Origin of the sequence: Bacillus aerolatus, assembly GCF_009183655.1 — a bacterium.
In the GTDB taxonomy this organism is placed as follows: Bacteria; Bacillota; Bacilli; order Bacillales; family Domibacillaceae; genus Pseudobacillus; species Pseudobacillus aerolatus.
This window is the reverse complement of the sequence record NZ_WEIO01000006.1, coordinates 57,672-223,038: the sequence shown is the minus strand read 5'-3', so window position 1 is coordinate 223,038 and position 165,367 is coordinate 57,672. Positions and strand designations below refer to the sequence as shown.

Sequence of the window (165,367 nt, the reverse complement as noted above, 5' to 3'; positions counted from 1 at the left end):
TCGGCTGTCGATGATATTTGGGTTTGCATTGAAGGGGAGGGAACGTACTTCCCAGACTTAGAGAATGAAATCCCGATCAGAAAGGGAATGGTATGCCTGGCCAAGCCTAACCAAATTCACGGAATGCGTAATACAGGAAGTGGCAGATTTATGTTTGTGGGTTTTGCTGCTGGTCAATCACCGGCAAATATGGATATAACAAGATACTAGATTATTAAATAATGAAAAATAAAGAAGCGATTGTAATGAAGACAGTCGCTTCATTTTGTATTTGGCAATGAAATACATATAAATTCAAGCAATCATTCATAATTGTTTTTGAAGGCGGTGTTGATTATGATGGCAAAGCAAAGAACTGCTGTCACATTATTGTCCTCTTTTCAGTGGCTTTTTTTTATTTTTGCCAATACGGTTGTTGTGCCAATTTCTGTTGGAGCTGCGTTCCAGCTTCCAGCAGAAACAATTGAAATGACGATAAGATGCTCTTTTATTATTACGGGAATTGCTTGTATTCTGCAGGCGTGGATTGGACATCGTTATCCTTTATTGGATAGCCACTCGGGATTAATGTGGGGCTTAATATTAAATATGGGTATTTCCGCTTCTGCTCTTGGGATGGACTTCGCAACGGTTGGTGGAGGCATTGCAACAGGTATTTTGCTGGCAGGAGCTGTCACCGTTCTAATTGCGGCATTCAATCTTATTTCCATCATTCAGAAAATCATTACGCCGATGGTAATGAGCGTCTATATATTCCTGCTAACTTTTCAGCTCGTTTTTATTTTCTTTAAAGGGATGTTTAAAGTAACTGAAAGCGGGACAATTGATCTCCCTGTCAGTTTATTTTCAATTGGAGTTGTTATTTTCGTGAGCTTATTAAGGATTAAAGGAGGAAACGGACTAGGCAATTTTTCGATTTTGATCGGAATTATCGTGGGCTGGTTATTATATCGAATGATTTTCCCATCTGACCTTCCAGTGGAAAGTTCTGCCGGCATGGCATTTACCTTCTTTCCATTTGGAACTCCAAACTTGGAGCTGGGGATTATTTTCGTCTCTTTTATTGCCGTCCTTCTGAATTTAACGAACACTTTTACTTCCATTCAGGCGGCTGCTGATGTATACAAGGAAAAGGTGGAAGAAAATCAATATAGAAGATCCATTTTTATAACGGGTATTTTTGCATTTATTTCCGCGATTTTTGGCTTGGTTCCTTATACGCCCTTTACATCTACAATAGGGTTTTTAGAAAGTACAAAATTATTAAAAAGAGAACCATTTATTATTAGCGGATTCTTGTTTACTCTTCTCGGCATTATTCCGTCCATAGGGGGATTTTTAGGAACAATGCCACTAACAGTAGGTAACGCTGTTTTATTTGTCGCTTACCTTCAATTGTTTGGAACTGCATTAAACAGCTTAAAGGGAACGTTTTTTAATTCTGAAACGATCTTCCGTTTAGCAGGCCCAGTACTAATTGGTGTCAGCATTATGAATATCCCGCCAATCTTATTTGGCAGCGTTCCGGTTCTTTTGCAGCCTTTAATTACAAATGGCCTCATTATGGGTGTATTCATATCGATTTTTTTGGAGAAATTCATCAATTGGGATAAATTAACGAATAAATTAGAAGTCGGACAGTAAGCAGACCATTTTTTGGTTTGCTTTTCGCTTGAAAAGAAAATTGGGTTTATTTAATAAACTTTTAAAAGGATTTCCTTACTTTTTTAATTGAAAATAGGAGAAGTTTTATTGCAAGATATGAAAAAATAAAATTCCGCATAATACCTAATGTACTTGTCCTATACAAACTTTAATGTAGAAGCATAACTTATTAATGTAAGAGCTCTTACAAAAAAATTGAAGAGGAGGTATGAATATGTCTAACGGTTATGGTTATGGAAATGGATTTGCTTTAATTGTTGTATTGTTTATCTTATTAATTATTGTCGGAGCAGCATGGCTCTAATAAGATAGGAGTTTTTAGAAAATAAAAAGGGGGCTGACTTACCAAGGTATAGGTCAGCCCTTAATAGATAATCAAGCTCCAATAAAGTAGAGGATAAAAAAGAAAAATAAAAGCCGATTAACCCTTTAGCATAAGGAATTAATCGGCTTTTTTCATCCGAAAGTCGGCTTAACGTATTTTTCCGTGGAACCCCACAAGTAAGGGTAATTACTTCTCAGACTGTTGCAAGAGGGCTCACGTGCGAAGAGGTGATGTCGGCTCCCTCTCATACAATCAGGACTGCAGAATGACATGCTTGCACTTGAATGGAGTTGTTTTAGCTGATACTTCCCTGCTTATTCAAGAGCATGGTTTTAACTTCTTGATCAAATACTTTGGCCAAATGGTCGAGGACTGTTAAATAAATCAGTCCGTTTCCTTCAAGCTTTGGAGAGTTCCCCAGTGGAACGGTTCTTTTAATTAATTGAGCATAGAGCTCAGATTCTGAAAGCTTCCGTTCAAAACTGTTGTTCGCCAGATTCTTTATAAGAGCAAGAGCTCCAGAAACATGGGGTGCAGCCATGGAAGTTCCGCTTAAAGTAGCATATTTTCCGTTTAAATACGTAGAAAGAATTCCTTCACCCGGAGCAACTAAATCGATTTCATTATGGGAATTAGTAAAATCGGAAGAGCGCCGCTCAAGATTAACCGCACCCACACTAATGACTTCATTATAGCAGCCCGGAAAGGCGAATTCATCAGTTGAATCGTCGCCGTCACCTTCATTCCCTGCTGCGCAAACTACGAGTATATTGTTAGTGACAGCTTTTTTGACCGCTTCATAAAGTTCAGGAGTATCATTTGGACCTCCTAGTGACATGGAGATAATATCTGCTTTTTGTTCTATGGCATAATTGATTCCATTGATAATCCAATCATATTGTCCAGAGCCTTTTTTATTCAATACTTTTACAATAAGCAAACTTGCTTCAGGAGCGACTCCGATTACGCCGTTATCATTTTCTTTGGCAGCAATCGTACCGGCAACATGAGTTCCATGTCCATTGTAATCCTTGAATATATCGGGGTTGCTTCCATCATCATCCGTAAAATTTCGCCCGCCTATAATCCGTTCCTGTAAATCGGGATGTGAAATATCGCAGCCTGTATCCAGGACAGCCACCGTCATACCTTTTCCCTTTGTTTCGCTCCAAATCTTAGGCGCCTGTATCAATTCCACACCTTTGGGAACTTCTTTTACTTTCTCTGCCTGTTCAATCACCTGGTATGGAATGACTCGAACATAATGCTTCATTTTTTTCCCTCCTCAAGAGATTAAATTGAAGCTAATTCTAGTTGTTACCCACATTTTAACAGTTTTTATTATTTTTTGATAGTTTCATTTGTAGGATCATTTAATAGATTTTCAGTACAAAAGTGATCCGAAAGTTTGATTATAGCTACTTGAATTCTATTTTCCTTGCCTGCTCTTATGGAAGGTATTAGCCAAGTGACGGCCGGTTTCCGCTGAATAGATCCTTAGATTAAAGAAAACAAATAATAGATCGGGATGAAAGCCGAACATTTTTTTGTGGAATATAAACCCAGATTACCTTAGAGCATGATATAATAAAAAGAACAATAGAATAGGGTTTCTCAAGGGTGGTCAGCACATCCTCGGCAGAAAGGAGGGGGAGTGCTCGTGACGGTCTTTGAAGCGTTGATGTTTGCGTGTACTTTTGCAAGCTTGATCATAGTAATGCTGTCATTTGACCATAAAAAATAACCCACCCTTGAGCCTGCAAGCATGAGGGGTGAGTTGAGTTCCTTCTTATAGCTTATAGCGATCGCCCTAGCAGGGAACCGTCTATTGTATGGACCGTTTGGTGTTCCAGCACCGGCGGTCTTTTTCATTATATGCTACTTTATAATTATATAATACCCGAAATCAAGCAACGTGATCAATAAAAATGTCGAATTCCAACAAAGTTGTTTATTTACAATAAATTTGTATAAAAAGTAATAAAGATGTTAAATCTTTAATTTTTCTTATGCTGCTTTAGGTGCCCTTTACGGTCAGCGATTATAAAATGAAACAAGAAAGGGGAAGCATATTGGATAACATGAAAAGAGAAGCTGCAAATAAAAAAGTAGATTTAACCGCCGCATTATTAGAATTAAAGTATAATAAAAAGAGAATTGAAAATGAAAAAGAGTATTATGACGAGGAAAAGGATCAGCGTATAATCTTAAACTATTATTATGAAATTCATTTTAATGAAGCGGACAAAAAAGAATTGTTTAAACAATTGAATCAGTTAGTTACTAATACACATGGTGATCAGCTTCCTTACAACTCCAAAACTCGAAATTATCTTTATTCATCGGTCGATCTTCAGGCTGACGGGAGCTTGAAGAGCATATATTCAGGAAAAGAAAAGGACCCTGAACAAGTCATAAAAGAAGATTACGAAGCAGACTGGAAAAAAGAAAAAGCTTATGACGAGTGGTTAAAAAGTGACCTGAAAAACGATAGTGGTATACAAGGGGCGATGGCATCCATTGAAAGTGAAAATATGTATAATTGCGAACACGTAGTTCCACAATCATGGTTTGATAAGCGTAATCCGATGAGAGGAGATTTGCATCATCTTTTTACGTGTGAAAAAGAATGCAATTCATTAAGGTCCAATCATCCCTATTATGATTTCACCGACTATTCTCCTAAAATGGAGACGGAAGTGATCAAAACGCAATGCGGAAAATACGAAGCAGCTAAGTTTGAACCTGAAAGCGGCAAAGGAGAGGTTGCCAGAGCAACATTGTATTTTTTATTAAGGTATCCGAGAGAAATCAGCCGATACAGCAATAAAGACATTGAACTGTTGTTAAAATGGCATAGTGATTATAAAGTATCTATTTATGAAAAACACCGCAACAAGGCTATTTTCGATATTCAAAAAAACAGGAATCCCCTAATAGATTTTCCGCAACACGCTGACAAAATCGATTTTATGCTAGGTTTATCAGAATGATTGAGTAGAATTGAAAATTTAAGGGCTGTGTGGCCGCATATATAGAATGAAAAACTCGTAAGCAGGTGTGTGAATAAATTAAAAAGACGCTGCGACTACCCACAGCGTCTTTTCGTATTTACAACTGCTTGTTGCTCCAAACTCCATTTTTAATGTGATTTCAAATTTTTCTATTGAACATCTTTTTGCAACGCTCGAGTTAAAAAGGCCGAAAATTGCCCTCTTGTGACACCTTCTTTTGGTTTGAATGTATGATCCGGATATCCTACTGTAATTTCAGCAGCGAGGATTTTTTTTATGGAATCATAAGCGGTCATGTTCTTTGATACATCGCTGAAATAGATATCTGCCGTTCCTTGCAGTTTAAAAGCTCTTGCTAAGAAAATAGCCATGTCACCACGGGTAACGGTTTGATCTGGGCGGAATTCACCACTTGGATAACCGGAAATAATGCCGTTCTTATATGCTGCCGCAATATAGCCGGCTGCTTTTGAAGAAAATGGAACATCACTAAATGCTGTCTTCGTCGAATCAATTGGCAGTTCTAAAGCGCGGCCAATCATAATAGCAGCCTGTGCTCTAGTAACTGTTGCACCTGGACGGAATGTACCGTCCGGGAAACCCGCAATAATGCCTTTTTCACTTAATGAATAGATTTCGTTGTAGAATCGTTCACTTTCTAATATGTCGGAGAAAGTGAGTAAGGGTTCTGTCTGTTCAATTTTTTTTGTAATGTATGCGGAAGAAATATAGCCCTCAGACTTTTGGTCAGCCGTTTTAACAGGATACCATACAAATTGGTTTTCATTTGAGGATTGATCATATGAAAAGTTCCCATTAATGATCAAGATGGTATTGTTGGCTAGCTTATTTCCACTTTTGGAAGTACCGGGCTGCGGACGTAAACTTACACCATCTTCTGTTACAACTACCTTATCTCCCTTTTTAAAAAGATAGGCAGAATCATGCGTCTGGCCAGTTACTGTATATTCCCGCTTTAGAAACTCAATATTTTTGCTGCTGTTTGGATCATACTTAAAGTCAGTTGTGCTAAAAGGGAACTGCGCTAATTTAGTATCGTTTAAGAAACTATGTTGTTCAATATAAGCAAAGACTTTTTCTTGGTAGGCATTTTTATTTTTCTCCCCATTAAGTTGGTAAAGTGGACTGTTTACAGGCTTTATGCCGTTATAAGCCATGACAGGGAAGTACCAATTTTCAATAACTTGTTTTCCCGCACCTTTTATTTTCGGAAGGTCTGTTTTTGTGCGGTCATACATACTATTAAGGATTTCAATGCCTGCCTCGATATTGTAGTATATATCGTTTTTTAATTTCTCTTGATCGTAGTTTGATTGATTGGTAATTTGCATAAGACCAATTCCGCCGTCTTCAGAGATGACAGTCTCGCCCTTATCATTAAATTGTCTCCAATTACCATTTTCTTGCGTAGCTACAGCTTTTACTACTTCAGGAGGAATGTCTGCTTCTAAAGCGGCGTTCGTCAGTAAGCAATTGACATGTTGAAAAGAAGGATTTTCATTTGGCTTAATTTCACCATATGATGAGCATTTGGAGGACCAATCTGTCTCCGCAGAAGCTTCTCCGTAAAACAAACCAGTTGTTATACAAGTTAATAACCCAGCCCTCAGCAATACTGATTTCATTATTTCATTCTCCAATCTATTTAGTTAGTAAACTATATATAACTTACCACAATAAGTTATTTTTTTCATGCGTGTTCAATCGTATTGCTAAGCAAGTTAATGTAACAAACTGATCTCTCAATCAATAACTTAAAAGTTTTTCAAAGAAGCATTGATATTTCACTTAAAATTCATATTTGACAGTCTATTCTGACGAGTATATGATGGAACCAATTGAAAATAAATAGTTTATTTCTTATCGAGGGACTGGGGGAGGAAAATAATAATGACAGTAGCGCAAAATGTCGATAGTCTGTACAAAAAATCAAATATAAATCGGATTTCTGAGCTTGGTCAATTAGCTCCTGAAGCATTTAAAGCTTTTTTTAACTTTAATGGAAAGGCTCTTGCGGAAGGAAAGTTGACCGCCAAATTGAAAGAACTGATTGCGATTGCGGTCGCCCACGTAACAGGGTGCCCCTATTGCATTGATATTCATGTCACAGATGCCAAAAAGCAGGAGGCGACTAAAGAAGAAATGGCGGAAGCTGTACTCGTGGCAACTGCCCTTAAGGCAGGATCTGCTCTAGCTCATGGAGTGAATGCCTTGAACTCTTTTGACGGCCAAGAGAATGATGAACTGTATAAGGCTACATATTTTAAAAGACTTGCAGAATTCTCTAAATTAAATGGAGATGCATTCAAAGCGTTTATTGACTTTGACCAACAGGCTCTAAAAGCCGGAAAATTAAGCGTCAAAGAAAAAGAGCTGATCGCCGTCGCCATAGCTCACACAACGGGATGCCCGTACTGCATTGATCTGCATACGAAGGCTGCAAAAAAAGCGGGTTCTAGCTTAGAAGAAATCGCAGAAGCCATTTTCGTTGCCGTCGCCCTTAAAGCAGGATCTGCTTTAGCTCATGGAGTGAATGCATTAAACGCCTATACTGAATAACCGTTTAAATGAATACAAAAAAGAAGGCTGAGAGTGATTCTGCCTTCTTTTTTTGTTTGTTCGCTATAGATGGAGACTCTCAATCATGTAAAAGCACTTTATAATGCTTTTGCCGGTGGATATAACCTTGTTTGGAAGATATCGGGCACGGGGCGTCTTTAACAAGTTTTTGGTGCTTTTTTATATTTTCTTTAGAGAATCTATTAGTTGGTCCGGAAACCGAAAGAGATGCCGTGACTACTCCATAAATGACCTACTCCTTCTCCACAGCTCCTAAATCAATGCCTAACGCCACAAGTGATTGATTAATCCGCCACACATAATAGAGGTGATGGATAAGGTCACGCTGGGATTGGTATCTACTAGGAGCAAGTCGTTCAATTTGTATTCGCTCTTTGTTAAGGTTATAGACAGTGGCCGTGCGTTCTGTTCCTTTAATGAGTTTGCTTAAGGTTTTGATGTTATAGTTCACCTTTTCTTCTAACTGTATAAAGACCTCTACTAATTCTTCCGGATAATTAAAATTCTTTCGATACGATGAAGCAACCAAATGTCTGGCAAAGTAATTCAGCGCTGTAAATATCGTAATCCAGCGGGCAATGCCCGAGTGGCTGAGGGCTCCGGGCCGCTGAAGAAGTGAACGAGCCTCCTCCTTTATTGACTGAAGTTTGTGGTTCATTTTAAAAGCACTATCTGTGAGCCCGTTGACGTTTACATCCTCTCTAAACCCCCTTAAATAGTTCGTCACATAAGGATTAAGCTCGTCTAAAAAGTCAACACAGGCCTCGATTACTCTTTCTTTTGTTTTTTTCGGAAAAATAACAGCTGAAACAGCCAAAGCAATAGCTGCACCTGCAACCGTATCTATTATCCGAGCCCATAATAATGGAAAGCTGATTCCGTTGAGTATTAGGTCGTACATAAATGCAAGAAGCATCGTAATAAACATACTCATTAATGTATAAGAGACGGAAAAAAAGTAAAACGCTAAAAAAACAACTGAAAACAAAAGAATGACTTCAGTTACAACGTGATCAGAAACCAACTTTGCTAGTGCAAAGCCTATTACCGCTCCAACGACCGTTCCGAGAGAGCGTTGAAATCCTTTAATATAAGTTCGTCCAACGGATTCGGTTCCCAGCAGAACGATGTATGCTGTCAGGAGGACCCAGTAAGGATAGGCGGGCGAGATGATCTGGCCGACGATAATCGATAAGATGCTGACGATCAAAGCTTGCAAAGCCTTTTTTGTTGAGGGTTTCAGACCTTCCGCTTTGTCTTCTTTATTAGAAGAGTCTTTTTCCTCGCGAATGTCTTCTTTCACTTCTAGTTTGTCCTCGGCATGCTTTCGCTCATGAAGAGCTTGCTGAATAGTCGTTGCTCCTTCAACAACATGATTGGCAATGGATTCAATCCGGCGAATTAAGAATAGCCAGCCTTTTGGCTGTTCTTGTTGATTGAGAAGATCCGTTATAACAAAACGAAGAGCGAGTACTGCTTTTTCTGCTTCTTCTAAATTTTGCTCTTCATAGTTTTGTGCTAGTACCTCTACATCACGGAGAGACTTCACTACCCAGGCAAGCAGTCGTCTTAATTCAACTGTTTCGAATGCTTCGGCCTTTTTCAAACGTTGAATGGAGTCAGTCAGCGTTTCCACAAGCATTTCTGTATCAAAAATGTACAACTGTAACTGGGCGGTCTCCAAAGACGGCCAAATTTCTTTTATATCCTGTTCGTTTAAGTCCTCAGAAACGGCTCTCGCATATTCACTAAGCTTTTGGACGTTTTTCTTCAGCTTTTTTATGCGTCTTGTGTTTGTACCTTGAATCACTTTTACTAATAGGTCAAACGTAAGATTGATTTGAATATGAAAGGAGCGCATACTTCTTTTAAGAATTCGGGCAGAATCTTTAAATAGAAAAAAATTATTCACAAACGCATAGGCTGTTCCGATCGTAATGCCTACGTAAAGCCAGGGCAATTGGGTTAAAGAAATTTTTAAAACAGAAGAAATATAAATCGTCATCAAGCCAATCATGCTGAGGGAAAAATACCGGGAACCAAATCGTGAAAAATAAAAGCTGCTAAAAACAATGAGTATCATAAGCACGTCTATATAATAAGCATTTCCAGCCAGTAAGAAGCCAGATGTAACACCAAAAGCAGCGGAAACACCTACCAATAAAGTCGTCACTTTCTTTTTTCTCTTCGTCTGATCTTTGACAACGGTGATGCCCATCAGCCCAACCATACCAGACACGATCACCGGAGTGAAAAGGGCATTTTCCGCTGTGTGCAAAACAAACAGCATCGTAAAGACGGACAATATTAAGCTAATGGTTGCTTTTCCAGCTTGCTGGAATCTTTTTCGCCCCGGATCAGAAGCCAGCAGCTTCCTGATCCAGTGGTGGTTTATATGTAAATGTCCCATTGCATCATCGCTCTTTTCAAAAGCTTTATTCTTACGGAATCCATAACTAGTTCTTTCATTAATTTGTTTGCCAATTCTTTTAAGATCAATTTAATGCCAATGAATTTCACCATCATGATCAATAAAGTGAGTCTAAAAACATTATTCCCCATTTTTCTATAAGTATTTCATTGATCTTCTTTATACTAAAGGATGAATATCCATCACATCGATAGTCGTTTAAACTTTTGATTCAAATTATTAGTTTAACTCCACTCATTAAGATCATTAATGCCATGATGGTTCTTAAAGGTTTGGCAGGGAATTTGGACGACAAGCTGCTTCCTAAAATTACACCTGGTATAGAGCCTAGCAACAGGTTAATCATTAATAAGTAATCTACATTGCCAATCCCGGCATGCATTGCTCCAGCAGCAGTGACCAATAAAAAAGCATGAGCAATATCCGTTCCGACTAACTCTGAGGGACGCAATTTATATAGATAAAGCATAGCTAGGGCAAACAAAGAACCCGATCCAATCGAGGTCAATCCGACAATAAAGCCTAATATTGCTCCAATAACAATCGTTAAGGTTCGCTTTTCCTGCAGAGACTTCAATTGAAGACGATTCCATTCAAATTTATCTTTTAGAAATGTTTTGATCAGCGTAGTTAATGCGACTAATACCAATACATATCCCAATGCATGTTTAATTACTTGCTCTTGATTATGAAAGAAAGAATCAAATAAATGGAGGACGCCCACTGCGCAGATGGCACTTGGAATGCTTCCGATTGCAAGGTATTTAACTAACTGGAGATTTATGGTCTTTTGTTTCCAATGCTGAAAAGAACCGAAAAGTTTCGTGATTGAATTGTAAACAAGATCTGTTCCTACTGCGATAGATGGACTGATCCCTAATAACACTAAAACAGGTGTTAACAAGGCTGCACCTCCAACACCAGTTAATCCAACCATAAAACCGACAAAAAGCCCCATTGCAATCATGCCGATACTCATTAAGCACACGCTCCAATCTGCCTTTAATCTATAAACCCATATCCTCAATTTATGAAATGGTTATACGCCTTGCTACTCAACACTTCTAAAGGATTAGTTGTACTAAAAAGCGAACAAGGCAGAATAATCCATTAGAAAAGCGAGACATAGAATCTAAGGAGACTGAAGGAATATAAAAGAAAATTTTTTTAGCCAGTTTACTCTTCTATCCTCGATAAGTGCGTGTAATGAAGATCAAAAAAGCGAGGGAAAACCGATAACATGAGAGGAGCAACAATTCGTGGCCTAATCCTAATTACAAAAGCCCAGTCATCATTGACTGGGCTTTTACTTTTGCAATAATTTATTTTTAAATGTGTTACGAATTAGATCAAATAACCATTTTAATTTTCTTTTTCCTCATTTATATTTATTTTTTTACAGCCTACATATAAACATGAAAAAATGTCTAAATCAGGTTTTGCTTTTGTTAAACCTTTCATATACGGAGTAACCAAATCCTTAAAATCTGCTCCTACTCCTTCCTCTTCCAATATTCCATAAACATACAACTTTTTTTCATCAAATAAAAATGCTACATTTCCGACAGCTTTATTCGCGTCATCCACTACGTTTAACACTTGAAATTGAGGAGTAATGACCTCAGGTGAAAAATATATTTGCAATTTGACCTGCTCCTTTACGTAAGTTGAATTTTTTCAAACAGCGTATCGCTCTTTTCTTTCGAAGTTTTCTTTTTGCCTACCCGGATGAGTATGAGGCATAGCAGTGCAGCAATCAAAGTTAAACCAGCAGTTGTTAAAAACATTCCTGTGCGCGACCACGCCATTAGAGCAGTGTAAACAGGCGGGCCGATTGCCACTCCGAGAAATCGGACAGATCCATACAGCGAGGTGACGAATCCTCTGCGGTCAGAAGGAACTGAGCCTGTAATAAAGCTGTTAATACACGGAAGAACAAGGCCTGTACCGATACTGCTAATAACCAGAACAGAGAAAAAAGGAACGAGTTTTTCAAAGAAAACTAAGACAGAGAAAGAAATCGTCATTAGCAAAAGTCCTAGTATAATTAGTGTTTTCATCAGCCGCATCTTTTTTCCGATCTTACTTCCGGTTATATACGATGCCGTCGTCATAAATAATAGTGGGATGGCTAGAATACCTCCCTTTAACAGGCCGTCAATTTGATGATCTTTTTCAAGAATGTCCGAGATGTAAAACAAGATTCCGAATAAGGTAAATAAACACACTGCCCCTGTTAAATAAGCAGCAAAGAGCCAGCGCCCTTCTGTTTTAAAGACAGAAGCAAGACCCTTCACATACTTACCGACAGGCGGCGGTTCTTTCTTCGTTTTCTTTTCTTTAATAAAGAAAATGGTCAACAGAATGGAGATCAGACAAAATACAGGGAAGACAAAAAAGGCTGCGTACCAGAAAAGCAGGGCTACGAGAGAACCGATAATAGGACTAATCACCTTTCCGAATCCATTGGAGGCCTCTACTAACCCTAAAACCTTACTTTGTTCTCCCCCTTTAAATAAATCCCCTGTTAACGCCATCGCAATTGGTGCTGTTCCTGCGGCGCCGATTCCCTGCATGATTCTTCCGGCAAGAATCCACGTATAGGCATTATCGAACCAAGCCGCTGCAACACCTGCCAAGAGCCCTCCAGCCCCGTATAAGATAAGAGCAGGAATGATAATTGCTTTACGTGAAAACCGGTCGGATAAATAACCCAATATTGGAATAGCAAGAGCGGCAGCAATTGAAAACACTGAAATAATCAAGCTTATCTTAAATTGTGATACACCCAGTTCTGTTTTCATTTTCGGAAGAATTGGAATCAACATGGAATTTCCTAAAACAAGAATAAGTGGAATTGATCCGATTGCAAAAATTATCATGCCTTTCCGTTTTTGCTTTGGCAATGAATGTACACCCCTGACAGTTAAGAATATAAATCCTTTCCTATTGTTTGAAATCAGGTCACCGTTTATACAAGGATAATTGCCTAATTCCCATGGGGGAAAGCCCATTATCTACACATTCACCCAATTTTTGAATAGTCTATCCTAGGAAAATAGAGGAGGCACATTCCCTATGGAATTTTTAGAATTACCGAAAAGGACATCAGGAAATAGAACTTACGGACTGACTTCGATTATCGATTTAGGAACCCCAACTGAGGACTTAAAAAATATTTTGAATGATTATCATCACATCATCGATACCGCAAAAATTGGATTTGGTTCCGCTTGTGTAACGCCAAACTTAAAGAAAAAAATTGATCTTTATAAGGAATATCATATTAAACCTTATTGTGGGGGAACTTTATTTGAAAAATGCTATTATCAAAAAAAAATTCCTGAATACCTAACGAGCTTACGCGATTTAGGTATTGAATGTATTGAAATTTCAAACGGAACGCTAAATATTCCAATGCAAGAACGTCTCAATATTATTTCTCAAATAAAAAAAGATTTTCATGTCATCGCAGAGGTTGGGTCAAAAGATTCCAATCAGGAAATGCCTATTTCAGAATGGAAAGATGAAATGAAGCTATTATTAGAAGCAGGCTGCGATTATGTGATTACCGAAGGAAGAGATTCAGGTACTGCTGGTATTTATGAAAAAGATGGCAACATTAGATCTAATTTGATTAGTGAGTTAATTAAAGATATCGATAGCAAAAAAATCATTTTTGAAGCACCCACTCCAAAACACCAAATGTATTTTATTAAAGAAATTGGGGCGAATGTTAATTTAGGGAATGTGAAACTAACCGATGTATTAGTTTTAGAGGCTCAGCGGCGTGGGCTGAGAAGTGAAACGTTTTATTTGGAGGATCGTGAATGCAAATTACCTTTATAAGACACCTTCCAACAGAATGGAATGCTAAACAAAAGCTGCAAGGAAGAAGGGATATCGGGCTTTTACCTATTACAGAAAACTTTCAAGAAGGGATTGCTTGTAATCAGAAGCTCCTCATAAAACTGTCACCGTTTGATCTAGTTTTGGCCAGTACATTAAAACGGACCCATCAAACAGCACACCATTACGGTTACAAGGCTGAAACAGAAGGATTATTAGATGAATTAGATTTTGGTCCCTTTGAAGGGCTTCCAAAGAGCAAGCTTTATGAAAAGTATGGAAACGATTGGATTGAAAATCCAAAAGAATTGATCTTAGGGGAAGGCCTCACGAACTTAGAAGAACGAATTGTTTTGTTTTTAGATAAATATAAGGGGCGAAAAAACATTTTGGCGTTTGGCCACGGTTCGTGGATCAGAGCCGTCATGTCATATTACCAATACGGCCATATAAACAATATGAATAAAATGACCGTAGAAAACAATGAATGCATTACATTGCCATTCAAATTTTAGAGGAAGCGGGAAAAGAAATGGAGGGGTAAATATTGGCTGATTTATTAACTTATGAAACGTGGAACGAAAAAAAGATAGCCGCCATTATAGATAATCAATCGGATTATTTAGATGTTTTAAAATGGGCTTTTCGTGAATATAGAGATGACATCGTGTATGCTTGCAGTTTTGGAGCCGAGGGGATTGTGTTAATTGATTTAATTGCCAAGATTAATAATAAAGCGAAAATTATTTTCCTCGATACAGGGCTTCATTTTCCAGAGACATATAAATTAATTGAAAAAGTAAAGGAACGTTATCCCTCTTTGCAAATCACGAAAGTTACCCCTCTAACTTCCTTGAAAGAGCAATCTAAATGGCATGGAGAAGAACTATGGAGCCATAATCCAAACCTTTGCTGCCACATGAGGAAGGTAGTCCCCCTCAAGGAGGCATTAAAAGATGCCAAAGCATGGATTTCAGGACTAAGACGAGAGCAGTCTCCCACAAGAAGTCATACCCAATATATTAATAAAGATGAAAAATTTCATAAGGTGAAAATTTGCCCCATCATTCATTGGACGTGGGAGGACATTATGGCTTATATCCATATAAATAAGCTGCCATATAATCCATTGCATGACAAAGGTTATCCGAGTATCGGCTGTGCTCCATGTACCCAGTCGGTTTCCGAAAGCGGGGACATTCGAGCAGGCCGGTGGGCAGGTCACGCTAAATCAGAATGCGGGCTTCATGAAAATTAGAAATAACTTTTTACTGGCAACAACTAATGAAGAAAGTCAGGGAGGAAAAGAATGTGCATGAAAATGTACCACATGGCGGTAAATTGGTTAACCGAATGAACCTTTTGTTTTCTATTGATTCTTCTCTTAACTATGTTGAACTCGATAATTTAGAATTAAGTGATTTGGAACTAATCGCAAATGGAGGCTACAGTCCTCTTGAAGGATTTATGGGGAAAGCAGACTATGACTCCGTTGTTCAAACTATGAGGTTGTCAAACGGACTCCCTTGGTCGTTGCCTATTACATTAGCAGTTGACAAAAGTAAAGCGATGGAAATTAAAAAGGGTGAACCCATCAACCTTATTCATAACGGTGCGGTCTATGGTGTGATGGATGTAAAGGGAAAATTTCTCCCCGATAAAAAATTAGAAGCTGAAATGGTCTATAAAACGACTGATATTAGCCATCCAGGTGTAAAAAAATTATTCGAACGACCTGAAATGTATATAGCCGGGCCAATTACGCTTATAAAAAGGCCTGAAAAAAGCAAGTTTAAAACCTATTATTTAGACCCCATTCAAACTAGGGAGAAATTTAAAGAATTAGGCTGGAAAACGGTGGTTGGATTCCAAACACGTAATCCTGTTCATCGGGCCCACGAATATATTCAAAAAACAGCATTGGAAATCGTAGATGGTCTTTTTCTAAACCCGCTCGTAGGCGAGACAAAATCCGATGATATCCCGGGCGAAATCCGAATGAAAAGCTATCAGGTGCTGCTCGAAAATTATTATCCCAGAGACCGGGTGTTTTTGTCCGTTTTCCCAGCAGCCATGCGTTATTCCGGACCAAGAGAGGCCGTTTTTCATGCAATTGTTCGGAGAAATTTTGGATGTACTCACTTTATCGTTGGAAGAGACCATGCGGGAGTAGGAAATTATTATGGAACATATGATTCCCAGAAAATATTTAGTCAATTTAAAGAAGAAGAACTAGGGATTAAACCGCTATTTTTTGAACACAGCTTTTATTGCAAGAAGTGTGCAAACATGGCATCTGAAAAAACGTGCCCTCATGATCGGCAAGATCATATTATTTTATCAGGCACAGCCGTTAGAGGAATGTTGAAAAATGGAGAACATCCGCCAAAAGAATTCAGCCGTCCAGAAGTAGTGGAAGTTCTTATAGAAGGAATGAAGGAAGTCTATACAAAAACATAAAGGATGTAGGATATGGGAACAGCTAATAATATCACCTGGCATCATACGACCGTTACAAAAACAAATCGCCACCTCTTGAACGGTCACAAAAGCTGTGTTCTTTGGTTTACAGGATTATCGGGATCAGGAAAATCAACATTGGCTAATGCGGTAGACGAAGCATTGTTTCAACAGCGCATTAGGAGCTATGTTTTAGATGGAGATAATGTACGCCATGGATTAAACAGTGATTTGAGCTTCCGAACCGGCGATCGGAAGGAAAATATTCGCAGAATCGGGGAAGTGGCAAAACTCTTCGTTGACAGCGGTCAAATTGTTTCTTCTGCATTTATTTCCCCTTTCCGCGAAGATCGGCAACTAGTCCGAAATATGTTTGAACCTGAAGAATTTATTGAAATCTTTTTGAATTGCCCCATCCATGTCTGTGAAGGCCGGGATCCAAAAGGATTATATAAAAAAGCGAGAAAAGGAGCAATTCCGGATTTTACAGGAATAACCTCTCCTTATGAAGTTCCTCCTGCCCCTGAAATCATTATTGAAACCGATAAAATTACGCTTGAGCAAGCGGTTAATAAAATATTATCTTATTTAAAAGGAAAGAAGATCCTGTAATTAGGATCTTCTCATCTTTTTCTCCAATTTGGGGATAGGATACTAATTTTTTGAAACTTAAACCCATAAATGTAATCAATGATATTCGTCGAGAGAAATTGGCAAATAATCGCGTAAATAACAATTTTATAATCGATGATAAGGGAGGTTAATAAAAAAATAAAAAGGTTAATGCCCATCATTACTTTTCCAGGGCTCCAATTTTTGTAGGAAGCAATCATCAATGCCGGAATGACCATCCCGCCGCTAGAAGCTCCCACCCGAATCAGTAAACCTACTCCAATGCCAAAAAAAATGCTTCCTCCCAAAATATCCAGAAGTATATGTACATGCGGAAGAGGAGCCTGAACGGACAGAATGATAATAGTGGCGGAGGTCGTTGCGACTGAAGTGATTGTTCGAAAAGTCCAAGTAAACCCAAAATAATTAAAGGCGAAAAGTAAAAAAACAGCATTTGCCAGCCATAAGGAAAAGCCAAGGGGTAACTCGAACCAATGATTCACCAGGAGAGCCAAGCCTGCTGCCCCTCCGGAGGGAATGGAGTGCGGAAATAAAAATAAAGACATGGATATCCCTTGTAAGACAGCTCCAAAGAGTAAATAACAATAAGTTAACAGTAGTTTTCTCATGATTATTTGAATGGATCCTTCAAATTTACAATTATAAGTTCCACAACCATTCCCCCCCTAAAGACTTCCCTTACTTGTCCATTTTATGAGAAAAAAAAAAGAATATGTTCGGATTCAATAGTGTTGTATTAATTAAGTAAGAAAAGTGGAAATTGTCTAAAATCACGAATGCAATATAAAGGTTATATCTGATAAATTTAAAAATTAACGTCTATTTTTGGAAAAAATGAAATAGAATAACTTAAAACCCACTTGACTTATGGGAATAATAAGTCTATTATAAAAAATAATCATTTAGACGCTGCTATGGCAGATTATGCAAGTAAGATGATTTATAATTTATATTCCTTTGTGAGGTGGATATCGTTGCAACTTCAAGTAATGAACAGTCCTTTTAATCAGGAGCAAGCAGAGCTCCTCAATCGTCTTTTGCCGACGCTGGCGGAGCCCCAAAAGATCTGGCTGAGCGGGTATCTTGCCGCTGCTTCAACACCTTCCTCTTCGGGGACACTTGGTGCTGTTCTGCAGAAAGCACCAGAGGCTGAGCTGCTTTTTCAAAACACTAATCAAGTCTTGTCTAAGGAAGTGACAATCCTCTTCGGGTCCCAAACCGGCAACGCGCAAGGACTTGCTAAAGATGTATCAGAAAAGTTGAAGGAGCGGGGTTTTCAAGTAACGCTCTCTGCAATGAACGAGTTCAAGTTAAATACTATTAAAAAAGTTCAAAATCTTCTGATCTTGGTTAGTACCCATGGAGAGGGGGATCCGCCGGATAGCGCCCTTTCCTTCTATGAATTTCTTCGTGGCAGACGGGCTCCTCAATTGGAAGGTTTGCAGTTTTCGGTTCTTTCCTTGGGAGACAGTTCTTATGAATTTTTCTGCCAGACCGGTAAGGACTTTGACCAACGGCTGGAGGAGCTGGGTGGTCAACGGCTTTACCCGCGTTTCGATTGTGATTTGGATTATGAAGAACCTGCTGCCGAGTGGCTGGAGGGTGTCTTAAGCAGCTTGAGTGCAACGCAGGATGTTGGCTCCGCCGAGAGACAAAACTCTCCGCTGGCATCCGGCGGGACGGGGATATTAACCGATGAGCCGAATTATTCAAGAACAAATCCCTTTAAGGCAGAAATTCTTGAGAATGTGAATCTTAACGGGCGTGGGTCGAATAAAGAGACGAGACACCTTGAGTTGTCGCTTGAAGGGTCCAACCTTGAATTTGAACCGGGAGACAGCCTAGGTGTCTACCCTGAAAATGACCCCGCCTTGGTGGATATGATCATCGAAGAGATGAACTGGAACCCTGAAGAAATTGTCACGGTGAATAAACAGGGGGATGCACGTCCATTGAGGGAAGCGCTCATCTCAAACTATGAGATTACCGTGCTGACTAAGCCTTTGCTGGAGAAAGCGGCGCAGCTTTCCTCGAACAATGGGCCGCGGGAGCTGTTGGAACCAGGGCATGAAGAAAAGCTAAAAACCTATCTTGCAGGACGGGATCTGCTTGATTTAGTAAGGGATTTTACCTTGCAAGAAGTACCAGCCAGCACATTTATTTCGATTCTCCGGAAAATGCCGCCCCGTCTATATTCGATTGCGAGCAGTTTAAAAGCTAATCCGGATGAAGTGCATCTTACGATCGGAGCAGTAAGATACAATACTCATGGACGCGGCCGGGCCGGAGTATGCTCCGTGCAGTGCGCGGAACGAACGCAGCCAGGTGACTATTTGCCGGTCTTTATCCAACGTAATCAAAATTTTAAGCTTCCTGCCGATCCTGATACACCAATTATTATGATCGGACCGGGTACTGGTATCGCACCGTTCAGGGCATTTCTCCAAGAACGCGAGGAGTTGGCGGCTCAAGGGAAAACATGGCTGTTCTTTGGTGATCAGCATTTCGTTACGGATTTCCTTTATCAGACCGAATGGCAGCAATGGCTTAAGAAAGATGTGTTGACAAAGATAGATGTTGCTTTTTCACGTGATACAGAGGAAAAGGTATATGTCCAGAACCGCATGCTCGAAAAAAGCGGAGAACTTTACCAGTGGCTAGAGGACGGAGCCGCTGTCTATATTTGTGGCGATGAGAAGCATATGGCGCATGACGTTCATGCAACACTGATAAAGATTATTGAACAGGAAGGCGGCATGAGCGGGGAGAAAGCAGAAGGCTACCTTGCCGAAATGCAGCAGCAGAAACGTTACCAGCGTGATGTATATTAAGTTTTGATCGAAAGGAGCTAAAAAAATGATAAAAGATAAATCAACATTGACGCCGGAAGGCCCGCCCAGCGATGTGGAGCGGATAAAAAGCGAGAGCGACTACTTGCGCGGAACACTTGTAGAAACACTTAATGATCCGATTAGCGCGGGGATACCCGATGATGATAATCGCCTGATGAAATTCCACGGCAGCTACCTGCAGGATGACAGAGATTTGAGGAATGAACGCCAGCGGCAGAAACTTGAACCCGCTTACCAGTTTATGGTGCGAGTACGCGCTCCCGGCGGTGTGGCTACACCAGAACAATGGCTGGTCATGGATGACCTTGCCCGTAAATACGGCAACGGAACGCTGAAACTGACTACTCGACAGGCGTTTCAAATGCATGGAATTCTAAAATGGAATATGAAGAAAAGCATCCAGGAAATTAACGCAGCCTTAATGGATACGCTGGCTGCTTGCGGTGATGTGAACAGAAACGTAATGTGCAATCCTAATCCATACCAGTCGGAGATCCACTCAGAAGTATACGAATGGTCCCGAAAACTCAGCGAATACCTCTCACCACGCACTAGAGCCTATCACGAGATCTGGCTTGACGAAGAAAAAGTAGCGGGCAGTACTGAAGCGGAAGAAGAAATCGAACCTATGTATGGCGCCCTTTATTTGCCTAGAAAGTTCAAAATCGGCATAGCTGTCCCGCCTTCCAACGACGTAGATGTCTTTTCCCAAGACCTAGGCTTTATTGCGATATTAGAAGAAGGAAAGCTGAAAGGGTTTAATGTCGCGATCGGAGGAGGCATGGGGATGACTCATGGTGATAAAGAGACCTATCCTCAGCTGTCTAGAGTCATTGGTTTCTGTACGCCAGACAAGATCCTCAATGTAGCAGAGAAAGTCATTACGATTCAACGGGATTATGGCAACCGCTCTGTCAGAAAGTATGCTCGTTTCAAGTACACCATTGATAATCTGGGTCTCGATTTCATTACAAGAGAAATAAACGAACGGTTAGGATGGAACCTTGAAGAGGCGCGTCCTTATCATTTCGACCATAACGGTGACCGCTATGGCTGGGTGAAGGGAATTAACGGCAACTGGCACCTTACTTTATTTATCCAGAATGGCCGAATCACCGATTTGGAAGATTATCCGCTTATGACCGGCCTGCGGGAAATCGCTAAAATTCATACGGGGGATTTCCGGCTTAGTCCCAACCAAAACCTTGTTATCGCCAATGTAAAGAGTGAAAAAAAGAATGAAATTGTTGAGTTGATTGAGAAACACGGACTGACTGACGGCAAGCACTATTCTGCATTGCGCAGAAATTCAATGGCTTGCGTCGCCCTTCCAACTTGCGGATTGGCTATGGCCGAAGCGGAACGTTACCTTCCTGTCCTGCTGGGGAAAATTGAGCAGATTGTGGGGGAGAGCGGCCTGCATGAAGAGGAGATCACGATTCGCATGTCAGGATGCCCTAATGGATGTTCCCGTCCGGCTTTGGCGGAAATCGCTTTTATTGGCAAAGCCCCTGGGAAATATAACATGTATTTGGGTGCTGGTTTTTCCGGTGATCGTCTAAACAAACTCTACAAGGAAAATATCGGAGAAGAGGAGATCTTAGAAACACTCCGTCCTATTCTTTCCCGGTATGCAAAAGAACGGGAAGAAGGCGAACGTTTCGGTGATTATGTGATTCGTGCCGGCTTTGTCAAAGAAGTTCATTCTGGACTGGATTTTCATAATTAAAATAAGAAAAGCTAAAAGTTTGCTGTCACTCATATTCTATGGAGCTTTATAAAGTTGAATGTTGAAGAACCATCATAGTTGAATGGGAAGAGGCAGGAACCATTAAGGTGTCCTGCTTTTTTGTGTTTTGTTTGAAAAAATCCTTTTCCATTATTTATATGTAGCTTATCCACATTCCACTGAATCATGCGATCTTCTTGACTGATGGATCAATATACCAGAGATAAAAAGTTGGATCAAAGAAATACTAAAATTAATTACTCGAAAGGAAGGGATGCAATATGTCATTAGAATGGTTTAACCGGGTTGGTGAAGAGCTGCACGATCATCTTGAATCGATCTGTGATAAGTACGATGAAGTTGGCCACATGACGATTGATAGAGCGGCCAAGCATCCTAGGATCGAGTTTTTTGTAGAGACGGAAGAAGATGAAAGTGAATTTTTTTGCTCGTTATTTTTTGATCCGTATAACGGGGAATTTTACGTTAAGACGTTAGAAATGGACTCTGAACAAATGTCTAAAACGATTCTACCGGATATCGAGGATATCATTGATGAAGTTCATGAAAGCTTCCACGAATTTATGGAAGGTGGCGATAACTGGGAATACGAGAATTCGTTTGAGACAGAAGCAGATATTGATGCGGATGAAATATTTGAACAAATAGATGTGGAATGGTCCACTCCAGAAGTAACCGCTTATGCCCATGAGGATGAAGTAGAAGTCACTTATCAATTTGGCGTCGTAAAGGAAACAGGAGATGGCGTTCTTCGCCGGATTAATCGCATAAAAACAATTGAGGAAGAGTTATTGAAAGATGAAACAAATTTTATTTTCAGTAAAGAAGAAGCCAATACGATTATTGCGATGATTGCGAGCCATGTGGATTTATTAAGCGAATTTAATTTTGACAAATATTAACCGTGCTTAGACGGGGCTGTCCCAAAAGCGAAGAGCCAGGCACTTATGGGCCAGGCTCTTTTTTTCGATAAATTGTGAAAAAACAAGATAAATAATTAAAGCTATTGACGATCTTAAAATAGATGATCAGTGCTTTTATATGTTGAGTTTGCTTCTTAGTCACCTTCTGCATTGCTATAAACTTCCGTTGAAATTTAGTTGTCATTTCTCTGAATTGGAAAAACTAATCGATTCGCTTTTTAATGATTATATGAATGAGGGGTGATCTAGGCGCCCTCTTTGTATTTTAAAAGCGCCACTTTTATTTTAGTATGACATTTTTAAATTTAATGTTTACAGAATGAAAGTATTTCAGTAAAATAAAAATCAAGTTGTATACAGGTATACTATGAATGAGGTTCAAATTGAAAAATGGTAAGATCACTTGATTTTTGGAATTAAATTTGTCTAATCCATTCTAAAGATAGATGTAAGCGATTTTTTATGGAATCTAATAGGAGAGTTGAGTAGCTATGCAGTATCCTTCCATAGGACTACAAGGAGTTTCACTTGGAGAAAAAATTTCATGCGAGTTACGATTACAAATTATAAAAGGAAGTATTAAACTAGGCACTGTCTTATCTGAAAATCAGATTGCTGCTGAATTCAATGCTAGTAGGTCTCCAGTCAGGGAAGCGTTGAAAACGCTCTCTAATGAAGGGTTAATTCGCTTGGAGCGTATGGGAGCAGTAGTGTTGGGGTTAACTCCAAAGGATATAGAGGAATTATGTGATGTCCGCTGTTTAATTGAAACTTTCGTTATACAACGTCTTTCAGCTATGGATCATGAAGGTTTAATTCATACTTTAAATAAAACTATTGATAAGATGGAAATGGCTGCTAAGCATCGTGATTTTGTCGAACTTTCTTATCAAGATTTATATTTTCATGAAGTGATGATACATGAGGCCGACCACACAAGAATTCTACACTTGTGGAATAATATTCGTTACATTGTGTTTACAGCTTTATTAGTAGCAACAGAGAGACGAATTGTAGAAGAAACACACGAAATAGAACCTTTAATAGAAAAACATCGATTATTAGTAAGCGCTCTAATTTCAAAAGATAGCAATTACATCCAAAAGGTTGTTCAAGAGCATTATGAGGATACAAGAAAAACGGTTAACAATACGGTGCTAAATCCTAAAAACCTATAAAAGAAGCTATTCTTGTTAAGGGTATATAAAAATTTCTATGATAGCTTTAGCAGCAAAGGGGAAAATTTTACGTTAAACATTGAGTGAAAAGGATATTCGGTATTCGTGTAACTGTTCACCGATAGTTATCGTGCAGAAACACTGCCAGCCAATCTTATTCAAGCATAACGTGATTATTTGGGTGCCTCTACATACCAACGCGTGTATAAAGAGAGCGCTTTCCATACAGAGTGGACTTAAGAAGGGATGAAACCCAGTATTTTTAATACAAATAAAATGTTTTTTAAGTAAGTTGTCGACAAGTATACATATATTCAATGTATTGAATTTTAATTAATTTAATGTTCTAGTTTTTTATTAAAACTCAATAATTTGGGGGTAAAAAAATGAGTACTATGAAAGCCGGATTGTATGTCTCTGAAAAAAATGTGGTTGTCGGGGAATTGGAAAAACCAACTTTGAAGCAGGGAGAGGCATTAATAAAGGTATCTTCTGCGGGGATTTGTGGCACCGATATGATGATTTACTTTGGAAAACATCCTAGAGCTAAAGCTCCTTTAGCAATGGGGCATGAATTCAGCGGAGTGATTGAAGAGATAAATGGTGAGTCAACTTTTAATGCAGGAGATAGGATTGTTGTCGAACCAACAATTAGCTGTGGTAAGTGTGATGCTTGTTTATCAGGTAATTCACATGTTTGCAGAACGCTGGGGTTAATTGGGATTGATTATCACGGTGGATTTGCAGAATATGCAGCTGTTCCACTACACCGCTTGCATAAAGTACCGGATACGCTGTCTGATGCTCATGCTGCATTAGCGGAACCAGTGGCAGTAGGAATTCATACTGTACGACGTTCAAATGTTAAGGTGGGAGACACAGTCGTTGTACTAGGAGCAGGGCCAATTGGTTTATTGATTGCTCTAACAGCAAAATTAGCAGGAGCCGATAAAATATTCATTTCTGATATTAGTCCATATCGTTTAGGCAAGGCGGAAGAACTTGGATTTATCACCTTGGACGGCAAAAAAGTAGATGTAGTAGAGGAAGTTAAAGCAGCAACGAATGGAACTGGAGCTGATGTTGTCTTTGAAGTTGCCGGAAATAGTATGACAGCTAATCAGATGATTCATGCTTGCCGAACTCAAGGTCAGATTGTTGTTGTAAGCGTGTACAAGCAGCCGCCAACTATTGATCTTGCTGCTATGCATTTCCGTGAATTATCGTTGACGACGACTAGATGTTATAGCCACTCAGATTTTGCAACAGCAATCAATATGATGGCGAGCGGACAAATTGATATAACGTCTTTAATTTCACATCAATTATCGTTAGACGAGATTGAAAAAGGATTTCAACTTATGACAAAGCCTGACGAGTCTTTAAAAATCCTAATTCAGCCTAATGTATAAGGAGGAGAAGTGATGTTTAGATTAGATGGGAAAGTGGCTGCTATTACGGGGGCTACAAGAGGAATTGGAAGACAAATGGCTATAGCATTAGCGGAAGCGGGAGCTGCAGTAGCCTTGCTTCAGCGTAATATAGAGGATCACTCCGTACAAAAAGAAATTGAGGCATTGGGCCAAAAATGTATCATTGTTGCGTGTGATTTGGAAGATCAATTACAAGTGAAGGCAGCTATACCGACTGTTGTAAATGAGCTTGGGCAGATTGATATTCTCGTCAATAATGCTGGTATTCAACGACGTTCACCATCTGTTTCATTCTCAGAGCAAGATTGGGATGATGTAATCAATGTAAATTTAAAGTGTGTTTGGCTTCTATGCCAGGAAGCTGGAAAGTTCATGGTTCCTCAAAGAAGTGGAAAAATTATTAACATGGCCTCTTTATTATCATTTCAAGGCGGCTTAACAGTGCCAGCCTATGCGGCAGCAAAAGGCGGCGTCGCCCAGCTGACAAAAGCGCTGTCCAATGAATGGGCAAAAGAGAATGTTAATGTAAACGCTATCGTCCCTGGATATATTGCAACAGATATGAACGAGGCATTATTACAGGATGAAACGCGAAATCGACAAATTTTAGAGCGTATTCCAGCAGGCCGCTGGGGGAAAGCAGAAGACTTTATGGGAACAGTTGTCTTCTTGGCATCTGATGCCTCGAATTATATTCATGGCCATTTATTAGCAGTTGATGGCGGGTGGTTAGGCAGATAAGAACAGAAGACGATATCGGAAGGGTCCGCCAACATAGCCCTTCTAGAAATAACAATATTTTTACTAGAATTTTTGAGCAGGAGTGGAAATGATGAAAGCAATTATGATTCCAGAAGCATACAAAATAGAAGTATTGGATATACCTCAACCAGAAATAGAACAAGAAAATGAGGTATTAGTAAAAATTAAAAGAGTAGGTATCTGCGGTTCAGATATGCATATTTATCATGGCACGAACCCTCTCGCTACGTACCCAAGAATTGTTGGACATGAAGTTGCCGGAGAGGTAATAAAAATCGGCTCGAATGTAAATAAAGTAGCTGTTGGTGACCATGTGGTTATTGAACCAATCAGCTATTGCGGCGAATGCTATGCATGTAAAAGTGGAAGACCAAATGTATGCAAAGAAGTATCCGTATTTGGCGTACATGAAGATGGCGGCATGAAAGAATTTGCCGTGCTTTCTGAAAGACAAGTGCATAAAGTAGATCCTGAAATTGATTGGGACGAGGCAGTAATGGCTGAACCATATACAATTGGTGCCCAAGCTACATGGAGAGGCAATGTGAAAGAAGGAAATACTGTATTTATTCAAGGAGCAGGGCCAATTGGTATTTGTGTGTTGAAAATGGCTAAGATCCATGGAGCAACTGTTATTATTTCAGATATTACAAATGAAAGGTTGGAATTTGCGAAAGAAAATGGCGCAGATTACACAATCAATCCAAATGAAGTTGACTTAGAAAGTAAAATATATGAAATTACAAACGATGAAGGAGCCAATATTGTTATAGATGCAGTGGGTACACCACAAACATTCGAGTTAAGTGTAAATGTAGCCTCTGCCGCCGGTAATGTTGTTACGCTAGGGTTTAATGCGAAACCATCATCCATAGCCCAATTACCTGTTACGAAAAAAGAATTAACGATTACAGGTTCTAGGCTTCAAACAAATCAATTTGGCAAAGTAGTCCAACTTTTAAATGAAAAGAAATTAACGCATAATGGTTTAATCACACATAAATTTCCTTTAAGTGAAGTAAAAGAAGCATTCGAATTTGTAGAAAAAAACCCTCAACTAGTTCGAAAAGCTGTTATTGTTTTTGACTAAGAAAGAAGTAAAACTTTAAATTATAAATTAGTAGGGAGAAAAAGTTATGCCTTTAGTAATTGTCGCTTTAGGGATTGTTGTTTTACTAGTGTTAATAATGAAATTTAATATGAATACATTTATTTCATTAGTTGTCGTTTCATTCTTAATTGCTTTAGCTTTAGGTATGCCTATTAGTGAGATTGTGGCTTCCGTTCAAAGTGGGATGGGGAACACTTTAGGCGGTATTGCCTTAGTCTTTGGACTTGGAGCTATCCTTGGTAAATTGATTGCAGATGCTGGGGGAGCCCAGCGTATTGCAATGACATTAATTAATCAGTTTGGCGAGAAAAAAATTCAATGGGCTGTTGTAGCAGCTGGATTTATTCTCGGTATTGCATTGTTCTTTGAAGTAGGCCTCGTATTATTAATTCCGATTGTTTATCAAATTTCTAAACATTTAAAAATATCATTTTTATGGTTAGGTATGCCAATGGCGACTGCATTATCAGTAACCCATGCCTTCTTACCGCCGCATCCAGGTCCGACTGTTATTGCTCAAGAATTTGGAGCGAACGTAGGTTTAGTATTAGTGTACGGTTTCATTATTGCTATTCCAACAGTGATTATAGCTGGTCCTTTGTTTACAAAATTCGCAAGAAAATTTGCACCATCAGCTTTTGAAAAAGAACCTACAGGAAGTATGGCTTCCATCGGTAACGCAAAACAATTTAAATTAGAAGATACACCAGGATTTGGTATCAGTGCATTTACGGCGTTATTCCCAGTTATTTTAATGGCATTTTCAACGATCGTTACTTTATTTCAAGATGAGTTGAATTTACCTGTGTTATTTATTGACATTGTCAAAATGATTGGTGCTCCAACTACGGTTATGTTGCTTTCTGTATTACTTGCAATATATACAATGGGAGTGGCACGAAAAATCCCAATGAAACAACTTATGCAATCTGCAGAAACGTCGATTGCATCCATCGGAATGATGTTGCTCATTCTTGGTGCTGGTGGTTCCCTTAAGCAAGTGTTAATCGATGGCGGTGTTGGTGATTATGTTGCTGTTCTTTTTGAAGGAAGTACAATATCACCGCTAATATTGGCTTGGCTTATCGCTGCTGTCATTAGACTTGCACAAGGATCTGCGACAGTAGCTGCGTTAACAACAGCTGGATTAGTTATTCCAATGATGCAAGGAACGGAAGTTAATGTAGAATTACTAGTATTAGCAACAGGTGCAGGCAGTATCATTGCTTCACACGTAAATGATACCGGCTTCTGGATTGTTAAAGAGTCCTTCGGATTAACGATGAAAGAGACATTCGCAACTTGGACTGTGCTTGAAACGATTATTTCAGTGTGTGGTCTTGGATTTGTTTTACTTCTTAGCCTATTTGTTTAAGGCAGAATTAGACGATATAAAGAGCGTGTTAAATAACGATGAATGTCATACCCAAAAGCTTTGGCTTTTGGGTATTTTTAAATATTTTATCTAAAACTTAAAAAACTGAATTATCCTTATTAGGCTAATTCAGTCTTGGCAATACATCTTATTATTAGCAGATTGAACGATGAAACAATCATAGCAGCTATCCCTTATTCCTGTACAAGTAGCAGAAAATTCTTTTTTGCCATTCACACCTCTAAAACTAACTTCTTGATTAACTTTACCTTCAATACTTGGACAATAGGTAACAACTCTTTTTAAATATTCTCTCATTTAGCTAACCAACCTTTACTTTTTCCCTTTTAAATAACTTGTTACACTTTGACATACCCGATTTCATCAAACTGAAACATAAATGTATATTTAGTAATATAAATAATTCTAAATTAATAGTATTGATACCGTTTTTCTGATGTAGTATTGACTTTGGAGGGATAGTTCCAACAATTTTAGTGAAAAACAGATAGAAGACGCTTTAAAGCTATTAGAATGGGTAAAGTTATTGTACGCATCAATAGATAATACAATCAGGAAAAGAGGAGGTATTCTCATGGCACAGAGCAATGGCGAGAAAGAAAATAGTGAGCGTGACCAATATTTTAAAAAACGAGCGGGTACTGACGATGCAAGGTTTCACGTTGTGCCTCATGACGAGGAAGAGTGGGCTGTCAAAACAGAGGGTGAAGACGCACCCGACTATACTTCGGACTCCAAGCCTAAAGCAGTAAAAGAAGCTAAACGAATGGCAGAGGAAGCGTGTACGATGGCAATCATACACGACGAAGACGGAAAGATTGAGGAACAACACAACTTTCAGTAACACAGTGATGAAATTAGCCCGGAAGGAGTCCAAGCTCCCTTCTTAGGGCTAATTTTATTGAGCTTCACGGAATTGTAACAGTTTATCGAAAAATACCCCCCACTGATGGAAGTTTCAGCTTATAGATTGTCTTTTCAATCGCTTTTTTATTCTGCATTTTTCAGGGAATAAAAATAGGAACTAATTGAGACAATAAGGGGGAGGTGATAAAAATGGGAAAACGTAAAAAAGATCCATCAAAATCGGAATTGGGCTCACCAGAAGTCAAAGGACAAGGAACGACAAATATAGAAACCGGGGGAAGAGCGGCATCTTCAGCCCGGCATCAAAAGAGGAAGTAAAATATATGACTATTGGTGATTAAAAAGACAATTTTCAGTTAAGAAAATTAAGCCGAGAATAGCTGTAAAAAGCAAAAACCGAAATTTCATTACGTTAGAATTTCGGTTTTTGCTTTTACATACTCAATATTCAATTGACTTTTAACCTAAGTATATTACCAACAAGCTGTTTAAATAAATAGATAGAAAAATAAACAGATAATTCTAAAAATTTAGTTGACAGATAATTTCGGATCATTTATGATAGGACTCAAATATCACTTAGTTGTTTAATAAAAAAGATTTATCTACCTATTTATCCTGTGATAGTCTCTTCAAGAATCCTACTCCATTTTTGTGTATTTAGTGATGCCCCTTCATTTTATGGTGTTTTCCATTTACTTAATTATTCGTAGTTAGTTGTTTAGAAGCTTGGGAAAGGAGGTTAGCTCCTTCATGAATCTAAAATAATCAGGACTATAACCAATTCTGCATAAAGAAGTGACAGAATAAAAATTCTCTGGTTAAAAAAGACATAAATTCCGCAACAAGCTGTCTGTTTTTATGAAAGATTAAAACTAATGAGGTTAGTTTGTCTGACAATCATATTAAGTTTTCCGTTACTGTGTTTTCTTCTTAAGTAAAACCTTGCTTATTTTCAATAAAAAATTATGTTTGAAATTGCATAATTTCACTATGTTCCTCGTATAGTTCAAAAAAAGTTTTAATGTTTAAAAAATAATACAATCACTAACTAATTGAAAAGGAGGACATTAGATGAATATCTTTCGCTTCAACTGATAGTGAATATATAACTTAGGTTGAAAGTTAAAAACATATAGTTAGGAAAAAGCGGTTTGTTTGTCTGACAATCTTACTAAGTTTTTTAGATTAGCTTGATTCTATTAAAATATATTAGTTTTCATGTTTAACTGTGTTTTCTTTACGTTTTGTATAGAGATGTTAGCGCTTTCAAAAAACTGCAACTTGAAAAGGAGGTTTCGTTTAGCTTAAAGAGTCACCAAACAGCTAGAGTAAGGACAGCATGGAACCATTCTGTATAAAGGAGAGGTATCTTAAATGGAAAAGCTCCCGTTAGAAAATGCAGAAGTGAAAGCTCCAAAGGCTCCTAGAAAGATAAAAGCTCGTTGGTGGGTAATGTTTTTCATATTCTTGAGCACAGTCCTTGCGTATACAGACCGTTCTAATATTTCAATTGTTGCTGTCACGATGATGGATGAATTCGGTTGGAATGAACAACAATTTGGCCTTTTAGCATCAGCTTTTTTTGTTGGCTATCTGCTATTAGGTATTCCTGCGGGATGGATGTCAGATAAATGGGGAGGAGTCAAATTCCTTGCGATTGGAGTTGCTGTTTGGTCTGTATTTACCATACTTACTCCGCTAGCTTGGAGTTTTGCTTCCATGTTAGTGATTCGATTTTTATTAGGTGTAGGTGAAGCTGTTAACTTTCCATCTCATACCTCTGTTGTTTCAAGGTGGTCGCCGCTGCATACAAGGGGGCGATGGCAAGGACTCAATATGTCAGGTATGGCGGTTGGTGTAATGATTACTGCCCCAATTACAACTTGGTTAACAACAAAATTTAATTGGCATGCTTCATTTTATTTCTTTGGCGTTTTAGGTATTATATGGGCTGTCGTCTGGCTTAAGATTGCTACTGATAATCCCAAAGATCATCCGTTTATCTCCGATGAAGAGTTGGCAGAAATGGAAGATGGCAGTGAAGTGAAAGACAAAAAAGAAGTGGAAATTTCATGGTCAAAAATATTTCGTATCAAAGAAGTTTGGGGAGTCACTTTAATTTACTTTTTTCAAAACTATAACTGGTACCTTTATCTTACATGGCTTCCTGCATATTTTATGAAGGAAAGAGGATTCACCATATTAAAAGTAGGAATATATGGGGCTCTTCCATGGTTAGGTGCCTTTATTGCTATGAACTTAGCAGGTATTCTATCTGATTATTTAACAAAACGGTATACTCTCAGTCAATCGAGAAGAATACCAATTTATATTTCTTTCCTTGGAACAGCAATATTTATGGCGTTAGGGGCATATACGCCTAATGAGTGGGCGGCTCTTGCCTACATTACGTTATCTGTAACTTGTCTAGGGATTAATTTCACCATGTTTTGGACGCTACCTATTGACATTGGACCCAAAACTGCTGGTACATTATCAGGAATTATGAACACTTCAGGTACAGTAGCAGGAATCATTGCTCCTGCCTTAACGGGATTTTTAATCGTATTTTTTGGTTCCTGGCAATACGTTTTATTTTTAGGTGCAGCATTAGCACTGATGGGAGCTATTTTAACACGTTTTATGATTTCAGCGAAACAAGTATTAGACTAAAATTCAAATTCATTGGGGTCAAGAGGGGCCGTTAATTACCGCTTATCCATCTCATAAATTTAAAGTAGCGAGTAAACAGAAACTCTTGACCATTTTTTTGAAAGTAGGAGAGGGAACTATGTTATTAATGACTAAAGAGACGTTGACGATGGCAAAAGAAAACACTGACTACTTGAATGATTTAATTCAGAGTGATGAAGCCAGTAAATTTGTTAAGTATGTTATAAAAGAATATACAAAATCACCAGCCCAATTTATGGCTGTAAATAAAGTGGAGTGGGAAGATCTTCTACAGGCGGCTTACATTGGACTATTTAAAGCAATTAAAAAAATAGATTTGAACTTATCCAGAAACGAGTGGGTCAGGTATTCTTACTTATCTATCCAAGGAGAACTAAGAAATTTTTCACGGTCTAACGATTCTAACATGGTTGTCATTTCTCAACGAATTCGTGAACTATATCCGAAATATAAAAAATTTCATGAAGAATATTGGATTCATAATCAAAATGACCCTTCCATAGCAGAAACTATGGGATTTTTCGAAATAAGCAAGGATGACGCGTTTGATCTAGTTTATGGTATGCAAGAAATAATCTATCAAGAAAGCAGAGAAACACAAAAAAGAGATAGAATAATTCAATCATACCAGCAATTAAAAAGTGAAATCCAAAGCGTCGAGGATCAGGCAATCAATAATATTATGGTGAAAATGTTTCTCGATCATGTCAATGAAAAACAAAGAAAAGTCATTTATCTTCATTATTTTAAAGGGTTTAGTAAAACAGAAGTATCAAAAATAATTGGCTGTTCACAGTCGATGGTTTCAAAACATCTTACAACAGCTTTTAAGCAGATAAAGAAAGAAATCGCTTCGTATTTATAACTTCTACGTTTGTCTGACAATCAAACAAGAAAGGAGAAATTATGTTTAAAGCTATAGGAAAAAAGAAGAAGTTTGAGGAAGTTTTAGATCAAATAAAGAATTTGCTTCTTAATAAAAAATTGAAAGTAGGCCAGAAATTGCCGAATGAGATTGAACTATCAGAGTCAATGGGAATTAGCCGTTCCTCTTTAAGAGAAGCTTTTATTATTTTAAGCATGTTAGGTATTATCGAAGGCAAATCAGGAGAAGGAACAATAATAAAACAAGCTAATCCAGAAAATTTAAAAGGGATTATGTCTTTAGTTGCTGTTTCAAGAGGATTAGACACGGTTGAATTGTTTGAAGTGAGGATTGCACTTGAAATGGCAGCTGCCAGTTTTGCTGCTAAAAGAAGAACGGAAAGGGATTTACAAGAAATAAATAAAATCCTATTAGAAATGGATGAACATTATTTAAACAAAGATGAAGAAGCCGAGGCATACTTTGATTTCCTGTTTCATCAATCGATTGTCAAAGCATCTCAAAATAGGATGTTAATGATTTTAGTAGAAGTTATTTCAGATTTATTAGGAGAACAAATTCGAACGACACGAAGTGAATTAGCTACTTCTCGGGAAGTGTTAGAACGTTTCCAAGAGGAACATTGGGCCATATATGAGGCTATAAAGGAGAAGGATTCAATTGAAGCTAACCGGGTTATGGCTGCGCACTTAAATTGTGCACAAGCAGAATTAGGAATATTACAACATGAGTAAAATTTGTGATTACGAATCTTTATTGGGGGTGATTTTTTGGAGAAGTTAACGGAATATTTCGATACTAAAGATGATGTTTCTTTAGGTAAATTGCTTAAAGAGGTGGAAAACCAAACACCAATAAGTTTTGAAATACTTAAACATAGTTCAATGCGAAAAGGCAAAGCCCATATTGTAGGTATAACAGGACCTCCAGGGTCAGGAAAAAGCACATTAGTCAGCAAGCTTTGTAAACAGCTGGCAGCCAAAAATTTCGATATTGGAGTAGTTTGTATAGACCCTACAAGCCCCTTTACTCAAGGAGCACTATTAGGCGACAGAATAAGAATGCAAGAATTAGCTAAGACTCCTAATGTTTTTATTAAGAGTTTAGCAACGAGAGGGAATTTGGGAGGATTAGCCGCATCAACTGCTGATATCGTTCAAGTACTCGACGCTTATGAAAAAGATATTATTTTAATTGAAACAGTGGGGGTAGGCCAAGTAGAACTTGATGTTTTAGGGGTTGCGGATACCGTCGTATTAGTCAATGTTCCTGGTTTAGGAGATACATTGCAAACATTAAAGGCAGGCATTATGGAAATTGCGAATTTATACGTAATTAACCAGGCGGATAGGCCTGGTGCAAATGAAAGTGTTAAAGATTTAAATATGATGGTGAGAGAATCAGGGAAAACCGATTGGAAACCCCCTATCCTTAAAACAATGGCGACTAAAGAAGAGGGAATTGAAGATTTAATTGATCAAATCTTTCAACATAAAAATCACTTAGAAATTTCAGGAATATGGAAAGAAAAAAGGCAAATTAGAAATATTGATAGATTAAATAGTATGATTCAAAGCTTGCTTTCCAGCAAAGTAGAAGAGTACATCAAAAAGGAAGTTGTATGGCAGAGAAAGGTTCAGGAAGTAAGAGAAGGGAAGGCTGATCCGTTTACAGTTTCACATGAGATCGTAAACAGTTTAGTAAACAAATAAAAATAATCTTAAACCTGGAGGTTGCTATGTCAAACAATACTACAAATGTAAATCAAGAAAAAAAGCTCTTTGATCGGGAAGTAATCCAGGAAATTGAAGCTCAAAAAGAGCATTGGCAACAGAATACGGTAAAAGGAAAAGTAGGTGAAGGGCAATATTATTCTGATTCGGGTATTCCTGTCAATCTACTTTATACTCCGGATGATATTAAGGATATTGATTATCTTAAAGATATTGGTTTTTCTGGGGAAGCTCCTTATGTTCGCGGTGTTTATCCTAATATGTATCGAGGCAGATTGTTTACAGTGCGGCAAATTGCAGGTTTTGGAACGCCAGAAGATACAAATGAACGTTTTAAATTCCTCCTGAAAAATGGTGCTACAGGTACGAGTGTTGTATTAGATCTTCCTACCATCCGGGGATACGATTCAGATGATCCAGAGGGAGAAGGCCATGTAGGTGCTGCAGGAGTAGCTATTGATTCAATCGAAGACGTGGAAGCTCTATATGATGGTATTCCGATTGATGAAATTTCAAGTAATATCGTTACTCACCTGCCAAGTACAACAGTGGTTGTTATGGCTATGTTTGCAGCTATGGCAGAAAAAAAGGGCATTCCTTTAGAGAAACTATCGGGTACGAATCAAAACGACTTTTTAATGGAGACGGCTATTGGAAGTTCGCTGGAGGTATTGCCGCCGAAGGCTTCATTTAGATTACAATGTGACGCAATTGAATACGCAAGTAAAAATCTACCTAGATGGAACCCTGTCAGCTACAACGGATACAATTTGCGTGAAGCAGGAACAACAGCTGTTCAAGAAGTTGCTTGTGCTATCGCTAATGCTATTGCCACTTCAGAAGAGTTAATTAGAAGAGGCAATAAAATTGATGATTTTGCTAAAAGATTATCGTTCTTCTGGAACTTATTTAATGATTTCTTTGAAGAAATTGCTAAATGTAGAGCATCAAGACTAGTGTGGCATGAAGTAATGAAAGAGCGATTTAACGCTCAAGAAACAAAATCTCATTTAATGAGATTTCATGTCCAAACAGCCGGAATTACTTTGACAAAAGTTGAGCCGCTTAACAACATTGCCCGTTCAGCTATTCAAGGGCTTGCGGCAGTGTTAGGCGGAGCACAGTCGCTGCATGTTGACTCTTATGATGAAGCATATTCTGCTCCAACCGAGGAATCAGCTTTAATCTCAATTAGAACACAACAAATCATACAAGCAGAAACTAATGTAGTAAATACAGTAGATCCGCTTGCTGGATCATACTTTGTTGAGAAATTAACACAAGAAATGGCTCAAAGAATACGTGATTATATTGCTGAAATTGAATCTAAAGGCGGATTAGTATCGGTAGTCGAAAGTGGTTGGCTGCATCGAGAAATTTCAGATTTTGCTTATGAAATGCAGAAAGATATTGAAAGTGGTAAGCACAAAATAGTTGGTCTGAATTATTTTCCTACTGAACAAAGAAATACAAAAGTAGAAGTGTTCAGATATCCTGAATCTGCTGAAAAACGTCAAAAAGAAAAATTAGAAAAACTCCGGCAGAAAAGAGATCAAGCAAAAGTAGAAGCAGCTATAAATGTGTTAAGAGAAAAATGCCACGAAGATGTGAATCTTATGCCGTATATAAAAGATGCTGTATTGGCCTATGCTACATTAGGTGAAATCGAAGAAGTTTTTCGTGAAGAATTTGGACTTTGGCAATTCCCATTAGCGTGATTGTTTGAAAATTCTAAATAGAAGGAAAAGGGAGGGCTTCTTCATGCAAGTAAAAGTAGTAATGGCTAAATTAGGATTGGATATTCATTGGCGTGGTGCGTTAGTAGTTTCCAGGATGTTAAGAGATGAAGGGATGGAAGTTGTTTATTTAGGCAATCAATTTCCGGAACAAATTGTTGACGCCGCCATTCAAGAAGGTGCCGATGTAATAGGGTTGAGTACACTTGGTGGCAACCACTTAACGTTAGGACCAAAAGTGGTGAAAATTGCCCAGGAAAAAGGCGTAGATGCTTTAATCATAATGGGGGGAGTCATTCCGGAAGATGATATACCTCTACTCCAAGAAGCGGGCATTGCTGAAGTATTTGGTCCTGAAACAAGAATTGAAAGTATAGCTGAATTTATCCGTTCGAAAGTAAAAAACAGCATCGCCTAAAATGGCACAAGGGGTGATGAGTGTTGACTATCATCGCCTCTGCTAAATGACTCTTTTGAAGTCGTGTATAGAATGGATATATAAGAAATTTGCAAATAGCTAATATGCTGCAATATTACTTATGGAAGCTTTTCTAATAAACCAATCAAACGGAGGAAGGAAATATGATGAAAACCTCGCTTTTGCAACACTGGCCGCCAAAATATGATAGTGAGTATTTGCCGGATGAACATGAAAAATACTGGTATAGAGATATTGAAACTGCTTCTAAAGAAGATCTGGATGAATTGGTTTTTTTTAAATTAAAGAACGTGATGCAGTATGCATATGAAAAATCAGTATTTTATCAGAGAAAGTGGAATAAAGTTGGTTTTCACCCAAACGATATTAAAAATTTAAAAGAGTTCGAAGAGGTACCTATTACGACGAAGGCAGAAGTAAGGGAAGACTTGGAAGAATACGCGCCTTTTGGTTCAAATGTTTGTGTTGCGCCTTCAGAAGTCCATCGTATTCAAGGAACTTCTGGAACCACCGGCAAACCAACCGTATTTTCATTTGGTAAAGAAGATTGGGAAAGAATTGCTCATCAGCATGCACGCATAATGTGGAGTTTTGGTATGCGCCCTAGTGACCTAGTATTTATTGCTTCACCACTTAGTTTGTATATCGGCAGCTGGGGAGCGCTTATTGGGGCTGAAAGATTGGGAGCGAAAACATTTCCATTTGGAGCGGGACAATCAGGGCAAACAGAAAAAGCAGTATCTTGGTTAAAGGAAATAAAACCGACTGTATTTTATGGTACCCCGTCCTATGCTTTGTATCTTGCTGAAAAAGCAAAGGAATTAGGTGTTGATCCTAAACAGTTTGGCTTTAGAATTTTATTCTTTTCTGGTGAACCGGGAGCCGGTGTTCCTTCAACAAAGCAAAAAATTGAAGATACTTTTGGTGGTATTTGTATTGACTCAGGTACGATGGCTGAAGTTACACCTTGGATGAGCAATACTGAATGTAAACATCGTCAAGGAGTGCATTTATGGCAGGATATAGTTTATACAGAGGTAGTGGATCAACATAGCAAAAAACTCGTACCATATGGTGAAGAGGGAGTACCTGTGTATACACCTTTAGAAAGAACGTCTCAGCCAATGATTCGTTACTGGTCAGGAGATTTGACAACATGGACAGATGAACCATGTGCCTGCGGTCGTGTCTATCCACGTTTGCCAAAAGGAATTTACGGGCGAATTGATGACATGGTTACTGTTCGAGGAGTAAATGTTTACGCGAGTCTGATAGAAAATGTAATCCGAAGAATTGATGGACTTGGAGAAGAGTTTGTGATGATTGTTACGCGTGAAAACATAATGGATGAAGTCACTGTACAATGCGAAACATTAGGAACTAGAGATCAAAAAGAATTAAAAAATCAGATTTCCAGGGAACTGAAGAGAGAAACAGGGGTTACTTTTAAAATTGACTTGCTGCCCCTTGGCGTGTTGGAAAGAACTCAGTTTAAAGCAAAGCGAGTCATCGATAAACGTAATTTTAAAAGTTAACAGAGGATGTACAGTAAGAATAAGAACACAAAGAGAGGGAGTGTAGATGACAAAGATTACGCGACCTCTCTCTTATTTACAAAGGTAAGTAAATAAGGGGTGAAATGTTATGAAACTAGAAGGGAAAGTGGCATTAATTACCGGTGGAGCAAGCGGTATTGGAAAAGTAACAGCAAAGAAGTTTCTGCAGGAAGGGGCAAAAGTAGTAATTAGTGATTTTAATGAAGAAGCAGGTAATAACACTCTAAATGAGTTTAATAATGATGAACACATAGTATTTATCCATGCTGACGTTTCGGATACAAAACAAATAGAATATATGTTTCAAAAAACAATCAGTACTTTCGGGAAAATAGATATATTAATAAATAACGCGGGAATTACGATTGATGGTTTATTGACAAAAATGGATGAGGATGCGTGGGAGAAAGTTATTTCATAGCTAGCTGAGTTTTAAGCGGGGTCATCTTGATATAAATATTGACAGCTGAGATTCCCCCTATGGTTAGTGGGTTTAAACTTTTTTAATATAGCCAACTCGATGGATAGCTATTATGCAGCTATCCATTTATTAATGTGTGATAAGATTTAATTGTATATAGAAGTATTTAAAGATGAAGGAGGAGAAATATGTTTACTAAAGAAGAAACGGAAGCAGTCTATAAAGCTATATATAGCAGAAGAGATATTCGGAGTTTTTTACCAAGTCCAGTCCCAATGAAAGTCATACATAAAATATTGGATGCTGCTCATCACGCCCCCTCGGTAGGATTTATGCAACCTTGGAACTTTATTGTCATTTCTTCTCAAGAAGTTAAAGAACGACTGGCTTGGGCAGCAGATAAAGAGCGAAGAGCACTAGCTATTCATTATGAAGGAGAAAAAGAAAATAAGTTTTTAAGCCTCAAAGTGGAAGGGCTGAAAGAAGCTCCTTTAACTATTTGTGTAACATGTGACCCAACTAGGGGAGGGTCACATGTATTAGGACGTAATTCTATTCCAGAAACGGACATTCTTTCAACAGCCTGCGCTATTCAAAATATGTGGTTAGCAGCTTGTTCTGAAGGGTTAGCCATGGGGTGGGTGAGTTTTTACAAAAAAAATGACATTCGTGATATTTTAGACATTCCACCTCATATTGATCCCATTGCGCTTATGTCTATTGGTTACACAGATCAATATCCAGAAAAACCTCTTCTAGAGTTAGCTAATTGGGAAAAAAGACGATCATTAAATGACCTTATTTTTCAAAATAAATGGGAGTCACAATAGACAACCATACTGCGGAATCATCTAAAGTCGCGAATGATATTTAATTTACAAAATAAAGATAAATAAGTAGATAAAAATATTAAGCCGATTGATCCTCTAAGGTGATTTCGGCTTTTTTGTGTGCGATGCAATATTTAGCATGACTCACAAGGCTTCCACGAAAGCTCCTTCAGCCACCGGGTGATCAGAAGAATCGAGTATTTTGAGATCTGAGCCAGCACGGTTAAGCAATAAACGATCATCGCCAAATACACTTGATTTAACACAGCTTCTTTACTCGTTCCATACAATGGTTTTTTTCTTCCTATTTTATCAGCTAACAGTCCAAAAATAACGGCATCAAGCGCTGTGACTATAACGGTATAACTACCAATGGTCCCTATTGTAACAGGTAGCATCGACCATTTCTCTATCAAGGAAAGAAAAAACAAAGGTATTGACTGCACGCCTTCCAGAAAGCCTATATAGTGACTTTAAGACGTATTGCGATAAATTAGGTTTTATCGTTGATCTTCTATTGGAGTTTTTTCTTGAACATGTCCTGCATTTAGCTGCGGATGTATTCATCATTGCGAAACCCTGAAGCTATCTTTATAACTACGTGTATTTTGAATATTAAAAAACAATGCAGCAGTAGTGATTTTACATATAACTTTGGAAAGAGGAGAAAATGTTAAGAACTGTTGCTCTTGATGACCATTTGTCATAGGTTCCTGGTGATTTTTTCAAATATGATATTTTATTCGCTCACAAGAAAGGTGGAACAAACAATGTCGCAGATAATTAGAGCATTGGAAAACTTTTCTCCTGATGAATTATTACATGAACTAAGGTTACGGGAGTCTAATGAGATTGGTAATGAAGTACTTAGCGATTTTCAAACCAGTGATATTATTGAGGCTCTAAAAAAAATAGACCGGATGATATGTTGGAGGTTATATACGGAACCGATGATCGTGTGGATATTTTTCAAGTAACTGACCTAGAAGTTGTAAGTAATGCAAACAGTGTGGTTGCTCTCTTCAAAGCTGGAAATATTATCAACAATGGGAATGGAACATCTACTCTTAAGACACGAAATTTTGGCGAATCTAATGTTTTGTGCTCTACGGAACCGTTTCGTAATCAGCCAGCCGGAGCGTTCTGTTCTGGGTTTCTTGTTGCACCAAACATCATTGCAACGGCAGGACATTGTGTGAATCAAAATAATGCGAAAAACATTCGATTTGTTTTTGGTTTTCAAATGCTTGATGATTCGACTGCACGAACTGTGATTAACAATACGGAAATATATCGAGGCGTGAGAGTTATAGCACGTCAGCAGAACAACATTGAGGCTGATTGGTCCCTAGTTGAAATTGATCGACCTGTGACCAATCATCCCGTCCTTAGAATCCGAAGAACTGGAAGAATTCCGGATGGACAAGGTGTTTATGTGATAGGTCATCCAAAGGGGATTCCTGCCAAGTTTGCTAGTGGGGCAAATGTACGATACAACCAGCCAGCTGCTTTTTTCATGGCCAATCTTGATACATTTCAGGAAATTCTGGGTCACCTGTTTTCAACAGTAACACCCATGAAGTTGAAGGTATATTAGTTCGCGGAGAAAGCGATTTTTTGACGGACGGCAACTGTAATGTATTACACATATGTCCTGATACTGGTTGTACGGGAGAAGGTTGCACAAGAACAACAGAGTTCGCCAATCATGTTCCCTGAGCTTGTCAGGCATTTTGCTTTGGAATTGAACGAGCAGCCAGTTGGCGTGCTGTATATGATGCAGGCGGTTATCGCTTTATATGAAGGCGGGCGTGAAATCGCTTTTGCAGGAAGCAGTGATGAAAAAAACAATTGCTTATGGAGCTAAAAGCAGATTTTCACCCTTTCGATGTGTGGACGGAAAAAGCATCGCTTTGGGATTTCCCTGAACTGGATACACTGGGAGAAATGCTCGTCTACGTGTGTGAAAACTATGCGTGTCAACAGCCGTTGATTACGCTCGAGGAAGCGAGAGAGGTTTTAAAAAAAGAATAAAGTAAGAGGAGGGCTATACAGTCAGAGTTCATTTGACTGTATAGCCCACTTTTTTTGTACATAGGTTAAACGAAATTCTCCACGTTTAAGCCCGGTTTGTGCATAAGGTCAGTCGTAATAGCCAAGCCACTGAGGACAGCTCTTTTTGTAATTAAATAAAGTTGAAAGAAGCGGAAATCTTTTATAAAATTTAGAAAAGAGGAAAAAGATTTTATTTTAGTAAAATGATAGGTTGTAATAATTGAAAGAAGCATATATAATGTCTACTATGAAAGAACAAATGTACACTAGAAAAACACACAGAGGTGAGGAAAAGTGAAAGACAACGTTAAAGTAGGTTTATTAGGATTAGGCACAGTTGGTACAGGAGTCGTGAAGATGATTCAAAATCATCAAGAGCAGCTCGTTCACCAAGTAGGATGTCCGGTATCTATTAAAAAAGTATTAGTGAAGAACCCGGATAAAGTTCGTGATGTCGAACTTGACAGCAGCCTCCTCACTACAGACCCGTATGAAGTGATCAATGATCCGGACATTGATGTAATCGTTGAAGTAATTGGCGGAATTGAAGAAACGCGAAAATACATAATTGATGCCTTGAATTTAAAGAAACAAGTCGTTACAGCCAACAAAGATTTGATTGCTCTTCATGGCTCAGAACTGCAGAAAGTAGCTGCTGAAAATGGCTGTGATTTACTTTATGAAGCAAGTGTGGCTGGTGGTGTACCGATTATTAAAGGATTGGCAGACGGTCTTGCTTCTGATAAAATTCAAAAAATCATGGGAATCGTTAATGGAACGACGAACTATATTTTAACGAAAATGACGAAAGATGGGCTTTCTTACGAGACGGCTTTGAAAGATGCGCAAGATTTAGGTTTTGCGGAAGCGGATCCGACGTCAGACGTGGAAGGCTTGGATGCGGCACGCAAGATGGCGATTTTAGCCCGTCTTGCTTTCTCGATGGAGATTGAACTCGATGATGTCTCAGTGAGCGGAATTTCAAGCGTGTCAAAGGATGATTTAAAGTATGGCAGCATGCTTGGTTATACGATGAAATTAATCGGGTACGCTAATCAGGAAGATGAACGGGCGGAAGTCAGCGTTCAGCCGACGTTTTTGGAGAACGACCATCCACTTGCATCTGTCCATGATGAATATAATGCCGTATATGTATACGGAGAAGCGGTTGGAGAAACGATGTTTTACGGACCGGGCGCAGGCAGCTTGCCAACAGCTACTTCGATCGTCAGTGACGTCCTCGCTGTCGTGAAAAACATGCGCCTTGGCGTCAATGGCCACAGCGTGCTGGCGCCGCAATTTGAAAGACAGTTAAAACAAGCGGATGAGCGATTCGCTAAATACTTTATCCGTCTACATGTAAGAGATGAAGTCGGTGCTTTTTCTGAACTGACGAAATTATTTTCCACTCATTCGATCAGCTTTGAAAAAATTCTGCAGCTTCCGCTTGAAGAAGAAGGGTTAGCGGAAATTGTCATCGTGACTCATAAAGCATCAATGGAAAATTATCAAAATGTATTATCACAAGTAAATGACCTAAATGTTGTAAAAGCAGTGGAAAGCTTCTACCGGGTTGAAGGAGATGGAACGAAATGAAGTGGGAAGGTTTAATTAAACAATACAAAGAATTTTTACCAATCACTGAGAATACACCAGCATTATCTTTAATGGAAGGAAACACACCGTTGATTCCGCTCCACAACCTGTCTAAAAAGCTTGATATCGATCTTCATGTGAAAACGGAAGGAACGAATCCAACTGGGTCTTTTAAAGACCGTGGTATGGTGATGGCAGTAGCAAAAGCGAAAGAAGAAGGAAGCAACACCGTCATTTGTGCATCTACAGGAAACACATCAGCAGCTGCAGCTGCGTATGCAGCCCGCGCAGGCATGCGTGCGATCATCGTTATTCCTGAAGGGAAGATTGCGATGGGAAAACTGGCGCAGGCGATGATGTACGGTGCAGAAATTGTTTCGATTGAAGGAAACTTTGATGATGCGTTAACAATGGTTCGTAATATTAGCCAGCATTCACCAATTACGCTCGTGAACTCAGTGAACCCGTACCGGATCGAAGGGCAAAAAACAGCAGCGTTTGAAATTTGCGACCAGCTCGGCAAAGCGCCAGATATTCTGGCGATTCCAGTCGGCAATGCCGGCAACATTACGGCTTACTGGAAAGGATTCAAAGAATATAACGAAAAATTCGGCACAGGTCTTCCGAAAATGCATGGTTTCGAAGCGGAAGGAGCAGCGGCCATTGTGAAAGACATGGTTATTGAGCAGCCAGAAACGGTAGCAACAGCGATCCGTATCGGCAACCCGGCAAGCTGGGATAAAGCGGTTGCAGCAAGGGATGAATCCGGCGGTAAAATCGATCTCGTGACGGATGAAGAAATTTTAGAAGCGTTTGAATTGATCACGAAAGAAGAAGGTATTTTTGCTGAGCCGGCTTCTTGTGCTTCGATTGCCGGCATTATTAAACACCGCAAGTCCGGTGAAATTCCGGCCGGCGTAACGATTGCAGCGGTTCTGACAGGCAATGGCTTGAAAGATCCTCAGACGGCGATTGAACAAATTAAGAAAAAGCCGGTCGTTCTGCCAAATGAAGAAAAAGCCGTGTTTGATTTTATTGAAGGAGTGGTTCGTGCATGAGTGCGCCGGTAATAATGAAAGTGCCGGCCAGCACGGCCAATCTCGGGCCGGGGTTTGATTCCCTCGGCCTTGCTTTTAATCTTTATTTAACACTTGAAATTACACCGGCTTCTGCCTGGCACTTTGAGAATCGCTCACCGATGCTCGCTGGTTTGCCGAACGATGAAACGCATCTCGTGTACCAGGTAGCAAAGAAAACAGCGGATACATATGGCGGGGTGCTGCCGCCTTTACATATCGTCATGGACAGCGAGATTCCGCTCGCACGCGGACTCGGCAGCAGTGCAGCCGCTATTGCAGCTGGCATTGAATTGGCGGATCGCTATGCAGGTTTACAGCTTTCAGATGAGCAGAAACTAACGATCGGCAACGATTTTGAAGGGCATCCTGACAACATTGGAGCTTCCTTGTTTGGCGGAATGGTGGCAGGTGTGTCATTCGGAGAAGAGGCCGAGATTGTCCAGCTGCCGGATCCTGAAGTGGATCTTGTTGTGATCATTCCTTCGTATGAAGTAAAGACAGAAGATGCGCGGAATGTACTTCCGGAAAAATTCTCTAGGCAGCAGGCTGTAGAAGCAAGTGCTGTGGCTAATGTGCTGCTTGCCGCTTTATCTGTTGGCAATTATGAGCTTGCCGGAAAAATGATGGAAAAAGATCAATTCCATGAACCGTATAGGCTCGAGCTTATTAAAGAACTGCCTGAGGCGAGAAAGCTTGCGAAAGCGGCTGGCGCATATGCGACTGTGATCAGCGGAGCAGGGCCGACGATTTTAACGTTTGCTCCAAAAGGAAAAGGTGCTGATGTGGCATCGGTATTCCGTGATCAATTTACACATTGTGATGTAAAACAGCTGGCCATTCATACAGGAAAAATTGAATACAAATAAAAAAGAAAGGCTCCCATGTGGGCTTTTCTTTTTTATTTTGTAATGAATGAAAGGATATAGTTGACAATGATTATCAATCGGTTATAATTGAAATTGACATTCATTCTCATTACCCCCTCTTAAATGAGACTGAAGCATAGCAAGCTTATAATGAAAAGACGGTGTGTGTCATGCGCCGTCTTTTCTCTTTTTTTAAAAAAACAGGATTGCATCCATTGGTTTCCTATCGTAATGTTAAAAGTGGTTGTTGAGCTTCCGTCAAAGAAAGGAAGGGGAAAATGGACAGGAAGGTGCAGGAAGATCCGCGTTTTAAAATAGCGAAAAGAGAAGCCTGGATTGGCATCATATTAGTCATTTTTAATTTTATTTGGTGGTACGGATTTGCTTATGGACTCGGCAGTGGTCCTGTTGAGGAGTACAGCTTCGTATTCGGGCTCCCAGCCTGGTTTTTTTACAGCTGTGTAGTAGGCCTCGTTGTCATGATTGGACTCGTTTTTTTTACGGTGAAGTTCTTTTTTAAAGAAGTGCCATTTGATGAGGAAGGTGATCAAAGGTGAATATGGCAGTTATTTGGCCATTGATCATATTCTTGGTCGTCATTTTCGTTGTCGGTGTGTATGCATCGCGACATGTGCAAAGCTCTTCTTCATTTATCCAAGAGTATTTTTTAGGAAGCCGGGAACTCGGCGGGTTTATTCTGGCGATGACGATGGCAGCTACGTACGGCAGCGCCTCCAGCTTTTTAAGCGGTCCGGGTGCCGCCTATAATTACGGGCTTGCCTGGGTGCTGCTTGCCATGAGCCAAGTAGCAACAGGATACTTTGTTTTAATGATTCTCGGGAAGAAGTTTGCGATTATGTCGAGAAAGTATAATGCTATCACTCTCGTAGATTTCTTATTTGCCCGCTATAAAAACCAGTTTGTCGTTGTACTGGCGGCGCTGAGTATTATTATTTTCTTATTCTCAGCTATGGCTGCACAGTGGATCGGAGGAGCGAGATTAGTTGAGTCGCTCACAGGTCTTTCTTATACGACAGCTTTAATTATTTTTGCGGCATCTGTAATGGTTTATGTAATTATCGGCGGTTTTCGTGCCGTTGCGATTACGGACATGGTACAGGGGCTGATTATGGTTGCCGGCACGATCATTTTGTTTGTGGCGGCTTTAAAAGCGGGCGGGGGCATGGAAAAAATTATGACGACGCTTGGAACAGAAAATCCTAACTTATTAAGCCCTTATGGAAATGACCGCAGTTTGACTCCGCTTTATATTTCATCTTTCTGGATTTTAGTCGGCGTCGGTGTTGTCGGCTTGCCGCAAGTGGCTGTTAGAGCGATGAGCTATAAAAATGCCAAAGCGATGCACCGGGCTTTAATTATCGGCACAATCGTCGTAGGTGTGATTATGCTTGGCATGCATTTAATTGGGGTGATGGCCAGGGCCATCGTTCCGGGCATAACGATCGGAGATAAAGTCATGCCTGAGCTGGCGATGACCATTATGCCGGATTGGCTTGCAGGCATCGTTCTTGCCGCTCCGATGGCTGCCATTATGTCAACGGTAGACTCACTGCTGTTGCTCGTATCTAGTGCCGTTGTGAAAGATTTATATTTGCATTTCATCAACAAAAAAGCAGAAGAAAAGAAAGTGAAAAGATTAAGTTTTATTGTCACAGCCGTTATTGGCATTGTTGTTTTTATTGTTGCCTTACAGCCGCCTGACTTAATTATTTGGTTGAATTTATTTTCCTTTGGCGGGCTTGAAGCCGTGTTTATCTGGCCGGTTATTTTGGGCTTATACTGGAAACGTGCGAATGGGGCGGGAGCGGTGGCTTCGATGGTGATAGGGATGTTCTCTTATATTATTTTTCATTCGTTTTATCCGAATGTACTTGGCATGCATACAGTCGTTTTTCCTATTTTGTTATCGTTGCTTTCTTTTATAGCAGTCACGTTAATAAGCAGCCGTCATGGTATGAAACGAGCTTAGATTCGATCTAAGCTCGTTGTTTCTTTTAACACTATATCCCCCCATTTAAGGGCTTCCTGGTAACTCTCAGATAAAATGCGATCCTCTATTTGCAATTGCTTGCTGATCCGGCTGGCTGTTGTCCAATGGCCGCTTTCCATCTCTTTTATTAGCTTCAGCATATTTGAAAGCCTCCCTTCTTCCAGTAAAAGCGCTTGCTTCACTTTCCCATCGATCGGCAAATCACGAAGGATGATAGCCATCGGTTCGTTTAGTAACACATCAATCATCGAAAACATTCCTAACAAAAAAAACTGGGAGGATGGCTCATCTGGAAAATAGGAAAAGCTTAATTGTTCGAGAGTTTTAGCTCTTATTAAAGATGTGCGGATAATCTCTTCGGAACATTTGGCATTCGATGAATCCGCCATAATGAAAAACAGCCATTTCTTTAATTCCTCAAGTCCAATCAGCATGATCGCCTGATGAATCGTTTTGACTTTACCCCTGCGGATAAACGCTGTTTTGTTTAATAGCTTTAACAGCTTATAAGAAAGAGTCAAATCTGCTTCGATGAGCCGCGCTGTTTTTTTGACGTCAGGGGAGTCCTGCATGACTTCTTTTAAAATAGTAAAGTAGTTTTGAGAAAATCGAGGAATGGATTTGGCACTCATGAGAGCAGGTTTTGAAAAAAAGAAACCTTGAAACAAGTCAAATCCTTCTTCAAGTGCTTCTAAAAAATGCTCTCTCTTCTCTACTTTTTCCGCCAGCCAAGTAATATGGTTATTCATCATCTCGTTCTTCATTTTTCTTCTTTCCGCTTTTGTCGTGTTTAAAAAGTCTACTTTTATAATGTCTGCATACTTGACTAGCCCTTTATTGCTGGCGTTCAAAAGAAAATCGTCAAGCGCAATAATATACCCTTTTTCTTTTAATATCTGGCAGGCAGCCAGTACTTCTGGGTTTGCATCGACATCTTCTAGTATTTCAATCACGATACTTTCAGCAGTTAAAAAATCAGGAAAGTCTTGAAGAAGCAAGTTTTTAGTGAAATTGATAAACAATTGCTTCCCGCCGGAAATTTGTTCTAATCCTATGCTTAATAAGCTTGCTGCCAATACGTCAATTGTTGCCTGATCAGCATTCACTAATTTACCCGGATGATGTCCATTCTCATTGCGATAAAGCAGCTCATAAGCAACTGTTTGTTCTTGCCGGTTAAATATTGGTTGTCTTGCTACATGCACAGTCAATATGTCCACCTCACTTTTTCTATTTTATTGTACTATTGTTATAGGTAATAAGATATGGTTCGTTTGAAAGTTTACTTATTCTTAATATGGATGTTTTTTTCGATCAGAGAGAATGAATCTTTCAAACTTAAAAGATGAACTATTGAATTTTTCTCCATTTTCCACTAATCTTAAATCAGACTGAAGAGGGGGGATCGCCTTATGAAAATGCGGGTATCAGCTGTGCAATATCATTTGCACACCATTACATCATTTGAAGAATTTGCTGCCGAGTGTGAGCATTACATAAAAGCCGCGAAAGAATTCGATACAGAATTTATTTTATTTCCAGAGTTTTTCACGACACAATTGATGTCCATCGGCGATGAAAACGGGCATCCGCTTGAAATTACCGATTTGCCAAAGTTTACTCAACAATACAGAGAAGCGTTTAAAACATTTGCTAAAAACTACGATGTCCACATCATTGCCGGAACACACGTAATAGAAAAAGGAGAGCATATTCAAAATGTGGCTCATTTATTTTATCCGGATGGCCGCATGGAGCAGCAGGCAAAGCTGCATATTACCCCGGCGGAAGTGGAAGGCTGGAATATGGCGCAAGGAGATCAGTTTCAAATTTTTGAAACGGACAAAGGAAAAATCGCGATTTTAACGTGCTACGATATCGAATTTCCTGAAATTGTGAGAATGGCTAAAGCGAAAGGGGCTGACGTTATTTTCTGTCCGTCTTGTACAGATGACCGCCATGGGTTTCACCGAGTCCGCTATACGAGTCATGCCCGAGCCGTTGAAAATCAAGTGTATGTCGTCTTAACAGGTACAGTTGGCGCGCTTCCGACAGTGGATTTAATGCGGGCAAACTTCGGGCAGGCGGCTATCATTACGCCGAATGATGTTCCATTTCCTCCAGCAGGTATTTTAGCAGAAGGTGTGATCAATGACGATATGATCATTACAGCAGACCTTGATTTAAAATTACTTGAAGAAGTCCGGGAAAAAGGCTCGGTAACGACGTGGCGTGATCGCCGCACAGACCTTTATCCTGACTGGTAATCTACTGAAAAGAGGTGGAGTCGTGTATAAAAGCGAGTTCCAGCTGTATCATGAAGGACGGCCTTTTACGGTGGTCGTTCGTAATTATACAGAAGCAGATTTTGATGGCTTAATTCAAATCCAGCGGGAATGTTTTCCCCCGCCTTTTCCTGAAGACTTATGGTGGTCAAAAGAACAGTTGAACAGTCATGTCCATTTTTTTCCGGAAGGAGCTATTTGTGTCGAAGTAGACGGAGAGATCGCCGGTTCGATGACTTGCCTGCTCGTTGATTTTCGTCCGGACGATCCGCCCCATACGTGGGAAGAAATCACGGACAATGGATTTATCCGCAGCCATAAGCCGGATGGCAACACACTGTATGTAGTCGACATTAGTGTCAAGCCGGCGAGCCGCAAGCTTGGGCTTGGCAAACTGATGATGCAGGCGATGTACCAGACAGTTGTCCACCTGAATCTCGACCGTCTGCTCGGCGGCGGCCGCATGCCTGGATTTTCTCGTTATGCCAGCCAAATGAACGCAGAAGAATATGTTCAAAAAGTTGTTTCGGGAGAACTGAAAGACCCTGTAGTAACCTTTTTACTGAACTGCGGCCGTTTGCCGGTCCGCCTCGAAGAAAATTACCTCGAAGATGAAGAGTCACTTAACTGGGCCGCATTGATGGAATGGCGCAATCCTTTTAAAAATAAAAATATTCAAATAAATAGTTGACTTTCAGAAGCAGAATGGATTAATATAAAAAATAACAAACAGAACGACTTATAATAAGTGTTGACGAAGATGAGTAGCTTATATAAATGCTTCAGAGAGCTGATGGCAGGTGAGAATCAGTGCAGGCATATAAGTGAATGGCCTTCCGAGCTTCTGCACCGAACCCTTTTTGGCAGTAGGCTGCGGCGAATGTCTTATCGTTACAAAAGACAGGCATTTAAGCTTTAGCTTTGATGCTCTAAGAGTGGATTGCAGCAGCTGCAATCAATAAAGGTGGTACCACGGCTCCCCGTCCTTTGCGACAGGGGGTTTTTTGTGTTTTTTGTTATACATATCAGAAAATCAGTGACTGAGAAGAGTACGCTTGTGCCGTGCGCTACAGAGAGCCGGGATGGTGAGAACCGGTGCCGCACCGCAAGCTGAATGGACTCAGGAGTGGCAGCAGGAAATGGCTGCCCGGCTTCTGCCGTTAACAGGACCCGGATGGGGCGCTTGCCGCCGTTCGGATAAAGAGGAAGCTTTTTGCTTCAATGCGAGGTGGCACCGCGGTTCAACCGTCCTCCGCAGCTGTGATGTATTCATCACAGCTGCGGAGGATTTTTTGTTTTTTTAATCAATAGCTTAAGAGGTGAAAATAATGAAAACGAAAGAAAAAATGGCCTATAAATTAAAAGAAATGGAGGGGGATATGCTGACACCAATCATGCTTTACCACCAAATGCAGGGGGAAAAGAGGTTTTTACTGGAAAGCTCTTATAAGCATGAACAGAGTGGGCGCTATTCTTTTCTCGGCATGGATCCGGTTGAGGAGTATAAGGCAACTGGTAAAAAAGCGGAACGAATCAATCACCGCACAGATGCCGAAGAGCATTACGAAGGGCACAGTCTTCATCAGCTGAAAAGCCTGCTCGGCGAAAGAAAAACCGATAAGCAGCCATTTCCTTTTTTTGGAGGCGGAGTCGGCTACATTGGCTACGACGTGATGTTTCTCGATGAGTTGATCGGAGAAGCATTGGAAGATGAACTGCAGATGCCGGATGTCCACTTTATGTTTTATGACACGTTTATCGTTTACGATCATTTACTGCAAAAAGTAACACTTGCGGCGGTTGATTTATTCGGGGACAGAACCGATGCGGATTTGGAGAAAGCGCTGTTGGCGTTGGAGCACAATGTGATGGGGACTGCTCATCCGCAGCCGGTAGAATCTCTTGAAACACTTCTCTTTACCGGAAATGTCGATCAGGCACAATTCAGCCGCATGGTGGAAACGGCCAAAAATCATATTGTTCGTGGCGATATTTTTCAGGTAGTGCTCTCCCAGCGTCTGAAAGCAGCATTTAACGGTAATCCTTTTTCACTTTACCGGCGGCTAAGAACATCGAACCCCTCACCGTATATGTTTTACATCGATTTTAAAGAATATACTGTGTTAGGAGCATCCCCGGAAAGTCTGATTAGTGTTGCAGACAGGGATGTGACAACGAATCCGATTGCCGGTACGCGGCCGCGCGGTGCTGATGAACAAGAAGACGCAGCGCTTGAAAGGGAGCTGTTGAATGATGAAAAAGAAGTGGCTGAACACCGCATGCTCGTTGATTTAAGCCGCAACGACCTTGGTCGTGTGTGTGAAATTGGGACTGTTCACTTGACTAAATATCAGAAGATTGAAAAATATAAACACGTGATGCATATCGTATCAGAAGTGAGCGGGACGCTTAAAGAAGACGTTCATCCTATTGACGCGTTGTCCGCTTGTCTCCCTGCCGGCACGGTCTCGGGCGCTCCAAAAATCCGCGCCATGCAAATCATCAATGAGCTAGAGTCAGTCAAGCGTGGTTTGTACGCAGGAGCAGTCGGCTATATTTCATCCGATGGCAACTTGGATTTTGCCTTGGCGATCCGGACGATGATTGTGAAAGACGGGCAGGCACATGTACAGGCAGGCGCCGGCATTGTGTACGATTCTATACCCGGAAAAGAATATGAAGAAACAATGCATAAAGCAAAAGCATTGCTGGAGGTGAAATAATGATTTTACTTATTGATAACTATGATTCTTTTACTTATAACTTGTATCAGCAAATCGGATCGCTCGGAAAAAATGTCCGCGTCATCCGCAATGACGAACTGACATTGGAAGAAATTGAATCGCTTGAACCCGAAGCAATTGTGTTATCGCCCGGTCCCGGTACACCGGAAGAAGCAGGCATATGCATAGAAGTTGTTCGCAGCTTTTTCCACCGTATTCCCATACTCGGCATTTGCCTCGGGCATCAGGCAATTGCAGCCGCTTTTGGGGCGAAAATCAGATCGGCGAAAACAATCAAACACGGGAAAATCTCACTTCTGCGGCATGAAGGCAAAGGGATGTTCCAGGCGCTTGCCGGACCGGTGCCTGTTATGCGGTATCATTCACTTTCCGTGGACGGAGACACGCTTCCGCAAAAATTGGAGGTGCTCGCTTATTCAGCGGATGATGAAGAGATTATGGCGATTCGCCACCGGGAGTATCCAGTGTACGGACTGCAGTTTCATCCGGAATCGATTGGAACAAAATCAGGGACGGATATTATTCAACAATTTTTCCGCCAGTACCGGAAGGAGAAAAATATGAAAAAGTATTTAATGAAGCTTTCAGACAAGCAAACACTAGAAGAAGTTGAAATGAAAGAAGCGATTGAAGAGATTTTGCAGGAGGATGCGACAGATAGTGAAATTGCTGCTTTTCTTGTCGCTTTAAAAGCGAAAGGAGAAACGGTAGATGAAATTGCTTCGCTCGTGAACGTGCTGCGCCAAAACGCCCTTGGCACTGGCAAGCAGCTACCTGGGGTGATGGACAATTGCGGAACAGGCGGAGACGGATCTCAAAGTTTTAATATCAGTACAACGTCTGCCTTTGTGCTGGCAGGAGCAGGAGTGAAAGTTGCGAAGCACGGTAACCGCAGCGTTTCTAGTAAAACGGGCAGTGCGGATGTGTTAGAACATTTGGGTATTTCCCTTGAGTACCTTGAAGGGGAAACAGACGAATTGCTTGAAGAGAACGGCATTGCTTTTCTGTTTGCCCCCCACGTTCATCCAAAAATGAAACGAATTATGAAGGTACGCCGCGATTTGAAAATTCCGACAATCTTTAATTTAATCGGACCGCTTACAAATCCGATTCAGCTTGATACACAACTGCTTGGCATTTACCGCCGCGATATGCTAGAAATGATGGCAAGTGTTCTTGATCGTCTTGGCAGAAAACGGGCAGTAGTCGTAAATGGAGCTGGCTACATGGACGAAGCTTCTCTTGCAGGCGAAAATCATTTAATATTATTGGAAGCAGGCCAAACGAAAAAAATGATCATTACCCCAGAAGAAGCGGGATTGCCAACGTACAGCCTGGATGATATTCGCGGCGGCGAAGCAAAAGAAAATGCAGAAATTTTAAAAAGAATACTTGAAGGTGAAAAAGGCGCTCCGCGTGATACGGTTCTGCTGAATGCAGGAATCGGGCTATTCGCTAACGGAAAAGCAAAAACCATTCAAGAAGGCATTCAATTAGCAAGAGAAAGCATTGATTCAGGCGCGGCTTTATCGAAACTTCACTATTTAATCGATTATTCGAAAAAGCAGCAGAAAGTGGGGATTCCAGTATGAGTACAACGATTTTAGATAAAATTTTGGCAAAAAAGCAGGAAGAAGTTGAACGGCTAAAAAGAACATTTCAAGCGGACGGGGTGAAAGAAAAACAGTCAAGAAGATCTTTATATGACCGCTTTTATCAATCTGACAAAATGAATATTATTTCAGAGATTAAAAGAGCCTCTCCTTCAAAAGGAGAGATTAATATTGGTGTCGATCCTGTAGAACAGGCAAAGCAATATGAAGAAAGCGGAGCAGATGCCATTTCAGTTTTGACAGATGAACCATTTTTTAAAGGTACGATGGCGGATTTGCAAGTCGTCCGCCAGACGGTGAGCGTGCCGGTGTTATGCAAAGACTTTATTATTGACAAAATTCAAATTGACCGGGCGATGGCAGCCGGCGCAGATGTGATCTTGCTAATCGCTGCTGCTCTCAACCAAGAACAGCTGCAGCTGCTTTATGGCTATGCGAAAGAACGGGAACTTGATGTGTTACTTGAAGTCCATAACGAAGAAGAAATGGAAAGAGCTCTTCAAGTGAATGCGGACGTGATCGGCATTAATAACCGTGATTTAAAAAGCTTTACCGTTGACCTCGGGATTACCGAGCGGCTGTTAAAGGCTTATTTACATCCGGAAAAAGTCTTCATAGCAGAAAGCGGCATTCAAGCGACGGCTGACGTGGAACGTGTGAAGCAAGCAGGAGCAAAAGGCATTTTAGTTGGCGAGACATTTATGAAAAGCGCTAATATCTCCCAGACGTTCCGTGAATTAAAAATCAGTCTGTGAGGTGAGTAAAGTGAAAGTAAAGATATGCGGCATTCAAGATCTTGATACGGCTCTTTATGCAAAGCAAATTGGTACGGATGCCATCGGGTTTGTTTTTGCTAAAAGCAAGCGGCAATTGACGGCTGAACAAGCTGAAAAAATTGCTGATGGTTTAAAAGAAGGGCCGTTAAAAGTCGGTGTGTTTGTCAATGAGACTCTTGAAGAAATAAAAGCCATTGCCGATCAGGCGGCTTTAGATGTTGTTCAACTGCACGGCGATGAACCGCCTGAGCTGGCCAAACAAATTCACTTACCGGTCATTAAAGCGTTCAGCTTTCAAAAAGGCGCGTCACTTTCTGATATGCTTGCCTATCCGGCGGATTTTATTTTACTGGACAGCCCGATCGGTCCGTATCGGGGCGGCAACGGCACTTCTTTTGACTGGAGTTTGCTGCAAAACGAATCGTTTGACCGCTCACGCTTCATTTTAGCAGGCGGACTAAATACGGAAAACGTGGAAGAAGCGATCCAAATCGTCCAGCCGTTTGCTGTAGACGTCTCGAGCGGAGTAGAAACGAACGGTATGAAAGATAAAATGAAAATGAAACGATTTATTCAAACAGCGAAGGGAGCAAAACAGGATGACTACATATACACAACCAGATGAGCGGGGACATTTCGGCACATTCGGAGGCAGATACGTCCCAGAAACACTGATGCAAGCCGTTTTGGAATTAGAAGAAGCATATGGAGAAGCGATGAAAGATCCGGACTTCTTAAGGGAATTGAACGAATATTTAACGGACTATGTCGGTCGGGAAAACCCGCTTTATTTTGCCCGCAATTTAACTGAAAAGCTGGGCGGGGCGAAAATTTATTTAAAACGAGAAGATTTGAACCATACCGGAGCTCATAAAATTAATAACACGATCGGACAGGCGCTTTTAGCCGTCAGAATGGGGAAAAAGAAAGTGGTGGCAGAAACCGGCGCTGGTCAGCATGGGGTCGCAACAGCAACCGTTTGTGCACTGCTTAATCTGGAATGCGTCATTTTTATGGGGGCAGAAGATATTCGCCGCCAAAAATTAAACGTATTCCGCATGGAACTGCTCGGGGCAAAAGTAGTAAGTGTGAGCCAAGGAAGCAGCACACTAAAAGATGCTGTGAATGAAGCGCTGCGCTACTGGGTGGCAAATGTAGAGGATACCCACTATATTATGGGATCTGTACTTGGACCGCATCCATTCCCGCAAATGGTCCGTGATTTCCAAAGCGTGATCGGAACTGAAACGAAAGAGCAGATGCTGAAAAAAGAAGGCAGACTTCCAGAAGCAGTCGTTGCCTGCATCGGCGGCGGCAGTAACGCGATGGGCATGTTTTACCCATTCATCAATGACACAGAAGTAAAATTATACGGCGTGGAAGCGGCGGGCAGCGGCATTGACACAGATGAGCATGCTGCTTCTCTCACAAAAGGAAAAGTCGGCGTGCTTCATGGCAGTAAAATGTACCTTCTCCAAGATGAAGCTGGTCAAATTCAGGAAGCTCATTCCATTTCAGCCGGTTTGGATTATCCGGGCGTAGGGCCGGAACACAGTTTACTGAAAGACATCGGCCGTGTGAAATATACAGCTGTGACCGATGAGGAAGCGCTCGAAGGCTTTAAATTACTGACGCAGTCGGAAGGAATTATTCCTGCACTGGAAAGTTCTCATGCAATTGCCTACGCGGCAAAATTGGCAAAAACAATGGGCAAAGATGAATGCATCGCTGTTTGTTTATCAGGCAGGGGCGACAAAGATGTAGAAGCGATTCAAGAAAGGCTAGGAGGGGAAAAAGGTGAGTAAATACAAATTGGCAGAAGCTTTTCAAGCCGTGCAGGACAAAAATGAAAAAGCCTTTGTATCTTATATTATGGCTGGAGACGGCGGTCTTGCTGCTTTGAAAGATCAGCTTCTTTATTTGCAGGAAATCGGAGTCACTGTGGCAGAAATCGGCATTCCTTTTTCCGATCCGGTCGCAGACGGTCCAGTCATTCAAGAAGCCGGCAAACGGGCGCTTGCACAAGGCGTCACATTAAAAGGAGTGCTGGAATATTTGGCGGTCCATAAAGATGAACTCCAGATTCCGATCGTGCTTATGACGTATTTAAATCCGGTGTTTCAATACGGAGCGGAAGCATTCGCGAAAGACAGCAGCAAGGCAGGAGTATCAGGAGTGATTATTCCTGACATGCCGCTTGAAGAAGAAGTGGAAGTGAGCGCAGCGCTGAAAAAGAGCGACCTTGCCTTGATCCGTTTAGTCACCTTGACAAGCCCGGAAGAACGAGTGGCGAAAATTACGGATGGAGCGGAAGGGTTTATTTACGCCGTAACGGTAAAAGGCATAACCGGTGTCCGTACGAGCTACCAAGATGATGTAGCTGCTTATTTAGAGCGGATCAAATCGAAAAGTGCGGTTCCAGTGTTAGCCGGTTTTGGTGTCTCTTCAAAAGAGCAGGCAGCCGAGCTCGGACAGCATTGCGACGGTGTGATTGTCGGCAGTAAAATTGTCGAACTGTTTCACGAAGGAAAAAAAGAAGACATTAAACAGCTGCTGCCACATGCAACGGTTAAATCAAGATAACAAACAAGGCTGCCCGGAGAAGGCAGCCTTGTTTGTCAATATTATTCGCCGACACTTCTTCGCGAAGCCAGCAAATGCTTTCTAAATGAATCATTGTATTCGTCATTATGATTACCTGTTTTTTTAATAGTGTACCATACGAACTGTATTGAAAGATGTTGAATATACTACAAGGGGTATTTGGAAAAAAGTGATTTTCACATTAAGATAGAAAAAGTGAAGTATTTTTTTAAATAAAAATATACCCCTGTATGTGTAATGAAGAAGGAGGACTTTTTATGAATAAAACAGCTAAAGAAGTAAAAAACAGTAGGCGTTCAGGAAATAGATCAACTTGTAAAAGGTGGAGCATTACTAATCGATGTCAGGGATGAATCAGAAAGATTGATGGGATATATAGAAGGAAGCAAAAATATTCCGCTTGGAGAATTAATAAACCGTCTTAGCGAAATTCCTAAAGACAAGCCGGTGTATGTGTCCTGCCAAGTAGGCAAGCGCGGGGAAGCAGCCGCTAAATTATTAAGCGAAAATGGCTTTGAGGCTTTTAATGTGATAGGCGGTTATCGAGCATATGCGGACTACCAGCAAGCTTCGTCATCTCATAATAATATTCCGGCTGCCCAGCCAACACGGGCAAAGGATGTTAAACCAGACGTGAAATTAAACTGCTCAGGATTACAATGTCCGGGACCGATCAGCCAGGTGTTCCAAACAATGAACCGCATGAAGGATGGCGAAGTGCTGGAAGTAAAAGTGGCCGATCCGGGGTTCATCCCCGATGTGAAGGCGTGGTGCTCCAACACCGGAAATACGTATATTAGCAGTGAAACAGCCGGCAGCACGACGACTGTGTACGTCAAAAAAGGGGCAGCTGCCCAGACGGCTGACGCAAACACAACTAAAGGAGCCACGCTTGTTGTTTTCAATTAGGATTTGGACAAAGCCATTGCTTCCTTTATTATTGCGACAGGAGCGGCAGCGATGGGGAAAAAAGTGACCATGTTTTTTACGTTCTGGGGGTTGAATATTCTTCGCCGGGAGGAGGAAGTGCCTCAGGAAGGAAAAGACTTTATGGAGAAGATGTTCACTAAAATGATGCCGGCTGGTCCTAAAAACTTGCCTATTTCCAATATGAATATGGGCGGCATGGGAGCAAGAATGATCCGGCAGGTCATGGAAAAGAAAAACGTGGACAGTTTAGAGCAGCTTATGCAAAACGCTATGGACATGGGCGTCAATATTGTTGCTTGTGCCATGAGTATGGACGTCATGGGGATTAGAAAAGAAGAATTAATCGATGGTGTAGAGATTGGCGGGGTAGCCGCTTATCTTGGTCAGGCAGAAGAAGCTAATTTGAATTTATTTAATCACTTTAGCCCGTGCGCAGACGGAAAAAGTCAGCTCACGGGCTTTTTTTTATTTCATTGTTGTCACAAAGACTATCTTCTCTTCCTCTAAAAAAACGCATGCACGCAGTCGTTAAAACAGCAATTTTTACTCATAAAGCAGAGAAAAAATGTATAAATGAAGAGTTACATAATAATTGTGAATTTTTTTTGAAAAAACATTGGATTTTTCTAGGAAGAGTAGTAAGATGGTACATGGAAAAATGATGCTGCTCCTTTTAGGCATAAATATAAAGCAATGAATCAAGCGGGGAGATGGCATTTAACTTGCTAATTAACAGAATGAATTTCACTTGTCAAATTCTAATGGCGAAAAATGTAGAATATATTTAGCAAAATAAGCTCAAACGCTTCCCCTTAGTACTTTGCAATGGTAAGATGTCCTTGTAGGCAGTATAAATTTTCAATCTGGGTGTATCATTGTGAATAAAGTGGTATTTTAAGACATTGTACACTCATAAAAATATTTTTCAGTAAAAATTAATGGGCGAAATAGTTGGAGGTTTTTCAGAATGAAAATGCAGACAGCCCAAGGGAATCCGTGGAGTCATTTCTCCGGACCAAACCTTGGATATGTAATGGAGTTGTACGAGCACTATTTAGAAAATCCTGATTCAGTGGATCCTGAAATGAAACAAATGTTTGAAGAATGGGGAGCGCCTGTGGCAGATGTGCTGCATGAAGAAGGCGGCCAGGCAGCTGTGCCTGCATCAAGCAATGACTTGAATGTTCTGTTTAACGCAGTAAAACTCGCTGACAGCATCCGTACGTATGGACATCTTGCGGCAGATATCAATCCGTTGAATGACCGCAACAAAGATACGTACCGTATCGAATTAAGCACATTCAACTTAACGGAAGAAGAGCTGAGAAAAGTCCCTGTTCAATATTTATGCCCTGATGCACCAGCGCATATTAAAGACGGATTTGATGCAATCCAACATTTGAAAAAAGTCTACACAGATAAACTGGCTTTTGAACTAGCCCAAGTCCATGATTTAGAAGAAAGAAAATGGTTCAGAAAGCAAATTGAATCAACTAATTATTATCCAACATTTTCAAATGAGCAAAAAGTTCAGCTGTTAAAACGATTAACGGAAGTGGAAGGTTTTGAAAAGTTTATCCACAAGACGTTCGTCGGGCAAAAACGCTTTTCTATCGAAGGTCTGGATGCGATGGTTCCCCTCCTTGATGAACTCGTCAGCCATTCAGCCGAGAGAGGTGCAAAAACGATTAATATCGGGATGGCCCACAGAGGTCGTTTAAATGTTCTTGCCCATACTCTAGGTAAGCCATATGAAATGATTTTTGCGGAGTTCCAACACGCGCCAAGCAAAAATTTGCTTCCTGAAGGCTCTATGAAAATGACTACATATGGCTGGACAGGTGATGTAAAGTACCATCTTGGTGCAGATCACAGTTTCAAAGATGACGCTGATGTGACTCGTGTAACGCTTGCTAACAACCCGAGCCACCTTGAAGTGGTGAGCCCGATTGTGACCGGTTACACAAGAGCAGCTCAAGAAAAGCGTACAAAACCTGGCCACCCTGAACAAAATACAGAGTCTGCTCTGGCGATTTTGATTCACGGCGATGCTGCTTTCCCTGGACAAGGCATTGTAAGTGAGACATTTAACATGAGCAGAATTCCTGGTTACCAAACAGGCGGATCCATTCATATCATTGCAAATAATATGATTGGATTTACGACGGAAAGCTATGATTCCCGTTCAACTCGTTACGCTTCTGACTTGGCAAAAGGATTTGAAGTACCGATCGTTCACGTGAACGCTGACGATCCGGAAGCTTGTATTGCTGCAGCGGTCATGGCGGTTGATTACCGCAATCGATTTGGAAAAGACTTCGTGATTGACTTAATCGGCTATCGCCGTTTCGGACATAATGAAATGGATGAGCCGATGACGACGAACCCGATGATGTATCAAATGGTTCACCAACATCCGACAGCCCGGGAAATTTATGCGGAAAAGCTCGTTAACCGCGGAGTGGTTTCGAAGGATGAAGCTAATAAACTTTATGAAGACAATGAAAAGAAATTGAAAGATCTGTATGAAACGGTCCCTAAGAAAGATGAAAACCCGGATATTATTATGAATCCGCCAAAATTCGTTGAAAAAGAACTTCCAACTAGCGAGACAGGAGTGGAAGTTGATGTTTTAAGCCGAATTAACAGCGAACTACTAAATTGGCCGGAAGATTTGAACGTCTTTAAAAAGCTGGAACGTATTTTAAAACGCCGCGAAGGTGTAATTGAAAAAGATGGACAAGTTGATTGGGGCCATGCGGAAACACTTGCTTTTGCTTCTATTTTAAAAAATGGAACTCCAATTCGTTTGACTGGCCAGGATTCTCAGCGTGGTACATTTGCTCACCGCAATCTTGTGCTCCATGATGAAAAATCAGGCACGGAATATGTACCACTTAATAATTTAGAAGGGTCGAATGCATCCTTTACTGTCATTAACAGCCCATTGACGGAAACAGCTGTTGTTGGTTTTGAATACGGCTATAACGTATTCTCTCCAGAAACACTTGTTCTTTGGGAAGCTCAATTCGGTGATTTTGCCAATATGGCACAAGTCATGTTTGATCAGTTTGTTTCTTCCGGCCGGGCGAAGTGGGGACAAAAATCCGGGCTCGTTATGCTCTTGCCTCATGGTTACGAGGGACAAGGACCGGAGCACTCAAGCGGCCGTTTAGAACGCTTCCTGCAGAACGCCGCAGAAAATAACTGGACGGTGGCCAACTTGTCTTCAACGGCTCAATATTTCCATATTCTGCGCCGCCAGGCATCTATTTTGCAGAAAGAAGAAGTGCGCCCGCTCGTTATTATGACGCCGAAGAGCTTGCTGCGCCACCCATTGGCTGCTTCTAAAGCTTCAGAACTCACTTCTGGTACTTTTAAAGCGGTAGTAGAGGAACCAAGACTCGGCAGCAATCCGGAAAAAGTGGAAAGAATCGTTCTTTGCAGCGGTAAAGTAGCGATTGATCTAGCTGAACAAATCAGTAAAACAGAAGCCCTTGACTGGCTGCATGTTTTAAGAGTGGAAGAATTGTATCCATTCCCGAAAGAAGAAATAAAAGAGTTTTTAGCCCGATACCCACACGTAAAAGAAGTTGTATGGCTGCAAGAAGAACCACAAAACTTCGGTGCGTGGACTTATATCGATGCGCGGCTTCGCGACGTGGCGCCTGAAGAAGCAAGCGTCCGTTACATTGGCCGCCGCCGCCGCTCCAGCCCTTCTGAAGGGGATGCGATTGTTCATAAAAAAGAACAGGCGCGTATTTTAAAAGCGGCTATTACGAAAGAATAATAAACTGGATGAAAAGCGGACAGGCCGTTTTATTCCTGGCCTGTTCAGCTTTCAAATAAATTACTTTCATTTTAACAATGACTGATTAGATGAATGCACATTAGAGGAGGACACGAAAGTGGCTGAAATTAAAGTTCCGGAGTTGGCAGAATCAATCTCTGAAGGTACAATAGCGCAATGGCTGAAGCAGCCTGGAGATGTTGTAGAAAAAGGAGAATACATCGTTGAACTTGAAACAGATAAGGTAAACGTGGAAGTTATTTCCGAAGAAGGCGGCGTTATTCAAGAACTGAAAGCAGCTGAAGGAGATACAGTGGAAGTTGGCCAAGTAATTGCCATTGTAGGAGAAGCAGGCAGCGCGGCTGCATCTGCACCAGCGGAAGAAGCGCCAAAAGAAGCTCTTCAACAAGAAGAAGTGAAACAAGAAGCAGTACAAGAAGGACCGGCAGTAGAAGAAACGAAGCAGCGCCCAATTGCCTCACCTGCGGCTCGCAAGCTGGCTCGTGAAAAAGGCATTGATTTAAATGAGGTTCCTACAGTTGATCCAATGGGCCGAGTGCGCAAGCAAGATGTAGGTTCATATTCTGCAAATGAACCAAAACAAACGGCGCCTCAACAACAAGCAATTAAGCCATCTCAAGCTTCTGCGCCAAAACAAGACGATGGCAAGCCGGTCGTGCGTGAAAAAATGAGCCGCCGCCGCCAAACAATTGCTAAACGACTTGTAGAAGTACAGCAAACAGCAGCAATGCTCACTACGTTCAATGAAATCGATATGACAGCGGTCATGGAACTGCGCAAACGTAAAAAAGACAAATTCTTTGAAGATCACGATGTCCGCCTAGGATTTATGTCTTTCTTTACGAAAGCAGTTGTCGCTGCGTTGAAAAAATATCCGTATGTAAACGCAGAAATTGATGGAAATGAATTTGTATTGAAGCAATTTTATGATATCGGTGTAGCCGTTTCTACTGATGAAGGTCTCGTAGTACCTGTTGTCCGTGACTGTGATCGTAAAAACTTTGCTGAAATCGAAGGAGATATTTTAGGGCTCGCTTTGAAAGCGCGTGACAACAAATTGGCTTTAAGCGACCTTCAAGGAGGCACATTCACTATCACAAATGGCGGTGTGTTCGGCTCGTTGCTTTCTACACCGATCCTGAATGGCACACAAGTAGGTATTCTTGGCATGCACACGATTCAAACGCGCCCTGTAGCTATCGATAAAGATCGTATGGAAAACCGTCCAATGATGTATGTGGCTCTTTCTTATGATCATAGAATCATTGATGGAAAAGAAGCGGTAGGATTCTTGAAAATGGTGAAAGATTTAATTGAAAATCCGGAAGATCTTTTGCTTGAAGGATAAAGATAAGAAAACCAGCCTCCTGCAGGCTGGTTTTCTGTTGCTTAATGGGGACGGGTCTACGGCAAGCGTAAGCGCCTAGCCCCTCGAGGTCAAATAACCCTTCCTCAATGAAGTCAAAAAAGACCGACTTCTTTATAGAAAAGAGGAGGCGACTGCTCTAGGGCGACAAGCATATGGCAGGCTGTCGAGCCACTTTCGCTTTTTTGTTCTTTTTGCTTTTACAAAAAAGGTATGCCATATACTGGCATACCTTCATCATTTTAAGTTAATTTTTTGTGGTGATAAGACCTCGTTTTTGCACTTCAGTTCGGAGCATTCTAATCCAATCTGCGTCTTGGCCTTTGTTCTTTGCGTCCCGATAGGCTGCTACAAGCATTTCATTACTCATGATTTTCATGAAATTACCTCCTTCAAATAGGTCGGTACTGCCGTGGCTTTGAAAGTAAACAATAAAGATTAATCTTTATTTTCTGTTATTATACATAATTATACGGAGTTTTTAAAGAATATCTTTTAATTTCCTTCGAAAGTAAGAGGGAGAAATAAAAAGACTAGCCTTTTAGACCTGATGGGCTGCCTGCTTCATAGAAAATGAATTTGTATTAAATAATAACATTATGTAAACTGAAGTTATCTTAAGTAAGGACAAACGTTCTTATTCAATGAAACAACTTTTCAGCCTGAATTCAATTATGCTATGATAAAAAGAGAAACCATTACGTCTATTATCAATAGGCTAGTAATTGAAAGGAGAAATTATGAATCATCTTCAATGGACAAAAAAAGAGACAGTGAAGCAAGTGAAATGCCTTCATACGAATGCTAAAAAGTATATGGTAGAAAACAGATTAACTCCAGGACAGCTTTATGATGTCAAAAATGAAACGGAAGAATTTTATTTTCTCGTCGATGATAAAGGGAAAATATCAGGCTTTTACAAAGAATATTTTGAATAACTTAATTAGATGTTTGAAATAATGATCGCAATTTAGGAAAAAGAGTGGAAATGCCCGCTTTGAATAATATGAAAAAATTGCTAGTATTTACAGGGTTTTTTTGTTAAGATAATGGGCAGGGAAGAGGCTGGCAATTTTGACAGTCCAACTTTTTCCATACATAAATATCAGATTGTTTGTGTCCATCATAGGGGGAGTACAGGTGTTTGATGAAAGAATTGCATTAAAAGTCAGATTGGAACAGCTGGCTAATTCAGAATTTAGAATTATACAGGAATTTCAAAAAGAGAGAGAGGCTATTTTCCGCCGATTAAAAGAATTGGACGCTATTGATGCAGGAAAAGCTGAAAGTTCAAAAGAAATTGTATCAATGACTAAAATTGGCGGTTTGCCGCAAGAAAGAAAGAGAAGAGGGCGGCGCAGCGAAAATCTTGAAGAACTGCGTAAAATGGCAGTCTCCATATTAAAAGTTCAGAACACACCTATTCGTGGAGTTGAACTTCAACGGCAAATTGAAGGGGAAACAGGAAAAAAGATAGCCAATATGACAACATTTATGGTTGGACTCGAACGTGAAAACCATCGGGTTCGTAAATTAGGAAGAGGACTATACATATATGAGTATGAAGACTGATTGCTGTGGCGGTCAGTTTTTTTATCGTCTAGCTCCCTTGAGGTCAAATAACCTTTCATTAATGAAGTCAAAAGGCGGATTGCCTTGATGAAAGAACATTTTTGCCTAAGGCTGGTCAAGACGCTTACGCTTTTGTTCTTTCTCAATTAATTTACGCCTGCCCAATGAAAATGTATGATAGAAAAGATGAGTTACTTTAAAGAGGAAAGGAACGATTTTCGTGTTTAATAAAGAATTGCCATCTGCAGTTGAGCGGAAAATAAAAGAAAGAAATCAAATGTTTATACATACGGAAGAAAGCTGGCTCATTGGAAATAAAGGATATCAGCCTGAGGATCAATCGATCTTACTTGACGCTGTCCTAGCCCTTTCTTTAGGAAAAAATGTGTTATTAAAAGGCCCGACAGGATCAGGAAAAACGAAGCTGGCCGAAACGCTGTCAGCCATTTTCTCTCAGCCGATGCACAGCATCAACTGTTCAGTCGATCTTGATGCTGAAGCCATGATTGGCTACAAAACCATTGCAGAACAAAATGGAAAGCATGTTATCGAATTTGTTCCGGGTCCGGTTGTTAAAGCGATGAAAAAAGGCCATTTGCTTTATATAGATGAAATTAATATGGCTAAGCCGGAAACACTGCCTCTGCTCAACGGAGTATTAGATTACCGGCGGATGATTACTAACCCATTTACGGGAGAAGTGATTACCGCAGAGCCGTCTTTCGGTGTCATTGCGGCTATTAATGAAGGGTACGTAGGGACCGTTCCTTTAAATGAGGCGTTAAAAAACCGTTTCATTGTGATTGACGTTCCTTATATAGGCGGGGAAACACTTATTCACGTTTTAAAAGCCGAGAGCCAGCTGCAAGATAGTAAATTGATTGAGCGATTTGCAGCTTTATCACAAGATTTAATCACTCAAGTAAAAAACGGACAAATATCAGAGGAAGCAGCATCTATCCGGGCATTGATTGATACGTGCGATTTAGCTTTGTATATGCCTCCTTTGCGGGCCATCCAGCGTGGAATTATCGATAAGCTTGAAGATGAACGAGAACAGGCAGCAGTGAAAAATATTGCTGAAACACTTTTCGAATGAGGAGATTTCATGAAACGCTTTATTCAATTTAATGATGAGACGATCGATTCTTTTTTGTTTATGCAATTGTCTGACTTGGCGAAAACATTAACTAAAGAACCGGAAGTTGAAGTAGAGTATAGTCCTTACGCTTATGTAAATAAGCAGGAAAACAAAATTTATGTCAGTCATTTTTGGAATCACCGGCCGGCAGGGGATACGTGGGACGGCTTTAAATCGGACATCTTTTTGCGGGCGCTTGGCAGCTGGAAGCATACGGATGAACAAGCGATAAGGGCATTTTTGCAGCAAATCGAACGTTCTCCCATCTTAACATTTGCCAAGCAGCTTGTTGTCATGGCAGAAGATATAAGGCTGGAGGAGATATGTAAAAAAGATCGCCCTGGCACAAAGAAAGCATTTGCTGCAAGGAGAAGAATGTATCGGCAGTATTTCACTACACAGTTGAATGTGAACCTTGTCAAAAGCTTGTCTGCCGATGCTCTGTTTAATTTACAATTTATTTTATTACATGCGGACTCCCCGGTAGATCCGCCGTTTATCAATCAAGAAATAGAGGCGGCCATGCCTTTTTTGCAAAGGTCAATCATGGAATTTTACGATGCGCGCTCAACCGCTGACGTGATTAAAATCAGTGAAACGATGGTGGAAATAATGGAAGAAATATTAAACCATGATTTGTTGAACCAATATTTCCACCTCCCCGAACTTTCTGCGTATGAGAATATGGAAGGTGACAACTTTCATGATTTAAAAAGAAAAGACCCGCTCGCAAATGATGACCGCCTGGAGGAAGAAAAATCTGGCGAAGAAGAAATTTTAGATGAAGAGTTTCGTACGTGGCACCGGGAAACGAGCGAGCTCGGCAGCAGCTTTCTACAATTTGATTTGGATCAAGGGTCAAAAACGGAGCTGATGGGCGAGGGGGTAAGAGAAGGAGAAGCAGGAGATCAGGCGCTCGCAATGGTGCAAGGTTCAGCCCAGGAAACAAGCCGCAAAGACTTTGCTAATCTGCCGGCCGAAAACTTAAAAAAAGAAGTGCAAGGCGGCGGCCAAGCAGTGTTTGGAAAAGAAAACCGCTTTGCTGTTCCTTGCTTTAAGAAAGCTGAACCAGCTGATCCGGAAGCGATTAATAAATATAAAAAGCAAAAAGCGCAAATTGCTTCTCTGCAAAAAAAGTTGAAAAACATGATTGAGAAAACACTTGAACATAAAAAAATTCAGCCGCGCGGTGATCTGCACAGAGGGCGATTAAATAAAAAACTCATCCGCTTCTTCATAGAGGATCAGCCACGGCTGTTTTATAAGAAGCAGGAGCCATCGACTGAAATTGATGCCACTTTTACACTTCTTGTTGATTGCTCGGCTTCCATGCAAGACAAAATGGAACAAACGAAACTCGGGATCGTATTGTTTCATGAAGCGTTAAAATCCGTTAGAGTCCCACATGAAGTAATTGGATTTTGGGAAGATACGAGCGGGGCATCTGACACGATGCAGCCTAATTACTTTCATACAGTCATCGACTACGAGGCGTCACTTCAGTCAGCAAGCGGTCCTGAAGTTATGCAGCTTGAACCGGAAGAAGATAATCGAGACGGTTTTGCTATTCGGGTTGTAACAGAAAGGATAAAAAGAAGAAGCGAAAAGCAAAAATTTCTGCTTGTTTTTTCTGATGGAGAACCAGCAGCATACGATTATGACCGCAATGGAATCATTGATACACATGAAGCTGTGCTCGAAGCACGTAAACTTGGAATAGAAGTTATTAACGTGTTTCTTGCAGATGGGGAAATTGCTGAAGCTCAGCAGAAAACGATACAAAATATATATGGAAAATATAGTATATTTGTTACAGATATAAATGAATTGCCTCATGTTATCTTTCCGTTATTGAAAAAATTATTATATAAAAGTTTTTAACGAGGAGAGAAATAGTAATTTTCTCTCCTTAGTATAGTACATTGTTATCTTTTAATATTAAAGATTCTAATAGTTCTGTTGACACATCTTGTCGAAATGAGTAGAATAAGACTCGGTATTAAGGAGGAGAGAGAAGATCCGTTCTTTAATGGACGGGATTTTTTCGCGTGAGCGTGTATAAAACGCCTTCGCCATCTTCTCGAGAGGAGTTAATCATTGAACAGAAAAGATATATTTTTTACCGGACTTATGCTTTTTGCTTTATTTTTCGGGGCAGGAAACTTAATTTTCCCTCCATTTTTAGGAATGGAAGCCGGAACATCTTTTTGGCCGGCTATCATAGGGTTTGTCATTACTGGTGTCAGTTTGCCTATTCTTTCCGTCGTCGCCATTTCATTGGCAGAAGGAGGAATTACTTCTATTGGAAACCGAGTCAACCCAGTCTTTGGGCTGGTTTTTTCGGTAGTTGTTTATTTAGCGATCGGCCCTTTTTTTGGCATTCCACGCGCGGCTAGTGTGTCGTTTGAAATGGGTGTCGCTCCATTTTTAGCTGACAGTTCAAATAATGTATTTATATTTATTTTTATGGTCATATTTTTTATTATCGTCTACTTGCTCAGTTTAAATCCTTCGAAACTTGTAGACCGGATTGGACAATGGCTTACACCCGCTTTGCTTATTTCCATCGCAGCGCTTTGTATTGCAGCTTTTATTAAATTTGACTCTCCATTATCCACACCAACAGAAAAGTATGCCTCAGCGCCGTTTACGGCTGGTTTTATCGAAGGGTACTTAACGATGGATACGATTGCGGCCCTGGCATTCGGGATTGTTGTTATGACTGCTTTCGCAAACAATGGCATACAAGATAGGGCTGTTCGAGTAAAAGCGACTGTCGCAGCAGGGATCATTGCAGGGATCGGACTCGCCGCTGTTTATATTTCTATTGCCTGGATCGGCGCGAAAATGGAGATCACCGAGGATTTTGCTAACGGCGGAGTATTACTGACAGCAGCTTCTCAAATGTTGTTCGGTGAAGGTGGGCGTGTGCTGCTCGGGACAATTGTCGCGTTGGCTTGTTTAACAACTTGCATCGGGTTAACGTCGGCATGTGCGCAGTTTTTTGCAGACAGATGGCCAGCTATTTCTTATGAAGGGTTTGTCAGAATATTAACATTAATTAGTTTTATCATTGCGAATATGGGATTGACTCAAATCATCTCGATTTCCGTTCCAATTCTTATTACGATTTATCCATTTGCCATCGTGCTTGTTTTACTCGCTTTTATTCATCCTTTCGTCAACGATTCAAAGTGGATTCATATCGGTGCGGTGTTAATGACAGCACTGTTCAGTTTGAATGATGGTTTATCTGCATTCGGATTAACTGATACAGCTCTGCATCATGCTATTTCATGGGTTCCATTTTTCTCTTCAGGACTCGGATGGGTTTTGCCGGCGATCGCTGGTGGATTGCTGGGCTTTCTTTTCGGCTCATTGAGGAAAAAACATCTTTTTAAATAAAAGTAAGAAACACAGGTGAATGTATATAAATAGACGTAAAAAAATCCGCATAGTGAAGATGCGGATTTTTTTTGAACAAGCAAGGTTGTTTTTTATTCAAGATTTAATAGTTTTTGTTTTAACTCGTTTTCCATAGAAGACAATTCTTGTTCAGCTTGCTTGCGTTTCGCGCGTCCTTCCTGCTGAATGCGCAGCGTTTCTTCAAGTGTAGAAATTAAATTCGATTGCGTTTTCTTTAACGTATCGATGTCTACAAGGCCTCGTTCATTTTCTTTGGCGGTTTCAATCGTATTCGATTTTAGCATTTCTGCATTTTTTAACAGTAAATCATTAGTTGTTTGAGATACTTGCTTTTGCGATTCCATCGCTTTTCTTTGTCTTACAAGAGTAAGAGCGATGGCCACCTGATTTTTCCATAAAGGAATGGCTGTTAAAATGGATGATTGTATTTTTTCAGCCAGTGCCTGATTCATATTCTGGATCAGGCGGATTTGAGGAGCGCTTTGAATCGTGATCTGGCGGCTCAACTTTAAATCATGCAGTCTTTTCTCTAAACGATCGGCGAATTGGATCATATCATTCACGTCTTGAAAATCCATCTGGTCACCTGATTGTTGCGCTTTGCGGCGGAGTGCAGGAATGGTTTCATGTTCGAGCTCTTCCAGCTTTAATTCGCCGGCAGCGATAAAAATATTTAATGCTTGAAAATACTCTTTATTTTTTTCATACAATTGTTCCAGCATTTGAATGTCTTCAATGAGAATTTTTTTAGAATGATCAAGCTTAATGCTGATTCGGTCAATTTGAGTGCCAACTTTTTGGTATTTTGACATGATTTCTTGAATTGAACCTGATACTTTATTGAAAAGGCGGCTGAACATATTTTTCTTTTCCGGACTCAATTCATCAGGATTGACTTGCTGCAGCTTTGCCATCAAGTCGCTTAATATGTCTCCAATCGATCCAATGTCTTTTTGTTGTACGTGGTCGAGCATGGAGTGAGAGAAGCTGGAGAGCTTCGATTGAGCGGTTGTTCCATAGCTGATGATCGACTGGTGATTCGCCGGATCAATTTGTTTCGCCAGTTCTTCGGCCTTTATGCGATGTTCATCCGGCAATACATCAATGAGTCTCTTTGGCTGCTGCTTCTTTTCAAGCGGCTGATCTGGACTCGGCTCCAGTAAATTTTCTCCGAACGGGGAAGAAAGCAAATCATCAAGTTCATGTAAATTGTCTTTCAGTAAAGTTGGTCGTTTATCGTTGTCTGCTGTCATTACGATTTTCGGCTCCCTTCTTCGCGGTCTTCTGGCAGCTCACGCTTGTTTAATGAGTGCTTGGCCACGTCGAGTTCAAATGTTAAATGTTCAATATCTTTTGCTAACACTTTGTGTAAATCTTTTTCCAACGTTTTTGTTAAGTCATCGAGCGTTTCTTTCGTTTCTAGTAAAGACTGTTTCACGGAGGCATTTTTCAACCGCTGTGTATTTAACAATGCATATTTTTCAGCCAGCTCGACAACAGAATCCAAGTGTGAATAGAAAAATGATTCCGCTTCATAAAAACGTTTCGGTTCTTTTTTCACGACAGAGAAAATTCTGCGCACGAGGCGGTTTAATTCAATCATTTGTTTTAATGAGCTGATGCTGCGGACACGGACGAACACACTTTGCAGGCGGCTTAGCTTTTTTTTCGCTTCTTTCATATTTTCGAAAATGAAGTTATATTCTTTTCTCGTTAATCCATATTTTTTATATAAACGCGCATCCGCATACTTACCGAGACCGAAGTAAACGACTGCCCCTGCGGCAACAGCTCCGGCAGACGCCAGCAAGGGAGAGAGGGCGAACTGATTCACTAAGAGCAGCCCGGACAATACAGCAACAGGGACGGTGATCAATGCGTGAAGAATAAAAAGTAAAGGGTTCTTCATCGTACTCACTCCAATTAATGTTTTCCTTGTTATACGCACGATCCGCCAAAAAGTTTCAAAAATATTAGAAGTGATCATCAATCATTTAAAAATGTTGCTTTCATTCCTACTATTAAAGAAAGCAGAGGAAAAAGTCAAATGAAAAGCAAAAACGGAGCAGCCTTTATTGAAGCTGCTCCGTTTTCTTAATTGCTTTCTGTTACTTGTTTGGAAGGATAAATCTTTTTGCTCAGCCACGTTTGTCCAATGAGGAAAAGTCCGCTCACTCCCCAGTACAGCGGCAATGCTGCTGGAGTCGTAAAAGAAAACACGAGAATCATAACGGGTGAAAGTAAACCGATGATTTTCATTTGTTGTTTTTGCTGTTCAGGCATATTCATCATCGATACGCGGAATTGAATAAAATACATCACACCGGCAATGAGTGCCATAGCTATATCCGGCTGGCCAAGTTTAAACCAGAGAAATTCAGCATGCTGAATTTCTTCAGAAATACGAATAGCGTAATACAGCCCCATCCAGATGGGCATTTGTAAAAAAATTGGCAAGCAGCCCATCGAAAAAGGATTAATATTGTGCTGCTGGTAAAGGGCCATCATTTCCTGCTGGATTTTTCGCTGCTCTTCTTGGTTTTTTGCTGCTTTTAACCGTTTTTGAATCTTATCCATTTCCGGTTTGACGATCTCCATTTTTTCTTTCATAGCTTGCTGTTTCTTCATTGTGTTCAGCATAAATGGCATTAAAATCAGCCGGACAGCAAGAGTAATGACAATAATAGCAAAACCGTAGCTGCCGAGCAGTTCACCGAGCGTGTGAATGAGTTCCACAAAAGGCCGGACGAGGTAATCGTGGAAAAAGCGGCCTTCTTGTTCAGCGGCCTGACATCCGGTCAGAAACAGAGTTGAACCAAGTAAAAAAGATAGTAATAAGGATGATTTCTTCAAAGTATAGTTCCCCCTATAAGCCGATCTGCGGCAATCAAACTGCTTCTCTTAAAAACTAAAATGAGTATACCTTAAATTTCCTCTCAATTCAAATGATCGAAAAAGTGAGAAAGACTGTTTTTACCTTGTGTATAACTAGTTTTTATGTAAACTTTATTTAAAAATAGGTTGACTTAAAAAGTGTTTATCTTTTATCCTTAAAGAGGAAGCAGAGGAAATTAGCTAAAGGGGAGAGACAAATGACAAGTTGGGACAAATTAGCGGAAAAAGTGTTAAATGGGGAAGAACTAAGTGATGAACAGGCACTGGCCGTATTAAACAGCCCGGATGACGAGCTGCTGGGACTGCTGCAGGCAGCTTATAAAGTGCGAAGCCAATATTACGGAAACAAAGTAAAACTTAATATGATTATTAACACAAAATCGGGACTTTGCCCTGAGAACTGCGGCTACTGTTCCCAGTCTATCCGTTCAACCGCACCTATTGAAAAATACCGGATGGTCGATAAGGAATCTATTTTGCAAGGAGCGAAGCGGGCCTATGAATTGCAGGCAGGTACATATTGCATCGTAGCAAGCGGACGGGGTCCAAGCAACAAAGAAATAGAGCATGTGACTGAAGCGGTCAAAGAAATTAAGGATAAATACAAGTTGAAAGTATGTGCGTGTCTTGGTCTGTTAAAACCTGAACAAGCAGCCAGACTGAAAGCTGCTGGTGTCGACCGTTACAATCACAATCTCAATACATCAGCAAGCCACCATGAACAAATTACGACAACTCATACATACAATGATAGAGTCGAAACGGTCAATATCGCTAAAGCTTCAGGAATTTCTCCTTGTTCCGGCGTCATTATTGGAATGAAAGAACAAAAAGAGGACGTCGTTTCCATGGCCCGCAGTTTAAAAGCGCTTGATGCTGATTCAATCCCGGTGAACTTCTTGCATGCCATAGACGGAACTCCGCTGGAAGGAACAGATGAGCTCGACCCGCGCTATTGTTTAAAAGTGCTTTGCTTGTTCCGCTTTATTAATCCGACGAAAGAAATCCGGATATCAGGAGGCCGGGAAGTAAATTTAGGTTCACTTCAGCCGTTAGGCCTTTATCCGGCTAACTCCATATTCGTAGGGGATTATTTAACAACAGCTGGACAAGAGACGACAGCTGATCACAAAATGATTGAAGAGATGGGTTTTGAAGTAGAGTTTGCTTCAGAAAAAGAACAACAGCCTGTTATATGATTAAAACACCCGTTCATCGAGCGGGTGTTTTGTTTATAAAATATCATTAACTTGAACGGTGAAATTCAATTGAATCACTATTCAAACTAATGATACTATTATATATATAAGTTATTTTTATACAGCTATCCATATGGAAAGGGGGGCGCTTATGAAAGAAGGATGTCTATTTTTGGCTCAACTTCTTTTTTTGTGGCTCATCTATCAGCTCGGCTTGATCATTGCAGACTTTCTTCATTTGCCTATACCCGGAAATGTTCTCGGCATGCTGATTTTATTCATTTTGCTTTCGACGAAAATCATTAAAATACAATGGATCGAAACAGGGGCCTCGTTTTTAAATAAGCATTTAGCCTTTTTCTTTGTGCCGATTGCAGTTGGCTTGATGACATATTCTCATTTATTGAAAGAAAGCGGCCTGGCTCTTGCCGTTGTGTTATTTGGCAGTTCGATGATTGGTATGGCGGTCACTGGTGGACTTGCACAATTCGTTTCCGCTAAAAGCCTGAAAAAAGAAGAGGAGGGATCTGTCGGTGAACAGCGTCACTCTCTTTAGTATTGTACTGACAATGATTGTTTATTTCATTGCCCGTCTTCTCGCTGTCCGTTTTCCTTCTCCTTTAACGACGCCTGTGTTCTTAAGTACAGCTGCTATTATTCTTATTCTAGTACTAGGCGGCATTTCTTATGAAGAATACACACCTGCAAAAGAAGTAATGACTTATTTGCTTGGCCCTGCTACTGTGGCACTGGCCGTTCCACTTTATCATAATCGCCATGTATTGTTAAAAAAGGTGGTTCCTGCGTTTGCGGGGCTGACAGCGGGCACGTTCGCTACAGTTGTATCTGCCGTCTGGCTCGTCAAAGCTTTTCATTTGTCTGAAACAATGGCTGCATCCGCCGCCGTTAAATCGGTCACCACTCCCGTAGCCATTGAAGTGGCTCTTATCATTGGCGGCGATCCGGCCTTGTCGGCCATTTTCGTCATGGTGGCCGGAATGTTCGGCGCTATGTTCGGGCCGTGGCTGTTAACGGTGATGAAAGTCACCGATCCTTTTTCGCGCGGCTTATCTATAGGTACGACAGCGCATGGAATTGGTACAGCGCAGGCAGTAGCAGAAGGCCGGCTTCAAGGGGCTGTGTCGGGAGCAGCGATGGGATTTGCCGCTATTCTTACTTCTTTTATCATGCCGTGGCTGTTTCCGCTTTTATACTAAAAAGGCACCGCTTTTTGAGCGATGCCTTTTTACATTATTTGGGGGGCGAAATAATCGTATGGTGGATAACGTTGCTAATGGAGCGGGTCTACGTCCAGCTCCAGCACCTAGCCCCTCGAGGTCAAATAACTTTTCCTCAATGAAGTCGAAAAGCGGAGCCGACTGCTCTGGGGCGACAAGCATATGACAGGCTGACGAAATGGTGTTTTTCAGCCATGCAGTCAGACTGACATATGACCTCGAGCCCCAAGGAGGCGCAGCTAGACATTGAGGAACTAACATTTCTGCCTAAGGCTGATCGAGGCGCTTTCGCATTTGTTCTTATCCAATTAAAATTCGTTCTTTCGGGAACTTGTAGCTGTCTTTGATTTCTTTGCCGCGAATAATAAAGAGCAAAGAGAATAAGCCGATCCTTCCGATAAACATCAATGTAATAAGGAGCACTTTAGCCGGCGTGCTTAAATCGGCTGTTATCCCAAGTGAAGAACCGGTTGTTCCAAATGCGGAAGACACTTCAAATATGATTTTTACGATTGGCAATTCCGGTTCTAAAAAAGAAAGGAAAATAATCGACCCGCCCCAGATGAAAAACCCTGTAGTGATGACCACGAACGAACGCCGCACATCGATGGGGTGAATTTCCCGATTAAAAATTTTGATTGTATTTTTCCCCCTCGCATAGAAATACACACTTAAGATTGCGATTGCAAAAGTCGTTGTCCGGAGCCCGCCGCCCACACTGCTTGGAGAAGCTCCGATAAACATCAAGGTAGAAATGACAAGCAGTGTAGCGACAGAAAATTCGTTCAAATCCAACGTGGTTAAGCCGGCACTGCGGGCTGCGATCGATTGGAAAGCAGAATAAAAAAAAGATTCATGCCACGTTTTATCCGCGAAAAAATGATTCTTGTCGAGCAAATAAATCAATGCGGTTCCAAGCACCGCTAAAATCGCATACACCGTCGTTGTCAGCTTCGTAAATAAGGAAAAATGGAATTTAATCGGTCCTCTGTACGTTAAATAATCTTTAATTTCCACTAATACTGGAAAGCCGATTGCTCCGAGTACAATCAGTATCATGTTAATAAATTGCACAAAATAATCATCGGCATAAATGATCAGGGATTGGCCGGTTATGTCAAAGCCGCCATTAGTCGTCGCACTCACAGACGCAAACAACCCGTGCAAAAAGGCTTCGGAAGTTGTTGGGTAAAATTGCAGAAAATACGTACTTAAAATGATGGCGCCGACTGCTTCGATTCCGAGAATAAGCAAAAATATTTCTCTCATCAGTCTAACGAGCCCAGCTAAATCAGTCCGATTTTGATCTGCCATAATCAGCTGCCGTTCCCGCATGCCGATTTTTTTTCCAACGAGCAGCCAAATGATTGAACTTAGAGTCATAATTCCGACCCCGCCAACTTGCAAAATACATAAAATAAAGACATAGCCAACCGTATTGAACGTGTCAACGAGACCGACTGGTGATAACCCAGTGACACTTAGGGCGCTGACTGCAACAAACATGGCATCAATTACAGATATATCGACTCCCGGCTTATGTGCGATCGGCAAGAGCAGCAAGCCGGTAGAAAACAGTGCCCCTATTAAATATAGCATCACGATTAATTGAAAAGTCGACAGCTTCAACGATTTCTCTTTTCTAGACTCTTTCATAACATCTACCTCTCAACTTTTCCAGCAGAATGGCTGCCCGGTATTATCATCGCCAAAAACATACCTCTTATTATATATAAAAGGTGTGCGATTTAAAATCTTTTCGCGAAAAAGAGAAAAGTCTTTAAAGCAGACAGCGATTTAATGAAAAAGTTATTTTCGTACTTTTTTCGACAATAGGTGAAACTAAATGAAATGAACTTCGTATATGTATGTATCCGTTCACTAAAGGGGGACAAGACATGCGGAAGATGTGGAAACGGATAAAATTCGTTTTTACCTTTAGAAGATCCATTCCTTTTTTAAAAGATTTCTTTTTAAGCAAGGAAGTGGCTTTAGTAAATAAAATGCTTTCTATCGGGTTAATAATCGGCTATTTCTTTCTGCCACTTGACTTGATTCCAGATTTTTTTGCCATCATTGGCTTGCTTGATGATATCGCTGTTTTTACGTTTGTTCTTCAGCAAATTGTAAAGATGGCGCCGCACTCCATGAAAGAAAAGCATAAGATGATATAAGAACTGCCCTGCAGCCAAGTACATTTGGCACAGGGCGGTTTTATTATAGAACGGCAGAAAAGACAGTTTGTAATCTCTTTGCTGCTTCAACGAGCATGTCTTCTGACTGAACGAGAGCGATGCGTACGTAGCCTTCTCCGGTCGCACCGAATGCCGAACCAGGAACCATGACAACTCCTGCTTCTTCGATACAATGAAAGGCAAACTCTTTAGACGTCCAGCCCGCTGGAATTTCGGCCCATATAAACATGCCGCCTGACGGACGATCTACTTTCCAGCCGATCTTATCAAGTTCGTTTATGAAGATGTCCCGCCGGCGCTGAAAGGTGGCTCGAACATGTCGGCCAATCTCTTCCGCATGATTAAAAGCTGTAATGGCAGCGGATTGAATAGGAGCAAAAACACCGTAATCAAGATTGGACTTTAATCGGGTAATCATCGCTATTATTTCACTGTTGCCGGCAATGTAGGCGATCCTAGCACCCGCCAAGCTGAAACTTTTTGAAAGAGAGTTAATTTCTATGCCAACTTCTTTCGCTCCGGGAACTGCTAAAAAGCTTAGAGGCTCGGAATCATCATAATAAAATTCTGAATAAGCTGCATCATGAAGGACAGCAATCTGATATTTTTTAGCGAATGCGATGACTTTTTTGAAAAATGATTCGTCCGCTTGCCCGGCGACGGGGTTGCCGGGATAGTTTAATATCATTAATCTTGCCTTTTTAGCGATGTCAGCTGGAATGGCTGTTAAATCAGGCAAAAAATGATTTTCCTTTAGGAGGGGCATATAATAGGCTTCCGCTCCAGCTACCGCAAGGCCTGTTTCGTAAGCTGTATAGCCTGGATCTGTGACAAGTACAATATCTCCGGGATCGGCAAATACGAGCGGCAAATGGACGAGCCCTTCCTGAGAACCCATGGCATGAATAATTTCTGTATTTGGATTTAAAGAAACTCCGTATACGCGGTCATAATACTTTGAAACTGCTTCATAAAATGCTTTTGTACCTGACAGAGTATAGCCATATTGAGCAGGGTCTGCAGCGAGGGCAGCCAGCTCATTGCGCACAACATCAGCCGGCGGGAGATCAGGACTGCCGAGACTTAGGTCGATTATTCTTTTTCCTTCTGCTTCTTTTTGCTGTTTAAAAGACTTTAACTCGCTGAATATAGATGGACCGAACTTGTTCATTCGCTTTGAATAGTGAAACGCCAAGATGAATTCCTCCTGTTAAACTGTATTGTATAAAAATAATTGTAGCATACAGAATAGGAAGGGAATTTAAAATGTTTCAAAAACTAAATATGGAGAAACTTACTTGTCACCGTTCTCTAGTATGTTTCCAAAATGTTCATAAAAAGCTGTGGAAAAAATTGAAATAAGAATAAAATGTTGGCTGTTTCTCTTCAAGTAAAAGCGGGAATAAGTTCTTTACGAGAAAAGGGAGGCAAGCCATGGGAAAAAATATTATGAAAAAGCGGCTATTTGCGATTATTATATTAAGTGTGTATGTTGTGACAATGCTTTTTCACGTTTACAAGCCGCTTCCAAAAAACATTTCATATGAAAGTCCCGTTTACCGGGTATCGGAAGATCAAGTGAGTTTTTATTACAATTTAACTGGAAACAAAGAAAGGAAAAAAGAATTTACCGAACAAACCTTTCAGAGAACGTTGGAAATTATCGATGAAGCTGAACAATTTATTGTATTGGACTTTTTTCTCTTCAATTCCTACCATGAAAAAAAGAAAGAGTTTCCCGAGATCTCCAAAAAACTGACAGAAGCACTCATCGACAAAAAAAGGACAAACCCCGATATTGAAATTATTTTCATTTCCGATGAAGTCAACACTTCTTACAACTCTCATTCAACACCGGAATTCGAAAAACTAAAGAAAAATGGCGTGGAAGTCATATTAACGAATGTAGAGCCTCTGCGAGATTCTATGCCGATTTATAATGCGATTTGGCGCATGTTTTTTCAATGGTTTGGTGACGAAGGAAAAGGCTGGCTGCCGAATGGACTCGTGGAAACGGCACCCGATATGACTGTCCGTTCTTATTTAAAACTGTTTAATGTGAAAGCAAATCACCGGAAAACGATTACGACAGAAAAAACAACGCTTATTAGTTCCGGTAATCCTCATGATGCAAGCGCCTATTTTGCCAATACAGCTTATGAAGTGAAAGAGGCTTTAGTCAATGATTTGCTGATTTCCGAAAAAGCAGCGGCTGATACCCGCCGTGACATCGCCTTTCCTGATCCAATAAAACAGAAAACAGGAAAGGGTGACGTGCAAGTTCAGTTGTTGACAGAAGGAAAAATACAAAAAGCGTTGAGGCAGGAAATCACAGAAGCGAAAAAAGGCGAAGAAATCTGGATTACTATGTTTTATTTAGCTGACCGTGATATAATCGATTCGTTGACTAAAGCAGCTAATAGTGGTGTTCAAATTAATATCATTTTAGATACGAATAAAAACTCGTTTGGTAAGAAAAAGACCGGTTTGCCAAATATTCCGATGAGTGAAGAACTAATCGAGGATTCCAAAGGGAAAATAAACATACGCTGGTTTGCTCCGATGCCTGAACAATTCCATACGAAAATGATGTATGTGAAGAAAAAGAACAGCGGAGTGATTATTAGCGGATCAGCCAATTACACATCAAGAAATTTAAACAATTTTAATTTAGAAACGAATGTGAAAATAAAAGGTCCTCATTCTACCAGGGCGATTAAAGAAACGGAACAGTATTTTCATAAAATGTGGAAGAACCATGGGGCAGAATATACAACTAGTTATAAAGAGCATGACGAAAAAACAGCGGGAATCAAACGAGGCGTATACACATTGCAAAAGTTGCTTCACTTAACAACTTATTAAAGCCTCAAGAAAAAGCATGCCCATTGGCATGCTTTTTCTTTTGAAAAAAATTGCTGAAATAATTTTCTCAAAAAACCATGCTATAAACAATTTCAATAATAAGGAGGAACAAACGGTTACAGTAATGAGTGATTTTAAACAAACAATGTCAGGATGAAAAAGTGCGGAGACCAACTTGGAAGGCTTCTCCTTTGCCAGTGATAACCAACAAGCGAAACAACGATTTCAAACAACTGCACAGCAAACTCAATTAGTTATTGATACGCTGCAACCGCGTGTAACTGAGGTGGAAAACGAAGAACCTCAATATAAAAACAGTTAGTTTTAAAATAACATTATGTGCAAAATTCAAAATTAAACTTTATCAAATAAAGCTGTTAGCTGACTATAAAAAATACGGCAAAAAACAGTGGGATAAAAAAAGTATTTATACACTGCAAAAACTACTTCACTTAACAACTTGTTAAAGGCTCAAGAAAAGGCATGCTTATCGGCATGTTTTTTTCTTGAAAAAATTGCTAAAATAATTTTTTTCAAAAAAACCATGCTATAAAAGACTTCAATAAAAGGAGGAACAAATGATGACAGTAATTAGTGATCTTAAACAAACAATGACCGGCTTAAAAAGCGCGCAGGCAAGTCTGGAAGGTTTTAGTCTCGCTACAGACAACGAAAAAGCAAAGCAGCTATTCCAAACAGCTGCACAGCAAACTCAATTAGTTATTGATACGCTGCAACCGCGTGTAACTGAAGTGGAAAACGAAGAACCTCAATATAAAAACAGTTAAGTTTAAAATAACACTATGTGCAAAATTCAAAAGGAAATAAATATTAAATAAAGCTGCTGGAGGTGAAAGCATGGAGAAACAGCGGACATGGATTTTTGAAAATAAGCCGGTCATTATTTCCACCGGAGTAGTTGGAGGTCCATTTGAAGGCAACGGTCGCATAGCGGATGATTTTGACGTTTTGCACGGTGATCTTTGGCTAGAGCAAGAATCGTATGAAAAGGCCCATAGAAAACTTGTAGAAGAAGCAACGATGAGAGCAGTGGAAAAAGCGAGGCTGAAAAAGCAGGATATTGAATTTTTCCTTGGCGGTGATTTGATCAATCAAATTACGCCAACGAGCTTTGCTGCCAGGTCACTTGCCATACCTTACCTCGGATTATTTGGAGCCTGCTCTACATCAATGGAAGGGCTCGCACTTAGTTCGCTGCTTATTAATAGCAAAATGGCTAACTTCGTGTTAACTGCTGCGTCAAGCCACAATGCGGCAGTTGAAAAGCAGTTCAGATATCCCACAGAATATGGTGGTCAGAAACCGCCAACAGCTCAGTGGACGGTGACAGGCGCCGGCGCAGCGGTCGTTGCTCAAGCAGGAGATGGCCCTTATGTTTTGTCAGCCACTATTGGAAAAGTGATTGACATGGGATTGACAGATCCGTTTAACATGGGAGGGGCCATGGCTCCGGCAGCAGCCGATACGATAATAGCTCATTTAACTTCATTGAAGCTAGAGCCGTCTCATTACGATTTAATCGTCACGGGAGATTTAGGATCAATCGGCCGCAGCATCGCCCTTGAGTTAATTCAAAAGAGGGGCATTCCGTTAGCTGACAGCCAGTTTCAAGATTGCGGACTAATGATTTACAAAGACAGCCAGCCTGTTTTTGCAGGAGCGAGCGGTGCCGGCTGTTCAGCGGTAGTTGGCTATGGGCATTTGCTAAACCGCATGAAAAAAGGGGAGCTAAAAAGAATACTGTTAGTGGCGACCGGCGCTTTGCTGTCTCCGCTTTCCTTCCAGCAAAATGAATCCATTCCCTGCATTGCCCATGCAGTTGCTATTGAATATAAACATTAAAAGGAGAAAACGATGACAGTTGCATCTGATGTAAAAACGTGCACAGCTGGGTTAAAGCATGCGGAAGCTGTATTTTCAAAAATGGCGCTGTTATCCAGCGATCCAGATGCTCAGCAACTTTTCCATGAAAGCATGCTTACCATTCATGAAGTAATTGAACAAATGAACAAACGAATTTTCGAGCTGGAAAATGAAGAACCACAATATGAAGGGTTTTAACTAGGGGGGCGAACACATGGCTCAATGGCTGGAAGTAATGCTCCGTTCCGTTTCTTTTCTGCTTATATTATTCATCATTACGAAAATAATTGGCAAAAGGCAAATTTCACAGCTGTCCTTTTTCGAATATATTGCAGGTATCACCATCGGCAGCATTGCCGCCGAAGTGTCCATGGCTAGAGACCGCCCCATTTTAGATGCGTTTGTCGCTATTATAGTATGGGGTCTCGTGCCGCTCTTGGCTGGTTATATCGCGCTGAAAAGTAAATCATTTCGCGGGATAGTGGAAGGCAATGGAGCGGTATTCATCAAAGACGGGAAAATTTTTGAAGAAAATTTGAAAAAAGAAAAGTATACGATTGATGAAATGTTATCCTTGCTTCGTAAAAAAGGTATTTTTTCTGTTCAAGATGTGGAATATGCCATACTTGAACAAGATGGCAGTTTAAATACTTTGTTGAAAAAAGATAAACGACCGCTGACGAGAAGTGACCTGCAACTTATGCCGATCAATGAAAAAGAACCGCATACGATCATTATGGATGGGCGCCTGTTGGTAGACGCGCTTTCTAAAAGTGGGAAAACGAAAGAATGGCTCAATGAAGAATTAGAAGTGGCAGGCGTAACGATCGAAAATGTATTTTTGGGTCAAGTGAACTCATATGGAGAATTGTACGTAGATTTATATGATGACCAACTACAGCCAGCTGCTCCGCAGGAAAGACCGCTGCTGTTGGCCAACTTAAAAAAGTTTGCAGCCGATATGGAGGCTTTCGCTTTATCGACGGACTGCCAAGAAACGAAAAAGATGTACGAAAAAAACGCGGCAGATATCAACAAAGTAATCCAACAAGCAAAACCATATTTATTAAACTGAGGGACATCGCAATCGATGTCTTTTATTTTAAGTTACATACTGTGCAAAATTCAAAATCAACATATAACTAGTGATTTACTTATGTTTTTGTTAAAATAAATATAAAGACTATAACCAAGCAGCTAAACAAAGAAGAGGTGAGAGTTTTGGCAAGAGGTGAGGGGAAATTTTTGATTAAACAACGAGCATTTTTAAAACTTTTTATGATTCGTTTCGTCGAAGAAAATAAGCTGTATGGCATGCAGGCTATGGATGAATTAAAAATGACGTTTAAACAATTCGGCTATGAACCAAACCATTCAGAAATTTATCGGTCTCTTCATGAACTGATTGATGACGGTATTTTAAAGAGACATAAAAAGCTGCAGGAAGGCGCAAAATATAAAGAAGTCGTTATCTATCAATTTGATGACTATGAAAAAGCCAAGCTCTATAAAAAACAAGTGAAGACGGATCTTGACCGAAGTATGGGTCTGCTAAGAAAAGCTCTGGAGGATGTGTATTAAACAACTTCACGGGTTGAAGGTAGAAAAAAGAGAAAAGGGTGATGTAATGGGGTTGTTTGACGGTTTGATTGGCAATGCGACAGAAGCAAATATTGAGAAAGTCGAAAAAACACTTGAACAAATTCTTTCTGAAGGAGAGAAAATTGAAAAAGCTTTTCAGATTTTAAGAGACTTAATCGTGTTCAGCAATAGACGGCTCATTTTTATTGATAAGCAAGGCGTCACCGGGAAACGAATTGAGTACCACTCTGTTCCATACCGCAGCATCACTCATTTCAGTGTACAAACTGCCGGCACATTCGATTTGGAAGCTGAGTTGTTAATTTGGATTTCAGGAAGGGAAAATCCGATTGCCAAGCAGTTTCGAAAAGACGACAGCATATTTGATGTACAGCGGGCGCTTGCCGCCTATATTTTGTGACGTGATTTCTCAAGATTTGCAGAAGCTTTGACTATATGCAGACATCATCTATATTATTTTTGTTTATTATTGGAATATAGAGAAAACTCCATATCAAAGTGGAGATAAAATTCAGCCGAAATATGATGAACGAATATCCATCTTGTAAACTTTAGCTGCAGGATGGATATTTTGGGTTTTCAAAATCCCCCAAAAATTTTATTAATATATTGCATAAAGCTATTCAAAAACACATTCTAGAAATTCAGTTTTAAAATCAGACATCAATAAAAGCCGGTTTCTTCATTCATAGAGGGAACCGGCTTTTATGTTCATTCAGACTTTCTTGAATAAAATTCATCAATGGCACGGAGCCAGTTTTCCCGCATAATGGCGGAAACGCTCCTAGCGTCGCATTCTTTCATTAATCTAATAATTGCAGTATGCTCATCTATCGATTTTTCTGTTAAGACAATCGAATTATGGAAAAATAATCTTCTAACGTGTGCTTGCAGTGCTGCAACCATCGTAAGAATATACGGATTTTTCGCGGTGTCGACGATGATTTGATGAAATTCTTCATCAATTTTCAGTGCAGAAAAATAATTTTCTAAGCGGACTGCTTCAGCAAATCGCTCATTCGTACTTTCGAGCAATGAAATAACCTCTTTCGTTAAATAGGGAATGGCCAGTTCGGCGGAAAGCGCCTGCAACGCGGCAAGTGGAGGAAGGAGATCATTAATAGATTCCTTTTCTACTTCGGTCACTTGAGTAGCTTTTCCTGGATACATCTTTACGAAGCCCTGTGCTTCAAGCAATTGCAACGACTCACGAACTGGTGTCCTGCTAACGCCTAACGCTTTGGCAAGTTCCGTATCGTTCAGTTTTTCACCCGGATGTAATGTCCCGTCTATAATCCATTGCTGAAGTTGGTTGAATGCACTTTCTTTTGCAGATGTACGTATCGGTTTCGAATGATTAGTAGGTACCGGCATTACAATTCACCACCCTGTACTCATTTTGTGTAACTCTTTTATAGTACATTATAAAGGATAAGGAATTCCAATAGTAAATACAATATATTGTACACTGAAATTATGAAGGAACACACTATCCTTTGACAAATAATTGCGTCACACATTGATAATATAAAAACAATCTTGAATTTCCCCTTAGCATAGAAAAATCAAGGTTTCACCTTCGAAAATATATCTTAGTTTATACTATTTGCATTTGTCGGCCAGTCTCCTGCAGCCGTAAAAAGAATACCAGATGACCGGCATTCTTTTTTTGCAAAATTCCAAAAAAATCTTGTTTTTCCTCTTTCATTATGGATATAATTAACAACATAAGTGCAAAGTATTTCTCAACCGCGCGTTCATGAACTGGTCAGCTTTCACATTAACTTCCAAGAGGCAGAAGCATATGATGCTTTCTGAAGGGAGGTGAGACCAGATGACGATCAACTTAATATTTGTCATTATCACCATTAAAAAGCGTAAAAAAAGTGTGGAAGATTATTTTCATAACGAGCGTGTTAAAAAAATGTATGAAGAAATGCACATGAAACAGCAAGAACACTTGAGAAACTTTTTCTAAAAAAAATGAATTCGAAAGGGGAATGTTTTATGATTTTCTTATTGCCAACCGAAGTGAAATTACTGAATGCACTCTTTGTTTTGAAGGACTCTGCCTAGTGAAGCCGACTAGGAATAGGAATAAATGAATGTAACAGTCATTGGACCTGCCCCCGCAAACTTTTAATGAGCGGGGGCTTTTGCTTACATATTGCTCTTATTACTTGCTATTTTAAAAGACCTTGCCCGTCATGCATAAAACAAAATAGCTTACATATTACTTTTGAATGGGAATGAAAATTACATGTCAAACACAGCAAAAAAGGCAGAATTGCGGCAGGCTACCACCTACAGCATCTTATTTGCCATTAGTGCCGGTCACTTTATTAATGATTCTATCCAATCTGTTGTCCCAGCGATGTTTCCAATCATTGAACGTTCTCTCGATTTATCTTATGCGCAGCTTGGCTGGATCGCTTTCGTTTTAAATATGACATCATCAGTTATGCAACCCGTATTTGGGGCAGCAGCGGATCGGAAACCGCAGCCTTACTTACTGCCCGTTGGAATGGGCCTATCTATGATCGGTGTGATCGCTTTTGGATTGTCACCCAGTTTTTCCTTTCTGCTGCTTGCGGTTTTATTTATTGGTTTAGGATCCGCCGTCTTTCATCCGGAAGGGTCAAGGGTTGCCTTTATGGCAGCCGGGCAAAAGCGAGGCCTTGCCCAGTCTATTTATCAAATGGGCGGGAACGGAGGACAATCTCTTGCGCCAATCTTTACGGCATTTATTTTCGTACCTCTTGGTCAAAAAGGATCCTTGCTGTTTGCCGCGGTTACTGCGGGCGGCGCCATATTACTTACAAAAGTATCTGCCTGGTATAAACAAAGACTGTCTATTCAATCAGCAAGAAAAAAACAACTTACAGCTTCCGGCAAAAACAAATTGCATGCACGAGTCAAATGGGCGATGATACTATTAATCTTTTTTGTTTTTGCACGCTCCTGGTATGCAGCAGCAATAACAAATTTTTATCAGTTTTATTTAATTGAAGATTACGGACTATCGATCAAACAAGCGCAATTATATTTATTTGTATACTTAGCTGCCGGTGTCGCAGGTACGTTTCTCGGAGGACCGCTTGCTGACCGCTTTGGACGGAAAAACCTGCTCGTCTTTTCAATGCTGGGAGCAGCACCACTTGCGGCCATTCTGCCATACGTTCCTCTCGCTGCCGTCCTTCCGCTCTTTTTGTTGATCGGTTTTATCTTGCTGTCGAGCTTTAGTGTAGCAGTGGTGTACGCTCAAGAACTGCTTCCTAATAAGGTCGGAATGGCATCCGGCTTAATTGTCGGCCTGGCATTTGGAATGGGGGCCATTGGCTCCGTTGTTCTTGGTGTACTCGCAGACAGCATCGGCTTGAAATTTATTATGATTCTTGCAAGCTTGCTGCCACTTCTCGGTATCAGCGCGCTTTGGCTCCCGGGCGATCAAAAAGTTCGTGAATTGCAAACAAAAAACGAATAGAGCTTGAAATCGACTTTTTTTATGGGGTGAAACTTTTTTAGCGTTGTAAATCCGCATTTTCCTGACCCTGCCCCAGATAGATCGAATATGCTACGACAGTTTGAAATGACCTAGTACGCGTTCAAAATAACGATCTGTTTAATTGTGTGTCAGCTTATGTTATAATGAGAAACTTAGGATAATTACGACTTTTTCTCATAATTGAACGGATGCCAAGAAAAGCCTCCGCCTAGTGATAAAATATGGAGGTGTAAGAGAATGAATAAAAGATGGACAATCGGTAAAATTAAAGAGTTTGTTGAGAACAATTCGGAAAGTAAGTTACTAACGACGGAATATCACGGTTTTTCTCAAAAGTTACTATTTAAATGTGCATGTGGTAGCAATTTTGAAAAAACATTTACGAAATTTAAAAATAATAACCAACGTAAATGTGACGTGTGCCAACCGCCAAAAGCGTCACGCTAAACGAAGTGCCGATTTCTATTAAATAGAAGTTGGCACTATTTTTATTTTATAGGAGCAATTATACAATCCATAAGGGGTATGTATAGGGGATAAATTGGTGAATACGGGAGAAGAACAAGAGAAAAAACAAAACCAAGTTAATAAAGAAAATCCAACAGTTAATTTAGTGGGATCTATAAACCGTTCAATGGTTGGTAACTTGGGGGCATTACGATGTACTCGCGACTTCTTGGCTGAGCCAAACCCAAAGGGCGATGAATTCGTCTGCTTGATACTTACTCGATCGTTGAACAAAACCAACTTGTTTAGCGATTTTTTGTAAGACAATTGGAGATAGAAAGCGTTGTAATTCTTATGAGAATAGATGTAATTCTTCAGAAAGCGAGAGGTTCATAAAAAAACGTCATCCTTTTCGAGTATTTTTCTGAAAGAATAACGTTTTTTTCATTTTTGGGGGAAATGTGTTTCGTTAGCTTGATGGGCATGCGGCAGGACCCCTTTATCCAATAAAAAAATAAAAGCCGACAATTCCTTAGTATAGGAATCGTCGGCTTTTCTCATTTGAAAATTGTCTTAGCGTATGTTTTCTGCGTTTTTTGGCAGGTACCCACTTATAAGAATTCGTTGTCAATCTTTAATAAAATGAAAGAGAATGAAAATCGCCAACCAATTTATTAAGAAAAAAAACAAAAAAAGATGAATATACAGGAGACATCTGACACATTTTAAGAAGGTTGAGTTTTTAAACTCCTCAACAACACTAAAACCTGTACAGGAGGTCATTCAATTGGCACAACAAAATCAACAACAACAAATACAACAAGCTATGTCTGCAGTACAACAAGCACAGCAGGCTGTACAACAAGCACAAGCTAGTGCAAACCCACAGCAGTTGCAACAAGCTCAACAACAAATGCAACAAGCTCAACAACAAATGCAACAAGTCCAAAGTCAAGCTACGGCTGAGCAAAATCAGCAGTTACAGCAAGCCCAACAGCAATTACAACAGGCACAACAGTCTGTTCAGCAAAGCCAACAACAAGCTGCTCAGCAAAATCAGCAACAATAATAACGATATAAAATGAGCCTCCCTTTTTTAAGAAGGGAGCTTTATTGGGCTATAGCCAAGCGGTAAGGCAACGGACTTTGACTCCGTGATGCGTTGGTTCAAATCCAGCTAGCCCAGCCATTATTTCTAATGGGGCAGAACCCTTCATATAATTTCTACTGATTGCTTTTACATAAAGTTTCGCAAAACCGCCATCACAATAATGCCGAAAATAACCGTTATCAATAGACTTTTTGTCCAGATTGCGATGACCAAGGTTGGAATTAAAGCAAATAACACTTGCCAGTTAATCCCTGGAAAACTATCGTCTCCGCTTTCAATCACACTTCCAACGATTAAGGCTGTCAAAATACAAACAGGAATAAATGACAGCCATTTCATCACAGCTTCAGGCAGCTTTATATTGCGGACGATGAGAAAAGGGGCCAGTCGGGGTATAAGTGTAACAACCGCACAACCGATGATAATGAGAAGAATTGTGATATTTACACTCATTTATCTGTCACCACACCAACCGTTGCCACTATAACCGTTGCAAATATAACAGCCAAATCCACCGAAACAAAAAAAGAAAGAATATACATAGCTGCAACCATCAATAAAATTAACATTACATAATGTTTTAGCTTCGATGCTTTCACGCTTTCCATCTGTAAAATTAACAGAGCAGCAAACATCGCCGTTAAGGCAAAATCCAGCCCGAATTTTTCGGGTTCTGATACCCATTTGCCGAGTACTGCTCCTACGACACAGGAAGCAATCCATGTAATATAGGCCGTTAAGTTTAATCCATTCATCCAGCGGTCATTGATTGGTTTGTTGTTGAATATTCTCCCGGCAGCCACGCCAAATGACTCATCTGTGACAAGTGCTCCAATTCCTGCGTTTTTCCACACTGAATACTTGGTAAAGTGAGGGGCTAAAGTAGCACTTAATAAAAAATGGCGTAAATTTACGATAAAAGTAGTAAAAATAATAGCTGATGCGGGACTCGCTGTTGCCAGCATTCCGCAAATAATAAATTGCGCGGCCCCGGCGTAAACGAAAATTGACATGAAAGCAATTTCCAAAACAGTCAAACCTGAAGCAACCCCGATCATTCCGGCCGCAAAACCAATGCTTATGTATCCTAACAAAGTCGGTACACAATCCTTAATACCTTGGAGAAAAGATAATTCCTCCTTTGCCGCTGTTTCCACCTATTTCCCCTCCTTACTATATATAGTATAAGTATACATTTACTTTAAAAAATGAAAAGTCAAATTAAAAAGCTTTATCACTACACTATTATTAGCCTTTATCGTCAGCTTACTTTACGCATCAATTGAAATTTTTTTCAGAGAAGTTGAACATTCCCTAATTATAAGATAAAATGATTGATGGTCTTTTGTTTAATTATGAAGGAATAATGATACAGTTATGAAAATAAGCGTCTACTAATTTGTCTAGCTTCAGCGCCTTCCACTCGAGGGAATAAAAAATCTTTTTTATTCGTCGATTACGAGCCAATTCACAGAAAGGTAAAGAACACCTTTCTGTGAATTGGCTCGTCTTGTGCTTCTTGTGGGGGATCCACTAAGGAAAGCTCTTTAGAATGAACTCCGCAGGAACAATCTGTTTTTTGATTGTTCCGAAGGCGCTTCCGCTTTTCTTTTTAGGCGTTTTAATTTTTTCTTTGGACGGGGGGATAATATGCAAAGCCGAATGCCATTTTCATTATCCAAAAGCGAATCTTTTTTCGAAAAGTTGAGCGAGTGGATCGGAGATGTTTTTTACGATATATTACCTGAGGCAGGTTTTGAAATGCGCGATGAACAAATCTTTATGGCTTTTCAGGTTGAAAAGGCATTTAAAGAAAAGAAGGTTATTTTCGCGGAGGCAGGGGTTGGGACAGGGAAAACCATTGTCTATTTACTCTATGCGATTGCTTATGCACGTTACATAAACAAGCCAGCGATCATCGCGTGTGCAGATGAGACTCTCATTGAGCAGCTTGTGAAAAAGGAGGGTGACATTGCCAAACTTGAGAATGCTTTAGGACTGAATATCGATGTAAGGCTCGCGAAGTCAAGAGATCAATATTTATGTTTGAATAAGCTTGATAAGCTTGTTGCAAGTGAGGACATGGATGCTTATAACCCGATTTATGACCAACTGCCTGAATTTGTTCATACCGGATCTTCGATGCAAATGTTCGAACGCTATGGCGATCGGAAGGACTACCCGGAATTAACGGATGAAAAATGGGGGAATGTTGCATGGGATGCTTTTCAGGACTGTTTTACATGTGAAAAGCGGCACCGCTGCGGCCAAACACTAAACAGAGATTACTACCGAAACGCAAAGGATATCATCATCTGTTCTCATGATTTCTACATGGAGCATATATGGACAAAGGAATCAAGAAAGCGCGAAGGCCAGTTGCCCTTATTGCCTGAAAGTTCATGTGTTGTGTTTGATGAAGGTCATTTATTAGAATACGCTTCTCAAAAAGCTTTGACGTACAGATTTACTGAGAAAATCCTTGAATCTATTTTAACAAGGCTGATGACAAATGATGTAAGGGAAAAAACATTAAATATTATTGACGATGCCATCGTTCAAAACGAGCGATTTTTTCACGCATTAACGGAAGCTTCTTCAGCAACTGAAGGGTCAGAGAAAAGAACGATCAATAAAACAGCGACTGTTATCAAAGAAGGGAAATTTTTGCTTGGATTAATTAATTCTCTTGAAGAAGAGCTCGTGATAGAAAGTGAAATGTACGTCATCAATGACTATGATTTAAATATAGTTGAAGAATATTTAGAACAAATTTCCTATTCTTTGTCGTTATTCCTAAAAGAATTAAAAGGAATTACTTGGTTTGAAGAAAACTATGAGGAAAGAACTCTCGTTATTATGCCGCGAATGGTTGAAGATATTATGAGAGAAGAGGTCTTTTCACAAAAGAAACCATTCATATTCTCATCTGCCACTCTATCAGAGAATAAATCATTTGATTATATGGCCAAAAGTCTTGGGATTGACAACTATCTTTCCTTTTCCGTTTCCTCTCCATTTGATTATGAGGAAAATATGGCTATTACCATGCCGAAGTTTCAAAAAGAAGACGCGGATGCCAAAATGCAATATGTCCATGAACAGATTGAAAAATCAGAGGGTAAAGCGTTAGTATTATTTACAAATAAAGATGAACTTGCCAGCTTCAAAAAGTATATCAATGGGAAAACGAACCTCTCCGTCTATTTTGAAGGAGATGCTGAAATTAGCACGTTAGTATCCAGCTTTCAAAATGAGGAACATTCAGTTCTCTGTTCGGTCCATCTATGGGAAGGTCTGGACATTCCGGGAAAGGCGCTGGAAAATGTGATTCTCTTTTCCCTGCCATATCCTCCTCACGATCCTGTCTTTACCGCTAAGCGTGAAGGGGTGAAAGATCCTTTCAATGAAGTTGATTTGCCATATATGATTTTGCGTTTAAGGCAAGGCATCGGCAGATTAATTCGAACACATGAGGATAAAGGGATCGTCCACATATTGATGAAGGAAAATGAAAAGCCAGAAGTAATCGAATTAGTCAAGAGTATATTGCCGGTCAAGGTCGCGGTTGGAAAATAAAAAGTCACATATAACTTATATTTTTGAAGTGTTCGGGATTAGGATGCCCCTTCATAGAATAGAGGTTTAAAACAAACTCAAAATTTGTATCTAGAAGGGGGTAAGTACGTTATTATTCCTTCTCGATGCAACACAGAGCCTCTCTCAGCATGTGAAAAGAGGATTGAAATAACTTATTAACGGAAAACTAAAACAATTTCACTCTATCCAGATAAACATGTATTTTATCCTGATTCAACCGCTTCAAATTTCTCATTGTATAGAGCGTAAAATAAGGGACTCATATCTTCCAGATCTACCTTTGTTTTAACTGCGTAAGGTTTATCTCTTCATTTTGACGAGTTTCTTCTATTAATAAAAGCCGATGATTCCTTAACATAGGAATCATCGGTTTTTTTCATGTCCAAATTTGCTTAGCGTATGTTTCCCGTGTTTTGTTGGCAGGATCCCTCATTGAAAGGAGAGTCTTTAGAAGGGGATAAAAAGGAGGGTTTGCTAGTATTTCTCTTATTTTATTCACTTTATGGGTGTTATTTCCTGATTATCCAGCTTTCATTGACAATGATTCTCATTATCTTTTATTATGTAATTGAAAATGATTTTCATTATTGATTAAAGAGGAGGATTTTTAATGATTGAGCTTTTGAATCAACGTTTTGTTAAACGTGAAGGAATTGCCAATTCTATTGTGTCGTGTATAGGCAATACACCATTGGTCCAGCTAAACCGACTTTTTACGAAAAACAATATAGAAGTTTTGGCCAAACTCGAAATGATGAATCCGGGCGGCAGCATGAAAGACCGCTCAGCAAGATTTATCATTGAGCAAGGACTCCGTGACGGTTTAATACATAGAAATTCTCACATCATTGAAAGTACTTCCGGGAATTTTGGAGTTGCCTTGGCCATGGTATGTAAAGCTTATGATTTACCTTTTACACCTGTGGTTGATCCCAAAATCACCAAAGCTAATTTAAATATTTTAAAGCTCTTAGGTGCTCGAGTTGAGATGGTAGATACACCAGATGATCAGGGAGGATATTTAAAAACGCGGATTAAACGTGTACAAGAACTGTTAAACACTATTCCAGAAGCCTATTGGATTAATCAATACGCAAATGAACGAAATTGGCAGGCTTATTATTATGACACGGCAGAAGAAATTATTAAGCAAACCAATAAACCAATTGATTATTTGATTGCGGCCGTTAGCACGACTGGAAGTATTCTTGGCTGCGCACGCCGGATTCGTCAAGACCATCCTAATGTTAAAGTGATTGCAGTTGATGCGGCAGGCTCGGTTATTTTTGGAGCGCCTCCAGCAGCAAGAGAACTCCCTGGCATCGGATCCAGCCGCGTTCCAGAGCTGTTGAATCAGGAGGAAATTGATCAGGTCATCTATGTTAACGATATGGAATCGGTTCAGGGATGCCGGGATTTACTTGGGAAAGAAGGAATTTTTGCTGGAGGATCCTCAGGCTCCATTATTGCGGCTCTAAAAAAAATTATTCCTGCATTACCAGCTTCCTCTCGTGTCGTAACTATTTTGCCTGATCGAGGAGAGCGATACTTGGATAGCGTTTATAACGAGGATTGGGTACAAAAGGTATCACAGAATTATATTACAAATTAAGAAGAGGAGAATAAATAATGAACCAACAAACGATTACACCTTCTATTCGTTACTTAAGCAAGAATGATATTGAAAAAGCAGGAGGAGCAACTTCTGAGCTTTATGTGACCGCACTTAGCCGGGCCCTTCGGCTTCATGCCAAAGGAGAGTTCGTCCAGCCGTTGAAACCTTACTTAAGAGCGAATGAAAAAGAGGGACATATTGCAGATCGTATTATTGCCATGCCTGCACATGTTGGCGGAAATGATCCAGTTTCAGGGATGAAGTGGATTGGAAGCAAACATGATAATCAAGCTGTAAGAGGAATGGAACGGGCAAGCGGCCTTATTATTTTAAATGATCCAGCTACAAATTTTCCAATTGCCGTCATGGAAGCAAGCTTAATTAGCAGCATGCGAACAGCAGCAGTAACGGTTGTTGCGGCAAAGTATCTAGCTAAAAAAGGATTTGAATCAGTCACCATCATTGGCTGCGGCTTAATTGCTAGTAAACAGGTGCAGTCATTATTAGAACAATTTCCACAAATTAAAGAAGTTCATTTGTTTGATTTAAATCATGAATCGGCAACGCGTTTTGCAGCAAGGTGGAAAGAACAGAAATCATCCGTTCAGTTCATTATTCATGAAACGGCTGAAAATGCAGTAAAACAGGGTGAATTAATTGTACCGTGCACTGTTGCAGATAAACCATATATGGAGTATAGCTGGCTTCAAAAAGGAACATTTGTCAGCAACATTTCAATTATGGATGTCAAAAAAGATGTGTTTTTACAAGCAGATAAAGTTGTAGTCGATGACTGGGATCAAGCCAATCGCGAAAAGAAAATAATTAATCAATTAGTACTCGAAGGCAAATTTTCAAAAGAACATCTTTATGCTGAATTAGGTGAAATTGTGCTCGGCGAAAAAGCAGGGCGTGAAAATAATGACGAAATCATTGTTTTAAATCCAATGGGAATGGCGATTGAAGATGTTGCGAGCGCTTATGAAGTTTATAGACGAGCGGTTGAGCAGCGTATCGGTACAACGTTAAATCTATATTAAAAGGAGGGATCTAATTGGTGTTGTCCGTGGAAGATCCATCTATCCGCTCAAAGAATACTTATGAAAAGGCGGAACATCATCTTATAAAAGATTTAATTGATGCTTTTCTTCTTGAAGATCTTTTTTCGATAAATAAAAACGGAAGAATCGCAAATGGTCTAAGAGAACTGCTGCACTTAGAAAAAGGAGAGTCACTTTTTGAGGTTCCACTTTCGGAGGAACAATCCATTGTGTTTCCGGTTCGTTTATCAGCTTTGCAGTCGTATCGTTTAAGCAGAGAATGTGTTTACCTTTTATTAAACGAGACTCAAACGTTAAAAGTACTTGGACTGATTGAAGCTGCTAAATTGTTGATTGATGCATATGGTCATACGAGCGGCTATTCAGAAGACAACCTTAAACAATTTTTAGATGAGTTAACGCTTGCACTGAAACAAACTACCGTGGCATATGAAAAATTTGAATCATTACAAGAGAATCAAACATTATCATTTATTAAAACAGAGCAACTTGCCTCCTTTCGTGATCGTCCGTTTCATCCAACTTCAAAAGCAAAGGAAGGTTGGACAGAAGAAGACTATCGTTCATATAGTCCGGAATTTCAACAGGTGGTGAAGCTCAGCTGGATGGCAGTTCATCGTGATTATATCCATGCAGGAAAAACAGCAAATGAAGCACTTCTGAATAACCTCTTAAATGAACAGGAAAAACAGCAATTAGAAGAAGCTTTTCAAAAGGAAGGCATTTTAAAGGAAGACTATTTCGCCATGCCTCTTCACCCATGGCAGAAAACAAATATTATTGCAAAGCTTTATCAAGAAGAAATTGACAAAAAATTATGCGTGCTTCTTGATGTTCAAGTGGGCTCGTATACAGCCACATCATCGCTTCGTTCATTAGCACCCGTAAACGATGGAGCTTATCATATAAAGCTTCCAATTGGCATCTCTTCATTAGGAGCATTAAGACTTATGCCAACGCGTTACTTAATCAATGGAGAAAAAGGGCAAGAACTTCTTGAACGAACCAAAGAAAAAGATTGTTATTTAAAGGATCATCTTTTTATATGTGATGAGCGGAACTGGTGGGCTTTCCAAGAAGAGGATCAGAATTTGTTTGCAGATAAGCCTGGTCATTTAACGTGTCAAATTCGAAGCTATCCGAGTGAATTGCTAAATAGTTGTGATTATACACTTGTTTCTATGGCGGCATTGGGCGCTGGAAAAGAGGATCATCTCTTTTCCAAATGGCTTCACATGCAGAAAAAAGAAGTGACGCAAGAAAGTATTATAGCGCTTTTTGAAGTTCTATGCCGTGAATTTATTACGTTCGCATGCCGGTTCTTACAATACGGCATTATGCCGGAATTGCACGGACAAAACGTTATCACCGTGTTAAAGTCTGGTGAATTAAAAGGATTTTTACTGCGCGACCATGATACAATTCGAATTTATCCTGAGTGGATGGAAAAGGCAGACCTTGAAGATCCTGATTATATCATTCGAAAAGATACACCAAATACGCTAATTAATCAAAATCCTGAAGAGTTTTTATCCTATTTTCAAACACTTGCTGTTGAAGTGAACCTTTATGCTGTGATTGACAGCTTGTGTTCGGTTTACGATCTTGACGAAACCGCTCTTTGGCAAATTGTAAAAGAAAGCATTGTAAAGACACTGCAAGATAGTGATTTTGAAGCGAAGCATCAGGAAGTAATCTATCACATTCTCTTTTTAAGCGAAACATGGCCAGTAAAGCGTCTGCTTGATCCTTTATTAAGGCGGAAAGGATCAGGAGGAGGAAGCATGCCTTCTAGTATTGGAAAAATTAACAATCCATTTCAAATGATGGATCAAATGAAGTAATGAATCAAGCTATTGATTGGAAGCGTAACTTTTTCATTCTTTGGGGCGGACAATTTATGGCGATTGCTGGTCTCACTGTATTAGTCCCTCTCCTCCCCTTTTATATGGAGGAACTTGGTGTGAAAACAATGCAGTCAAATCAGTTATGGAGTGGGATTTCCCTTGCTGCACCTGCTGTCTCGTCTGCAATTGCTTCCCCGTTTTGGGGAAAGTTGGGTGACCGTTTTGGCCGTAAGTTAATGGTCGTTCGAGCACTTTTTGGATTAAGCGCGTGCCTTTTCTTAATGGCAATTGTCACAAGCCCACTTCAATTTTTGTTCGTACGGCTTTTCCAAGGGGCATTTGGCGGTGTTGTCGACGCTTCAAGTGCATTTGCTGGTTCTGAAGCACCGAAGGAACAACGTGGAAAAGCGCTCGGAAGTCTTCAGGGAGCTGTTGCAGCTGGTTCACTTTCTGGTCCGCTTCTAGGCGGCATATTCATTGATTTATACGGTTTTCGTCCGCTCCTAATGGTAATGGGAGTATTAACAGGAATTGGTGCAATTGCTGCTTGGTTTCTTTTAACAGAACGAAACAGTTCTAAAAATAAAGTTCATTTCGAGAAAGCAAAAGACAGTATTTTTCAAACATTTGCAGACTTGCTTTCTCACCCGAGAACAAGGGGATTTATTATTGTCGGTTTTGCTGCAAATTTGGCGGTGTTCGGCCTTGTGACACCACTTGCACCGTTAGTTGAAAAAATCGCAAAAAGCCCGGATTACGCAGCAACGTGGATTGGTTTTTTGCAAGCAGCGTTATGGACAGCGACACTTTTGAGCTCCCCATGGTGGGGGAAACAAAATGATCGTTCCAAAGTAGAGAGAAATTATATGATTGCCACTGCCATTTGTGGGATAAGTGTGATATTACAGGCATGTTCAGCCAATGTCCCAGCGCTATTTGCCTTTCGGGTTTTGCAAGGTTTAACATTTAGTGCACTCATTCAATCTGTGATGCTTGTTGTTGTTCAGGCATCTACTGATTATAATCGTGGCGCTCGAATTGGTGCAACGAATAGTTTACTAGTATGCGGGCAAATTGTTGGCTCTTTAACAGGAGCATTGATCACGGGAATATTCAAACCCGAAATCGCCTTTCTCTTTATGGGAATCATCTTTATTGGAAGTGCTTTGCTTCTATTACGAGGTTTTACAATCTCCCGTGTGTTTTTATTTCGCGTGAACAAAAGATAGAAAGGAAGTGGGGTTTTGTTGGAACAATTGATTTTAAAAGAAACTGCAAACAGCAGAAAGCTTGCTGAACAGGCAGCGGTTGAACGATTACTAAATGCTTACTTGAGAGAGAACAACATCTTTGATCCAAGAATATCAAATGAGCAATTTATAGTTATGCTAAAAAACAACGGTAAGAAAATTTCCGGTTCGTTTATTTACTGGTCACCAATTGGTCATCATACATTTGGAGAAAGATTCTATATAAATGAAGAATCAGGTTTTATTAAAGTTACAGCACGTGAAGTGATTGAGTTAATAATAGAAGAGCTTTCGTATTTTGAGAAAGATAGACAGCTTCGATCGAAAAAAATAGAGACGATTCTTGAACATATTGAAAACAGCATAGCAAAAACAACGATGTATCTTGAACATGCATTAATGAAGAAGCAAAGGGAACAACCTGTCTATTTAAACTCTGAACAGTCTTTACTATTAGGACACCCGTTTCACCCAACACCAAAAAGTTCAGAAGGCTTCTCAGAAAGCGATTTAGCAGAGTTTGCACCGGAACTTGGCGCTTCCTTTCTCCTTCATTATATTGCTATTTCAAATGAATACTTACTTGAAGAGCGGATCACGGAAAGTGCTCTTCATTTTGACAGTGCACTTTCTAATCAAGAACTGTTAGAAGTGAAGCAAAGATTAGGAGACCGGCACGAAGAGTACAAGCTGCTTCCACTCCATCCATGGCAGGCACGTTATTTATTAGGGCTTGAAGAAGTACAAGGATTAATTCAAAGAGGGGAAATTGTTAATTTAGGAAGACTCGGTCCATTTGTATATCCAACTTCTTCGATCCGTACAATATGGGATAAAAGACAGAATGCATTTTATAAATTGCCATTACACGTACAAATTACTAACTTTATCCGGACGAATTCTTTAGAACAAGTAAAGCGGACGATGGACGCTGCTAAAGTCATCGCACATATTCGTAAAAGCTATGAAACGGACTCCTTTCGTATTTTATTAGAACTAGGTTATCGCGCTTTATCGATTCCAGAGAGTTCAAAAGAAGTAAATGGAAGGTTGATTCAAAATACAGCTGTCCTTTTTCGTGAAGGGGTTGAAGGACTTGAAAAAAAGGGAGACGATGACCTTTATGTAACAGCATCACTTCTTGAAGAACAGCCGGGATGGAAAGAGAGCGAGTTAGCAAAACTGTTAAAAACGTACAAGTACAATGAAAAAGAGTGGCTTAGGCAATATCTATCTATTTCATTAGTGCCGATGTTAAAACTATTTGCTGAAACAGGAGTAAGCCTTGAAGCGCATGTTCAAAATTCATTAGTGAAATTTGTTAAAGGCTGGCCTGAAACATGTTATGTACGCGATCTTGAAGGAATCAGCATTTCACGAAACAAGGCAGAGGCAAATGGTTGGCTTCAAAAACTTTTAGCGGAAGATAGTCCTGTTCTATACAGTGAAGAAGAATCGTGGCTTCGTTTTAACTATTATGTTGTCGTAAATCATCTCGGTCACCTCATTTCAAGTTTAGGAAAGGTTCACAATAGTGATGAACGTGAGTTGTGGCAAGTTGTCCGTTCCATTTTGCTAGAAATCGAGAAAACAACTTTTTCTAAAGCATTGAAAACTTATGCAGGAAAGTTATTAGAAAGCAAAACGCTGCCTGCCAAAGCAAATTTGGTCAGTCGTTTCCAAGAACGTGGTGAAACGCCATTATTTGTTGAAATACCAAATCCAATCTATGAAAGCGAGGGGGCATTATGGTGAAAAAACTAGAAGAAATCATTGAATCAACAGAATATCTCGAGGTAAGAAGACGAATTTTTCGGCAGTTAATTGAATCATTGATTTTTGAAAATATCGTAAAGCCAACGAGAACAACATGTCAAAGCGGAATCGAGCAGTTTACAATTCACGGTAAAGATACACTCGGCGACCCTGTTACCTATGTGTGCAGAGGGAAGCAAAAAGTAAGCTTTGATAGGATTCGTCTAACAAAAGAGCCCATTGTACGTCGAAAGAACGACAAGGAGGCCGAAGCAGATTCGTTTGCTCTTTTTTTCGAAGAAATTGCTCCGTTCATTGGTGCAGATAAAAAGCAGCTGGCAATGTTTATAAAAGAGCTAAATGAAACACATTTAAAAGATGCGGTTGCTCAATATGAATGGAAGCAATCTGATCATAAGCAGGCCGAGACTTATGATGAATTGGAAAGTGAGGCAATGGAAGGTCATCCTTATCACCCGTCTTATAAATCAAGAATTGGCTTTACGATAGAGGACCACTTAAACTTTGGGCCAGATTTTAAGCCAAGTCTATCATTAATATGGCTTGCTGTGCCTAAAAAAGAGGCCGCATTATCAATCTCACAATCTATTCATTATGAAGAGTTTATAAAACAAGAGCTAAACCCGAATGATTATGAACGGTTCGTAAAAAAACTGAGCGAAAAAAATCAACATGCATCCGATGTTCTGTTTATCCCTGTTCATCCGTGGCAGTGGGAGAATATTGTTATGCCGCAGTTTTTTAAAGATCTTAAAAAAGGGTCTATTATTTTATTAGGAGAGGGATCTGATCAGTACATTCCGCAGCAGTCTATTCGCACGCTTTCTAATCAAACAGATCAAACAAAATGCTACGTCAAGCTTCCGCTGAGTATTACCAATACGTCCACAAACCGTGTTTTAGCTCCGCATACAGTTGAAAATGCGGCAAAAATATCAGATTGGCTCGGTACAATTAAAGAAAACGATCGTTATTTAAAAGAAGAACTTCAGCTTGTTTTTTTGCGCGAGGTGATGGGAATATCCTATGATACGCGAGACCGCTCATCGTTTGAAAAAGAAACTACATACGGTGTTTTAGGCAGCATCTGGCGTGAAAGCATTCATTCGTACCTAAAAGAAGGAGAAGAGGCGGTACCGTTTAATGCACTTTATCATTGTAAAAAAGATGGAACAGCGCTTATCGATGAGTGGGTGAATCGATATGGTATTGAAAACTGGGTAAAACAGCTTCTCCATGTCTCTATTACACCGCTTATTCACCTTTTATATACACACGGTATTGCGATGGAATCCCATGCCCAAAACATGGTGTTAATTCATGAGAATGGCTGGCCGACTCGCATTGCATTAAAGGACTTTCATGATGGGATTCGTTTTAAAAAGGAGGCACTTAGCGAACCGGCGCTATGTCCTAATTTAACGGCAACTCCAGACATGCATAAAAAAATAAACCGCAATTCATTTATTGAAACAGATCAGATCGAGCTTGTCCGTGATTTTGTTCATGATGCGTTTTTCTTCATCAACCTATCAGAAATTGCTTTCTTTTTTGATGAGTACTACGAATTACAAGAAGCAGAGTTTTGGAGAAGTGCACGTGATGTGATTGAATCCTATCAATCTCGTTTTTCGCACCTAAAAGAGCGTTTTGCGATGTTTGATCTGTTTGCAGAAACCATTCAAGTTGAACAACTAACAAAACGAAGAATGTTTCCTGAAACCGAGCTAAGAATCCAGCACGTGAAAAATCCACTTTTTACAGCTCAGGAGGTGACAACATGCTGAAAAATAAAGTTAAAATGATGATTCAAAACAATGAAACAGTGTTTGGACTTTTTTGTTCGATTCCAAACCCGCTCATCATTGAAATGATCGGTCATGCCGGTTATGACTTTGTCATTATTGACACGGAACATGCAGCCATTAATCCGGAAACCGTTGAAAACATGATACGTGCAGCTGAAGTTGTTGGGTTAACGCCGTTTGTTCGTGTAAGTGAGAACAGTAACGGCGCGATATTAAGAGCGCTTGATGCAGGAGCAAAAGGTGTCATCGTTCCTCACGTTCGTGCAAAGCTAGATGCAGAACAAGCCGTTTACGCAAGTCGATATTATCCGCTTGGAATGCGGAGCTTAAATGGCGGAAGACCAGCATCATTTGGTAAAGACGACTTAACAAAATATATCGAGCGGGCAAACGAAGAAATCATGGTCATTCTTATGATTGAAGATCAAGAGGGGATTGAAAACCTCGATGAGATTTTATCTGTAAAAGGTGTAGATATGGTGCTTGAAGGGGCAGCCGATTTGTCACAATCATTGGGAATACCTTGGCAAACACGTGCTGAACGGGTAAAAGAAGGGGTTGAAACGATCTATCAAAAAACAAGGCAATATTCTATACCATTTTGTGCAATTCCAAGAAGTTCGGAAGATGTGCAAACTTGGTTTAATAAACGCGCGGCCGCTCTAGTAATGGGAGATGACCGTGGTATTTTCTTCCGGGCAGCAAGAGATGTTCTTGCTTCAAAAACAGAGAAAGAGGTAAGCCGTACATGAAAAAGGTGATTGAAGTAATTGAGCGTTTAAAAGAAAAAAATGATGAGCCAGTATGCAGTTATATTTATGATCTTGATCATTTAAAGAAACATGTGGAATCTGTCACCCGTACACTACCACAAAACTGCCGCATGTATTATGCGATGAAAGCAAATTCCGAAGAGCGGATTTTGAGAACCGTTCATCCTTATATAGAAGGATTTGAAGTTGCTTCAATAGGTGAAGTCAAAAAAGCACGTGCAGTCAATCAAAATGTACCCGTTATTTTCGGTGGTCCAGGTAAAACAGATAAAGAATTAACGGGGGCGATTTTAGAAGATGTTAAGCTTTTCCATGTTGAAAGTATCCATGAGCTCAAGCGTCTGGCAATGATTGCTGAATACCTTAATAAGAAAGTTTCCATATTACTTCGTGTGAACTTACGAGGGCCCTTTCCATCGGCCACTCTTCACATGGCAGGCAGACCCACACAGTTTGGAATTGATGAAGCCCAAGTAGAGGAAGCCATTCAGTTATCACTGTCCTATCAATCACTTCAGCTTGAAGGCTTTCATTTTCATTCGATTTCAAACAACCTGGATCACGAGCGCCATATTGAGCTGATTCATATTTACTTTCAAAAAGCAAAGCAGTGGTCACAAAAATATGAATTTCCGCTTATGTACATTAATGTTGGCGGTGGAATCGGGGTGAACTTTTCAGATCTCCATCAGCAATTTAATTGGAACCATTTCACAGGTGAACTACAACAATTAATAGATCGGGAAAAGATGCAGACTGTTACCATTATTTTCGAATGCGGCCGCTTTTTAACGTCATCTTGCGGCTATTATGCTGTGGAAGTGATTGATATAAAAGAAAACCATGGCAAAACATTTGTTGTTATATGCGGCGGTACCCAGCATTTCCGCCTTCCAGTATCATGGCAGCACAATCACCCATTTGAATTGATTCCTTTTGCAAATTGGCCGTATCCGTTTGAGCGAAAAACAGCCGCTAATCAGGAAGTAACAATCGTTGGGCAGCTCTGCACGCCAAAAGATGTTTTTGCAAAAGATGTGTCCATTAATCAGCTCCGAATAGGAGATGTGATCGTTTTTCACTATGCAGGTGCATACGGCTGGTCCATTTCACATCATGATTTTTTAAGCCACCCTCATCCACAGCATCTTTTTTTGGAGCGAGAAACAGCCCTTAAAGCATAACAGATAGATAAAGGAGGATTTTTTATGAACAGTGTTGTCTCTTCACTGAAACTATTACCTATAGATTTGATCGATCTTCATGAAGATTACGAACCGTCACGGCTTATAAAAACGATCGCGAATATTGAAAATGACCAATTTTTGCGTCATCCGATTCTTGTCACACGTTTAGCAAATGATCGATATTTAGTGCTTGATGGTGTACATCGTTTTATGAGCTTAAAAAAACTTGGATATACAAAAGTTCCTGTTCAAGAAGTAACGAAAAATGAGTTTACCTTTACAGTCTGGCATCACCTTGTCAAAAGCGGAAACTGGTACAAAGAACTCCTTCATAACCCTAACCTTCCTTGGGTGAAAGATAAAAAGGAAGGGAGTCTATTTATAGAAATGATAACCAACAAAAATGACCGACACTTTTTATATAAAGATGATATCGCTCCCCATTTTTTGGAGAGTTGGCACACGGTTGTTTCAAGCTATACAAAGCATCATGATGTGACTAGAATTCCGCAAGAATCAGATTTTTCACCACAAGCGGAGGAAGTGCTCATCATATATGGAGCATTAGATTATGATTTAATTGCACAATATGTAATGGATGGGAACAAACTGCCTGCTGGAGTAACGCGCTTTCAAGTGAATGGCCGGCTCTTGAACTTGCAGGCCCCGCTTGCACTATTACAAGAAAGCAGCCAGTTTGAAGCAGAATGGGCTGAACTGCTTCGTAAGTCCGAACAATCGTTAAGGTGCTATGTCGAAAAAGTGTATTTATGCGAGAGGTAAGGGTGTGAAGAAGAGAAAGCGGTCTTGGTGTTCGGACACATGCCCATCAAGCTAACAACGTAAATTACTGGATACGGAATGATCTTTGTTTCAAAACTAGCGAATGACGGAAAAGAAGATGAGAATGCCAATGAGTTGTCCATATAAATAGCACTCTAGGCGTTCTCTTTTCATATTTTTACATTTATCAATTTCAAAGAATGACTTCTACGTTTTAAATAAAATCTCAATTGTTTGGCGATGTCTTGCAGGACTACTAGAGATAAAAAGTATTGTAACTCTTGTGCGAAAAGATTCAGTTCATTTGAAATAATAGGATTCATCAAAAACGCTATCCTTTCCCGTAAACTTCTTACGATGAGCATAGCGTTTTTTCATTTTTGAGAGTATGATTTTAACTTCGGTTGATGGGTATGGGGTTCGGACAGCAACCCTTGTTTTTGAGCATTCCGTGAAAGAAAGCAAACAAGACAAATAAGAACATAAAAAGAATAGAATCGCATTAAATGCGATTCTATTCTTTTTATGCTGCCGGGAGTAAATAAACTAAGCGATAGAAGAAAAAGCAGAAAAATTAAGAAGATTGGAAAATAAATCTACACTTTTTCTTAAATAATGGTATTATATAAATGAAAATGATTATCATTTTCACAAAAGGTTAAAAGGGGTGTACGTATGTTTCGCAACAATAAGTTAGTTTCGATTATGTTATGTGTTATGGCCCTGCTGCTTGTAACAGGATGTGGCAGCAAGGAAACGAAAGGCGAGGAGAAGAAGGCAGCTTCACCTCAAGAGGAGCGTGTGGTTAAGCACGCTGGAGGAGAAACAACGATTAAAGGTACGCCTAAAAGAATCGTCACGTTATATCAAGGTGCTAATGATACAGCTGTGGCACTTGGTGTGAAGCCTGTTGGTATCGTTGAGTCTTGGGATCAGCAGCCGATTTATGAATATTTAAGATCTGATTTAGAAGGGGTAACAATTGTTGGACAAGAGTTGCAGCCTAACTTAGAAGAGATTTCTAAATTGAAGCCAGATTTAATTATTGCTTCTAAATATCGTCATGAAAAAATTTATCCGCAATTATCTAAAATCGCTCCAACTATTATGGATGATACCGTTTATGAATGGAAAGATACGTTGCATTTAATGGCTGATGCATTAAATAAACAAGATAAAGAGGCTGAATTACTAGCTGAGTGGGATGGCCGCGTCAAAGACTTTAAATCACAACTGGGTGAAAAGTTACCGATTAAAGCAGCTATTACAAACTTCCGCTCGGATCATATGCGTGTTTACTACAATAGTTATGCCGGATCCATTTTGAAAGAATTAGGATTTGAAGGACTTGAACGCCCTGCAGGCACTGAAGGTGAAGATTGGGGAGAAAAGATTACTTCTAAGGAACGTATTCCTGATTTGAACGCTGATACGATCTTCAATTTCAATGCCTCTAAAGATTCTGAACTAGTGGAGAAAAACTATGAAGCGTGGACAAATCATCCTCTTTGGCAAGAACTTGATGCTGTGAAAAACGGTAAGGTGTTCCAAGTGGATGAAGTGTACTGGAGCGCAGGGGCTGGTTACAAATCAGCGAATTTAATGCTTGATAGTTTATATGAAATTTATGAATTGAAAAAATAAGTGATGAGCTTATAACAATAGTGAACCTGCTGAGAAATGAACAATCTATGTTCATCATTGAAGCAGGTTTTCTTTACTATTATTGGACAAAGTCAAAATTGTGAATGGTGATTAGATGGTACAAATCGTAAAGAAAAGTAAGGGAAAGATGGTTGGCTTATTTTTGTTAATCGTTTTATTATTCGTTTGTATGTTATCGAGCTTGATGTTTGGTATTACGCACTATACGTTAGCCGATATTTACAGCATGGTAACGTCGTTTAACGCACAAGACTTAACACACGTAATTATTTGGAAAGAACGATTTCCGCGGATGGTGATTGCAGTCGTTACTGGGGCTTCGCTGGCGGTTGCCGGTCTCATTAGTCAATTGTTGACGCGCAATCCGTTAGGTTCTCCTAGCGTGCTAGGGATGAATTCCGGTTCGATTTTCTTTATTGTTGTCTTTGTTGTTTTATTTAAAGTATCGGATTTAAACGTTATTGTTTATTTCGCTTTTTTAGGAGCGCTAATAGCGACTGTTTTAGTTTATTTGCTCGGTTCTTTAAGTAATTCAGGGACTACTTCTGTGCAACTTATTTTAGCTGGGATTGCCGTTAATGCGATGTTTGTCTCATTTACGCAAATCATTTTGTTAATGAATCAAAAAGGGATGAATGACGTGTTGTTTTGGATGGCAGGGACGATCAGCGGCCGGACTTTAGACATGATTTTAGCTGTTTTTCCGTTCTTATTTATTTCTCTCATTGCGGCGTGTTTTTTAGGTCGGTCTATGAACATTTATGTGTCCGGGGAAAGCGTTGCGAAAGGGTTAGGGCAAAACGTAATGTTAACGAAATTGACATTGCTTATTTTAATGGTTGTTCTGGCGGGTGGTTCATTAGCGGTCATTGGCAACGTTGCGTTTGTCGGTTTGATCATTCCGCATTTAGCTAAATCACTTATCGGGAATGGTTATGTTTGGTTGACGCCTTATTGTATTTTATTAGGAAGTATCTTTTTACTAGTCGCCGATATTAGTACGCGGTTGATTCATCCACCTGCGGAAATTCCTTTAGGTGTGATTACCGCATTTATTGGAGCACCGTTCTTTATTTATGTCGCTTTTAAAGGAGGGCGTGCACGTGGCTAATCGATGGATCATTCGGTCAAGAAATGAAAAAATATCATTTTTTATGGTAAAAAAAGATGTTTATAAAACGATAGCCGTATTGGTTAGTTTATTGTTAGTCGTTTTGTTAGGATTGATGATTGGCATCGACATTATACCGCTACATGAGGTGATTAATTATACATTCAATTTAGCGCCAATAGAGAATGAATTTGCACTAGGGGAATTAAGGATGCCGCGTGTGTTGTCAGGAATAATTGTCGGTGCATCACTTGCTGTAGCTGGTTTAATTGTACAAGGGATCATTCGAAATCCGCTTGCTTCACCGGACGTCATTGGTGTCACAGGCGGTGCTTCTGTAAGTGCCGTTTTATTTTTAACTTACTTTAGTGATTCAATGGGCGTGGAGTGGACACCGATCTTTGCTATGATTGGTGCAATTATCACGTTCTTCATTATTTATCTTTTTTCATTGCATCCGTCGATTACTGCCAATCGAATAGTGTTAATTGGCATCGGTTTAGCGACGCTTGCCAATGCGCTCGTTATGTATATTCTCGTGACGTCGGCTTCTTTTTCGGCTGAACGCGCCTATTTATGGCTGACAGGAAGCTTGTATGGTGTCAATTGGCTGCAAACAAAAACGGTTCTCGTCTCGTTCATTGTCTTATTTTTAATGATTATGTGGTCGAAGCGGGAGTTTGAATTGTACAGTTACGGTGATTCAGTTGCCCAACAGTTAGGGTTACGTTTGAAGCGGTTTAGAATCTTATTTTTACTCTTTAGTGCATTGCTTTGCGGATTGTCCGTTTCAGTTGCTGGAGGAATAGGCTTTATTGGCTTACTGACGCCGCATATTTCAAGAAGAATTGTACGACATCATACATTGCTCCTATTCATTACAACAGCTGGCATCGGCGCTATATTAGTCGTACTTGCGGACTGGATAGCGCGCATGGCCTTCCAACCATTAGATATTCCAGCAGGTGTCTTTACATCAGGTATCGGTGCACCATTTTTTATTTATTTACTGATTAAAAACCGAAATTCATTTTAAGGATGATAAAAATGAGCCGTATTGTTATGAACGAACTGAAAAATTTTGATATACATGTACAACATGAAAGACCTAAGGAGATCGCGATAACAGATTTATTAAATGAAGAAAAATGTTTATCGTTTCTGAAAAAGCAAATGATTGAGATAAAGGCGCCGAATTTATCAGTTGCAGCTTCCATGTTTTCGAAAAGGTATGCTTATCTCGTTGTATCGTCCACTTTATATAGCATGGCCGCATTCAACTGTGCCCTTCATTTGCCAGTAAAAGCATGCGCATTAAGTAAAGAACGTAAATTATGTATTCAAGCAGATATGTGCAAATGGCAGGAAGTAAAAAGTATGGAAAGAGAACAATGGCGGGAAAACGTGCTGCGCAGCCTTTTTTCCTCTCATATTACGCCGGTTTTAAATATATTGAACAAAACATCCCGCATTCCAGCATCAATATTGTGGGAAAACGTCGCCATTCGAATTAACTCCATTTACCGGAAAACACTAGCGAAAGAATTGGATCCACTTAAGATTGAACGGTTAAACAGCGACTTCCATTTCTTGAAAAATGCAAGTGGAGACTTGTTTCACTTAAAAGAAAATCCGATTCAACATTATTTAAAAATAGGAGAAGAACTTACATTAAATCCTTATCGGAAAACGTGCTGCTTGTACTATAAATTAGAAGAAGATGTTGAAGGAATCGGGCATTGCGGCAATTGCCCAATGAAAAGGAGTGAAAAAAACTAATCAAGGAAAATAATAAAGTGGAGAACCTCTTTTCGGTTCTCCACTTTTTGGAGGTGAATGGTTTGAATAAAACACAAATCGGAATTAAAGAAAATTTATTAAATTTCGTACTTTTAGTTGTTACAAATTTCTTTGTTGGTTCTATGGTTGGTCTAGAGAGAAGCATTTTACCAATTATAGGTGAAGAAGACTTTGGTTTGGCATCTGCAAGTGCGGCATTATCATTTATGATTAGTTTTGGATTTTCAAAAGCCATTGTTAATTATTTTGCCGGGGGAATTGCGGACCGGTTAGGAAGAAAGAAAGTCCTTCTGGTTGGTTGGAGTTTCGGTTTATTCGTTCCATTACTGGTTATATTCGCCAATTCTTGGTGGATGATTGTAGTAGCAAATATTTTCTTAGGTATAAACCAAGGGTTAGCTTGGTCAATGACCGTAAATATGAAAATCGATATTTCTAAGCCTGCTCAAAGGGGATTTGCTGTAGGACTAAATGAATTCGCAGGATATACAGGAGTAGCTGTTATGGCTGCTGTCTCCGGTTTTGTTGCTTCGAATTTATCTAATCGTCCAGAGCCTTTCTATATTGGTATTGTGATTGTAATAATAGGGTTTATCTTATCATTACTTGTAAAAGATACAGAAGAACACATTAAACTTCAATCAAACTCATCTATTAAAGGTACAACCTTATCAGCAAAAGAAGTATTCAAAAACACAACGTTTAAAAATAAAAGTTTATCAAGCATCACTTTCGCAGGATTAAGCACCAACCTTAAAGATGGAATGGCTTGGGGGCTATTTCCGTTATCTTTACTAACGCCGGTTTAACTGTAACGGAAATTGGGTTCTTAGTTGCTATTTATCCAGCGTCATGGGGTTTTTTCCAACTATTCATTGGAGCATTGAGCGATAAGTTTGGGCGAAAGTGGTTTATTGCAGGGGGAATGTGGCTTCAAGCCCTTTCACTATGGATGATTTTATCTGTAGGTCAATATGGCATGTGGTTAGTGGCAGCTATTCTTCTAGGTTTAGGAACTGCTATGGTTTATCCCACTTTACAAGCAGCTATCAGTGATGTGGCTCAACCAGAATGGAGGGCTTCCTCAATGGGTGTTTATCGCTTCTGGCGAGATAGTGGATATGCCTTTGGAGCATTATTTGCGGGTCTTTTAACTGATATACTAAACGTTAATTGGGCAATTGGTTTAGTAGCTCTCTTACCTTTAAGTGCAGGGCTAATAGCAGCAGTGCGATTAAATGAGACTTTACCTTCACTCAATAAGCTCAATAAATCTTAACCATATAATAAGCGAAAGGGATTTGGTAAAACTAAATTTGTTAAAGCTTGATTAAGACTAATAACGTATTTTCTATTAAATTTGGAAATCAGAAAGAGCAGCAAAAACTACATCGAAAGGGCGATTAAAAGATGAACCATTGGAATACTCGTTTTCAAGCACAGAACTATGTTTATGGTACGGAACCAAATGTTTTTTTGTCAGAATTTCAGAAGAAAATAAAAATTTCCGGTGAGGCCTTGGCCATAGCCGAAGGGGAAGGCCGTAATGCGGTTTACTTAGCAGAGCAGGGAATGAAAGTCACAGCATGGGATTATGCGGAATCGGGGCTTGCAAAAACAAATAAGCTCGCAGAAGAACGAGATGTAATGGTCAACACTGAACTTGTCGACCTAAACCAAGCAAAGTGGAGTAAAGATAAGTGGGATGAAATTGTATGTATCTTCGGCCATTTCCCGACAGAACTTCGACAGAAAACACTTCAAGGTGTAAAGGAAGCTGTTAAGCCAGGAGGTTATTATCTGACAGAGGTGTATTCGCACTATCAGATTCCATATAAAAGTGGCGGGCCGCAAGAACTGGATTTTTTATACAAGCCGGAAGAGTTTTTGCGAACCTTTGCTGATTGGCGCATTGTTCACTTTTTCATGGGAGAGGTTGTCCGTCACGAAGGAGAACTACATAATGGATTGTCACATGTTATCCAGTTTGTTGGGCAAAAACCAGAATGAAGCCTTTCTCTAGCTCAATAAAAATCGAGACTTCAGGATTAATTAGATTAGATAAAAGTTAAGAACAAGTTAGAGCGTACAGTGAGAAGCATAAAAAAGAGCCGAAGCCTTTTATTTTTAGAGGTTTTGGCTCTTTTTTTAGTAACTGATGGTTAGAAAACCCTTAAAGCTTCCAGTAAGAATTATTAGTGTATAAAAACAGACACACCCTGAAATATATGGAATGCTCAGCCGGGTATTAAAAGTGGAAACAAAAAGATAATAATAATGAGTAAAGAACTTTTGGTTTCCAAGAATTCGTTTCCGTGCTGTTGAATGAAGCGGTAAATTCAAAACTGAACTGTACCCCGAATATTGGACACTTTAAAAAAAGTCCTATATTCGGGGTATAGTTCATTTACAAGAAAAGAAATCTTTATTTACACAAAATTATCGACGATCCTTACAATAATTGCAAAATTTCAAAAAAGTTCTAATTTTAATACTTGGTATAATAATTGCATCAAAATGATAGGCGGTAATTATTATCTAAAATGAAGGAGGTATATGGAGCTACAATCGATAGCAGTTTTCGAATAAGACAAAGGCGTTTATGAAAGAAAAAATTTAAAATAAAGGTGTGAACAAAAGGATGAAAAAGAGTACACGTGACAGTCTTATTTTTGGTTTTGCGCTGTTCGCTATATTTTTTGGTGCCGGCAACTTAATTTTCCCGCCTTCCATTGGATTAGCTTCCGGGGAGAGCTGGGGTACCGCAATGGCAGGTTTTGTTCTTACAGGAATTATCCTTCCGATTTTAGGAATTATCGCTGTTTTAAATGCAGAAGGAAAATTTGAAGTGCTGACAAATCCTATTAGCCCGTGGTTTTATAAGTTTTTTAATATTGTCGTTATGGTAGGGATTGGGATGACCATTACCATACCAAGAACGGCTGCAACGACCCATGAATTGGGGATCCATACTTTATTTCCTCAAATTCCAGCTGTTGCTACGATACTCGTTTTTTTCGCTCTCAATTTTTACTTCGCGATGGATAAATCGAATTTCATTGATAAAGTAGGAAAAATCCTGACGCCGGCCTTAGTTGTCATTTTAGTTTTCATCGTAGCTAAAGGGACTTTTGATCCGATTGAAGCACCTGTAGCAACAGGGCTTGAAAACCCGTTTTCCTACTCTTTTATTAACGGTTATCAGACGGGGGACCTTTTAACGGGACTTCTTTGTGCTTCGATTTTTTTCGCTTCTATTGCAGGGAAAGGGTATACTAAACCTGCTGATTTGCGAAAAATCACGCTTAATGGAACGATCATAGCAAGCGTGGGATTATTAGTGATATATGGAGGTCTGCTATACATTGGGGCTACAGGCAGCGGTCTATTTCCAAAAGATATTGATAGTACGTCACTCGTTATCGCATTAGTTGATAAACTTCTTGGCACATACGGTACAATAGCCCTGGCTATATGCGTAGCATTAGCTTGTCTTACAACCTCTATTGGTTTGACAGCAGCTGCAGCAGACTTTCTTAGCAATTTAACAAATAATAAAATAAACTATCGCAATTTCGTTGTTATCATTTGTTTGGCAGGCACTGGTGTTGCTTTGCTTGGTGTCGAAAAAATCATCGACTACGCCATGCCGCTGTTCATTGGGATCTATCCGGTTTCAATCGTACTCGTCTTTTTGGGGGTATTCCGCCAATTAATCCCTAATGCAGGAGCATATAAAGGAGCAATAATTGCCACGTTTGTTATCAGCATATTCGAAACTTTAGGAATGATGGGTGTAAAGATTGATCCTGTTAACGAATTAATCGCATTGATTCCACTTAGTTCGAGCGGGTTCTCATGGTTAGTTCCATCGATTATTGGTTTTATCGTTGGAGCGCTTCTTCATAAATACAACCCATCGGGAAAAGAAAATGCTAAAAACCGCGCCAGCTGATTTTGTATAAAACTTTCTATAAAAGCGAAAACAATTTCTTTAATAGCTTTTGATCCATAGTTGATTCAACATAAATAAATAGTTGATTTTAAACGATCCATTTTTAGATCTAAGATCATAAAGTGGATCGTTTTTAGCGAAAAGAGAGGAGGATTTCTATTTTTCAAACATACATAGAGAGGTTTTCAGCCATTTTATTATTCATGTCTGTATTTTTTGCTACAATAATTGTAGCCTTGTACGTCCGCATTGATTGAGTCAACTATCCACCACTTACCTAACGATTGAAGTGGGAAACTTCTGTTCGGAAAATCTGTTGAAATGATCGGCAAGCTTGTACATAGAATCATTTCTTAATGATTTATATGCTATTTAATCAATTTCACCCGATGCTGGAGGACTATTATGTCAAAAACAATATATACAAATGGAGCCATTTACACGCTTGATGCCAATCAGCCGATAGTTGAATCGGTAGTCGTTGAAAATGGAAGAATTACAGATGTTGGATCACATGCAGATATGGTTTTGCAATGGGGAAAAAATAATGCAAAAGTTATTGATTTACAAGGAAAGATGGTAACTCCTGGCTTGACCGACAGTCACCTTCATCTGTCGGGTATTGCTTTTCAATATTTGGATTTGAACCTAACAGGTGTGACATCCAAAAGAGACATGCTGGAAAAAATAAGAGAAAGAGCGAATAAGATCCCATCAAGTAAATGGCTGTTAGGAATCGGGTGGGACGAGAATCTCTTTATTGACGGAACCATACCAACTATACAAGAGTTAGATCATGTTGCACCTCATTGTCCGATTTTTCTAAAGCGGGTCTGTCACCATGCCTTTCTCGTTAACAGCAAAGCACTTGAATTGTGTCATTATCATCCCGCGATCACTGTTCCAACAGGTGGAAATGTCCTTCTTGATCCCGGTACCAAAAAACCTACAGGCTTGCTGCTTGAATCAGCCTCCAACCTTATTACAGAGTACATACCAGAGAGAACATACGATGAGTTAAAACACGCGCTGGAACAAGCGATGAAATACGCAATAAAGCAGGGATTAACAAGTGTTCATACGAATGATCCTCTTTATTTAGGCGGTTTTGATCAAACATATAAAATGTATGATGAACTGCTGAACAAAGAGCAAAAAGGACTGCGATGCAACCTCCTGATTGATTATCCTTTTCTTAGCCGCTTAAAAGAAAGAGGTCTGTATGCCGGATATGGGAATGACAAACTGCAAATAGGAGCTATAAAAATCTTTGCAGATGGCGCGCTCGGAAGAAGAACCGCGCTGCTTTCAGAGTCTTATCATGATGCACCAAACCAATTTGGAGAAGCGCAGTACGATCAGAAAACGCTTTATAAAATGGTTAAAGAAGCGAGAGGTCATTCGATGCCAATTGCCGTCCATACAATCGGCGATCAAGCGGTGGAAAATGTGTTGCAAGTACTCGATCAATTTCCAAAAGCGAAGCATCGTGATCGTATCATCCATGTATCCGTGCTGCGGGAAGACTTAATACAACGTCTGGCGGACCCAAGTCTTGTGGCAGATATTCAGCCAAGATTTTTAGTTGGGGACTTTCCGTGGGTGCAAGAGAGACTCGGAGAGAGAAGAATCCAGCATTTGTATGCCTGGAAATCGCTGCTTTCTGCAGGTGTATTATGTGCAGGCGGATCGGATGCACCAGTAGAACCTCTTGATCCATTGTTAGGCATTCATGCGGCCGTCACACGGAGAGATCCTTCGCAGTCTCATGGCGGCTGGAATGAGAAAGAAAAAATATCTATATACGATGCTCTTAAGGTGTTTACGATAGGCGGCGCCTATGCGACAAATGAAGAACACAAAAAAGGAAAGATAACAAGAGGGAAATTAGCCGATATGACTGTCTATTCGAACAACCTTTTATTGATGGAAGATCCGAATGAACTTTTAAATACCGAAATTGAAATGACAATTGTAGGTGGAGAGATCGTTTATCAGAAGTAAGTGTTAGAAAATAAACAAGGCGGTGTTCTGTACAAGGGATCACCGCCTTGTTTATTTGTTATGATAATCGCGTTAACGTCATGATCATTTATCAATCGTGGCTATTGATCCCATGTTTTTGGATTTTTCTCATTAAAGTAGATTGAGGGATACCTAATAATTTCGCTGCTTCTCGCGTTGTTTTTGATTCTTGTAACTTATGTTGGATGAATTCTTTTTCAATATCATTCAGATACCCTCTCAATGGTTTATTTAAATCATTTTTATGTTGAATAAAGGAAGAGTTTTCTCTGCTATGTTTAAAGCTTTCTGGGAGTTCATCAATTTCAATTTGATCATGGTCGGACATGACCATCACTCTTTCGATTGTGTTCGAAAGTTCTCGGATGTTGCCCGGCCATGAATAGGATTGCAGGGCAGTGATTGCTTCTCTTGATAACGTTTTATTCGCTTTATATTTTTTATTGTAAACACCGACATAATGCTGCAAAAGTAAGAAAATATCTTCAGGGCGTTCACGCAAAGAAGGGACCTTCATTGATAAAACGTTTAACCGGTAAAATAAATCCGCACGAAACTTATTTTCTTCTGCTAATTTTAGTAAATCTTTATTTGTCGCTGCAATGATGCGTACATTAGCACTGTGAAGGTACACTTCACCAATCGGCAAGTAGGTTTTATCCTGAATTAATTGCAAAATCTTCACTTGCAAATGTAAGGGAAGTTCCCCGATTTCGTCTAAAAAAAGCGTACCGCCTTCTGCTACTTCCACAAGGCCAATCTTTCCTTTCCCGGATGCACCAGTAAATGCCCCTTTCTTATAACCAAATAATTCCGATTCAAACAAACTTTCCGGAATCGCTCCACAGTTTACCTGGATAAAAGGTTTATCATGCCGATCGCTTAATTTATGAATATAATTGGCAAACACATTCTTTCCGCTTCCTGTTTCTCCAGTAATTAACACGGAAGCGTCCGAAACAGCGATTTTTTCTGCTTGTCCGATCATTTTTTTGAAATGAGGCGTCTCCCCAATTAACGGATTCGCACCATCGATTTTTTCGTTTTTTGTTTGTAAATGCCGCAATTCCTGTACATAGCGATTAAGAACCGCTTCCACTTCCGCATGCTGCGTAGTGGAAAGCAAATCTTGATTGATGCTTCTTCCATGTGTTACAACCCATTTTATTTTTCCGTGCTTATTTCTAACAATATGTCCGCTGACGAGCCATTTTTGATGATGTCCTTTGATCGTTTGAATGATTGAGATCGACTCGTTCTTTTGTAAAACAAGCCGGTTCACAGAAGGAGAAAATAAACCTTCCTTTTCAAGGTCCCAAACATTTTTTCCTATTAGCTCATCCCGCGTCTTTTTTAACATTTCACAGCTCACTCTGCTCACCCAAACAGTGTTTCCTTCTACATCTGTAATATAAAAGCCGTCATTTAAAGAATCTAAAATATCAAAAAGATTTTCATTTTTCACTATTATCACCGCCTAATTGCTTTTAAAAGTGATTTTTTGATCCATAAACAGATCGTATCAGAAAAAGAAAACGTATTCAATTGATCCGTTAACGAAATCGTGAACCAAAAATGGATCGAAAGAATGTTGTATAACTGAAAAGTCCAGTTTTTCAGAACGAGTATAAGCTAATTCAAAGATTTTTTTGTTGAAAAAACTTTTTCTCGTTGGCACAGATATTGCATTTATAGAATCGAGCATCAATTTTTAGGAAGGTGATCACATGTACGCAGATGTAATACTTCACAATGCAAAGTTTTATACGATGGACGAAACGATTCCCGTCGCCAATAAATTAGCCATTAAAGACGGAAAAATCATCGGTATCAATGAGCAGGCAGAATCTTTTAAAGGAAACTCCACGAAAGTCGTGGAGTTAAAAAACAAAGCTGTTTTGCCAGGTATGATAGAAAGCCATGCTCATCCGCTAGAATATGCTGCTGAGTTATTGAAACTTGACTTACGGTATGAATTCACTCCGACGACTGCCGATATTCTTCAAAAAGTGAAAGAGAAGAGCAAAGAGATTCCAAAAGGAGAATGGATTCTTGGCAACGGCTGGGATGATACGAGACTGAAAGATAAAAGGTTTCCAACGATTGACGAATTAAGCGCTGCTGCTCCTGACCATCCGGTGCTGTTAAAGCGTATATGCAATCATAATGCAGTCGTTAACCGTAAAGCTCTTGAAGTATGCGGGCTGCCGTCAAACCCTGAAGATCCAGAAGGAGGACGATTTCATAAAGATCCTGCTACAGGTCAGTTTAGCGGACTCGTTCAAGAAAATGCTGTTACGAAATTTAATGTACCGGCTTTTTCTGTCAGTGAATTGAAAAAAGCGATGGAACAAGCCCAGCAGCATTTCCTAAAATGGGGAATTACTACGGTTCACGATATGGGTGTTAAGCAAAAGGAAATGAAAATTTATCAACAGATGTCCAACGAACACACACTCGTCTTGAAAGTGCGGCTATGGCTATGGGCTTTGACACAAATGGGCTGGGGAGGCGTACAGGAAGAAACATTCGCTATGGGAATTGAAAGCGGCTTTGGTAATGATCGACTGAACATTCAAGGGCTCAAGTATATGCTTGATGGCAGTGTTGGCGGCAAAACAGCTGCTGTTTCAGAGCCGTTTGAGAACGATCCAGATAATACCGGTATTACGTATATGGACCAAGAAATGATTAATCAGCATGTTCGCACAGCGATGAACAATAATTTACGGATATCGATACATGGAATTGGTGACCGAGCGATCGAAATGGCTCTGCAGGCCATTGAACAAAGCGGCAATCCGGAAAAAATAAAGTCAATGAGACATAGAATTGAGCATGTTGTTCTCCCAACAACCGATCATCTGGAAAGAATCGCTAAAAACAATATCGTTGCTGCTTCTTCTGTAGGATTTATTTACTCGATAGGCGACAGCTACTTAAGAAACTTAGGGGAGGAGCGGGCAAAACGTATTTTCCCGCACGCATCATTTAAAAAATACGGAATTATTGCACCTGGAAACTCTGACATGCCTGTCTGCAGCGGCGACCCATTCCATGGCGTGCATTCAGCAGTGACCCGCAAAACAATTGAAGGTCAGCAGTTAGGCACAGAAGAGAAAATTACTGTAGAAGACGCGATAAAAGCTTACACAATTGATGCCGCTTATAGCGGATTTGATGAGCCGATCATCGGCAGCTTAGCTGTTGGCAAATATGCTGATCTTATCGTACTTGATCAAGATCCTTTCACTATACAAGAAGATGAAATAAAAGATGTCAATGTTCAAATGACGATGGTTGAAGGAAAAGTGATGTATAAGTGTATAGATGGCAAAGACACCTTTTATACAAATGAAGCCAGCCGCAAATTAGACTATTCAAATATTTAAGGAGAAAGAGATATGTTATTAATTTCACTGCCACATGAAATGGATGATCAATACGTTAAAAAAATAGCGGAATTAGTTTATCCGATGGAAGTAGTAGTAGAGCCGGATTTAATGAACGCAAACCTTCCGATCGATAAGGTGGAAATACTCCTTACATACGGAGCTCAAGTCAATGAAACGACTTTGGACTCAATGAAGTCGCTGAAGTGGATTCAAGTGTTTCAAGCAGGCGTTGAACAGATCCCAATGAAGGAGCTTATGAAAAGGGGGATTTTATTAACGAATATTCAAGATTTTCACAGTATCCCTCTGTCTGAGTATGTACTTAGTATGATTCTCTACTTTACTCGTGCCATTCGTAAATATGAGAAATCTCAAAGAATACAAGAATGGAATCGCAAAGAAATGGATCAAGAAATATACGGCAAGACGGTCGCTATTTTCGGAGCTGGAAGGATCGGTCAATTTATCGCAGAAAGATGCAAATTGCTGGGGATGAAAGTGATCGGAGTAAATACGAATGGAAAGATCAAACCTCATTTTGATGAAATGTATACGATGGATCAAAAAATAGATGTACTGCAAAAAAGTGATTTTGTCGTCTTGCTTCTTCCAGCGACAAAAGAAACGTATCACTGTTTTGGCCAAAAGGAATTCCAGACAATGAAAAAAAGTGCGTATTTCATCAACGTCGGCCGGGGGACATTGGTCAACGCCGAGGAACTAATCGAAAGCTTAAATAACGAGGAAATTAAAGGGGCGGCTATTGACGTTACAGATCCGGAACCGCTGCCAGGGGACCATCCGCTTTGGAATGTGGAGAATTTAATCATTACTCCGCATATTGCAGCGGTATCCAACCGTTTTTTTGACCGGGCGATTGAAAAGGTCGCCTTAAACTGGGAGGCATACAAGCGAAATGAGCAGCCGCCTTACTATATTGAGTTAGCAAAAGGATATTAATGAATAAGAGGAGAGAGATATAATGAGCAAAACTTATAAAGAAGAAGATGCTATACAAGTAAAAAAATTTAAAAACTATGAAGAAGAGCGTTTACATTGCAAGCAGCGGTTAGCTGGCGGATTCCGGATTTTGGCCCGACGCGGATTTGATATGGGGGTAGCTGGCCATATTACTGTTCGTGACCCTGAATTAACCGATCATTTTTGGGTGAATCCATTTACGATGAGCTTTAGCCAAATTAAAGCTTCCGACCTTATTCTCGTCAATCACGAAGGCAGAATTGTTGAAGGGAAGAAGCCGATCAATCGGGCGGCCTTTGCGATCCATTCTCAAATTCACGCAGCAAGACCAGATGCAGCTGCAGCTGCTCATACCCATTCTCCGTATGGAAAAGTATGGTCAACGACGGGAAGACTGCTCGATCCGATTACGCAAGACAGCTGTGCATTTTATAAAGATCACGGAATTTTTAACGATTATACAGGCCTCGTTCATGGACTGGACGAAGGAAAACGGATCGCTCAGGCACTAGGTGATTATAAAGCGGTTATTTTACAAAATCACGGATTATTAACTGTCGGCCAAACAGTCGAGGAAGCGGTCTGGTGGTATGTTTTCATGGAAGAAGCGTGCAAAACACAAGTGTTGGCAGAGCAAATCGGCAAACCGATTTTAATTGAAGAATCACATGCGGAGCTAACAGCCAAACAAATCGGATTCCCACTTGCAGGAGTAGGTAACTTCCAGCCTTTGTATGATCAGATTTTAAAAGAAGAGCCAGATTTCTTAGGATAATCAAACAGCTCCCGACCACTTAAAAAGTCTCCCTTTTTTCTAATGATTGGGAGCGATAGAAAAATCATTTTTTCATTGCAGAGGAGAACTAAGATATGATTAATTTAGTAAATAAACAGCTAAAATCAATAGAAGTATCAGGCATACGTGCTATTGCTAACAAGGCAGCTACTGATCCTACTATCATTAATATGACGTTAGGTCAGCCGGATTTTCCGACGCCTGAAAAAATAAAATTGGCCGGCAAGAAAGCGATTGATGACAATCAAACAGCCTATACACATAATGCTGGTTTGCTTGAATTAAGACAAGCAGTTAGTGATTATATGAACCGGCTTTATGGCCTTTCTTATCGTCCGGAAGATGAAATCATTGTAACAATCGGTGCGAGTGAAGCAATCGATATGACCTTTCGTGCCATTTTGGAAGAAGGCAGTGAGGTCATTATCCCAGGACCTGTCTATCCAGGATATGAACCGACGATTAAATTATGCGGTGCGGTACCTGTTTATATAGATACGAGGGAAACGGGCTTTAAAGTGACGGCTGCTATGATTGAGGAGAAAATCACTGAAAATACCCGCTGCATCGTTCTTTCTTATCCATCCAACCCAACAGGATGTACGCTTGATCAAGAAGAGATAGTGAAAATAGCCGATCTATTAAAAGGGAAGAATATCTTTATTTTGTCTGATGAAATCTATAGTGGGCTTGTTTACGATAAACAACATCATTCCATTGCTTCTGTTTCTGAATTGAAAGAGAAAACGATTCTGATTAATGGACTTTCTAAATCACATGCGATGACTGGATGGAGAATTGGCTTTGTTTTAGCTCCTTCTGAGATTACGGCTGAACTATTAAAAGTTCACCTATTTAATACGGTTTGTGCGAGCACAATCAGTCAATATGCGGCAATTGAGGCTTTAACGCAAGAAATGGATGAAGTGGCACAAATGAAAGCAGAGTATAAGCGAAGAAGAGATTATGTTTATGAGCGGGCTGTTTCAATGGGGCTGGATGTAGTGAAGCCTGAGAGTGCCTTTTATCTATTTCCTTCTATTAAATATACAAATATGACATCTCTTGATTTTGCCCTCAAATTACTAGAAGAAGGGGTCGCAGTCGTGCCGGGAAGTGCCTTTTCAGAGCTTGGGGAAGGCTATATCCGAATTTCTTTTGCATGTTCAATGGAAAAGTTGGAGGAAGGATGTAACCGCATCGAACGATTTCTAAAGAAAACCGCTTTAAGTGCAGCGGCCAATTAGCCCGCAGAGTGGAAGAAATAAGCCTTGCTATTGAAGTCTGCTTCTTTCCAAAACTTATCTGAATAAACCACAATAAAAAAGAATCGCGTCAATGAAGTGACGCGATTCTTTTTTTTATGATTCTGGCAGTAAATAAAACACGGAGAAAAAGTGTGTCACACTTCCGGCAAGAACGAACAAATGCCAGATCATATGATGATACCTAAAACCTCTCCACACGTAAAAAATAGCGCCTATCGTGTATAAAACCCCGCCGGTTACTAACAGAGCCATACTTCCCGCAGAAAGATTTTGCACGAGTGTATCCCAGGCGAATACGATCAGCCAGCCCATTAATACGTATAAAAGAGTGGATGTTTTTAAAAACTTCTTTACAAAAAAGCATTTAAATACCGTTCCGAAGATTGCTAACCCCCACACAATGCCGAACAATGTCCAGCCGAGCGCACCTTTTACCGCCAAAAACAGAAAAGGAGTGTACGTGCCTGCGATGAAAAAGTAAATCGAAGAATGGTCAAAGATCTCAAAAACGTTTTTCACCTTGCCTGCAGGGAAACTGTGCACGAGCGTGGAAGATAAATAAAGCAGCAGCATCGTTGCGCCAAAAATAGTGAAGCTGACTACATGCCAGACTGTGCCGTACAATGATGAATAGACGATCAGCAGCACGAGAGCCGCAATGCTGAGCAAAGCTCCAATCCCATGCGTAATCGAATTGGCAATTTCCTCTCCTTTTGAGAAAGTATGCGTATTTGCCATGGAAAACACTCCTTTAAAACAATATGTGTTTAGTGTAACACAGTGATTGGAATAAAATCATTATTAAAGCCGGTTTGTAATCGGGAAGCAAAGGGAAGTCTTAAAAAAGCGAATCTATCAGTGCAACAGTTGACGAAACTATTTCTACAACTTGAATTTGCTGTCAATCGATTTGATTTGTAAAACAAGTTCTGTATGTTTACACTTATTTTAAGAAAGCTCACTCTACGAATAATAAGGAGATGAATAAGTGATGGATGTTAAACATGAAAACGGCCGGTTTTTCGTTGAAAAAAACGGGGAAACGATGGCAGAGCTATCCTACGTTCCAGCAGGGGCTGAGCAAATAGAAGTGAATCATACATTTGTCTCAGATGAGCTTCGCGGTCAGGGAGTGGGAGGCCAGCTCATTAATGAAGCCGTCAGCTACGCCCGCGAACAAAACAAAAAGATCGTACCGACTTGCTCATATGCGAAAGCGAAATTAGAAAAAAACAGTGACTATATCGATGTATTGGCAAAAAATAAGTAAAGAGGCACTTCGCCTCTTTACTTATTTTTTTTGAACATTATTCATGACTGAGAACTTTTCCAAAAATGAATAGTATAAGCAAATACATATGCTCCTACTTAGCAAACCTTGAAGTGAGATTACGAAAGAGTTCACTTATCATGCCGCCCACTCCGCACTGTTCGAATGTGATTTCCCATTAATAAAAATATTTATCACCTTAAGCCGTACTTCAAATGAAATTACCTTGGTGGAATTTTGGTGTTTTTGTATAGAAGCACCTAAATATGGAACTATAGAAAAAGGGGCAAAGCACTTGCAAAAAAATGGGGGGACTAGCTTGATTCGGAATATGAGTAAACTGTTAAGGAAAACAAAAAAAAAGAAACAGAATCAACAAGAATCTAAGCCGCAGGATGCGCTTCATCAAAGTTTTAACGAAAATGTTGAAATCTTTCGTTCCATTTATGAGAACTGTTCAGATGTTGTTTTTCGTCCTTTCTCAATTTTCGGAAAAACAAGAGCCATGATTATTTATATTGATGGTCTTTCAGATGTTGAGGGGCTTGACGAAAATGTTCTTTCCCCACTCATGCAGGAAACAGCCAATGAGTCACAACCATTCAATGAGCTGCTTGAAAATAAACTGCCCGTTTCCAATGTAAAAAAAGTAAATTTGTTGGCGGATTGCATCGAATCCATTTCAACTGGAAATCCCATTTTGCTGTATGAAGGGGGAAGTGACGGATTTTCCTTAAGTTTGGCCAAGTGGGAAAAACGAAGCATTGAAGAACCTGCAGCAGAGTCCGGAATTAGGGGACCGCGTGAGGGATTTACTGAATCGCTGCAAGTAAGTACGGCGCAATTGCGGCGCATTATTAAAAGTCCAGCTCTTAAAATACAATCCATGAAAATTGGAAGTTATACAAGGACGACTGTTGCCCTTGCTTATATTGAAGGCGTTGCCGATCAAACACTGATTGACGAGGCAACCAATCGGCTGCAACGAATTGAGATCGATGGAATCTTAGAAAGTGAATATATCGAGGCATTGATTGAGGACAACCCGTACTCGCCATTCCCTCAGATCAAGTCAACCGAACGGCCGGATGTCGCCTGTGCGAATTTACTAGAGGGACGTATCGTCATTTTAGTAGAAGGCACTCCATTTACGTTAATTGCCCCTATTTCCTTCTTTTCTTTGTTGCAATCACAGGAGGATTACTATCAAAGCTTTATGATCAGCACCTTTATCCGTTGGCTGCGCTATGGTTTCTTTGTCATCTCTCTTCTGTTTCCAGCGCTTTACGTAGCCGTGACGACGTTCCATCAAGAGATGTTACCACAGGCACTGTTGTTAAGTATCGCCGCTGCCAGAGAAACAGTCCCTTTTCCTGCTTTAGTAGAAGCCTTGATGATGGAAATTACGTTTGAAGCGCTCAGGGAGGCAGGGGTTCGCTTGCCAAAACAGGTTGGCTCCGCCATCAGTATTGTTGGAGCACTCGTCATTGGTCAAGCGGCTGTTCAAGCAGGACTAGTTTCAGCACCAATGGTCATTGTGGTAGCGATTACGGGAATTGCTTCTTTTATGATACCTAGTTATATTATGGCAATCTCCGTCCGAATGCTCCGCTTTCCAATCATTTTTTTTGCCGGCACTTTAGGGCTGCTCGGAATTACAATGGGAATCATCGCGATAGCGATTCACTTATGCAGCTTGCGTTCCTTCGGTGAGCCTTACTTAGCACCGCTGGCACCGTTAAAAGGCCGGGAGCTGAAGGATGCACTGTGGAAATCTCCTTTGTGGAAGATGGGTACACGCCCACATTTTACTGGCGAATCTAATGTATATCGTCAAGCTCAGGGGCAAGCACCGAGTTCAAAAAAGGGAGGAGAATCTGGAAATTAACGGAAGAGGCGAACAAGTATGCTGGTGAAAAGAAAGGGAAGTCATTTTATGAAAAGAATCCTTTTTTTGCTCTCCTTGAGCGGATTACTTCTTTTGTTAAGCGGCTGCTGGGACCGACAGGAAGTTAATGATTTAGCCATTGTCACCGCAGCAGCGATTGACAAAAAGGGGGACAATCAAGTTGAACTCTCCGTACAAGTTTTTGTTCCTAAATCATTAGGGGGAGGAGGCGGTCAAGGAGGGGGAAGTGAAGGAGGAGGCACAGGAAAGACTACCTTGGTAATATCTCAGAAAGGAGTCAATGTGGCAGAAGCTCTGTCAATGGTTCAAAGCGAATTGCCCCGAAAAGTCTTTTGGGGACAATGTAAAGTATTTATATTTGGCGAAAAGGCGGCCAAGGAAGGAATACAAGATCATGTCGATTTCCTGCTCCGCCATCCACAGCCAAGGGAGAGAGCAGATGTATTTGTCAGTGAAGGAAAAGCAAAACGTCTCCTTGAATTACAAACTCTTTTAGAACGCGATGTATCGGAAGCCATCCGAGAGCAAGCGAAGTTAGGTGTTGGGATGAAAGTCACATTGCAAGATTTGGGTGAGATGCTAGCTAGCGAAGCCCAAGCGGCTGCTCTTCCATACTTGAAAATTGTAACCGAAAAAAGTGAAGAGGTATCCTACCAGTTTGTAAAAAATTTTGCAACAGCTGTGTTTAAAAACGATCAAATGATTGGCCAGATTTCCCAGCGGAAAACAAGAGGACTACTATGGCTGAAGAATGAAGTAAAAGACTACACCGTTACCGTAAAACCGAAAGATACAAAGGGAGGCATATCTTTAAACCCGATATCGGTCCACCTCGATCTCATTCCACAAATACAAGGTGAAAAATGGAAAATGGTTGTGAAGGTACAAACAGAGGGAAGTGTCATACAAAACGGTACGAATTTGGATCTTAACAATCCAAAATCACTAAAAATGATAGAAAAAGTGTATGAAGAGGATATCAAAAAGTATATCGAGTCGACGATCGGACAAGTGCAGCATAAGCTGAAAGCGGATATTGTAGATTTTGCCAAAGAATTTCATCGGAAATACCCGGAACAGTGGAAGCAAGCCGAACATCGTTGGGAGGAAGTGTTTCCAGAGGTGAAAGTGAACATCTACGTTGATGCCAATATTCAAAGACAGGGCAATATCAATGAATCGGAGAGAAGAAGGGAAGAGAAAAGGTGAAAGAAAAGTGAGGTGGGGGGCTTTTTTTGCTACTGCTGTCATTATTATCGTAATCATTTTATTTCAATGGCCAAAAATGAAGCAAGCCCCCAAAAAAGACAAATGGGCATTTGGTGTGCTGCTTCTTATCGGTTGGGGACTGTCTATGTTCGATCTCCAACATATGGGAGGGCCCACTGCATGGATTGAAGCTCTTTTCAGACCGTTTGGAAAGTTTATGGAAAAGTAACTGCCGTAATTGCGGCGTGATTTCGTTTTTCGATACATTTCACGGGAAGGAGAAAGATAATGGAGAAAGGCAAAATTTCATCCCTTCAGATGGCCATGTTGATGTATCCCACAATTGTGGCTACCGCTATCCTTTCGGTTCCAGGCATCACGGCGACATATGCTAAACAAGATTTATGGCTGTCACCTATTTTGGCTTCCCTTATCGGATTTGTGACGGTGTATATAGCTTATAAACTCCACAAACTTTATCCGGAGCAAACAGTGATCCAATTCAGTGAACAGATCCTGGGCCAGTTTGCGGGAAAAGTTCTCGGTTTTTTATTCTTGTTTTTTTATATTCAGACTACAGGACATATGATCAGAGCATACAGTGAATTTATTGTCGGCTCTTTTCTGTTTAAAACTCCTATTAGTGCGATCATCGTATCAATGACACTTCTCTGTGCATTTGCCGTGCATGGGGGTTTAGAAGTAGTGGGAAGAGTCGCCCAATTATTTTTTCCTGTTTTTGTCATACCGATTATCCTTTTAATCCTCTTATTGATCCCTGATTTTGAAATTGGAAATATACTCCCGATATTAGAGAGGGGAATCATGCCTCCGATCAAGGGAGCGATCGTACTAAGCGGGTGGTTCGCGGAATTTTTTCTTATCATTTTTCTTTTTCCTTTTTTATCAGATAGGAGAAAAGGAATGAAATATGGGATGATAACGGTTGTTGTCGCAATGATGACGTTAGTGGTGGTGAATCTTGTTGTTTTTTTCGTACTTGGTATAACGACGGCTTCACAGAACTATCCTTTGATGAATGTCAGCCGATACATCAGCTATGCTGATTTTTTCGAAAATTTGGAGTCTATTGTCATGGCTGTTTGGATTATCGGGGCATTTGTCAAAGCCTCTCTATTTTACTACGTGACTGTTTTAGGTACTGCCCAGTGGCTGAATCTTTCGGATTATCGGCCCATTATATGGCCAATAGGAATTTTGATTGTACAATTTAGCTTTTGGTCGTTACCGAGCACAATGGCATTAGCGCGTTTTGATTTCGAAGCCTTCCCTCTTTGGGGACTATTGACACAAACGCTGATCCCTCTGTTTTTACTGTTGATTGCTGTCGCAAGGAAAAGAAAGCAAACAGGATCTAAAACTAGTTGACTTGACATTTTGTATGCTTTTTCATATTCGATATCCTGCATAGAAGAGTCTCTTAAAGGATGGAAATTCTTTTCAAGCCAGTTGGATAATTCGTAGAAAAATACCTGTTGTGATTGCGGTGTTTCAATACGTTCATGGGAAGGAGAAAGATAATGGAGAAAGGCAAAATTTCATCCCTGCAGATGGCCATGATGATGTATCCTGCGATTGTCGCTACCGCCATTCTTTCGGTGCCAAGCATTACAGCGGCATATGCTGAACAAGATCTATGGCTGTCGCCTATTTTGGCGTCCCTTACTGGGTTTGCGACAGCTTATATAGCTGTTCGCTTGCATAAACTTTATCCGAGTCAAACGGTGATTCAATTTAGTGAACAAATTATTGGACGGATTCCCGGAAAAGTTCTCAGTTTTTTCATCTTAGTTTATTGTATCCAAAGCACCGGGCAGATTACTCGGGCTTATGGTGAATTTATTGTCACCTTTTTTTTGTTCAAAACCCCACTTATTGTCATCATCGCATCGATGGTGCTCCTCTGTGCTGTTGTTGTGTACGGAGGGGTAGAAGTATTGGGAAGAGCCGCTCAATTGTTTTTTCCTGTTTTTGTCGTGCCGCTCATCCTTTTAATCCCCTTGTTAAGCCCTAATTTTGAAATTGGAAATATACTCCCAATATTAGAAGGAGGAATGATGCCTCCGATCAAAGGGGCGATTATGCCAAGTGCATGGTTTACGGAAATTTTTCTGATCCTTTTTTTTCTGCCTTTTTTAGCAGATAGGGAAAAAGGAATGAAATACGGAATGATCACAGTGTTTGTCGTGATGATTACGTTAGTGGTAGTGAATCTTATTGTTCTTTTTGTACTCGGTATAACGACAGCCTCTAAGGAGTATCCTTTGATGATCGCAAGCCGATACATCAGCTATGCTGACTTTTTCGAAAACCTAGATGCCGTCATCATGGCTATTTGGATTGTCGGGGCGTTTGTCAAAATCTCCGTATTTTACTATGTGGTTGCATTAGGTACCGCCCAGTGGCTAAATCTTTCGGATTACCGGCCCATTATATGGCCGATCGGAATTTTGATTGTGCAATTTAGCTTTTGGTCGCTGCCCAGCACAATGGAATTTAGCCGTTATCAAAACACAGCACTCCCTTTTTATGCAAATTTCATACAAGTCTTTATTCCTCTGTTTTTATTAGTAGTTGCTGTCGTAAGGAAAAGAAAGCAGATAGGATCTAAAACTAGTTGACTTGGCGTTTTTCATGCTTCCCCACATCGATAGGGGGCTTGTCCATATTTGATGAGTCTTTTAAAGGGGAGAAGCTCTTTTAAGTTGCTCATGTTATGAAGATGTGTTATTCAAGCAATAAAAAAAAGGCCGATCGGCCTTTTTTATTGCTTTGGAAAATCCTTAACAGCGGCAGCCAGCTCGTCAATTTCACCATCAATCGTGCCTTCAGTATATGAGTCGCTCACTTGTTCGTGAGTGACAGCCAGTCCTTTTTCAATTTCTCCCGACTGCTCGTAATGATCGAACTGAAATGTTTTTCCGGCTGGTGTTTTTTCTTCTTTTTTACTCATGGATTTCATCCTTTCAAAAGTCGTCTTCTTAGTGTGTGGGTGGTGCCTGTTAATTATTCAGTGAAAATATCAAGGTAAGGAAAGCATCTATATAAACAGCAGGGACAGCCATTAGCTGCCCTGCTGTGCCTTGTTTATTTATCATCGACGTAGCGTCCGTAGTCCGGAACGGCTATCTCTTCAAAATGGGCAAGTAAATGAGCAAGCCCCTCTTTTAATTCGTCGCCTTTTGCTTCTTCTCCATGACCTGTTGCTGCGATTGCCGGCTGTAACTCAGCTAGTTTAATGACCGAAGCTTTAGCGGCTTTCCAGTCGGTCGTTAAATAGCGCGGAGGTCCTTGAAACTCTTTTTTCTGAGTAAGAACATTATACAGCGCATCTTGCTTGACCATCACGAACGCATCGCCGGCAAGCAGCACACGGTCCGCATCCCGGAATAAAGCAACATGTCCCGGTGAATGACCCGGTGTATGAATCCAGCGCCATCCCGGCATTGGAGGAATCGTTCCATCTGCCGGCAGCGCCTGCACTTTGCTGCTGATATCAATGGCTTCTGTCGGGAACATAGGAGACATTTTCGCGACCATTCCGCCTTCAACGGACGCATCGGGCTGCGGATAATCTTTTTTTCCAGTTAAATAAGGAAGTTCCATTTCGTGCGCATAAACCGGTACATCCCAGCGCTGGACAAGTTCTTCCAGTGCTCCTACATGGTCAAAATGTCCATGTGTAAGAATGATGGCTTTTGGTTTGGCTCCCTTTCCGAAAAGCTTTTCTGTTTCCTCCAAAATTTTATCAGCAGAACGGGGCATACCTGCATCAACGAGCACCCAGTCACTTTTATTGCCGACAAAGAAAAGATTGACAATTTGTACAGTATACATGTGAATATCGGGCTGGATGGCCACTACTTTGCCGCTATTGATGGAAGTGGCGGGGATAAAGCTATTTTCCAAAATTATTTCCTCCTTTATTCGCTTTTCTCCTTTACTATTCCACAATGGTAAGATAAAAAACTTGCTGTCGAATCATCCAAGTTCAAATCACGTATTTTCTCTATATATGAGTACAAAAAGTTTAGTGATGGGCTTTCTGGATAAACTATGAGAAAAGAGTCACAAAAGCGGAAATGGGGAGAAGTAAATGAAATATGTCATTATTGGCGGAGATGCTGCCGGCATGAGCGCGGCTATGCAGATCATCCGAAAGGATAAACAAGCAGATGTCACCGTGTTAGAAAAAGGCGGCATTTATTCTTATGGCCAGTGCGGACTGCCATATGTAGTAGGCGGCGTGATTGAGTCCACTGATCGTTTAATTGCCCGCACGGTCGATACGTTTCGCCATAAATACAACATCGATGCCAAAGTGTATTGCGAAGTCAAACAAGTGGATGTCAAAAAGAAAACCGTTTCAGGAATGAATACATTGACGAACGAACCTTTTACTTTTTCTTATGACCGATTACTAGTCGCATCCGGAGCAAGTCCTAACGTTCCGAGCTGGAAAGGCGCCACTACCGAAAACGTTCATTTGTTAAAAACCATTCCTGATGCAGAGCGCATACTCGCTTCATTAGATGAAAAGGTTAAAGATGTCACTATTATTGGAGGCGGCTATATTGGACTGGAAGCAGCAGAAAACTTCAAACGAACGGGCCGGCATGTCCGCATTATTCAGCGGAGTGAACATGTCGCCGGCATGCTCGATGAAGAAATGGCTATGTATATACACGAAGAAGCTGAAAAACAAGGAATTGAGCTTATTTTAAAAGAAAATGTGATCGAAATTATCGGTAAAGACAAAGCAGAAAAAGTAATAACTGATAAACATGAATACAAAACAGACTTCATTCTCGTCTCTGTCGGCATCCGCCCTAATACAGGCTTTTTAATGGATACTGGCGTAAAAATGTTGAAGAATGGAGCGGTAATCGTCAATGAATTTTTAGAATCATTCATTCCTGACTTGTATGCGGCAGGGGATTGCGCTACTCATTACCACCTCGTCAAAAAGGAGCCGGCCTACATACCGCTCGGCACAACTGCTAACAAACAAGGACGGATCGCCGGCATGAATATGAGCGGCAGCAGACGAGCCTTTAAAGGAGTAACAGGCACCTCGGTGTTAAAATTTATGGATCTCTCCATAGCTACGACAGGTCTTTCTGAAAAAGAAGCAAAAACATTGCAGCTGCCTTATGATTGCGTGCACACGACGACGAAAAACAAATCCGGGTATTATCCGGATGCCGCGCCGCTCCATCTAAAAATTGTTTACCGGAAAGACAACGGCCTTCTCCTTGGCGGCCAGATTCTCGGAATTGAAGGAGCAGATAAGCGAATCGACGTACTGTCGACTGCGATTTTTAACGAAATGACCATAGCAGACCTGGAAGATTTAGATTTATGCTATTCGCCTCCATTTAATAGTGTATGGGATCCATTGCAGCAGGCGGCGAGAAGAGCGAAGTAACTCATTATACTTTTACTTTTGATTTACACCTTACCTGACAAAACTCATAATACTTGTCCCCCTTTCATATGTTTTTATATATGACCGACAGGGAGGGGAATGTATGCAATTTTACTACGGGCCGCAAATGCCGCTCCGAATATTGGATGAAGCAGAATTTTGGAAACATCAAGAAGAAGAACATACAGTAGTAATAAGAGAGTTGCTGCCTAATTTAGAGCAGAAATATGTGGACGCTTTAAAAAAGTGGGAAAACTCGCTTGCGGAAACCCATCAAAAAATTGTTCAGTTTATTGAATCAATATCCCGCTCAGGCAATTATATTCCCGCGGCGCTTCATCAGGAAGTACTGAAATTAACAGAGTTTTGCTTTAAGCAAAGCATGGATTTTATTGAACTTTGCCGACAGATCAAAGAACAAAGCAAAGCGGTACAAGACAACCCGATCGCCATAGCGGTGTTAAACCACATTATCAGAGAATCAGAATACTTCATCGGTATTGCGCGGGCTTTGTTGTCTGCCTAATTTTGGAGCAGTCTTCAGGCTGCTCTTTTTAGTATTCAACCAAAAAATATAGAAGCTCCTAATCGTATGTGAAAAAAGGATAAAAAGAAAGTAAAAAAGAGAAATATAGAGAATACAATGGGTTGTATACGTTTTTACCCTTCTTTCCTGAGTGTTTTAGATGTGATATGATAGCTTCTGTTAAAAACGGCCCCGACTGCTATGAGCGTTAGTAGTCAACAAAATATTTTAACAGAGGTGACGTATGAGTTTGTCTTTATCACAACTAAAACAAGAATGGTTTGGAAATGTACGCGGAGATATACTCGCAGGTCTTGTCGTGGCGCTAGCGCTTATACCGGAAGCGATTGCCTTTTCCATCATTGCTGGCGTGGATCCGATGGTCGGTTTATATGCCTCCTTTTGTATTGCGGTAGTTATTGCTTTTGCCGGGGGACGGCCAGGAATGATCTCAGCTGCCACAGGAGCGATGGCGCTCGTGATGGTGACGCTCGTAAAAGACTACGGTTTGCAGTATTTACTTGCAGCTACTCTATTAACCGGGGTCATTCAAATCATTTTAGGCTATTTAAATGTTGGGCGGTTTATGAAATTTATTCCGCGTTCTGTCATGGTTGGTTTTGTAAATGCGCTGGCCATCTTAATTTTCATGGCGCAAGTTCCGCATTTTATTGGAATTAATGCAATTACTTATGGATTTGTAGCCGCATCGCTGGCTATTATTTATTTGTTGCCGCGCTTTACAAAAGCAGTGCCGTCACCCCTCGTTGCCATCATTGCTTTAACAGGTGTGACTCTTTATGCGAATTTTGACTTGCGGACTGTTGGCGATTTAGGTCACATTTCACAAGCCTTGCCAGCCTTTTTCATACCTGACGTTCCGTTTACTTTCGAAACATTGAAAATTATTTTTCCTTATGCCATTTCTCTTTCGATTGTCGGTTTGCTGGAATCTTTACTGACTGCTTCGATTGTTGATGATATGACAGATACAGAAAGCAATAAAAACCAGGAAGCCCGCGGGCAAGGTTTGGCGAATATTGCTGCCGGTTTGTTTGGCGGAATGGCCGGCTGTGCTATGATCGGCCAGTCAGTAATCAATGTGAAATCCGGCGGCCGCGGCAGACTGTCGACCTTCGTCGCGGGGACTGTCCTCATGTTTTTAATTATTGTTCTTGGTGACTTAGTCGTTCAAATTCCGATGGCTGTCCTTGTAGGGGTGATGATCATGGTATCTGTTGGCACATTTGATTGGGCATCTATTAAACTAATGAAAAAAAATCCATTAACTGATTCAATCGTTATGCTTGTAACAGTGGCCATCGTTATCGCTACACACAACTTGGCGATCGGCGTTATGTCGGGTATTTTACTCAGTGCCATTTTCTTTGTAGTAAAAATATCGAAAGTACACGTTAAAAAGCAAAGTGTCCATCCGGCCGACAAAGCCATTTATGAAGTAAACGGCCAAATATTTTTCGCTTCAGTCACTGATTTTATTGCCGATTTTAACTATACGGAAAAGGTCCATTTCGTCATTATTGATTTTTCAAATGCCCACGTTTGGGACGAGTCAGGTGTTGGTGCAATTGACCGGATTGTGATGAAATTTCGTGAAAACGGAAAAGCCGTCTCATTAATCGGATTAAATGAGCCAAGCATGAAGCTCGTTGACCGGCTAGCTATGTCCTATAAGCCCGGGCCAAAAGCATCAGGCCAATAATTGTTATGTGTACACTTATTATAGATTCCGTTTTTCGGAGGGATGAATATGTATAAGCATATATTGCTTGCTGCAGACGGTTCTGATCACTCGATCCGGGCAGCTAGGCATGCCGCGGAAATTGCCAGGCACATACCTGATTCAAAAGTAGACATTTTATTTGTTATCGACTACAACCAATCTAAGTCAGACATCTTGCATAAAGACAGCATCATCACTATTCAAAAAGAACGGTCGCTAAGACTAAAACCACATGAAGAGATTTTACAAAACGCTGGAGTCGCTTATACGGTCAAAGTCAAGCACGGGGAACCAGGATCTGCGGTCGCAGCCTATGCCAATGAGTTCGGAGTCGATCTTGTTGTCATCGGCAGCCGGGGATTGAACAAGCTGCAGGAATTTGTTCTTGGCGGTGTCAGCCATAAAGTAGCTAAACGAGTAAAATGTCCAGTTATGATTGTTAAATAAAAAGAGCGTTCGGTATCGTTTAAGGTGCCGCTCGCTCTTTTTGTGTTTTAATAAAACTCTTTGTATACTTTTCCATATTTCAATACATCGTATATAGCTTTGCCGTCACTTGGGTTATTTTCACCATAATCGACCGGTATAACGGAGAAAAAAATAAGATACACGGAAAAGTAAACGAATTGGTAGAAAAATAAATGGACTGGCAAGATGTCCATGTGAATCAGCCCATTAATAATAATGATGGACAACGCATTAAACAGCGGTCCTCCCGCGTAAATTAACGCATGTTTCCAGCGTCTGTCTTTCCTGATTCCATCGTAATAGCAAGCCGCATCAATAAAATAAAACTTGCGGATTTCTATTCTTTTTACAGTAAAAATAATATTTCCTCTGCCGACCGTTAATTTAGCTTTGCCGCCGAAGATTCTAGCAAAAAAAGCATGCCCGCCTGTGTGAATAATCAAAGTAAGGGGAAGCGTGATAAAAAATGCCCAAGCAAAAGTTGCCATATCATTAAGTGTAAACATACAAAAACCCCTTTGTTAACGTCGCTTGTTGTCTTTACTCGTTTACCTCTTGTAGTTGCCAATAAACCCCCAATTATTGATTCATTTCTTTACTCTTCCCTTTTTTACGTTAATTATCTAGTTTATTAATTAAACAATGTGGTAAGAATGGAATATTAAGCTAACTAGCTTATCTTATTTTTTTATGTCCGAAAGGAGGATTACAATGGCAGATGAAGAACAAAAATCAACCATGACGAGAAGGCGGTTTATTCGCAATTCCAGTTTGATTGCAGGCGGAGCTGCGATTGGCGGAGGGCTGCTTGGTACATTGATCGGTATGAATCTCGATGAAGAAGAAAGAACGAGCCCCAATAAACTAACTGGTCACAATCAATCAGGAAATGGACAGGCGAGCAATCGGGCACTCATGTACTTCACAGACAAAGAAAACTTTCAAGTACTGAGCGCAGCGGCTGAGCGGATTTTTCCGGAAGATGACAATGGACCGGGAGCTATTGGACTCGGCGTTCCATATTTTATTGATCATCAGCTTGCCGGCAATTACGGAAATAATACGAGAGAATATATGCAAGGTCCATTTCCGGAAGGTACACCTACACAAGGCTATCAGTCTCCTTTAAAACGCCATCAAATATTTGATGAAGGCATCCGGATGCTAAAAGAAATTAGCCAAAAAAATCACCAGAAGAAATTTGATGAATTAACAGGGGAAGAACAAGATAAAATCCTTACTCAGTTTGATACAGGAAAAGTAAAAATGAGAGGTGTGGATTCTACCACTTTCTTTAACCTGCTTCGTTCCGCTGTTCTCGAAGGCGCTTACGCTGATCCGTTATACGGAGGAAACAATAATATGGATGGATGGAAGATGAAAAACTTCCCGGGTCACCAAGGGTCTTATCTTTCACAAATTGAAGCGAAAGAGTTTAAAGAAATTCAACCTCAAAGCTTACATGCATTTTTTAAATAATAGGGGGATTATCCATGGCAAAAAAACTACCCAAAGTAGATGTGGTTACCATTGGTGTTGGCTGGACAGGAGGAATTATTGCGGCGGAACTAGCTAAGAAAGGCTTAAAAGTCGTCGGGCTCGAACGCGGCAAAGACCGCTCCACGAAAGATTTTCTTATGGTTCACGATGAGTATCGTTATGCGATCCGCTATGAGTTAATGCAGGACACGTCAAGAGAAACTGTAACATTTCGAAACGAAGCGAAAGAACGGGCTTTGCCGATGAGACAGCTCGGTTCCTTTTTACTAGGGGAAGGGCTGGGCGGTTCTGGAGTTCACTGGAACGGACACAATTTCCGTTTTCTCCCATATGATTTTGAAATAAAAACGATGACGGAAAAGAAATATGGAAAAAATAAATTAGGGGCCGATTATTTAATACAGGATTGGGGTATTACATATGACGAATTGGAGCCCTATTTCGATACATTTGAAAAAATGGCTGGCATCAGTGGGGAAGATAATCCGCTCGGCGGTAAACGCTCCAACCCTTATCCTACTCCGCCAATGAAAGAAACGGTTATCACAAAAAGATTTAAAGACGCAGCTAAAAAAATGGGACTTCATCCTTATCACTTGCCTTCTGCCAATTTGAGCAAATCGTATAAAAATCCGGACGGAGAGCAACTCAACGCTTGCCAATACTGCGGATTTTGTGAGCGTTTCGGCTGTGAATACGGAGCAAAAACAAGCCCGAATGTGACCGTCATTCCAACAGCGCAAAAAACAGGGAATTTCGAACTGCGTACCCATTCAAACGTCACCCGCATTTTGCATGACGGCAAAAAAGCCACAGGCGTTCTTTATGTGGATGTCTTAACGGGAGAAGAATTTGAACAGCCGGCTGATATGGTTGCCGTAACGAGCTATGTTATGAACAATAACAAACTGTTATTAACATCCAAGCTTGGCAAACCGTACGACCCGAAAAGCGGAACAGGCATCATCGGCAAAAACTATTGCTATCAAATTCTTCCTGGTGCTGCCGGTTTTTTTGAGAAAGAACGGTTTAATACGTTTATGGGAGCAGGCGCACTCGGAGCCACGGTAGATGACTATAACGGCGATAATTTTGACCACTCTGATCTTGACTTCATTCATGGAGGCAGTTTGTCCATCACTCAGACAGGGATCAGACCGATTCAAAATAATCCGGTTCCTCCTGATACACCGAGATGGGGGAAAGATTTTAAAGATAAGTCTATTCACTATTTTAATCGCGTGTTGAATATTGGGGCCCAAGGAGCATCGATGCCGCACCGTCAAAATTATTTGGACCTTGATCCGACATACAAAGATGCCTATGGAGAACCGCTGTTAAGGTTAACTTATGACTTCACGGAACAAGATAAAAATTTATACAAATTCATTGCTGATAAAAGTGCCGAAATAATGAAAGAAATGGGAGCCGATACAGTCGTAACGAATAAAGCGGCTGAAAAATACAACATTGTTCCTTACCAAACAACCCACAATACGGGCGGGGTTATTATGGGAGCAGATCCTAATACGTCAGCAGTAAACAACTATATGCAAATGTGGGATGCAGAGAATGTTTTTGTTATCGGCGCATCTGCTTTCCCTCATAACGGCGGTTACAACCCAACCGGGACATTGGGAGCTCTTGCATACCGAGCGGCAGAAGGTATGGCTAAATACAGCAAACAAGGCGGCAGTCTTGTATAAAAGGAGAGGGTAATATTGGGTATCGCTAATATTGGTATACCGGGATTAATCATTATTCTAGTCATTACGCTCATCATATTCGGACCAAAGAAACTGCCGGAAATCGGTTCAGCTTTTGGCCAGACGTTATCCGAATTTAAGCGTGGAGCCAATAAGCTGATGAGCGATGAAGAAGAGGAAGGAAAAGATAAATTAAAAAAAGACGATCAACTTCCAAAAACCTAACTAGGAGGTGAAAAGAATGGGGGAACCGGAAACCGCGGAAGGCATTTCTTTGACACCAGAAGATGAACAAACGTTAGTGGAACATATAACAGACTTAAGAAAAACGATTTTATATTCTGTCGCGTGTATCCTTTTCTTATTTGTCGGCATGCTTTTATTCATGCACAAAATCATTCCATTTTTGTCCCATGAACATGAATTGGTCATGCTCGGACCGCTGGAAGTGATCAGGCTTTATGCCGGCATCGGATTAGTGCTGGCGTTAGGCTTTTCTGCACCGTTTATCGCCTGGCAGCTTTGGTTGTTTTCCCGGCCCGCGATGACGGGCCGGGAAAGCAAAATGGTACTGCTTTTTTTACCGGCGATTTTCGGCAGCTTTGCAGCAGGCATCACCTTTGGATTTTATGTAATTTTCCCTACTATTTATCGTTTTTTAATGGGGCTCGGAGCGATAAACTTTGACATGATGATTACAGCGAAAGAATATTTTCATTTTTTAATTATGACAACTGTACCAATGGGGATTTTATTTGAAGTACCGCTATTGTTGATGTTTTTAACTGCAATCCAACTCGTTACACCAGTCAAATTAAAAAAAGCAAGAAAGTACGCCATTCTTGTGCTTGCTGTTGTTTCTGCCCTGATCACACCGCCGGACTTTCTTTCACAGCTGATTGTGTTAATTCCGCTCATCCTGCTTTATGAAATGGGGATCGTATTGTCCAACTTTACGGTGAAGTGGATGGAGCGCAGCAAAAGAATAAAAGAAGGCATGGCCTAAGCAAATCGCATACAAAAAAGCCGGAGTTAATCTTCCGGCTTTTTTGTATGGAATTAAGACACTTGATACATGTCTTTTACTTGCTTTTGCAAGTCAGCATTCTCCAAATATTCATCATATGTCATTTCTTTATCGACCAGACCGGTTGGTGTAATATCCATTACCCGGTTCGCAATCGTTTGAATGAACTGGTGGTCATGAGAAGCGAAGATCATCGACCCTTTAAAGTTCGTCAATCCATTATTTAAAGCTGTAATAGACTCAAGGTCCAAGTGGTTCGTCGGTTCATCTAACAAAAGGACATTGGATCCGGAAAGCATCATTTTAGACAGCATGCAGCGTACTTTTTCGCCGCCTGATAACACGCTCGCTTTTTTCAATGCTTCTTCACCAGAAAATAGCATGCGGCCTAAAAAGCCGCGCAAGAAGCTTTCACTTTCATCTTCCGGCGAATATTGGCGCAGCCACTCCACTAGCGTCAAATCTGATCCTTCGAAATACTCGCTGTTGTCTTTTGGGAAGTACGACTGGCTCGTCGTCACGCCCCATTTATACGTACCGCTGTCCGGTTCCATTTCACCGGCAAGAATTTTAAACAATGTTGTCTTGGCCAATTCATTCGTACCTACAAGGGCAATCTTGTCATCTTTATTCATAATAAAACTGATATTATCCAGCACTTTTACGCCGTCAATCGTTTTGCTCAGCCCTTCTACGCGAAGTAAATCGTTGCCGATTTCCCGCTCTGGTTTAAAGTGGACGTATGGGTATTTGCGGGAAGATGGCTGAATGTCATCCAGAGTGATTTTTTCAAGCATTTTCTTCCGGGATGTTGCCTGCTTTGATTTAGAGGCATTCGCGCTGAAGCGGGCAATAAACGCCTGCAATTCTTTTACTTTTTCTTCTTTTTTCTTGTTGGCATCTTGCGCCATACGGGAGGCAAGCTGGCTGGACTCATACCAGAAGTCGTAGTTTCCGACATAAATTTGAATTTTTCCAAAATCTAGATCGGCAATATGCGTACATACTTTATTTAAAAAGTGACGGTCATGCGATACGACAATGACTGTATTTTCAAAGTTGATTAAAAAATCTTCCAGCCATTGAATCGCTTGAATATCAAGATGGTTCGTCGGCTCATCGAGCAATAGAACATCCGGCTTGCCAAACAGAGCCTGCGCCAACAACACTTTTACTTTTTCAGAACCAGTTAATTCTGCCATTTTCTTTGAATGAAGATCTTCAGATACACCAAGACCTTTTAAAAGAATAGCGGCTTCCGATTCCGCTTCCCATCCGTTTAATTCAGCGAATTCACCTTCAAGTTCAGCCGCTTTCATGCCGTCTTCGTCCGTGAAATCAGCTTTCATATAAATCGCGTCTTTTTCCTGCATTACTTCATATAGACGCGTGTGACCCATAATTACGGTCTTTAACACTTCTTCTTCTTCATATTCAAAGTGGTTCTGTTTTAACACAGCCATACGCGCACCAGGCGTCATGGAAACATGGCCAGTCTGGGATTCCAGATCTCCTGATAAAACTTTCAAGAAAGTGGATTTCCCAGCTCCGTTTGCACCGATTAACCCGTAGCAATTCCCCGGAGTAAATTTAATGTTAATGTCTTCAAATAATTTTTTATCGCCGAAGCGTAAACTGACATCTTGTACAGTAATCAATATTATTCGTCCTCCATTTATCTATAATCGTATCTGATTATACCATTTTAAAGAGCGAAAAGGGAGAGCAATTCCGAACAGCAGAAATGAGATTCTCGTTTTTAAACGTAAAAAAGAACCTGACGCTTTTTCAATTTGTCGGGTTCCTTTAAGATTGAGAAATAATCGGGCACTGCTTTAAATATTTAATATGTGTCAATTCCACTTGATGCGGGGGAGAAAGCCGCTTAATGTCGCAATATCCTGCATGATCGATCCGCACAATTTGATATTCCTTCTCCTCGTATAAAATGATATCCTGTTCTTTCACACGGATAACCTCTCTTTATCTGTAAATAAATTCCTGACCTAATTCACTGCCAAGCAAAGGGTCATGAAGACGAAATACAGGGTGATTACCAATTCCATGGCACTGTTTGCATACTTTATTGATGTGGAACCCTCTGATTAGAGGAACTCTTCCTAACCCATTACATTCTGTACAAACTCGTCTGTATGTCATCAAATTCCTCCTTTCAAAAATGATGAATGAACGCACTTTCCTTTATTATACCCACCCAGCTTTAAGTATAACCTGTATCCAAAATAATTTAGCGACCTGGTTCTGTTTACTTTGAGCTCGTGAAGGGACAGCTTCAGGAAAACACGGATTTACAATGTTAAGAGGATTTCACGTGAAGAATTTGTGTAATTGGTTTTCAGAACAAATTCTCAGTAACAATAAAAATAAATACTGGAATACTTAATTAAAAATGGGAAAAGGTAAAGATAGAGCGGCTTTTCCATAAAAAATTCCAAGATTCTATAATGTGCTGAGGAGGTCGAAGGGTGACACAAGATCAACCTAACCATGAAAATGGAGAAACAAATATTGATAACAAAGATACTTTGACAAACAGGCAGGGGCATCCTATTACGAATAACCAAAATATAAGAACAGTAGGAAATCGAGGCCCTGCTACTTTAGAAAATTATGATTTCATTGAAAAAATCAGCCACTTTGATAGAGAGCGTATTCCTGAACGTGTCGTACATGCACGCGGCGCTGGCGCACACGGTTATTTTGAAGCATACGGAACAGCTGGCGACGAACCAGTCTCGAAATATACGCGCGCAAAGTTATTTCAGGAGAAAGGAAAACAGACTCCTGTTTTCGTCCGTTTTTCATCTGTTATTCACGGTGGGCATTCTCCGGAAACCCTTCGAGATCCGCGTGGATTTGCGGTAAAGTTTTATACAGAAGATGGAAACTGGGACTTAGTTGGAAACAATTTGAAAATTTTCTTTATTCGTGATGCGATGAAATTCCCGGATATGATTCATGCCTTTAAACCAGATCCAATTACAAATATTCAAGATGGACAAAGATTTTTCGACTTTTGTGCCAGCTCTCCCGAAACGTTCCATATGGTTACGTTTGTTTACTCACCATGGGGCATTCCTGCAAACTACCGCATGATGCAGGGCTCTGGGGTTAATACATATAAATGGGTAAATAGTAAAGGTGAAGCGGTACTTGTAAAATATCACTGGGAACCGAAGCAAGGCATTAAAAATTTGACACAAAAGGAAGCGGAAGAAATACAGGCGAAAAACTTTAATCATGCGACCCAGGATTTATATGAAGCGATTGAGCGCGGCGATTATCCTGAATGGGAGCTGCTTATTCAAATTATGAGTGATGATGAGCATCCTGAATTGGATTTTGACCCTCTTGATGATACAAAATTGTGGCCGGAAGATCAGTTCCCATGGCTGCCGGTCGGAAAAATGATCTTAAACAAAAATCCTAAAGATTATTTTACTGAAGTGGAACAAGCGGCATTCGGTACAGGCGTGCTCGTTGACGGACTTGATTTCTCGGATGACAAAATGCTTCAAGGCCGGACATTTTCTTATTCAGATACACAGCGGCACCGCGTTGGAGCGAATTATTTGCAATTGCCGATTAACGCTCCGAAAAAACGAGTGGCGACTAATCAAAGCGGCGGACAAATGCAATATAAAGTAGACCGCGCTCCTGGCCAAAATCCTCATATTAACTACGAGCCATCTATATTGGGGGGATTAAAAGAAGCAGAACAAGTTGGAAAGGAATACACACCAAACATTGAAGGGAAATTAGTACGTGAATCGATCGACAGGCAAAGCAATACAAAACAAGCTGGTGAAACGTATCGCATGTTTGAAGAGTGGGAAAAAACGGAATTAATTTCAAACCTTGTATCAGATCTTTCTCAATGTGACCAAAGAATTCAAGATAAAATGATTGCACTTGCTGAAGAAGCAGACAAAGAATATGGCCGCCGCTTACGTGAAGGCTTGGCTAATGCTTCAAAAGACGGATCAAGCCAAAAACCGCTCGGCAACAGAGAAGGAGATAAAGCACCTGAAACAGCTGTGGAAAAAGGGCACGAAGCTGAACCTTATTAATGACAATAAGAGGCTGACCCCGCTTCCTAAATCCTGTGTATAGTAACTTATATACAAGATGCTTGAGGTTCTGAGGGAGTTATAAAATTTTAACTTAGAAGCATTAAAACGAACTGTTGCCGTTACTGGACATAGATTAACTATGTCCTTTTCAATTTTCACAAATTTGTTTTACAGTCATATTTCCTTCTTTATATAATTTTACCGTATAATTCATTATTTCAAAGTTTCCCATACGGCTATTTAAAGTAAAAAAAGGAAAAATTTTCGAAAAATAAGGTTTGACTTTAACGAATTTTCTGATAAGATTATTTATATTCATTAAATCCTATCTGTAAAGTAGGTGTTAAAATTGATTACGTATCAACAGTGGAATGAAAAAGCTTTGCCGTCGTTTTCAGAAGAGAGTGAAACGAAGGGAGGACTGGAAACACTCGAGTGGGCTTATAAAGAATATGGGAAGAAGCTTGTATATGCGTGCAGCTTTGGCATAGAAGGCATTGTTTTAATTGATTTAATTTCCAAAGTGAAGCCGGATGCGGAAATTGTTTTTTTAGATACTGGTTATCATTTCAAAGAGACGTATGAAGTGATCGATGAGGTGAAAAAGAAATACCCTGCTCTTCAGATCCGCCTTCAGCAGCCAGATTTAACGATTGAAGAACAGACCGCACAATTCGGAAAAGATTTATGGAAAAAGAATCCGAATCAATGCTGTGATTTAAGAAAAATCGCCCCGCTTTCAAAAGCGCTTGACCCGTCTGCTGCCTGGATTTCGGGATTGCGCCGAGAGCAATCAGAAACAAGGCGACATACAAACTTTTTGAACGAGGACCATAAATTCAAAAAGATAAAGGTTTGCCCTTTGATTCACTGGACATGGAAGGATGTATGGCGTTATGTAACGAAACATGACCTCGTTTATAATCGCCTGCACGACCAGGGCTATCCGAGCATTGGCTGCGAAACGTGCACAAAGCCGGCCTATTCATTGGAAGATATGCGTGCTGGCAGATGGTCAGGATCCGGCAAAACAGAATGCGGGCTTCACGTAAATTAATTTTTTTTACATTCAAATCATAGTATTTTCATCCGTTTAATAAATATAGGGGGTTTTATCAATGTCAAAAAATGTACCACATGGTGGTAAACTAGTTCAATTATTTGATCCTGAATACAATACCACGGCTATTCACGCAGAAATTGAATTAGACCAGACTGCACTCAGTGATTTAGAGCTGATTGGAACAGGGGCTTACAGTCCGCTGACGGGTTTTTTAACGAAAAAGGATTATGACTCAGTCGTTTCGAACATCCGGCTCGCAAATGGAACGGTCTGGAGCCTGCCGATTACGCTTCCAGTGACAGAAGACAAAGCCGCCTCGCTTGCGGAAGGAGATACTGCACTACTTGTCCATAACCGTATTCCTTATGGCGTTATCACGATTGAAGAAATTTACCGTCCGGACCAGCAGCACGAAGCACAAGAGGTATACAAAACAACGGATACAGCTCACCCGGGTGTTAAAAAAATACTAGACCGTGGTTCTGTATATATTGGAGGGCCAGTTAAACTGATCCGTCGCATTGAACGAAATCAATTTTCTGATTTTTATTTTGATCCCATTGAAACAAGAAGTATTTTCAAGGAAAAAGGCTGGAAGCGCATCGTAGGGTTTCAAACGAGAAACCCGGTGCACCGTGCTCATGAGTATATCCAAAAAACGGCGTTGGAAATTGTGGATGGCCTGCTGTTAAATCCGCTCGTCGGTGAAACGAAATCGGATGATATTCCGGCAGATGTCCGAATGGAAAGCTATCAAGTGCTTTTAAAGGATTATTATCCGGCAGACCGTGTGAAGCTTGCTGTCTTTCCGGCGGCTATGCGTTATGCCGGCCCGCGAGAAGCTATTTTTCACGCGATTGTCCGCAAAAATTACGGATGCACCCACTTTATCGTTGGCCGCGATCACGCCGGCGTCGGCAGTTATTACGGCACGTATGATGCCCAGAAGATATTTGGCCAATTTACTGAAGATGAAATCGGGATCACGCTGCTCTTTTTTGAACACAGCTTTTACTGCGAAAAATGTGAAAGCATGGCTTCTGCCAAAACATGCCCGCATGACAGCGAGCATCATGTCATTCTTTCGGGCACAAAAGTTCGTGAAATGCTGCGGGCAGGAGACGTACCGCCGTCCACGTTCAGCCGCAAAGAAGTAATCGAAGTATTGATCCGCGGGCTGCGCGCAAAAGAAACCATTCAATAGGAGGAAAAAGATGAGTGCAAATATTGTTTGGCATGACCAATCGCTGACGAAACAGGAACAACGGCAAAAAAACGGCCATCACAGTGCTGTCTTTTGGTTCACAGGACTTTCGGGATCAGGGAAATCGACTGTGGCCAATGCAGTTGCTAAACAACTGCATAAACTTGGCACAAAGACTTATGTGCTGGATGGGGATAACATCCGCCACGGGCTGAATAAAGATCTTGGTTTTTCTGATGAAGACAGAAAAGAAAATATCCGCCGCATCGGTGAAGTAGCCAAATTGTTTGTCGACAGCGGACAGCTCGTATTCACGGCATTTATCTCGCCTTTCCAGGAAGACCGGGAAACCGTTCGAGAACTGCTCGAAGCGGATGAATTTATTGAAGTATATGTTAGTTGCCCGCTTGATGAATGTGAAACCCGCGATCCAAAAGGGCTCTACAAAAAAGCCCGCAGCGGGGAAATTCCAGAATTCACCGGTATTTCTTCTCCTTATGAAGAGCCGGATACGCCAGAACTGATTTTAGAAACGAACCGCTTCTCCGTAGAAGAATGTGTGGAGCAGCTCATTGATTTTATTAAAGAAAAGAACTGGCTTTAGAAGGAAGAAACATGGCTTATAAAAAAGAATTGGAAAAAGCGGCGGATTTGTTTTCCGCGCTGCTGTTTTAAAGAAATAACGTGGAGGTGGCCAACATGGCAAAAGTGTGGTTAGTAGGAGCGGGTCCCGGCGACCCCGACTTAATTACGGTGAAAGGCTTAAAAGCCATTAAAGAAGCGGATGTCATTTTATACGACCGGTTAATCAGCGAAGAGCTGCTGGAGTATGCGAAGCCGGATGCGGAATTAATTTTTTGCGGAAAGCTGCCAGACCATCACCATCTGCAACAAGAAACGATTAATTATTTACTCGTTAAACATGCGAAGAAAGGGAAGAACGTTACGAGGCTAAAAGGCGGCGACCCATTTGTTTTTGGCCGCGGCGGCGAAGAAGCAGCGTTTCTCGCCGAACATGAAATCGCGTTTGAAATTATCCCTGGCATCACTTCCGGAATTGCCGCTCCCGCTTACGCCGGCATTCCTGTCACTCACCGTGACTACAGCGCATCTTTCGCTATTGTTACCGGCCATCGGCGGGAAGGGGAAAATGAAGAATTAAAATGGTCTGCATTAGCCAACGGCATTGATACATTAGCTATTTATATGGGGGTAAAAAATCTGCCGTATATCCAAGAAAAGTTAATTACCCACGGCAAATCGCCGCAAACCCCAGCTGCCTTGATTCATTGGGGCACAACGAAAGAACAAAGAACAGTCACAGGAACACTTGAAAATATTGCTGAAGTGGCAAAACAAGAGAGGATAACGAATCCGAGTATGATTGTTATCGGAGAAGTTGTTCAGCTGCGCGAAAAAATTCAATGGTTCAATGAATGGGAAACAGAAACAACACTCGCAGTAGGTGCAGGCCAATGAAAGCTGTTCTTTATGTTTGTCACGGAAGTCGTGTAAAAAAAGGCCGTGATGAAGCGCTAGCCTTTATCGAGCAAACAAAACCGTTTATTGATGTGCCCATTCAAGAGTCATGTTTTTTAGAACTTGCTGATCCGACCATTGAGCAAGGACTCGCCCGCTGTGTGAAACAAGGAGCAACTGAAATTATTGTTTTTCCATTTTTATTGCTTGCAGCGAGTCATGCGAAAAAGGATATTCCCTTGGAGTTGGAAAAAGCTAAATTTAAATTTCCTTCTGTGAAATTTCACTACGCTAAGCCGCTTGGTGTTCATGAAGCGATGGTTGACATATTAGTTGAACGCATGAATGAAACGGGTCATCCTATTTTACCGGGTTCTTCTGTGCTAATTGTCGGCCGTGGCAGCAGTGATCCGCAAACAATAGCTGATTTTGCTGCCATCCGTGACTTGTTTCGCTCCAAAACCAAGTTAACAGATGTGAATATTAGTTATTTAGCAGCTGCTGCTCCTATATTTAAAGAAGAGTTGCAGCGGCTGCATCATAAGCAGCCGACTCAACTGTGGGTGCTTCCTTATTTATTATTTACCGGAATCCTTTCTAAAACATTGGAAAAAGAAATCCAGTCTCTTCAATCACCGGAATCGATTATTTTAACGGGGTGTCTCGGTTACCATCCAGCTATCAGACAAATTATTGATGATCGAATCAAAGAAGCAGATTCAACAGGAGGGTGTCACTATGTTTCCAATCATGGTTGATTTATCCGATGAAAAAGTAGTTGTTGTCGGAGGCGGGGAAATTGCCTTGCATAAAATAGAAAATTTATTGCGGTTTGGTCTGCGTGTACACGTAGTGAGTCCGACGGTACACTCTGAGATTGAGAAGCTAGCGCGCGAAGGATTGATAACGATCCGACAAAAATATGTGGAAGAAGCAGATTATGATGATGCTTTTCTAGTAATCGCGGTGACTAATTCAAGTGAAGTAAATGACGATGTCGCAAGAAAAGCGAAAGCAGTCGGAAAGCTTGTTGTTCATACCGGTCAGCCGGAACTTGGAAACAGCACGATACCTGCCACATTACAAAGGGGCCGTCTCGTCCTCAGCGTGTCGACCGGAGGAGCCAGTCCGACTCTTGCAAAACAAATACGAGATCAACTGGAGGAGCAATACGACGACTCTTATGAAAATTACATCGATTTTTTGTATGAAGTGAGACAGATTGTAAAAAGAATCGAGCCAGACCGTACCATACGCCGCCACTTATTAAAAATAGCGGCTGATCCTGTTTTCTATAAAAACATGGAAAGAAGAGAAAGGTTTTTACATGAAATCCAGCCATTTGCTCATGTAAAAAGTTGATAAAAAGGAGGGGAGATGCATGGAACGATTTGTCATATTAGCACTTGTCGGGCTCGCTGCTCAGCTTGTAGACGGGGCTCTTGGAATGGGGTACGGCCTGACATCGACTACACTTTTGCTTTCAGCCGGCATTGCGCCAGCTATCGCGTCTGCTTCTGTCCATATGGCAGAAGTCGTGACGACAGCAGCATCAGGAGCCTCACATATGCGGTTTGGAAATGTCGATAAACAGATGGCAAAGCGCCTCATCATCCCCGGTTCAATCGGTGCATTTTCGGGAGCCACTTTTTTAAGCCATTTAACAGGCGATTACGTTAGATTGTATGTATCCATCTTTTTATTTTGCTTAGGACTATACATTCTCGCACGCTTTTTATTTTTAAAAGATGCCCGCAAACAGGAACACAAAGCACTTACCAACAAATTTTATTTGCCTCTCGGTTTTGTAGCCGGCTTCTTCGATGCGAGCGGCGGGGGAGGGTGGGGGCCGATTGCCACGCCAGCCTTGCTGTCTCAAAAAGGACTGGAAGCAAGAAAAGTCATTGGAACGGTCAGTGCCAGTGAATTTGCCATTGCAACTTCCGCTACAGCCGGGTTTATGATTTCACTTGGATTAGGCAACATTAACTGGTTGTGGGCAGGTGCCATCATGCTTGGCGGTATTATCGCTGCACCCATTGCTGCCTGGATTGTCAAAAGCCTGCCAACGAAAATACTCGCTGTGATCGTGAGCGGCATGCTGATTTTTACAAATGTCCGCGCTATACTCAGCTATACAAATATTAACAGTTCACTGGAGAACGTTATATACGTGACAATTGTTTTGGCATGGGTATACATAGTTTTCCATGTGGCTCAACAGGAACGAAAACTAACACCAAAAGCGGTTCAGCTGAATGTACAAAAATCTCGAAAAACATCCTGATGACCATTGGGATGTTTTTCGTTGCTGAATAAAAATTAAGTCGAGTAAAACGTAATAAATAACATTGTCAGCCCTAGAAAATCTTATGATGTTACTTTTCCGAATGTGCCATTCGTGGATATAATCTAAATGGCAAAAAGATAAAAGCAAATCAAAAAGAACTTATTACATTCGTTTTTTAAAAATATCTCAATCGTTTTTTAAAAATATCTCAATATTAATAGTTTACTTATGTAATGAGACAAAAAAGATAAAATTACTACAACTTCCTATATTTTATATTATGTTAACCCCGAGAAATGTTTTACTAACTTTCGAATACCTCATCTAATCTCTTATTGAACTCCATATCGTCTTTCGTCCATTTGAGAAATGTATTCTTTTGAACACCAATTGCTTTACATGCCATATCCACACAGCCATGGATTTTATATTCAATAAGAAATTTGTTTTTCCTTTCAATAACAGCCGCTTTAGTCATTTTTAAAGAGCGATCACTTAATTCATTTAACTTTAAATTTTCTTGTTCAAAAATATCAAACTTTCTTTTGATATATAAGTTTTTATCTGTGTATATTAAATCAGCAAATAATCTGATTGAGCGTCTACCACTAATAATTAAACGAAAATGTTTATTTTTCTCAACAATTCGTGGTTGAAATCCCTTATTTTTTAATATCTGTTCTAGAGAGTTCATAAATGAAATAGAACTGCCTACAAAGCTAACAACCCTTCTCTCATGGTTTACATAACCATCTCCATCAAAATAACCACGAATAAAATGATACATATATTCATTTGGCACATTCGGAAAAATAACATCATAAGATTTTCTAGGATGGATTCCATGAATGTTTATCATATCTTCTTTCAATATTTTACTATTGAGGTTCAAAGTGTACACATCAGTTTTTTCGTTTTTTATGATGGGATGATTGGAGTTCATCTCTCTCTTGATATCTTCTAAAATATATTTTTCTTTTTGTGAAAAACCAATAGATGGCACGTTGTCTGTTACGGAGCCGTCGGCTATAAAGAAACCTAGAATGTACGCCATTTCATCAGACCAGACTTTAAAATAGTTTTCATTTACTTCATATTTTCTTTTCCAACTGCCACGCGGTCTCATTTCTGCATTATATTCCTTTAAAACCATACGAACATATCTTGCTGACACGTTAGCCAACTTACCAATTTCAGCGGTGCTAAGGCCTTGCGAATATAGTTGAACCATTTCCTCTTTTTCTAAAAGACTTTTCCTTTTTTTCTTTTCATTTTTCTCCATTAGTTAGTCACATCCCCTTATATTTGATGCGTTCAATTCAATTATAGGAACAAATGTTCTTAAAATCAAATGTTAAGAGCAAAAAAGCCGCTCCGATGCTATCACATCGAAACGGCTGTCTATTATTAACTCAAATATTATGTTAATTAGTCCTATGGCCTGGATATTCCATTTTATATAGCTTCATATAACTCAAACTAGTTGACTATTCAGCGCTTTCTCTACCGCATTCTATAGCCGCAACAAGGATATCACCTTTATTCTGATTGTACATGTTAATTGTGCTTACAACCTTTGAAAACTTCTAATTCTTCGCAATAAGCCTTAATTCATTTAAAGCGTCCACTAAATGGTCAGTTAATTTCTTTGCATTTTCCTTTTCCGAAGTCTTGCTTGAGACGTTGATGGAAATCGAATCGTCTAATAAAATGTAAGCTAACCCGAAGCCTCCCTCAACTACAGGTCCAAAAATCCGATATTTAACATTGTCATATGCCATCCCGCTTGTTGAAATAAAATCATGACGCATTGTTAAGTAACCTTTGTCTTTAAAAATTTCTGGTATCTCTTTCATTCCTAGGTCTGCCCCATGTAAATAGTACATTTGCTCAAGGCCATACATATGCCTTTCAACACCTAGCCCTTTGCGGCATTCTTTTATACGAAGGGCATGGGCAGCACTCGCCTTTTGCATGAGGGAATACAAGACTTCATTATCTTGTTCACCGTCTTCCAGCGCTTTTACTAAGTTCAATTTTTCCATGCTTGTAGCTCTTGCACATTCTGTTCTTCCCTCATAAAAGAAACGGACCGATACAGGTTCATAAACACTTCTCATCAAACCAAACGTTCTATACTGAGCGATTTGTAATGCCATGTGGAAAAATGCATCCGGGCTCATATTCATTTTCTTTATTTCATCTGAACCAAAGTCCTTAAAAATTCTCGATTTTACATGATAATTATTTTTTGTTCGTATATGATCTTTTTGAAACTGAGTGAGTGATTCCTGGATTTCTTTTGAAATTTCCCATTTCATTTTTTTGACTGCCGTTTTTTCGGTCGTATAAACCGTTTCAGAATCCTCTTTACAGAGTCCTTCATTTACATGGCTAATAACAGTAAATATCGTTGTTCCATCAACCGCTGAATGCTCGATGCTATAACCTAATTCGCCATTTTTAGTAATAATGACTTGGATTGTCTTATCGCAATATTTATTCGTACTATTTAACATAAGATTTTTAATTGCTTCTTGGGAATTTTCGCTTTCTTCATCAACTGATATGACAACAAGTGAATCTGCGATGGTTTGAAGGATTTCAGCATTTACCTTTGACACGATGAGCTGGTCGTATACTTTTGCAGCCTTGTCTCTTTCGACTGTTGTAAATATTCCAACGTTCACACCTTCACTATTATCTGACCGAAAAGTTGTTTCGATAGCAGTTGCAATTTCTTTACTCTGATAAATAGCCCCTTCGTTATTCGTTACGGGCACTTTATAAACATTGTTTTTATATAAGATGACAATATGATTATTCTTTTTATCAAATTCAGCGACGCTAAATTCGTCTCTTTCTAATCTAGGAATACGGACAGATCGGAAGAATTTTTTGTATTGACCCATATCAAGTGGTATTCCGTTCATTGTTGCAGGCTCTACTTCTTCATCAATAATTAAATGGTATAATTCCGTTACTAAGTAGCTTACTTTCCCGGCCAATTCCGACATTGTATAGCGATTTTTATATAGTTTATTCTCTAATAAAATATTGAAATGCATACCAGTTGGCAAGGAACCTCTGTACTTTAAGTATAAATCATCCCAAAAAGGCTTGAGCCAGCTTCCATCTATACTTTTATTCCATTCGTGTAACTTTTCTTGCAGCTTTTGTGCTTCCCCATTTCCTTCAAAAAAACGATTTATTACATCCGTCGTTTCTTGAAATTGCTCTTTGCTTACTAGAGGCTTAATCCATTCAAGAAGCTTGGACTTCGTGTCATTTAATTGTGGAATTGGTAATGATGGTAATTCTTTTTGATAAGCAAATGTTCTTTTTATATTAATTATTCCCTTCTCAATTCATTTTCTTGACATTATAAGCATCCGTTTTCCCAATAAAAAGAATATGATGGACCCTATTGTCAAGACACGATTTTTATATTTTTAGATGCAATTTCATTTATTGTTTTTTCTTCTTTTAAGACCTCTAGCACGACTGGAGATTTAAATTCTGGCGTATACCGTTTATGTTTACCTCCTCATTTCGTATCTAGTTTTGCGGGGCCATTATAAAGAATATCATCTTGTCTATACATTAATAATTTATAAACAAAAAAGTCGCCCCGATGCTATCATATCGGAGCAGCCTTTCACTATCATAAAATTATTATGTTAACTATTTGACCTTGAACAAATCAGGCAGCACTCATCGTATTAATTCTTGTGATGTTCCCGCTTGAAGGTTTTCAACTGTTCAATCATTACCAACAGTTCTGCCTCTGTGATTGAAGGATAATTATCGATTTTATCTCGAACGTACTCCAATTGATCGGGCAGTTCCCTTTTTTTATTTGAAAAGAAAGAGGCAACCGTTCCTGTTACAACCCCGATCAACCCAATTCCTACAAACATCAGAACAGCGGCAATTAAACGGCCGACCCCTGTTTCGGGATATAAATCTCCATATCCAACAGTTGTCGTCGTCACTACAGTCCACCATAAAGCATCTCCATACGAATCAAAGCTCGGTTCAATCCATTTCATCGGAATGGCACTTAAAAACAATAGACCAATAACTGTCACAAACACTTTATCCAGTCGATGCTTTTCAATCAAAATATCTAATATAGAATTTTGTCTTTTGATTACCGAGATTAACCTAACTAATCGAAACAAGCGAATCAATCGAACAGTTCTAAACAGTTGATCCAAAGGAATAAGAGCGATGAGATCTAAAGGATGCTTTTTTATAAATTCCCATTTCCGTTCGCTCAAAAAAAGCCTAATAATATAATCGATAGCAAAAAGCCCCCACACAAACCAACCTAAAATAAAATCTTCCCTGGCTGGTAACTCCGCCACTAAAGAAAAAATAATTAACCCAGCCAAAATACATTCATAAATAAAACCAACCTTGTTATTAGACAAAGTTCTCCTCCTCAACACGTGTATCAATTGCATGCTATTTTATTTTATCAGATTTTCAGGCGAGAATACCCCCCATCTTCAAATACGCGAAGGGCGCAGCCCAGTATGAAGTGGGGGATGAATCGCCTATTGAATAAAACACTCTATATTACGTATTTTTATTTTATTTATATATTTATTTAAAGTCAATATGCAAAAAAACACGGGTTTATACCGTTAATTTGTTATGTTGATATAATTATTTTTATAAAAAGAAAAAGAACACCCCTTCTAAAACAACGAAGAAGGTGCCCAATTTTAGGACACCTTCTTCGTTGTTATTTTAGAGTCTTTTATAAAACTTTCTTAAATTGTTTTTGTTTCCATTAAAATTCTCTGCTCTCTAGTACCTTTTATGTTTAAATTATATACGTTGTTGCTATCAGCATTCAGTTTACCGTTCCCTTATTCAGTTTCCGGAAAAAAAGCCTGGGCAGTGCGGACATCTACCAATGCAGGTGAAGCTGTATTGAGTGCTTCTGCGAGTGCCGATTCTAAGGCAGCATCTGTGTCTGCACTGAATCCCCTCCATCCGCATGCTTCCGCGATTTTAACAAAATCAGGGTTGGTCAGATCCACACCTATTTCCTTCTCCCCCGCTGCTTTGATTTTATCTCTTTCCATTTGCAGTGCTTCATTATTGAAAACGACAACCGTAATGTTGAGATTGTAGCGGGTCGCAGTTAAAAGATCGGCAAGCACCATTTCAAGCCCTCCGTCTCCGACCACAGCAACCACCTGTCTTTCAGGGCTCGCAAGCTTAGCGGCAATGGCCGCTGGAAGGCCAAACCCCATTGTGCGCCAATACCCCGAAAATAACACCGTTTGATTGTTCTGTCGAAAATTACGGTTCATCCATACAGTTACATCGCCTGTATCCAGTGTAAGAATAGCATCTGCGGCAACCGTTCGTTCTATTGCACGGACAATTCTCGAAGGGTAAATCGGAGAGCCTGGCGTGTTGCCTTCCCGCTCATTTTGTTCCGCCCACTTCTCTTTTATTTCATGGCGGCGTGTCAGCCAGTCTGTATTTGGGGTGAAGCTTTTAAGACTCTCTTTTAATGGTGGGATGACTTCACCTGCTTCCCCTATGACACCAAGCTCTGTTGGAATGCTTTTCCCAATTTTATCCGGGTTGTTGTCAATTTGAATGATTCTCGCATCTTTTGGTACATATCCATCCGGCCACCATGTTACGCCGGCAAGCAGCACAACATCCGCCTCTTTAAAAACCTCAGACGCGTAAGGATTTCCTCCTTCTCCGATTCCTTGCAGGAGATTTGGAGAAGAGTCGCTAAACACACCTTTACCTCCCAGGCTAGTAAGAATACCGGCTCCCCACAAGTCTGCAAGCTCCTCGATCGCCTTCGAGGCAGCGGCTGAACCGGCGCCTGCAAGAATCATGGGCCGCTTGGCTGTTTTCATGATAGCCGCTGCCTGTTCTAAGCTTTCCTGTTTGAATGTGGTGGAATCTCCCTCTATTACAGTTGGCAACTGGCGCGGTTTAACAGCAGCCAGTTTTTCAAAAAGATCTTTCGGAATGGACAGATGGGTAACTGTCCGCTGGCCGAGTGATGTTTGAGCTGCTTTTTGAAGTAATTCAATGATGGCATCTTGACTGGCCAGATTTGCAGAGTAAGCGGCAAATGGCTTTACTAACTCCTGTTGATCCACATATTGCTGGAAGTCTGTCCCGATTTTGTTACGCGGCGCTTGGCCCGTGATCGCAAGGACGGGAGCTTTATCAGAGTAGGCATCACCAAGTCCGTTCAGCAGATTTGTCACCCCTGGGCCCATTGTAGCGGTGCAAACACCAAGACCGCCGGTCAGCTTTGCTTCCGCAGATGCCATAAAAGCAGCCGTCGATTCATGCTTCACGGCGATAAATTTGATTTTATCCTGGCTTGCCAGCGCATCGATCAACCCAATAATCGCATCGCCGACTACACCATAAATTCGCTTCACGCCAAATATGTGTAATTGATCAAGGATTAATTCGGCGACCGTTCGTTCTGTTTTTTCCATAAAAAAAATCCCCCCTTACAGTGGCATTTTTCACTTAAAACTAAATGGCTAAACATTTTATATCCAAATATAAAGAAAAACGGGCAACCCTTTCTCGGGGATGCCCGTCGCTTTATAAAAATGAACGTTCTTCTTCGATCTCTCTGCGGGCATCTTCCACACTTTCTAGTCGATTCGCATTTTCTTCTTTAAGCGCCTCTATTTGTGCCGCACTTTCGGCATGCTTCATGGCGTCTTCTGTCTTATCGACATTATCAAGTGTATCAGTAATCATTTGTTCCATCTTTTTTATTTTCGCTTGATGTTCACCCGAGTTATGTTGAGGTTGGTTACTCATTTCATACCCTCCTATGATTGCTTCTTCGTTTTACTTTACGTTTTGAAGGTGACTCAAGTTCATCACTCTCTAAGGGTAATATGCCCTGAATCAAGAAAGATATTTGTTGGAAAGTTGTTTTCAATTACTTTGCTGCATTTGAATTCGTGAAGATGGGAATAATAAAAAAAGCCGCTTTCGATGCTGCTAACATCAAAAACGGCGATACAAAGTGACGAATAATGGAATATTAATAAATCCTGCTTTATATTTTAAAGTCTCGCAAATTCTTCCACTAATTCTCCGAACCGTTTTAGTGTATTTCCTATAGGAACCGGTGTCGCCAAGTCTACACCAGTCTTTTTCAGCAATTCGAGCGGATAATCTGAACTGCCGCTCTTTAAGAATTTTAAATATGCATTCAGCGTACCCTGATCGCCTTCAAGAATCTTAGTGGCCAAATGGATAGCTGAAGCAAATCCTGTTGCATATTTGTATACATAAAAAGGCCGGTAAAAGTGAGGAATTCTTGACCATCCAAATTTCACTTCGTCATCAAACACTATGTCATCTCCGTGGTATTCCCTGAACAGGGACTCATACGTTTGATTAAACACTTCTACATTTAATGGCAGCCCCTTTTCAGCCATTTCATGTGTCTTTTTCTCGAATTCAGCAAACATTACTTGCGTAAAGAATGTCCCCTTAAATTGATCGATAAAATGATTGAGCAGGTGTTTACCCATTTCAGCATCCTTTTCATTTTTTAACAAGTAGTTAATCAATAATACCTCATTCACTGTAGAAGCCACTTCCGCCACAAAGATACTGTAACGGGCTGTAATTTGCGGCTGGTGCTGCGAACTTAGTTTACTATGAACACCGTGGCCACATTCATGAACCAGCGTGAATAAACTGTCTAAATCATCCTGGTGATTTAAAAGAATAAATGGATGAACGCCATACACTCCGAGATTGTACGCACCTGACCGTTTGCCGGGTGTTTCCCGCACATCAATATATCGACCGTCTTTAAATTCTGTTAAGATGCTTATATATTTTTCCCCAAGAGGTGATAAAGCCTTACACATCGTTTCAAACGCTTCTTCGTAAGTAATCACAGGTTTTACCCCGTTTACTAGCGGAACACTCATATCATATTGCCTGAGCTCATCCAGCTTCAACTTATCTTTACGAATCCGGTTGTATAGATGGAGTGGAGCAATATTGTTTTTCGTTGTAAGGATGAGGTTTTCATATACTTCTTTCGGTACTTGGTCACCGAATAAAGCTTTTTCCAGTGCTGAAGGATAACGACGAATCTTGGCCATTGTGACATTATTTTTAATGGCTGCTGAAAGGGTTGAAGCAATGGAGTTTTTTAATTGCTTATACGGTTGATAATAGGCCTTATACGCTTCCTTGCGCTTTTCGCGGTCCTCATCTTCAATTAATTTTGCATACATTCCCCTTGTGAGTTCCACTCGTTCCCCGTTTTCTCCGGTAACTTCTCCAAACTTGATATCAGCATTATTCATCATGCCAAATGTATGGCCTGGAACTGAGAGTGCCTCACCTAACTCGGATAGGACTTCTTCTTGCTCCTTCCTTAACACATGCGGTTTGTATCGGAACGACTCAATTAAGTCCTCTTCAAAGTATTTCAACCCTTCTTCTGCAGATATGTATCCTTTTAATGTTTCTTCATCCAGGTCTAATAAGTAAGGCATGAAAAAAGAAGTAGAGGCGCTCACTTTCACGCTAAGCTGCTTCGCTCGATCTAAGAACGATTGGGCATTTGTTTCCCTCGTATTTTCATCCACTTTCAACATGGCATATGCATACAATTTGTTGAATAAAAAAGATAACTCTTCCCTTTGTTTGAGATATTGACATAAAGAATGACCATCGTGAATGTCACCATCAAATTTTTTCAAGCTTTCCGTCATTTTTTCAATGCGCTGATAATCCTCCTCCCACTTGCTAAGATCAGCATATATATCGGCTAAATTCCACTTCTCATGTATCGGCACGTCATTTCTACTTGTGTATGTCGTCATTGGCAAAGCTCCTTTGTTTAGTAAATTTGTAAAAACACCTGAATACTAAATATATTCTGATTGCCATTCCTTAAACCCTTTAACTGCAAATAAGTTTCTCCAGTTAGGCAACGGGACTTTTGAGCGGCTAGCTTGTTCAATTGCATTCTGCCTTTTACAAAAGAAAATAGACCGGCATTAAGCCGATCTATTATTTACTCACCGTAATTTAACTAAGGAAAGGTAAACGCCTATGATACGATTAAACATTCAAAAACTTAACACATACTGGATCAGGCACGGAAACATCAGACTGTAAAAGGGTGAGCTTTCCTGTAGACTCGTCCCTTGAGAATAATACAAGATTGCCAGATTCCTGATTGGAAGCAACCAGGAATTTTCCGGTTGGGTCCAAGATAAAATCACGCGGCCAATTTCCTTCCGTAGATGTAAGTTCAACAAACGTAAGCTCACCTGAATCTTGATTCACACTAAAAACCGCAATGCTGTCATGTCCCCGATTTGCTGCGTACACAAAGCGGCCATCAGAGGAAATGTGAATGGCACTGCCTTGATTGTTCTCGCTAAAGTCTGCTGGGATTGTAGGAGTATACTGTAACTCTGTAAAGCTGCCATCTTCCGGATTGTATATTAAAGAGATGACCTCCGAGCTAAGTTCCGTCATCACATAAGCGTATTTTCCATTTGGATGAAAAACAAGGTGCCGAGGGCCGCTTCCCGGATTAGCAAACAGTCTGTTTGCTTCCGATAATATACCTTTGTTTACTTGATATGTAATCAATTGATCGATACCTAAATCAACAGCTAACACATATTTCTCATCAGGGCTAAAACCAGCGTAATGTGCATGTGGCTTTTCCTGCCTTTCCTTATTCGGACCTGAACCTTCATGTTCCATAATGGATGATACGGGACTTACCGTTCCTTTCTCCTGATCTACTGCATACGACTCAATAGTTCCTTTATGGTAATTAGCCGTTACTGCTGTAAGATTTTCACGGTTAACACTCACGTGGCAAGGAGATGCCCCTTCAAGTAATTGCCGGTTTAGTGCTTCAAGTTCTCCCGTCTGGTTGTTAATCGAATAAGCAGCTATCCCGCCTTTACTACCTTCTTTTACAACAGCATACAAGTATCGATTGTCTTGGCTAATGGTTAAATATGTAGGGTTATCCAATGTTGCTGCTGCCTTCACATCAGTGATTTTCGCTGTCTCTGTATCCAGTGTAAAAGTGTAAATCCCTTTGCTGTCGCCTTTTGTATACGTTCCAACATACCCGATAAACTTATTGTTATTTGTCATCGTCATTTACCCCTCTCCAATAACTTTATAACTTTCATTGTACCATGAAAGTATTGCTAATCCACAAACAAGCATCCACACATGTCCCGTTTGTGGAAGTAGGGTGGATCCCGAAGATTTGAAACCGCCTTGCAGATGATTAATCATCTGCAAGGCCTTTTCCCGTTACATTAACCCTGTAATGTTCCCTTCCGCGTCAATGTCCATATTCAGTGCGGCAGGCTGTTTCGGCAATCCTGGCATCGTCATAATATCACCGGTTAGGCAGACGAGAAATCCAGCACCTAATTTCGGAATGATTTCCCGTATTGTAATTGTAAATCCTTCTGGACGGCCCGTTAGTTTCGGTTCATCCGTAAACGAATATTGTGTTTTCGCCATACATACAGGCATTTCGCCCCATCCATTTCGTTCGATCTCGATTAACTGTTTCAGTGCCTTATCGGTAAATTGCACGTCTTCTCCACCGTAAACCTCCCGTACAATCGTCCGTACTTTATCGGCAGTTTTATCTTTGACGTCATAAAGCGGGGCGAAGTTGTTCAAGCTGTTCAGCTGTTTCATGACATGTCCAGCGAGTTCGAAGCCGCCTTCCCCGCCTTTTCCCCATACATCAGCCACTGCTGCCGCCACATTGTTCGCCTTGCACCAACTAATAATTTCTTCCACTTCCTCCGATGTATCGGAAATGAAACGGTTCAAGGCAACGACAGGTTCAATTCCGAAACGGCGGATTGTATCAATATGTTTTTCTAAGTTCGGGATACCCGCCCGCACTGCTTCTACATTTTCTTCTTGCAATTGCTGTTTCGGAACGCCGCCGTGCATTTTAAGCGCCCGTACCGTCGCAACGATGACGACGGCGTCCGGTGAAAAGCTACCTTGCCGTGCTTTTATATGCATAAACTTTTCTGCACCTAAGTCTGCGCCAAAGCCCGCTTCCGTCACAACGATATCAGCAAGACTTCGTGCCGTGTTAGTTGCCATGAGCGAGTTGCATCCATGGGCGATATTCGCAAAAGGACCGCCATGAATGAGGGCGGGCGTGCCTTCGATCGTCTGAACAAGGTTCGGCTTGAACGCCTCTTTGAGCAAAACGGTCAATGCACCTTCCACTCCTAAATCCCGCACCGTCACCGCTTCTTTTCCGTATGTATAACCGATGACGATCCGTGCCAGCCGCTCCTTCAAATCCACTAGATCTGTTGCCAAGCAAAGGATCGCCATAATTTCAGAAGCAACAGTTATGTCGAAACCATCTTCGCGCGGCACACCGTGGGCCGGCCCGCCTAATCCGACTGTCACATTCCGTAATGCCCGGTCGTTCATATCAAGAACCCTTTTCCACGTAATTCTTCGCGGGTCGATTTGCAAACTGTTCCCTTGATGGAGATGGTTATCGATCATTGCACTGAGGGCATTATTCGCAGTTGTAATCGCATGGAGGTCGCCGTTGAAATGCAGATTAATCTCTTCCATCGGCAGCACTTGTGAATAACCGCCTCCCGTTGCACCGCCTTTCATCCCCATAACAGGACCGAGCGACGGCTCGCGGAGGGCGATCATCGCTTTTTCTCCTATTTGGGACAACGCATCTGCTAACCCGACCGTCACAGTCGATTTTCCTTCCCCCGCCGGCGTCGGACTAATCGCAGTCACTAAAACGACTTTCCCGTTACATGTTTTCTTCGGCAGTTTCGTCACATCTATTTTCGCTTTATACTTACCATACAGTTCCACTGCTTCTTCAGGAATGCCAGCTGCTTCGGCAATCTCTTTAACCGGGCGTATGTCGGCTTTCGATGCAATCTCAAGATCTGTCAACAGTTTTGTGATTTTTGTCATGTCTTTTCCTGCTTTCCTTTTTTCTTCATTATAATACGAAAAAAGGAAAAAAGAACGCCGATTTTGGAATCATCAAATAACTTGGGAAAAACTCCGACAGAGCAACCCTTCACACAAATATTTGTCAGCGTGATAATAATATTTAGTACACCATTTGCAATGAGTTTGGGATATCATTAATACATCAGAAAACGGTACGCCGATTGGCGTACCGTTTTTTATGCAAGAAATTCAAATGGTTTATATGACATATACCTGCTCGCCGACAAACACCTCATTTACATGATGGAATTGACATTGAGAATCCCGTCTCTGGGTTAGTACGATATGCGTCCAAAGCCATCACCCCATTGGAGTTTTTCGTCCCTTGCCTTAGTTATCATGTTCATTTTTCAAAAAGTTTATACCCCCAAAATAAAAAAATCAGCTTATTTAGTCCGCAAAAAAGAAGAAACGGCACGCCGATTGGCGCACCGTCATTATGCAAGAAGTTCAAATGGTTTATACGACATGTACCTGTTCTCCGACAAACACCTCATTTACATGATGATGATTACTGAGAATCCCGTTTCTGGGTTAGTACGATATGCGTCCAAAGCCATCACCCCATTGGAGTTTTTCGTTCCTTGCCTTAGTTATGATAACCATTCGATTCAAAATTATACTTGCAAATAAAAACATTTTTTCATTCATCCATTTTATTCACTTCATATAAATAAAATTTTGAGACAAAATAGTAATGGCACAGAGACCTTCTGTGCTAATAAGCTAAAACTTCGGAGGGATGAATAATGGGAAAAAGCAATAAATCGAAACGTTTTGTTCAACAAGGCAAAGATTCAGTTTCTAAGCATGACGAGCTCTTCCCTTACCGCATGACTTACTCTGAAGCAGAAGCCCAATATTCAAACGAGAATACAGAAGAAAATCCTAATATGACGCTTGGAGGATTTTAAATGGGGAATAAACTCTTCCAAGAAGCAAAAATATTTGTCGATCAGGCAGTCACCAGCGCCACGAATGAAAATATTGCGATCGCGAAAAACAGTCTTTCCTCCGCTTTTGCGAATTCTACATTGGCGGAGCAAAAACAGTTGAACGAAATGCAAAAAAGACTGCGGCAAATCGAACAATCGACTCAAAGAAATGAATACAGCTGACTGAATCTGATGTAGAGGAGTTGTTTATTAATGAGTAAAAATTCTTCAAAGTCAAATAGCACGACCGGCCAGCCACAGCCGCTGAGTGGTTCTCATAAAGTTAAAAACAAAAACCACTCACGGCAAAAGAAAAACAGTGGACATGATATGTAACCCTTAGCCTCTTTGGCACTTATTATCAAACGCAGAAAAAGCTTCCGTATAATCATGCGCCCGTACAATTTTGGGCGTAACGATATACGGAGGCTTTTTTATGTATAGTATAAATTTTTTCTCACCTATAACATTATTTTACGCCGAGCACATCCGGTGAAAAAGTTGAAATCGCTGGAATGTATGTAATAAGCAGCAAGACGGGTAACGATTAGCTTTAATCTTAGATGTATATAACAATAAACACCGATAAGCTGGTTGTATCATTTTCTCCAAGAATTATATGCCTCCTATCTATAAAAGAAATAATATCCATCCGGCAAAAAGATAGTTTCCATAATAATTAATTTTCTTGAAATTGCCAACAATCTAACTTATCCTTATTATTTTAACATTGTTTTTAAAATTTCTTTTATTCGGTTGCTACTAACCTTTAACATTAAGGAATAAGATTAAGGTGGTGAGTTCATGAAGATATTCCGGTTTTGCGTGTTCATTATTTCAAAATATTTGCCAGTGTGGATTGTTTTCTTATCTATCATTGCGTATTTTTTTCCACAAACGTTCGTATCCATCCGCAGCCTAACGGGACCAGCGCTGGGAATTATTTTCTTATTGATGGGCATGTCTTTGTCGACGAGTTCTCTTGTTTCCGTTATAAAGAAACCGGCCTATATGTTTGCCGGCGTGCTTCTCAAATGGACCATCATGGTGGGAGTAACACTTTTGACTGCGTACTTCTTTTTTAAGGATGAGAGAGAAATTGCTATAGGAATCATATTAGCAGGGGTAGTCCCAAGCGGCACATCCGCCAATTTATATACATTTATGGCAGGCGGCGAGGTGGCGTTAAGTGTATCGATGGCGACAGCTGATACGTTCATCTCTCCTGTACTCACTCCTGTCCTTGCGCAATGGTTTGCCGGCCAATTTATCCCAATTGCTTTTTGGCCGTTATTTTTAAGTATTATTTACATCGTGTTTATTCCTCTACTGCTCGGGTTGCTGTTGCAATGGAAATGGACAGAAAAAGTGAAAGTCATTCAGCCTTACACATCTGCTCTTTCCATGCTTGCCTTATTTATCGTCGTATTATCCGTTGTTTCCAGCGCTCAAAGCTCGTTGGCAAAAAACCTTGATCTTTTGCCGCTCATTTTTCTTGCGGTGTTTATACAAGTTTCCGTCCCTATGCTTACTGGATACTTGATAGCTAGATTATTCAAAATACCAGAACAAAACTGCCGGGCGATTTTATTCCATACTGGCATTTGCAACACGGCCTTGGCGGCTACTCTGGCAATGGAACATATTAGTTCTGCAGCGGCTGTCCCTTCAGTTGCGAATATGGTCGTCAATTTAACACTCGGAGCGATTGTAGCTAATGTATTTTCAACGAAAATGGATCATTTGCATCAAACCAAAAACGAGAATCCCCTTTAACTCAAAGTGGATTCTCGTTTTGCTTCTCTGTTATTTAAACCAGCCTTTTTCTTTCGATTGCGAAATGGCTTCGATCCGGTTTTTTACTTCCAGCTTATCAAATATCGTTGAAATATAGTTTCGTACAGTTCCGTTTTTGATATTGAGCTGGTCGGCAATTTCTTTCGTGTTTTTCCCGTCAGCCACAAGCTCCAGCACTTCTTTCTCCCGGTCTGTAAGCGGGTTTTCTTCACTATAGAAATCATCCATTAATTCAGGGGCATAAATTCTCCTTCCGGCCATAATGCTGCGAATAGAGCTTGCCAGTTCTTCACTTGGACTATCTTTTAGTAAATAGCCGCTCACCTTCGCTTTTAGCGCCCGCTGAAAATAACCTGTGCGGGCAAAAGTCGTTAAAATAATGACTTTGCATTCCAAATCTTTTAGCTCTTCAGCCGCTTCCAGCCCGCTCTTACTGGGCATTTCAATGTCCATAATGCAAACATCGGGTTTCTTTTGCTGCACGAGGGCGATGGCTTCTTCACCGTTCGACGCCTTGCCGACTACTTCCATATCATCTTCCAGATTCAACAGCGAACCGAGTGCCCCAAGCAGCATTCGCTGATCTTCCGCAATGACTATACGAATCACGCCAATTCCTCCTTCTCTCTCGGCTTCACATCATTAGGCACCGTCATAGCGAGGGTCGTGCCGCCATCCGAATGAACGCACAGGCTCCCATTCACAAATTCCAGCCGTTCTTTTATACCGAGAAGCCCGCTTCCTTTGCCAAATGCTTTTTCCGCGTTTATTCCTTCTCCATTATCCTTCACTGTAATACAGATGTCTCGTTCCGATTGCACAATGTGAACGAGACATCTAGAAGCATGGCTATGTTTGACGACGTTAGTGACCGCTTCTTTCAAACACATACTTAAAATATTTTCTAGAAACAAAGAAACATTCACTAACTTAATCTCGTCTTCGCCGATAAAATCAATTTGCGCAGCCTGGAGAATTTGTTTCACGAGAACAATCTCGTCTTTTAATCGAATTCCGCGCATGGAAGAGACCATCTTCCTCACTTCATTTAACGCTGTTCTAGCTGTCTGCTGCACATCTTTTAATTCGCTCCGGGCCTGTTCCGGGTCTTTATAAATTAATTTGCTCGCTAAGTCACTTTTCAGGCCGATAAGTGATAGCTTTTGCCCTAACGTATCATGAAGATCACGGGCGATACGCTGCCGCTCTTCCATTTTGACGAGCTCAGAAATCCGATCGTTCGCATCTTTCAGCTGCTCTTCCAGCTGATCCTGTTTTTTCCGATTATAAATATTAAACGGCAATAGGATGACACTAATCCAGACGATAACAATAAATGGCAGCTGTTTTAAAAACAGTTCATTTTGCAGCACGAAATGATAGTTAATGGAAATCGTCGTGCTGACTAAATGAATCACATACAGTGTAATAAATGCAACACGGTTTTTAATGTTGCCGTTATAATAAGCAATATAAAAAGCAAAATAGACAAACTGAAACAAAATCGTCATCGTGATTGAAATACCGATCAAAATACATGTCCATAAATAGACGGGCCACTTCTTTGACATAAAAGCAAGCCGATACGAGATAAAAAATAAAATCGTCAGTACAATTCCCACAATGATTTCAATCGAGGAGGAAGACTGAAAAATAAAATAAAAAGGCAGTAAACTTAATACGCTCCATATATAAGGAGATATTCCTGAGCTTTTTTGAAAAGTCATATATCTTTTTTGCATCATTAAAACCTCTTTTAATAAGGTGAAGGGCGAACGCACCTTTTCTTCAGTATAAAGGAATCCAGGAAAATCGTGAAATCTCATTCTTGATAAAAACCATGTTTTCTCACCGGTCTGGATGATATTCCAGATAAGGTAAGAAAACATGGTTTTTACTTCTAGTTTTATTCAGACTTTACGTGAACAGAGTGAAAAGCACTCTTTTTTGTCTGCCGGGCGGCTGATTTTTTTACGTCACGGAAAGTAATAAACTTCTCACTTTGCTCATCCCATAGACGGAATTTAAGAGAACTTAAGCTTGTCGAAAGCGTGATCGTCGGCACATTTTGCAGCGGAAGTGAATTATTATGAGCTTCTTCCAGCTGATAGTTAGGCACCCGCGGACTTAAATGATGCACATGATGAAAACCGATATTGCCAGTCAGCCACTGCAGAAGTTTCGGCAGCTTATAGAAAGAACTGCCTTCCACCGCCGCTTTGACGTAGTTCCAATTTTCGTCTTCTTCAAAATAAGAATCTTCAAATGTGTGTTGGACATAAAAGAGCCAGACACCGGCAGAACCGGCAATCATAAAGAGCGGCCCTTGAACTAAAAGGAACGCCTGCCAGCCGATAGCCCAGCAAAGCAATGCGATAATCGTAACAAGCGCCACGTTCGTCAAGTACGTATTGAGCCGTTCGTTCCATCTGGCTCCTTTTCGGTTAAAGCGGTTTTCAATCAGAAACACATAAATGGGGCCTAAAATAAACATTACAAACGGGTTGCGGTATAACCGGTAAGACAAACGCTGCCAAAAGGACGCTTGCATATACTCATCGACGGTCATGA

The 165,367-nt window shown here is 40.4% G+C and carries 152 protein-coding genes, 1 tRNA gene, 6 pseudogenes and 2 other annotated features (1 of these 161 running past the window's edge); of the genes and pseudogenes, 119 read left to right on the top strand and 40 right to left on the bottom strand.

Going from position 1 to position 165,367, the window contains the following annotated elements:
- From F9802_RS19965 to F9802_RS12065, 3 genes and pseudogenes are all read left to right on the top strand, one after another.
- Positions 1-210 (top strand): annotated as a pseudogene (locus tag F9802_RS19965) (cupin domain-containing protein); the annotation flags it as partial.
- A 126-nt stretch (positions 211-336) separates the two neighbouring features.
- Positions 337-1,644, top strand: a complete 1,308-nt coding sequence (locus F9802_RS12070; RefSeq protein WP_225435324.1) for a uracil/xanthine transporter — start codon at positions 337-339, stop codon at positions 1,642-1,644.
- A 244-nt stretch (positions 1,645-1,888) separates the two neighbouring features.
- Positions 1,889-1,969, top strand: a pseudogene (locus F9802_RS12065) (YjcZ family sporulation protein); the annotation flags it as partial.
- Positions 1,970-2,285: 316 nt separating this feature from the next.
- Here the strand turns inward: F9802_RS12065 and F9802_RS12060 are convergent.
- Complete coding sequence (locus F9802_RS12060) at positions 2,286-3,263, bottom strand: S8 family peptidase (RefSeq protein ID WP_152152257.1); 978 nt, start codon at positions 3,261-3,263, stop codon at positions 2,286-2,288.
- Between the two features lie 808 nt (positions 3,264-4,071).
- On the opposite strand from F9802_RS12060, the gene F9802_RS12055 reads away from it, so the two are divergent.
- The gene (locus F9802_RS12055; RefSeq protein ID WP_225435332.1) at positions 4,072-4,983 is read left to right on the top strand and encodes an endonuclease I family protein; all 912 of its coding nucleotides are present in this window, start codon (positions 4,072-4,074) and stop codon (positions 4,981-4,983) included.
- Between the two features lie 170 nt (positions 4,984-5,153).
- Here F9802_RS12055 and F9802_RS12050 read toward each other — a convergent pair whose 3' ends face one another.
- Positions 5,154-6,650 carry an S-layer homology domain-containing protein gene (locus F9802_RS12050; protein ID WP_152152252.1) on the bottom strand — a complete coding sequence of 499 codons (1,497 nt, stop codon included), beginning with the start codon at positions 6,648-6,650 and terminating at the stop codon, positions 5,154-5,156.
- Between the two features lie 265 nt (positions 6,651-6,915).
- Between F9802_RS12050 and F9802_RS12045 the strand changes: the two genes are divergently transcribed.
- Positions 6,916-7,584, top strand: a complete 669-nt coding sequence (locus F9802_RS12045) for a carboxymuconolactone decarboxylase family protein (protein ID WP_152152250.1) — start codon at positions 6,916-6,918, stop codon at positions 7,582-7,584.
- Between the two features lie 253 nt (positions 7,585-7,837).
- Here F9802_RS12045 and F9802_RS12040 read toward each other — a convergent pair whose 3' ends face one another.
- The 4 genes from F9802_RS12040 to F9802_RS12025 all read right to left on the bottom strand — a co-directional run bounded on the left by F9802_RS12040 (position 7,838) and on the right by F9802_RS12025 (position 12,918).
- Entirely contained in the window at positions 7,838-10,015 is a 2,178-nt protein-coding gene (locus tag F9802_RS12040; RefSeq protein WP_152152248.1) for an FUSC family protein, read from the bottom strand.
- 232 nt (positions 10,016-10,247) lie between these two features.
- On the bottom strand, positions 10,248-11,015 hold the full coding sequence (locus F9802_RS12035; RefSeq protein WP_152152246.1) for a sulfite exporter TauE/SafE family protein: 768 nt from the start codon (positions 11,013-11,015) through the stop codon (positions 10,248-10,250).
- Positions 11,016-11,398: 383 nt separating this feature from the next.
- Complete coding sequence (locus F9802_RS12030) at positions 11,399-11,680, bottom strand: hypothetical protein (protein ID WP_152152244.1); 282 nt, start codon at positions 11,678-11,680, stop codon at positions 11,399-11,401.
- Positions 11,681-11,694: 14 nt separating this feature from the next.
- On the bottom strand, positions 11,695-12,918 hold the full coding sequence (locus tag F9802_RS12025; RefSeq protein WP_152152298.1) for an MFS transporter: 1,224 nt from the start codon (positions 12,916-12,918) through the stop codon (positions 11,695-11,697).
- Between the two features lie 196 nt (positions 12,919-13,114).
- Between F9802_RS12025 and F9802_RS12020 the strand changes: the two genes are divergently transcribed.
- From F9802_RS12020 to cysC (F9802_RS12000), 5 genes are read left to right on the top strand one after another with little or no spacing between them, the layout of a single operon-like run.
- A complete protein-coding gene (locus F9802_RS12020; RefSeq protein WP_152152242.1) occupies positions 13,115-13,885 on the top strand; it encodes a phosphosulfolactate synthase in 771 nt (256 codons plus the stop codon).
- Positions 13,867-14,400, top strand: a complete 534-nt coding sequence (locus tag F9802_RS12015; protein ID WP_152152240.1) for a histidine phosphatase family protein — start codon at positions 13,867-13,869, stop codon at positions 14,398-14,400. Before F9802_RS12020 ends, F9802_RS12015 begins: the two co-directional genes overlap by 19 nt.
- 32 nt (positions 14,401-14,432) lie before the next feature.
- Positions 14,433-15,143, top strand: a complete 711-nt coding sequence (locus F9802_RS12010) for a phosphoadenylyl-sulfate reductase (protein ID WP_152152237.1) — start codon at positions 14,433-14,435, stop codon at positions 15,141-15,143.
- A 26-nt stretch (positions 15,144-15,169) separates the two neighbouring features.
- A complete protein-coding gene (gene sat, locus F9802_RS12005) occupies positions 15,170-16,345 on the top strand; it encodes a sulfate adenylyltransferase (RefSeq protein WP_191991919.1) in 1,176 nt (391 codons plus the stop codon).
- 12 nt (positions 16,346-16,357) lie between these two features.
- Positions 16,358-16,957, top strand: a complete 600-nt coding sequence (gene cysC, locus F9802_RS12000) for an adenylyl-sulfate kinase (RefSeq protein WP_152152234.1) — start codon at positions 16,358-16,360, stop codon at positions 16,955-16,957.
- A gap of 11 nt (positions 16,958-16,968) precedes the next feature.
- Here cysC (F9802_RS12000) and F9802_RS11995 read toward each other — a convergent pair whose 3' ends face one another.
- Complete coding sequence (locus F9802_RS11995; RefSeq protein ID WP_152152232.1) at positions 16,969-17,586, bottom strand: YitT family protein; 618 nt, start codon at positions 17,584-17,586, stop codon at positions 16,969-16,971.
- A 366-nt stretch (positions 17,587-17,952) separates the two neighbouring features.
- Between F9802_RS11995 and F9802_RS11990 the strand changes: the two genes are divergently transcribed.
- The 8 genes from F9802_RS11990 to F9802_RS11955 all read left to right on the top strand — a co-directional run bounded on the left by F9802_RS11990 (position 17,953) and on the right by F9802_RS11955 (position 28,362).
- Entirely contained in the window at positions 17,953-19,809 is a 1,857-nt protein-coding gene (locus F9802_RS11990; protein WP_152152230.1) for an assimilatory sulfite reductase (NADPH) flavoprotein subunit, read from the top strand.
- Between the two features lie 25 nt (positions 19,810-19,834).
- Positions 19,835-21,559 (top strand): assimilatory sulfite reductase (NADPH) hemoprotein subunit, encoded by a 1,725-nt coding sequence (gene cysI / locus F9802_RS11985; protein ID WP_152152228.1) that lies wholly within the window; start codon positions 19,835-19,837, stop codon positions 21,557-21,559.
- Between the two features lie 281 nt (positions 21,560-21,840).
- On the top strand, positions 21,841-22,482 hold the full coding sequence (locus F9802_RS11980; RefSeq protein WP_152152226.1) for a GCIP family protein: 642 nt from the start codon (positions 21,841-21,843) through the stop codon (positions 22,480-22,482).
- A gap of 512 nt (positions 22,483-22,994) precedes the next feature.
- Positions 22,995-23,681 (top strand): GntR family transcriptional regulator, encoded by a 687-nt coding sequence (locus F9802_RS11975; RefSeq protein WP_152152224.1) that lies wholly within the window; start codon positions 22,995-22,997, stop codon positions 23,679-23,681.
- Positions 23,682-24,067: 386 nt separating this feature from the next.
- The gene (locus tag F9802_RS11970; protein ID WP_225435323.1) at positions 24,068-25,093 is read left to right on the top strand and encodes a zinc-dependent alcohol dehydrogenase; all 1,026 of its coding nucleotides are present in this window, start codon (positions 24,068-24,070) and stop codon (positions 25,091-25,093) included.
- Positions 25,094-25,105: 12 nt separating this feature from the next.
- A complete protein-coding gene (locus tag F9802_RS11965; RefSeq protein ID WP_152152223.1) occupies positions 25,106-25,855 on the top strand; it encodes a glucose 1-dehydrogenase in 750 nt (249 codons plus the stop codon).
- Between the two features lie 91 nt (positions 25,856-25,946).
- Positions 25,947-26,966: a zinc-binding alcohol dehydrogenase family protein gene (locus F9802_RS11960; protein WP_152152293.1), complete on the top strand. Its 1,020-nt coding sequence runs from the start codon at positions 25,947-25,949 to the stop codon at positions 26,964-26,966.
- Between the two features lie 46 nt (positions 26,967-27,012).
- Positions 27,013-28,362 (top strand): gluconate:H+ symporter, encoded by a 1,350-nt coding sequence (locus F9802_RS11955; protein ID WP_152152221.1) that lies wholly within the window; start codon positions 27,013-27,015, stop codon positions 28,360-28,362.
- Between the two features lie 129 nt (positions 28,363-28,491).
- Here the strand turns inward: F9802_RS11955 and F9802_RS11950 are convergent, their stop codons facing one another.
- The gene (locus F9802_RS11950) at positions 28,492-28,680 is read right to left on the bottom strand and encodes a hypothetical protein (protein ID WP_152152219.1); all 189 of its coding nucleotides are present in this window, start codon (positions 28,678-28,680) and stop codon (positions 28,492-28,494) included.
- Positions 28,681-28,957: 277 nt separating this feature from the next.
- On the opposite strand from F9802_RS11950, the gene F9802_RS11945 reads away from it, so the two are divergent.
- The 11 genes from F9802_RS11945 to bluB all read left to right on the top strand — a co-directional run bounded on the left by F9802_RS11945 (position 28,958) and on the right by bluB (position 39,548).
- Positions 28,958-29,227, top strand: a complete 270-nt coding sequence (locus tag F9802_RS11945) for a DUF2188 domain-containing protein (RefSeq protein WP_152152217.1) — start codon at positions 28,958-28,960, stop codon at positions 29,225-29,227.
- Positions 29,228-29,439: 212 nt separating this feature from the next.
- The gene (locus tag F9802_RS11940) at positions 29,440-29,568 is read left to right on the top strand and encodes a YuzL family protein (RefSeq protein ID WP_152152215.1); all 129 of its coding nucleotides are present in this window, start codon (positions 29,440-29,442) and stop codon (positions 29,566-29,568) included.
- A gap of 1,059 nt (positions 29,569-30,627) precedes the next feature.
- Positions 30,628-31,926: an MFS transporter gene (locus F9802_RS11935; protein ID WP_152152213.1), complete on the top strand. Its 1,299-nt coding sequence runs from the start codon at positions 30,628-30,630 to the stop codon at positions 31,924-31,926.
- A gap of 148 nt (positions 31,927-32,074) precedes the next feature.
- On the top strand, positions 32,075-32,812 hold the full coding sequence (locus tag F9802_RS11930) for a sigma-70 family RNA polymerase sigma factor (protein WP_191991917.1): 738 nt from the start codon (positions 32,075-32,077) through the stop codon (positions 32,810-32,812).
- A gap of 41 nt (positions 32,813-32,853) precedes the next feature.
- On the top strand, positions 32,854-33,567 hold the full coding sequence (locus F9802_RS11925; protein ID WP_152152209.1) for a FadR/GntR family transcriptional regulator: 714 nt from the start codon (positions 32,854-32,856) through the stop codon (positions 33,565-33,567).
- A 36-nt stretch (positions 33,568-33,603) separates the two neighbouring features.
- Positions 33,604-34,545 carry a methylmalonyl Co-A mutase-associated GTPase MeaB gene (gene meaB, locus F9802_RS11920; RefSeq protein WP_152152207.1) on the top strand — a complete coding sequence of 314 codons (942 nt, stop codon included), beginning with the start codon at positions 33,604-33,606 and terminating at the stop codon, positions 34,543-34,545.
- A 26-nt stretch (positions 34,546-34,571) separates the two neighbouring features.
- Positions 34,572-36,284 (top strand): acyl-CoA mutase large subunit family protein, encoded by a 1,713-nt coding sequence (locus tag F9802_RS11915; protein WP_152152205.1) that lies wholly within the window; start codon positions 34,572-34,574, stop codon positions 36,282-36,284.
- 43 nt (positions 36,285-36,327) lie between these two features.
- Positions 36,328-36,720 carry a cobalamin B12-binding domain-containing protein gene (locus F9802_RS11910; protein WP_152152204.1) on the top strand — a complete coding sequence of 131 codons (393 nt, stop codon included), beginning with the start codon at positions 36,328-36,330 and terminating at the stop codon, positions 36,718-36,720.
- A gap of 164 nt (positions 36,721-36,884) precedes the next feature.
- Positions 36,885-38,276, top strand: coding sequence for a phenylacetate--CoA ligase family protein (locus F9802_RS11905; RefSeq protein ID WP_152152203.1), 1,392 nt, complete (start codon positions 36,885-36,887; stop codon positions 38,274-38,276).
- Positions 38,277-38,385: 109 nt separating this feature from the next.
- Positions 38,386-38,718 carry an SDR family NAD(P)-dependent oxidoreductase gene (locus F9802_RS11900; protein ID WP_152152201.1) on the top strand — a complete coding sequence of 111 codons (333 nt, stop codon included), beginning with the start codon at positions 38,386-38,388 and terminating at the stop codon, positions 38,716-38,718.
- A gap of 188 nt (positions 38,719-38,906) precedes the next feature.
- Complete coding sequence (gene bluB / locus F9802_RS11895) at positions 38,907-39,548, top strand: 5,6-dimethylbenzimidazole synthase (protein ID WP_152152198.1); 642 nt, start codon at positions 38,907-38,909, stop codon at positions 39,546-39,548.
- 134 nt (positions 39,549-39,682) lie between these two features.
- On the opposite strand, the gene F9802_RS20280 is transcribed toward bluB, so the two are convergent.
- Positions 39,683-39,946, bottom strand: coding sequence for a hypothetical protein (locus F9802_RS20280; protein ID WP_152152196.1), 264 nt, complete (start codon positions 39,944-39,946; stop codon positions 39,683-39,685).
- A gap of 560 nt (positions 39,947-40,506) precedes the next feature.
- On the opposite strand from F9802_RS20280, the gene F9802_RS11885 reads away from it, so the two are divergent.
- The 8 genes from F9802_RS11885 (at position 40,507) to panF (ending at position 47,134) form a co-directional block, all read left to right on the top strand.
- Positions 40,507-41,145, top strand: a complete 639-nt coding sequence (locus tag F9802_RS11885) for a trypsin-like serine peptidase (protein ID WP_225435321.1) — start codon at positions 40,507-40,509, stop codon at positions 41,143-41,145.
- Positions 41,146-41,184: 39 nt separating this feature from the next.
- Complete coding sequence (locus tag F9802_RS19690; protein WP_191991923.1) at positions 41,185-41,415, top strand: hypothetical protein; 231 nt, start codon at positions 41,185-41,187, stop codon at positions 41,413-41,415.
- A complete protein-coding gene (locus tag F9802_RS19685; protein WP_191991915.1) occupies positions 41,406-41,582 on the top strand; it encodes a hypothetical protein in 177 nt (58 codons plus the stop codon). Before F9802_RS19690 ends, F9802_RS19685 begins: the two co-directional genes overlap by 10 nt.
- 315 nt (positions 41,583-41,897) lie before the next feature.
- On the top strand, positions 41,898-43,199 hold the full coding sequence (locus tag F9802_RS11880; protein WP_152152194.1) for a homoserine dehydrogenase: 1,302 nt from the start codon (positions 41,898-41,900) through the stop codon (positions 43,197-43,199).
- Positions 43,196-44,257 (top strand): threonine synthase, encoded by a 1,062-nt coding sequence (gene thrC / locus F9802_RS11875; RefSeq protein WP_152152192.1) that lies wholly within the window; start codon positions 43,196-43,198, stop codon positions 44,255-44,257. Before F9802_RS11880 ends, thrC begins: the two co-directional genes overlap by 4 nt.
- Positions 44,254-45,144, top strand: a complete 891-nt coding sequence (gene thrB / locus F9802_RS11870; RefSeq protein WP_152152190.1) for a homoserine kinase — start codon at positions 44,254-44,256, stop codon at positions 45,142-45,144. The genes thrC and thrB overlap by 4 nt, the downstream gene beginning before the upstream one ends.
- Positions 45,145-45,422: 278 nt before the next feature.
- On the top strand, positions 45,423-45,701 hold the full coding sequence (locus tag F9802_RS11865; protein WP_152152189.1) for a YhdT family protein: 279 nt from the start codon (positions 45,423-45,425) through the stop codon (positions 45,699-45,701).
- Positions 45,698-47,134 (top strand): sodium/pantothenate symporter, encoded by a 1,437-nt coding sequence (gene panF, locus F9802_RS11860; protein ID WP_152152186.1) that lies wholly within the window; start codon positions 45,698-45,700, stop codon positions 47,132-47,134. Before F9802_RS11865 ends, panF begins: the two co-directional genes overlap by 4 nt.
- Here the strand turns inward: panF and F9802_RS11855 are convergent.
- A complete protein-coding gene (locus F9802_RS11855; protein ID WP_225435330.1) occupies positions 47,131-48,360 on the bottom strand; it encodes an EAL and HDOD domain-containing protein in 1,230 nt (409 codons plus the stop codon). The two genes, panF and F9802_RS11855, sit on opposite strands and share 4 nt — an antisense overlap.
- A gap of 207 nt (positions 48,361-48,567) precedes the next feature.
- Between F9802_RS11855 and F9802_RS11850 the strand changes: the two genes are divergently transcribed.
- The 12 genes from F9802_RS11850 to odhB all read left to right on the top strand — a co-directional run bounded on the left by F9802_RS11850 (position 48,568) and on the right by odhB (position 63,266).
- Positions 48,568-49,422 carry a carbon-nitrogen hydrolase family protein gene (locus F9802_RS11850; RefSeq protein WP_152152181.1) on the top strand — a complete coding sequence of 285 codons (855 nt, stop codon included), beginning with the start codon at positions 48,568-48,570 and terminating at the stop codon, positions 49,420-49,422.
- Between the two features lie 22 nt (positions 49,423-49,444).
- On the top strand, positions 49,445-50,131 hold the full coding sequence (locus F9802_RS11845; RefSeq protein WP_191991911.1) for a GNAT family N-acetyltransferase: 687 nt from the start codon (positions 49,445-49,447) through the stop codon (positions 50,129-50,131).
- A 51-nt stretch (positions 50,132-50,182) separates the two neighbouring features.
- Positions 50,183-50,431: a binding site (T-box leader), on the top strand.
- Positions 50,432-50,467: 36 nt separating this feature from the next.
- Positions 50,468-50,696, top strand: a binding site (T-box leader).
- Positions 50,697-50,768: 72 nt separating this feature from the next.
- On the top strand, positions 50,769-52,163 hold the full coding sequence (gene trpE, locus F9802_RS11840; RefSeq protein ID WP_152152179.1) for an anthranilate synthase component I: 1,395 nt from the start codon (positions 50,769-50,771) through the stop codon (positions 52,161-52,163).
- Positions 52,163-53,776 carry a bifunctional anthranilate synthase component II/anthranilate phosphoribosyltransferase gene (locus tag F9802_RS11835; protein ID WP_152152178.1) on the top strand — a complete coding sequence of 538 codons (1,614 nt, stop codon included), beginning with the start codon at positions 52,163-52,165 and terminating at the stop codon, positions 53,774-53,776. The genes trpE and F9802_RS11835 overlap by 1 nt, the downstream gene beginning before the upstream one ends.
- Entirely contained in the window at positions 53,773-54,552 is a 780-nt protein-coding gene (gene trpC, locus F9802_RS11830) for an indole-3-glycerol phosphate synthase TrpC (RefSeq protein ID WP_152152176.1), read from the top strand. The genes F9802_RS11835 and trpC overlap by 4 nt, the downstream gene beginning before the upstream one ends.
- A 10-nt stretch (positions 54,553-54,562) precedes the next feature.
- Positions 54,563-55,198, top strand: coding sequence for a phosphoribosylanthranilate isomerase (locus F9802_RS11825; RefSeq protein ID WP_152152174.1), 636 nt, complete (start codon positions 54,563-54,565; stop codon positions 55,196-55,198).
- On the top strand, positions 55,173-56,378 hold the full coding sequence (gene trpB / locus F9802_RS11820) for a tryptophan synthase subunit beta (protein ID WP_152152172.1): 1,206 nt from the start codon (positions 55,173-55,175) through the stop codon (positions 56,376-56,378). Before F9802_RS11825 ends, trpB begins: the two co-directional genes overlap by 26 nt.
- Positions 56,371-57,156, top strand: coding sequence for a tryptophan synthase subunit alpha (gene trpA / locus F9802_RS11815; RefSeq protein WP_152152171.1), 786 nt, complete (start codon positions 56,371-56,373; stop codon positions 57,154-57,156). Before trpB ends, trpA begins: the two co-directional genes overlap by 8 nt.
- A 324-nt stretch (positions 57,157-57,480) precedes the next feature.
- On the top strand, positions 57,481-58,086 hold the full coding sequence (locus F9802_RS19955; RefSeq protein WP_225435329.1) for a sulfurtransferase TusA family protein: 606 nt from the start codon (positions 57,481-57,483) through the stop codon (positions 58,084-58,086).
- Between the two features lie 3 nt (positions 58,087-58,089).
- Positions 58,090-58,614: a DsrE/DsrF/DrsH-like family protein gene (locus tag F9802_RS19950; protein ID WP_225435320.1), complete on the top strand. Its 525-nt coding sequence runs from the start codon at positions 58,090-58,092 to the stop codon at positions 58,612-58,614.
- 460 nt (positions 58,615-59,074) lie between these two features.
- Positions 59,075-61,897 (top strand): 2-oxoglutarate dehydrogenase E1 component, encoded by a 2,823-nt coding sequence (locus F9802_RS11805; protein WP_152152169.1) that lies wholly within the window; start codon positions 59,075-59,077, stop codon positions 61,895-61,897.
- Between the two features lie 118 nt (positions 61,898-62,015).
- Positions 62,016-63,266 carry a 2-oxoglutarate dehydrogenase complex dihydrolipoyllysine-residue succinyltransferase gene (gene odhB, locus F9802_RS11800; RefSeq protein WP_152152167.1) on the top strand — a complete coding sequence of 417 codons (1,251 nt, stop codon included), beginning with the start codon at positions 62,016-62,018 and terminating at the stop codon, positions 63,264-63,266.
- Between the two features lie 265 nt (positions 63,267-63,531).
- Here odhB and sda read toward each other — a convergent pair whose 3' ends face one another.
- A complete protein-coding gene (gene sda, locus F9802_RS11795; protein ID WP_152152165.1) occupies positions 63,532-63,663 on the bottom strand; it encodes a sporulation histidine kinase inhibitor Sda in 132 nt (43 codons plus the stop codon).
- 361 nt (positions 63,664-64,024) lie between these two features.
- Between sda and F9802_RS11790 the strand changes: the two genes are divergently transcribed.
- The 5 genes from F9802_RS11790 to brnQ (F9802_RS11770) all read left to right on the top strand — a co-directional run bounded on the left by F9802_RS11790 (position 64,025) and on the right by brnQ (F9802_RS11770) (position 69,402).
- On the top strand, positions 64,025-64,222 hold the full coding sequence (locus F9802_RS11790) for a DUF6501 family protein (protein ID WP_152152163.1): 198 nt from the start codon (positions 64,025-64,027) through the stop codon (positions 64,220-64,222).
- Between the two features lie 202 nt (positions 64,223-64,424).
- Positions 64,425-64,856 (top strand): Rok-like winged helix domain-containing protein, encoded by a 432-nt coding sequence (locus F9802_RS11785; protein ID WP_152152161.1) that lies wholly within the window; start codon positions 64,425-64,427, stop codon positions 64,854-64,856.
- 277 nt (positions 64,857-65,133) lie between these two features.
- Entirely contained in the window at positions 65,134-65,955 is an 822-nt protein-coding gene (locus tag F9802_RS11780) for an ATP-binding protein (RefSeq protein WP_152152289.1), read from the top strand.
- 9 nt (positions 65,956-65,964) lie between these two features.
- Positions 65,965-67,878, top strand: coding sequence for a vWA domain-containing protein (locus tag F9802_RS11775; RefSeq protein ID WP_152152159.1), 1,914 nt, complete (start codon positions 65,965-65,967; stop codon positions 67,876-67,878).
- A 216-nt stretch (positions 67,879-68,094) separates the two neighbouring features.
- Complete coding sequence (brnQ, locus tag F9802_RS11770; protein ID WP_152152158.1) at positions 68,095-69,402, top strand: branched-chain amino acid transport system II carrier protein; 1,308 nt, start codon at positions 68,095-68,097, stop codon at positions 69,400-69,402.
- 92 nt (positions 69,403-69,494) lie between these two features.
- Here the strand turns inward: brnQ (F9802_RS11770) and F9802_RS11765 are convergent, their stop codons facing one another.
- The 3 genes from F9802_RS11765 to yidC all read right to left on the bottom strand — a co-directional run bounded on the left by F9802_RS11765 (position 69,495) and on the right by yidC (position 72,276).
- Entirely contained in the window at positions 69,495-70,676 is a 1,182-nt protein-coding gene (locus F9802_RS11765) for a toxic anion resistance protein (protein WP_152152155.1), read from the bottom strand.
- Positions 70,676-71,332 (bottom strand): 5-bromo-4-chloroindolyl phosphate hydrolysis family protein, encoded by a 657-nt coding sequence (locus F9802_RS11760; RefSeq protein WP_152152153.1) that lies wholly within the window; start codon positions 71,330-71,332, stop codon positions 70,676-70,678. Before F9802_RS11760 ends, F9802_RS11765 begins: the two co-directional genes overlap by 1 nt.
- Positions 71,333-71,517: 185 nt before the next feature.
- Positions 71,518-72,276 (bottom strand): membrane protein insertase YidC, encoded by a 759-nt coding sequence (yidC, locus tag F9802_RS11755; protein ID WP_152152151.1) that lies wholly within the window; start codon positions 72,274-72,276, stop codon positions 71,518-71,520.
- Positions 72,277-72,515: 239 nt separating this feature from the next.
- Between yidC and bioB the strand changes: the two genes are divergently transcribed.
- The 3 genes from bioB (at position 72,516) to F9802_RS11740 (ending at position 74,734) form a co-directional block, all read left to right on the top strand.
- The gene (gene bioB, locus F9802_RS11750) at positions 72,516-73,517 is read left to right on the top strand and encodes a biotin synthase BioB (protein WP_152152149.1); all 1,002 of its coding nucleotides are present in this window, start codon (positions 72,516-72,518) and stop codon (positions 73,515-73,517) included.
- Between the two features lie 151 nt (positions 73,518-73,668).
- Positions 73,669-74,073 carry a CidA/LrgA family protein gene (locus F9802_RS11745; RefSeq protein ID WP_152152147.1) on the top strand — a complete coding sequence of 135 codons (405 nt, stop codon included), beginning with the start codon at positions 73,669-73,671 and terminating at the stop codon, positions 74,071-74,073.
- A 13-nt stretch (positions 74,074-74,086) separates the two neighbouring features.
- Positions 74,087-74,734, top strand: coding sequence for an LrgB family protein (locus F9802_RS11740; protein WP_152152287.1), 648 nt, complete (start codon positions 74,087-74,089; stop codon positions 74,732-74,734).
- A 321-nt stretch (positions 74,735-75,055) separates the two neighbouring features.
- On the opposite strand, the gene F9802_RS11735 is transcribed toward F9802_RS11740, so the two are convergent.
- Complete coding sequence (locus tag F9802_RS11735) at positions 75,056-76,411, bottom strand: TrkH family potassium uptake protein (RefSeq protein WP_152152145.1); 1,356 nt, start codon at positions 76,409-76,411, stop codon at positions 75,056-75,058.
- 242 nt (positions 76,412-76,653) lie between these two features.
- Here F9802_RS11735 and F9802_RS11730 point away from each other — a divergent pair, with 242 nt between their 5' ends.
- Complete coding sequence (locus tag F9802_RS11730; RefSeq protein ID WP_152152143.1) at positions 76,654-76,929, top strand: YkvA family protein; 276 nt, start codon at positions 76,654-76,656, stop codon at positions 76,927-76,929.
- Positions 76,930-76,972: 43 nt separating this feature from the next.
- On the opposite strand, the gene F9802_RS11725 is transcribed toward F9802_RS11730, so the two are convergent.
- A complete protein-coding gene (locus F9802_RS11725; protein ID WP_225435314.1) occupies positions 76,973-78,145 on the bottom strand; it encodes an LL-diaminopimelate aminotransferase in 1,173 nt (390 codons plus the stop codon).
- Positions 78,146-78,384: 239 nt separating this feature from the next.
- On the opposite strand from F9802_RS11725, the gene F9802_RS11720 reads away from it, so the two are divergent.
- The 8 genes and pseudogenes from F9802_RS11720 (at position 78,385) to F9802_RS11685 (ending at position 83,701) form a co-directional block, all read left to right on the top strand.
- Positions 78,385-79,815 carry a phospholipase D family protein gene (locus tag F9802_RS11720; RefSeq protein WP_152152141.1) on the top strand — a complete coding sequence of 477 codons (1,431 nt, stop codon included), beginning with the start codon at positions 78,385-78,387 and terminating at the stop codon, positions 79,813-79,815.
- Positions 79,816-79,939: 124 nt separating this feature from the next.
- A pseudogene (locus F9802_RS11715) lies at positions 79,940-80,137 on the top strand (DUF1657 domain-containing protein).
- A 259-nt stretch (positions 80,138-80,396) separates the two neighbouring features.
- Complete coding sequence (locus F9802_RS11710; protein ID WP_152152283.1) at positions 80,397-80,603, top strand: DUF1657 domain-containing protein; 207 nt, start codon at positions 80,397-80,399, stop codon at positions 80,601-80,603.
- A gap of 70 nt (positions 80,604-80,673) precedes the next feature.
- On the top strand, positions 80,674-81,678 hold the full coding sequence (spoVAD, locus tag F9802_RS11705; protein WP_152152139.1) for a stage V sporulation protein AD: 1,005 nt from the start codon (positions 80,674-80,676) through the stop codon (positions 81,676-81,678).
- A gap of 12 nt (positions 81,679-81,690) precedes the next feature.
- Positions 81,691-81,897: a DUF1657 domain-containing protein gene (locus tag F9802_RS11700; RefSeq protein WP_152152137.1), complete on the top strand. Its 207-nt coding sequence runs from the start codon at positions 81,691-81,693 to the stop codon at positions 81,895-81,897.
- Between the two features lie 16 nt (positions 81,898-81,913).
- Complete coding sequence (locus F9802_RS11695) at positions 81,914-82,774, top strand: DUF421 domain-containing protein (protein WP_152152135.1); 861 nt, start codon at positions 81,914-81,916, stop codon at positions 82,772-82,774.
- Positions 82,775-82,977: 203 nt separating this feature from the next.
- On the top strand, positions 82,978-83,280 hold the full coding sequence (locus F9802_RS11690) for a helix-turn-helix domain-containing protein (RefSeq protein ID WP_263862305.1): 303 nt from the start codon (positions 82,978-82,980) through the stop codon (positions 83,278-83,280).
- 46 nt (positions 83,281-83,326) lie between these two features.
- Entirely contained in the window at positions 83,327-83,701 is a 375-nt protein-coding gene (locus F9802_RS11685; RefSeq protein ID WP_152152281.1) for a PH domain-containing protein, read from the top strand.
- A 311-nt stretch (positions 83,702-84,012) separates the two neighbouring features.
- Here F9802_RS11685 and F9802_RS11680 read toward each other — a convergent pair whose 3' ends face one another.
- Positions 84,013-84,675, bottom strand: a complete 663-nt coding sequence (locus F9802_RS11680) for a GntR family transcriptional regulator (protein WP_152152131.1) — start codon at positions 84,673-84,675, stop codon at positions 84,013-84,015.
- A 460-nt stretch (positions 84,676-85,135) separates the two neighbouring features.
- On the opposite strand from F9802_RS11680, the gene F9802_RS11675 reads away from it, so the two are divergent.
- The 3 genes from F9802_RS11675 (at position 85,136) to F9802_RS11665 (ending at position 87,253) form a co-directional block, all read left to right on the top strand.
- Positions 85,136-85,279, top strand: coding sequence for a YrzI family small protein (locus F9802_RS11675; RefSeq protein WP_152152129.1), 144 nt, complete (start codon positions 85,136-85,138; stop codon positions 85,277-85,279).
- A gap of 282 nt (positions 85,280-85,561) precedes the next feature.
- Complete coding sequence (locus F9802_RS11670) at positions 85,562-86,785, top strand: MFS transporter (protein ID WP_152152126.1); 1,224 nt, start codon at positions 85,562-85,564, stop codon at positions 86,783-86,785.
- A 258-nt stretch (positions 86,786-87,043) separates the two neighbouring features.
- A complete protein-coding gene (locus F9802_RS11665) occupies positions 87,044-87,253 on the top strand; it encodes a hypothetical protein (RefSeq protein WP_028395991.1) in 210 nt (69 codons plus the stop codon).
- A 211-nt stretch (positions 87,254-87,464) separates the two neighbouring features.
- Here F9802_RS11665 and F9802_RS11660 read toward each other — a convergent pair.
- Positions 87,465-87,647, bottom strand: a pseudogene (locus F9802_RS11660) (IS4 family transposase); the annotation flags it as partial.
- A gap of 393 nt (positions 87,648-88,040) precedes the next feature.
- On the opposite strand from F9802_RS11660, the gene F9802_RS11655 reads away from it, so the two are divergent.
- Both F9802_RS11655 and F9802_RS11650 read left to right on the top strand, forming a co-directional pair.
- The gene (locus F9802_RS11655; RefSeq protein WP_191991909.1) at positions 88,041-88,322 is read left to right on the top strand and encodes a hypothetical protein; all 282 of its coding nucleotides are present in this window, start codon (positions 88,041-88,043) and stop codon (positions 88,320-88,322) included.
- A 45-nt stretch (positions 88,323-88,367) separates the two neighbouring features.
- Positions 88,368-88,442: transfer RNA gene (locus F9802_RS11650), tRNA-Gln, on the top strand.
- 48 nt (positions 88,443-88,490) lie between these two features.
- Here the strand turns inward: F9802_RS11650 and F9802_RS11645 are convergent.
- A complete protein-coding gene (locus F9802_RS11645; RefSeq protein WP_152152125.1) occupies positions 88,491-88,817 on the bottom strand; it encodes an AzlD domain-containing protein in 327 nt (108 codons plus the stop codon).
- On the bottom strand, positions 88,814-89,521 hold the full coding sequence (locus F9802_RS11640) for an AzlC family ABC transporter permease (protein ID WP_152152123.1): 708 nt from the start codon (positions 89,519-89,521) through the stop codon (positions 88,814-88,816). Before F9802_RS11640 ends, F9802_RS11645 begins: the two co-directional genes overlap by 4 nt.
- 493 nt (positions 89,522-90,014) lie before the next feature.
- On the opposite strand from F9802_RS11640, the gene F9802_RS11635 reads away from it, so the two are divergent.
- From F9802_RS11635 to F9802_RS11590, 10 genes are all read left to right on the top strand, one after another.
- A complete protein-coding gene (locus F9802_RS11635; RefSeq protein ID WP_152152121.1) occupies positions 90,015-91,943 on the top strand; it encodes an ATP-dependent DNA helicase in 1,929 nt (642 codons plus the stop codon).
- Between the two features lie 631 nt (positions 91,944-92,574).
- The gene (gene sbnA / locus F9802_RS11630) at positions 92,575-93,576 is read left to right on the top strand and encodes a 2,3-diaminopropionate biosynthesis protein SbnA (protein WP_152152120.1); all 1,002 of its coding nucleotides are present in this window, start codon (positions 92,575-92,577) and stop codon (positions 93,574-93,576) included.
- A gap of 32 nt (positions 93,577-93,608) precedes the next feature.
- A complete protein-coding gene (gene sbnB / locus F9802_RS11625; protein WP_404799166.1) occupies positions 93,609-94,619 on the top strand; it encodes a 2,3-diaminopropionate biosynthesis protein SbnB in 1,011 nt (336 codons plus the stop codon).
- 17 nt (positions 94,620-94,636) lie between these two features.
- Positions 94,637-96,484, top strand: a complete 1,848-nt coding sequence (locus tag F9802_RS11620; RefSeq protein ID WP_225435328.1) for an IucA/IucC family protein — start codon at positions 94,637-94,639, stop codon at positions 96,482-96,484.
- Positions 96,484-97,716 carry an MFS transporter gene (locus F9802_RS11615; RefSeq protein ID WP_152152113.1) on the top strand — a complete coding sequence of 411 codons (1,233 nt, stop codon included), beginning with the start codon at positions 96,484-96,486 and terminating at the stop codon, positions 97,714-97,716. Before F9802_RS11620 ends, F9802_RS11615 begins: the two co-directional genes overlap by 1 nt.
- 15 nt (positions 97,717-97,731) lie before the next feature.
- Entirely contained in the window at positions 97,732-99,492 is a 1,761-nt protein-coding gene (locus F9802_RS11610) for an IucA/IucC family protein (RefSeq protein ID WP_152152111.1), read from the top strand.
- Positions 99,486-101,300: an IucA/IucC family protein gene (locus F9802_RS11605; RefSeq protein WP_152152109.1), complete on the top strand. Its 1,815-nt coding sequence runs from the start codon at positions 99,486-99,488 to the stop codon at positions 101,298-101,300. The genes F9802_RS11610 and F9802_RS11605 overlap by 7 nt, the downstream gene beginning before the upstream one ends.
- The gene (locus tag F9802_RS11600) at positions 101,294-102,073 is read left to right on the top strand and encodes an HpcH/HpaI aldolase family protein (protein ID WP_152152106.1); all 780 of its coding nucleotides are present in this window, start codon (positions 101,294-101,296) and stop codon (positions 102,071-102,073) included. Before F9802_RS11605 ends, F9802_RS11600 begins: the two co-directional genes overlap by 7 nt.
- The gene (locus F9802_RS11595; protein ID WP_152152104.1) at positions 102,070-103,278 is read left to right on the top strand and encodes a type III PLP-dependent enzyme; all 1,209 of its coding nucleotides are present in this window, start codon (positions 102,070-102,072) and stop codon (positions 103,276-103,278) included. Before F9802_RS11600 ends, F9802_RS11595 begins: the two co-directional genes overlap by 4 nt.
- 24 nt (positions 103,279-103,302) lie before the next feature.
- Positions 103,303-104,064 carry a ParB N-terminal domain-containing protein gene (locus tag F9802_RS11590; protein ID WP_152152102.1) on the top strand — a complete coding sequence of 254 codons (762 nt, stop codon included), beginning with the start codon at positions 103,303-103,305 and terminating at the stop codon, positions 104,062-104,064.
- 102 nt (positions 104,065-104,166) lie between these two features.
- Here F9802_RS11590 and F9802_RS20275 read toward each other — a convergent pair.
- Positions 104,167-104,304 (bottom strand): annotated as a pseudogene (locus F9802_RS20275) (IS4 family transposase); the annotation flags it as partial.
- A gap of 435 nt (positions 104,305-104,739) precedes the next feature.
- On the opposite strand from F9802_RS20275, the gene F9802_RS11585 reads away from it, so the two are divergent.
- The 8 genes and pseudogenes from F9802_RS11585 (at position 104,740) to F9802_RS11550 (ending at position 114,599) form a co-directional block, all read left to right on the top strand.
- Entirely contained in the window at positions 104,740-105,708 is a 969-nt protein-coding gene (locus F9802_RS11585) for an ABC transporter substrate-binding protein (protein ID WP_152152100.1), read from the top strand.
- Positions 105,709-105,823: 115 nt separating this feature from the next.
- The gene (locus tag F9802_RS11580) at positions 105,824-106,840 is read left to right on the top strand and encodes a FecCD family ABC transporter permease (protein ID WP_152152098.1); all 1,017 of its coding nucleotides are present in this window, start codon (positions 105,824-105,826) and stop codon (positions 106,838-106,840) included.
- Complete coding sequence (locus F9802_RS11575) at positions 106,833-107,876, top strand: FecCD family ABC transporter permease (RefSeq protein WP_191991907.1); 1,044 nt, start codon at positions 106,833-106,835, stop codon at positions 107,874-107,876. Before F9802_RS11580 ends, F9802_RS11575 begins: the two co-directional genes overlap by 8 nt.
- An 11-nt stretch (positions 107,877-107,887) precedes the next feature.
- On the top strand, positions 107,888-108,619 hold the full coding sequence (locus F9802_RS11570) for an IucA/IucC family C-terminal-domain containing protein (protein WP_191991905.1): 732 nt from the start codon (positions 107,888-107,890) through the stop codon (positions 108,617-108,619).
- Between the two features lie 62 nt (positions 108,620-108,681).
- Positions 108,682-109,919: pseudogene (locus F9802_RS11565) on the top strand (MFS transporter).
- 131 nt (positions 109,920-110,050) lie between these two features.
- Positions 110,051-110,650: a methyltransferase domain-containing protein gene (locus F9802_RS11560; protein WP_152152094.1), complete on the top strand. Its 600-nt coding sequence runs from the start codon at positions 110,051-110,053 to the stop codon at positions 110,648-110,650.
- Positions 110,651-111,281: 631 nt separating this feature from the next.
- Complete coding sequence (gene brnQ, locus F9802_RS11555) at positions 111,282-112,595, top strand: branched-chain amino acid transport system II carrier protein (protein ID WP_152152093.1); 1,314 nt, start codon at positions 111,282-111,284, stop codon at positions 112,593-112,595.
- Positions 112,596-113,000: 405 nt separating this feature from the next.
- Positions 113,001-114,599: an amidohydrolase gene (locus F9802_RS11550; protein WP_152152091.1), complete on the top strand. Its 1,599-nt coding sequence runs from the start codon at positions 113,001-113,003 to the stop codon at positions 114,597-114,599.
- 91 nt (positions 114,600-114,690) lie between these two features.
- Here the strand turns inward: F9802_RS11550 and F9802_RS11545 are convergent, their stop codons facing one another.
- Entirely contained in the window at positions 114,691-116,085 is a 1,395-nt protein-coding gene (locus tag F9802_RS11545; RefSeq protein WP_191991904.1) for a sigma-54 interaction domain-containing protein, read from the bottom strand.
- A 262-nt stretch (positions 116,086-116,347) separates the two neighbouring features.
- Here F9802_RS11545 and F9802_RS11540 point away from each other — a divergent pair, with 262 nt between their 5' ends.
- From F9802_RS11540 to F9802_RS11525, 4 genes are all read left to right on the top strand, one after another.
- On the top strand, positions 116,348-118,012 hold the full coding sequence (locus F9802_RS11540) for an amidohydrolase (RefSeq protein WP_152152087.1): 1,665 nt from the start codon (positions 116,348-116,350) through the stop codon (positions 118,010-118,012).
- 12 nt (positions 118,013-118,024) lie between these two features.
- Positions 118,025-118,975 (top strand): D-2-hydroxyacid dehydrogenase, encoded by a 951-nt coding sequence (locus F9802_RS11535; protein WP_152152085.1) that lies wholly within the window; start codon positions 118,025-118,027, stop codon positions 118,973-118,975.
- Positions 118,976-118,997: 22 nt separating this feature from the next.
- Positions 118,998-119,771 carry a class II aldolase/adducin family protein gene (locus F9802_RS11530; RefSeq protein WP_152152083.1) on the top strand — a complete coding sequence of 258 codons (774 nt, stop codon included), beginning with the start codon at positions 118,998-119,000 and terminating at the stop codon, positions 119,769-119,771.
- A gap of 95 nt (positions 119,772-119,866) precedes the next feature.
- On the top strand, positions 119,867-121,039 hold the full coding sequence (locus F9802_RS11525) for an aminotransferase A (protein ID WP_152152081.1): 1,173 nt from the start codon (positions 119,867-119,869) through the stop codon (positions 121,037-121,039).
- 114 nt (positions 121,040-121,153) lie between these two features.
- Here F9802_RS11525 and trhA read toward each other — a convergent pair whose 3' ends face one another.
- Positions 121,154-121,798, bottom strand: a complete 645-nt coding sequence (gene trhA / locus F9802_RS11520) for a PAQR family membrane homeostasis protein TrhA (RefSeq protein ID WP_152152079.1) — start codon at positions 121,796-121,798, stop codon at positions 121,154-121,156.
- 253 nt (positions 121,799-122,051) lie between these two features.
- On the opposite strand from trhA, the gene F9802_RS11515 reads away from it, so the two are divergent.
- The 6 genes from F9802_RS11515 (at position 122,052) to F9802_RS11490 (ending at position 128,090) form a co-directional block, all read left to right on the top strand.
- A complete protein-coding gene (locus F9802_RS11515; RefSeq protein ID WP_152152275.1) occupies positions 122,052-122,330 on the top strand; it encodes a GNAT family N-acetyltransferase in 279 nt (92 codons plus the stop codon).
- Between the two features lie 331 nt (positions 122,331-122,661).
- The gene (locus F9802_RS11510) at positions 122,662-124,218 is read left to right on the top strand and encodes a spore germination protein (protein WP_152152273.1); all 1,557 of its coding nucleotides are present in this window, start codon (positions 122,662-122,664) and stop codon (positions 124,216-124,218) included.
- Between the two features lie 48 nt (positions 124,219-124,266).
- Positions 124,267-125,448: a Ger(x)C family spore germination protein gene (locus F9802_RS11505; RefSeq protein WP_191991902.1), complete on the top strand. Its 1,182-nt coding sequence runs from the start codon at positions 124,267-124,269 to the stop codon at positions 125,446-125,448.
- A complete protein-coding gene (locus F9802_RS11500) occupies positions 125,414-125,677 on the top strand; it encodes a hypothetical protein (RefSeq protein ID WP_225435313.1) in 264 nt (87 codons plus the stop codon). Before F9802_RS11505 ends, F9802_RS11500 begins: the two co-directional genes overlap by 35 nt.
- Before the next feature lie 59 nt (positions 125,678-125,736).
- Complete coding sequence (locus F9802_RS11495) at positions 125,737-126,837, top strand: GerAB/ArcD/ProY family transporter (RefSeq protein WP_152152075.1); 1,101 nt, start codon at positions 125,737-125,739, stop codon at positions 126,835-126,837.
- A 152-nt stretch (positions 126,838-126,989) separates the two neighbouring features.
- The gene (locus tag F9802_RS11490; RefSeq protein WP_152152073.1) at positions 126,990-128,090 is read left to right on the top strand and encodes a GerAB/ArcD/ProY family transporter; all 1,101 of its coding nucleotides are present in this window, start codon (positions 126,990-126,992) and stop codon (positions 128,088-128,090) included.
- A 143-nt stretch (positions 128,091-128,233) separates the two neighbouring features.
- Here the strand turns inward: F9802_RS11490 and F9802_RS11485 are convergent, their stop codons facing one another.
- The gene (locus F9802_RS11485) at positions 128,234-128,422 is read right to left on the bottom strand and encodes a YozQ family protein (RefSeq protein ID WP_225435312.1); all 189 of its coding nucleotides are present in this window, start codon (positions 128,420-128,422) and stop codon (positions 128,234-128,236) included.
- Positions 128,423-128,556: 134 nt separating this feature from the next.
- The gene (locus tag F9802_RS11480; RefSeq protein ID WP_225435310.1) at positions 128,557-129,378 is read right to left on the bottom strand and encodes an MBL fold metallo-hydrolase; all 822 of its coding nucleotides are present in this window, start codon (positions 129,376-129,378) and stop codon (positions 128,557-128,559) included.
- Positions 129,379-129,565: 187 nt separating this feature from the next.
- Here F9802_RS11480 and F9802_RS11475 point away from each other — a divergent pair, with 187 nt between their 5' ends.
- The 4 genes from F9802_RS11475 to F9802_RS11460 all read left to right on the top strand — a co-directional run bounded on the left by F9802_RS11475 (position 129,566) and on the right by F9802_RS11460 (position 133,614).
- Entirely contained in the window at positions 129,566-130,897 is a 1,332-nt protein-coding gene (locus tag F9802_RS11475) for a CoA-disulfide reductase (protein ID WP_152152069.1), read from the top strand.
- 103 nt (positions 130,898-131,000) lie between these two features.
- Positions 131,001-131,423, top strand: coding sequence for a DUF2935 domain-containing protein (locus tag F9802_RS11470; RefSeq protein WP_152152066.1), 423 nt, complete (start codon positions 131,001-131,003; stop codon positions 131,421-131,423).
- A 244-nt stretch (positions 131,424-131,667) separates the two neighbouring features.
- Positions 131,668-133,146: a SulP family inorganic anion transporter gene (locus F9802_RS11465; protein WP_152152064.1), complete on the top strand. Its 1,479-nt coding sequence runs from the start codon at positions 131,668-131,670 to the stop codon at positions 133,144-133,146.
- Positions 133,147-133,194: 48 nt separating this feature from the next.
- Positions 133,195-133,614: a universal stress protein gene (locus F9802_RS11460; RefSeq protein WP_152152062.1), complete on the top strand. Its 420-nt coding sequence runs from the start codon at positions 133,195-133,197 to the stop codon at positions 133,612-133,614.
- 47 nt (positions 133,615-133,661) lie between these two features.
- On the opposite strand, the gene F9802_RS11455 is transcribed toward F9802_RS11460, so the two are convergent.
- Positions 133,662-134,141, bottom strand: coding sequence for a zinc metalloprotease (locus tag F9802_RS11455; RefSeq protein ID WP_152152060.1), 480 nt, complete (start codon positions 134,139-134,141; stop codon positions 133,662-133,664).
- A gap of 205 nt (positions 134,142-134,346) precedes the next feature.
- Between F9802_RS11455 and F9802_RS11450 the strand changes: the two genes are divergently transcribed.
- Genes F9802_RS11450 through tatC form a run of 4 tightly spaced genes read left to right on the top strand, consistent with a single transcriptional unit; the run spans position 134,347 to position 137,847 of the window.
- Positions 134,347-135,114, top strand: coding sequence for a gluconate 2-dehydrogenase subunit 3 family protein (locus F9802_RS11450; protein ID WP_152152058.1), 768 nt, complete (start codon positions 134,347-134,349; stop codon positions 135,112-135,114).
- Positions 135,115-135,128: 14 nt separating this feature from the next.
- Complete coding sequence (locus tag F9802_RS11445) at positions 135,129-136,841, top strand: GMC family oxidoreductase (protein ID WP_152152055.1); 1,713 nt, start codon at positions 135,129-135,131, stop codon at positions 136,839-136,841.
- Between the two features lie 15 nt (positions 136,842-136,856).
- On the top strand, positions 136,857-137,066 hold the full coding sequence (gene tatA / locus F9802_RS11440) for a twin-arginine translocase TatA/TatE family subunit (protein WP_152152053.1): 210 nt from the start codon (positions 136,857-136,859) through the stop codon (positions 137,064-137,066).
- 16 nt (positions 137,067-137,082) lie between these two features.
- Entirely contained in the window at positions 137,083-137,847 is a 765-nt protein-coding gene (gene tatC, locus F9802_RS11435) for a twin-arginine translocase subunit TatC (protein WP_152152051.1), read from the top strand.
- Positions 137,848-137,900: 53 nt separating this feature from the next.
- Here tatC and F9802_RS11430 read toward each other — a convergent pair whose 3' ends face one another.
- The 3 genes from F9802_RS11430 to F9802_RS19675 form a co-directional block, all read right to left on the bottom strand.
- A complete protein-coding gene (locus F9802_RS11430; RefSeq protein ID WP_152152049.1) occupies positions 137,901-139,526 on the bottom strand; it encodes an ABC-F family ATP-binding cassette domain-containing protein in 1,626 nt (541 codons plus the stop codon).
- Between the two features lie 148 nt (positions 139,527-139,674).
- Positions 139,675-139,836, bottom strand: coding sequence for a hypothetical protein (locus F9802_RS19680; protein WP_191991900.1), 162 nt, complete (start codon positions 139,834-139,836; stop codon positions 139,675-139,677).
- 15 nt (positions 139,837-139,851) lie between these two features.
- Positions 139,852-140,028 carry a hypothetical protein gene (locus F9802_RS19675; RefSeq protein WP_191991898.1) on the bottom strand — a complete coding sequence of 59 codons (177 nt, stop codon included), beginning with the start codon at positions 140,026-140,028 and terminating at the stop codon, positions 139,852-139,854.
- A 326-nt stretch (positions 140,029-140,354) separates the two neighbouring features.
- Here F9802_RS19675 and F9802_RS11425 point away from each other — a divergent pair, with 326 nt between their 5' ends.
- The 8 genes from F9802_RS11425 (at position 140,355) to F9802_RS11390 (ending at position 147,995) form a co-directional block, all read left to right on the top strand.
- Positions 140,355-141,959, top strand: coding sequence for a catalase (locus F9802_RS11425; RefSeq protein ID WP_152152047.1), 1,605 nt, complete (start codon positions 140,355-140,357; stop codon positions 141,957-141,959).
- A 352-nt stretch (positions 141,960-142,311) separates the two neighbouring features.
- A complete protein-coding gene (locus tag F9802_RS11420) occupies positions 142,312-143,019 on the top strand; it encodes a phosphoadenylyl-sulfate reductase (protein ID WP_152152045.1) in 708 nt (235 codons plus the stop codon).
- A 61-nt stretch (positions 143,020-143,080) separates the two neighbouring features.
- Positions 143,081-144,229, top strand: a complete 1,149-nt coding sequence (sat, locus tag F9802_RS11415) for a sulfate adenylyltransferase (protein ID WP_152152043.1) — start codon at positions 143,081-143,083, stop codon at positions 144,227-144,229.
- A gap of 10 nt (positions 144,230-144,239) precedes the next feature.
- On the top strand, positions 144,240-144,833 hold the full coding sequence (cysC, locus tag F9802_RS11410; protein ID WP_152152042.1) for an adenylyl-sulfate kinase: 594 nt from the start codon (positions 144,240-144,242) through the stop codon (positions 144,831-144,833).
- A 95-nt stretch (positions 144,834-144,928) separates the two neighbouring features.
- Positions 144,929-145,708 (top strand): uroporphyrinogen-III C-methyltransferase, encoded by a 780-nt coding sequence (cobA, locus tag F9802_RS11405; RefSeq protein ID WP_152152040.1) that lies wholly within the window; start codon positions 144,929-144,931, stop codon positions 145,706-145,708.
- On the top strand, positions 145,705-146,466 hold the full coding sequence (locus F9802_RS11400; RefSeq protein WP_152152038.1) for a sirohydrochlorin chelatase: 762 nt from the start codon (positions 145,705-145,707) through the stop codon (positions 146,464-146,466). The genes cobA and F9802_RS11400 overlap by 4 nt, the downstream gene beginning before the upstream one ends.
- The gene (locus tag F9802_RS11395) at positions 146,447-147,070 is read left to right on the top strand and encodes an NAD(P)-binding protein (RefSeq protein ID WP_152152036.1); all 624 of its coding nucleotides are present in this window, start codon (positions 146,447-146,449) and stop codon (positions 147,068-147,070) included. The genes F9802_RS11400 and F9802_RS11395 overlap by 20 nt, the downstream gene beginning before the upstream one ends.
- 19 nt (positions 147,071-147,089) lie before the next feature.
- Positions 147,090-147,995 (top strand): sulfite exporter TauE/SafE family protein, encoded by a 906-nt coding sequence (locus F9802_RS11390; RefSeq protein WP_152152034.1) that lies wholly within the window; start codon positions 147,090-147,092, stop codon positions 147,993-147,995.
- Positions 147,996-148,302: 307 nt separating this feature from the next.
- On the opposite strand, the gene F9802_RS11385 is transcribed toward F9802_RS11390, so the two are convergent.
- From F9802_RS11385 to F9802_RS11350, 8 genes are all read right to left on the bottom strand, one after another.
- Complete coding sequence (locus tag F9802_RS11385; protein WP_152152033.1) at positions 148,303-149,280, bottom strand: LAGLIDADG family homing endonuclease; 978 nt, start codon at positions 149,278-149,280, stop codon at positions 148,303-148,305.
- Positions 149,281-149,584: 304 nt separating this feature from the next.
- A complete protein-coding gene (locus tag F9802_RS11380; protein ID WP_225435327.1) occupies positions 149,585-151,300 on the bottom strand; it encodes a choline/carnitine O-acyltransferase in 1,716 nt (571 codons plus the stop codon).
- A gap of 420 nt (positions 151,301-151,720) precedes the next feature.
- Positions 151,721-152,434 (bottom strand): potassium channel family protein, encoded by a 714-nt coding sequence (locus F9802_RS11375; protein ID WP_191991896.1) that lies wholly within the window; start codon positions 152,432-152,434, stop codon positions 151,721-151,723.
- A gap of 444 nt (positions 152,435-152,878) precedes the next feature.
- Complete coding sequence (locus F9802_RS11370) at positions 152,879-154,498, bottom strand: thiamine pyrophosphate-binding protein (protein WP_152152026.1); 1,620 nt, start codon at positions 154,496-154,498, stop codon at positions 152,879-152,881.
- A 112-nt stretch (positions 154,499-154,610) separates the two neighbouring features.
- Positions 154,611-154,835, bottom strand: coding sequence for a hypothetical protein (locus F9802_RS11365; protein WP_152152024.1), 225 nt, complete (start codon positions 154,833-154,835; stop codon positions 154,611-154,613).
- Between the two features lie 251 nt (positions 154,836-155,086).
- Entirely contained in the window at positions 155,087-156,874 is a 1,788-nt protein-coding gene (gene pepF, locus F9802_RS11360; RefSeq protein ID WP_152152022.1) for an oligoendopeptidase F, read from the bottom strand.
- A gap of 241 nt (positions 156,875-157,115) precedes the next feature.
- The gene (locus F9802_RS11355; protein ID WP_152152020.1) at positions 157,116-158,177 is read right to left on the bottom strand and encodes a lactonase family protein; all 1,062 of its coding nucleotides are present in this window, start codon (positions 158,175-158,177) and stop codon (positions 157,116-157,118) included.
- 165 nt (positions 158,178-158,342) lie between these two features.
- Positions 158,343-160,022, bottom strand: a complete 1,680-nt coding sequence (locus F9802_RS11350) for a formate--tetrahydrofolate ligase (RefSeq protein WP_152152018.1) — start codon at positions 160,020-160,022, stop codon at positions 158,343-158,345.
- Positions 160,023-160,813: 791 nt separating this feature from the next.
- Between F9802_RS11350 and F9802_RS19670 the strand changes: the two genes are divergently transcribed.
- From F9802_RS19670 to F9802_RS11335, 4 genes are all read left to right on the top strand, one after another.
- Entirely contained in the window at positions 160,814-160,978 is a 165-nt protein-coding gene (locus F9802_RS19670) for a hypothetical protein (protein ID WP_191991894.1), read from the top strand.
- Positions 160,979-161,182: a DUF3813 domain-containing protein gene (locus F9802_RS11345; RefSeq protein ID WP_152152016.1), complete on the top strand. Its 204-nt coding sequence runs from the start codon at positions 160,979-160,981 to the stop codon at positions 161,180-161,182.
- A gap of 30 nt (positions 161,183-161,212) precedes the next feature.
- Entirely contained in the window at positions 161,213-161,335 is a 123-nt protein-coding gene (locus F9802_RS11340) for a small acid-soluble spore protein P (RefSeq protein ID WP_152152014.1), read from the top strand.
- A gap of 468 nt (positions 161,336-161,803) precedes the next feature.
- Positions 161,804-162,775 (top strand): bile acid:sodium symporter family protein, encoded by a 972-nt coding sequence (locus tag F9802_RS11335; protein ID WP_152152012.1) that lies wholly within the window; start codon positions 161,804-161,806, stop codon positions 162,773-162,775.
- Positions 162,776-162,805: 30 nt separating this feature from the next.
- On the opposite strand, the gene F9802_RS11330 is transcribed toward F9802_RS11335, so the two are convergent.
- From F9802_RS11330 to F9802_RS11320, 3 genes are all read right to left on the bottom strand, one after another.
- Positions 162,806-163,405: a response regulator transcription factor gene (locus F9802_RS11330; RefSeq protein ID WP_152152010.1), complete on the bottom strand. Its 600-nt coding sequence runs from the start codon at positions 163,403-163,405 to the stop codon at positions 162,806-162,808.
- Complete coding sequence (locus F9802_RS11325; protein WP_152152266.1) at positions 163,402-164,538, bottom strand: sensor histidine kinase; 1,137 nt, start codon at positions 164,536-164,538, stop codon at positions 163,402-163,404. The genes F9802_RS11330 and F9802_RS11325 overlap by 4 nt, the downstream gene beginning before the upstream one ends.
- A 164-nt stretch (positions 164,539-164,702) precedes the next feature.
- Positions 164,703-165,367 carry the 3' portion of a fatty acid desaturase gene (locus tag F9802_RS11320; protein ID WP_152152008.1) on the bottom strand. It continues 382 nt past the right edge of the window, so only the last 665 of its 1,047 coding nucleotides appear in the window; its start codon lies beyond the right edge, outside the window — the gene reads right to left on this strand; the stop codon is at positions 164,703-164,705.

What these genes read in the sequence shown, in the direction of transcription:
- F9802_RS12070 (WP_225435324.1), top strand. Translation starts at nt 337, where the DNA reads ATGATGGCAAAGCAAAGAACTGCTGTCACATTATTGTCCTCTTTTCAG.
- F9802_RS12060 (WP_152152257.1), bottom strand. Translation starts at nt 3,263, where the DNA reads ATGAAGCATTATGTTCGAGTCATTCCATACCAGGTGATTGAACAGGCA.
- F9802_RS12055 (WP_225435332.1), top strand. Translation starts at nt 4,072, where the DNA reads ATGAAAAGAGAAGCTGCAAATAAAAAAGTAGATTTAACCGCCGCATTA.
- F9802_RS12050 (WP_152152252.1), bottom strand. Translation starts at nt 6,650, where the DNA reads ATGAAATCAGTATTGCTGAGGGCTGGGTTATTAACTTGTATAACAACT.
- F9802_RS12045 (WP_152152250.1), top strand. Translation starts at nt 6,916, where the DNA reads ATGACAGTAGCGCAAAATGTCGATAGTCTGTACAAAAAATCAAATATA.
- F9802_RS12040 (WP_152152248.1), bottom strand. Translation starts at nt 10,015, where the DNA reads ATGGGACATTTACATATAAACCACCACTGGATCAGGAAGCTGCTGGCT.
- F9802_RS12035 (WP_152152246.1), bottom strand. Translation starts at nt 11,015, where the DNA reads ATGAGTATCGGCATGATTGCAATGGGGCTTTTTGTCGGTTTTATGGTT.
- F9802_RS12025 (WP_152152298.1), bottom strand. Translation starts at nt 12,918, where the DNA reads ATGATAATTTTTGCAATCGGATCAATTCCACTTATTCTTGTTTTAGGA.
- F9802_RS12020 (WP_152152242.1), top strand. Translation starts at nt 13,115, where the DNA reads ATGGAATTTTTAGAATTACCGAAAAGGACATCAGGAAATAGAACTTAC.
- F9802_RS12015 (WP_152152240.1), top strand. Translation starts at nt 13,867, where the DNA reads ATGCAAATTACCTTTATAAGACACCTTCCAACAGAATGGAATGCTAAA.
- sat (WP_191991919.1), top strand. Translation starts at nt 15,170, where the DNA reads ATGAAGAAAGTCAGGGAGGAAAAGAATGTGCATGAAAATGTACCACAT.
- cysC (WP_152152234.1), top strand. Translation starts at nt 16,358, where the DNA reads ATGGGAACAGCTAATAATATCACCTGGCATCATACGACCGTTACAAAA.
- F9802_RS11995 (WP_152152232.1), bottom strand. Translation starts at nt 17,586, where the DNA reads ATGAGAAAACTACTGTTAACTTATTGTTATTTACTCTTTGGAGCTGTC.
- cysI (WP_152152228.1), top strand. Translation starts at nt 19,835, where the DNA reads ATGATAAAAGATAAATCAACATTGACGCCGGAAGGCCCGCCCAGCGAT.
- F9802_RS11980 (WP_152152226.1), top strand. Translation starts at nt 21,841, where the DNA reads ATGTCATTAGAATGGTTTAACCGGGTTGGTGAAGAGCTGCACGATCAT.
- F9802_RS11975 (WP_152152224.1), top strand. Translation starts at nt 22,995, where the DNA reads ATGCAGTATCCTTCCATAGGACTACAAGGAGTTTCACTTGGAGAAAAA.
- F9802_RS11970 (WP_225435323.1), top strand. Translation starts at nt 24,068, where the DNA reads ATGAGTACTATGAAAGCCGGATTGTATGTCTCTGAAAAAAATGTGGTT.
- F9802_RS11965 (WP_152152223.1), top strand. Translation starts at nt 25,106, where the DNA reads ATGTTTAGATTAGATGGGAAAGTGGCTGCTATTACGGGGGCTACAAGA.
- F9802_RS11960 (WP_152152293.1), top strand. Translation starts at nt 25,947, where the DNA reads ATGAAAGCAATTATGATTCCAGAAGCATACAAAATAGAAGTATTGGAT.
- F9802_RS11955 (WP_152152221.1), top strand. Translation starts at nt 27,013, where the DNA reads ATGCCTTTAGTAATTGTCGCTTTAGGGATTGTTGTTTTACTAGTGTTA.
- F9802_RS11950 (WP_152152219.1), bottom strand. Translation starts at nt 28,680, where the DNA reads ATGAGAGAATATTTAAAAAGAGTTGTTACCTATTGTCCAAGTATTGAA.
- F9802_RS11945 (WP_152152217.1), top strand. Translation starts at nt 28,958, where the DNA reads ATGGCACAGAGCAATGGCGAGAAAGAAAATAGTGAGCGTGACCAATAT.
- F9802_RS11940 (WP_152152215.1), top strand. Translation starts at nt 29,440, where the DNA reads ATGGGAAAACGTAAAAAAGATCCATCAAAATCGGAATTGGGCTCACCA.
- F9802_RS11935 (WP_152152213.1), top strand. Translation starts at nt 30,628, where the DNA reads ATGGAAAAGCTCCCGTTAGAAAATGCAGAAGTGAAAGCTCCAAAGGCT.
- F9802_RS11930 (WP_191991917.1), top strand. Translation starts at nt 32,075, where the DNA reads ATGGCAAAAGAAAACACTGACTACTTGAATGATTTAATTCAGAGTGAT.
- F9802_RS11925 (WP_152152209.1), top strand. Translation starts at nt 32,854, where the DNA reads ATGTTTAAAGCTATAGGAAAAAAGAAGAAGTTTGAGGAAGTTTTAGAT.
- F9802_RS11915 (WP_152152205.1), top strand. Translation starts at nt 34,572, where the DNA reads ATGTCAAACAATACTACAAATGTAAATCAAGAAAAAAAGCTCTTTGAT.
- F9802_RS11910 (WP_152152204.1), top strand. Translation starts at nt 36,328, where the DNA reads ATGCAAGTAAAAGTAGTAATGGCTAAATTAGGATTGGATATTCATTGG.
- F9802_RS11905 (WP_152152203.1), top strand. Translation starts at nt 36,885, where the DNA reads ATGATGAAAACCTCGCTTTTGCAACACTGGCCGCCAAAATATGATAGT.
- F9802_RS11900 (WP_152152201.1), top strand. Translation starts at nt 38,386, where the DNA reads ATGAAACTAGAAGGGAAAGTGGCATTAATTACCGGTGGAGCAAGCGGT.
- bluB (WP_152152198.1), top strand. Translation starts at nt 38,907, where the DNA reads ATGTTTACTAAAGAAGAAACGGAAGCAGTCTATAAAGCTATATATAGC.
- F9802_RS20280 (WP_152152196.1), bottom strand. Translation starts at nt 39,946, where the DNA reads ATGCTACCTGTTACAATAGGGACCATTGGTAGTTATACCGTTATAGTC.
- F9802_RS19690 (WP_191991923.1), top strand. Translation starts at nt 41,185, where the DNA reads ATGTATTACACATATGTCCTGATACTGGTTGTACGGGAGAAGGTTGCA.
- F9802_RS19685 (WP_191991915.1), top strand. Translation starts at nt 41,406, where the DNA reads ATGGAGCTAAAAGCAGATTTTCACCCTTTCGATGTGTGGACGGAAAAA.
- thrC (WP_152152192.1), top strand. Translation starts at nt 43,196, where the DNA reads ATGAAGTGGGAAGGTTTAATTAAACAATACAAAGAATTTTTACCAATC.
- thrB (WP_152152190.1), top strand. Translation starts at nt 44,254, where the DNA reads ATGAGTGCGCCGGTAATAATGAAAGTGCCGGCCAGCACGGCCAATCTC.
- F9802_RS11865 (WP_152152189.1), top strand. Translation starts at nt 45,423, where the DNA reads ATGGACAGGAAGGTGCAGGAAGATCCGCGTTTTAAAATAGCGAAAAGA.
- F9802_RS11850 (WP_152152181.1), top strand. Translation starts at nt 48,568, where the DNA reads ATGAAAATGCGGGTATCAGCTGTGCAATATCATTTGCACACCATTACA.
- trpE (WP_152152179.1), top strand. Translation starts at nt 50,769, where the DNA reads ATGAAAACGAAAGAAAAAATGGCCTATAAATTAAAAGAAATGGAGGGG.
- F9802_RS11835 (WP_152152178.1), top strand. Translation starts at nt 52,163, where the DNA reads ATGATTTTACTTATTGATAACTATGATTCTTTTACTTATAACTTGTAT.
- trpC (WP_152152176.1), top strand. Translation starts at nt 53,773, where the DNA reads ATGAGTACAACGATTTTAGATAAAATTTTGGCAAAAAAGCAGGAAGAA.
- trpB (WP_152152172.1), top strand. Translation starts at nt 55,173, where the DNA reads ATGACTACATATACACAACCAGATGAGCGGGGACATTTCGGCACATTC.
- F9802_RS11805 (WP_152152169.1), top strand. Translation starts at nt 59,075, where the DNA reads ATGAAAATGCAGACAGCCCAAGGGAATCCGTGGAGTCATTTCTCCGGA.
- sda (WP_152152165.1), bottom strand. Translation starts at nt 63,663, where the DNA reads ATGAAAATCATGAGTAATGAAATGCTTGTAGCAGCCTATCGGGACGCA.
- F9802_RS11790 (WP_152152163.1), top strand. Translation starts at nt 64,025, where the DNA reads ATGAATCATCTTCAATGGACAAAAAAAGAGACAGTGAAGCAAGTGAAA.
- F9802_RS11780 (WP_152152289.1), top strand. Translation starts at nt 65,134, where the DNA reads ATGTTTATACATACGGAAGAAAGCTGGCTCATTGGAAATAAAGGATAT.
- F9802_RS11775 (WP_152152159.1), top strand. Translation starts at nt 65,965, where the DNA reads ATGAAACGCTTTATTCAATTTAATGATGAGACGATCGATTCTTTTTTG.
- F9802_RS11765 (WP_152152155.1), bottom strand. Translation starts at nt 70,676, where the DNA reads ATGACAGCAGACAACGATAAACGACCAACTTTACTGAAAGACAATTTA.
- F9802_RS11760 (WP_152152153.1), bottom strand. Translation starts at nt 71,332, where the DNA reads ATGAAGAACCCTTTACTTTTTATTCTTCACGCATTGATCACCGTCCCT.
- bioB (WP_152152149.1), top strand. Translation starts at nt 72,516, where the DNA reads ATGACAAGTTGGGACAAATTAGCGGAAAAAGTGTTAAATGGGGAAGAA.
- F9802_RS11745 (WP_152152147.1), top strand. Translation starts at nt 73,669, where the DNA reads ATGAAAGAAGGATGTCTATTTTTGGCTCAACTTCTTTTTTTGTGGCTC.
- F9802_RS11740 (WP_152152287.1), top strand. Translation starts at nt 74,087, where the DNA reads ATGATTGTTTATTTCATTGCCCGTCTTCTCGCTGTCCGTTTTCCTTCT.
- F9802_RS11735 (WP_152152145.1), bottom strand. Translation starts at nt 76,411, where the DNA reads ATGAAAGAGTCTAGAAAAGAGAAATCGTTGAAGCTGTCGACTTTTCAA.
- F9802_RS11730 (WP_152152143.1), top strand. Translation starts at nt 76,654, where the DNA reads ATGCGGAAGATGTGGAAACGGATAAAATTCGTTTTTACCTTTAGAAGA.
- F9802_RS11720 (WP_152152141.1), top strand. Translation starts at nt 78,385, where the DNA reads ATGGGAAAAAATATTATGAAAAAGCGGCTATTTGCGATTATTATATTA.
- F9802_RS11710 (WP_152152283.1), top strand. Translation starts at nt 80,397, where the DNA reads ATGACAGTAATTAGTGATCTTAAACAAACAATGACCGGCTTAAAAAGC.
- spoVAD (WP_152152139.1), top strand. Translation starts at nt 80,674, where the DNA reads ATGGAGAAACAGCGGACATGGATTTTTGAAAATAAGCCGGTCATTATT.
- F9802_RS11700 (WP_152152137.1), top strand. Translation starts at nt 81,691, where the DNA reads ATGACAGTTGCATCTGATGTAAAAACGTGCACAGCTGGGTTAAAGCAT.
- F9802_RS11695 (WP_152152135.1), top strand. Translation starts at nt 81,914, where the DNA reads ATGGCTCAATGGCTGGAAGTAATGCTCCGTTCCGTTTCTTTTCTGCTT.
- F9802_RS11690 (WP_263862305.1), top strand. Translation starts at nt 82,978, where the DNA reads ATGATTCGTTTCGTCGAAGAAAATAAGCTGTATGGCATGCAGGCTATG.
- F9802_RS11685 (WP_152152281.1), top strand. Translation starts at nt 83,327, where the DNA reads ATGGGGTTGTTTGACGGTTTGATTGGCAATGCGACAGAAGCAAATATT.
- F9802_RS11680 (WP_152152131.1), bottom strand. Translation starts at nt 84,675, where the DNA reads ATGCCGGTACCTACTAATCATTCGAAACCGATACGTACATCTGCAAAA.
- F9802_RS11675 (WP_152152129.1), top strand. Translation starts at nt 85,136, where the DNA reads ATGACGATCAACTTAATATTTGTCATTATCACCATTAAAAAGCGTAAA.
- F9802_RS11670 (WP_152152126.1), top strand. Translation starts at nt 85,562, where the DNA reads ATGTCAAACACAGCAAAAAAGGCAGAATTGCGGCAGGCTACCACCTAC.
- F9802_RS11665 (WP_028395991.1), top strand. Translation starts at nt 87,044, where the DNA reads ATGAATAAAAGATGGACAATCGGTAAAATTAAAGAGTTTGTTGAGAAC.
- F9802_RS11645 (WP_152152125.1), bottom strand. Translation starts at nt 88,817, where the DNA reads ATGAGTGTAAATATCACAATTCTTCTCATTATCATCGGTTGTGCGGTT.
- F9802_RS11635 (WP_152152121.1), top strand. Translation starts at nt 90,015, where the DNA reads ATGCAAAGCCGAATGCCATTTTCATTATCCAAAAGCGAATCTTTTTTC.
- sbnA (WP_152152120.1), top strand. Translation starts at nt 92,575, where the DNA reads ATGATTGAGCTTTTGAATCAACGTTTTGTTAAACGTGAAGGAATTGCC.
- F9802_RS11615 (WP_152152113.1), top strand. Translation starts at nt 96,484, where the DNA reads ATGAATCAAGCTATTGATTGGAAGCGTAACTTTTTCATTCTTTGGGGC.
- F9802_RS11605 (WP_152152109.1), top strand. Translation starts at nt 99,486, where the DNA reads ATGGTGAAAAAACTAGAAGAAATCATTGAATCAACAGAATATCTCGAG.
- F9802_RS11600 (WP_152152106.1), top strand. Translation starts at nt 101,294, where the DNA reads ATGCTGAAAAATAAAGTTAAAATGATGATTCAAAACAATGAAACAGTG.
- F9802_RS11595 (WP_152152104.1), top strand. Translation starts at nt 102,070, where the DNA reads ATGAAAAAGGTGATTGAAGTAATTGAGCGTTTAAAAGAAAAAAATGAT.
- F9802_RS11590 (WP_152152102.1), top strand. Translation starts at nt 103,303, where the DNA reads ATGAACAGTGTTGTCTCTTCACTGAAACTATTACCTATAGATTTGATC.
- F9802_RS11585 (WP_152152100.1), top strand. Translation starts at nt 104,740, where the DNA reads ATGTTTCGCAACAATAAGTTAGTTTCGATTATGTTATGTGTTATGGCC.
- F9802_RS11580 (WP_152152098.1), top strand. Translation starts at nt 105,824, where the DNA reads ATGGTACAAATCGTAAAGAAAAGTAAGGGAAAGATGGTTGGCTTATTT.
- F9802_RS11570 (WP_191991905.1), top strand. Translation starts at nt 107,888, where the DNA reads ATGAGCCGTATTGTTATGAACGAACTGAAAAATTTTGATATACATGTA.
- F9802_RS11560 (WP_152152094.1), top strand. Translation starts at nt 110,051, where the DNA reads ATGAACCATTGGAATACTCGTTTTCAAGCACAGAACTATGTTTATGGT.
- brnQ (WP_152152093.1), top strand. Translation starts at nt 111,282, where the DNA reads ATGAAAAAGAGTACACGTGACAGTCTTATTTTTGGTTTTGCGCTGTTC.
- F9802_RS11550 (WP_152152091.1), top strand. Translation starts at nt 113,001, where the DNA reads ATGTCAAAAACAATATATACAAATGGAGCCATTTACACGCTTGATGCC.
- F9802_RS11540 (WP_152152087.1), top strand. Translation starts at nt 116,348, where the DNA reads ATGTACGCAGATGTAATACTTCACAATGCAAAGTTTTATACGATGGAC.
- F9802_RS11535 (WP_152152085.1), top strand. Translation starts at nt 118,025, where the DNA reads ATGTTATTAATTTCACTGCCACATGAAATGGATGATCAATACGTTAAA.
- F9802_RS11530 (WP_152152083.1), top strand. Translation starts at nt 118,998, where the DNA reads ATGAGCAAAACTTATAAAGAAGAAGATGCTATACAAGTAAAAAAATTT.
- F9802_RS11525 (WP_152152081.1), top strand. Translation starts at nt 119,867, where the DNA reads ATGATTAATTTAGTAAATAAACAGCTAAAATCAATAGAAGTATCAGGC.
- trhA (WP_152152079.1), bottom strand. Translation starts at nt 121,798, where the DNA reads ATGGCAAATACGCATACTTTCTCAAAAGGAGAGGAAATTGCCAATTCG.
- F9802_RS11515 (WP_152152275.1), top strand. Translation starts at nt 122,052, where the DNA reads ATGGATGTTAAACATGAAAACGGCCGGTTTTTCGTTGAAAAAAACGGG.
- F9802_RS11510 (WP_152152273.1), top strand. Translation starts at nt 122,662, where the DNA reads ATGAGTAAACTGTTAAGGAAAACAAAAAAAAAGAAACAGAATCAACAA.
- F9802_RS11505 (WP_191991902.1), top strand. Translation starts at nt 124,267, where the DNA reads ATGAAAAGAATCCTTTTTTTGCTCTCCTTGAGCGGATTACTTCTTTTG.
- F9802_RS11500 (WP_225435313.1), top strand. Translation starts at nt 125,414, where the DNA reads ATGAATCGGAGAGAAGAAGGGAAGAGAAAAGGTGAAAGAAAAGTGAGG.
- F9802_RS11495 (WP_152152075.1), top strand. Translation starts at nt 125,737, where the DNA reads ATGGAGAAAGGCAAAATTTCATCCCTTCAGATGGCCATGTTGATGTAT.
- F9802_RS11490 (WP_152152073.1), top strand. Translation starts at nt 126,990, where the DNA reads ATGGAGAAAGGCAAAATTTCATCCCTGCAGATGGCCATGATGATGTAT.
- F9802_RS11485 (WP_225435312.1), bottom strand. Translation starts at nt 128,422, where the DNA reads ATGAGTAAAAAAGAAGAAAAAACACCAGCCGGAAAAACATTTCAGTTC.
- F9802_RS11475 (WP_152152069.1), top strand. Translation starts at nt 129,566, where the DNA reads ATGAAATATGTCATTATTGGCGGAGATGCTGCCGGCATGAGCGCGGCT.
- F9802_RS11470 (WP_152152066.1), top strand. Translation starts at nt 131,001, where the DNA reads ATGCAATTTTACTACGGGCCGCAAATGCCGCTCCGAATATTGGATGAA.
- F9802_RS11465 (WP_152152064.1), top strand. Translation starts at nt 131,668, where the DNA reads ATGAGTTTGTCTTTATCACAACTAAAACAAGAATGGTTTGGAAATGTA.
- F9802_RS11460 (WP_152152062.1), top strand. Translation starts at nt 133,195, where the DNA reads ATGTATAAGCATATATTGCTTGCTGCAGACGGTTCTGATCACTCGATC.
- F9802_RS11455 (WP_152152060.1), bottom strand. Translation starts at nt 134,141, where the DNA reads ATGTTTACACTTAATGATATGGCAACTTTTGCTTGGGCATTTTTTATC.
- F9802_RS11450 (WP_152152058.1), top strand. Translation starts at nt 134,347, where the DNA reads ATGGCAGATGAAGAACAAAAATCAACCATGACGAGAAGGCGGTTTATT.
- F9802_RS11445 (WP_152152055.1), top strand. Translation starts at nt 135,129, where the DNA reads ATGGCAAAAAAACTACCCAAAGTAGATGTGGTTACCATTGGTGTTGGC.
- tatC (WP_152152051.1), top strand. Translation starts at nt 137,083, where the DNA reads ATGGGGGAACCGGAAACCGCGGAAGGCATTTCTTTGACACCAGAAGAT.
- F9802_RS19675 (WP_191991898.1), bottom strand. Translation starts at nt 140,028, where the DNA reads ATGACATACAGACGAGTTTGTACAGAATGTAATGGGTTAGGAAGAGTT.
- sat (WP_152152043.1), top strand. Translation starts at nt 143,081, where the DNA reads ATGTCAAAAAATGTACCACATGGTGGTAAACTAGTTCAATTATTTGAT.
- cysC (WP_152152042.1), top strand. Translation starts at nt 144,240, where the DNA reads ATGAGTGCAAATATTGTTTGGCATGACCAATCGCTGACGAAACAGGAA.
- cobA (WP_152152040.1), top strand. Translation starts at nt 144,929, where the DNA reads ATGGCAAAAGTGTGGTTAGTAGGAGCGGGTCCCGGCGACCCCGACTTA.
- F9802_RS11400 (WP_152152038.1), top strand. Translation starts at nt 145,705, where the DNA reads ATGAAAGCTGTTCTTTATGTTTGTCACGGAAGTCGTGTAAAAAAAGGC.
- F9802_RS11395 (WP_152152036.1), top strand. Translation starts at nt 146,447, where the DNA reads ATGTTTCCAATCATGGTTGATTTATCCGATGAAAAAGTAGTTGTTGTC.
- F9802_RS11390 (WP_152152034.1), top strand. Translation starts at nt 147,090, where the DNA reads ATGGAACGATTTGTCATATTAGCACTTGTCGGGCTCGCTGCTCAGCTT.
- F9802_RS11385 (WP_152152033.1), bottom strand. Translation starts at nt 149,280, where the DNA reads ATGGAGAAAAATGAAAAGAAAAAAAGGAAAAGTCTTTTAGAAAAAGAG.
- F9802_RS11370 (WP_152152026.1), bottom strand. Translation starts at nt 154,498, where the DNA reads ATGGAAAAAACAGAACGAACGGTCGCCGAATTAATCCTTGATCAATTA.
- F9802_RS11365 (WP_152152024.1), bottom strand. Translation starts at nt 154,835, where the DNA reads ATGAGTAACCAACCTCAACATAACTCGGGTGAACATCAAGCGAAAATA.
- pepF (WP_152152022.1), bottom strand. Translation starts at nt 156,874, where the DNA reads ATGACGACATACACAAGTAGAAATGACGTGCCGATACATGAGAAGTGG.
- F9802_RS11355 (WP_152152020.1), bottom strand. Translation starts at nt 158,177, where the DNA reads ATGACAAATAACAATAAGTTTATCGGGTATGTTGGAACGTATACAAAA.
- F9802_RS11350 (WP_152152018.1), bottom strand. Translation starts at nt 160,022, where the DNA reads ATGACAAAAATCACAAAACTGTTGACAGATCTTGAGATTGCATCGAAA.
- F9802_RS19670 (WP_191991894.1), top strand. Translation starts at nt 160,814, where the DNA reads ATGGGAAAAAGCAATAAATCGAAACGTTTTGTTCAACAAGGCAAAGAT.
- F9802_RS11345 (WP_152152016.1), top strand. Translation starts at nt 160,979, where the DNA reads ATGGGGAATAAACTCTTCCAAGAAGCAAAAATATTTGTCGATCAGGCA.
- F9802_RS11340 (WP_152152014.1), top strand. Translation starts at nt 161,213, where the DNA reads ATGAGTAAAAATTCTTCAAAGTCAAATAGCACGACCGGCCAGCCACAG.
- F9802_RS11335 (WP_152152012.1), top strand. Translation starts at nt 161,804, where the DNA reads ATGAAGATATTCCGGTTTTGCGTGTTCATTATTTCAAAATATTTGCCA.
- F9802_RS11325 (WP_152152266.1), bottom strand. Translation starts at nt 164,538, where the DNA reads ATGCAAAAAAGATATATGACTTTTCAAAAAAGCTCAGGAATATCTCCT.